The 230686-nt window shown below is 63.4% G+C and carries 183 protein-coding genes, 1 tRNA gene and 7 pseudogenes (2 of these 191 cut by a window edge); 81 read left to right on the top strand and 110 right to left on the bottom strand.

The features are described from left to right. The 3 genes and pseudogenes from AC15MQ_RS05550 to AC15MQ_RS05540 all read right to left on the bottom strand — a co-directional run. Positions 1-209: pseudogene (locus AC15MQ_RS05550) on the bottom strand (ISAzo13 family transposase) (it extends 906 nt beyond the left edge of the window). A gap of 406 nt (positions 210-615) precedes the next feature. Then, positions 616-861 carry a transposase gene (locus AC15MQ_RS05545; protein WP_483079675.1) on the bottom strand — a complete coding sequence of 82 codons (246 nt, stop codon included), beginning with the start codon at positions 859-861 and terminating at the stop codon, positions 616-618. A gap of 288 nt (positions 862-1149) precedes the next feature. Then, a complete protein-coding gene (locus tag AC15MQ_RS05540) occupies positions 1150-1593 on the bottom strand; it encodes a helix-turn-helix domain-containing protein (RefSeq protein WP_483079570.1) in 444 nt (147 codons plus the stop codon). 254 nt (positions 1594-1847) lie between these two features. Between AC15MQ_RS05540 and gyrA the strand changes: the two genes are divergently transcribed. The 12 genes from gyrA (at position 1848) to AC15MQ_RS05480 (ending at position 16871) form a co-directional block, all read left to right on the top strand. Further along, positions 1848-4445 carry a DNA gyrase subunit A gene (gene gyrA, locus AC15MQ_RS05535; RefSeq protein ID WP_483079569.1) on the top strand — a complete coding sequence of 866 codons (2598 nt, stop codon included), beginning with the start codon at positions 1848-1850 and terminating at the stop codon, positions 4443-4445. Positions 4446-4524: 79 nt separating this feature from the next. Further along, complete coding sequence (gene pheA, locus AC15MQ_RS05530) at positions 4525-5616, top strand: prephenate dehydratase (RefSeq protein ID WP_287654784.1); 1092 nt, start codon at positions 4525-4527, stop codon at positions 5614-5616. Between the two features lie 27 nt (positions 5617-5643). Further along, the gene (gene hisC / locus AC15MQ_RS05525) at positions 5644-6732 is read left to right on the top strand and encodes a histidinol-phosphate transaminase (RefSeq protein WP_287654785.1); all 1089 of its coding nucleotides are present in this window, start codon (positions 5644-5646) and stop codon (positions 6730-6732) included. 22 nt (positions 6733-6754) lie between these two features. Further along, positions 6755-7642 (top strand): prephenate dehydrogenase, encoded by an 888-nt coding sequence (locus tag AC15MQ_RS05520; RefSeq protein WP_483079568.1) that lies wholly within the window; start codon positions 6755-6757, stop codon positions 7640-7642. Continuing rightward, positions 7639-9603, top strand: a complete 1965-nt coding sequence (locus tag AC15MQ_RS05515) for a bifunctional 3-phosphoshikimate 1-carboxyvinyltransferase/cytidylate kinase (RefSeq protein ID WP_483079567.1) — start codon at positions 7639-7641, stop codon at positions 9601-9603. The genes AC15MQ_RS05520 and AC15MQ_RS05515 overlap by 4 nt, the downstream gene beginning before the upstream one ends. Before the next feature lie 185 nt (positions 9604-9788). Then, on the top strand, positions 9789-11486 hold the full coding sequence (gene rpsA, locus AC15MQ_RS05510; RefSeq protein WP_287654788.1) for a 30S ribosomal protein S1: 1698 nt from the start codon (positions 9789-9791) through the stop codon (positions 11484-11486). 12 nt (positions 11487-11498) lie between these two features. Then, on the top strand, positions 11499-11792 hold the full coding sequence (locus AC15MQ_RS05505) for an integration host factor subunit beta (protein WP_287654790.1): 294 nt from the start codon (positions 11499-11501) through the stop codon (positions 11790-11792). Positions 11793-11982: 190 nt separating this feature from the next. Further along, a complete protein-coding gene (gene lapB / locus AC15MQ_RS05500) occupies positions 11983-13152 on the top strand; it encodes a lipopolysaccharide assembly protein LapB (RefSeq protein ID WP_324571749.1) in 1170 nt (389 codons plus the stop codon). Positions 13153-13238: 86 nt separating this feature from the next. Further along, a complete protein-coding gene (rfaE1, locus tag AC15MQ_RS05495) occupies positions 13239-14171 on the top strand; it encodes a D-glycero-beta-D-manno-heptose-7-phosphate kinase (protein WP_483079566.1) in 933 nt (310 codons plus the stop codon). 8 nt (positions 14172-14179) lie between these two features. Next, on the top strand, positions 14180-15184 hold the full coding sequence (gene rfaD / locus AC15MQ_RS05490) for an ADP-glyceromanno-heptose 6-epimerase (RefSeq protein ID WP_483079565.1): 1005 nt from the start codon (positions 14180-14182) through the stop codon (positions 15182-15184). Next, positions 15177-16076, top strand: a complete 900-nt coding sequence (cysM, locus tag AC15MQ_RS05485; RefSeq protein WP_483079564.1) for a cysteine synthase CysM — start codon at positions 15177-15179, stop codon at positions 16074-16076. Before rfaD ends, cysM begins: the two co-directional genes overlap by 8 nt. Positions 16077-16085: 9 nt before the next feature. Then, complete coding sequence (locus AC15MQ_RS05480; protein WP_483079563.1) at positions 16086-16871, top strand: 3'-5' exonuclease; 786 nt, start codon at positions 16086-16088, stop codon at positions 16869-16871. A 25-nt stretch (positions 16872-16896) separates the two neighbouring features. On the opposite strand, the gene AC15MQ_RS05475 is transcribed toward AC15MQ_RS05480, so the two are convergent. Then, positions 16897-17898 carry a DUF3616 domain-containing protein gene (locus AC15MQ_RS05475; RefSeq protein WP_483079562.1) on the bottom strand — a complete coding sequence of 334 codons (1002 nt, stop codon included), beginning with the start codon at positions 17896-17898 and terminating at the stop codon, positions 16897-16899. Positions 17899-18143: 245 nt separating this feature from the next. Between AC15MQ_RS05475 and AC15MQ_RS05470 the strand changes: the two genes are divergently transcribed. Next, positions 18144-19004 (top strand): amino acid ABC transporter substrate-binding protein, encoded by an 861-nt coding sequence (locus tag AC15MQ_RS05470; RefSeq protein WP_483079561.1) that lies wholly within the window; start codon positions 18144-18146, stop codon positions 19002-19004. Positions 19005-19043: 39 nt separating this feature from the next. Here the strand turns inward: AC15MQ_RS05470 and AC15MQ_RS05465 are convergent, their stop codons facing one another. Next, complete coding sequence (locus tag AC15MQ_RS05465) at positions 19044-19853, bottom strand: DUF2189 domain-containing protein (protein WP_483079560.1); 810 nt, start codon at positions 19851-19853, stop codon at positions 19044-19046. 250 nt (positions 19854-20103) lie between these two features. On the opposite strand from AC15MQ_RS05465, the gene AC15MQ_RS05460 reads away from it, so the two are divergent. The 5 genes from AC15MQ_RS05460 to AC15MQ_RS05440 all read left to right on the top strand — a co-directional run bounded on the left by AC15MQ_RS05460 (position 20104) and on the right by AC15MQ_RS05440 (position 22362). After that, a complete protein-coding gene (locus AC15MQ_RS05460) occupies positions 20104-20460 on the top strand; it encodes a hypothetical protein (RefSeq protein ID WP_483079559.1) in 357 nt (118 codons plus the stop codon). Between the two features lie 185 nt (positions 20461-20645). Further along, positions 20646-21107 carry a hypothetical protein gene (locus AC15MQ_RS05455; protein WP_483079558.1) on the top strand — a complete coding sequence of 154 codons (462 nt, stop codon included), beginning with the start codon at positions 20646-20648 and terminating at the stop codon, positions 21105-21107. Between the two features lie 55 nt (positions 21108-21162). Further along, on the top strand, positions 21163-21486 hold the full coding sequence (locus AC15MQ_RS05450; protein WP_287654805.1) for a ferredoxin reductase domain-containing protein: 324 nt from the start codon (positions 21163-21165) through the stop codon (positions 21484-21486). Then, positions 21487-21699: a DUF3820 family protein gene (locus AC15MQ_RS05445; RefSeq protein ID WP_287654806.1), complete on the top strand. Its 213-nt coding sequence runs from the start codon at positions 21487-21489 to the stop codon at positions 21697-21699. A gap of 183 nt (positions 21700-21882) precedes the next feature. Continuing rightward, positions 21883-22362 carry a VOC family protein gene (locus AC15MQ_RS05440; RefSeq protein ID WP_287654807.1) on the top strand — a complete coding sequence of 160 codons (480 nt, stop codon included), beginning with the start codon at positions 21883-21885 and terminating at the stop codon, positions 22360-22362. Between the two features lie 466 nt (positions 22363-22828). On the opposite strand, the gene AC15MQ_RS05435 is transcribed toward AC15MQ_RS05440, so the two are convergent. The 3 genes from AC15MQ_RS05435 to AC15MQ_RS05425 all read right to left on the bottom strand — a co-directional run bounded on the left by AC15MQ_RS05435 (position 22829) and on the right by AC15MQ_RS05425 (position 24536). Next, positions 22829-23380 carry a YbhB/YbcL family Raf kinase inhibitor-like protein gene (locus AC15MQ_RS05435; protein ID WP_287654809.1) on the bottom strand — a complete coding sequence of 184 codons (552 nt, stop codon included), beginning with the start codon at positions 23378-23380 and terminating at the stop codon, positions 22829-22831. 305 nt (positions 23381-23685) lie between these two features. Beyond that, positions 23686-24054, bottom strand: coding sequence for a cupin domain-containing protein (locus AC15MQ_RS05430; RefSeq protein WP_483079557.1), 369 nt, complete (start codon positions 24052-24054; stop codon positions 23686-23688). Between the two features lie 410 nt (positions 24055-24464). Next, positions 24465-24536, bottom strand: a tRNA-Arg gene (locus tag AC15MQ_RS05425). 351 nt (positions 24537-24887) lie between these two features. Between AC15MQ_RS05425 and AC15MQ_RS05420 the strand changes: the two genes are divergently transcribed. Beyond that, entirely contained in the window at positions 24888-26804 is a 1917-nt protein-coding gene (locus AC15MQ_RS05420; RefSeq protein WP_483079556.1) for an ATP-binding cassette domain-containing protein, read from the top strand. Positions 26805-26892: 88 nt separating this feature from the next. Here AC15MQ_RS05420 and AC15MQ_RS05415 read toward each other — a convergent pair whose 3' ends face one another. Continuing rightward, positions 26893-28149 (bottom strand): benzoate/H(+) symporter BenE family transporter, encoded by a 1257-nt coding sequence (locus tag AC15MQ_RS05415; RefSeq protein ID WP_483079555.1) that lies wholly within the window; start codon positions 28147-28149, stop codon positions 26893-26895. Between the two features lie 281 nt (positions 28150-28430). On the opposite strand from AC15MQ_RS05415, the gene AC15MQ_RS05410 reads away from it, so the two are divergent. Beyond that, the gene (locus AC15MQ_RS05410; RefSeq protein ID WP_287671483.1) at positions 28431-29318 is read left to right on the top strand and encodes a DMT family transporter; all 888 of its coding nucleotides are present in this window, start codon (positions 28431-28433) and stop codon (positions 29316-29318) included. Here the strand turns inward: AC15MQ_RS05410 and AC15MQ_RS05405 are convergent. Continuing rightward, the gene (locus AC15MQ_RS05405) at positions 29308-30132 is read right to left on the bottom strand and encodes an alpha/beta fold hydrolase (RefSeq protein WP_483079554.1); all 825 of its coding nucleotides are present in this window, start codon (positions 30130-30132) and stop codon (positions 29308-29310) included. The genes AC15MQ_RS05410 and AC15MQ_RS05405 overlap by 11 nt on opposite strands. A gap of 36 nt (positions 30133-30168) precedes the next feature. After that, positions 30169-30378: a DUF465 domain-containing protein gene (locus AC15MQ_RS05400; protein ID WP_287671478.1), complete on the bottom strand. Its 210-nt coding sequence runs from the start codon at positions 30376-30378 to the stop codon at positions 30169-30171. Positions 30379-30689: 311 nt separating this feature from the next. On the opposite strand from AC15MQ_RS05400, the gene AC15MQ_RS05395 reads away from it, so the two are divergent. The 6 genes and pseudogenes from AC15MQ_RS05395 (at position 30690) to AC15MQ_RS05370 (ending at position 38356) form a co-directional block, all read left to right on the top strand. Beyond that, positions 30690-31010 carry a hypothetical protein gene (locus AC15MQ_RS05395; protein WP_287671476.1) on the top strand — a complete coding sequence of 107 codons (321 nt, stop codon included), beginning with the start codon at positions 30690-30692 and terminating at the stop codon, positions 31008-31010. A 142-nt stretch (positions 31011-31152) separates the two neighbouring features. Beyond that, complete coding sequence (gene greB / locus AC15MQ_RS05390; protein WP_332336204.1) at positions 31153-31719, top strand: transcription elongation factor GreB; 567 nt, start codon at positions 31153-31155, stop codon at positions 31717-31719. 124 nt (positions 31720-31843) lie between these two features. Next, positions 31844-33763 carry a molecular chaperone HtpG gene (gene htpG / locus AC15MQ_RS05385; RefSeq protein ID WP_483079553.1) on the top strand — a complete coding sequence of 640 codons (1920 nt, stop codon included), beginning with the start codon at positions 31844-31846 and terminating at the stop codon, positions 33761-33763. A 141-nt stretch (positions 33764-33904) separates the two neighbouring features. Beyond that, positions 33905-34387: a DNA-deoxyinosine glycosylase gene (locus AC15MQ_RS05380; RefSeq protein ID WP_483079552.1), complete on the top strand. Its 483-nt coding sequence runs from the start codon at positions 33905-33907 to the stop codon at positions 34385-34387. A 132-nt stretch (positions 34388-34519) separates the two neighbouring features. Continuing rightward, a pseudogene (gene tfpB / locus AC15MQ_RS05375) lies at positions 34520-36320 on the top strand (type IV pilus assembly ATPase TfpB). Between the two features lie 179 nt (positions 36321-36499). Further along, positions 36500-38356, top strand: coding sequence for a protein kinase domain-containing protein (locus AC15MQ_RS05370; protein ID WP_483079551.1), 1857 nt, complete (start codon positions 36500-36502; stop codon positions 38354-38356). 40 nt (positions 38357-38396) lie between these two features. Here AC15MQ_RS05370 and AC15MQ_RS05365 read toward each other — a convergent pair whose 3' ends face one another. From AC15MQ_RS05365 to AC15MQ_RS05355, 3 genes are all read right to left on the bottom strand, one after another. Next, positions 38397-38942 carry an OmpA family protein gene (locus AC15MQ_RS05365; RefSeq protein WP_287671466.1) on the bottom strand — a complete coding sequence of 182 codons (546 nt, stop codon included), beginning with the start codon at positions 38940-38942 and terminating at the stop codon, positions 38397-38399. 244 nt (positions 38943-39186) lie between these two features. Beyond that, positions 39187-40044 (bottom strand): cupin domain-containing protein, encoded by an 858-nt coding sequence (locus AC15MQ_RS05360; protein WP_483079550.1) that lies wholly within the window; start codon positions 40042-40044, stop codon positions 39187-39189. Further along, positions 40020-40703 carry a sigma-70 family RNA polymerase sigma factor gene (locus AC15MQ_RS05355; RefSeq protein ID WP_483079549.1) on the bottom strand — a complete coding sequence of 228 codons (684 nt, stop codon included), beginning with the start codon at positions 40701-40703 and terminating at the stop codon, positions 40020-40022. Before AC15MQ_RS05355 ends, AC15MQ_RS05360 begins: the two co-directional genes overlap by 25 nt. Positions 40704-41064: 361 nt before the next feature. Here AC15MQ_RS05355 and AC15MQ_RS05350 point away from each other — a divergent pair, with 361 nt between their 5' ends. Continuing rightward, the gene (locus AC15MQ_RS05350) at positions 41065-42462 is read left to right on the top strand and encodes an aspartate ammonia-lyase (RefSeq protein ID WP_287671461.1); all 1398 of its coding nucleotides are present in this window, start codon (positions 41065-41067) and stop codon (positions 42460-42462) included. Between the two features lie 50 nt (positions 42463-42512). On the opposite strand, the gene AC15MQ_RS05345 is transcribed toward AC15MQ_RS05350, so the two are convergent. Beyond that, positions 42513-45587 carry a putative bifunctional diguanylate cyclase/phosphodiesterase gene (locus tag AC15MQ_RS05345; protein WP_483079548.1) on the bottom strand — a complete coding sequence of 1025 codons (3075 nt, stop codon included), beginning with the start codon at positions 45585-45587 and terminating at the stop codon, positions 42513-42515. A 393-nt stretch (positions 45588-45980) separates the two neighbouring features. Between AC15MQ_RS05345 and ppk2 the strand changes: the two genes are divergently transcribed. The 3 genes from ppk2 to AC15MQ_RS05330 all read left to right on the top strand — a co-directional run bounded on the left by ppk2 (position 45981) and on the right by AC15MQ_RS05330 (position 48737). Then, positions 45981-47249 carry a polyphosphate kinase 2 gene (gene ppk2, locus AC15MQ_RS05340; RefSeq protein ID WP_287671458.1) on the top strand — a complete coding sequence of 423 codons (1269 nt, stop codon included), beginning with the start codon at positions 45981-45983 and terminating at the stop codon, positions 47247-47249. 82 nt (positions 47250-47331) lie between these two features. Further along, positions 47332-47937, top strand: coding sequence for an ABC transporter ATP-binding protein (locus AC15MQ_RS05335; RefSeq protein WP_350495929.1), 606 nt, complete (start codon positions 47332-47334; stop codon positions 47935-47937). After that, entirely contained in the window at positions 47934-48737 is an 804-nt protein-coding gene (locus AC15MQ_RS05330) for an ABC transporter permease (protein ID WP_483079547.1), read from the top strand. Before AC15MQ_RS05335 ends, AC15MQ_RS05330 begins: the two co-directional genes overlap by 4 nt. A 19-nt stretch (positions 48738-48756) precedes the next feature. Here AC15MQ_RS05330 and miaA read toward each other — a convergent pair whose 3' ends face one another. Together miaA and mutL are read right to left on the bottom strand one after the other, a co-directional pair. Beyond that, positions 48757-49713 carry a tRNA (adenosine(37)-N6)-dimethylallyltransferase MiaA gene (miaA, locus tag AC15MQ_RS05325; protein ID WP_483079546.1) on the bottom strand — a complete coding sequence of 319 codons (957 nt, stop codon included), beginning with the start codon at positions 49711-49713 and terminating at the stop codon, positions 48757-48759. Next, positions 49710-51557 carry a DNA mismatch repair endonuclease MutL gene (gene mutL, locus AC15MQ_RS05320; protein ID WP_483079545.1) on the bottom strand — a complete coding sequence of 616 codons (1848 nt, stop codon included), beginning with the start codon at positions 51555-51557 and terminating at the stop codon, positions 49710-49712. The genes miaA and mutL overlap by 4 nt, the downstream gene beginning before the upstream one ends. Positions 51558-51626: 69 nt before the next feature. Between mutL and AC15MQ_RS05315 the strand changes: the two genes are divergently transcribed. From AC15MQ_RS05315 to AC15MQ_RS05295, 5 genes are all read left to right on the top strand, one after another. Next, positions 51627-52265, top strand: a complete 639-nt coding sequence (locus tag AC15MQ_RS05315) for a DedA family protein (RefSeq protein ID WP_287671452.1) — start codon at positions 51627-51629, stop codon at positions 52263-52265. A gap of 88 nt (positions 52266-52353) precedes the next feature. Next, the gene (purN, locus tag AC15MQ_RS05310) at positions 52354-53007 is read left to right on the top strand and encodes a phosphoribosylglycinamide formyltransferase (protein WP_483079544.1); all 654 of its coding nucleotides are present in this window, start codon (positions 52354-52356) and stop codon (positions 53005-53007) included. 11 nt (positions 53008-53018) lie between these two features. Next, positions 53019-54059 (top strand): DUF3108 domain-containing protein, encoded by a 1041-nt coding sequence (locus tag AC15MQ_RS05305; protein ID WP_483079543.1) that lies wholly within the window; start codon positions 53019-53021, stop codon positions 54057-54059. Beyond that, positions 54059-55321 carry an RsmB/NOP family class I SAM-dependent RNA methyltransferase gene (locus AC15MQ_RS05300; protein ID WP_483079674.1) on the top strand — a complete coding sequence of 421 codons (1263 nt, stop codon included), beginning with the start codon at positions 54059-54061 and terminating at the stop codon, positions 55319-55321. The genes AC15MQ_RS05305 and AC15MQ_RS05300 overlap by 1 nt, the downstream gene beginning before the upstream one ends. Next, positions 55318-56667 (top strand): mechanosensitive ion channel family protein, encoded by a 1350-nt coding sequence (locus AC15MQ_RS05295; RefSeq protein ID WP_483079542.1) that lies wholly within the window; start codon positions 55318-55320, stop codon positions 56665-56667. The genes AC15MQ_RS05300 and AC15MQ_RS05295 overlap by 4 nt, the downstream gene beginning before the upstream one ends. 97 nt (positions 56668-56764) lie before the next feature. Here the strand turns inward: AC15MQ_RS05295 and AC15MQ_RS05290 are convergent. The 4 genes and pseudogenes from AC15MQ_RS05290 to AC15MQ_RS05275 all read right to left on the bottom strand — a co-directional run. Next, positions 56765-57139, bottom strand: a pseudogene (locus AC15MQ_RS05290) (hypothetical protein); the annotation flags it as partial. 4 nt (positions 57140-57143) lie between these two features. After that, the gene (locus AC15MQ_RS05285; RefSeq protein ID WP_483079541.1) at positions 57144-58586 is read right to left on the bottom strand and encodes a DegQ family serine endoprotease; all 1443 of its coding nucleotides are present in this window, start codon (positions 58584-58586) and stop codon (positions 57144-57146) included. A gap of 82 nt (positions 58587-58668) precedes the next feature. Next, positions 58669-59985 carry a sensor histidine kinase gene (locus AC15MQ_RS05280; protein ID WP_483079540.1) on the bottom strand — a complete coding sequence of 439 codons (1317 nt, stop codon included), beginning with the start codon at positions 59983-59985 and terminating at the stop codon, positions 58669-58671. Then, entirely contained in the window at positions 59982-60644 is a 663-nt protein-coding gene (locus AC15MQ_RS05275; protein ID WP_483079539.1) for a response regulator, read from the bottom strand. The genes AC15MQ_RS05280 and AC15MQ_RS05275 overlap by 4 nt, the downstream gene beginning before the upstream one ends. Before the next feature lie 296 nt (positions 60645-60940). Here AC15MQ_RS05275 and AC15MQ_RS05270 point away from each other — a divergent pair, with 296 nt between their 5' ends. From AC15MQ_RS05270 to AC15MQ_RS05260, 3 genes are all read left to right on the top strand, one after another. Then, positions 60941-61240: a type II toxin-antitoxin system TacA family antitoxin gene (locus tag AC15MQ_RS05270; protein ID WP_483079538.1), complete on the top strand. Its 300-nt coding sequence runs from the start codon at positions 60941-60943 to the stop codon at positions 61238-61240. Continuing rightward, on the top strand, positions 61234-61764 hold the full coding sequence (locus AC15MQ_RS05265; RefSeq protein ID WP_483079537.1) for a GNAT family N-acetyltransferase: 531 nt from the start codon (positions 61234-61236) through the stop codon (positions 61762-61764). The genes AC15MQ_RS05270 and AC15MQ_RS05265 overlap by 7 nt, the downstream gene beginning before the upstream one ends. Before the next feature lie 314 nt (positions 61765-62078). Continuing rightward, positions 62079-64217 (top strand): helix-turn-helix domain-containing protein, encoded by a 2139-nt coding sequence (locus AC15MQ_RS05260; RefSeq protein ID WP_483079536.1) that lies wholly within the window; start codon positions 62079-62081, stop codon positions 64215-64217. 119 nt (positions 64218-64336) lie between these two features. Here AC15MQ_RS05260 and AC15MQ_RS05255 read toward each other — a convergent pair whose 3' ends face one another. The 9 genes from AC15MQ_RS05255 to nirB all read right to left on the bottom strand — a co-directional run bounded on the left by AC15MQ_RS05255 (position 64337) and on the right by nirB (position 72854). Next, positions 64337-64504 carry a hypothetical protein gene (locus AC15MQ_RS05255; protein WP_483079535.1) on the bottom strand — a complete coding sequence of 56 codons (168 nt, stop codon included), beginning with the start codon at positions 64502-64504 and terminating at the stop codon, positions 64337-64339. Between the two features lie 22 nt (positions 64505-64526). Further along, on the bottom strand, positions 64527-64793 hold the full coding sequence (locus AC15MQ_RS05250) for a toxin-antitoxin system HicB family antitoxin (RefSeq protein ID WP_483079534.1): 267 nt from the start codon (positions 64791-64793) through the stop codon (positions 64527-64529). A gap of 19 nt (positions 64794-64812) precedes the next feature. Continuing rightward, positions 64813-66033 carry an IS110 family RNA-guided transposase gene (locus tag AC15MQ_RS05245; RefSeq protein ID WP_483079533.1) on the bottom strand — a complete coding sequence of 407 codons (1221 nt, stop codon included), beginning with the start codon at positions 66031-66033 and terminating at the stop codon, positions 64813-64815. Positions 66034-66355: 322 nt separating this feature from the next. After that, entirely contained in the window at positions 66356-66703 is a 348-nt protein-coding gene (locus tag AC15MQ_RS05240; RefSeq protein WP_483079532.1) for a type II toxin-antitoxin system RelE/ParE family toxin, read from the bottom strand. Continuing rightward, positions 66700-66960 carry a type II toxin-antitoxin system ParD family antitoxin gene (locus AC15MQ_RS05235; RefSeq protein WP_483079531.1) on the bottom strand — a complete coding sequence of 87 codons (261 nt, stop codon included), beginning with the start codon at positions 66958-66960 and terminating at the stop codon, positions 66700-66702. The genes AC15MQ_RS05240 and AC15MQ_RS05235 overlap by 4 nt, the downstream gene beginning before the upstream one ends. A gap of 132 nt (positions 66961-67092) precedes the next feature. Beyond that, positions 67093-68775 (bottom strand): bifunctional protein-serine/threonine kinase/phosphatase, encoded by a 1683-nt coding sequence (locus AC15MQ_RS05230; RefSeq protein ID WP_483079530.1) that lies wholly within the window; start codon positions 68773-68775, stop codon positions 67093-67095. 88 nt (positions 68776-68863) lie between these two features. After that, positions 68864-70075, bottom strand: a complete 1212-nt coding sequence (locus tag AC15MQ_RS05225; RefSeq protein WP_483079529.1) for a nitrate/nitrite transporter — start codon at positions 70073-70075, stop codon at positions 68864-68866. A gap of 23 nt (positions 70076-70098) precedes the next feature. Beyond that, positions 70099-70407 carry a nitrite reductase small subunit NirD gene (nirD, locus tag AC15MQ_RS05220; protein ID WP_483079528.1) on the bottom strand — a complete coding sequence of 103 codons (309 nt, stop codon included), beginning with the start codon at positions 70405-70407 and terminating at the stop codon, positions 70099-70101. 17 nt (positions 70408-70424) lie between these two features. Continuing rightward, a complete protein-coding gene (gene nirB / locus AC15MQ_RS05215) occupies positions 70425-72854 on the bottom strand; it encodes a nitrite reductase large subunit NirB (RefSeq protein ID WP_483079527.1) in 2430 nt (809 codons plus the stop codon). Positions 72855-73196: 342 nt separating this feature from the next. Here nirB and AC15MQ_RS05210 point away from each other — a divergent pair, with 342 nt between their 5' ends. The 3 genes from AC15MQ_RS05210 to AC15MQ_RS05200 all read left to right on the top strand — a co-directional run bounded on the left by AC15MQ_RS05210 (position 73197) and on the right by AC15MQ_RS05200 (position 74885). Further along, positions 73197-73862, top strand: coding sequence for an OmpA family protein (locus tag AC15MQ_RS05210; RefSeq protein ID WP_483079526.1), 666 nt, complete (start codon positions 73197-73199; stop codon positions 73860-73862). 76 nt (positions 73863-73938) lie between these two features. After that, complete coding sequence (gene tadA, locus AC15MQ_RS05205) at positions 73939-74400, top strand: tRNA adenosine(34) deaminase TadA (RefSeq protein WP_483079525.1); 462 nt, start codon at positions 73939-73941, stop codon at positions 74398-74400. A 2-nt stretch (positions 74401-74402) separates the two neighbouring features. After that, entirely contained in the window at positions 74403-74885 is a 483-nt protein-coding gene (locus AC15MQ_RS05200) for a L,D-transpeptidase family protein (RefSeq protein WP_483079673.1), read from the top strand. Here AC15MQ_RS05200 and AC15MQ_RS05195 read toward each other — a convergent pair. Beyond that, positions 74855-75637, bottom strand: a complete 783-nt coding sequence (locus AC15MQ_RS05195) for an NRDE family protein (protein ID WP_483079524.1) — start codon at positions 75635-75637, stop codon at positions 74855-74857. The two genes, AC15MQ_RS05200 and AC15MQ_RS05195, sit on opposite strands and share 31 nt — an antisense overlap. A 23-nt stretch (positions 75638-75660) precedes the next feature. After that, a complete protein-coding gene (gene ygfZ / locus AC15MQ_RS05190) occupies positions 75661-76677 on the bottom strand; it encodes a CAF17-like 4Fe-4S cluster assembly/insertion protein YgfZ (RefSeq protein ID WP_483079523.1) in 1017 nt (338 codons plus the stop codon). A gap of 206 nt (positions 76678-76883) precedes the next feature. Between ygfZ and mltG the strand changes: the two genes are divergently transcribed. Genes mltG through AC15MQ_RS05160 form a run of 6 tightly spaced genes read left to right on the top strand, consistent with a single transcriptional unit; the run spans position 76884 to position 81388 of the window. Continuing rightward, positions 76884-77885: an endolytic transglycosylase MltG gene (gene mltG / locus AC15MQ_RS05185; RefSeq protein ID WP_483079522.1), complete on the top strand. Its 1002-nt coding sequence runs from the start codon at positions 76884-76886 to the stop codon at positions 77883-77885. Continuing rightward, complete coding sequence (gene tmk, locus AC15MQ_RS05180) at positions 77882-78517, top strand: dTMP kinase (RefSeq protein ID WP_483079521.1); 636 nt, start codon at positions 77882-77884, stop codon at positions 78515-78517. The genes mltG and tmk overlap by 4 nt, the downstream gene beginning before the upstream one ends. Then, entirely contained in the window at positions 78514-79554 is a 1041-nt protein-coding gene (gene holB / locus AC15MQ_RS05175; RefSeq protein ID WP_483079520.1) for a DNA polymerase III subunit delta', read from the top strand. Before tmk ends, holB begins: the two co-directional genes overlap by 4 nt. Before the next feature lie 7 nt (positions 79555-79561). Next, complete coding sequence (locus tag AC15MQ_RS05170) at positions 79562-79942, top strand: PilZ domain-containing protein (protein ID WP_287651780.1); 381 nt, start codon at positions 79562-79564, stop codon at positions 79940-79942. A gap of 10 nt (positions 79943-79952) precedes the next feature. After that, a complete protein-coding gene (locus AC15MQ_RS05165; RefSeq protein ID WP_483079519.1) occupies positions 79953-80735 on the top strand; it encodes a TatD family hydrolase in 783 nt (260 codons plus the stop codon). Next, entirely contained in the window at positions 80732-81388 is a 657-nt protein-coding gene (locus AC15MQ_RS05160) for an ankyrin repeat domain-containing protein (protein ID WP_483079518.1), read from the top strand. The genes AC15MQ_RS05165 and AC15MQ_RS05160 overlap by 4 nt, the downstream gene beginning before the upstream one ends. Here AC15MQ_RS05160 and AC15MQ_RS05155 read toward each other — a convergent pair. The 5 genes from AC15MQ_RS05155 to purM all read right to left on the bottom strand — a co-directional run bounded on the left by AC15MQ_RS05155 (position 81380) and on the right by purM (position 84949). After that, positions 81380-82825, bottom strand: a complete 1446-nt coding sequence (locus AC15MQ_RS05155) for an exonuclease domain-containing protein (protein ID WP_483079517.1) — start codon at positions 82823-82825, stop codon at positions 81380-81382. The genes AC15MQ_RS05160 and AC15MQ_RS05155 overlap by 9 nt on opposite strands. A gap of 102 nt (positions 82826-82927) precedes the next feature. Then, entirely contained in the window at positions 82928-83398 is a 471-nt protein-coding gene (locus AC15MQ_RS05150) for an alpha/beta fold hydrolase (protein WP_483079516.1), read from the bottom strand. Continuing rightward, complete coding sequence (locus tag AC15MQ_RS05145; RefSeq protein ID WP_483079515.1) at positions 83313-83594, bottom strand: alpha/beta fold hydrolase; 282 nt, start codon at positions 83592-83594, stop codon at positions 83313-83315. The genes AC15MQ_RS05150 and AC15MQ_RS05145 overlap by 86 nt, the downstream gene beginning before the upstream one ends. Before the next feature lie 53 nt (positions 83595-83647). Further along, positions 83648-83815 (bottom strand): hypothetical protein, encoded by a 168-nt coding sequence (locus AC15MQ_RS05140; RefSeq protein WP_483079514.1) that lies wholly within the window; start codon positions 83813-83815, stop codon positions 83648-83650. Positions 83816-83902: 87 nt separating this feature from the next. Continuing rightward, a complete protein-coding gene (purM, locus tag AC15MQ_RS05135) occupies positions 83903-84949 on the bottom strand; it encodes a phosphoribosylformylglycinamidine cyclo-ligase (RefSeq protein ID WP_483079513.1) in 1047 nt (348 codons plus the stop codon). A gap of 150 nt (positions 84950-85099) precedes the next feature. On the opposite strand from purM, the gene hda reads away from it, so the two are divergent. The 4 genes from hda to folK all read left to right on the top strand — a co-directional run bounded on the left by hda (position 85100) and on the right by folK (position 88351). Then, positions 85100-85756, top strand: coding sequence for a DnaA regulatory inactivator Hda (gene hda / locus AC15MQ_RS05130; RefSeq protein ID WP_287651774.1), 657 nt, complete (start codon positions 85100-85102; stop codon positions 85754-85756). Between the two features lie 19 nt (positions 85757-85775). Next, positions 85776-86441 (top strand): histidinol-phosphatase, encoded by a 666-nt coding sequence (locus tag AC15MQ_RS05125; protein WP_483079672.1) that lies wholly within the window; start codon positions 85776-85778, stop codon positions 86439-86441. Positions 86442-86525: 84 nt separating this feature from the next. Beyond that, on the top strand, positions 86526-87872 hold the full coding sequence (pcnB, locus tag AC15MQ_RS05120; protein ID WP_287651773.1) for a polynucleotide adenylyltransferase PcnB: 1347 nt from the start codon (positions 86526-86528) through the stop codon (positions 87870-87872). Beyond that, a complete protein-coding gene (folK, locus tag AC15MQ_RS05115; RefSeq protein WP_287671403.1) occupies positions 87869-88351 on the top strand; it encodes a 2-amino-4-hydroxy-6-hydroxymethyldihydropteridine diphosphokinase in 483 nt (160 codons plus the stop codon). Before pcnB ends, folK begins: the two co-directional genes overlap by 4 nt. On the opposite strand, the gene AC15MQ_RS05110 is transcribed toward folK, so the two are convergent. Then, positions 88348-88557 (bottom strand): hypothetical protein, encoded by a 210-nt coding sequence (locus AC15MQ_RS05110; RefSeq protein ID WP_483079512.1) that lies wholly within the window; start codon positions 88555-88557, stop codon positions 88348-88350. The genes folK and AC15MQ_RS05110 overlap by 4 nt on opposite strands. A 317-nt stretch (positions 88558-88874) precedes the next feature. On the opposite strand from AC15MQ_RS05110, the gene panB reads away from it, so the two are divergent. The 3 genes and pseudogenes from panB to panD all read left to right on the top strand — a co-directional run bounded on the left by panB (position 88875) and on the right by panD (position 90996). After that, a complete protein-coding gene (gene panB / locus AC15MQ_RS05105; protein ID WP_483079511.1) occupies positions 88875-89687 on the top strand; it encodes a 3-methyl-2-oxobutanoate hydroxymethyltransferase in 813 nt (270 codons plus the stop codon). A gap of 18 nt (positions 89688-89705) precedes the next feature. Beyond that, positions 89706-90568, top strand: a pseudogene (gene panC / locus AC15MQ_RS05100) (pantoate--beta-alanine ligase). A 43-nt stretch (positions 90569-90611) separates the two neighbouring features. Next, positions 90612-90996 (top strand): annotated as a pseudogene (gene panD / locus AC15MQ_RS05095) (aspartate 1-decarboxylase). A 90-nt stretch (positions 90997-91086) separates the two neighbouring features. On the opposite strand, the gene AC15MQ_RS05090 reads toward panD, so the two are convergent. The 4 genes from AC15MQ_RS05090 to AC15MQ_RS05075 all read right to left on the bottom strand — a co-directional run bounded on the left by AC15MQ_RS05090 (position 91087) and on the right by AC15MQ_RS05075 (position 96063). After that, positions 91087-92421, bottom strand: a complete 1335-nt coding sequence (locus AC15MQ_RS05090; RefSeq protein WP_483079510.1) for an NYN domain-containing protein — start codon at positions 92419-92421, stop codon at positions 91087-91089. A 243-nt stretch (positions 92422-92664) separates the two neighbouring features. Continuing rightward, positions 92665-94038 carry a DNA repair protein RadA gene (gene radA, locus AC15MQ_RS05085; protein ID WP_287671399.1) on the bottom strand — a complete coding sequence of 458 codons (1374 nt, stop codon included), beginning with the start codon at positions 94036-94038 and terminating at the stop codon, positions 92665-92667. A 16-nt stretch (positions 94039-94054) separates the two neighbouring features. Then, positions 94055-95161 carry an alanine racemase gene (gene alr, locus AC15MQ_RS05080; protein WP_483079509.1) on the bottom strand — a complete coding sequence of 369 codons (1107 nt, stop codon included), beginning with the start codon at positions 95159-95161 and terminating at the stop codon, positions 94055-94057. Then, positions 95161-96063: a LysR family transcriptional regulator gene (locus AC15MQ_RS05075; protein WP_287671397.1), complete on the bottom strand. Its 903-nt coding sequence runs from the start codon at positions 96061-96063 to the stop codon at positions 95161-95163. Before AC15MQ_RS05075 ends, alr begins: the two co-directional genes overlap by 1 nt. Before the next feature lie 501 nt (positions 96064-96564). Here AC15MQ_RS05075 and AC15MQ_RS05070 point away from each other — a divergent pair. The 3 genes from AC15MQ_RS05070 to AC15MQ_RS05060 all read left to right on the top strand — a co-directional run bounded on the left by AC15MQ_RS05070 (position 96565) and on the right by AC15MQ_RS05060 (position 99834). Then, positions 96565-97785, top strand: coding sequence for an IS110 family RNA-guided transposase (locus AC15MQ_RS05070; RefSeq protein WP_332335577.1), 1221 nt, complete (start codon positions 96565-96567; stop codon positions 97783-97785). Between the two features lie 138 nt (positions 97786-97923). Then, positions 97924-99186: a lysophospholipid transporter LplT gene (lplT, locus tag AC15MQ_RS05065; protein ID WP_287651763.1), complete on the top strand. Its 1263-nt coding sequence runs from the start codon at positions 97924-97926 to the stop codon at positions 99184-99186. Between the two features lie 126 nt (positions 99187-99312). Beyond that, entirely contained in the window at positions 99313-99834 is a 522-nt protein-coding gene (locus AC15MQ_RS05060; RefSeq protein ID WP_287671393.1) for an Lrp/AsnC family transcriptional regulator, read from the top strand. Here AC15MQ_RS05060 and AC15MQ_RS05055 read toward each other — a convergent pair. The 6 genes from AC15MQ_RS05055 to tsaB all read right to left on the bottom strand — a co-directional run bounded on the left by AC15MQ_RS05055 (position 99831) and on the right by tsaB (position 103934). Next, positions 99831-100328, bottom strand: a complete 498-nt coding sequence (locus AC15MQ_RS05055; RefSeq protein ID WP_483079508.1) for a TPM domain-containing protein — start codon at positions 100326-100328, stop codon at positions 99831-99833. The genes AC15MQ_RS05060 and AC15MQ_RS05055 overlap by 4 nt on opposite strands. Beyond that, a complete protein-coding gene (locus AC15MQ_RS05050) occupies positions 100328-101200 on the bottom strand; it encodes a TPM domain-containing protein (RefSeq protein WP_483079507.1) in 873 nt (290 codons plus the stop codon). Before AC15MQ_RS05050 ends, AC15MQ_RS05055 begins: the two co-directional genes overlap by 1 nt. A gap of 3 nt (positions 101201-101203) precedes the next feature. Continuing rightward, the gene (locus AC15MQ_RS05045) at positions 101204-101863 is read right to left on the bottom strand and encodes a LemA family protein (protein ID WP_287671389.1); all 660 of its coding nucleotides are present in this window, start codon (positions 101861-101863) and stop codon (positions 101204-101206) included. 63 nt (positions 101864-101926) lie between these two features. Further along, positions 101927-102784: a uracil-DNA glycosylase gene (locus AC15MQ_RS05040; protein ID WP_483079506.1), complete on the bottom strand. Its 858-nt coding sequence runs from the start codon at positions 102782-102784 to the stop codon at positions 101927-101929. Next, a complete protein-coding gene (gene rimI / locus AC15MQ_RS05035) occupies positions 102784-103260 on the bottom strand; it encodes a ribosomal protein S18-alanine N-acetyltransferase (protein WP_287651756.1) in 477 nt (158 codons plus the stop codon). Before rimI ends, AC15MQ_RS05040 begins: the two co-directional genes overlap by 1 nt. Then, the gene (gene tsaB / locus AC15MQ_RS05030; RefSeq protein ID WP_483079505.1) at positions 103257-103934 is read right to left on the bottom strand and encodes a tRNA (adenosine(37)-N6)-threonylcarbamoyltransferase complex dimerization subunit type 1 TsaB; all 678 of its coding nucleotides are present in this window, start codon (positions 103932-103934) and stop codon (positions 103257-103259) included. The genes rimI and tsaB overlap by 4 nt, the downstream gene beginning before the upstream one ends. 237 nt (positions 103935-104171) lie before the next feature. Between tsaB and glgA the strand changes: the two genes are divergently transcribed. After that, a complete protein-coding gene (gene glgA, locus AC15MQ_RS05025) occupies positions 104172-105380 on the top strand; it encodes a glycogen synthase (RefSeq protein ID WP_483079504.1) in 1209 nt (402 codons plus the stop codon). 166 nt (positions 105381-105546) lie between these two features. After that, a complete protein-coding gene (locus AC15MQ_RS05020; RefSeq protein ID WP_483079503.1) occupies positions 105547-107481 on the top strand; it encodes an alpha-1,4-glucan--maltose-1-phosphate maltosyltransferase in 1935 nt (644 codons plus the stop codon). A gap of 93 nt (positions 107482-107574) precedes the next feature. On the opposite strand, the gene AC15MQ_RS05015 is transcribed toward AC15MQ_RS05020, so the two are convergent. Continuing rightward, on the bottom strand, positions 107575-110154 hold the full coding sequence (locus tag AC15MQ_RS05015) for a glycogen/starch/alpha-glucan phosphorylase (protein WP_483079502.1): 2580 nt from the start codon (positions 110152-110154) through the stop codon (positions 107575-107577). A 487-nt stretch (positions 110155-110641) separates the two neighbouring features. On the opposite strand from AC15MQ_RS05015, the gene AC15MQ_RS05010 reads away from it, so the two are divergent. Both AC15MQ_RS05010 and AC15MQ_RS05005 read left to right on the top strand, forming a co-directional pair. Then, a complete protein-coding gene (locus tag AC15MQ_RS05010) occupies positions 110642-111463 on the top strand; it encodes a formylglycine-generating enzyme family protein (protein WP_483079501.1) in 822 nt (273 codons plus the stop codon). Between the two features lie 51 nt (positions 111464-111514). Further along, positions 111515-112234, top strand: a complete 720-nt coding sequence (locus AC15MQ_RS05005; protein WP_483079500.1) for a hypothetical protein — start codon at positions 111515-111517, stop codon at positions 112232-112234. Here the strand turns inward: AC15MQ_RS05005 and AC15MQ_RS05000 are convergent. The 8 genes from AC15MQ_RS05000 to AC15MQ_RS04965 all read right to left on the bottom strand — a co-directional run bounded on the left by AC15MQ_RS05000 (position 112151) and on the right by AC15MQ_RS04965 (position 120242). Next, positions 112151-113320, bottom strand: coding sequence for an ABC transporter permease (locus tag AC15MQ_RS05000; RefSeq protein WP_287671383.1), 1170 nt, complete (start codon positions 113318-113320; stop codon positions 112151-112153). The two genes, AC15MQ_RS05005 and AC15MQ_RS05000, sit on opposite strands and share 84 nt — an antisense overlap. Next, positions 113317-114483: an ABC transporter permease gene (locus tag AC15MQ_RS04995; RefSeq protein ID WP_287651796.1), complete on the bottom strand. Its 1167-nt coding sequence runs from the start codon at positions 114481-114483 to the stop codon at positions 113317-113319. The genes AC15MQ_RS05000 and AC15MQ_RS04995 overlap by 4 nt, the downstream gene beginning before the upstream one ends. A 30-nt stretch (positions 114484-114513) precedes the next feature. Further along, complete coding sequence (locus tag AC15MQ_RS04990) at positions 114514-115233, bottom strand: ABC transporter ATP-binding protein (protein ID WP_483079499.1); 720 nt, start codon at positions 115231-115233, stop codon at positions 114514-114516. Further along, the gene (locus tag AC15MQ_RS04985) at positions 115230-116522 is read right to left on the bottom strand and encodes an efflux RND transporter periplasmic adaptor subunit (protein WP_483079498.1); all 1293 of its coding nucleotides are present in this window, start codon (positions 116520-116522) and stop codon (positions 115230-115232) included. Before AC15MQ_RS04985 ends, AC15MQ_RS04990 begins: the two co-directional genes overlap by 4 nt. A 75-nt stretch (positions 116523-116597) precedes the next feature. Continuing rightward, positions 116598-118022, bottom strand: coding sequence for a caspase family protein (locus AC15MQ_RS04980; RefSeq protein ID WP_287651747.1), 1425 nt, complete (start codon positions 118020-118022; stop codon positions 116598-116600). 198 nt (positions 118023-118220) lie between these two features. Next, positions 118221-119084: a caspase family protein gene (locus tag AC15MQ_RS04975; protein ID WP_287671380.1), complete on the bottom strand. Its 864-nt coding sequence runs from the start codon at positions 119082-119084 to the stop codon at positions 118221-118223. Positions 119085-119228: 144 nt separating this feature from the next. Beyond that, positions 119229-119810, bottom strand: coding sequence for a peroxidase-related enzyme (locus tag AC15MQ_RS04970; RefSeq protein ID WP_287651745.1), 582 nt, complete (start codon positions 119808-119810; stop codon positions 119229-119231). Next, positions 119811-120242, bottom strand: coding sequence for a MaoC family dehydratase (locus tag AC15MQ_RS04965; RefSeq protein WP_287651744.1), 432 nt, complete (start codon positions 120240-120242; stop codon positions 119811-119813). It lies immediately after the preceding gene. 76 nt (positions 120243-120318) lie between these two features. Here AC15MQ_RS04965 and AC15MQ_RS04960 point away from each other — a divergent pair, with 76 nt between their 5' ends. The 4 genes from AC15MQ_RS04960 to AC15MQ_RS04945 all read left to right on the top strand — a co-directional run bounded on the left by AC15MQ_RS04960 (position 120319) and on the right by AC15MQ_RS04945 (position 128694). Further along, a complete protein-coding gene (locus AC15MQ_RS04960; protein WP_483079497.1) occupies positions 120319-121197 on the top strand; it encodes a dienelactone hydrolase family protein in 879 nt (292 codons plus the stop codon). A 181-nt stretch (positions 121198-121378) separates the two neighbouring features. Continuing rightward, positions 121379-123208: an IS1634 family transposase gene (locus AC15MQ_RS04955; protein WP_483079496.1), complete on the top strand. Its 1830-nt coding sequence runs from the start codon at positions 121379-121381 to the stop codon at positions 123206-123208. Between the two features lie 282 nt (positions 123209-123490). Then, on the top strand, positions 123491-128104 hold the full coding sequence (locus AC15MQ_RS04950) for an EAL domain-containing protein (protein WP_483079495.1): 4614 nt from the start codon (positions 123491-123493) through the stop codon (positions 128102-128104). After that, on the top strand, positions 128077-128694 hold the full coding sequence (locus AC15MQ_RS04945) for a hypothetical protein (protein WP_332336150.1): 618 nt from the start codon (positions 128077-128079) through the stop codon (positions 128692-128694). The genes AC15MQ_RS04950 and AC15MQ_RS04945 overlap by 28 nt, the downstream gene beginning before the upstream one ends. A gap of 33 nt (positions 128695-128727) precedes the next feature. Here the strand turns inward: AC15MQ_RS04945 and AC15MQ_RS04940 are convergent, their stop codons facing one another. From AC15MQ_RS04940 to AC15MQ_RS04880, 13 genes are all read right to left on the bottom strand, one after another. Then, entirely contained in the window at positions 128728-129267 is a 540-nt protein-coding gene (locus tag AC15MQ_RS04940; protein WP_287651738.1) for a low molecular weight protein-tyrosine-phosphatase, read from the bottom strand. A gap of 335 nt (positions 129268-129602) precedes the next feature. Further along, the gene (gene der / locus AC15MQ_RS04935) at positions 129603-131063 is read right to left on the bottom strand and encodes a ribosome biogenesis GTPase Der (protein ID WP_287651737.1); all 1461 of its coding nucleotides are present in this window, start codon (positions 131061-131063) and stop codon (positions 129603-129605) included. Further along, the gene (gene bamB, locus AC15MQ_RS04930; RefSeq protein ID WP_332336149.1) at positions 131060-132202 is read right to left on the bottom strand and encodes an outer membrane protein assembly factor BamB; all 1143 of its coding nucleotides are present in this window, start codon (positions 132200-132202) and stop codon (positions 131060-131062) included. The genes der and bamB overlap by 4 nt, the downstream gene beginning before the upstream one ends. Beyond that, positions 132202-132888: a YfgM family protein gene (locus tag AC15MQ_RS04925; RefSeq protein ID WP_483079494.1), complete on the bottom strand. Its 687-nt coding sequence runs from the start codon at positions 132886-132888 to the stop codon at positions 132202-132204. The genes bamB and AC15MQ_RS04925 overlap by 1 nt, the downstream gene beginning before the upstream one ends. Further along, on the bottom strand, positions 132888-134183 hold the full coding sequence (gene hisS / locus AC15MQ_RS04920) for a histidine--tRNA ligase (protein ID WP_287671516.1): 1296 nt from the start codon (positions 134181-134183) through the stop codon (positions 132888-132890). The genes AC15MQ_RS04925 and hisS overlap by 1 nt, the downstream gene beginning before the upstream one ends. 2 nt (positions 134184-134185) lie before the next feature. Beyond that, entirely contained in the window at positions 134186-135427 is a 1242-nt protein-coding gene (gene ispG / locus AC15MQ_RS04915; protein ID WP_483079493.1) for a flavodoxin-dependent (E)-4-hydroxy-3-methylbut-2-enyl-diphosphate synthase, read from the bottom strand. A gap of 22 nt (positions 135428-135449) precedes the next feature. After that, positions 135450-136379, bottom strand: a complete 930-nt coding sequence (locus AC15MQ_RS04910) for a helix-turn-helix domain-containing protein (RefSeq protein WP_332336146.1) — start codon at positions 136377-136379, stop codon at positions 135450-135452. Further along, positions 136376-137179: a type IV pilus biogenesis/stability protein PilW gene (pilW, locus tag AC15MQ_RS04905; RefSeq protein ID WP_287651732.1), complete on the bottom strand. Its 804-nt coding sequence runs from the start codon at positions 137177-137179 to the stop codon at positions 136376-136378. Before pilW ends, AC15MQ_RS04910 begins: the two co-directional genes overlap by 4 nt. Next, a complete protein-coding gene (gene rlmN / locus AC15MQ_RS04900) occupies positions 137176-138288 on the bottom strand; it encodes a dual-specificity RNA methyltransferase RlmN (RefSeq protein ID WP_483079492.1) in 1113 nt (370 codons plus the stop codon). The genes pilW and rlmN overlap by 4 nt, the downstream gene beginning before the upstream one ends. Before the next feature lie 131 nt (positions 138289-138419). Next, positions 138420-138848 carry a nucleoside-diphosphate kinase gene (ndk, locus tag AC15MQ_RS04895; protein WP_287671368.1) on the bottom strand — a complete coding sequence of 143 codons (429 nt, stop codon included), beginning with the start codon at positions 138846-138848 and terminating at the stop codon, positions 138420-138422. 180 nt (positions 138849-139028) lie between these two features. Then, a complete protein-coding gene (locus tag AC15MQ_RS04890) occupies positions 139029-140312 on the bottom strand; it encodes a TRAP transporter large permease (protein WP_287651729.1) in 1284 nt (427 codons plus the stop codon). Next, a complete protein-coding gene (locus AC15MQ_RS04885) occupies positions 140309-141013 on the bottom strand; it encodes a TRAP transporter small permease (RefSeq protein WP_287651728.1) in 705 nt (234 codons plus the stop codon). Before AC15MQ_RS04885 ends, AC15MQ_RS04890 begins: the two co-directional genes overlap by 4 nt. A gap of 84 nt (positions 141014-141097) precedes the next feature. Then, positions 141098-142111: a TRAP transporter substrate-binding protein gene (locus tag AC15MQ_RS04880; RefSeq protein WP_287651727.1), complete on the bottom strand. Its 1014-nt coding sequence runs from the start codon at positions 142109-142111 to the stop codon at positions 141098-141100. Between the two features lie 213 nt (positions 142112-142324). On the opposite strand from AC15MQ_RS04880, the gene AC15MQ_RS04875 reads away from it, so the two are divergent. Together AC15MQ_RS04875 and AC15MQ_RS04870 are read left to right on the top strand one after the other, a co-directional pair. Continuing rightward, positions 142325-144316, top strand: coding sequence for a sensor histidine kinase (locus AC15MQ_RS04875; RefSeq protein ID WP_287651726.1), 1992 nt, complete (start codon positions 142325-142327; stop codon positions 144314-144316). Next, positions 144313-144912 (top strand): response regulator transcription factor, encoded by a 600-nt coding sequence (locus AC15MQ_RS04870; RefSeq protein ID WP_287651725.1) that lies wholly within the window; start codon positions 144313-144315, stop codon positions 144910-144912. Before AC15MQ_RS04875 ends, AC15MQ_RS04870 begins: the two co-directional genes overlap by 4 nt. Before the next feature lie 39 nt (positions 144913-144951). Here the strand turns inward: AC15MQ_RS04870 and tilS are convergent, their stop codons facing one another. The 14 genes from tilS to selD form a co-directional block, all read right to left on the bottom strand. Beyond that, positions 144952-146301, bottom strand: coding sequence for a tRNA lysidine(34) synthetase TilS (tilS, locus tag AC15MQ_RS04865; protein WP_287651724.1), 1350 nt, complete (start codon positions 146299-146301; stop codon positions 144952-144954). Between the two features lie 13 nt (positions 146302-146314). Then, a complete protein-coding gene (locus AC15MQ_RS04860) occupies positions 146315-147277 on the bottom strand; it encodes an acetyl-CoA carboxylase carboxyltransferase subunit alpha (RefSeq protein WP_287651723.1) in 963 nt (320 codons plus the stop codon). Positions 147278-147390: 113 nt separating this feature from the next. Further along, positions 147391-148038, bottom strand: coding sequence for a DNA-3-methyladenine glycosylase family protein (locus tag AC15MQ_RS04855; protein ID WP_287651722.1), 648 nt, complete (start codon positions 148036-148038; stop codon positions 147391-147393). Positions 148039-148131: 93 nt separating this feature from the next. After that, on the bottom strand, positions 148132-148632 hold the full coding sequence (locus AC15MQ_RS04850) for a universal stress protein (RefSeq protein WP_287651721.1): 501 nt from the start codon (positions 148630-148632) through the stop codon (positions 148132-148134). 240 nt (positions 148633-148872) lie between these two features. Continuing rightward, positions 148873-151089, bottom strand: a complete 2217-nt coding sequence (locus AC15MQ_RS04845; protein WP_483079491.1) for an SLC26A/SulP transporter family protein — start codon at positions 151087-151089, stop codon at positions 148873-148875. A gap of 271 nt (positions 151090-151360) precedes the next feature. Further along, positions 151361-152182 (bottom strand): hypothetical protein, encoded by an 822-nt coding sequence (locus tag AC15MQ_RS04840; RefSeq protein ID WP_287671356.1) that lies wholly within the window; start codon positions 152180-152182, stop codon positions 151361-151363. A 1-nt stretch (position 152183) separates the two neighbouring features. Next, entirely contained in the window at positions 152184-152948 is a 765-nt protein-coding gene (locus tag AC15MQ_RS04835; protein WP_483079490.1) for a hypothetical protein, read from the bottom strand. Positions 152949-153624: 676 nt separating this feature from the next. Further along, on the bottom strand, positions 153625-154221 hold the full coding sequence (locus tag AC15MQ_RS04830) for a helix-turn-helix domain-containing protein (protein ID WP_483079489.1): 597 nt from the start codon (positions 154219-154221) through the stop codon (positions 153625-153627). Next, complete coding sequence (locus tag AC15MQ_RS04825; protein ID WP_483079488.1) at positions 154218-155696, bottom strand: CYTH and CHAD domain-containing protein; 1479 nt, start codon at positions 155694-155696, stop codon at positions 154218-154220. Before AC15MQ_RS04825 ends, AC15MQ_RS04830 begins: the two co-directional genes overlap by 4 nt. A gap of 628 nt (positions 155697-156324) precedes the next feature. Beyond that, a complete protein-coding gene (locus tag AC15MQ_RS04820) occupies positions 156325-156978 on the bottom strand; it encodes a DUF47 domain-containing protein (RefSeq protein WP_483079487.1) in 654 nt (217 codons plus the stop codon). Between the two features lie 2 nt (positions 156979-156980). Further along, on the bottom strand, positions 156981-158021 hold the full coding sequence (locus tag AC15MQ_RS04815) for an inorganic phosphate transporter (protein WP_483079486.1): 1041 nt from the start codon (positions 158019-158021) through the stop codon (positions 156981-156983). Between the two features lie 702 nt (positions 158022-158723). Next, entirely contained in the window at positions 158724-160154 is a 1431-nt protein-coding gene (locus tag AC15MQ_RS04810) for a sigma-54-dependent transcriptional regulator (RefSeq protein ID WP_287671348.1), read from the bottom strand. Beyond that, the gene (locus AC15MQ_RS04805; protein ID WP_483079485.1) at positions 160155-162722 is read right to left on the bottom strand and encodes an ATP-binding protein; all 2568 of its coding nucleotides are present in this window, start codon (positions 162720-162722) and stop codon (positions 160155-160157) included. A 190-nt stretch (positions 162723-162912) separates the two neighbouring features. Next, positions 162913-165183: a selenide, water dikinase SelD gene (gene selD, locus AC15MQ_RS04800; RefSeq protein WP_483079484.1), complete on the bottom strand. Its 2271-nt coding sequence runs from the start codon at positions 165181-165183 to the stop codon at positions 162913-162915. A 644-nt stretch (positions 165184-165827) separates the two neighbouring features. Here selD and AC15MQ_RS04795 point away from each other — a divergent pair. Next, positions 165828-166802 (top strand): HlyD family secretion protein, encoded by a 975-nt coding sequence (locus tag AC15MQ_RS04795; RefSeq protein ID WP_483079483.1) that lies wholly within the window; start codon positions 165828-165830, stop codon positions 166800-166802. A gap of 20 nt (positions 166803-166822) precedes the next feature. Here the strand turns inward: AC15MQ_RS04795 and AC15MQ_RS04790 are convergent, their stop codons facing one another. Then, positions 166823-170245, bottom strand: a complete 3423-nt coding sequence (locus AC15MQ_RS04790; protein WP_483079482.1) for a PAS domain S-box protein — start codon at positions 170243-170245, stop codon at positions 166823-166825. 125 nt (positions 170246-170370) lie between these two features. After that, positions 170371-171003 (bottom strand): MarC family protein, encoded by a 633-nt coding sequence (locus AC15MQ_RS04785; RefSeq protein WP_483079481.1) that lies wholly within the window; start codon positions 171001-171003, stop codon positions 170371-170373. A 174-nt stretch (positions 171004-171177) separates the two neighbouring features. Between AC15MQ_RS04785 and AC15MQ_RS04780 the strand changes: the two genes are divergently transcribed. Next, positions 171178-172122 carry a DMT family transporter gene (locus tag AC15MQ_RS04780; protein WP_483079480.1) on the top strand — a complete coding sequence of 315 codons (945 nt, stop codon included), beginning with the start codon at positions 171178-171180 and terminating at the stop codon, positions 172120-172122. Here the strand turns inward: AC15MQ_RS04780 and AC15MQ_RS04775 are convergent. The 4 genes from AC15MQ_RS04775 to AC15MQ_RS04760 all read right to left on the bottom strand — a co-directional run bounded on the left by AC15MQ_RS04775 (position 172083) and on the right by AC15MQ_RS04760 (position 178910). After that, positions 172083-173138 (bottom strand): type IV toxin-antitoxin system AbiEi family antitoxin, encoded by a 1056-nt coding sequence (locus AC15MQ_RS04775; RefSeq protein ID WP_483079479.1) that lies wholly within the window; start codon positions 173136-173138, stop codon positions 172083-172085. The two genes, AC15MQ_RS04780 and AC15MQ_RS04775, sit on opposite strands and share 40 nt — an antisense overlap. 76 nt (positions 173139-173214) lie before the next feature. Then, complete coding sequence (locus AC15MQ_RS04770) at positions 173215-176718, bottom strand: trifunctional glycoside hydrolase family 18/polysaccharide deacetylase/glycosyltransferase family 2 protein (RefSeq protein WP_483079478.1); 3504 nt, start codon at positions 176716-176718, stop codon at positions 173215-173217. Then, positions 176699-178498, bottom strand: a complete 1800-nt coding sequence (locus AC15MQ_RS04765; RefSeq protein WP_483079477.1) for a discoidin domain-containing protein — start codon at positions 178496-178498, stop codon at positions 176699-176701. The genes AC15MQ_RS04770 and AC15MQ_RS04765 overlap by 20 nt, the downstream gene beginning before the upstream one ends. Positions 178499-178571: 73 nt before the next feature. After that, entirely contained in the window at positions 178572-178910 is a 339-nt protein-coding gene (locus AC15MQ_RS04760; protein WP_483079476.1) for a DUF2917 domain-containing protein, read from the bottom strand. Between the two features lie 148 nt (positions 178911-179058). Here AC15MQ_RS04760 and AC15MQ_RS04755 point away from each other — a divergent pair. Further along, a pseudogene (locus AC15MQ_RS04755) lies at positions 179059-179208 on the top strand (GntR family transcriptional regulator); the annotation flags it as partial. Positions 179209-179425: 217 nt separating this feature from the next. Beyond that, complete coding sequence (locus AC15MQ_RS04750; RefSeq protein ID WP_483079475.1) at positions 179426-180478, top strand: aminotransferase-like domain-containing protein; 1053 nt, start codon at positions 179426-179428, stop codon at positions 180476-180478. A 52-nt stretch (positions 180479-180530) separates the two neighbouring features. Here the strand turns inward: AC15MQ_RS04750 and AC15MQ_RS04745 are convergent, their stop codons facing one another. Together AC15MQ_RS04745 and AC15MQ_RS04740 are read right to left on the bottom strand one after the other, a co-directional pair. Then, a complete protein-coding gene (locus tag AC15MQ_RS04745; RefSeq protein ID WP_332336125.1) occupies positions 180531-181172 on the bottom strand; it encodes a glutathione S-transferase family protein in 642 nt (213 codons plus the stop codon). A 49-nt stretch (positions 181173-181221) separates the two neighbouring features. Continuing rightward, on the bottom strand, positions 181222-181551 hold the full coding sequence (locus tag AC15MQ_RS04740) for a DUF2917 domain-containing protein (RefSeq protein WP_287668881.1): 330 nt from the start codon (positions 181549-181551) through the stop codon (positions 181222-181224). Between the two features lie 114 nt (positions 181552-181665). Here AC15MQ_RS04740 and gcvA point away from each other — a divergent pair, with 114 nt between their 5' ends. Continuing rightward, on the top strand, positions 181666-182592 hold the full coding sequence (gene gcvA / locus AC15MQ_RS04735; protein ID WP_287668878.1) for a transcriptional regulator GcvA: 927 nt from the start codon (positions 181666-181668) through the stop codon (positions 182590-182592). Between the two features lie 90 nt (positions 182593-182682). On the opposite strand, the gene AC15MQ_RS04730 is transcribed toward gcvA, so the two are convergent. The 10 genes from AC15MQ_RS04730 to AC15MQ_RS04685 form a co-directional block, all read right to left on the bottom strand. After that, positions 182683-183324 carry a class I SAM-dependent methyltransferase gene (locus AC15MQ_RS04730; RefSeq protein ID WP_287651687.1) on the bottom strand — a complete coding sequence of 214 codons (642 nt, stop codon included), beginning with the start codon at positions 183322-183324 and terminating at the stop codon, positions 182683-182685. A gap of 255 nt (positions 183325-183579) precedes the next feature. Then, positions 183580-185379, bottom strand: coding sequence for an ABC transporter transmembrane domain-containing protein (locus AC15MQ_RS04725; protein WP_483079474.1), 1800 nt, complete (start codon positions 185377-185379; stop codon positions 183580-183582). Positions 185380-185411: 32 nt separating this feature from the next. Beyond that, complete coding sequence (locus AC15MQ_RS04720) at positions 185412-185807, bottom strand: MAPEG family protein (protein WP_483079473.1); 396 nt, start codon at positions 185805-185807, stop codon at positions 185412-185414. A gap of 128 nt (positions 185808-185935) precedes the next feature. After that, positions 185936-186655: an RDD family protein gene (locus AC15MQ_RS04715; protein WP_483079472.1), complete on the bottom strand. Its 720-nt coding sequence runs from the start codon at positions 186653-186655 to the stop codon at positions 185936-185938. Next, positions 186652-187416 carry a BPSS1780 family membrane protein gene (locus AC15MQ_RS04710; RefSeq protein WP_350495472.1) on the bottom strand — a complete coding sequence of 255 codons (765 nt, stop codon included), beginning with the start codon at positions 187414-187416 and terminating at the stop codon, positions 186652-186654. Before AC15MQ_RS04710 ends, AC15MQ_RS04715 begins: the two co-directional genes overlap by 4 nt. 83 nt (positions 187417-187499) lie before the next feature. After that, the gene (locus tag AC15MQ_RS04705) at positions 187500-188810 is read right to left on the bottom strand and encodes a DUF58 domain-containing protein (RefSeq protein ID WP_483079471.1); all 1311 of its coding nucleotides are present in this window, start codon (positions 188808-188810) and stop codon (positions 187500-187502) included. A gap of 18 nt (positions 188811-188828) precedes the next feature. Beyond that, positions 188829-189818 (bottom strand): AAA family ATPase, encoded by a 990-nt coding sequence (locus tag AC15MQ_RS04700; RefSeq protein ID WP_350495471.1) that lies wholly within the window; start codon positions 189816-189818, stop codon positions 188829-188831. A 10-nt stretch (positions 189819-189828) separates the two neighbouring features. Further along, positions 189829-190959, bottom strand: coding sequence for a DUF4350 domain-containing protein (locus tag AC15MQ_RS04695; protein WP_483079470.1), 1131 nt, complete (start codon positions 190957-190959; stop codon positions 189829-189831). After that, positions 190956-192473, bottom strand: a complete 1518-nt coding sequence (locus tag AC15MQ_RS04690; protein ID WP_287668861.1) for a hypothetical protein — start codon at positions 192471-192473, stop codon at positions 190956-190958. The genes AC15MQ_RS04695 and AC15MQ_RS04690 overlap by 4 nt, the downstream gene beginning before the upstream one ends. Continuing rightward, the gene (locus AC15MQ_RS04685) at positions 192463-193449 is read right to left on the bottom strand and encodes a stage II sporulation protein M (RefSeq protein ID WP_287668858.1); all 987 of its coding nucleotides are present in this window, start codon (positions 193447-193449) and stop codon (positions 192463-192465) included. The genes AC15MQ_RS04690 and AC15MQ_RS04685 overlap by 11 nt, the downstream gene beginning before the upstream one ends. A gap of 529 nt (positions 193450-193978) precedes the next feature. Here AC15MQ_RS04685 and AC15MQ_RS04680 point away from each other — a divergent pair. Beyond that, positions 193979-194497, top strand: coding sequence for an O-acetyl-ADP-ribose deacetylase (locus AC15MQ_RS04680; RefSeq protein WP_483079469.1), 519 nt, complete (start codon positions 193979-193981; stop codon positions 194495-194497). A gap of 52 nt (positions 194498-194549) precedes the next feature. Here AC15MQ_RS04680 and AC15MQ_RS04675 read toward each other — a convergent pair whose 3' ends face one another. Then, positions 194550-194996 carry a rhodanese-like domain-containing protein gene (locus tag AC15MQ_RS04675; protein ID WP_287651676.1) on the bottom strand — a complete coding sequence of 149 codons (447 nt, stop codon included), beginning with the start codon at positions 194994-194996 and terminating at the stop codon, positions 194550-194552. 290 nt (positions 194997-195286) lie between these two features. On the opposite strand from AC15MQ_RS04675, the gene AC15MQ_RS04670 reads away from it, so the two are divergent. Genes AC15MQ_RS04670 through AC15MQ_RS04660 form a run of 3 tightly spaced genes read left to right on the top strand, consistent with a single transcriptional unit; the run spans position 195287 to position 200039 of the window. Further along, positions 195287-197134, top strand: a complete 1848-nt coding sequence (locus tag AC15MQ_RS04670) for an FAD-dependent oxidoreductase (RefSeq protein ID WP_483079468.1) — start codon at positions 195287-195289, stop codon at positions 197132-197134. A 9-nt stretch (positions 197135-197143) separates the two neighbouring features. Then, positions 197144-198982 carry a 2-oxoacid:acceptor oxidoreductase subunit alpha gene (locus AC15MQ_RS04665; RefSeq protein ID WP_483079467.1) on the top strand — a complete coding sequence of 613 codons (1839 nt, stop codon included), beginning with the start codon at positions 197144-197146 and terminating at the stop codon, positions 198980-198982. Position 198983: 1 nt separating this feature from the next. Next, positions 198984-200039, top strand: a complete 1056-nt coding sequence (locus tag AC15MQ_RS04660; protein WP_483079466.1) for a 2-oxoacid:ferredoxin oxidoreductase subunit beta — start codon at positions 198984-198986, stop codon at positions 200037-200039. 23 nt (positions 200040-200062) lie between these two features. On the opposite strand, the gene AC15MQ_RS04655 is transcribed toward AC15MQ_RS04660, so the two are convergent. The 5 genes from AC15MQ_RS04655 to AC15MQ_RS04635 form a co-directional block, all read right to left on the bottom strand. After that, entirely contained in the window at positions 200063-200953 is an 891-nt protein-coding gene (locus AC15MQ_RS04655; protein ID WP_287651673.1) for an efflux RND transporter periplasmic adaptor subunit, read from the bottom strand. 3 nt (positions 200954-200956) lie between these two features. Continuing rightward, positions 200957-202966 (bottom strand): preprotein translocase subunit SecA, encoded by a 2010-nt coding sequence (locus AC15MQ_RS04650; RefSeq protein WP_483079465.1) that lies wholly within the window; start codon positions 202964-202966, stop codon positions 200957-200959. Then, positions 202959-205106, bottom strand: coding sequence for a PqqD family peptide modification chaperone (locus AC15MQ_RS04645; RefSeq protein WP_483079464.1), 2148 nt, complete (start codon positions 205104-205106; stop codon positions 202959-202961). The genes AC15MQ_RS04650 and AC15MQ_RS04645 overlap by 8 nt, the downstream gene beginning before the upstream one ends. 18 nt (positions 205107-205124) lie before the next feature. Continuing rightward, positions 205125-206834, bottom strand: a complete 1710-nt coding sequence (locus tag AC15MQ_RS04640) for an efflux RND transporter periplasmic adaptor subunit (protein ID WP_483079463.1) — start codon at positions 206832-206834, stop codon at positions 205125-205127. A 324-nt stretch (positions 206835-207158) separates the two neighbouring features. Further along, positions 207159-208259, bottom strand: a complete 1101-nt coding sequence (locus AC15MQ_RS04635) for a LuxR C-terminal-related transcriptional regulator (protein ID WP_483079462.1) — start codon at positions 208257-208259, stop codon at positions 207159-207161. A gap of 273 nt (positions 208260-208532) precedes the next feature. Here AC15MQ_RS04635 and AC15MQ_RS04630 point away from each other — a divergent pair, with 273 nt between their 5' ends. Both AC15MQ_RS04630 and AC15MQ_RS04625 read left to right on the top strand, forming a co-directional pair. Further along, entirely contained in the window at positions 208533-209069 is a 537-nt protein-coding gene (locus AC15MQ_RS04630) for a PEP-CTERM sorting domain-containing protein (RefSeq protein WP_483079458.1), read from the top strand. A 124-nt stretch (positions 209070-209193) separates the two neighbouring features. Continuing rightward, on the top strand, positions 209194-217770 hold the full coding sequence (locus AC15MQ_RS04625) for an Ig-like domain-containing protein (protein ID WP_483079461.1): 8577 nt from the start codon (positions 209194-209196) through the stop codon (positions 217768-217770). Between the two features lie 17 nt (positions 217771-217787). Here AC15MQ_RS04625 and AC15MQ_RS04620 read toward each other — a convergent pair. Next, positions 217788-218902, bottom strand: a pseudogene (locus tag AC15MQ_RS04620) (ISAzo13 family transposase). 175 nt (positions 218903-219077) lie between these two features. Here AC15MQ_RS04620 and AC15MQ_RS04615 point away from each other — a divergent pair. Beyond that, on the top strand, positions 219078-224567 hold the full coding sequence (locus AC15MQ_RS04615; RefSeq protein ID WP_483079460.1) for a beta strand repeat-containing protein: 5490 nt from the start codon (positions 219078-219080) through the stop codon (positions 224565-224567). Positions 224568-225084: 517 nt separating this feature from the next. On the opposite strand, the gene AC15MQ_RS04610 is transcribed toward AC15MQ_RS04615, so the two are convergent. Next, positions 225085-226041, bottom strand: a complete 957-nt coding sequence (locus tag AC15MQ_RS04610) for an Rpn family recombination-promoting nuclease/putative transposase (RefSeq protein ID WP_483079459.1) — start codon at positions 226039-226041, stop codon at positions 225085-225087. A gap of 308 nt (positions 226042-226349) precedes the next feature. On the opposite strand from AC15MQ_RS04610, the gene AC15MQ_RS04605 reads away from it, so the two are divergent. Continuing rightward, positions 226350-226886: a PEP-CTERM sorting domain-containing protein gene (locus tag AC15MQ_RS04605; RefSeq protein ID WP_483079458.1), complete on the top strand. Its 537-nt coding sequence runs from the start codon at positions 226350-226352 to the stop codon at positions 226884-226886. A 124-nt stretch (positions 226887-227010) separates the two neighbouring features. Further along, positions 227011-230686, top strand: the 5' portion of a protein-coding gene (locus tag AC15MQ_RS04600; RefSeq protein ID WP_483079457.1) for an FG-GAP-like repeat-containing protein. The gene runs 10163 nt beyond the window's last position; 3676 of the gene's 13839 nt are visible here — the first part of the coding sequence; the start codon lies at positions 227011-227013; the stop codon falls past the right edge of the window.

Below are 230686 nucleotides of genomic sequence, written 5' to 3'. Positions count from 1 at the left end.
TGCGCATGACTTTCCGCCAGTTCCCACAGGGCTTGCGCCACCTCGGGGTGTTTCTTCTCCCACAATTTCGCACCGCAGCAGAACGCGTGCAGCCCCAGACAGATGATACCCGTACGTTTCTCATGCAGACCGAGCTGCACGGCCTGCCGACTCCAGCCGAACACCTCCTCGGCACGCCGAGCACTGCCACTACAATATTTCAACGCCATCTCCGCCTGAAACGCCCTGCGCCTCGCCCCCGTCATCTTGCTCGCAGCAAGCCGGATATCTTCCAGGTGCTCGGCTTCAAGAGAAACCTTCCTTTCCGCTACCGTGGCGACTCCCATTCGCAAGACCTCCAATCGCAGAATCGGCTAAAAGTATCGCACACAACGGTATGAAGAATTGGGGATATCACCTTAGTCCGGTCTTTGGTAAGGGAAACCTGCCGCCGCCTGCGGATTGAGCGCCTGGACGAGATGGCGGGGAAGGTGGGACTGATCGTTGCGTCGGGTTCTCCGGTGGCGAAGGATTCGTGACGGATCATCACTTCGCGCTTGAGCACCACGGCAGCGTACGCGCGGCAGCAGGCCGAGACGAACACAGCGACTTCCAGCGGAACGCGTCAGTAAGCGCTCAGCAAAAAGTCATCCGATAATCAGAGCCGAAGCCGGTCAAGATTTTGTCCACGTCAGCCTCCAGCGTCGTGGCACTGCTGGCCTTGAAGGCCATCCATTCGTACTTCATCTTGTGCCAGAGCTTCTCGATGCGATTCAACCCCGGGCTGTAGGGTGGCAGGAAATACAGCGTGAGGCCCTTTTGATTCAGGAGGGCCAGGAGGGGCTGGATTTCCTTCGCCTTGTGGATGGAAGCATTGTCCAGAATTACCGTCAGGGGTCTGCCGACGCTTTCCAGGAGGAGACCAAGGAATCCGCCAAAAAAAAAGCGGCGGTCGTTGTCTCCCGGAACTTGGCCGTGAACAATTCACCCGTCGAGATCAACGCGGCCATCACATTCAGGCGCTTTCTCCCCGCGCGGCAGTGATGCGGTGCACCGCTCCGGTCTCGGTCCAGGCGCTCCGATTGGGCTGCGTCTGCACAAAGCCGGCTTCATCCATATACGATAACGTGAGTTCGCCAAGCTTTGTTTTTTCAAGCAATTAATCTACTTTTACCTGGGCTGCTCGAAATTTCGCCTCATCCCTTTTTTTTGACTGTGCCGGGTCCTTTTCCAGACATCGTTCTTTTCTTTCAAGGCCGCCTGAACCACCCCCACCGACACCTGTACGCCATGTTCCTCTGACAGGCGGTCCCTCAACTGGGGGGCCGTACAGGCCTCAGCCGTCGCCCAGGCGCAGAGTACCTGCTGATGCGTTTCCGATAGTTTGCGAGGGGCGCCACTGCGCGGCAGGTCGCGCAGCCCGTAGAACCCTCTGGCCGGACAGGCGTCCCTGTGGCAGGCCACGGTTTCTTTGTGAATCTTCTGCTCGGTCACCACGGCGCTGATCGAGTGTCCCTTGTCGAGGAGGAGTACGGTCCGCGCTCGCCGATGTTTGCGCCAGTCGCTGCCGCGCTCGTCCACAGTGAGGGCCAGGATCATGGCTTTGCAGGACATGGTAAGGCTTCCGGAAGGTAGGGGTAACGAGTAGCGGAGAACTTATATGGAACCGGTTACGGCGACGAGAGCCTGCGCAAGTGGTAGCGCACGACAGGGCGAATGCGATAACCGAGCGCATCCTTTGATATTCAGGGGATCTCCTTGGCAATGCGCTCGGCGGTGCGCCCGAGTGATTCGCCGGCGTGCTAGAATAGGCGGCTTGATCAAGACGACGACATTCCCGCCCCTGTCGCGTCGCCAGCGGAAAGAAGATGGAAGCTTTCGCCAAAGAAACACTCCCGATCAGCCTCGAAGACGAGATGCGTCGGTCGTATCTCGACTATGCCATGAGCGTGATCGTCGGGCGCGCCCTGCCCGACGCGCGCGACGGCCTGAAGCCGGTGCATCGGCGCGTCCTGTTTGCCATGCACGAGTTGTCGAACGACTGGAACAAGCCGTACAAGAAGTCGGCACGGATCGTCGGCGATGTCATCGGTAAATACCATCCGCACGGCGACACGGCGGTCTACGACACCATCGTGCGCATGGCGCAGGATTTTTCCCTGCGTTACATGCTGGTCGATGGGCAGGGCAACTTCGGCTCGGTCGACGGTGACAACGCCGCCGCGATGCGCTACACCGAAGTGCGCATGGCGCGCATCGGGCACGAGCTGCTCGCCGACATCGACAAGGAGACGGTCGACTTCGGGCCCAACTACGACGGTTCGGAGGAAGAGCCGCTGGTCATGCCGTCGCGGATTCCGAACCTGCTGATCAACGGTTCGTCGGGCATTGCGGTTGGCATGGCGACCAACATTCCGCCGCACAACCTCAGCGAGGTGGTGGATGCCTGTCTGGCGCTGCTGAGCAATCCCGAAACCACGATCGACGAACTGATCGATCTGCTGCCTGCTCCGGATTTTCCGACGGCAGGCATCATCTACGGCGTCGGCGGGGTGCGCGAAGGTTACCGTACCGGGCGCGGCCGCGTGCTGATGCGCGGCAAGATTCATTTCGAGGATATCGACAGGGGTAACCGGCAGGCGATCATCATCGACGAACTGCCGTACCAGGTGAACAAGCGGACTTTGCTCGAAAAGATCGGCGAGCTGGTCAACGAGAAGCGGATCGACGGGATTTCCGATCTGCGCGACGAGTCGGACAAGTCCGGCATGCGCGTGGTGATCGAACTGAAGCGCGGTGAAGTCGCCGAGGTGGTGCTCAACTGCCTGTACAAGCAGACCCAGCTCCAGGATACTTTCGGCATGAACATGGTCGCGCTGGTCGATGGTCAGCCGCGGCTGCTGAATCTCAAGCAGATGCTCGAGTGTTTTCTGTGGCACCGGCGCGAAGTCCTGACCCGGCGCACGGTCTTCGAATTGCGCAAGGCCCGCGAGCGGGCGCACATCCAGGAAGGCCTGGCGGTGGCGCTCGACAATGTCGATGAGATCATCGCCCTGATCAAGGCTTCACCGACGCCGGCCGACGCGCGCCGCGGGCTGATGGCCAGACTCTGGACCTCGCCGACGGTGGCCGAGATGCTGGCTCGCGCTTCGCTCGATGCGACGCGCCCGGAAGGCCTGGGCCTTGAGTTCGGGTTGTCGCAGAACGGCTACCTGCTGTCGGAAGCGCAGGCGCAGGCGATTCTCGAATTGCGCCTGCAACGGCTGACCGGCCTCGAACGCGACAAGATCGTTGCCGATTACGCGGAACTGCTGGAGCGCATCGGCGACCTGATGGACATCCTGGCCCGCCCGGAACGGATCACCGAGATGATCGTCGCCGAACTGACCGGTATCCGCGCCCAGTTTGGTGACAAGCGTCGCTCCGAGATCGTCACGCACACGCAGGATCTCGGCATCGAGGACTTCATCACCCCACTGGACATGGTCGTGACCCTGTCGCACACCGGCTACATCAAGTCGCAGCCGCTCGCCGACTATCGCGCGCAGAAGCGCGGTGGGCGCGGCAAACAGGCGGCAGCGATGAAGGCCGACGATTTCGTCGATCACCTGTTTGTCGCCAATACCCACGATTTCATCCTCTGCTTCACCAATCGTGGGCGGGTCTATTGGCTCAAGGTCTATGAAGTGCCGCAGGGGACGCGTACCAGTCGCGGCAAGCCGATCGTCAACCTCTTTCCCTTCGAGGATGGCGAGAAGATCAGCGCCATCCTGCCGGTCAAGGAGTTTGCCGAGGATCGCTACATCTTCATGTGTACCGCCAACGGGACGGTGAAGAAGACACCGCTGTCCGATTTCTCCAATCCGCGCAAGGCCGGCATCATCGCCGTCGCGCTCGACGAGGATGACGTCCTGATCGGCGTCGAGATCACCAACGGCGCGCAGGACGTGGTTCTCGTCTCCGATGCCGGCAAGGCCGTGTGGTTCGACGAAGAGGACGTGCGGCCGATGGGGCGCACGGCGCGCGGCGTACGCGGCATGCGTCTGGCCGAGCAGCAGAAGGTGTTGTCGCTGCTGGTCGCCGACAACGATCAGCAGACCGTTCTGGTAGCCACCGAGAACGGTTTCGGCAAGCGCACGGCGCTGGCCGATTTCCGGCATTCCGGGCGTGGCACGCAAGGGGTCATCGCCATCGCCGCCAGCGAGCGCAACGGCAAGGTGGTGGCCGCCCGGCTGGTACGTGACGACGACGAAATCATGCTGATCACCACTGGCGGGGTGCTGATCCGCACGCGCGTGCGCGAGATTCGCGAACTCGGTCGAGCCACCCAGGGGGTGACGCTGATCGCCCTCGACGCCGGCGAAAAGCTTGCCGGTCTGGAAAAAGTCATCGAGACCGAAGACGAAGCCGAGTCACCCGGGCAGTCGTTGGCCGAGACGCCCGAAGCCGACCCGGGCGGCGAATGATGTCTGGTCGATCGATGCTCGCCGTGCGGCGGACCGCCGGTCTGGCGACCGTCCGGTCGCGTGCTGTGGGCAGGCGGCGATGAACGACGATCTCCTGCGCGAACTCTCTGTCGTCAGACAGCAGATCGACGCGCTCGACGGGCAGTTGCTGGAGTTGCTGAATCAGCGGGCCAGATATGCGCAGCAAGTCGGAGAGATCAAGGCGCGCCACGGTGAGGCCGGCTTCATCTACCGCCCGGAGCGTGAGGCGCAGGTCCTGCAGCGGATTCAGGGAAGCAACCGCGGACCCTTGTCGAACGAGAGTGTGACCTGGTTTTTCCGGGAAGTGATGTCGGCCTGCCTGTCGCTCGAACAGCCGCTGGGGATCGCCTTCCTGGGGCCGCTCGGCACCTTCTCGGAAGGCGCCGCAACCAAGCACTTCGGACACGCGGCACGCTTGATGCCGCAGATCTCGATCGACGATGTCTTCCGCGAAGTCGAGGCCTGTCATGCCGACTACGCGGTGGTCCCGATCGAAAACTCGACCGAAGGCGCCATTGGACGCACCCTCGATCTGCTGCTGACGACGCCGCTCAAGATCTGCGGCGAGGTGTTGCTGCGCATCCACCAGCACCTGCTGTCGAACGAGCTTTCCCTTGGCGCGGTGAAGAAGGTTTATTCCCACGCGCAGTCGCTGGCGCAATGCCACGAGTGGCTGAACCGCTCGCTGCCTTTGGCGCAGCGCATCCCGGTCGGGAGCAACGCCCAGGCCGCGCAGCTCGCTGCCGCCGAGGCGGGGGCCGCGGCGATTGCCGGCCAGGCGGCGGCCGAGCGCTACCATCTGCCCGAACTGGCGAGCAACATCGAGGATGAACCGAACAACACCACTCGCTTCGTCGTCCTTGGCCGCCACGATGCCGGGCCCTCGGGACGTGACAAGACCTCGCTGGTGATGTCGGCGCACAACCAGACCGGCGCCCTCGGCAAATTGCTGGCGCCGCTGTCCGATGCCGGAGTTTCGATGACCCGGCTGGAGTCGCGGCCGGCACGGCATACGCTTTGGGAATACGTTTTCTTCGTCGATATCGACGGCCACAGCGACGATGCGCCGGTTCGGACGGCGCTCGTCGAGCTCGCCCGCCGCGCACCCTACCTGAAGCTGCTGGGCTCCTATCCGATGGCCGCCTTCTGAGCGGACGGGTTTTTTCGAGGATCGCTGATGGCAATTCACGAGCAGTCGCTACCGTATATCCGGGCCATTTCGCCCTATCAGCCGGGCAAGCCGATCACCCAACTGGCACGCGAGATGGGTCTTGCCGTCGAGCAGATCGTCAAGCTGGCCTCCAACGAGAATCCATTGGGCATGAGTCCCAAAGCACGCGTGGCCGTTCATGAGGCGATCGGCGGGCTGGCGCGTTACCCGGACGATTTCGCGCTCAAGCAGGCGCTGGCCGAACGCACCGGCCTGGGGGTGGAACAGATCGTCCTCGGTAACGGCTCGAACGACGTGCTCGATCTGGTCGCCCGCGTCTTTCTGGCGCCGGGCCGTTCGGCGATTTTTGCGCAGTACGCCTTTGCCGTTTATCCGCTGGCCACGCTGGCCGCCGGCGGCGAGCCGATTGCCGTCGCCGCGCGCGATCACGGCCATGACCTCGACGCGATGCGGGCGGCGATCAGGCCCGATACGCGGCTGCTGTGGATTGCCAACCCCAACAACCCGACCGGCACCTTCGTGCCGTATCCGCAACTCCGGACGTTTCTGCAGTCGCTTCCGGAAGATGTCATCGTCGTGCTCGACGAGGCCTACAACGAGTACCTGCCTCCCGCCGAGCGCGTGGACACCACCGCCTGGCTGGCGACGATGCCGAATCTGGTGATTACCCGCACCTTCTCCAAGATCTACGGCCTGGCGGGCCTGCGCGTCGGCTATGCGCTGACCTCGGCCGAGATCGCCGATCTCGTGAATCGCGTCCGGCAGCCTTTCAACTGCAACAATCTGGCGCTCGCCGCGGCCGCGGCCGCGCTCGACGATCACCAGTTCGTCGCTACCAGCTACGCGCTGAACCGGGCGGGCATGGAGCAGATCGTGGCCGGACTGAAGCGGCTCGGCTGCACGCACATTCCCTCGCATGGCAACTTCGTGACCTTCAGAGTCGCCGACGCATCGCGGGTCAACCAGAAGCTGCTCAAGCAGGGCGTGATCGTTCGCCCGATCGCGGCCTATGGCATGCCGGAATGGCTGCGCGTGACGATCGGTACCGAAAGCGAATGCGCGCGCTTCCTGGCCGCGCTCGAGGGGTCGCTATGAACCGTTGCGCCGGGTTCCTGGCGTGAGCGACACGCCGCTGTTCGGCAAGGTCGTCGTTTTCGGCGTCGGCCTGATTGGAGGCTCCTTCGCCCTGGCGCTCAAGGCCGCCGGGCAGGCCGGCGAGGTCGTCGGTTTCGGGCGTCGCTTGGGTTCGCTGACGCAGGCGCTTGAACTCGGCATTCTCGACCGCGCCGGTTTCAATGTCGGGCAGGAGGTGTCGGACGCCGATCTGGTGCTGATCGCCACGCCGGTCGGCACGACACCGGAAATCATGGCCCGCGTCGCCCCCTGCCTGGGGCCGCAGACGGTGGTCACGGACGCCGGCAGCACCAAGGGGGACGTCGTTGCCGCCGCGCGCCTTCACTTTGCCGGCCGGCTCGGGCAGTTCGTTCCCGCGCATCCCATCGCCGGCGCCGAAAACAGTGGAGCACTCGCGGCGCGGGCCGATCTCTATTGCCAGAAGCAGGTGGTACTGACGCCCTTGCCGGAAAACAGTCCGCAGAGCATTGCCCGCGTACGTTCGGCGTGGGAGTGTTGTGGCGCAGTGATCCGGGAGTTGAGCGCGGCCGAGCACGATCAGGTGTTTGCGGCGGTCAGCCACCTGCCGCACCTGCTGGCCTTCGCGCTGGTGCATGAACTGGCGCGGCGCGACAACCGCGACCTGCTCTTCGCCTTTGCGGCCAGCGGCTTTCGCGACTTCACGCGCATCGCCGCCAGCCACCCGGAGATGTGGCGCGACATCTGCCTGGCCAACCGGACGGCCTTGCTCGCCGAACTCGACCATTACCGGACTCAGCTCGACGAGTTGCGGGATACCCTGCAGCGTTCCGACGGGGCCAGCCTGGAAGCGACCTTCAATGTTGCCAGGACCGCACGGCGTGCGTGGGCCGAGAGCAGGGCAGGCGAATGAGCGCGGACTTCATCGACCTGCCGCAACTGCTTTCGGCACGCGGGACGGTTCGCCTGCCCGGTTCGAAGAGTATCTCCAATCGGGTTCTGCTGCTGGCCGCGCTGGCGGCGGGCGAGACCGAGGTGCGCGACCTGCTGCTATCCGACGATACGGCGCGCATGCTCGACGCGCTCCGAACCCTCGGCGTCGGTGTCGAGCCGGGGGCCGGCAACAGATGGTGCATCAGCGGGGTCGCCGGACGCTTCCCGGTCCGCGCGAGCGAGCTCTTTCTGGGCAATGCGGGTACCGCTTTCCGGCCGCTGACCGCGGTGCTGGCTCTGGCCGGCGGACACTATCGAATGGCCGGCGTCGCCCGCATGCACGAACGTCCGATCGGCGACCTCGTCGATGCGTTGCGTCAACTCGGTGCCGACATCAGCTACCTGGGAAACGAAGGCTTTCCCCCCCTGGCCATTCGTCCACCGGCGCTGCTGCCGGGACGCGTGGTCAGTCTGCGCGGTGACGTATCGAGTCAGTTCCTGACCGGCCTGCTGATGGCGCTGCCGTTGCTCGGTGTCGAAACCACCGTGGAGGTGATCGGGGAACTGATCTCCAAACCTTACGTCGAGATCACGCTGGCGAGCATGGCACGTTTCGGCGTTCATGTGCGGCGCGACGGCTGGCGGCGTTTCACCGTGCCGGCTGACAGCGGCTATCGCTCGCCAGGGGTGGTGCATGTCGAGGGCGATGCCTCGTCGGCGTCGTATTTTCTGGCCCTCGGCGCGATTGGCGGCGGGCCGCTGCGTGTCGAGGGGGTTGGTCTGGACTCGATCCAGGGCGATGTGCGTTTTACCGAGGCATTGGCAGCGATGGGCGCGCAAGTCTCGTCGGGAGACAACTGGATCGAGGCCTCGGCGCCGGTCGCCGGAACGGGAACGCTGCGCGGCATCAGCCTCGATTGCAATCACATCCCGGACGCGGCGATGACGCTGGCGACCACCGCCCTGTTTGCGGTGGGGCCGACCACCTTGCGCAACATTGCCAGTTGGCGCGTCAAGGAAACCGACCGCATCGCCGCGATGGCCACCGAGTTGCGCAAGCTCGGCGTGCGTGTCGAGGCCGGTGACGATTTCATTCGCGTCCACCCGCCAGGCGCCGGGCAGTTCCTGCATCCGGCTGCGATCGACACCTACGACGACCACCGCATCGCCATGTGCTTCTCGCTGGCGGCGCTCGGCACGCCCTTGCGCATCAACGACCCGCAGAGCGTGGGCAAGACCTTTCCCGACTACTTCGCGCGCTTTGCCGAGGTCAGCCAGGGCGTGCCGGTGATTGCTATCGATGGCACCTCGGCCTCCGGAAAGGGAACGATTGCCGCACGCGTCGCCCAGGCTCTGGGCTGGCACTACCTCGATTCCGGCGCCTTGTACCGCCTGACCGCGCTGGCTGCCGGGCGGGCAGGGATCGGCGTCGATGACGAAGCCGGGGTGGCGGCCATCGCTGCTGACCTGGATGTCGTATTCGCCGGGGCGTCGATCACGCTGTCCGGCGAAGAGGTTTCCGACGCCATCCGTAGCGAGGAAATCTCCGCCGCCGCCTCGCGAGTGGCCGCGCTTCCCGCCGTACGGGCCGCGCTGCTGTTCCGGCAGCGGGCTTTCCGGCGGCCTCCCGGACTGGTCGCCGATGGTCGCGACATGGCCTCGGTGGTGTTTCCCGACGCCTTGACCAAGGTCTTCCTCACCGCCAGCGTCGAGATGCGTGCCTGGAGGCGTCATAAGCAGTTGATCGAAAAAGGAATGGCTGCTAGTATTGCAGCCCTCTCGCTGGATCTGCGCGAGCGCGACGAACGCGACAGCCAACGTAGCGTCGCTCCGATGCAGCAGAGTGCGGATGCTGAATTGCTCGACACGACGAACCTGACCATCGAAACAGCGGTGGCACAGGTGCTGGACTGGGTCAACAAGGTTCCGAAAGTAGGGTGAACGGCAACCGCCGTTTGCCAGAGGTGTCACCAGTTCGACCTGTCGTTCGGCATGACCGCAGCTTGCAGCAGGGTCTGCCGGGGCAGTGTCCTTCCTTCCCGTGTGGGTGAGGTTTCCGGAGTGGCCGGGACTGGTGATCGTTTTCAACTCACCCCGCAGTATTGCGGTTAGGTAACTCAACACATATGTCAGCCAATCCCTCCATGCAAGAAAGCTTTGCCGAACTTTTCGAAGAGAGCCTCGGGCGTCAGGAAATGCGTCCCGGAGAGGTCATCACTGCGGAAGTCGTGCGCATCGACCAGAACTTTGTGGTGGTCAATGCCGGTCTCAAGTCCGAGAGCTACATTGAAATTGATGAATTCCTGAGCGACAAGGGCGAACTTGAAGTCAAGGTCGGCGATTTCGTCCAGGTGGCCATCGAACAGCTCGAGAACGGTTTCGGTGAAACTCGTCTGTCGCGCGACCGTGCCAAACGTGTCGCTGCGTGGAATGCGCTCGAGCAGGCTCTGAACGACGGATCGCTCGTCACCGGCACCATTACCGGCAAGGTCAAGGGGGGGCTGACGGTGATGACCAACAGTGTCCGCGCCTTCCTGCCGGGCTCGCTGGTCGACATGCGCCCGGTCAAGGACACCACGCCGTACGAAGGCAAGACTTACGAATTCAAGGTCATCAAGCTCGACCGCAAGCGCAACAACGTGGTGGTCTCGCGCCGTGCCGTTCTCGAAGCGAGCGTCGGCGAAGAGCGCGATGCGCTGCTCGCGGCTCTCAAGGAAGGCAGCATCGTCAAGGGGGTGGTCAAGAACATCACCGATTACGGTGCCTTCGTCGACCTGGGTGGTATCGATGGCCTGCTGCACATTACCGACCTGGCATGGCGCCGGGTGCGTCACCCCTCGGAAGTGCTGGCCGTCGGCGACGAAGTCCAGGCCAAGATCCTCAAGTTCGACCAGGAAAAGAACCGCGTCTCACTTGGCCTCAAGCAGTTGGGCGAAGACCCCTGGGTTGGTATCTCGCGCCGCTATCCGCCGACGACCCGCCTTTTCGGCAAGGTCACCAATCTCACCGACTACGGTGCCTTCGTCGAGATCGAGCAGGGCATCGAAGGCCTGGTGCATGTCTCCGAGATGGACTGGACCAACAAGAATGTTCACCCCTCGAAGGTCGTGCAGTTGGGCGACGAGGTCGAGGTGATGATCCTCGAAATCGACGAAGATCGCCGCCGCATCTCCCTGGGTATGAAGCAGTGTGCTGCCAACCCGTGGGACGACTTCTCGATGAACTACAAGAAGGGCGACCGCGTGCGCGGGGCGATCAAGTCGATTACCGACTTTGGTGTGTTCATCGGCCTGCCCGGTGGCATCGACGGTCTGGTGCATCTGTCCGACTTGTCGTGGTCCCTGCCCGGCGAAGAGGCGATTCGCAACTTCAAGAAGGGTGACGAGGTCGATGCGGTGGTTCTGGCGATCGATACCGACAAGGAGCGGATCTCTCTGGGGATCAAGCAGCTTGATGGCGACCCCTATACCAGCTACATCGCGACACACGACAAGAACAGTATCGCCCGCGGGGTGGTCAAGTCGGTTGATGCGCGTGGTGCGGTGGTGATTCTGGAGGGTGACATCGAAGCCTACCTGCGTGCCTCGGAAGTGTCGCGTGATCGTATCGACGACCTGACCAAGGTGTATAAGGAAGGGGACCGCATCGAAGCGATGATCATCAATGTGGATCGCAAGACGCGCTCGATCAGCCTGTCGATCAAGGCCCGGGAGCAGGCCGAGCAGCAAGAGGCGATGCAGAAGTTTTCTGCCGACAGTAGCGCCAGTTCGGGGACGACGAATCTGGGTGCCTTGCTCAAAGCCAAGCTCAACAATCCCCAATAGGGTCCGAGGAGGATGACCAAGTCGGATCTCATCGCTCAACTGGCTGGGCGTTTCCCTCAACTGGTCGCCAAAGATGCGGATTTGTCGGTAAAGATGATTCTCGATGCGATGGCCGAGGCTTTGTCCAAAGGTGACCGCATCGAGATTCGCGGCTTCGGGAGTTTTGCCCTGAACTACCGGCCACCGCGTGTCGGCCGCAATCCGAAATCAGGTGAGAAGGTTGAGGTCCCGGAAAAATGGGTGCCGCATTTCAAGGCGGGAAAGGAATTGCGGGAGCGCGTCGACGGATCGCCGGAATCGATCTGAGAGCTCAGACCGTGTGGCGGGTTGCGGGCGGCGAGGTGCCGCCCGCTTCTTGTTGAAAGGTGATTGATGCGTGCCTTGGCCAGCCCGAATCGGGAGGTGCGGGCGAGGGGGATCGGCAAGTCAGGAACGCCAGACCTGAAGCCGCCCGGAGAGCGGTTCGGGCGTCGCCTGAAACCACAGAGTTGAGTGCATGATCGAGTTCGAATACTGGCAACTACTGCTCTTCCCGCTATTCTTCGGCTTGGGATGGGCAGCGGCACGGGTCGACATCCGGCATCTGGTCAAGGAATCCAGGGCGCTCCCGCGTTCGTATTTTCAGGGACTGAACTTCCTGCTCAACGAGCAGCCGGATCGTGCGATCGAAGCGTTTGTCGAAGCCGTCCAGGTGGATCCGCAGACCATCGAACTGCATTTTGCTCTCGGCAGCCTGTTCCGCCGCCGCGGAGAAACCGAGCGCGCCATCCGCATGCACCAGAATCTCGTCGGGCGCGACGATCTTCCGCAGGATCTGAAACTGCAGGCGCTTGCCGAACTGGGGCAGGACTATCTCAAGGCCGGGTTGCTCGACCGCGCCGAGGAAATCTTCGACAAACTGCGCGATTCGGATCTGGCCGAAGACGCGAAACGCAACCTGCTCGAAATTTATCAGCTTGAGAAGGACTGGGAGAAGGCGATCGCGATCGCTTCGGAACTTCCCGACTTCGCCTCACACCGGGAAATCGCCGAGTACTACTGCGAACTGGCGGCGGCGGAAATCATGCGCTCGCGGCGCGATCTGGCAGCGGTTTACCTGCAGACCGCATTCGAGCGCAACCGCAAATGCGTTCGTGCCAGCCTGCTCCTTGGGGACATTCAGTTTCAACAGGACCAACTGCTTGCGGCGATCGAAACGTGGCAGCGCATCGAACAGCAGGATCCCCCTTATCTGGCGCTGGTCGCGCAGCGTTTGCTCGACGCCTTCCGCAAACTGGATCGACGCGAAGAGGGCCTGCAGTTATTGCGCGGTTACCTGGAACACTATCCTTCCCTGGACCTGCTGGACGTGGTGTTCCAGCTGGTGCTCGAGGGCGATGGGCCCGAGGCGGCGTACAAGCTGGTTCGCGATGAGCTGAAGCGCAATCCGACACTGCTTGGATTCGACAAATTGCTGGAGGCCAGACTGTTGGTTACGGCACCCGAGAATCGGCCGGATCTGGATCTGGCGAAGGGTATCGTGCAGGGCTACACGCGCCGCCTGGCTCGCTATCGATGCGATAATTGCGGTTTCAAGGCGCGCCAGTTCTATTGGCGTTGTCCGGCTTGCGGCGGTTGGGAGACCTATTCGCCAAAACGGACGGAAGAATTCGATCTGACACCTTAGGAGATCCAGCTTGCCAGTCGTCCTGCGTGACGCGCGCTACAGGCGCTGTCGGCGTATCATCCTTGGCCTTGCCGGGCCCTGCAGCGATGCACCTCGCTGACCTGTCGGCCGCACGTCTGCTCATCGTCGGCGACGTGATGCTCGACCGTTACTGGTTTGGCGAGGTGGCACGCATTTCGCCTGAGGCACCGGTGCCGGTGGTCAAGGTCGGGCGCAGCGAAGAGCGCCCCGGCGGCGCCGCCAACGTGGCGCGCAACGTGGCCGCTCTGGGCGCACGCGTTGCCCTGTTGTCGGTCGTCGGCGAAGACGAGGCGGGGCGCAGCCTGCAGCGCCTGTTGACGGCGAGTGGCATCGATGTCAGCCTGCACCTCGACCCGGCGATCAGCACGACCGTCAAGCTGCGCGTGATTGGGCGGCAGCAGCAGTTGCTGCGTATCGATTTTGAGACGGCGCCCTCGCATGAGGTGTTGCGCGCCAAACTGGTCGAGTTTGAATCCCGTCTGCCGGACTGCGACGCGGTGATCCTTTCCGACTATGGCAAAGGTGGCTTGACGCACATCGGCGAAATGATCCGTCTGGCGCGGGCAGCCGGCAAGAAAGTCCTCGTTGACCCGAAGGGGGACGATTTCTCGAAGTATGCCGGAGCGACCATTGTGACCCCGAACCGCGCCGAATTGCGGGAAGTGGTCGGTCGCTGGAAGGATGACGAGGAACTCGCGAGCAAGGCCGAGGTACTGCGATGCGGCTTGGCGCTGGAAGCCCTGCTGGTCACCCGCAGCGAGGAGGGGATGTCGCTATTTCACGCAGCGGGCGCGCTGCACGAAAAGGCCTTGGCGAGAGAGGTGTTCGACGTTTCCGGTGCCGGCGACACGGTCATTGCCACCCTCGCGGTGATGCTCGCGCGTGGCGCCAGTTGGCAGGACGCGGTGCATGTGGCGAACATCGCCGCAGGCGTGGTGGTTGGCAAGCTCGGCACGGCGGTGGTCAGTCGCGACGAACTTGCCGCGGCAATGAAGTGAGGTAAGGGATGTACATGATCGTTACCGGCGCTGCCGGCTTCATCGGCTCGAATCTCGTCAAGGCGCTCAATGAGCGCGGCGTACGAAAGATCATTGCGGTCGACAACCTGACGCGTGCCGACAAGTTCCGGAACCTCGTCGATTGTGACATCGCGGAGTACATCGACAAGGAGGAATTCCTTGACCACCTGATCGCCGGCGATTTCGATGGTGACGTCGATGCCGTTTTTCACCAGGGCGCATGCTCCGATACGACCGAGAGCGACGGGCGCTACCTGATGGAAAACAACTACCGCTACTCGTCGGCGTTGCTCGACTGGTGCCTAGACCAGGAGGTGCCGCTGCTTTACGCGTCGAGTGCGGCGACCTACGGCGGCGGTGGCGTCTTCCGGGAAGAGCGGGCGCACGAGGCGCCGCTGAACGTCTACGGCTATTCAAAGTTCCTTTTCGATCAGGTCGTCCGACAGCGCCTCGCGGTCGCCGGCTCGTTCAACTCGCAGGTCGTCGGCTTTCGCTACTTCAATGTCTATGGTCCGCGTGAGTCGCACAAGGGACGCATGGCTTCGGTGGCGTTTCATCATTACCATCAGTTCCGCAGCCAGGGCAAGGTCCGGCTGTTTCGGGGTTGTGATGGTTATGGCGATGGCGAGCAGCGACGTGATTTCGTGCATGTCGGCGACGTCGTTCGGGTCAACCTGTTTTTCCTCGATCATCCCGAGAAATCGGGCATTTTCAACGTCGGCACGGGCCGCGCACAGACCTTCAACGAGCTTTCGATGGCCACCGTCAATGGCTGCCGTGCGCTTGCCGGCGACGCGGCGCTGCCGCTTGGCGAACTGGTGGAGCAGGGTTTGATCGAATACATGCCGTTTCCCGATGACCTCCGGGGCAAGTATCAGAGTTTCACCGAGGCCGACTTGTCGAAGCTGCGCAAGGCGGGCTACGATGCACCGTTTGCCGGTGTCGAAGAAGGTGTCGCGCAGTACGTGGAATGGTTGAGCCGGCATGGATAAGACGCTGGAGGACTATGTTGGGGGTACCCCGCTGGTGCGTCTCCAGCGCCTGCCGGGGGCTGCCAGCGACGCGCGTGGCAACCTCGTACTGGCCAAGCTGGAGGGTAATAACCCGGCCGGGTCGGTGAAGGATCGTCCGGCCTTGTCGATGATCTCGCGTGCCGAGACGCGTGGCGAGATCAAGCCCGGTGACACGCTGATCGAGGCCACTTCCGGCAATACCGGCATTGCCCTGGCGATGGCCGCTGCCGTGCGTGGCTACCGGATGATCCTGGTGATGCCGGAAAATCAGAGTGTCGAACGCCGCCAGACGATGCGTGCCTTCGGCGCCGAACTGGTATTGACGCCCAGGGATGGCGGCATGGAACTCGCGCGTGACGTCGCCGAGGGCATGCGCAACGAGGGTCGCGGCATCATCCTCGACCAGTTCGCCAACCCGGACAACCCGCTGGCGCACTACGAAGGGACTGGCCCGGAACTGTGGCACCAGACGGCGGGACGGATTACGCATTTCGTCAGCAGCATGGGCACGACCGGGACGATCATGGGGGTTTCACGCTACCTCAAGGAGCAGAACCCCGGCGTTTGCATCGTCGGCTGCCAGCCCGAAGACGGTTCGCAGATCCCCGGCATTCGCAAATGGCCGGAAGCCTACCTGCCGAAGATTTTCGACCGCACGCGCGTGGATCGCGTGGAGTCGGTCTCGCAGGAGGAGGCGGAAGAAATGACCCGCCGCCTGGCCCGCGAAGAGGGAATCTTTGCCGGCATCTCGTCCGGCGGCTCGCTGGTCGTCGCCCTGCGCCTGGCCGGCGAACTCGAAAACTCGACCATCGTCAGTATCGTTTGCGACCGCGGTGACCGTTATCTGTCGACCGGGGTCTTTCCGGCCTGAGGGGGCACGATGCGGCCGGTCCTCGCCTTTGACATCGAAACCGTCCCGGACGTCGAGGGCTTGCGCCGGCTGCATGCGCTCGATCAGACGCTGTCCGACGCCGAGGTCGCCGAGCTGGCTTTTCAGCAGCGGCGAGCGGCGAGCGGCAATGACTTCCTGCCGCTGCATCTGCAGCGGGTGGTGGTGATTTCCTGCGCGCTACGCGTTGGCAGGGATTTCCGCGTCTGGTCGCTGGCCGAGCCCGAGCAGGGCGAAGCCGAGATCATCCAGCGGTTCTTCGACGGCATCGAGAAATTCACGCCGCAGATCGTGTCCTGGAACGGCGGTGGTTTTGATTTGCCGGTCCTGCACTATCGTGGGCTGATGCACGGACTGGTCGCACCGCGTTACTGGGATCTTGGCGACGGGGACTACCCGGACAGCCGTGAGTTCAAGTGGAACAACTATATCAGCCGCTACCACACGCGCCACCTCGACCTCATGGACCTGCTGGCGATGTATCAGCCGCGGGCCAGCGTGCCGCTTGACGAACTGGCCAAGCTGATCGGTTTCCCGGGCAAACTCGGCATGGATGGCAGCAAGGTCTGGGGAGCCTGGCAGGCGGGCAGGATTGCGGAAATCCGAAACTATTGCGAAACCGACGCGCTCAATACCTATCTCGTCGCGGTGCGCTTCCGCCTGATGCGTGGCGAGTTCGCACGTGCCGAATACGATGCCGAGTTGGCCTTCGTGCGCGCTGAACTGGAGCGGATCGGCAAACCGCACTGGCAGGAGTTCCTGGCCGCCTGGTCGTAGTACGGCTTCGCCGGGGTTGGCGAGATCAGCGACGCTGGCCGGGTTCCGGCAAGGTAACGGAAAGGCCACGAAACGACTTTCCGCTGGCCGGTAGATTCTGGTCCTTGCAGCTGTCGTTGCCGTCGTCGCTGAGAACAGTGATCTCGTTGCGGCCGCCAGTGGCGAAGAGTGCCTCCGGGTGGAGTCCGCCGAAGTCCACTTCCTTGACACGCTGCGGCGCATCAGTCCCTTTGCCGGACCAGGTGTAGAGGGCAAAGCCTTTGCCGCTGCCCTTGCCGTTGTCAAACGGCCCAGCGACGATCACGAAGCGCGATGCAATGAATTCGATGCTGCGAATGCCCCTGCCACCGAGGTCGAGGGCGACGAGGTCACCGAAAACCGGCGAAGCGGCCTGGTCGAGAACCGCCGCAGGGTTCTTCAGCGGCAGTAGCAAGGCCTTGCCTGCTGAGAGTGGATTGCGGAAGCCGATCAGCAGTTGCCCGTCGGGTGTTGCGGCAAGGCCTTCGATGTTCAGGCCACCTGGGGCTTCCGGAGGCAAGGCGCTCGCCGCGGTGAGGGAGGCAAAGCGGGCGTCTTTGGCCAGGTCTTGCAGCAGGCGTGGGTAGGGTGGCGAGGTCGCCGCCTTCAGGGTCGGACCGGCAGCACTGTCCACTACCTCGGTGGCAAATAGCCGTTGCCGTTCCTCCTGGAACTTGCCCTTGCTGTTGCGCGCATGTGAGGCAATCCAGTAGATGCGGTTGCCAATGCGCGCGGCGCCCTCGATGTCCGACTTTCTCGCCTTGTCCCTGCCCTGGCGATTGCCGAGGTATTCGCCCAGGTCGACGCTCGCCGTCGCGTCCGGCTTGTCGAGTGGGTAGATGGTCAGGATATCGCGATCGTCGTCGGCCACGACGAAGTGTCTGGGGCCGAGTGCGACGGCCGCGGAAGCATCGCAGAAGCCGCGGTAGCGGGTGGTTTCCGCGTGCGCGGGGATGGCGGTCAGGATTGATGCCAGGAGCAGGCTGGTGGTGGGAATCAGGCGGTTCATGGTCGGTGGCGTCCTCGCGGGTGGCCGTGCAGTATAGCTTTATCCCGCAAAACGATTTCCAAATTGCCGTACTTCGGTCAAAATCATCGCCCGTGGTCACGCCACGTTTACTGTTAAGGTCGCGCCAGCGACTGACGAATCTCCCCTCGCCCGCTGGCGGGAGAGGGGTCGGGGGTGAGGGAAACGGTCATGGCTTTCATCATCCGGGCTGTCTGACAAATCCATGACCGTTGGGGAGAAATCGTATGAGACTGCGTCGCTGGATGCTATTGGCCTCGACGACCGTCGGCCTGTGCCTGGCCATGCCGGTGCACGCGGCCGGGACACTCGACAAGATCCGGGCTTCGAAGGCGATTGCCCTCGGCTATCGCGAGACCTCGATCCCCTTTTCCTACACCGGCGACGATAACCAGCCTTGGGGTTATTCGGTGGACTTGTGTACCCGGGTGGCGGCAGCGATCGTCAAGCAGCTGGGGCTGGAGGAACTGCAGTTGCAGTGGGTTGCAGTCACCCCGGAAAACCGGATTGCCAAACTCAGGTCCGGCGAGATCGATCTGGAATGCGGTTCGACGACCAGCTCGCTGGCGCGCATGCAGGAAGTCGACTTCAGCCTGCCGACCTTCGTCGATGGCGCCGCGTACCTGTCACGCCGGACCGCGGGCATCAAGCGCCTCGACGACCTGTCCGGCAAAAAAATTGCCGTCGCCGCCGGAACGACGACCGAGCGGATCATCACCCAGGTTCTCAAGCAGTACAAACTGGATGCGCAGTTGGTCAAGGTCAGCGACCACCAGCAAGGGATTGCGGCGATGGTCAGGGAACAGGTCGATGCCTACGCCTCGGATCGATCCCTGCTGATCGGGCTCGCGCTTGACTCGGGCAATCAGAACGACTGGTCGCTGGGTCCGGAGACCTTCTCCTATGAGCCTTACGCCTTGATGATGCGCCGCAACGATGCCGACTTCCGCCTGGCGGTAAATCGTGAACTGGCCAGGCTCTCGCGCAGTCGCGAGATCTACGGCATCTACGACCGCTGGTTCGGCTTTCTGGCCAAGCCGGGTCCACGCCTGGAAAGCATGTACCAGCTGAACGCTTTGCCGGAGTAGCCGAACAGGTGGCGCGACATTGCTCCGTGGTCGCGTGGCTCAGTGCCTGTTCCCTTGCTCCGGCGAGTCGTCGTGGTCAACCAGATCCCGATAGGCGTGCCAGGTCGCGTGCCCGACCAGAGGCATGGTCACGATCAGGCCGAAGAACAAGCTCGCGAAGCCCATGCTCACCAGGACCACGATACACGCTGCCCAGAGCAGCATCGTTCCGGGGTTGCGGCCGCAGGCGACGAGGCTGGCGATCGCCGCGGTGATCGCATCGGTCTTGCGATCGAGCATCAGTGGCAAGGCGACCACACTGATGGCGAAGACGAAGGTTGCAAAGAAGCCCCCGACGGCAAAATAGACGAGTGCGAAGTCCGCTTGCTCGAAAGTCAGGACAGTGCGCACGACGTCCGCGAAAGTTGGCAATCCGCCGGCGAAGAAGAGCGCAAAAACAACGATCGACGCGCGTGCCCAGACCAGCAGCACCACCGCCAGAACGGCGGCGAAGAGGCCGACGTTGGCCAGGTTCTGGCGCCAGGCAGCGAGGGTCGGGGCGAGTTGCGGTGGTTCGCCGTGTTCGATGCGCCGACTCAGGTCGTAGAGTCCTAGCGCCAGAAAAGGGCCGAGCAACAGGAAGCCTGTCGTGAGTCCCGCGAACAGGGCATAGGCTTTGGCAAAAACCATCTGCATCAGCCATCCGGCAGCGGCAAAACACGCGCCGTAGAAAAGGCTGGCCAGCCCTCCCTGACGACAATCCTGCCAGCCGGCCCGCAGCCAGCCGAGGATGGCCGCGGGCGCTACAGGCCGGATGGTCGGAAAGCGGCTTGCCGGGTTCTCGGTACGTTGCGTATCGTTGTTGTTCATCAGCCCTCCGTACGGTGGTTGGTGGTCGATGCGGCTTGCGTTCGGGTGCCTGTCTACGGTGTGCGCCGCTGGTGGCCGTAACCTGCGTGCCGCAGCAAGCCGCCGGCATCCCCCTTCATCTGTCGCCTGGCGGTAGCAGGAGCCCCGGCGACAGAGAGTGAAGGCAGGCCGCGCTGCGCGAGACGTTCTCCGCAGATCGCTGTATAGCACAGAGAGACTCGCGAGTTGTTGCCCGCTCCAGGAACGGTGTTTGTCCCGGCGCGACTCTCGCTTACAATCCGGGCTGGCCTTGTTTCCTTGCCAGCCTCTTCCAGGCAAGTACCATCTGTTGCTGAAGCACCACTACCGGTTCCCAGGCGGCAGGAAGACAACGATTTTTTCGAGAATAATGGGGGTAAGCATGAATGCGCTACTGTTGCTGTTGGGACGTGCCGCTGGATTGGGCGGTATTCTGCTGTGTGTCGTCGCTGGGGCAGCACGCCTTTCCGGACAATACTATATGGGTAATTATCAATTGACGACGCTGCTGCAGGCCGGCATCGCCGCAGTTGTGATGGGCTGCTTTTTTCTGCTGCTGGCGCTGACGGCACGGGAAAGGAAAGATTGAAATCGCGAATCGGCAGGTGGTGGCCAAGGATTTGCTCAGCGGTTCTCTCAAGAAACACTTAACTTCTCAGAAAGTGGTTGAACTTCCCCGTGCAGGTAGCTATTAGCTATGTTTAATTGTGTTGCATGCTTTTGCCGCCATCCAATTTCTCATTTGAGTTGCCCTCGTCGCTACCGGAGGAAGGGTTGCCGTGGTTGTTGCGTTTGCTGGCCACGCGTCTCGAGCAGCTTGCCACCGAGAATGCCGAACTGAAGGAGCAGGTGTTGCAGCAGGCCGAAACCAATCGGGAGTTACGGGACGAGCATGCAGTGCTCAAGGGTCAGAAGGGTCGGTCGGTGATAAAGCCGAGCCGGATGGACCACGAGATGGACAAGGACAAGGATGACCAGACCGGCGGCAGAGGGCATGGCGAACGCCGCGATTCTGGTCAGCCGGCGAAGATCGCCCGTCTCGACATTCATGAAGAGCGCACGATGGCGGTCAACGACGTGCCGGAAGGGTCACGCTTTCTGGGCCACCGCGCCTTCACGGTGCAGGACCTGCGCATCGGCCCGCACAACACCCGCTTCCTGCTCGAACGCTGGGCATCCCCGGACGGCCGGGTACTCACGGCGGCCTGCCCGCCGGATCTGGATCGGCAGCGCTGATAACAAGAGCCGGATCGGTTTCCTGACCCACCTGCATGACGGCCGGCCGCCCTATGTGCTGAACGACATCGCCCTGGGCCATCTGCAGAAGCAGGGATTGAAGGCGGTGCAGGTCGAGCGGCTGCAGATGAACCTGTTTGCCGGTGACGATTGGGCGGCGTATCTTGACCGCCTCGGCATCTGCGATGAGCGACACCGCCGCATCGCCAGCGAGGCGGGCTTGTTGGACGGCCTCGTGGCCAAAGGCGCCTCGAAAGGCTCGGAAATATGGTTCTGTGGCCCCGCGGGCTTGGCCGAAGTACTGCGCAACCGGCTGCGTTCGATGGGGACGATGACGCGCTTCCATCAGGAAGCTTTCGAGATGCGCAAGGCCTGGTGAATGAATACCGAAGACCTGCAACTACTGGTGACCTACACCATGCCCTATGGCAAGTTCAAGGGGCGCCTGATCGCCGACTTGCCCGGCAATTACCTGAACTGGTTTGCGCGGCAGGGCTTTCCGCCGGGCAAACTGGGCCAGCTTCTGGCCTTGATGCACGAACTTGACCACAACGGCTTGTCCTCTCTGCTGCAGCCCCTGCGTCAACGATGAAGATGTCTTTGCTGGTCGATGATCCTGCTCTAGGTGATGCCCGATCCCGAACTCATGCGCCCAACTCTACCCAAGCTCGTCTTCTGTGTTCAATCCTCTGATCGCAAGAACTCGGCAACTATATGATCAATAGGCAGTCTTCAGGGTTGGAACCCTGTATCTGTCATCCGTTGGAGAACTCACATGGTCAGCAAGAACACGATTTGTCTCTGGTTCAACGGCACAGCAGTTGAAGCCGCGCAGTTCTACGCCGAAACATTTCCGGATAGCGTGGTGGGAACGATCCATCGCGCTCCCGGCGACTACCCTTCGGGCAAGCAGGGCGACGTCTTGGTGGTCGAGTTCACGGTGATGGGCATCCCCTGTATCGGATTGAACGGTGGGCCGGAGTTCACGCACAACGAGGCATTCTCCTTCCAGGTTGCGACTGACGACCAGGCCGAAACCGACCGCTTGTGGAATGCGATTGTCAGCAACGGCGGCCAGGAAAGCGCCTGTGGCTGGTGCAAGGACAAGTGGGGCCTCTCGTGGCAGATCACGCCACGCGCCCTCACTGCGGCGATCGCCGACTCTGATCGCACGGCGGCGAAGCGCGCTTTTGCGGCGATGATGCAGATGGGAAAGATCGACATCGCTGCGATCGAAGCGGCCCGGCGCGGTTGACGCCCATCGATGGTCCCCTGCTGCGTGCCGTGCACGGCAGCATCGGGTCGGAAGCGCAATTTCAGGCTACGCGAAAGAACCTGCGGGCCTGGATTCGTTTCGAGAGTCTGTTCTCGGCCACAATTGGCCGTCCGACTGCCAATTTCAACAGCACAAGCGTTTTGCAAGCTGGTCGACTGTCCGGTATTCGGCGAGCAAATTGCCGACTGCATTGCCTTGACCCGGCCATCAGGAGTCATTCGATGGCGAAGACTGTCGGACCACTAAAGACTGTCAACGGCCAGTCAGAATCCGAGACAGCCGATCAATACTCGCCGCTGGGTGCATTAGAGGTCGATGCCGGGGAAGTCGGCGGCGGTTTCGGGCGCGCCGATGAAGATGATGCGGGGGTCGGTCATGGACGATGCGGAGGGACGGGAAAGACGGGAAGGGTCGGGCAAAGGCAGTGCTTGAAGCGCACGCGAGGTCAGTGGTTGAAGCGCAGCACGAGGCTCGCGGCGCCAAACGCCTTGCCGCCCTTGAGTGCCTCCAGCACTGCGGCCTTGTCCAGCCCCGGCGGCAACGCGCCGGCTTCGAGCGAGGTGGCGATCAGCGTGTAGACGTAGTGCTGCGGGGCATTGCCGCGCGGCGGGCAGGGGCCGAGGTAGGGCGTGCCCAGCGAGTTCTTGCCGGCACTGAAGCCGGCTGGTGCGGCGACGGCCGCAGCCTCGGGCAGCCCGTTCGCCTCGGGCGCGATGCCGTAGGCGACCCAGTGGTTCACGCCGAGGCCAGCACGGCCGGCCTGGTCGTCCATCAGGATCACGAAGCTGCGCGTGGCCGCTGGCGCGCGGGCCCAGGCCAGCGCGGGCGAAAGGTTCTCGCCGACGCAATTGGCGTTGTTCGGGTTCTTGCCGGCGTAGCGGGTTTCGAGCTGCGCGTTGTCGGCGCGGCCCGGCGACCACAGCGCGAAGCCGAAGCCCGGGTCACCGACCGGCACTGCGCCGGGTGACATCGCGGCACAGCCCGCGATCGCAAGCACGGCAGCGGCCAGGCCGATGCTGCGTCGGAGATTGACGATCAGGTTCAGGCGGTCTCCTCAAGATGGAACATCGCAGAAACAACGCCAGGCGATCATGGTTCGTCAAAAGGCCCTTTTAATGCTCACCGGCCGGTTACGCAGCGTAGCTGACCTTGGGGCGAAAAACCTGACTGTCTATTCAGGGTCGAGAGCACCTGGTGGCGATTGGCAGCTTCCGGGAATCGGGAATTCGCTGACCGCTGTCCAGCGATGAACCGGCAGCGACGAGTATGGCCTCGGCTGCAGCAATTTCTTGGGCGACGACCTTACTTGCGCCAAGGTAGGTCGATCACCATGCCGTCCGGAAGCTTCACTGTACCGCCGCTCGGCATTGCGGACACAAACTCGCTTTCGGTTTCCGCGAAGATCTGGTGCACTTGTCCCGGCGGAAGGATCAGCGTGTCACCGGGCTGATAGGGTATTTCACGGTCTGCAACTGTCGCCCGTCCGCTGCCCTTCAGAAACAGGACCACTTCCTCGGTATCATGGCTGTGCGGCGGGGTCGCCGAATTAGCGTCCATGCGTCCGTGCCACATCTCGACCTGTTTTGCACCGCTCGCAGGTGTAGCGACACCGGCTATGTGGTTGCCTTCCAGGCTGTGGACTTGATTCTGAGCCTTACGAAAAACGGACATGATTGAACCTCCCGAAAGATTCTTTGCCGCGCCGTTTCAGAACGGATCCCTTTCGCCAAGCCGGACAACCTGAAAATTACCTTCTCTTCAACTCCAAAGCAAGCGCATAGTCGCAAAGCGACCGTCCGGTCGGGCTAAACCGGCGACAGAATATCCTGGCCGATTGGATGAGGTCGCCATAGGCTGCTCTGTAGCATTCCGGTTCGCAGAATCTGGAATTGGCTGGCGGTTTGGAGAATGGCATCGTACCCCACCGGTCTGAAAATACCCCCAAAAATACCCCCGTTTGGGGGTAGATTGCAATAGACGAGGCTAGACGGCGATATAGATAGATTGCCTAAAAAACTACGTATTCTTTTGAATTTGAACGGTTTTTAGACGGTATTAGACGATGCTTGATGGGTAAAAAGTCCCCTCGACAGGAATCGAACCTGTATCCCACGCTTAGGAGGCGTGTGCACTATCCATTGTGCTACGAGGAGGCGGGGAGATATTGTAGCCGCTGACCTTCAATTACGCCATGCAGCCTTGTCCGACTTGGTATGAGTGTCAGCCGGCATCGTCACGCTCGGCGCCCTCGCCGGCGGCTGCGGACGCGTGCAGCTGCTCCTGATCTCTTTCTTCTGTAACGCTGGTCACCCGGAAGCAGGCTGTTGATTTTTCTATGCTTGTTTCTTCAAAAGCCTGTCGGTGCAAGTCGAGACATCACGTACGGTTGCCTTGGGTTTGCGCGTGCGTTGTACTAGACTGCGCGACGTTGACCGCCGAACCCGTCTTGCCAGGTCTCTGTCCGATCACGATCTTCAGCTATTCAAGGAAATCGACAAGCACCCATGCCCTATCTGATTCTCTCCGATGCCTCCCTTGCTTTCGGCCATGTGCCGCTCCTCGACCATGCCGACTTCCAGCTCGACCCCGGAGAACGGGTTGCGCTCATTGGCCGCAACGGTACCGGCAAATCCTCGCTGCTGAGCGCCCTCGCCGGATGGGGAGGGCTGGACGATGGCAAGGTCTGGCAACAACCGGGGCTGCGTATCGGCTACGTGCCCCAGGAACCGCCTTTCGACCCGGAGTTGACGGTCTTCGCAGCGGTGGTTGCCGGCATGGGCGAATTGTCCGCCCTGCTTGCCGAGTACCATGCCGTATCGCACGCGCTCGGTGAACCGGAGGCGGACCACGGTCGACTGCTTGAGCGTATGCAGGTGTTGCAGACGGAACTCGAATCGCGGCATGCGTGGTCGTTCGAAGCGCAGGCCGAGCGCGTCATCCAGCGCTTCTCGCTCGACGCCGACACCCTGGTGGGAACACTTTCCGGGGGACAGAAGAAGCGCCTGGCGCTGGCGCAGGCGCTGGCCATTTCACCCGACCTGTTGCTGCTCGATGAGCCGACCAACCATCTGGACGTCGACGCCATCGAATGGCTGGAGGAGATGCTGGTTGCTTCGGGCGTTTCCCTGGTGTTCATCACCCACGATCGTCGCTTTCTCGAACGCGTCGCCACGCGCATCGTCGAACTCGACCGGGGGCGTCTGCTTTCGTGTCCTGGCCGCTTCAGTGAATATCAGGCGCGCAAGGAAGCCATGCTGCACGACGAGGCGCAGAACAACGCGCGATCGGACAAGTTTCTGGCCCAGGAAGAGGTGTGGATCAGGCAGGGCATCAAGGCTCGTCGCACCCGCAACGAGGGCCGCGTGCTGCGCCTGGAGCGCCTGCGCCGGGAGCGTGCCGCCCGGCGCGAGCGTCAGGGCAAGGTCGAACTCGCACTCGACGCCGGTGATCGCAGCGGCAAGCTGGTGGCGGCTCTCGAACGGGTCGGCAAGTGTTTCGGCGACAAGGTGGTGGTGCGCGATTTTTCCTGTCGGGTGCAGCGCGGCGACAAAATCGGCATCATCGGCCCGAACGGTGCGGGCAAGACGACGCTGCTGCGGCTGATCCTCGGTGAACTGGCGCCTGATCAGGGCAAGGTGCACCTCGGGACGAAGATACAGGTGGCTTATTTTGACCAGTTCCGAAGCCAGCTCGACGAGCAGGCGACGCTGATCGACTGCATTTCGCCGGGATCGGATTTCGTCGAGATCGGCAATCAGCGGAAGCATGTCATCAGTTATCTCGGCGACTTTCTGTTCGCTCCGCAGCGTGCGCGTTCGCTGGTCAGTTCGCTGTCCGGCGGCGAACGCAATCGCTTGCTGCTGGCGCGCCTGTTCGCGCGGCCGGCGAATGTGCTGGTGCTTGACGAACCAACCAATGACCTCGACATCGAGACCCTGGAATTGCTCGAGGAACTGCTGCAGGACTACGGCGGTACGCTGTTTCTGGTGAGCCACGACCGGGCATTCATCGACAACGTCGTCACCCAGACGATCGCTGCCGAAGGCGACGGCGGGTGGCGGGAATACGCCGGCGGTTATCAGGACTGGGCCGATTATCAGGCCAATCGGCGGCGTGAAGAGGCGCTCGCCACGGGCGCGAGCAAACGCACTGAACCGCGCCCGGCCGAGCTCTCAAGAACCACCCGGCAGAAAGCGGTCGTGGTCAGCAAGCGGTCATGGAAGGAGACGCACGAACTGGCCGAACTGCCGCAACGCATAGCCGCCCTGGAGGACGAACAGAAGGTGATCGGCGAGCGCCTGGCTGATCCGGCGCTCTATCACTCGCAGCCGCAGGAGGCGCAACGGCTGGCGGCGCGTCTGAGCGAAATCGACGATCAACTGCTGTCGCTGCTCGTGCGCTGGGAAGCGCTCGAGGGCTAGTTGGCGCTTGCCGGAAAATCTTCTGGCTCTCCTCGTCGCCATGCGGTCGGATGCGTGCGCGGGTTTCCGCTTGACTGCAGGCGCTGGCTCAGCGGGATTGCTCTTCGCCGTGCTGGTCGTCTGGCGTCGGCGCCTGTCCTGCTGCACCGGCGGTGCGGCGACTCGCCGGCCAGCGCAGTGGCGCGGGCCTGGCCTGCAGCACGAGCAGGGCCGCAAGACCGGCCAGCAGGCCCCAGAAAGCCGAGCCGATTCCCGCCAGGGCAATCCCCGAGGCGGTGACCAGGAAGGTCAGCAGCGCGGGTTCGCGTGCGGTTTCCTGGCCCAGGGCGGTGGTCAGAGCGCTGCCGATGGTGCCGAGCAGGGCGAAGCCGGCGATGGTCACGACCAGTTCGTTCGGGAAGGCCAGGAAAAGAGCGCCGACGGTGGCCCCGAAGAGCCCGATCAACAGATAGAAGAAACCGGCGGCGATCGCGGCGGTGTAACGTTTCTCCGGGTCCTGATGGGCTTCGCGGCTCATGCAGATGGCCGCGGTAATCGCTGCCAGGTTCAAGGCGAAGCCGCCGAAAGGCGCAAGCAGGAAGTTCGCCGCGCCGGTCCAGCCGATCAGCGGCGAAATCGGTACCTGGTAGCCGGAGGCACGGATGACGGCCACGCCCGGCACGTTCTGCGAGGCCATGGTCACCACATAGAGCGGCAGCGCGACGCCGACCAGCGCCCGCCACGACAGTTCCGGAGCGGTGAATACCGGCGTCGCCAGTTCGAGCTGCAGCCCTTCGACGTGTAACAGCCCCTGTGTCGCGGCAATGCCCACACCGAGCAGCAGCGTGACGACGATGGCGTAGCGTGGCGATAGCCGGCGACCGAGCAGATAGGCGCAGAACATCGGAAATACCAGCGTGAACCGCTGTTGCATGGCGACGAAGGCATCGAGACCGAAACGCAGCAGGACCCCGGCGAGCATGCCGGAGGCAATCGAGATCGGGAGGCGGCCGATCATCCTTTCGAAGCAGCCGCTGAATCCGGAGACGGTGATCAGCATCGCGGAAACCAGAAAGGCGCCGATCGCCTCGGGCATCGAAACGCCTGCGGCGCTGGTGATCAGCATCGCCGCGCCGGGCGTCGACCAGGCGGTGAGAATCGGTACCCGGAAGCGCAACGAGAGGGTGATGCTGGTCAGACCCATGCCCAGGCCAAGGGCACCCATCCACGAAGCGATTTCGGCCGGTGTCGCGTGCAGCGTCCGCGCGGCCTGGAGAACGATCACCGCCGAACTGGTGAAGCCAACCAGGACGGCGACGAAACCGGCCATCAGGGACGCCATGGAAAAATCGTCAAATAGCCGCATGGCGTCCTCTGTCGGGCTGAAGGGGTGGTGGGTGCCGGCCGGCTGCCTTCGATGGCTGGCCTGGCCGCCGCTGCGCGTCGGGAGTTCGGCGCAACGGGTTGCTGCAAGCGCCGTATAATCCGGGAAATTCGATCCATTGACCAGACCCGACAAGTGCCGGCCGGCGTTCGGGTGTGGCGACCGCCCGGAACTGTGGCTCCAACCGCCTTGGTCTGGGCCAACTCACCAGGTCAGGCGGCAAGCGCAGGCGCCGCCACCTCGGTGGACTCACAAAGGTTGTCATGGTGATCTCTGATCCTGCTGTACGTGCGCGTCCTGTCGGCTTCGTCTGCATCGTTGCTTCGGCTGCGGGTTTCGGGGTCATGCCGATCTTCGCCAAGCTGGCCTACGCCGAGGGAGTCGACCTGCCGAGCATGCTTTTCCTGCGTTTCGCGCTGGCCGGGCTGTTGATGGCTGTGCTGATGGTGCTGCAGGGACTGCGCTGGCCGCGCGGGCGCAATCTGCTCCTGTTGGTGGCGATGGGGGGAGCGGGTTATGTCGGGCAGTCGTTCTGCTATTTTGCTGCCCTGCAGCATGCGACCGCCGGACTGACCGCACTGTTGCTGTATCTGTACCCGGCGATCGTCACCGTCCTCTCGGCGCTGCTGGCCCGCCGAGGCTTGTCGCCGCTGCGCCTGCTGGCGGTGGCTGCTGCCTTGTTCGGAACCGGTCTGGCGGTCGGCGGCAGCCTCGCCGGCAGCGTCCTGGGCATTGTCCTCGGGGTGGCTGCGGCGTTGATCTACTCGGTCTACATCCTGGTTGGCGAGCGCGTCACGCGGGTCTGCGGGGCAATCCCTTCAGCGACGGTGATCATGCTTGCGGCGGCGGCCGTATATGGTTTGATCGTCTTCGCGCGCGGGCCAGCGTTTCCGGTCTCGCTCGCAGCCTGGACGGCGGTCGGCGGCATCGCGCTGTTTTCGACGGTGGTGGCGATGATCACCTTTTTTGCCGGCATGGCGCGGCTGGGTGCTGCCGATGCGGCGACGCTGTCGACGCTCGAACCGGTGGTGACCGTGCTCCTGGCCGCGCTGTTTCTCGGGGAAGAGGTTGGTGGCTGGCAGCTCGCCGGCGGTGCGATCATCCTCACTGCGGTGATCGTGCTGGCACGCTCGGGCGAGGCTAGCGGGTAACAGGCGTAGTGGGGGTGGCGAGGAACTTCAGGAGCCATTCAACGACCGCTTCCGGTCGCTCATTCATCATCGCGTGCCCGCAGTCGGGAATCTCGGTCCGCTGCACCTGGCGCAGTGCCGATTGCAGCGGCGGCAGGTTGCGCCTGGGGGTCATGCGGTCGCGGCGGGCGACCAGCAGCAGGGTCGGACAAGTGATCTGCGCCGCCGCGTCGAGGCCGTGCCGGTAGTTGTTGCAGTTGGCGAGGTCGATGGCCAGCACGCCAGGCGGGCTGCGGCGCATGATTGCCAGTGTCACGCCGGGTCCCCAGACGCCATGCCCGCCGCCGCCGTACAACTGGAACGGCGCCGTCAGGGAATATTCGTTCATCATCCGCAGGACGCGGTCGGGATGCGTCGCGGCGCTGCTGAGCAGGGCTTCGGCGACCGGCATCGGTGCCGAAGCCCCGAGCAGGGCCAGTCCGCCGACACGCTGCGGATGGCGCGCGGCGCAGTCCAGCGCCACCAGCGAACCCATCGAATGTCCGACCAGGATGGCGGTGGTCACTCCGGCGCTGTCAAGCAGGGAGGGCAGCCAGTCGGCCAGCGCCTCGATGCTGGACAGGGGCTCTCCGCCGGATAAACCGTGCCCCGGAAGGTCGGGGACGAGCAACGCGCAGCCCGCCGCCGCGAGACCGCCGGCGACCTTATGCCATGCGTCACAGTCGTTGGCGGCGCCATGGATCAGCACCAGCGGCGGCCAAGCCGAGCGGGCGGGGTCGAAGGGCTGTCCGCCAGTGGCGACGTGGCAGCCATACCCGGCGACGGAGAGTTCCATGCGGTGCCCAGTGCCGGTCAGCGGCAGTCTTCGGCGTCAGGCCAGAACGTCCGGTTCCAGCAAGTGCTCGAGGAGGGTCATGCGGTCCTTGAGCAGCAGCTTGCGTTTCTTGAGGCGTCGGATCAGCAGGTCGTCTGGGGGTGGGTTGAGCATCAGGTGGGCGATCACCTGGTCGAGGTCGTGATGTTCTATCTGCAGTTCATGCAGCGTGGCCCGGTTTTCGGTAATTTGTTCTTCGGTCAGCATGGTCGGCGCAATCCCCAAGGTTGTAATGCGGCTCGCCGAGCCGGGTTTGCAGACCCCACCAGGCGAGCATGCCAAGAACGACGGTCAATAAGGCACTGCGTGCCCGCCCGGCGACCAGTGCCGTGAGTGCTGCGGCGGCAACGCACGGTGGGTCGGGTCCTATGGTAGGCGCGCCCACGGGAAAAGACAACGGCGGCACGAATACCGGCAATAAACTCGACGTGCGGGCTCGGGACTTGCGGCATGGGGCGCATTTGCGAATAGAATAGAGGGTGAAATTGTAACCTTGAGATACCCCCGGGAGGAGGCAGATGGTTTATCACATTATTGTTGCGTTTGCGCGGGAGAGGCAGTATGAGTTCAAGTTCTCCCATACCGAACTTGCTGCAGGGTCTCCCGAAGAAGCGCGCCGCTGGTTTGACAAGGAGTTCGCCGACCTCGAGTGCGAACCCAGCAACCCGATGGGCAAGGTATTGATTATCGACAAGATTCTCAATGTTGCCCGCTATGGAGGTGAGCAACGTTTCATCGACGGCAAGGACTGGGCGACGCGCTTTGCCCGCTACACGGCCCTGGCTCTTGGGCGTGACACCGTCCGCATCGACGTCGCCGCGTTCAATATCGGCTATTGATTGGTAGTGCAGTGCGCATTGCGGCGCAGGTTTCAGGACCTGCGCCGTTTCTTTTTTCCGCCAGGACGCGCGGATCCGTTCGGGGATTTGGACTTTCCTCGCGCGATACGGATTCCGCAGTGCCGCCGGCAACCGACAGGCAATGAACAAGGCATTCACCCGAGAGACGGAAGACGACGACGAGCAGGACGAAGGGGCTGATCCCGCCCTGCGGCTGCCACAGGGCACACGCAACTACATCACGCCAGACGGGCACGCGCGCATCCGGTCCGAACTCGAACATCTGTTGCGCGTCGAGCGGCCGCAGGTGGTGAGTGTCGTGCAATGGGCGGCAGCCAACGGAGACCGCTCCGAGAACGCCGACTACATTTACGGCAAGCGGCGTCTGCGCGAAATCGACCGGCGGATCCGCTTTCTGACCAGGCGTCTGGATCTGGCCGAGGTCGTTGATCCGGCACGCCGCGAGAACACCGAGCAGGTGTTTTTTGGTGCGCTGGTGACCCTCTGCGACGAGCAGGGGATGGAAAGCACCTACCAGATCGTCGGCGTCGACGAAACCGACTCGGCACGTGGCCGCATCAGTTGGGTGTCGCCGCTGGCGCGCGCGCTGCTCAAGTCGCGTGCGGGTGATGCGGTACGCTTCCAGAGTCCGGCCGGCTGGCGGGTGGTCGAGGTGCTGGCGGTCGAGTATCCGGGCTGCGACACCTGAACCCGTTCTGCCGGCAAGTCGGCAGGGCTTGAAATGGTCGCCGCCGCCCCCATTTCCCGAAGCATTGTGCGCAAGATGCACTGCCCGTTCGTTTCACGTTCTCAACTTTTTTCCGGAGTCTTGCATGGGTGCCCAGAAGGAAACACTTGGTTTTCAGGCAGAAGTCAAACAACTGCTGAATTTGATGATTCACTCGCTGTACAGCAACAAGGAAATCTTTCTGCGCGAGTTGATCTCCAATGCGTCAGACGCTTGCGACAGACTGCGCTTCGAAGCCTTGAACAATGCCGCTCTCTACGGTGATGACTCCGAGCTGAAAATCCGGGTGACGCTCGACAAGGAAGCCCGGACGCTCAGCATTGCCGACAACGGCATCGGCCTGTCGCGCGAGGAGGCAGTCGAGCACCTCGGAACGATCGCCAAGTCGGGCACACGCGAGTTCTTTTCGGCGCTGACTGGCGATCAGGCCAAGGATGCGCACCTGATCGGCCAGTTCGGCGTCGGTTTTTACTCGTCGTATATCGTGGCCGACAAGGTAACCGTGGTTTCTCGCCGGGCCGGCCTCGAAAGCGGCCAGGCGGTCCGGTGGGAGTCCTCCGGCGAGGGCGATTTCACGGTCGAGGTGATCGAGCGGGCGCAGCGGGGAACCGAGGTGACCTTGCATCTGCGTGACGGCGAAGACGAATTCCTGTCGAGCTGGAAGGTGCGCGAGATCATTCGCAAGTACTCCGACCACATCACGCTGCCGATCCTGATGAAGAAGGAGGAATGGAACGAGGAACAGAAGGCGCAAGTCGTTACCGACCAGGACGAGACGGTGAACCAGGCATCGGCGCTTTGGAGCCGTCCGAAGTCGGAGATCAGCGATGAGCAGTACAACGAGTTCTACAAGCACGTCGCGCATGATTTCGAGAACCCGCTGGCGCACGTACACGCCCGGGTGGAGGGCAAGCAGGAATACACCCAGTTGCTGTACATCCCGTCGCGTGCGCCTTTTGATCTTTTCGAACGTACCGCCCGCCACGGCGTCAAGCTCTACGTGCGGCGGGTCTTCATCATGGACGATGCCGAGCAGTTGATGCCGCTCTATTTGCGCTTCGTTCGCGGGGTCGTCGATTCCAACGATCTGCCGCTCAATGTTTCGCGTGAAATCCTGCAGCAGTCGCGCGACATCGAGACGATCCGTGGCGGTTGCGTGAAGAAGGTTCTCGGCCTGCTCGAAGGTCTTGCCGACAGCGAAGATGCCGCCGAGAAGGCGAAATACGCCACTTTCTGGAAGGAATTCGGGCGTGTGCTCAAGGAAGGTGCCGGCGAAGACTTCGCCAACAAGGAGCGCATCGCCAAACTGTTGCGGTTTGCCTCGACGCATGCCGATACCTCTGACGAAACCGTCTCGCTCGCCGGTTACGTGTCGCGGATGAAGGACGGACAGGAAAAAATCTACTACGTCACCGCGGAAACCTTCACCGCCGCCAGGAACAGTCCGCACCTCGAGATCTTCCGCAAGAAGGGCATCGAAGTCCTGCTGCTTTCCGACCGTGTCGATGAGTGGGTCACCGGTCATCTGACCGAGTTCGACGGCAAACCGCTGCAGTCGGTGGCCAAGGGCGGGCTTGATCTTGGCAAGCTGGAGGATGTCGCCGAGAAGGAGGAGGCCGAGAAGGCCGCCGACGAATACAAGGAACTGCTCGAAAAGGTCAAGAAGGCGCTCGGCGACAAGGTGAAGGATGTGCGCGTCACGCATCGGCTCACCGACTCGCCTTCGTGTCTGGTCGCCGATGAATACGACCTCGGCGGCAACCTGCAGCGCATCCTCAAGGCTGCCGGGCAGCAGGCGCCGGCGAGCAAGCCGATCCTCGAAATCAATCCCAAGCACCCCGCGGTGCAGCGTCTGAAGTATGAAGAAACGCGTTTCGACGACTGGGCCAATCTGTTGCTCGAGCAGGCGACCCTGGCCGAAGGGGGGTCGCTCGAAGACCCGGCTGGTTTCGTCAAGCGGATCAACGACCTGATGCTGGCTCTGTCGCTGGGAAGCAGTCGCTGACGGTCCTGGTATTCCCCGCCATATGCCGCCAGGCATTCCGCTTTTGCCCAGCGAGCGCGCCTTTCACCGCGTCGGTGGGCGAGGCTGGCCTGGTGGCAGTCTGACACGACCGTCACCTCAACCCGTGGCGGCGGGCTAGCAATGCTGCAGGGTCTGCCGCCGATTCTCGATGCCGGGGTTGCAACGCTGATTCTCGGCAGCTTTCCATCGCCGGCATCGCTGGCGGCGGCACACTATTACGCGCATCGGCAGAACCAGTTCTGGCGCCTCCTCGGCGTGCTGCTTGAAGAGCCCTTGTCCGTAGTCGATTACGTCGAAAAGCAACGCCTGCTGCTCCGGCATCACATCGGCGTATGGGACGTTTATCAGCAGTGTCTGCGGCAAGGTGCGCTCGACGCGGCGATCCAGTCTCCCGCGGTCAACGATTTCTCACGTCTGCGCAACGAGGCGCCGGGTTTGCGGCGCGTCTGCTTCAACGGTCAGACTGCCGGGAAATTTGCCGGCTGGTTTCAGCAGCAGGGCTACGAAACCTGGGTCCTGCCGTCGACCAGCCCGGCGTATACTGTGGCCTTTGAAAGCAAACTGGCCAGGTGGCGTGCGGCCGGGCTTGGTGATCCAGGGTAAAGGAATCCGGGTGACGCGCTGGCGGCTGACGAAGTCTCGGCCCGACCCACTTCTTGCGCCCCTGCACCACGCGCGTGCTTTCGGTTGGCGGTGTCCGGTATAGTGGCCGGTCATTACTCTGGAACACGGCCCATGTCGGAAGCAGCGGTCAATATCGTTCATGAACATCGTCTGACCCTGGCCGAAGTCCTCAGCTGGTTGACCTGACGATGGCCTGGTCAACGCGCCGGACGCAGATCAACTGCTCAAGGAAAGCCGGCTGCAAGCGCCTTGTTGCGCACCCGCTGGTCGATAATCGCCGATCAGCAGTGGAAGTCGACAGCAGGAGCCGCATCGACCCCTGAATCTCGAAGGCCTCGGTGAGTGGCTGGCCGCGCAGGGTGGGACTTGAGTACCACCACATCGACCCCCTGAAGGTCGACTTCACGGCCGTGACCGACGTCATGTCGAGTGCCTATGCCACACGCTTCGGCATGCTGCCGATTCAGGTCACGACGCGGGAGATCGTCGTGGCGACGACCGCAGCCTTACCTGCGTGACTGGGAAAAGGAGATCCAGCGCGATCGCCAAGAAGGAAATCCGCCGGGTGATGGCCAACCCGGTCGACGTCGCGCGCTATCTGGTCGAGTTCTACAATCTTGCGCGCTCGGTCAAGAAAGCGGCCCAACTCGGGGGTCCGACCGGCAACCTGTCATCGTTCGAGCAGTTGGTCGAACTCGGCCGGACCAATCGCCAGTTCGACGCCAATGACCAGCACATCGTCAACATCGTCGACTGGCTCTGGCAGTATGCTTTCGACCAACGCGCCAGCGACATCCATATCGAGCCCCGGCGCGAAATCGGTATCGTGCGCTTCCGCATCGACGGCGTCCTGCATCAGGTTTACCAGATTCCGATGAGCGTCATGGCGGCGATGGTCAACCGTGTCAAGATTCTCGGCCGCATGGACGTCGTCGAGAAACGCCGACCGCAGGATGGCCGGATCAAGACGCGAACAGCTGACGGCCAGGAAGCCGAACTGCGCCTTTCGACACTGCCCACGGCCTTCGGCGAGAAACTCGTGATGCGCATCTTCGACCCGGAAGTGCTGGTGCGCAGCTTCGCCGATCTCGGCTTCAGCGACGACGACCAGGCGCGCTGGAAGGACATGTCGGAACGACCCAACGGCATCATCCTGGTGACCGGCCCCACCGGATCCGGAAAAACGACCACGCTGTACTCGACACTGAGGCAACTGGCTACACCGGCGGTCAATGTCTGTACCATCGAGGACCCGATCGAGATGGTCGAACCGGCCTTCAACCAGATGCAGGTGCAAAACGTCATCGATCTCGGCTTTGCGCAAGGTGTTCGGGCGCTGATGCGGCAGGACCCGGATATCATCATGATCGGTGAAATACGCGATCTGGAGACGGCCGAGGTGGCGATTCAGGCGGCCCTGACCGGCCACCTCGTGTTGTCGACCCTGCACACCAACGACGCGCCTTCGGCGATCACGCGCATGCTCGACCTTGGCGTGCCTTCGTATCTGTTGAGTGCCACGGTGCTCGGGGTGATGGCGCAGCGGCTGGTACGCATCCTCTGCCCGCACTGCAAGCAGGTGCACCAGGCCAGCCCGGTCGAGGAAACAATGTGGGATCAACTGGTTGCTCCGTGGAAATCGAATCGCCCGGCACGCTTCTCACGGCCGGTGGGCTGTCTCGACTGCCGCATGACCGGATACCTCGGGCGCGTCGGGCTGTACGAAATTCTGATGCTCTCGCAGGACCTCAAACTGGCGATCACTGAAGGCAAGGACATCGCCAAGATTCGCGACCTGGCTTTTCGCGAAGGCATGAAGCCCCTGCGGATCTCGGGGGCGATGAAAGTTGCCGCCGGGGTCACCACGCTGGCCGAGGTGTTCAAGGTCGCACCACCAGTCGAGCATAACTGACAGCACTCGCCTGCGCGCGCAGCGCCCTGCCGATCCCGGGGTGGGGCGCGTCGTTCATCGCCTCGCATCCGGAGTGTACGGCTTGCCCCACCGACGCGTGCAGACTTCGACTTTGCCGGGCGGGCAAACTACGGCAGAATGCGAAGCTTGCCTTCGAGGTGTTGAATACAGGGAACTCGATGTCGGAATCAGAAGAGTACGAGCGGACGTGGGTCGTACGTCAACCGGCTTCACCATCGCCATCGCCCCAGCCAGCGGTTGCAGGGGCGGCCGGAGAGGCTGACGCCAACAGCAACGCGCTGCCGCTGGGCACGCGGATTGGTGAATTCGAAATCGTCAACCTGGTCGGAATCGGCGGCTTCGGCATTGTATACCTCGCTCACGACCACTCACTCGGACGCTACGTCGCTCTGAAGGAGTACATGCCATCCTCGCTGGCAGCGCGTGTCGAGGGTCTGACGGTTGCCGTCAAGTCGGCACGCCTGGCCGAGACCTTTGCCATCGGTCTGCGCAGTTTCGTCAATGAAGCGCGAATCCTTGCCCAGTTCGATCACCGCTCGCTGGTCAAGGTGTATCGTTTCTGGGAGGGGAATGGCACGGCATACATGGTGATGCCGTTCTACGAGGGCGTGACCCTCAGGCAGACCTTGCAGAAAATGCCCGGGCCGCCGTCCGAGGAGTGGCTGCGGGCCCTGATCGACCCTTTGCTCGACGCGCTTGAAGTCATTCATCACGACAACTGCTTTCACCGCGACATTGCTCCGGACAACATTCTCCTGCTGGCCGACGGGCGCCCGCTGCTGCTGGATTTCGGTGCCGCCAGACGGGTGATCGGTGACAGGACGCAGGCGCTGACGGTGATCCTCAAGCCGGGTTACGCGCCTCTGGAGCAATATGCCGAAGACCCGCATGTCAAGCAGGGGGCGTGGACCGACATCTATGCGCTGGCGGCAGTGGTCTATAACGCGATCACCTGCAGGCCACCGATGGCCTCGGTCGCTCGTTCGATCAATGACACCATGGTTCCGCTGAGCAAAGCGGCAGCGGGCCGTTACAGCACCGCCTTCCTGCAGGCCATGGATCGAGCCCTGGCGGTAAGACCCGAAGACCGCCCGCGCAGCGTTGCCGAGTTTCGCGCCCTGTTGGCCGTGCAGGATACGCCAGGGACGCCGGCGGGCAAATCGTCACCGACCGCCTCACCTCAGGCACCGGCCGCGAAGGGAAAGGGCAGGGCAATGTGGTTGGTTGGCATCGCCGGGACGGCGCTGGCGATCGCCGGCGGTGCTTTCTACACGTTGCGATCGGCACCCGATGCGCCTTCCCGGCCACTCGAGGTGGCGCCGGCAAAATCGTCACCGGAGACGCCGCCGGCTGCAGCGGGTACGGCGGTGCCGCAGTCGGCTCCAGGCGCGGAGATACAGACGGCAGAGCGGAAATCACTCAACGAGCAGCAGTTGGTGGATGTGCTGCTCGGCAAGGACGGAACGACGAATCCGTCAGGAAACGCCGTCAAGCCATTCGACCCGGTCGACGTGCTGCAGGACATTTATCGCCAGCGGGACCACGAGCACGTGGTAACGGTGGTGCCGGAGAAGGCGAAAGTCAGGATTGGTCAGGACAAGCTGCGGTTCCGCATTACCTCGCTCAAGCCAGGCTACGTGTACATTCTGATGGTGGGCACCGACAACAACCACTTCAACCTGCTGTTTCCGAACGCCTTTGATGCCGACAACGGGATCGGGGGCGACGGCGATCTGAGCCTGCCTCGCCCCGGTTGGGCGATGACCGCAGGCGGCCCACCGGGAAGCAATCGCTTCGTGGCCATTGTCTCGGAAAATCGTCGGGATTTCTCTGCTGCCGGGTTGAAAAAAGTCGATCCGTTTGCCGAGTTCCCGCTCAAGCTTGCCGAACGGATCGCGCGCGAGGCGCGTGCCGAAGGCGGCAATCCGTTTGCCGGCAAGGTGGTCTGTCCCACCGGCCGAACATGCTCGTCGACCTACGGCGCCGCGCTGTTCGTGATCGACGAGGTCGACTGATCGGCTCGGAACCAAGGCTCCCCGGCAAAGCCGATGGCGCTTAGTTGTCGAGTCGTCTGATCGTCACGCGACGGTTTTCTGGGGCTTCCGGTCGGGCCGGATTGAGCAGTTGTGACGGCCCCTTGCCGACCGGCTTGAGACGGCTGCGATCGATCTGGTGATTCTGCGAAAGGTAGCCGACGACGCTTTCGGCGCGCGATTGCGATAACTGCCGGTTGTATTCGTCGCCACCACGTGGATCGGTGTGGCCTTCGATGGCGAAGCTGAACGGCACCAGCTTCTCCGAATTCAGGGCGCGACCGACCACATCGAGTGACTGCTTGCCGGTGAGCGTCAGGCCCGCGGAGTTGGTCTCGAAGATGATCAGCAAGTTCGCGGCCGCCGGCTTTGCAGGTGCCAGCGAACTCTCGTCCCGAATGACGTTGATCGAACGCGTTTTCGGCCGCGCCGCCTTTTCGGGGGCAAGCAGGTCCACCAGCGCGCGTTCGTTGATTTCGTCTGCCCGAAGCACTTTTTCAGCCTGTGCGAACGAAACCGCCGGGGCCAGTGTGCAGGCCAGCAATCCCAGAATCCTGATGTATCTCATGTGACAACTCCGTGAACACGATTGACTTGAACTTGGCGCTCTGAGCACCCTTGCCGGGCCGGCCCGCCTCGGCTCTCGGGTACCTGCAGGAAACTGTCATTGTGCAACAGCAACACTGCCTCGGCCAAGTCGGGGATGCATAGCCGTCCCGTATCAGGCGCATTCTCTGTCCGGCATACCGGGACGGTTCGCATAGCATACGCCGTTCCCTGTGGCGCAAGCGCATAACGGGATAAAACGCTGGCTAAGGCCGGGACGGCAGGGGCAATATCTCGCGGCCGCGCAAGAAAGCCAGAGCGCCGCCATCGGTGGTCGTCACTCCGTGCTCACTGCCGGGCGGCGCCAGGTGAAAATCGCCCGCCTGCACCAGCAGATCGCCGAAGAAGGCGTCACCACTCAGCATGATGCACTCCTCCTCGCCGTCGTGGACGTGCGCCGGCAAGCGGCCGCCGGCAGCCAGGCGGACAAGACGCGAAATCACATCGCCGTCGTGCCAGAGGATTTTCTGCTCGACACCCTCGGCAACGCGCTCCCAGGAATCTTCGCTGGCGAAGACGGTATGGAACGGTGGTCCATTGCCGGGCAGCAGACCACCGAGCACTTCGCCGAGGACCGCTGTGGTATTCCCCAGCGAGGTTCCCCGCAGATAAGCCAGGCCGCCCTCGCGTGACGAAATCCGGTCATGACGACTGCCTGGCGGCGAGACGTGGTAATCCCCGGGGAGCAGGTCGAGGTCGCCCAGTTGCAGGCGGCCACGCAAGACGATGCCTTCTTCCAGGTAATGGTGGCGGTGCGCCGGCAGGGTCGCGGCGGGGGCGAACTCGATCAGTGCCGACGCGCCATGCGGCCCTTCCCGGAGGAGCTTGGCGCGGATCCCGGCCTTGACTGCCAGCCAGGTCCCGTCGTCGGCACGAATGGTGATCAGCCCGGCGTGTCGGCGTGCACTCTCCCGGACACGCCGCAGCAAGCGGCTGCGCAGGCCGGCATGACGCGCCGCAGGCGAGTCGAGCGGCAGCATACTCTCGCAGAGCAGAAGACTCAAAGCGCTTTCGTCTACACCGCCATCACTGGTGGCGATTACTTTCTGGCAGTCGCTGGACATGGGGTCACCATCGGGGAATGTGGATCTTCGGCGGCAAGAAAGTCGCGCAGGCGCAAGAGAGTCCGGCGGATGTGGGACTTGACGGTTCCCAGCGGCAGACGCATGTGCTGGGCGATCTCCTCGTGCGAAAGGCCTCGGAAAAACGCCAGCGCCAACAGTTGCCGGGGCAGGGGATCAAGCGTGCGCAAGGCCGCGTGCAGGCGATGCTGACGCTGCACGGCGGCCAGCAGATCCTGAGGGTCGCTCCCGCCCTGCAAGTCGGCCAGGCATTCCTCGTCAAGTGGCTCGACCGGATCACGGCGCCGCAGGGCGTCGAGGGCGCGACTGCGGGTGATGGTCAGGATCCAGGCCGCGACACTGCCACGCGCGGCGTCGAAGCGCGGTGCCTGTCGCCAGATCTGCCAGAAAGCATCTTCGGTCACCTCTTCGGCGGTTTGCGCATGGCGCGTGATGCGTAACGCCAGCCCATAGACACGCCCGGCCATGCACTCGTAGATCTCGGCCAGGGCCTGCTCATCCTGGTGCACCACGCGGGCGACCCAGGCCTGCAGGCGGCCCTCTTCGGCCACAGCCCGATCATGCCGGATCCCCGCCTCGACGGCGGCCGGCTCGCTGTCGTCGGCCAGCGCTGCGCGCCCGATCTCCGTGTTCTCGTTCATCCCATTGCGTGCTTCCGTTGGTAATGCGGATATATTTTGCCCGATCAGGCGGTCGCAGCCAAACATTGTTGCCAACCCTGGGCTGCGGCACCTGCTCAACCCTACGCGGCAGCGGCGATTTCGGATGCAGATGGATGCAGTGGCCACCGACGCGGCCGTTGCGGGTGTTCAGACAGAAATTTGATGCGCGATGCTTTGGCGATACGCGCTACGCTAGAATGGTGCGTCGGCTTGCCGGGGAAGACTTCGGAGCGACGGCAGTGCGTTGCGGCCGACCGCGCGACAGCGCTGCCGGCCGGCGTGCGATGAGCATCCGCCGAAGCACCTCGCGTCGACAGTTGACCACACGAAAGGAATGAACATGGCACGAATCGAGAAGGATTTCCTCGGCGAGAAGGAACTGCCTGACGCCGCCTATTACGGCGTGCAGACGCTGCGCGGCCAGGAGAATTTTCATATTACCGGCATCCCGATGTCGGCCGAGCCGTATTTCGTCAAGGCCTTCGGCTACGTGAAGAAGGCAGCGGCTCTGGCCAACCGCGATCTCGGTGTGCTCGATGTGCGGATCGCCGACGCCATCGTCGGCGCTTGTGACCGGCTGATCGCCGGCGAGATGTGCGAGCAGTTCGTGACCGATTTTATCCAGGGGGGTGCCGGCACCTCGACGAACATGAACGCCAACGAGGTCATCGCCAACCTGGCTCTTGAGGCTCTCGGCCATCGCAAGGGGGAGTACCAGTACGTCAACCCGAACGACCATGTCAATTACGGACAATCGACGAACGACATCTATCCGACCGCGTTCCGGCTGGCGCTGATCCTGCGCCTGGCCAGCTACATGGAGGCACTGAGCAAGCTGCAGGACGCGTTCTACACCAAGAGCCGGGAGTTCCAGCGGGTACTGAAGATGGGTCGCACGCACCTCCAGGACGCCGTCCCGATGTCGCTCGGGCAGGAATTCCACGGCTGGGGCACGACCATCGGGGAAGAAGTCAGCCGCATCGCGGAAGTGCGCCAGTTGCTGCACGAGATCAATCTGGGGGCGACCGCGATCGGTACTTCGGTAACCGCCGCGTCGGGCTACCCGGAACTCGTCACCGGTCATCTTTCCGAACTGACCGGTACCCGCTTCATTCTTGCCGGTGACCTCGTCGAGGCGACCTCCGATACCGGCGCCTATGTGCAGTTGTCCGGCGTCCTCAAGCGCACCTCGGCAAAGCTCACCAAGATCTGCAACGACCTGCGCCTGCTCGCTTCCGGTCCGCGCTGCGGCTTCAACGAGATCAACCTGCCGCAGATGCAGCCGGGCTCGTCGATCATGCCGGGCAAGGTCAATCCGGTGATTCCCGAGGTCGTCAACCAGACCAGCTTCCTGGTGATCGGCCTGGATCTGACGGTGACTCTCGCAGCTTCCGCCGGGCAACTGCAACTCAACGTGATGGAGCCGGTGATCACCTTCGCGCTGTTTACCTCGATCTTCACGATGGAGAACGCAGTCAACAGCCTGCGCGTCAACTGCGTGCAGGGCATCACCGCCAACGTCGAGCACACACGCCAAATGGTGCTCAACTCGCTCGGGATCATCACCGTGCTCAAACCCGCGCTCGGCTACAAGCAATGCGCCGAGATCGCTCGTGAGGGCTACGAAACCGGCAAGTCGCTGCACGACATCGTGGTCAGGCAGCGCAAGCTGATGACCCAGGAGAGGTGGGATGAGGTTTTTTCCTTCGAGAACCTGATCAGCCCGAAGTTTGAATAGCCCTTGCGGATAGCCGCTGCCCCGCCGGAGAATCCGGTTGCAGCGCAGCATCAGGGTCGCTGAGGTGCGGCATCGTCTCGCCGGGTCAATTGAGTCAGCCCGGCTGGCGACGGCACCTTGAAGGGGAGGTGATCGAAATCGGCGGCTGGCCGCGGCTGGCTGAAAAGGTAGCCCTGTACCTCGAAGCAGCCGTGCCGTTCAAGGAAGTGCAGTTGTTCGACGGTTTCGACGCCCTCGGCGATGACTTCCATCTTCAGGCTTTCTGCCATCGCCACGACCGCGCGTACGATCGCTGAATCGTTCGCGTCGGTCGACAGATCGCGTACGAAGGAACGATCGATCTTCAGTCGAGAGACCGGGAAGCGCTTGAGATAGGCGAGGCTGGAATATCCGGTGCCAAAATCGTCGATGGCCAGGCGTATGCCGAGTCCGGCCAACTTGCGCAGCAGCGTGCTGGCCGCCTCCGGGTCGACCATCAGCATGCTCTCGGTCAGTTCGATTTCGAGCGTTGCCGGCAGCAGACCCGATTCGCCAAGGATGACTGCGACCCGCTCGCAAAGATCGCGTTGTTGCAACTGGCGTGCGGAAAGGTTGACACAGATGCGCAGGTCAGTCTGCCCTGCATCGTGCCACAGCCGCGCCTGCCGGCAGGCCTCGCGCAGCACCCACTCGCCAATGGCGACGATCAGACCGGTCTCTTCGGCGACCGGGATGAAGCGATCCGGCGCGACCAGTCCACGCTGCGGATGGCGCCAGCGGATCAGCGCCTCCATGCCGGTGCGCCGGCCGCTGCGGCCATCGACCTGCGGCTGGTAGAACAACTCGAATTCGCCGCGCTCGATCGCGATGCTCAGGTCATGCTCGATCGATGCCCGTTCGCTTACCGCCAGATTCATCGCCGGTGTGAAGAACTGGAAGTTGTTGCGGCCGCACTCCTTGGCGTGATACATCGCGGTTTCCGCGTTTCGCAGCAGGGTTGGCACGTCGTCACCGTCATTCGGATAGATGCTGATGCCGATACTGGGCGTAACGTGCAGCGGCCGCTCCTCGAGGTGTTGTGTCGAGGAGACCATCTCGAGCACCTTCTGCGCGACCAGCACCACTCGGCTGATCTCGGCCAGCGCGGGAATGACGACGATGAACTCGTCGCCGCCGAGGCGCGCCACGGTTTCCGTTTCCCGCAACGCCGCCGTGAGACACTCGCCGATGCGTGCCAGCAGCCGGTCGCCGGTGTCGTGGCCAAGAGTGTCGTTGATCAGCTTGAAGCGATCGAGGTCGAGGAACAACACTGCAGTGTGGCTCTCGTCTCGTCGCGACTGGGCGATCGCCTGCCGAAGGCGGTCGTCAAGCAGCGTGCGGTTGGGCAGTCCGGTCAGCGCATCGTGATTTACCAGGAAGCGGATCTGCTCCTCTGAGCGCTTGCGTTCGGTGATGTCGTGGAAGCTGCCGATGTAGTGGGCGAGTACGCCGTCATCGTTCTTGATCGCTGTTATGGTCAGTGCCGCCGGAAAGAGCTCACCGCTGAGGCGACGGCACCAGACCTCGCCGTGCCAAATCCCTTCCGCTGTGATGCCGTTCCACATCTCGCGATACAAACCGATACGCTGATGCTCAGGAGCAAAGAATCGGGGTGTCTGGCCAATCATCTGGTCGCTACTGTAGCCAGTGATCTTGGTCAGCGCGGGATTCACCGAAACAATGCGCTTGTCGGCATCTGTGATGCAGATTCCCGAGGGACTGGCCGAGAATACCTGCTCGGCAAGGCGCAGCGCCACCTCGGCGCGGCGCTGATTCACGATTCGCCAGATGTCCTGGCCGATCAGCCGTAGCGTTTCGATCTCCCACTCACGGAAAGGCGCCGCTTTGTTGCCGACCGCCAGCAGCAGGCGGCACAACCGGCCTTCGATCACCGGCACGGCGAGCAACCGCCGGCAGCCACCAGCGTCCGGCAGCAGACCGTTGGCGAGCATCGCCGTGCGATCGTTGGCGAGCACGACCGAGCGCTGCCGCAGCACTGCCGCGCAAAGGTCCGTCAGGGCGACGCTGCACTGCGGTTCGGCGACACCGCGACAATCACCGGTGAGCGTGCGGCGTGACCAGCGGACGGCTTCACGGGTTCGCTGATCGGCGTCGACCCATTGCAGAAAGGCGATTGAGCTGCCGGTCAAGCGCTCTGCGAGGTCAAGGCCATGCAGGATGAATTCGGCTTCGTCCATCTGTTCTGCCGCCCGCGGCAGGTCGAGCATGCTGCTGGCACGCTCGGCGTGCAGTTGGAGCAGTGCCGCGGACTCGTGTCGCGCCCCTTCGAAGAGCAATCGTTGGCCTACCAGAGCCCGATAGCGTTCTTCCGCGGCTGCCAGCGCAGCATCGCGCTCGACCAGGGCTTGCGCGAGGCGGGGCATGTTCTCGGCCGCGCCGATCATTTCCGCGTCTCGGATGAAGTGGCGAGATGCGTTGCCGTCGCCATGGGTGTCTACGCGCGCCCGGTGGCCCAGTTCAGCGACCCGTCGGGTCAATGGCCGGCGATACACGCAGGCAACGAGCAGGGCCAGGGCCAGCGCCAGCGGCGCGCTGATTCCTCCAGGGATTGCCAGCAGCGACGAGCGCAGACTCCCGAAGGCAAGTGCGGTCGGTTGGGCAACAGCCGTCAGCCAACCGGAATTGCCGATCGGCTGCAACTCTCCAATATGAATCTGGTCGTCGTGGTCGGCAGCCAGGCGCGTGTCGGTGTTGACTGGCGTCTTGGTAAACCGGTGCTGTTCCGCTGCCGAAGACCTGGGCTGGGGCGCGGCCTCGTCACGTCCGGGCTTGGCAGCCGAGGCAAGCAGGAAATCGCCGACCGGTGATGCGAACTCCCTATTGATAAAGGTTGGGCTGTCGTTGTTTCGCGCGTCGCTAGGTCGCTGCGGAAGTTCCAGGCAGAGCGCAGCGACTGACACGCCGAGCGTCACCAGCACAGCAGATACCTGCCAGCAACGCCGCGCACCGCTGGCTCGGCGCAGCCGATCCGTAGACGGCGAGGCTCCTGGCGCGTACGGGAGCGCGTTCGCCAGCGACGACGGCGTGTTCTTGAAATCACGCGGCTCGTCCCGGTCAGGCGTCATTGGCAGAGGTGGCAGGACCATGGCAGTCCATTCAAAGGCGCGGCAGTGATCACACAGAAGAACTGCTACGATAACGGGCGTTGGATTTCCTCGCCAAGAATCGTGAATCGGTTTTTACCGTTGTGTCTGACGATGAGCGACATCCCCGAAGCCGTCGAAAACATCGTCCATAATATTGACAAAAGCATTTATCGATGACGCGAGCGCGATCCTGAACTCGGCCGCTGGCGACAAGCAGCAGCCGAGTTTCCGCCGAGTTCGCACCAGAAATCAAAAAAAGGCAGAAAACAGTCAGCGAATGTCATCCAATCGATTGAAGTGACTGACATATCAGCGCTATCATCATGGCCACCGTCGGTTAGCCCTCTGACGTTATTTTCTTGCAACAGAACACACCCCATTGGAGAGATAGAGATGGACAAGAGAACGCCGCCGCCCGCACCCGGCTCCGACAGCCCAGTCGCTGAAGGAGCAACCACAGCCGGGAATGCGGAGTTGCCGGTTGCCAAGCCTGCAGCACGAGCACCGAGAGCGCGTGCCGCTTCAGCGTCGACGCGTACGGCGCAGCCGCGCAAGGCTTCGGCCGGGGACATCGCTCCGGCGCGCACACCGAGCGGCATGGAAGCCTACGACATCGCTGAAGCCGCCGAATCGGCCATCGAGCAAAAGAAGGTCGCCCTGCGGGACATCATCGCTTCTGCCACCGTCGGCGATACCGCTTCGCTCGCCAAGACGCTGGAAGCGATCATGACCGGTTCGTCTCCCGATGACGCTCTGGCGCTGCGCAAGGCGCTGCTCGGCAAGGAAGAAACGCCGGCTGCCAAGCCCGCGACCAGTCCCGATGACGAACTGGCGACCAGTTGGCGCGATACCAATTCGTATCCCTACCGCAACCTGATGTCGCGCAAGGCTTACGAGAAGCAGAAGTATCGCCTGCAGGTTGAGTTGCTCAAACTACAGAACTGGATCAAGGAAACCGGGCAGCGAGTCGTCGTCATTTTTGAGGGGCGCGACGCGGCTGGCAAGGGCGGCGCCATCAAGCGCTTCACCGAAAACCTCAACCCGCGCGGTGGGCGCGTGGTTGCCCTTGAGAAACCGAATGAACAGGAGCGCGGTCAGTGGTATTTCCAGCGCTATGTACGCCACCTGCCGACCGCCGGTGAAATCATCTTCTGCGACCGCTCCTGGTATAACCGTGCCGGCGTCGAGCGGGTGATGGGTTTCTGCACCGAAGAGGAATACCAGGAATTCATGCGCCAGACGCCGGAAGTCGAACGGACGCTGGTACGCAGCGGCATTCACCTGATCAAGTTCTGGTTTTCGGTAAGCCGCAAGGAGCAGCGTCGCCGCTTCAAGGAACGCGAGGTTCACCCGCTCAAGCAGTGGAAACTGTCGCCGATCGACCTGGCCTCGCTCGACAAGTGGGACGACTACACCAAAGCCAAGGAAGCGATGTTCTTCCACACCGATACCGCGGAAACGCCATGGACGGTGATCAAGTCGGACTGCAAGAAGCGGGCGCGCCTGAACGCCATGCGCTATGTGCTGCACAAGCTCAACTACAACGGCAAGGATGTTGAAGCCATCGGTCCGATCGATCCACTCCTGGTTGGCCGACCGCACGTGGTTTACGAACCCAGTGGAAGTGCCGCCCCGCAAGTGGATCACCGGCCGATCCTCTGAACTTCAACAGCATTCGAAGTCAACAGCAAGGGCGCAGCAAGCGCCCTTTCTTTGTCACTGGTCTCCCATTCAGGTCTGCAGCGTGGGCACCCTGCGTCTGAACCGCTTATCGACCCGCCATGTCGGTCCGATCGAATGCCGTGTCGAGGCCGCCGAGTGCGTCTGCATTCACGGGGCATCGGGCAGTGGCAAGACCTTGTTGCTGCGTGCCATTGCCGACCTCGATCCGCACCAGGGCGAGGCGTCGCTCGATGGTGCCGGATGTTCGACGCTGCCACCCCCGGAATGGCGGCGCTCGGTGGCCCTGGTGGTGGCCGAGAGCCAATGGTGGTCCGAGCACGTCCGCGAGCACTTCGCGCACGGGGTCAACCCGGCCTGGCTCGAACGGCTTGGCCTGCCCGTTGACGCGATCGACTGGCAGGTTGCCCGCTGTTCGACGGGCGAAAAACAGCGACTCGCCTTGCTGCGGTCCCTGATGCAAGGTCCGGCCGTGCTGTTGCTCGACGAGCCGACCGGCAACCTTGATCAGGACAGTACCCGCAGGGTCGAAGCCTTGCTCGACGACTATCGTCAACAGCAGTCAGCGGCTCTGCTGTGGGTCACTCACGATCCGGAACAGATCAGGCGTGTAGCCAGGCGCAGCTTCGCGCTGCGCAATGGGCTGCTCGAGGAAGACCTGCCGCGATGAGCGTGCTGGCGCTATCTCCGTTCGACCTGGCCATCGCGGCGACGCTGGTCCTTGCCCTCGCCGCGCTGTCGCTACGGCTGCAACTTGGCGTCGAGCGACAACTGCTGTTTTCCGCCGCTCGCAGCACCCTTCAGTTGTTGCTCATTGGAGTGGTACTCAAGGTACTCTTCGAAAACGCGCAATTGCTCTGGGTAGCGCTGATGGCCGGAGTGATGATCATGCTTGCCGGGCGGGAAGTCATGGTGCGGCAGAAACGTCGGCTGGTCGGCGGCTGGGGATTCGGAGTCGGAACCCTGTCGATCTTCGTCTCGTCGTTCGCGATTACCGTCCTGGCATTGCTGGTGGTCATCGGCAGCGATCCGTGGTACGCGCCGCAATATGCGATACCGTTGCTCGGCATGATTCTCGGCAACACCATGAACGGCATTGCGCTCGGGCTCGACCGCCTGACTCAGGATGCGGCACAGAAACGACAGATCATCGAGACCCGCCTGGCGCTCGGACAAAACTGGAAGCAGGCGATTTCCGACTGCCGCCGTGAGGCCATTCGCGTCGGCATGATCCCGATCATCAACGCCATGTCGGCGGCTGGTGTCATCAGCCTGCCCGGGATGATGACTGGCCAGATCCTTGCCGGAACGCCGCCGGTCGAAGCCGTGAAATACCAGATCGTGGTGATGTTCCTGATCGCCGGCGGCACCGGACTGGGTACCGTGGTGGCCGTCAGCCTCGCCGCCCGGCGGCTGTTCGACGAACGTCAGCGCCTGCGCCTCGATCGGCTGACGCTGCCCAGGAATTGATCCGGCGGCCGGCGCGCGCTCAGGCGAAGAGATCGCCGAGATGTCCGGCAATCCGCTCGTGCAGTTCAGCGCACAGACAGTCGAAGGTCTGTGGTCGCAGGGTGTTGACTAGCCAGGTGATTTGTCGCTTGGCCAACTGGCGGGTGGCGTAGATGCCCCGATCGCGCAATTCGCTGCGCGGTGCCAGGCCGTGCTGCACTTCCCAAACCTGTCGGTAACCGACGCAGCGCATCGAGGGGAGATCAGCGTGCAGCACGTACTTCCCGCGCAGTTCCTCGACTTCACCTTCCAGCCCGGCGGCGAGCATGGCGTCGAAGCGGTCGGCGATGCGCCGATGCAGGACGCTACGGTCGGACGGCAGGAGACCAATGGACGCGAAGCGATATTGCGGTACTGCTCTCTCGGCGCCGGCGAGGATTGCCGAGAGCCGGCGGCCTGACAGACGAAAGACCTCCAGCGCGCGCTGGATACGCTGGGCGTCGGTGGGCTGCAGCCGCGCAGCGGTGACCGGGTCGAGTTCAGCAAGTTCGGCGTGCAGCGCTGGCCAGCCGCGTGCGAAGGCTTCGCGGTCGATCGCCGTACGCGTCGCCGGATCGGCTGACGGGAGATCGACCAGTCCTTCGACGAGCGCCTTGAAGTAAAGCATGGTGCCACCGACCAGCAAGGGCACGTGGCCACGCGCGGTGATTTCGGCCATCGCGGTCAGCGCGTCGATGCGGAAGCGAGCCGCCGAGTAGGCTTCCGGCGGGCTGATCAGGTCGATCAGGTGATGCGGAAATTCGCCCAGCGTCGACGCATCGGGCTTGGCCGTACCGATGTCCATGTCGCGAAAGACCTGCGCCGAATCGACGCTGATGAGTTCGACGGGGAAGCGGCGCGACAGAGCCATCGCCACTGCCGTCTTGCCGCTGGCGGTCGGCCCCATCAACAGGATGGCCGGTGGCAGCGCCGGTCGCGATGCTGCGGCCGCGCTCATCGGCCGCGCAGGAAGTGGCGGTCGAGGTCGGCCATCGTCAGTTGGGTCCAGGTCGGACGACCGTGGTTGCAATGGCCGGAACGTTCGGTGTCTTCCATCTGCCGGAGCAAAGCGTTCATTTCCGCCACCGACAGCAGGCGGCGCGCGCGCACCGCGCCCTGGCAGGCCATGCTGGCGAGAAACTCGTTCTGCTTTGCGGTCATCAACTGGGTCACGCCGTGCGCGCGCAGTTCGCCGAGTAGCGCGCGTGCCAGCGCAGCCGGGTCGGCGGCCAGCAGCAATGCCGGAACGCTGCGCACGGCGAGTTGCCGGGGACCCATCGGGGCGATGTCGAAACCCAGTTGGCGCAAGCTCCCGGCGTGTTCTTCGGCGGTAGCCACGTCGACGACATCGGCGGAAAACACCGCCGGAATCAGCAGCGACTGCGTGGCGACCTCCTGCGACGCTAGCGCGCGTTTGAGTTTCTCGTAAAGAATGCGTTCGTGCGCCGCGTGCATGTCGACCACCACCAGCCCCTGGCTGTTTTGCGCCAGGAGGTATACGCCATGCAACTGGGCGAGGGCATAACCCAACGGTGGTGCCTCGCCATCGGCGCAGCTCGCCAACGAGGCGGTTTGCAGCGAATCCTGGGCGCGTGCAGCTTGCGCAAAAGCCAGATACGCGCCATTGGCGGCAGGTTCTCGCACATCCAGTGAACCCTGGTACGTTGTCCGGTTGCCGAAGGTCGGGGGCGCGGTGCCGCCTGCTACCGGGTTGGCCTGCGACTCCGGCCAGCCAGCGGGCTGGAGGTCCGACGCGGGCGGTTGCGGACTGTCCACGTCGGACAACGCTGGCACCGCCGTCAGCGGAGCGGCGAGCACGCGTTGCACCGCATGAAAAACGAACTGGTGCACCGCGCGCGCATCGCGGAACCGGACCTCGGTCTTCTGCGGGTGGACGTTGACGTCGATGCCGGCGGGATCGAACTCCAGGAACAGGCAGTAAGCCGGGTAACGGCTGCCATGCAACAGGTCCTGGTAGGCCTCACGCACGGCATGGCTGAGCAGTTTGTCGCGGACGAAACGGCCGTTCACGTAGCAGTACTGGGCATCGCTGCGCGCGCGCGAATAGGCCGGCAGCGCGCAGTAGCCGGCAACGTGCAGCGGACCGGCCTGGACGTCGAGACAGCGCGCTTCGAGCAGAAAATCCTCGCCGAGGATGCTACCGGCACGTGTGCGTGCATCGCTCCTGGGCAGGTGCAGGTTGACCCGAGTATTGTGCGCGAGGGTGAAGGCGACTTCGGGATGTGCCAGCGCGATGCGCTTGACGGCCTCGGTGCAATGAGCGAATTCGGTATTGTCGGACTTGAGGAATTTCCGGCGGGCAGGCGTGTTGTAATAGAGGTCACGCATTTCGACCACCGTTCCGGCGAGCAAGGCGGCCGGTTCGGGCGTTGCCCCCGTTGCGGCCGCCAGCCGCCAGGCGTGTTGCTTGCTTGCCTGCTCGCCCCTGTGGCGGCTGGTCAGAGTGACGCGCGCGACGGCGGCCACCGAAGCCAGCGCCTCGCCACGAAAGCCGAGGGTACCCACCCGTTCGAGGTCGTCCAGAGAATGGATCTTCGACGTCGCGTGCCGGAGCAGCGCCAGCGCCAGTTCGTCGCGGGCGATGCCAATACCGTCGTCACTGACACGGATCAGCTTGACGCCACCTTCTTCGAGCTGGATCTGGATCGTCGAACTGCCGGCGTCAAGGGCGTTTTCGAGCAGTTCCTTGAGTACCGACGCCGGCCGATCGACGACTTCGCCGGCCGCGATCTGGCTGATCAGCAGGTCGGGCAGCAGGTGGATTCTCATGGATTCGGGCATCGCCCGATTATACCGGCCCGGCTTCCGGTAGAATCGCGCCTTGCCGATGGCCACCCCTTTTTCGCGACGATGGAATACCTGACCAGCTTTATCGACATCATCCTGCACCTCGACAAACACCTGGCGATGCTGGTGCAGCAATACGGACCGTGGATCTACGCCATTCTCTTCGCCATCATCTTCAGCGAAACGGGTTTCGTGGTGACTCCCTTTCTGCCTGGAGACTCGCTGCTGTTCGTCGCCGGCGCGCTGGCTGCACTGGGAGGCATGGAGATCGGCCTGTTGCTCGCGGTGCTGAGTGCCGCCGCGGTACTCGGCAACATGCTCAACTACCAGATTGGTCGCTTTCTTGGGCCGAAAGTCTTCCACTGGGAACAATCGCGCTTTTTCAACCGATCGGCACTGGAAAAAACGCACGCCTTCTACGAGAAGCACGGCGGCAAGACCCTGGTGATTTCACGGTTCCTGCCGCTATTTCGGACTTTTGCGCCCTTTGTCGCCGGCATTGGCGCGATGAGTTATGCAAAGTTTACGGCTTTCAATCTGATTGGCGGCCTGGCCTGGGTCGGTTCGCTGACCCTGGCCGGCTACTGGTTCGGCAACCTGCCCTGGATTCAGAAGAATCTGACGCTGGTGATCGTGGCCATCATCTTGATTTCCTTGCTGCCGGTGTTCATCGGCTGGCTGCAACACCGCAAGAACAGCTGATGCGCGCCGCAGACCACCAGCGCTCTGCCCATCGGGGCGGTCCGGCGAATGCCTCAAGAGGCGCTACCGTGAGGGCAGGGGGTCGCGCATGACGTCGGTGGTGATCCTGATCTCCGGGCGTGGCAGCAACATGGCTTCGCTGCTGGCCGCGGCGGCATCCGGCGCGCTGCCGGTACGCATCGCCGGCGTGCTCTCGAACCGGGCCGATGCCCAGGGTTTGCAGACGGCCGCCGCGCACGGCGTACCGACCCAGGTTCTTGAACATCGCTTGTATGCCGAGCGCGAAGCTTTCGATGCGGCGCTGGCCGAAGCCATTGACCGCCTGGCGCCGGACCTGATCGTACTGGCAGGCTTCATGCGCATCTTGGGCGACCGGTTCGTGCGCCGCTACGCAGGCCGGCTGATCAACATCCATCCCTCGCTGTTGCCGGCATTCCCGGGGTTGCACACGCATCGCCGTGCACTCGCCGAAGGCGTCCGGATTCATGGCTGCACGGTACACTTCGTCACCCCGGATCTCGATCACGGCCCGGTGATTGTCCAGGCGGCGGTGCCGGTACTCGATCAGGACGACGAGGCTTCCCTCGCTGCGCGGGTGCTGGTACAGGAGCACCGGATTTATCTCCTGGCGGTGCGCTGGTTTGCCGAAGGCCGCCTGCGCCTGCGTGACGGACGCGTGCTGCTCGATGCGCCGCAGGACGACAGCGGCAGGCTGATTGTTCCGCAGACACCTCCGGGGTAATCGGCTAGCCGATGCCTGTCGTCCTGATCATCGCTTTCGCCGCCTCGCTGGGCATACATGCCCTGGCGTTGCTGGCGCCGGACATCGACCTGTCGGTCGGCGGCGAAGCGCCAATGCTGGTCGCCGAACTCAAGGCCCCGCCCAAGGTGTTGCCCGAACCAGTGGCGAAGAGGGAGGAGACCGTCGTGCCGCGGAACAGCCGTGAGATGCGGCGGAGACCGATCGCCTCAAAGCGGTCGCCACAGCTTCTGGCCAGATCCACCTCGCCGCTGCCGCAGCCTGAACCCGTGCCGGATCCGGCACCTGTGCCCGTGCCCGATCCGGCACCTGTGCTGACGTCAAAAACGGCCTCGGAACCCGACGGCGAGCAGGCAATCACGCCGCCGCTACCGGCAGCGGCGCCAGCCCCGGCAGCCTCACGCTGGCCCGCACGCGGAATGATTCGTTATCGGGTCGACCGCGGTGACCAGGGTTTCGAGATCGGCCTCTCCATCCACCGCTGGGAAGTCATCGACGGGGCATACCGGCTCACTGCCGTCACCGAGACGAACGGGCTGGTCGCGCTGTTCCGGCCGCTGCGCTTCGAAGTCGAAAGTCGGGGCCGGCTGACCGCGGCAGGCCTGCTCCCCGAACATGTCGTCACACGCCAGGAGGGCCGCGAAACCGGCACCACGGCCGATTTCGACTGGGACAAGATGGAGTTGCGCGTCGCCAATCGACCAGCGCGAGCCTTGCTCCCAGGGACGCAGGACGTCCTGTCCTTTGCCTACCAACTGGGTCTGATCGCCGACCTGGCCGCGCACAGCAGCCTGCCGATTGCCACCGGCAAGGCGTACGCCAACTATCGGATCGAGATCGTCGGCGACGAGGAGATCGAGACGCCGGCCGGCACCTTTCGCTGCCTGCACCTGCGCGTACCGGGAGTGGCCACCACCGAACTCTGGCTGGCTTACGACCGCGCGCTGCTGCCGGTCAAGGTCCAGCATATCGACCGCAAAGGCGCTCTTTTCGTCCAGATTGCAGTCACCATTGAAGTCAGCCAGGAACCATGATGAACGTGCGTTTCACTCCCGCCCTTTTCCGCCATGCCGAAGTGCTGCTCTCCGAATTGCTGCGCTCGTGCTTCCCTGCCGACCTGGTCGTTTCGCACTATTTTCGACAGCATCGCGAGCTGGGCCATGCCGATCGCGGCTTCGTTGCGGAAACGGTGTTCTCGGTGCTGCGCCGCAAGCGCTCGCTGTCGGCACGTTGCGCCGACGAGGTGACCTCGCGGCGACTGTTGCTCGCAGCACTGGCCTGTCTGCACGGCATGAACCGGCGCGAACTGGCGGTAGTGCTCAGCGAATCGGAGAGCAAGTGGCTGGGACAGGCCAAGGCCGTGCACATGGACGACCTGCCGCCGGCGGTGCGGCTGGATTTGCCCGACTGGCTGCATGACGAGCTCAGCCGGCAATTCTCCGCCGAAGCAGTCGAGCAACTGGCCGCCGCGCTCAATCAGCCGGCGCCGCTCGACCTGCGGGTCAATTCGCTGAAAGCCAATCGGCAGGAAGTCCTGGCGCGGCTGCTGGCCGACGGCCTGACGGCGTCGCCGTGCCCGTATTCGCCACTGGGCATCCGCCTGACCGGCAAGCCGGCGCTGTCCAGACACCCCTTGTTCCTTGATGGCAGCATCGAAGTCCAGGATGAAGGCAGCCAGTTGCTGGGTTTCCTGCTGCAACCCAGACGCGGCGAAATGGTCGCCGACTTCTGTGCCGGTGCGGGTGGCAAGACGCTGCTGCTCGGTGCGATGATGCGCTCGCAGGGCCGGCTCTATGCCTTCGACGTCGACGAACGGCGGCTGGCGCGACTGAAGCCCCGCCTTGCCCGCTCCGGTCTGTCGAACGTGCACCCGGTGCGCATCGACTCGGAGCGGGACACCAGGATCCGGCGCCTTGCCGGCAAGCTCGATCGGGTCCTGGTCGATGCGCCGTGTTCCGGACTGGGTACCTTGCGTCGCAACCCTGACCTGAAATGGCGGCAGACACCGGCAAGCGTTGCGGAATTGTGTACCAAACAGGAAGCGATTCTCGCTGCCGCAGGTGGTCTGGTCAAGCCGGGCGGGCGCCTGGTTTACGCCACCTGCAGCGTGCTTGAAGCCGAGAACGAAGTCATCGTCCAGAGTTTCCTGGCGCGCTTTCCCGAGTTCGTCCTGTGCTCCGCGCAGGAGATCCTGGCCCGACAGGAGATCGCGATCGACATTGGCGAGCGGTTGCGGCTGTTGCCGCAGCATCACGGGACCGATGCCTTTTATGGCGCAGTAATGGAGCGGAAATGAACGAACAAGTCGTCTTTGCCCTGCTGTTCGAACTGTGGCGGGATATTCGGGAGCCGGCGTTCCTCTGGCAGGTACTGGCCCTGGGAATGAGCCTGCTGCTCGCCTGGGGTCTGTCGCGCTACGGGCGGCAGCAGGAGTTCGTCCGCTCGACGGCCGAACATGGCGCGCTGCGTACGTTCAGCACGGGCAGCATCAAGCGCGTGGCCTTCCCGCTGCTGTCGCTGCTGTTGATTTTGATCGTGCGCAAGCTCTTCAAATACTGGCACCTGGGCCCGGTCAGTCTCTTCGACCTGGCGGTGCCCCTGCTGCTGTCGATGGCGCTGGTGCGGGCGGTGATCTATGTGCTGCGGCACGCCCTGACTGCGGGGAGCTGGCTGGCGACTTCCGAACGCTTCGTGGCCACCAGTATCTGGCTCTGTCTGGCACTGTATCTGACCGGGCTTGCGGACCCGCTGATCGAGATGCTCGAACAGGTGAGCTTCCATGTCGGTAAACAGAAGCTCGACCTGTGGACGCTACTGAATGGTCTGGTGACCGTCGTCGCCACGGTATTGCTCGCCCTCTGGCTGTCCGGCGTCATCGAGAGACGCCTGCTGGCAAGCGACGCGCTGGACTCCAATGTGCGTGTGGTGCTGGGCCGCCTGGTCAAGGCCGTGCTGTCGGTGGTTGCCCTGTTGCTCAGCCTGTCGATCGTCGGTATCGACATCACCGCCCTGTCGGTGTTCAGCGGTGCGCTCGCCGTCGGTCTCGGCCTCGGGCTGCAAAGGATCGCCAGCAATTACGTCAGCGGCTTCATCATCCTGCTCGACCGTTCGATTCGCATCGGCAATCTGGTGGCGCTGGACGCCACGACCTCCGGAATCGTGACCCAGATCACCGCTCGCTATACAGTCCTGCGCACCCTGGCCGGTACCGAGGTGATCATTCCCAACGAGTATCTGGTGTCGAATATCGTGCGCAACGAATCGTTCACCGATTCACGGCTGCGTCTGCAGGTGTCCGTGCAGGTGGCCTACGGCACCGACCTTGAGCAAGCGATGCGCCTGATGGTCGAGGCGGCGCGGGCGCAACCGCGAGTGCTCGACGACCCCGCGCCGCAAGCGCTGTTGACGGCTTTTGCCGACAGCGGCATCAATCTCGATCTCGGCTTCTGGATTGCCGATCCGCAGGAGGGAACGGGTGGCGTTCGTTCGGCGATCAACCTGTCGATCTGGCGCGCGTTTTGCGCACAAGGTATCGAGATTCCCTTCCCGCAGCGCGAGGTTCGCCTGATCGGTGGGCTGCCACCCGTGGCGACTGCGCCGGTTGCTCCTCCAGCGGCTCCGGAAGTTCAGCCGGTGGCTTAGCCACGATCTTAAACAGCGATTCACGCCGAACGATTCGACCGGAAAAGTGCGAGATGAGCGCCAGCGCACGCTGCGCTCTGTGAAAATCCGGCCGCGCGTTAAGCGCCGCCCGCAGCGCGCTGACGGCCTGCTGCGGACGGCGCAGGCGGAACAGCAGCAGGCCGAGGTCGTACCAGGCGCCGGCGAGCGTCGATCCGTGGCCGCTCGCCGCCGGCAAGCACTGCGCCGAGGCTTGCAGACTGGCGTCGGTAGCGGCCGTCGGCTGCTCGCGGGGGAGATTGCCGGCCGCCGCCGCAAAAACCTGCAGGGCCTGCGCGCGGCGCCTGGTGCGGTAATAGACCAGGCCGAGGAACTGCAGGGACACGCTGTCGTCCGGGATCGCCTGCAGAATGCTGCGCGCGATCCACTCCGCCTGCGCCAGATCGCCGCTTTGATAGAACGCTCCCAGAAGGTCAAACAGGGCATTGATCATCGCATCAACCGATCTCGATCGGTACGAAGATCTTCGCCTTGTCGCGCTCGATCAGCAGTGCCACAACGCGGCCGGCCTTGTCGAGCAGGGAGCGCACTTGCGATATCTCGCGTATCGCTTGTCCATTGAGCGACACGATGATGTCGCCGGGCCGGATGCCGGCGCGCGCCGCGGGTCCGCTGACGTTTTCGACGAGCAGACCTTCAGGATTCTCGACCTGACGACGCTCTTCCGGTGTCAGGGAACGCAGCGCCAGACCGAGTCGGGACTTGTCGGCGTCACCGCCACGCGCCGACGCCAGCCTGGGCGCCGCTATCTCGCCGACCGAGAGCGCCAGATCACGGCTTGCTCCCTTCCGCCAGACGTGTAGCCTGACCTGCGTTCCGGGTTTGAGGGCGGCGACCATGGGTGGCAACTCGGACGAGCGCCCGATCGTGGTGTCGTTCAGCTTCAGTATGATGTCGCCTGGCTCAAGTCCCGCCGCCGCGGCCGGACTGCCTTTTTCGACCGAACTCACGAGGGCTCCGGCGGTACTCTTCAGCGCGAAGGATTCGGCAAGCGACTGCGAAACCTCCTGGATCGTCACCCCCATGCGGCCGTGGCTGACCTTGCCATCCTTGAGCAGTTGTTGCTCGATATTCATCGCGACGTCAATGGGAATGGCAAACGACACGCCCTGATAACCGCCACTGCGACTGTAAATCTGCGAGTTGATGCCGATCACCTCGCCGTCCAGGTTGAGCAGCGGCCCCCCCGAGTTACCGGGGTTGATCGCCACGTCGGTCTGGATGAACGGCACATAGCTGTCGCTGGCCAGCGAACGCGATTTTGCCGAGACGATGCCGGCGGTGACGCTGTTCTCGAAACCGAACGGCGAGCCGATGGCGACGACCCATTCGCCAACCCGCGTGCGTGCCGGGTCGCCGAGGCGCAGGGCCGGCAGATTCCCGGCATCGATGCGCAGGACGGCGACGTCCGTCAACTTGTCCAGGCCGATAACCTTGGCCTTGAATTCACGCTTGTCGGTCAGTTTGACGGTCACTTCGTCGGCATCGGCAACGACATGGGCATTGGTCAGGATCACGCCATCGGGGCTGACGATGAAGCCGGAACCCATGCCGCGTGCCGGCCCCCGCTCCTGCGGGGTCGGCACCCCGAAGCGACGAAAGAATTCGAACATCGGGTCATTGGGATCAATCGCCGCGGCCGTCTTCTGCGAACCCGTGACGCTGATATTGACCACTGCCGGCCCTGTGCTGTCGACGATGGCACTGAAGTCGGGCAGCGTCACGCCGGGGCGGGGCAGGGCTGCCGGCGCCGCCGATACGGGCGCGGCAAGTGCCTCGGCAGGGCTGATGGCTGGCCCGCCGAATTTCGCGTAGCCGGCGCCGAGAGCGATGATCAGCGAAGCGGCGAGCAGAGTGCGTTTGAATGTCGTTGCTTGCATGGTAATCTCCAGTTTCGTTGCACCAACAGAAGCGCTTGGCTTCCGACGGGTGAACGATAGACGGCCGCGACTTAAAGCTGACTTAAGGCGTTACCGATCGCTGGAATTGCACGCGGGCGCGCAGGCCGCCCAGCGGTGCTTCGTCGAGCACGACGCTTGCCCGATGGCGCTCGGCGATGCGCCTGACGATGGCCAGTCCCAGGCCGCTGCCGGCTTCGTCATTCTGCGCCCGGCGATAGAAGCGGTCGAAAACACGTTCCCGTTCTTCGGCGGGAATACCCGGACCCGTGTCGCAGACGTCGATGAATGGTCCGTCAGCGCCGGCCCCGACCGTGACGTCGACTTTTCCTCCGTGCGGGGTGTAGCGGACGGCGTTGCTGACCAGGTTGCTGATCAGGATGCGCAGCGCCTCTTCCTCGCCATCGACGACCGCCTCGCCAGTCGTCGGCATCGCTCCGAGATCGATCCGCCGCGCTTCGGCCAACGGCAGATGCGCGGCGATGACGCCGGCGACGAGTTCCGAGAGCGCCACCGGGGCCAGCGGTCGATCGCCGCCGCCGGGTTCCTGGCGAGCCAGGGTCAGGAGCTGTTGCACGGAGTGCGTGGCGCGCTGCAGACCGCCCTTGACTTCGGCGAAAGCCTCGGTGCGCGCCGCCGCATCACCGGCGCGTTCGGCGAGTTGCACCTGCAGGGTCAGCGCCGCCAGGGGGGTACGCAGTTCGTGGGCGGCGTCGGCGATGAATTCCCGCTGCGCATCGAGCGCGCGCCTGAGCCGGGCCAGCAGATCGTTCAGCGCCAGCAGCAGCGGCAGCACTTCACTGGGGGCATGAACTTGCGGCAGGGGTTCGAGGGCGACCGGTGTGCGCGTGCTTACCTCTCGCGCCACTGCGTCGAGCGGTCGCAGTCCGCGCCCGACCACGACCCAGATCAGCACGCCGAGTATCGGCAGCATGAGGAGAAACGGTGCCACGGTCCGCAAGGCGGCAGCGAGCGCCAACTGGTCGCGCAAGAGCATCGGTTGTGCGACCTGGATCGTCTGCCCGCCCTGCTGCATGCCGAAAACCCGCCACTGGCCATGGCCGCTGTCGATCGTCGCAAACCCGATCGGCGTCTGCCGGGGAAGTTCCTGTCGGGGGTGCGAAAGGTAGATGCGGGTCCCGTCCGGGCTCCAGATCTGAACGGAGAAATCCTGTGCGTCTTCTTCGATACGGAAGTCGCGCCGCGGTCCGTTCTGGAAGACCGGATTGCGCAGTGACAAGGCCAATTGCCGAAGGTGGTAATCGAACATGGCGTTGGCCTCCTCGCGCGCCGTCCGGTAGGTCGCCAGTGCGCCGAGCAGGGTGGTCAGGCTGATCGCCGACAATAGTGCGACCAGGAGCTGGTGGCGGATCGACCTCATTGGCTGGCGGGCACCAGATAGCCCACACCGCGGATGTTCCGGATGCACTCGGAGCCCAGCTTGCGGCGCAGCGAGTGGATGTAGACCTCGACCGCGTTGCTTTCGACCTCCTCGCCCCAGCCGTACAATCGTTCCTCGAGTCTGGCCCGCGACAGCGGTACTCCCGGCTGCTCGAGCAGCGCCTGCAACAGTGCGAACTCCCGTGCCGAGAGGACGATCGGTTGACCGTTCTGCGTCAGCTCATGGGTTGCCGGATTCATGCGCAGATCGCCAAGTTCGATGACCGGGTCGGCACGTCCGGCGTGACGGCGGAGCACCGCGCGCATGCGCGCGCCGAGTTCGTCGAGGTCGAAAGGCTTCACCAGGTAGTCGTCGGCACCACTGTCGAGTCCGAGGATCCTGTCGGCGACCGAATCGCGGGCGGTGATCACCAGTACTGGAATGCGATGGGCTGCCCGCCGGAGCTGGGCGAGCAGTTCGAGGCCGGATTTTCCGGGGAGGCCGAGGTCGAGCAGCAACATCTCGTAGCTGGTGGTGGCCAGAGCCAGTTCGGCGGCCCGGCTCTCGCGCACCCAGTCCACCGTGTGGCCATCCTGGCGCAGGCCCTGCTGAACGCTCTTGCCGATCATCGGATCGTCTTCGACGAGTAACACGCGCATCGTGGCTGGCTGACGGGGAAGTCCAGGGGAAGGCCTAAAGTCCAACGGCGTCGCCACCGGGAATCACGTCGTGTCGTGGATGGGCGCCTAGCGTGGCTGGATTCTACACCTCGGGAACGGCTGTGGAGAACGAGACTTCAGCCCCGGTGCGCGCAGCGCATAGAGCCCGGCCCGCTGGCGCAAAAGCGTGAGCGGGGACGCCCAAGAAAGCCCTTGTTTATTCCGTACATTTGCCGTACCTTGGCAAGGCTTTCGCTTGCATTGGCGACGGCAATCAAAAACACGGGAGAAGGGCCATGCAGACCAGCGATCCAGTCACCGACGACAAGACGCGCGCCGCGCGTCTTGAAGCCCGCCTATCGGTCGAACAAAAGGCAGTGCTACAACAGGCCGCCACGCTGTCCGGGCGCACCTTGAGCGAATTCGTCGTCGCCAGCGCCCAGGAAGCCGCCGCCCGCATCCTCCGGGAACACGCAACGATCCGCCTGAGCCGGGCGGAGCAGATCGCGTTCGTGACCGCCTTGCTCGACCCGCCCGCGCCGAATGAGCGTCTGTGCCAGGCCGCAGCGACCTACCGCCAGCAAATGGGGTGGTGATTGTCCGCCCCGGTGACCCCGCGCCTCGCATTGAGCCCCTCGGCAAGGGCCATGACCGCGACAGCTTTTCCTGCGGCAGCGCACCGCTGGATCGCTACCTGCGCCAGCAAGCCCGCCAGGACGCCGACAAGCGCGTCGCCGCGCCCTTCGTCCTGATCGCACCGCCCGCCGCGCGAGTGCTCGGGTATTACACGCTGTCCGCCTCGACGGTGGACGCCAGCGAATTACCCGATACCCTGACCAAAAAGCTGCCGCGCTACCCCCAGCTCCCGGTCTCGCTACTCGGTCGGCTGGCCGTCGACCAGAGCATGAAGGGCAGGGGCCTGGGGGAGTTCCTGCTCATGGACGCCTTGCGCCGCAGCCTGGAAGCCGCCGCGAACATCGCGGCCATGGCTGTCCTGGTGGATGCCAAGGACGAAGCAGCCGAAGCCTTCTACCGGCATTTCAGCTTCCTGCCGTTGCAACAGTGGCCCGCACGCCTGTACCTGTCGATGAAAACCATCATCGCGCTGTTCGGCGACTGACAGGCCAGCCAGACGGCTATGCATGCCGCTTGATGGCGCAGCCATCAAGCGTGGCGGTTGTAGATGCGGGGCAGGGCCGCAGCCGTACCCCGTCACCCGGCGGAAGCCGATGCCGCTAATTGGTTTTTGCGTTAGCGGGCGTTACCGAAGGTCGTGGCTTCAGGCCCGGTGCGCGCAGCGCGTAGAGCCCGGCCCGCTGGCGCGAAAGCGCGGACGGGGAATGCCAAAGAAGCATATTTATTGTTGCCGCAACGTTTCTTTACTTGTATGAAGTATTGCCGTATCGTTTCTTCTCGCTTACAAAGGAGAACCCCATGAACCGTGATGCAGCAATCGGCAAGCACATAGCCAGCCTGCGAGAGCAAGCCAATCTCAAACAAAACGAACTCGCCAAGAAATTGCCGTGGAGTGCGGCAGTGCTGTCCAGAATTGAGAGTGGGGAACGACCACTCGCCGACGATGAACTCGAAATCGTTCTAAACGGCATCGGCACTGCTGACGCCCTCAAAGTGAAGGAAATACTCGCGAGAAAGTGGGAAATCTTGCCAGAAGCACCCCTCGGAGAACACGATGCCGACTTGCTATGGGAAGCCGAACAGGCGGCGCAACAGGTTCACGCGCTGGCTGAACGGCCTGACGTGAAGCAGTTCTACGAACGTCGGCTCGTCCGATACCAAGAAGAATTGCTAACGGCGGCCAGCCGGGTCTCGAACAAACGGTTTCGCGCGGCCTTTATCGGCACAATCGCTGTTGGCAAATCGACGGCGATTTGTCGAGCAGAGGGCTTGGAAATCTCAACGAGCAAGGGTATGCCCAAGGCAGTTCTCGAAACCGGCGCAGGGGGGATAACGATCTGTGAAGTTCACCTCCGGCGCGGCCCAGGCTACGGGCTCATAGTGGAACCGTGTTCCGAGGATGAAATTCGTCGTCACGTTTCTGACTTTGCGAATTTTCTGCTAAATCCGTCGCAATCCACTCAGCAACCAGACGAGGGGGAAGGAGAAACCGGCTCGCCGGGAATTTCCCGCGAGGTCGAGCGCGCCCTGCGCAATATGACGGGCTTGCGCCGAAGACGGGCCGAGAAGAAGCCTGACGGAACAGTAGTTCCCGCCGTCGACGAAGCACGTGTGCTCGCCGCTACCGTAAGTGATGCCAAAGCGCTTTCCGTCGAAATTTTGGCCCGCATGGAACTGCACAAGCGGGATTGCCGGGACATATGGTATTCCGACGGCGTCGGCAGAGCGCCGCTTGAGTGGCTGCAAGATATTTTTGAGCGCGTTAACAATGGCCGCCATCCCGAATTTACCCTGCCAAAGCGCGTCGAACTCGTGATTCCTAGTGCCGTGCTTGGGAACGAATCCCTATCGGTAACACTCGTGGATACCCAAGGGATCGACGACATCGCCGAGCGGGCTGACCTGGAGCAGCATTTTGATGATGCCCACACAGTCGTGGTGCTTTGCACAGTTTTCAACGAAGCCCCCGCGACGGCAGTACGACAACTTCTGACACGCGCCAAAGAAGGTGGGGTTCGTACCCTTGCAAGCCATGTAGCCATATTGGCCCTCCCAAGACCAGGGGAGGCATTGGCGATGAAAGACAATGGCTACCCCGCCCAATCCGCAAGCGAAGGCTACGACCTCAAAGCCGAAGAGGTCCAACTGAAACTGCATCCACTCGGGCTCAGTAATCTGCCGGTTAGGTTTTTCAATGCGGCAGAAGACGCGCCCGACGATCTGCGTTCATTCATTCTCAGTCGCATTGAAGCCGTCCAGGAATGGCAGCGCAAGGCGCTCCGCGAGATCATTGCCGGAGCGAATGCGCTGCTCGAAAATTATGAAAAAGCCCAAGCCCGCGAGGTGATGATGGCCGCCGCGCAAAGTTTGATAACTTGGCTGGACAACAATGCAGAGATCACTGCTGCCCCCAAGAAGCGAGTCCATGAGAGTTTGCTTTTGGCGGTGCAGTCGGCGCATCCGCGAACAGTGTATGCCGCTGTTGACCGTGACGGCGATTGGTACAAACTGAATTATGCTCACCAGTTAAGTCATGGCGCGCGGCGAATTGCGACTAGCATCGCCGAGCCGAAACTTAACGCCTTCAAAGTGATCGCGACCAATCTACTGCAAGACGATCAGTACGCGGATGCCCATGACCTGGTGCAGCAAACTGTGAGAACGGTCGAACTGGGATTCGACAATATGGTTCGCAAAACTCAATTGGTCGGACAAAGTATCCATGCTGATGAAATGAGCGCCGACATCAACTTTTGGCGTGACTGCGGTAAAGAATGGGGGCGGGGGGCAGGCTACCGCGACCGTATTAACAAGCACAATAAACAGTGGTTCGAGGACGAGCATTCTGGCGAAGCCGACGCAAGAGTCCTTGAATTGGTTACCGAAAGTTGGAATGAAACGATGGCTTCGGTGCGGCAGTTGCTGACCCAAGATTGACATTGAGCGCCGCCAGGCGATGCCGCACCGTCATGCCGCTCAAGGTCCGCCGCGCCAGGCGATGACGTGGACGCTGGTCACGCTGCGGAATTCCTTCGGCTTCACGATACCGGTGAACGTCATAAAATCCCCAGCGCGTTTTCGTAGGCGCGCCGGGTGGCCTGGTTGTCGAGATTGGCGAACCACTCGATTTCCGGCGGCACGTCGGCCAGGCGCTGGAATCGTTCGGAGGTCAGGAGCCGGAACGCAACGGGCGGTGCAGTGGTTGGCAGGTCGCTCGTGGTCATGGCCCTGCTCGATTCACGGATTTCAAGGAATCAGATCGTCGGGCTGCGGCGGCTCGCCGCCCTGGCGCGGCATGAGGCGGTCGAAAGCATCAAAATCAGCCCGCTCCCGGCGCTCGGCGAAAAAAGTCGCGGTGTTCATGGCCGCCAGCTTCTCGGCGACAGCGGTCGCCACGAACTGGTTGAGGCTCGTGCCTTCGGCCTTGGCGCGGCGCACAATCTCAGCCTTGATCGAATTAATGTGAAAGAACCCAGTCTCCAAGCGCGCGAGTACCTGACCGCGAGCGGTCATGGAGATCGGTTGTCGTGAATCAAGCGGCTGCGGGGATGAAGCCGAAGCGAGTTAGCGCCTTGATCCAGCGAGAGGCGTTGCGCTGCACGGAGAGCTGCTCATAGTTGGTGGCGGAATCCCGGTAATGTTCGCCACGCTTGAGCATGAAAAAAATGGTGCGCAACATCTTGTGAGCCAAAGCGACGATGGCGCGTTTGTGACCACGACGAACGATCAACGACTGGAACTTGGCCTGGAACGCCGATTTTGTGCGGCTGGCGGCGTGAGCGAACTCACAGAGGAGTCGGCGGACGTAGGGATTGCCCTTGCGGACGCGTCCCGACTGGCGCTTCCCGGCCGACTCGTTGTTGCCCGGACAGAGGCCAACCCAGGAGGCTAGGCGGTCCGAGGTGCCGAAGACGCTCATGTCGCTGCCGATCTCGACGAGCAGCATGGCAGCGCCGATGAGATCGACGCCAGGTAAGGTTTGCAGCAGGGCGAGTGCATTGTGCTCGCTCGCCAATTCGGCGAGCAGGCGGGCGTCGAAACGGGCGATGCGCGCTTCGAGTTCCTCGATATGCCGCAATAGTTCGTCAAGAACGAACACGTGACTCGCGGTCAATTCGCCCTGCAGGGCATCGTGCAATTCCTCGCGGCTGGCTTTGAGACGTCGACTGGCGAGTTGAAGAACCTCATGCGGAGCCTGCCCCCGGAGAATCCCCTTGATCATCGCGCGTGCCGACTGACCATGGATATCGCTGACCACCACGCCCAGACGGATGCCGGCATCGGTCAGCACTTTGTGCATGCGGTTCTTCTCGGACGAGAGCAGCCCGACGAGCTTCTGCCGTTGCCGGGCGATCAGACGCAGTTCGCGCAGTCGGGCCGGCGGCACGAAAGACCCTCGGAGCAGACCGGCTCGCGCCAGGGTGGCCAGCCACTGGGCATCTCCGACATCCGTCTTGCGTCCCGGCACCTGCTTGACGTGACGGGCATTGACCACCGTCGCCCGGATACCGACCGCCTCCAGCGCCGCATACGGACTCTTCCAGTAGATGCCCGTGCTTTCCATGACGACTTCGTCCGGATCAAGCGCCGCCGCCCAGACCGCCAGCTCCCGCCGGTCCCGTTTGAACGCGCCAAATTGCCGCTGCTCGAGTCGTGTCTCGCCGCCCGATTCCTCGATGATCGCGCACGCCGTGACCTGGGCCTGATGAATATCCAGCCCAATGACCCGCTTGTGGATCGGAACCAGTTCCATACCGTCTCCTTTCGCCATAAACTTGAACGCGGGAGGCGGTGGGTGCCAGAACCGAAATTGCCTGAAGGCGACAGGTCGCCAACGGCCCTTTTAATGTGTGCGCTCGATGGCAGCAATCCGGGGTACGAGTCGGTTCAGCGGGTCACGTTAGCTTGCGGGGTCGAGCCGCCAAAATGTTGCGCGACCTCTACCCGCCGCTTCCCAACCCGCATCTTCTTTCATCATCCGGGGCGGCGGCAACTGCAATGACCGTTAGGCAGACGCAGTGGATAGATGCTTTGAGGATTTCCATAGTCGGATCCTTCGACAAGTTCACGCCGGGTCATAGATGGCTTTTGACATCCATGGCATCGTGAAGCACACGAACAATCTCAAGGCGCTGACCGTTACGGCGATAGAACACCAGATGACGTTTCACGTGCAGCCTCCGGTAGCCCGCCCGGATATGATCGTAGGGCGTCCCCAACTCAGGAAACTTCAGAAGCCCCTGAATCTCCCGATCAAGGTCGTACAGGTACTGATCCGCTTGCGCCGCACCCCATTGCCGAACGGTGTAATTCCAAATCTCCTTGAGGTCGCGGCGCGCGCGCGGACGAAGAGTGACTTCCGCCGGTTCGCCGCTTGCCTCATCCGAGGTCGCGGCGCGCGCGCGGACGAAGAACCAGCTCAAGCATCCACGGAACCGCTCTTGGCCTCCTGGCGCGCCTCCGCGATGATCGCGGCCATCGCAAGGGGCACTGGTTCGCCACTCGTCTCGCCCTCGACCAAGGCCTGACGCAACGCGCTTACTTTCTGTTCGTGCTCTTCGAGCAGCCGCATCGCGGCGCGCACAACCTCGCTCTTGGACTCGAAGCGTCCGGCATCGATCTGCTGGGTGATAAAGCCCTCGAAGTGTTCGCCCAGGGTGACGCTGGTGTTTCTCGGCATGATGGCTCCTTTCATGGCAGGTCATTTGTATTAGATACTAATACAATAGCGCTCGACCATACGCAACAGATTTTCGGCATGTCACTCTCGCTAATCCTGGCGGCGCTGATTGGTATGCCACCGCCGACTGCTTCAGCGCGTCAGCAGCATCAGCAGGAACAGGTTCAGGAGCAGCGAGATGCCGGCGATGATGCGCCAGGTGAGCAGCGGGTTGCGCATCGCCAATGGGGTCACCGGCGGTCGGTTGAGTGGCCGACTGGCGCCGCGTTCGAGCGCCAGCAGGAACTCTTCGGCGGTTTCGAAACGCTGCGCGGGATCCCTGGCGACGGCCTTGAGCACGATGTTTTCGAGCCAGCCGGGGATGTCCGGGCGATAGCGCGTCGGGGGCACCGGTTCAGCGAATTTCGGATGCTGGAAAGGCTCGATCTCACCGTAGGGATACTTGCGGGTCAGCAGATGGTAGAGCGTGACGCCGGCGGCGTAGAGGTCGTGCGCCGTGCCGACCTTGTCGCCGGCGAACAGTTCCGGCGCCATGTAGCTCGGCGTTCCCGGGTTGCCGGGGGGGGACTCGTCTTCCGACAGGCTGAGCGCGACGCCGAGATCGAGGATGCGCAGGTGACCGTCGCGGCCGATGTGGATGTTCGCCGGTTTGACGTCGCGATGGGCAACGTCGAGTCGGTGCAGGGCGGACAGCCCTTTCATCAACCGGACGCCGTGCTGGACGGCGTCGGCGACGGTGAAATGGAGATCGGCGTCGAGCATCCGTTGCAGCGTTGCGCCCTCGTACCAGGCCTGCAGAAAATAGAGATAACTGCGTTTTTCGGCCGGTACAAGCTGCGCGAAGAAGGGTGAGACGATGCGCCGCGTGCGCCACTCCTCCATGATCAACGCCCGGATTTCCTCGGCATCGTCGGCAAGCTCCGGGCGCAGCGTCTTGAGCACCAGTTGCCGGCCGGAGAGCTGGTCGGTGACCTGGTAGAGCAATGTCGTTCGCGAATCGTGCAACACCTCGTCGATGCGTAGTCCGTCGAAGATCTGGCCCGGCTTGAAACGCGGCGGCAACGGCAGCCGCGCCGTTCCATCGAGCGAGTCGCGCAAATTCTCCGGAGGCAGGCGGGCAACGCGCAGGACAACGGCGCTGGCGTTGTCCTGGCCACCGGAGGCCAGCGCCAGACTGGTCAGCGATGCCGCCGCCTGCTGTGCGTCGGGATGGGACAGCAAAGCGGCTCGGATACGGCCGCCGCCGAGCGGTTCCCAGACGCCGTCGGAGCAGAGCAGGAAGCAGTCGCCTTCCTGCAGCTCGCCGTCGACGAAATCGAGATGGAAGTGACGGTCAAGGCCTACCGCGCGCGACAGCACATTCTTGAGTTCCGGGTGTTCCCAGACATGGTCACTGGTCAAGCGCGTGCAGATGCCGTCGCGCAGCAGGTACAGACGCGAGTCGCCGACGTGCGCGCAGACGTAGCGGCGGCCGCGCAGCACCAGCACGGTCAGTGTCGTCGCCATGCCGGCGAGGTCGGGCTGGCGACCGGCTTCGGCCATCACCCAGCGGTTGAGCGGGACCACCACCTTTTCGAGCGCATGCGGCACGCTCCAGGTGTCGGGCGTCGCGTAGTAATCGGAAAGCAGGCCGCGTACCGTGTACTCTGCGGCCTCACGCCCCCCCTTGTGGCCGCCGATGCCGTCGGCGACGGCAGCGATCAGCCCCTTGTTTTCGAGTTCCCCGCCCTGCGGGGTGACCATGCCGCAGAAGTCCTCGTTGCGTTCACGGGGACCGGTCAGCGAGGAATGACCGACGTCGACTTCAAGCGGCATCGTGGAACGGCTCCGGAAAGGGAAGGGCGGCAGGTCGCACTGTACCTTGCCGCCCGCTCACAAATGGCTGCGAATCAGTGTCTGCGCATCAGATCTTGGCCGCCGTCAGGTGCGCCGCACCCCAGGTGGTACGCCAGCGGGTCTTGACCCCGCTCAGACCGGCCAGAGCCAGCAGGGCGAGTGCGGCAAAAATCAGGAACCCCATCTGGTAGCTGCCGGTGATCTGCCGCGCATAACCGAGCGACGACGCCAGATAGAAACCACCGACGCCGCCGGCCATGCCCACCAGTCCGGTCATGACGCCGATTTCCTTGCGAAAGCGCTGTGGTACCAACTGAAAGACGGCGCCGTTGCCCATGCCCAGGGCCAGCATCGCCCCGACGAAGGCCAGCAGGGCCATCCAGGCGGTGGGCAGACCGATGCTGACGATGCCCAGAAAGATCGCCGCCAGTACGTACATGACCGAAAGGCTCTTGATGCCGCCGATGCGGTCGGCAACGTTGCCGCCGATGGGTCGGACCAGCGAGCCGGCAAACACGCAGGCGGCGGTGAAGAAGCCGGCGGTTTTCGCGTCCAGTCCGTACTGGATGTTGAAGTAGATGGTCAGTGACGAGGCGAGGCCGACGAAGCCGCCGAAGGTCACCGAGTAGAAGAACATGAACCACCACGCGTCGCTGTCCTTGAGCACCTTCAGGTACTCGGCCAGAGACTTCGGCGGCGGGCACTCCGGTGCGTCCCTGGCCGCCAGCAGATAGAACGCGAAGACCAGGATCAGCGGCAGCAGCGCCAGGCCGAAGACGTTGCTCCACCCGAAGGCGATCGCCAGACTGGGGGCGATCAGGGCGGCCAGGGCGGTCCCGGAATTGCCGGCGCCGGCGATTCCCAGTGCCGTACCCTGATGCTCAGGGGGGTACCAGCGCGAGGCGAGCGGCAAGGCGACCGCGAACGATGCCCCGGCAACGCCCAGGAAGCAGCCGAGAATCAGCGTTTGCTCGTAGCTGTGGATACCGAAGTACCAGGCGAAGAACAGGGCGACGATGACGATCACCTGGCCGATGGCACCGGCCATCTTCGGCTTCAGGTGGTCGACCAGGACGCCCATGAAAATGCGCAGGATCGCACCGGCGAGCACCGGGGTGGCCACCATCATGCCTTTCTGGGCGTGCGACAGGCCGAGATCCGTGGCGATCTGCACGCCGAGCGGGCCGAGCATCACCCAGACCATGAAGGCGAGGTCGAAATAAAGAAATGCCGCGTATAGCGTCGGCCGATGTCCGGCCTTCCAGAATGAGTTGTCCATCTAGTTTCTCCAGTCGGTGCGGGTCAGATTTCAAGAAAAACGGTGCCGCCTTCCACCCGGACCGGGTAGCGACGGGAACAGCCTTGATCAGGCGCGACGGCCTCGCCGGAATCCAGGCGCAGTTTCCAGCCGTGCAGGGGGCAGGTCACCTGGTTGCCATGTACCAGGCCCTGCGACAGCGGCCCGCCCTTATGCGGGCACTGGTCGCGCAGCGCAAACACCTCGCCGCCCGAGGTGCGAAAAACGGCAATGTTGCCGCTGGTCGAGCGCACCACGCGACTACCCAGGCGCGGAATTTCTTCAAGCGTGCAGATCGACTTCCATTCAGCCATTTGTATTCTCCAGTCCTTCATACTGAAAGCATTTCGTACTCGTTCTTTTCAACGCCGGCAATGCGTTCGGCCCACGGGTCGCGGGCGTCCTTCAACTCGGCCAGCAGGCGTCCGTAAAGCGCCTTGCGATTTTCTTCGTCTTCGACGACCAGGCTCCTGGCGTGGTCAAGGCCGACGCGTTCAAGGTAGTGACAGGTGCGCTCGAGGTAGAAGCCTTCCTCGCGGTAGAGCTGCAGGAAGGCCCCGCTGTACTCGAGCACCTCCTCGTCGCTCTTCACCTTGGCGAAGAACTGCGCGACCTCGGTCTTGATGCCGCCGTTGCCGCCGACGTACAGTTCGTAGCCCGAGTCGACACCGATCACGCCGACGTCCTTGATGCCGGCCTCGGCGCAATTGCGCGGACAGCCCGAAACCGCGAGCTTGACCTTGTGCGGGGAGTACATGTCGAACAGCATCTTTTCGAGCTTGACGCCCATGTCCATCGCCAACTGTGTGCCGAAGCGGCAGTGCTCCAGGCCGACACAGGTTTTCACCGTACGGATCGATTTGCCGTAGGCGTGCCCCGAGGGCATGCCGAGATCCTTCCAGACACCGATCAGGTCTTCTTTTCTGATTCCCAGCAGGTCGATGCGCTGACCGCCGGTGACCTTGATCGTCGGCACCTGATATTTGTCGGCGACGTCGGCAATGCGGCGCAACTCGGACGCGGTCGTCAGCCCGCCCCACATGCGTGGCACGACCGAATAGGTGCCGTCCTTCTGAATGTTGGCGTGCGCACGTTCGTTGATCAGGCGCGAGCGCGGATCGTCTTTCGCGGCGTGTGGCCAGGTCGAAATCAGGTAGTAGTTCAGGGCCGGGCGGCATTTCTCGCAGCCGTCCGGCGTTTGCCATTCGAGGAAGCGCATCACTTCGCCGATGGTCAGCAGGTGCTGCGCCCGGATCGCGTCGCGCACCTCCTGGTGCGAGTAGTCCGTACAGCCGCAGACGGCCTTGCGGTTCGACGCCGCCGGGGTGTAGGCACCGCCGATGGTCGCCGAAAGGAGCTGCTCACAGAGGCCGGCGCACGAACCACAGGACGAGGCCGCCTTGGTATGCTTCTTGATGTCGTCGAGCGTGAACAGGCCTTTTTCCTTGATGGCCTTGACGATGCTGCCCTTGCTGACACCGTTGCAGCCGCACACTTCGGCGCTGTCGGCCATCGCCGCCGCCTTGCTGTGACCCTGGTGGCCGACGTCTCCGACATGCGACTGCCCGAACAGCAGGTGATCGCGAATCTCGTGAATGTCCTGACCGTCGCGCAGCAACTGGAAGTACCAGGGACCGTCGGCGGTGTCGCCGTAGAGCACACCACCGACCAGCTTGTTGTCCTTGATCACCAGCTTCTTGTAGACCCCGCCGGCGGCATCGTTGAGCACGATCTCCTCGGTCTCCTGGTTGCCGAAGAAATCACCGGCCGAGAACAGATCGATGCCTGTCACCTTGAGCTTGGTCGAGGTCACCGAGCCGGTATAGCGGCTGATGCCGTAGTTCGCCAGATGGTTGGCCGCGACCTTGCCCTGCTCGAACAGCGGCGCCACGAGTCCGTAAGCGACGCCGCGGTGGGCGACACATTCGCCGACGGCGTAGACCTTCGGGTCGTAGGTCTGCATGGTGTCGTTGACCACGATGCCGCGCTGGCAGTAGATACCCGCCGACTCGGCCAGCGCGGTGTTCGGCCGGATGCCGACGGCCATCACCACCAGGTCGGCCGGGATCTGCAGACCGTCCTTGAGGCGGATCGCAGCCACCCGCCCACTCTCGCCGGCGATCAGCATTTCGGTCTGTTTGCCGAGCAGGAACTTGAGGCCGCGGTCTTCGAGAGACTTCTGCAGCATCCGGCCCGCCGTCTGGTCGAGCTGACGTTCGAGCAGCCAGTCGGCGAGGTGGACCACCGTCACGTCCATGCCGCGCAGCTTCAGACCGTTGGCCGCCTCGAGACCGAGCAGGCCACCGCCGATCACCACCGCGTGCCCGTAGCGCCGGGCCGCGTCGATCATCGCGTCGGTATCGCTGATGTCGCGGTACGAAATGACCCCCGGCAAATCGTTGCCGGGGACCGGCAGGATGAACGGGCTGGAGCCGGTCGACAGCAGCAGGCGGTCGTAGGTCGCTTCGGTACCGTCGTCGGCGATGACCCGGCGCCGCACGCGGTCGATCGTGCCGACTTTTTTGCCGAGGTGCAGCGTGATGCCGTGCTGCGCGTACCAGCTGTGATCGTTGAGAATGATGTCCTGAATCGTCATCTCGCCGGCGAGCACCGGCGAGAGCAGGATGCGGTTGTAGTTGGGGTGCGGCTCGGCACCGAAAACGGTGATTTCGTACTGCTCGGGTGCGATCTTCAGCAACTCCTCGAGCGTGCGCACGCCAGCCATGCCGTTACCGACCATCACGAGTTTCTTCTTGCGCATGTGCACGGCTCCCATTGCTTGGTTGTGATAGAACCCTAAAAGCAAACTCTGTGCCATAAACCTATGCATTTGCTTTTGTTGGGATTTTCGACACGTCTGGCGTTGCCGACGTGATTCGGCGCACAACTCTTGGGCACGCGCGACTATTCTGGTGCGGCATTTGGTGCCTCGGCATCCTTCGCTGCAGGCGGCATGCTGCGCAGCTGACCGCGCGCATCGACGCACGGCGGCTCGTTGTGAATTCTTGAGTTGACGCGTGTGTCAAGAGCAGGATAAAAAGCGGAACTATTCATCGTCAGCCGCAGTTGCGGTCGACTCACTTTTGAGGAAGGGGAGAACCCAGTGAAACTGAATCGATTTTCCGTTATCGTTGTGGCCGGCGTGACGCTTGCCGGTTGTGCTGTCGGGCCGCACCAGCAGACGGCAGGACCAGTCGGCTGCAAACCGCTCGGCGGAGGCGGGGGCAACAGCGACACGACCAACGCAGTCATCGGCGGCGTTGCCGGCGGCGTGCTCGGCGGCGTAATCGGTAGTTCGGTGTCCAAGAACTCGCGCGTGGGGGCGCGCAACGGCATCCTTCTGGGCGCTCTTACCGGCGCCCTGGTCGGTTCGCAATACAACAAGATGATCGGCATGACCGAACAGGACGACGGTTCGGTGAAACTGAACATTCCAGGCTCGGTGATGTTCCGCTCCGGTAGCGCCGAAATCAGCCCGTCCTTTGCGGGCACACTGGACTCCGTGGCCAATACGATCAGGGAGTACTGTGGCGTGACCGGAACCGTGATCGGCCACACCGACAGCACCGGGACCCCGGACGGCAACCGCAAACTGTCCCTGGAACGTGCCCGCTCGGTATCAAGTTACCTTATGGCACGCGGCGTCGACGGCGCGCGCCTGCAGCAGTTCGGGCGCGGTCAGGACGAACCGATTGCACCGAACAACACCGATGCAGGGCGCGCGCAAAACCGGCGTGTGGAGATTTTTGTCCGCCCGCCGGCGTCCTGAGCGCTGCAGCAGGGCGCGCGTTGTCTACCTCTCGGCACGTCAGTAGCGTGCCCGGCGCTGGGGTAGAATGCCGGCGATGGAAGACGAATACTTCATGCGCGAGGCGCTCTCGCTGGCGCGTGCTGCCGAATGTCTGGGCGAGGTGCCGGTGGGTGCGCTGGTCGTTCGTGATGGGGTTATCGTCGGGCGCGGCTTCAATTCGCCAATTGGCGAACACGACCCGACGGCGCATGCCGAAATTGCCGCCTTGCGCGACGCCGCGCGCAATCTGCGGAACTACCGTCTGCCCGGCTGCGAACTGTTCGTGACCCTCGAACCTTGCGCCATGTGTGCCGGAGCCGTCTTGCAGGCGCGCATTGCACGCCTGATCTACGGTGCCCGTGATCCGAAGACAGGCGTGCATGGCAGCGTGGTGGATCTTTTTGCGGTCGAACGCCTCAACCATCACACCGGTGTCGTCGGTGGGGTCCTGGCCGAAGCATGCGGCCAGTTGCTTTCCGACTTTTTTGCCGCACGGCGCAGGCGTCGAGGGGAATGAGGGTGCACATCGATATCTCGATCAAGCAGCAGACGCTGCGCCTGTCCAACGCCTCCGGCCAGGTGCTGCGCACCTACAGCGTGTCGACAGCGGCGAAGGGCGCTGGCGAAGTCAATGGCAGTTTTTGCACGCCGCGCGGCAGACATCTGGTGCGTGCCAAGATTGGCGCGGGACAAGCCGAAAACACGGTTTTTGTCGGGCGCCGGCCCAACGGGGAAATCTACTCCCACGACCTCGCCAAGCGGTTCCCGAAGCGCGACTGGATTCTCACGCGCATCCTCTGGCTGTCCGGCTGCGAGCCGGGACGCAACCGCCTCGGCCGCGTCGATACCATGCGCCGCTACATTTACATCCATGGTAGCCCGGACAGCACGCCGATGGGTTGCCCGGGGTCGATCGGCTGCATCCGCATGCACAACGCCGATATCGTCGAACTTTTCGAACTGGTCCCGCCCTACACCTCAGTCGATATCAGCGAAGACTGAAAGGTTTCGCAGACCTCACCGGACGCCCGGGCAGCAGCGTCGAAGCTGCGCTCGAGCAGCGTGCTTCGCCCATCGCGATCGATGGTCAGCAGTGTCGAGGCGCGCGTGCCGTAGTTCTCCGCGCAGACGAACACCGCCGACAGGATGCGCTCCCAGGCCAGCGGTACGCCGGTTTCAGGCAGGTGGGTATCGGGAACGATTTCCTGGTCGGCGAGCAGATCCAGGAACAGATCCTTAGCCGGCAACGCCAGCAGCGCCGCGGCAAAGGCCGCCTTGGCGCTGGCCAGCTTCGGCCACGGCGTGTCGAGGAGATGATTGGAGAGACCATAGATGCCTGGTTTCAGCCAGCGGGGCTGGCCGTCGCCACGATTCGAGTAGTAGGCCAGAGACTCGCCATTACCGACTACGAGGTTGAACCCGTTGTATTCGGCAGCAGCCGTTTCAAGCTGGGTCAGATAGGCGACCGGGCCGGCCCGGCTGGTCAGAAAATCAGCCACAAGGGCACCGCGCGAGCGGGCGTCGACGCGTTGTCGGCCACCCTCGCGGTAATTGGTCACGGCCGCGAAACGCCGCTGCCGGCTGACGCCAAGCCAGGTGCCGCCGGCTTCGAGATCCCGTCCCGCCAGGACCTGCGGGGCGTCCGGCCAGAACGCGGCGGCGGCGGTGGGGCGAGCAAAGAATTCGTCGCGATTGGCGGCAACGACCAGCGGATAGTCCGGGTGTGCCTGCCAGGCGATCAGAATGAGGCACATCGTCGGCTGCGGCGGGCGGCGACCTAGGCCCCCTGCAGCAGGATATCGATACGCGCGCCACCCGGAACGGCGAGTTCCAGATCACCGGCAGCGGCAAAAGTCTCCTGGACAATCGCCAGGGCATCGTAACCGCCCGCCGGAGCCGGTGCGGCATTGGCGACCATGCCGCACGGATGTTCGGGGTTGGCGGGTGAATAGAGCACCTGACCGGCGGCCAGCGGGCTGGCCGAATGCACGCGATAGAGGTGGCGCTTCACCTTGCCGAGGTACTGTGTGCGGGCGATGATTTCCTGACCGGGGTAACACCCCTTGTGAAAGCTGACCGCACCCAGTTTTTCGAAGTTGGCCATTTGCGGAACGAACTCTTCTTGCGTCCGTTCGGTGATCAGTGGAATACCGGCCTGAATCTCGAGCCACTGCCACACGCCGCTCCCTACCGGGCGGGCGTGCGACTGCAGTGCTTGCCAGAGGTCGCTGACGGCGGTGCGTTCGACCACAATCTCGAAGCGGTGGGCGTCGAGGCGGATGACGATTCCCGCAGCGAATGCGGCCGTGTCCAGGGCTGATGCCGGGATCGGCAGGCTGGCCATTCGCAGGACGCTCTCGGCTTGCGGACCGGACACGCCGAGGAGTTCCTGGGCGCCCGCCTGGTCGGCGATATGCACCTTGCTGCGCAGGACGAACATCTGCAGGCGTTTGCGGACCAGCGGCAGCAGGTCCGCGGACAATTGCAAATGATAGGCGGGACCCTTGCGGAAGACGAGAAAACTGGCGAGCATCCTGCCTTTGGCCGAACACCAGGCCGAGTGTTGCGCCGCATCTTCGGCGAGGTGCTTGACGTCGCTGGTCAGTTGCTGGTGCAGAAAAGACCTTGCCTCTGCGCCGCTGACTTCGAGTACGCCGAGGTGGCGCAGCGGCGAGACGATTGTCGCCGTACGCGCTGCGGCGAGTTCCGCAGCGGCATCGCCAAAATCGGTGACCACGCCCCGTGCCGTGCGTGCACCGCAGGTGCCAAGAAATTCCAGCCAGCTCGAACTCATCGTCGCTTCATTTCCATCAGGTGTTTTTCGCAAGTGTATACCCGTCGCTTACCGCGAAGCGGTTCTCGAGCAGGTCCCGCCGAGAGTCAGCTCTGACCCTCTGGGCGAGTCGTGAGTTCAGGGCTGCGGCTTTCGGCTATTATAGGACGACTCGAAGCCCATTCCCCGTAACAGCCCCCTGCAGCCTCTCCGGCTGCGCCGGATTGATGCGCAAACTCCTCCGCAGCTTGCTGGTTATCCTTGCCCTGGCCCTGACGCTGCTGACCATGCTGGTCGCCGCTCTGGCGTTGACGCCAATGGATCTGCAGCGGGAGTCGGTCGAATTCACTATCGTCCCCGGCAGCAGCATGCGCGGTGCTGCCCGGGAGATCGCCGCCGCAGGCGTTGAACTGGACCCGTGGATCCTGCTCCTGCTGGCCAGGCTGATGCGTGCCGACACTACGATCAAGGCCGGTAGCTACGCAATCACCCGCGGCATCACGCCAGTCGACCTGCTGAAGAAGTTGACGCGTGGCGACTTCACGCAGGCAGAACTTGCTTTCATCGAAGGCTGGACTTTTGCCCAGTTGCGCCGGCACCTCGATGCGCATCCTGACCTCCGCCACGACACTCTGGGTATGCCCGAGGCGGAGATCATGCGTCTGGTAGGCGCGCCGCAAGGGGTAGCCGAAGGAGCATTCTTTCCAGATACCTACCTTTTTGCGAAGCGCAGCAGTGATGTCGAACTGCTGGCGCGAGCGTACCGCGCAATGCAGCGGCATCTGCTGGACGAGTGGCAGGGGAGGGCGGCAATGCTGCCTTATCGTGATGCCTACCAGGCCTTGATCATGGCTTCGATCGTCGAGAAGGAAACCGGGCGGGCACAGGATCGTTCGCTGGTGGCCGGCGTATTCGTCAACCGGCTGCGCCGGGGAATGCTGTTGCAGACCGATCCAAGCGTGATCTACGGCCTGGGCGAAAACTTCGACGGCAACCTGCGCAAACGCGACCTGCTCGCCGATACGCCCTACAATACCTACACGCGTCCTGGCCTGCCGCCAACACCGATTGCCATGCCCGGCCTTGCGTCCCTGCAGGCGGCGATGCATCCGGCTCCGACCGAGGCGCTGTATTTCGTCGCTCGCGGTGATGGAAGCAGCCATTTTTCCAGTACGCTCGCGGAACACAACCAGGCCGTTACACGCTACCAGAGGGGTGCGAAACCTTGAGTCACGGTGAAGGCACACAGGCAGGCCGATTCGTCACCTTCGAAGGCATCGACGGCGCCGGCAAGAGCAGCCATATTGCCGCTGCCGCGGCGTTTGTTCGCCGCCACGGCAAAACGGTGGTGTGCACCCGCGAGCCCGGCGGTACGCGGCTTGGCGAGAAGCTCCGCGAACTGCTGCTGCACGAGACCATGCACCTGGAGACCGAGGCCCTGCTGATGTTTGCCGCCCGCAGGGAACATCTCGAACAGGTGATCGAGCCGGCCCTGGCGCGTGGCGAATGGGTGATCTGTGACCGCTTCAGCGACGCCACCTATGCTTACCAAAGCGGCGGACGCGGCCTCGACCAATCCAAGTTCCTGCAACTCGAGCAGTGGGTACATGGGCATCTGCAGCCGCACCTGACACTGCTCTTCGACTTGCCGTCCGCCGTTGCTCGCCGACGCATCGCGGCGCAGGAACGCTCGCTGGACCGCTTCGAACGGGAGCAGGCCGATTTTCACAAACGTGTGCGACAGGCCTATCTTGAGCGCGCGGCCGCAGCAGCGCAGCGCATACGGGTGATCGATGCCGATCAGGCCCCGGACATCATCGAGAATCTGATTAAAAAAGCTGTTGTAGATTATTGTTTATGAAAATAATTGAGATGCATCATGCGGTTTGGCAACAGCTTTGTGCCAGGCGCCAGCAACTCCCGCATGCCCTCCTGATCTCTGGCCCACGCGGGATCGGGAAGTTCGACCTGGCACGCGCCTTCGCCGAATCGCTGCTCTGCGAGAATCTCACCGATTCTGGTGAGGCCTGCGGCAAGTGTCTGGCTTGCGGCTGGCTCGCGCAGGGCAACCACCCGGACCTGCGCCGTTTGCAGCCGGAAGTCGTGGCCGCCGATGCGGGGGGCGCGGTAGCCGAAGGCAGTGATGCGGGCAAGAAGAAGCCCAGCCAGCAGATCACGATTGATCAGGTAAGGGGGTTGGATGACTTTCTGCACGTGGGCACCCATCGCCATGGCGCGCGCCTGGTATTGCTGAACCCGGCCGAGGCGATGAACCGCCCGACTGCGAACGCACTTCTTAAATCACTTGAAGAACCGATAGACAACACGTTGTTTATCTTGGTTACCAGTGAACCATCACGCCTTCTGCCAACGATTCGTAGCCGTTGCCAGGCGGTACCCGTGCGCTGCCCGGCCCGTGCCCTTGCTGGACGCTGGCTCAGTGATGCCGGCGTCCGCGACGCCGGAGACTGGTTGGCACTCGCCGGGGGGGCACCGCTGCTGGCACTGGAACTCAGCGTTAGCGGCGAAAGGGTCCTGCTTGATTCGCTGCTTGCGCAGGTGTCGCGTGGCACCGGGCTCGATGCCCTGGCTGCGGCGGCAAATCTCGACAAGACAGTCAGGGCCGAAAAGCGTCCGGCAGCTCTGAAACGGGTCATCGACTGGGCTCAGAAGTGGCTGTTCGATCTGACTTTGGCCTGTGAAGGACTGCCACCGCGTTACTTTCTGCCGCAGGGACCGCTGCTGCAACGGCTGGCACAGGCGACCGATACCCGCAAGCTCTTGGCGTTCAACAAAAAGGCGCTACAATACCGGGCCCAGTGCGAACAACCATTGAATAGCCGTCTGTTTCTCGAAGACTTCTTCCTGAGCTACGCCAGGCTCTTCCGAACCTCCTGATAGGGATATGGCAGACGCAGCCCCCCCCAAACCGACAGCGAGCGCAGCACCGCGCCCAAGCGTACTGTCGCTGAACATCAACTCGAAATCTGCGCTGTACGCAGCGTACATGCCACTGCTGCGCAACGGCGGCATCTTCATTCCGACGACTCGCAACTATGCCATGGGTGATGAAGTGTTCATGCTCCTGTCGCTGATGGACGACCCGGCCAAGCTCCCGATTGCCGGTACGGTCGTCTGGATCACCCCGGTTGGCGCGCAGAACAACAAGGCGCAGGGCATTGGTGTGCATTTCAAGAGTGACGAAAGTGGCGTCGAAGCGCGTCGGCGCATCGAAGGGCTGCTGGGTGGCGTGATGCAGTCCGGCCGTCCGACGCATACCGTCTGATGGCGCCGTGATGCTGGTCGATTCCCACTGTCACCTCGACTTCCCCGAGTTGTCCGCGAGGATCAATCAGGTGCTCGACCTGATGCACGACAATGGCGTGGGCTGCGCCGTCTGTATCGCCGTCAACCTTGAAGATCTGCCGCGCGTGCTGGCGCTTGCCGAGACCTGGCCGGCGATTCTGGCTACGGTTGGCGTCCATCCCGAGGCGACCCATGTACGCGAACCGACGGTCGACGAACTCGTCGATTTGGCGCGCCACCCACGCGTGATTGCCATCGGCGAAACCGGGCTTGACTATTACTGGCACAAGGACGCTCCGGAATGGCAGCGTGAGCGTTTTCGGACCCATATTCGTGCCGCCCGTGTCGCCGGCAAGCCGTTGGTGATTCATACCCGGGAGGCGGCAACCGACACTCTGCGAGTGATGCAGGAGGAGGGTGCCAGCGACGCAGGCGGCATCATGCATTGCTTTACGGAGAGCTGGCAGGTGGCCGAGGCGGCCCTCGATCAGGGCTTTTACATTTCCATGTCCGGCATTGCCACCTTCAAGAATGCCGGCACGGTGCACGATGTGGCGCAGCGCGTACCACTCGACCGTCTACTGATTGAAACCGACTCGCCCTACCTCGCGCCGGTGCCCTACCGTGGGAAAACCAACCAGCCGGGTTACGTGAAGCACGTCGCTGAGGAGGTGGCGCGCCTGCGCGGCCTCAGCTATGAACACCTTGTCGATGCCACCACCACCAATTTTTTTCGTCTGTTTCCGGAAGCCCGCATGAAAGTTGCCCAATGAAGACTGTTGCTCTGCTGTTTGCCCTGCTCCTGCCAGCCTTTGCCTCCGCCGGCGTGTATGAAGACATGGAGGAGGCACTGATCTCCGGGGACACGCCCTGGGCCATCCAACTCATCAACCGCGGCATGGACGTCAATTCGGTCGATGCCGCGGGCAACACCTTGCTGATGCAAACCGTACAGCGCGACAACATGGAGTTGTTCGACTACCTGCTGAAGCGGCGAGCGCGCATCAATGTCCGCAATCGCAACGGCGAAACAGCGCTGAGCCTGGCCTCCTACCAGGGCAAGCTGCCGTTCGTGAAAAGCCTGGTCGAAGCAGGCGCCGATATCAACCTGTATGGCTGGCCACCGCTGATCTACGCGGCCTTCAATGGCCATGCCGCGGTGGTGGACTACCTGCTCAAGAAGGGTGCCGAAGTCAACGCGACAACGGCCAATGGTTCTACTGCCCTGCTGTTTGCCGCACGCTTTGGCCACATTGAGGTCGTCAAACTGCTGCTGCAGAACCGGGCCGACCCGAACATTGCCAACGAGCGCGGCGCGACGGCCATCGACTGGGCATTGAAAACAGACAACACCGACATTGCCGACTTGTTGCGCAAGGCTGGCGGCCGCGCGGGCGATCCGGCAGCCATCGAGCGCTCAAAGTGAGAACGGGGGCAGGGGGCGCACGCGGACCTTGCCGGCCTGCAGAAATTTGTTGAGGGTGCGGTAGATCCCGGGATCAAAGTTGCGGGTCGTGGGTCCATGCGCCAGGCACGCCTGCAAGGTATCCTCGCTGTGTAGCGTGGCCACGAGGCGCCAGCGGTCGACCAGATGGTGGTCTTCACGCATGCCGAATTCATCCTGCTCGATCAGCAGCACCGGCCCCTTGTAGGGCCAGGCTTTGACTTTGAGCTTGGCCAGGGCAGTCATCAACCGGACGCTGTGCAGCCCGACGGCTTCCTTGCCAATGCACACACCCCGGCAGTTCTTCTGCCGATAGGCGGTGCAGGCTCCCGCCTTTGCGGTGTCCTCGAGGCCGAGCTGCCGGGGACACAGATGCTGGGCATCAGCCAGTGTGCGCAGGCTGCGCATGGCCTCTCGACGATTCGGGTAAAGGCCGAACAGGTCGTCAGCCAGAGCAAAATCGATGTCCTGTGAAAAAACGAGTTGCGGTCGGAAGTCACCCTCCGCAAACTTCCGGAGTTGCCACGAACAGAGCTCTGTAGCCGCCACGCCGATGCGCTGGCCGCGACGCGTGGCGGGTGGTGCCGGGTCGCCAGGCGACGCCGAGCCGGCGAGTTCGATCGCCCGCAGACGCGCACCCAATTCGCCGGCGGCGTCACGCCACTCGATTCTCCAGGTGTTGCGGAACAGTACCGTGTCGCGGTTGCCGATCGTAAAGTGTGCCAGCACCTGCTGGCGAAGATTGCTGCTGTGCCGGACCAGCAGCAGGCGATCGTGCTCATCGTACAGCGCGTAGGCACCCGCCGCTTCGGGTAAATCGTCGAGCAGCGCGGCGTCGAGCTGCGCGGGCAGGTGCGGGCGGCCGACAATGGTCGTCACCGCGTCCCGGATCGCATCGACCGGCAGCAGCCGGTGCCAGCATTGCCACAAGTCCCAGAGCACGCGCGCGTCGGCCAGCGCGCGATGGCGATCACCGGCCACGCTGAGGCCATGGCGCTCGACCAGGGTATCGAGGTTGTGCCGGTAATGCTGCGGAAACAGCTTGCGCGACAGTTTGACGGTACATAGGTTTGGCGCGCGGAAATCCATCCCTAGGCGACTGAACTCGGACTTCAGGAAACCGTAGTCGAAGCGCGCGTTATGGGCGATGAACAAGCGTCCGCGCAAACGGTCAAGCAGTACAGGCGCCACCTCACGAAAAGGGGGGGCGGAGTCGAGCATCGCATCATCTATGCCGGTTAGCCCGGTGATGAACGGAGAAAGCGGCCTTTCCGGATTGACCAGCACGCTCCATTCGCGTGTTCCGCTCTGATCGACTTCGATCAGGCCGATTTCAATGATCCGGTCATTCGCGAAATTGGCGCCACTGGTCTCCAGGTCGACAAAAATCAGGGGTTCCGGGGCGAGGAGGGTATTCATCGACAGTTTCGCCACGGCGGTGCCGAAGGAGGTCGCAGCACGGCGGCGTGCCCGACGATCACCGAAACGCGGCTCGCCGGACGGACAGGACGGCGGAGCAACTCAGTGGTCCGAGGCCTTCGCCACGGTGGTAATGGCCTCGGCAAAGACCTCGGTCAGCGCCAAGGGAAAGTCATGCGCCATGCCTTCGATCACCCGCATCCGGGCGCCAGGGATGTGGGCCGCAACATCGTGACCACAGGCGACCGGGATCAGCGGATCGTCGGCCCCATGCAGGACCAGCGTCGGTACCCGAATCGTTGCCAGCAACGTGCGCCGATCACCGCTGGCCAGAAAGGCTGCCAGTTGACGCGTGACACCGCGCGGGTGGAAGCCGCGCTCGTGCTCCTCGACGAAAAGGCTCCGCAGGCGCTGCGGACAGCTTGGGTACTCGGGGCTGGCCACCGCCAGCTGGCGCCTGATGGCGTCCTCCACCAGCGATTCCTGGTCACGCGTCGCCGGCAGGGGTGCAAACAGCGCCTGTGCCGCCGCGGGCGTTGGTGGTGGCAGATCGGGATGACTGCTGGTGGACATGATGCTGGTCAGCGACAGCGTGCGCTGCGGATAGCAGGGCCGCGACGATCTGCGCGATCGCGCCGCCCATCGACGCGCCGACGATGTGGGCCTTCGGGATTCCCAGCGCATCGAGCAGGCCGACACAGTCCGCCGCCATGTCTTCGAGCGTGTAAGGTGCGGTCAGCGGCATGCCGCTGCGCAGCGCAGCGGCCAATATCCGGAACCCCGGCTGCGTCGAGCTTGCTCGACAGGCCGCAGTCCCGGTTGTCAAAACGGATGCACGCGATAACCGCGGTCCACGAGCGCCTCGCAGAGTTCGATGTTCCAGCGCCCCAGTTGCGCGCCGAGCCCCATGATCAGCAGGATGGCCGGCGCCGACTCGTCACCGAAGGATTCGTATTCGATTTGAAGATTGTTGGCCGTAACCTGTGGCATGGAGAAAAAGCTCCGGCAGCTAATCAACTTCGTATAATTGATATTATGTAAACTCTAGGATGCACCTATGCAACGGTGCCATCGCAGCTACCCGGAAACAACAATGGTCCCCGCTTCTCCATCGTAGCGCGGCTTGATGCTGCCGATGACCACCGCCGCCGGTTCTCCCATGTCGCGGAGGATCTCAAGAGCCTGTTGCATGTCTTCGCGAGCGACGACTACGACCATGCCGATGCCGCAGTTGAAAACGCGGTGCATTTCGCAGTCGGCGACGCCGCCCTCGCGCTGCAGCCAGTCGAACAGTTTCGGGCGCGGCCACGCGGCGGTCGCGATCACGGCCTTGACCTGTGGCGGCAGGATGCGCGGAACGTTGCCGGTCAGGCCGCCACCGGTAATGTGCGCCAGGCCCTTGACCGGTAGCAATTGCATCAGCGCCAGCACCGGCTTGACGTAGATCCGCGTCGGCGCCAGGATCGCATCGGCGAGCGTGGCTTCACCGTCGAAGGCAAGTGTCAGATCGGGTTGTGCGCGGGCAATGATCTTGCGGACCAGCGAATAGCCGTTTGAATGTGCGCCCGATGACGGCAGGCCAATCACCACATCACCAGGCACGATCGTTGAGCCGTCGATGATCCTCGACTTCTCGACGACACCGACGGCAAAGCCCGCCAGATCGTATTCGCCCACGGGATACATGCCAGGCATCTCGGCTGTCTCGCCGCCAATCAGTGCACAGCCTGCGAGTTCACAGCCCCTGGCGATGCCCTTGACGACATCCGCGGCGGTATCGACGTCAAGCTTGCCACAGGCGAAATAATCGAGAAAGAACAGCGGCTCTGCGCCCTGCACGAGGATGTCGTTGACGCTCATCGCCACCAGGTCGATGCCGATCGTGTCGTGCCGCTGCAGTTCGAAAGCCAGCTTCAGCTTGGTGCCGACGCCGTCGGTACCAGAAACGAGCACCGGTTCGCGGTAGTTCCGGGGCACTTCGAACAAGGCGCCGAAACCACCGATGCCGCAGAGCACGCCGGCGCGCATGGTTTTTCTCGCGAACGGCTTGATACGTTCGACGAGTTCATCGCCAGCGTCGATGTCGACACCGGCATCGCGATAGGATAAAGAGTCCTGAGTCATCTTGTGGCTGGTCCCGAGCAAGGCTGGCGACTGCCGCGCAGTGGTAGAATGCGGCACGGCACCCTGATCGCCTGAAAAGCGCAATCTTATCCGAAATGACCCTCCCGCGTGCTGCTCGTCGCGCCCACATCTGAGTTCAAGCCATTCCCGATGCGCCAGTTGATCCTTGATTTGCTGCCCGAAGCCCCCCCGAGTTTCGAGAATTTTGTCGCCGGCAGCAACGCTGAAACGCTGACGGGTCTGGCCGCCTGGCTGGCGCCAGCCAACCGCGAGTCGCTGTTTTTCATCTGGGGTGACGCGGGAGCCGGCAAGTCGCATCTCCTGCAGGCGTGCCAGGCGCCCTACTGCGATGCCCGGCTTGACCCTGAGCTGGAAGGCCTGGATCCGGCGACGGACTTCTGTGCTGTGGACAACGTCGAGGCGCTCGGTGAGAGCGGGCAGATTGTGCTCTTCAACCTGATCAATCGTCTGCGGGCCAGCGCCGGGCGCCTGCTCGCTGCGGCCAGCGTGCCGCCCTTGCGACTGATTCTGCGGGAAGATCTGCGGACGCGCCTCGGTAGCGGCCTGCTGTACCGCTTGCAACCCTTGAGCGACATCGAGAAGCTGACGACACTCGCCGAGCTGGCCAGTGCCCGCGGCCTGGTCCTGCCTCCTGAAGCGTTCAACTATTTCTTTTCGCGCGCGCCACGGGATATGCGTAGCCTCATGGCCTTGCTCGTGGCGATTGATCGTTACTCGCTGGAGCAGAAGCGCCCAATCACCCTGCCGCTGCTGCGAGAGGTTCTGCAGACGTCCCTGAATCTCTGATCTGCCCGAAAGCCATATGATGGACCTTGCCCTGTTCGACCTCGACAACACGCTGATCGCCGGAGACAGCGACTTTGAATGGGCGCAGTTCCTGATCGCCAAGGGGATTCTCGACCGCGCGCTTTACGAAGCCAGGAACATCGAGTTCTACGAGCAATACAAGGCGGGGACACTCGATATCGACGTCTTTCTCGACTTCCAGTTACAGCCGCTGTCGCGCTACCCGCGTGCTTTGCTCGACACCTGGCGGCGCGAATTCATGTCCCGACATATCCTGCCGCTGGTCGGCGACAAGGCACGGGCGCTGGTCCGCGAGCATCGCGAACGCGGCGCCCTGTGCGCCATCGTTACCGCGACCAACAGTTTCGTCACCGGACCAATCATCCACGAGTTCGGGATCGCGCATCTGATCGCCACCATCCCGGCACAGGTGAACGGCCAATTCACCGGACAGCCGCGGGGCACGCCATCGTTTCGCGAAGGCAAGATCACCCGCGTCGAAAGTTGGCTCGAGGCGATGGGCCTCTGGTGGAGCAGTTTCGAGCGCTCGTGGTTCTACAGCGACTCGCAAAACGACCTGCCGCTGCTGTCCAGGGTCAGCAACCCGGTGGCCGTCGATCCCGACCCTACCCTGTGCGCACACGCGGAGGCCGCCGGATGGCCGGTGATCAGCCTCCGCGGTTGAGCAATTGGCCAATCTAGGACTGCCGGCCAGCGTAATATCCGCTATCATGCCGCGCCTACAGCGCAAGAGAATAAATCACCAGCGATGATCCGCAAGTTCATATCCCGCGTCCTCGGACGAAAAGGTACCGCCAGTTCCGGGCAACCGGCGGTCATCGCCGTCGTCCAGCACGGGCTGCAACGGGACCAGATCAGTCGCGGTTGTCAGCGGACCATCGCCACGCTGCAGGAGAACGGCTACCAGGCGTATGTCGTCGGCGGTGCCGTGCGCGACCTGCTGGCGGGGCTGACGCCGAAGGACTTCGACGTCGCCACCAACGCCACACCAGAACAGGTTCGCCATTGCTTCCGTCGGTCACGCATCATCGGCCGCCGCTTCCAGATCGTACACGTCAATATGGGTGCGGAAACCATCGAGGTAACCACTTTCCGGGGCCATCACGGCGAACAGGGCGGCAACACGGCACAGACTGACGAGCAAGGCCGTGTCCTGCGCGACAATGTCTTCGGTAGCCAGGCGGAAGATGCGGCACGACGCGATTTCACGGTGAACGCGCTGTATTACGACCCGACCTCCGAAAACATCGTTGACTATCACCATGGCGTCGCCGACCTGCAGCAGAAGACGCTGCGCATGATCGGCGACCCGAAGACGCGCTACCGTGAAGATCCGGTACGCATGCTGCGCGCCGTTCGTCTGGCGGCCAAGCTTGGCCTGCTGATCGACCCGGCGGCCAGCAGGCCGATCCGCGAGATGACCGACCTGATCGAGAATGTGCCCCCCTCGCGTCTGTTCGACGAGATGCTCAAGCTGCTCACGTCGGGGCACGCCGTACGCTGCGTCACACGGCTGCGCGAGGAAGGACTGCACCACGGCCTGCTGCCGTTGCTCGACGTGATTCTCGATCAGCCGCTCGGCGAACGTTTTGTCATGCTGGCACTCGACGCTACCGATCGTCGCGTTCGCGAAGGCAAGCCGGTGTCGCCCGGTTTCCTTTTTGCGACGCTGCTCTGGAATGAGGTGCTGGTCAAGTGGGATCTGCTGAAGAGTCGCGGCGAACCGGTGATCCCCGCCCTCTTCCTGGCGATGGACGAAGTGCTCGACGTGCAGGCGGAAAAGCTCGCGATTACCCGTCGTATCGCCGGAGACATCAAGGATATCTGGGCACTGCAACCACGCTTCGAGCAGCGCTCCGGCAAACGGCCCTACGGCGTCCTGCAACAGCCACGCTTCAAGGCCGGCTACGACTTCCTGCTGCTGCGCGCCGAGTCCGGCGAAGTGGCTCCGGAAGTTGGCACGTGGTGGACCGATTTCCTGCATGCCAGCGACGAGGGTCGAGCGGACATGCTGTTGCCGCAACCACCCGGCGAGGCAAGAAAGCGCCGCCGTCGCCGTCCGCCATCGGGCAGCGGCGCGAGCCTCCCTGAATGAACCTGGCCTTCGTCGCGCTGGGCGCCAATCTGGACGATCCGGTGGCCCAGGTCCGGGCGGCCAGTGCTGCCCTGGCCAACGTCCCCGACTCCCGCCTGCTGCGCCTCTCCTCGCTGTACCGCACTGCTCCGGTCGGAATCCGTGGTCAACCCGATTTCATCAATGCCGTGGCCGCACTGGCGACCCGACTGCCGCCGCCGCAGCTGCTCGACGCCCTGTTCGCGGTCGAACGCCGCTTTGGTCGGCGCCGCGAGTTTTATCAGGCGCCGCGAACCCTCGACCTCGACCTGCTGCTATACGATGAACTCGTCGTCGATAGCCTGCCATTGAGCGTACCGCACCCGCGCATGCACTTGCGCGCCTTCGTGCTCGCGCCCTTGCTCGAGATTGCGCCGCACTGCCGCATTCCCGGCCGCGGTAGCGCCGTCGCCTGGCTGCCGGCAGTCAGCATGCAGCGCATCGAAAAACTGGCGGCCTAATAGTAAGGACGGTAACGTGGTGCTCCATAGCCACGACCATAGCCCCCACCATAACCGTAGTAGGACGGTCGTCCCGGGACCACGACCAGCGGTAGCGGGTTGACATACACCCGCGGCACTCCGACAAATGCCGCCGGTTCGGCGGGAACAACGACGCATCCAGCCAGACCGGCAACGGCAAGAAGAGCGAGGACAAGAGTTTTCATGGGGTTCTCCAACGGGTCACAACCCATTAACGCAGCAGCGGCGGTTCGGTCCGTAACGACGTGTTACCGGATGTTTCCGGCGGCCAGGGCGACCCCGCGCCGGTGGCGCGACCTGGCAAATCCACGACCCCGGCGACCAGGGTTCGTTTCGCCTTTTTTCAGTCAGGCTCCCCTCAAACTTGAGCATCTTCGGGCCGCTCTGTGTATCCTAGGCGCCGTTTCAAAGAGGAATGGCGAGGGGCGCCGGTGGCACCAGCCCCGTGACCCCGCTCACCGAAAACTGATCCGCGACCACTACAACCCGGGAGAGTAAACCCATGTCCACCCACGTTGCGACGCGCCGATTGACGCAGCTCGATCTTGCCAGGATGCGTGCCAATGGTGAAAAGATCGCCGTTCTGACCTGCTACGATGCGAGCTTCGCACAGGTCTGCGATGCGGCCGGCGTCGACGCCCTGCTGATCGGCGATTCGCTCGGGATGGTCCTGCAGGGCCACGACTCGACATTGCCGGTCGCATTGTCCGACATCGCCTACCACACGGCGAGCGTCACTCGCGGGTGCAGGCGTCCGCTGGTGATCGCCGACATGCCCTTCGGCACGTTCCAGGAGAGTCCCCAGCGTGCCCTGCGTAATGCCGTTACACTGATGGCCGCCGGGGCACAGATGGTGAAACTCGAAGGCGGCGTCGATATGGCCGAAACGACCCACTTCCTGACCGCACGTGGAATCCCGGTGTGCGCGCACGTCGGGCTGACCCCGCAATCGGTGCATCAGCTCGGAGGCTATCGTGTTCAGGGTCGGGATGATTCGGGAGCCACCCGTCTGATCGCCGATGCACTTGCACAACAGGAAGCGGGCGCGGGCCTGATCGTCCTCGAAGCCATCCCGCAGGCATTGGCGGCCGAAGTGACCGGCCAGCTCACGATACCGACGATCGGTATCGGTGCCAGCCGGGAATGCTCGGGCCAGGTGCTCGTCCTGCACGACATGCTGGACATCTCCGCTGGACGGAAGGCACGCTTTGTCAGGAACTTCATGGACGGTCAGGCATCCATCGCCGCAGCCATCGCCGCCTACGTCACTGCGGTCAAGGACGGCAGCTTCCCGGGCCCGGAACACTGCTACTGAAAGAGGTTGGCCAAGACCATGCAGATCCATTCGCTGATCCCCGAACTGCGCGCAGCGCTACAGAACCGTGGCCGTATCGCCATCGTGCCAACGATGGGCAATCTGCACGCCGGCCATATCGCGCTGATGACCCAGGCCCGCGCCCACGGCAACACGGTGGTGGCCACCATCTTCGTCAATCGACTGCAGTTCGGGCCCAATGACGACTTCGACCGTTATCCGCGCACCTTCCAGGCCGATTGCGAGAAGCTGGCCGCCGCCGGAGTCGACGTCCTGTTCGCACCCGGAGAGGCCGATCTTTATCCCGAGCCACAGCAGTACCATGTCGACCCGCCGGAGATTCAGCATCAACTCGACGGCGCGTTCCGCCCGGGTCACTTCCGCGGTGTCGCCACCGTCGTTCTCAAGCTGTTCAACATTGTCCAACCGCAGGTGGCGTTGTTCGGCAAGAAGGACTATCAGCAACTGCTGGTCTTGCGCAACATGACGCGCCAGATGGCCTTGCCGATCGAGATCGTCGGCGGCGAAACGGTGCGTGCCGACGACGGACTGGCACTGTCTTCGCGCAACGCCTACCTGTCGGCGGCAGAACGTGCCGAGGCTCCCCGCCTGCAACGCCTCCTGAAACACATCGGAACGGCAATGCTGCCGACGGTAACCGGGATTTTGTCGGCCTTGAAAGCGAAGCCGTTGGCGAACTCGACCGCAACGGCTGGAAGACGGACTATGTTGCAGTGCGGCGTCAGTCAGACCTGCAGGTGCCGCAAGCCCCCGAAGAACAGGCGCTGGTGGTCCTTGCGGCGAGCCGCCTGGGCGTCGCGCGACTCATCGACAATGTCGAAATCAACGCTGGCGAGCGGGCATTGACAGGTGGCCATTAGCCGCTACAATTCGCTTCCCCAAACTCTAAACCGGTGAAATTCCATGCAGAGAACCATGCTGAAGTCGAAGCTGCACCGCGTCAGCGCCACGCACGCCGAACTTCACTACGAAGGGTCATGCGCGATCGACGAAGACCTTCTCGATGCGGCGAACATTCGTGAGTACGAACAGATCGACATCTGGAATGTCAACAACGGCGCAGCGCTTCACGACCTACGCTCTGCGCGCCGAGCGCGGATCCGGTGTCATCTCGGTGAATGGTTCGGCAGCGCGTCGCGCGGCGCCGGGGGATATCCTGATCATCGCCAGCTTCGCGGCGTATACCGAAGTCGAACTTGCCAAATACGCGCCGCAACTGATCTACGTTGACACGCAAAACCGCATTGTGCGCATCGCCGGCCAAGTTCCGACTCAGGCGGCAGCCTGACGGCACACGCCGCTACCCTGCCGAAAAAGCCGCGACACTGGTCGCGGCTTTTTTCTGCTGACCCATTCCCGTCACGGGAGAGGGTACAGATCAGGGCGCTTCTTCCGGCAGCACCTTCGGTTTGCGCGGGCGACGACTGCGGCTGGCCGGTTTCTTGACTGGCTTGGCTTCTTCTGTCCCGTCGTCCGCCGTCACCGGTTCGGCCGCGCCGGTGGCAGCAGCAATCGGGTCGGCAGGAGTCTCTGCCACGCGTGCGTCAGCGATGGACGGCAGTTCCGGGCTGTCCTGCCGGGTTTCGGCTTCCGGAGCGACCTGCACCGCTTCGACGGTCGCGCAGGGAATCACCTCGTCGGTCGCCACACTTTCCGTGACTGGTACAGCGAGCTCGACCGTCGCCACTCCCTGCTGCTTGACCGTCCGGGGTTCCCTGACCCGCTTGACGCCCTTCTCTGCCACCTTGCGCCGGCCCTCCCCCTTTCGCAGCGCGCCAGATTGAGGGCGGGATTCCTCGGCAACTGCTGCATCTGCATCCGCGACCGGCTCAACCGGTGCCAGCGGCAGCGTTTCAGCCACCGCTTCGGCAGTTGCTTCAGCGCGTGTTGATATTCCGTTGCTGCGAAAGACATAGGTCCCGGATTTCTCGTCACGGCCAATCTCGAGCAACGCACGCGCCTGTGCCTCTTCAAGGAGGTTCCCAAAGGCCCGGAAGCCGTAATACGATTCGCTGAAATCGGGCTTGCGCCGCTTGATCGCCTCCTTGAGCATCGACGCCCAAATCTTGCTGCTGTCGCCACGTTCCGCGACCAACGCATCAAAAGTGGCGACGGCCAACTCGATAGCCTTGCTTCGGCGCTCCTCCAACTCGGCCCGGCGTTGCGCATCCTCTTCAGGCGAGCGCCTGACTACTGGCTGTGCCTCCTTCGAATCCCGCCGTGCCGATCGCTGCATTTCGCGCACCAGGTCGTCATAAAAGATGAACTCGTCGCAGTTGGCGATCAGCAGGTCTGAAGTCGACTGCTTGACACCCACCCCGATCACGTATTTGGCGTTCTCACGCAGCTTGGAAACCAGAGGTGAAAAATCCGAGTCGCCACTGATGATCACGAAGGTATCGACATGTGACTTGGTGTAGCACAGATCCAGGGCATCGACGACCAGCCGGATGTCGGCCGAGTTCTTGCCCGATTGTCGCAGATGCGGTATTTCGATCAACTCGAAGCTCGCCTCGTGCATGGTGGCCTTGAAACCCTTGTACCGTTCCCAGTCGCAATAGGCTTTCTTGACCACGATACTGCCCTTGAGCAGCAACCGCTCGAGCACCGGTTTGATGTCGAACTTGTCGTACTTGGCATCGCGCACACCGAGCGCAACGTTTTCGAAGTCACAGTACAGCGCCATGATGGCGGTTTCGGGCGCTACGGCCATATTTCCTTCTCTCCACAGAATTGTGTGCCACGCTTCAGGCGAAAAGCCCAAGCGCTTCAGGACTTGGACTCAATCGCTAGGATGGTAAACAAATACCTGCAGGAAGCAAGGAAAAGTCCCGGCGCGTGCGTGCGATCCAGTGTCGGATAATGCTATATGTTCGGTTGAGGACGGATGGGCAATTCAGGGACGGTGCCGCCAGTGCCTCGGTGATCGACTCGCTGCGCCTCGCACGAGCGGCTTCTAGTCCAGCTCGCGCAGCCGCTGTACGGCTTCCTCGACGCGTCGCACGGCCAAGACTTCGATGCCGGCAATGGCCTGTCTGGGTTTGTTGGCTTCAGGAATCATCGCGCGTGTGAAACCGAGCTTGGCGGCTTCCCGGAGGCGCTCCTGGCCACGTGGCGCCGGGCGGATTTCTCCGGCCAGGCCGACTTCGCCAAAGACGATGAGTTTCGCTGGTAACGCCCTGTTCTTCAGCGACGATACAATCGCCAGCGACACTGCGAGATCGGCCGCCGGTTCGGCGATCTTGACACCGCCGACCGCGTTCACGAAAACGTCCTGATCGAAACAAACGATCCCGGCGTGGCGGTGCAGTACCGCCAGCAGCATCGCCAGACGCTGCGCATCGAGCCCCACCGTCAGACGACGCGGGTTGCCATGCGCCTGATCGACCAGCGCCTGGATCTCGACCAGCAGTGGCCGGGTACCTTCCTGGGTGACCAGCACGCAGGAGCCGGGAACATCGGTACCATGCTGCGACAGGAAGATCGCCGAGGGATTGCTCACCCCTTTCAGACCGCGGTCGGTCATCGCAAAAACACCGATCTCGTTGACCGCGCCGTAACGGTTCTTGACCGCTCGGATCAGACGAAAACTCGAGTGCGTGTCTCCCTCGAAATAAAGCACCGTGTCAACGATGTGCTCGAGCACGCGTGGACCGGCCAGGGCACCCTCCTTGGTCACATGGCCAACCAGGATTACCGTGATGCCGGTCTGTTTCGCCAGGCGCGTGAGTTGCGCAGCGCATTCACGGACCTGCGCGACCGATCCCGGTGCCGAACTCAGTTGCTCGGACCACAGCGTCTGGATCGAATCGATCACCGCCACCTGCGGCTGCGCCGACCGCAGGGTGGCCAGGATACGTTCGAGATTGATCTCGGCGAGCAGTCTGAGCTGGCCGGTTTCGAGCGACAGGCGTCGGGCGCGCATCGCGATCTGCTGGCCGGACTCTTCGCCGCTGACGTAAAGCACTGCGTGCGCGGTGGATAAGGCCGCAAGCGCCTGCAGCAACAGCGTGCTCTTGCCGATCCCCGGATCGCCACCGATCAGCACCACGCCGCCGCTGACCAGGCCGCCACCCAGTGCCCGGTCGAATTCTCCGATCCCGGTCGGCAGGCGGTCTTCCTCGCGCGCCTCGATGTCGGAAAGGGTCTGCAGTACCGCCGCGCCGCCGATCGGCTCAAAGCGTTTCTGGCCACCGCCGAGAGGCGCTTCGGGAAGCGTTTCGACCAGCGTATTCCAGACCCCGCAGCCGGGACACTGCCCTTGCCACTTGCCGGTGCTGGCACCGCAATCGCTGCAGGTGAATACGGTCTTCAGGCTGGCCCTGGACACGCCCTGCCCCCCGTACTCAGACCGTGCGCACCGGCACGCGACGCGCCAGGGCACAGAACAACTCGTAGCTGATGGTACCGGCAGAGGTGGCGACTGCATCGGCCGGCACACCGTCTCCCCAGAGGACCACCGGACTGTCGACCCCGGTCTCCGGCAGATCGGTCAGGTCGCAGGCCAGCATGTCCATCGACACCCGTCCCAGCGTCCGGGTTTGCTGACCGGCGACGGCAATCGGCGTCCCGCCTGGCGCATGCCGCGGATAGCCGTCGGCATAGCCGCAAGCGACGACACCGACGCGCGTCGGCCGGTGCGCGACAAAAGTGCCGCCATAACCGACCCGCTCTCCGATGCCGATCTCCTGCACCGCCAGAATCCGGCTGCGCAGCGTCATCACAGGCTTGAGCTCCAGGCTGGCGGCATCCTGGTCGGCGAACGGACTGCCGCCATAGAGCATGATTCCCGGTCGCACCCAGTCGTGGGCGGTCTGCGGGTAGCGCAGGATCGCCGCCGAATTGGCAACGGAAACCGCAAAACCGGCGGCTTCCGGCCAGGCGGTGGTCATCCGGGCAAAGCGTTCGAGTTGCCAGGCGATGCAGGCCTCGCCCCCGGCAGCATCGGCCTCGGCGAAATGCGTCATCAGCGTTACCGGGCCCAGCGCCGAAGCCGCCGCCATAGCGGCCAGCTCACACCGGACTGCCGGCAGTTGTGCCTCGCCGAGACCCAGGCGATTCATCCCGCTGTTGAGCTTGAGATAGATTGGCAGCCGCAGACCTGCACGTCGCAGGCTCTGCAATTGTTCAAGGCGATGGATGACCACGGAGAGACCATGCCGAGCGCAAACCGCCAGGTCTGCGTGCTCGAAGAATCCTTCGAGCAGGAGAATCGGTTGCCGAATTCCGGCCTCGCGTAGCGTCACCGCCTCGTCGAGATCGAGAAGTGCGAAACCGTCGGCGAGATCGCCTAGCGCCGCCGCAGCGCGCAGCAAGCCGTGGCCGTAGGCGTTGGCCTTGACCACTGCCCAGGCCTTCGCCGCGCCGGCACCGCTGTGGGCGTGTTTCCTGGCGACCAGATAGTTGTGACGCAGTGCGGCAAGATCGATACAGGCTTCGATTGGGCGTGGCATCAGACGGACAGCTCCCGCAATTTTTTCCTGGCGAAGTCGACAAAGGTGAGCACCACTTTGGAGCGAAATCGGTCCTTGGGATAAACCAGCGACAGCGTGCGTTTCAGACGTGGTCGCAGCGGAACGGCGATCAGCGTCCCGAGTTGCCGCTCCTTCTCGAAACTCGCGCGTGACACGATCGAGCAGCCGAGGCCCGTCGCGACCACGCCCTTGAGTGCTTCCGGGCTCGACAGTTCCATCAAAATCCTGAGATTCTCAGGCTCGACGCCGCAGGCTCGCAGGTAGTCGTCGGTGACTTCGCGGGTACCGGAGCCTGGCTCTCGGGCAATGAAGTCGTGTGTCAGCAGGCCGCGCGCATCGACTTCGCCACGCCTGGCCAGCGGATGATTGGGCGTGCACACGACCTGCAGTTCATCGTCACCACAGATCTCACTCTGCAGGCTCGGGTGATTGGCGTGCGACTCGATCAGCCCGATGTCGAGCGTGTGTGCAGCGATGGCGTTACCGATCGCTTCCGAATGCGCGACGGTCAAGCGTGCCCGAACCTGCGGGTGACGCACATTGAATTCGCCGAGGATCGGTGGCAGCATGAACTCCGCAATCGTGGTGCTCGCGCCGACCAGCAGACTGCCGCTCATCTCCCCGGTCATTTCGGCGACGCGGATGTCGAGTTCGTTGGATAGTCCGAGGATACGTTCAGCGTAGTCGAGCACCAGTTCACCGGCCGGCGTCAGCGAGATGCGTCCGCCTCCCCGGTCAAAAAGGCGTGCATTGAAGCGCTCTTCGAGTTGTTTGATCTGGAAGGTCACGGCCGGCTGAGTCATGTGCAGCGCCTCACCGGCTTTGGTGAACGAAAGGTGCCTGGCCACCGCATGAAACACCTGTAAACGACGATCAGCCATCAGTCATCCCCTTGTTTCGACTTATGCGCAGATTCAATCACAAATCCGCGCCGCCGGCCAGTGAGCAGATAGCCATGTTGGTCTACCCGAATAGCGCATGCCGAAACCCTTCCCCATGCCCGCAAACCTCGCACGTCGCAAGGTGCAGGCTCAGAATGCCCTGGCAGATCTGCATCGACGCCGCCGGGAACGTTTCCGTGGGATGCTCGGTCCAGCGAGTCGTGCGTGCGGCAAGCCCGGCAGTGCTAACGGTCATTGCAGTTGCCGCCGCCCCGGATGATGAAAGAAGATGCGGGTTGGGAAGCGGCGGGTAGAGGTCGCGCAACATTTTGGCGGCTCGACCCCGCAAGCTAACGTGACCCGCTGAACCGACTCGTACCCCGGATTGCTGCCATCGAGCGCACACATTAAAAGGGCCGTTGGCGACCTGTCGCCTTCAGGCAATTTCGGTTCTGGCACCCACCGCCTCCCGCGTTCAAGTTTATGGCGAAAGGAGACGGTATGGAACTGGTTCCGATCCACAAGCGGGTCATTGGGCTGGATATTCATCAGGCCCAGGTCACGGCGTGCGCGATCATCGAGGAATCGGGCGGCGAGACACGACTCGAGCAGCGGCAATTTGGCGCGTTCAAACGGGACCGGCGGGAGCTGGCGGTCTGGGCGGCGGCGCTTGATCCGGACGAAGTCGTCATGGAAAGCACGGGCATCTACTGGAAGAGTCCGTATGCGGCGCTGGAGGCGGTCGGTATCCGGGCGACGGTGGTCAATGCCCGTCACGTCAAGCAGGTGCCGGGACGCAAGACGGATGTTGGAGATGCCCAGTGGCTGGCCACCCTGGCGCGAGCCGGTCTGCTCCGAGGGTCTTTCGTGCCGCCGGCCCAACTGCGCGAACTGCGTCTGATCGCCCGGCAACGGCAGAAGCTCGTCGGGCTGCTCTCGTCCGAGAAGAACCGCATGCACAAAGTGCTGACCGATGCCGGCATCCGTCTGGGCGTGGTGGTCAGCGATATCCATGGTCAGTCGGCACGCGCGATGATCAAGGGGATTCTCCGGGGGCAGGCTCCGCATGAGGTTCTTCAACGCGCCAGTCGACGTCTCAAAGCCAGCCGCGAGGAATTGCACGATGCCCTGCAGGGCGAATTGACCGCGAGTCACGTGTTCGTTCTTGACGAACTATTGCGGCATATCGAGGAACTCGAAGCGCGCATCGCCCGTTTCGACGCCCGCCTGCTCGCCGAATTGGCGAGCGAGCACAATGCGCTCGCCCTGCTGCAAACCTTACCTGGCGTCGATCTCATCGGCGCCGCCATGCTGCTCGTCGAGATCGGCAGCGACATGAGCGTCTTCGGCACCTCGGACCGCCTAGCCTCCTGGGTTGGCCTCTGTCCGGGCAACAACGAGTCGGCCGGGAAGCGCAAATCGGGACGCGTCCGCAAGGGCAATCCCTACGTCCGCCGACTCCTCTGTGAGTTCGCTCACGCCGCCAGCCGCACAAAATCGGCGTTCCAGGCCAAGTTCCAGTCGTTGATCGTTCGTCGTGGTCACAAACGCGCCATCGTCGCTTTGGCTCACAAAATGTTGCGCACCATTTTTTTCATGCTCAAGCGTGGCGAACATTACCGGGATTCCGCCACCAACTATGAGCAGCTCTCCGTGCAGCGCAACGCCTCTCGCTGGATCAAGGCGCTAACTCGCTTCGGCTTCATCCCCGCAGCCGCTTGATTCACGACAACCGATCTCCATGACCGCTCGCGGTCAGGTACCCGTGCGCTTGGAGACTGGGTTCTTTCACATTAACAAGTTGCCGGCTTTCATGGTATAAGGCCTGCACTTCGAGAACGGGCGCATTCATCACATCCAATGCCTTTCGGCTTCTACATCATCATGGCGGCGCAGTTTTTTTCGGCGCTGGCCGACAATGCCCTGCTCATCGTTGCCATCTCGATCCTGCGCGAAATGCACGCGCCCAGCGAATATGAACCGCTGCTCAAGACTTTCTTCACGGTTTCCTATGTCGCGCTGGCGGCCTTCGTCGGCGCTTTCGCCGACTCGATGCCCAAGTGGCGGGTGATGTTCATCAGCAATGGCATCAAAATTATCGGTTGTGCGATGATGTACTGGGATGTTCACCCGCTGCTCGCCTATGCGGTGGTCGGTCTCGGTGCGGCCGCCTACTCTCCGGCCAAGTACGGGATACTTACCGAGTACCTGCCCCACCGCCTGCTGGTGGTCGCCAATGGCTGGATCGAGGGTCTGACGGTCGGAGCAATCATTCTCGGTGTCGTCGTTGGTGGTACTTTGATCCAGCCCGCGGTGGCCAGCAGCCTGCTGACCATCGACTTCCCAGTCATAGACACCGGCGTCGACAGCATCGGCGAGATGTCCCTATGCTTTGTCGCCACGTTCTACCTGTTGGCCGCGCTGTTCAACATCTACATTCCGGACACTGGCGTCGATCACCGGGTCCTGCACAAGAATCCGTGGTATCTGGTGCGCGAGTTCAATCATTGCCTGGCACTGCTGTGGCGGGACCGCCTGGGTCAGGTTTCGCTGGCGGTCACGACGCTGTTCTGGGGTGCCGGCGCGACGCTGCAGTTCATTGTGATCAAGTGGGCCGAAAGCGCCCTGCAGCTCGGCTTGTCGAAGTCGAGCATGCTGCAGGGCGTGGTCGCCGTCGGGGTTGCCCTGGGGGCAGCCGGCGCGGCGAGAATGATCACCTTGCGCAAATCGGTGCGCGTGATTCCACTCGGGATCGCCATGGGGATCATTGTTCTAGTGATGAACTTCGTGCATCACCTGTGGCTCGCCGTGCCGCTGCTGGTCCTGATCGGCGCCCTCTCCGGTTTCTTCGTCGTGCCGATGAACGCTCTGCTGCAGCACCGGGGCCACATCCTGATGGGGGCCGGACATTCGATTGCTGTGCAGAACTTCAACGAGAACCTGTCAATCCTTGCCCTGACCGGTTTCTACTTTCTGATGATCCGCGCCGACTTGTCGATCTATCTGGTGATCACCCTGTTCGGCGTCTTTGTCAGTGGTGCCATGTGGCTGGTCAAAGGCCGCCATGAAGCCAATCAGGAAATCCACGACGACGTCAGTCAACTCGACGACAGCACACACTGAACTGTGCCCATTCGCGGCCGGGCATTGAGCCGTTTCACGCCAGCCACGAAACGTTTCAGGGTGGTGTTTCACATGGCGGCATAAACCCCTATACTGCGCACACTGCATGCACCAATATGGCGAATAATGTCCAAAATCACCATCGATCGTTATGATCTTGCACTGCTCGACGCCCTGCAGCGCAAGGGCAACGCCACCAACGCCACGCTCGGCGAACAGATCCGTCTGTCGGCGTCGCAGATCAGCAGACGTATCCAGCGTCTGGAGGAAGACGGGGTCATCGCCGGCTATGTGGCGTTGCTCGCCCCCTCGGCGCTGGGCCTGGGGATCACCGCTTTTGCGCAGGTGATCCTGGAGCGGCACGGGGAAGCCGCCAGTGAAGCCTTTGAAAACGCGGTGGCGGCAATGCCGGAAGTAACGGACTGCCTTTCGGTAAGTGGTGACGCAGACTACATGCTGCGCATCGTCGTTCCCGATCTGGCCGAATTTTCGGAACTGATGATGAAACGCCTGCTGCGCCTGCCTGGTGTCGCCCGCATCAAGACCAGCATTGCCCTGCAGACGATCAAGCAGACGCACGTCCTGCCGCTTGATCACCTGACGCAGCCGAACAAGCCGCGTCAGCGCGTGCGTTATGCCGAAGGCTAGAGCAGCAGCGGTGCATCCGGTAACTCGTTGGAGTTTTCAGCAGACGCGGCGAAGTGCTCAGCCAACGCCTCGGTGATCGTCCGCAGCGCCAGCAGCGTACCACCCTCGAAATCCCCAGTCCGGAAGGCGGCTTCCATATCCCGGCAGACGCGCTCCCAGTATGGTTGCCCGACCTTGGCGTTGATTCCCCGGTCGGCGACAATTTCGACACGCCGGTCGATCAGTTGCAGGTAAATCAGTACGCCGCTGTTGTGCTCGGTGTCCCAGACCCGCGTCTGCGCAAACAGCTCAACCGCCCGTGCACGCACCGACTGGGCGTGCCAGAGCGCGGCCAGTGGCAGATTGGCTTCGATCACCACGCGCAACTCGCCTGAATGTCCTGACTCAGAGGATTTGACCGCCTGCTCGATCGTGCTGAGCAGGCGGGGTGGAAATTCACGCAACACCCACCAGTGCGGCAGCAACAGATGGCGGAACAGTCTTCTCAGATACATCACCAGTCTCCCGATGCGCCGCCGCCGCCAAAGCTGCCGCCGCCGCCCGAAAACCCGCTCTTGGAACCACCCCCGCCGCCCCAAGATACACCACCCGACGACCAGCCGGCCCCACCCAGCATCCCGAGAAACAGGGATATCACGCACGCCACGAAACCGAGCAAGGCGGCGACCAGTACCGAGGAGATCAGCATCGAAGCAATCACCCCGGCGGCAACACCGACCATGCCGGCGGCCAGAAGACGTCCAAAAATCGCGCGCAGCACGCCACCAACCACGAATACCAGGACGAAGCCGACAAACAACAAGGTTTCGAAGTTGTCGTCGCTGTCGGCACGCCGACTGGGAGCAACGCCTGGCGGCGGCAGCGGTTCGCCGCCGATCACCCGGATCATCGCGTCGATCCCCGCGTCGATACCACCAGAGAAGTCTCCCAGTTTGAAGCGCGGGCTGATCGTCTCGCTGATGATCCGTTTCGCTGTGGCATCGTTGAGCGCTCCTTCGAGGCCGTAACCCACCTCGATACGCAGTTTCCTGTCCTCCTTCGCCACCAGCAGCAGCGCGCCGTCGTCAACACCCCGGCGACCCAGCTTCCACGACTCCACGGCGCGTAGCGCGTATTGCTCGATGGACTCGGGTTTGACCGTCGGGACGATCAGTACGGCAATCTGCGACCCCTTGTTGCGCTCGAAGGCCGCCAGCTTGGCCTCCAACTTCCCCTTCTGATCGGCGGCCAGTGTGCCGGTCAGGTCGGTGACCCGCGCTGCCAGCCCAGGAATCGCCTGCTGTTCGTCGCCGGCGGCGAGCCCCGCGCCGAACAGCAGGAGCAGGCCAAACAGCCAGGCCAGCAAGCGCCCAGGAAGCCCTGGCATTGATTAGTAACTCGGTGCGGGCGCGGTCTTGCCGCCTGCTGCAGGATTTGCAGGAGCAGGTGCCGCTGGGGCTGGCCTGGTGAAGTCGACCTTCGGCGCCGTCGAGATCGCTTTCTCGTTGTCGACACTGAAGTTTGGCTTGACCGTGTACCCGAAAATCATCGCCGTGAGATTGTTCGGAAAGGTGCGCACAGACACGTTGTAGCCTTCAACCGCCTTGATGTAGCGGTTACGAGCCACGGTGATGCGGTTCTCGGTCCCTTCGAGCTGTGCCTGCAGGTCACGGAAGGCGGCGTCGGCCTTCAGTTGCGGATAGTTCTCCGCGACCACCAGCAGTCGTGACAGCGCGCCGGAAAGACCCGCTTGCGCCTGCTGAAATTTTGCAAAGGCTTCCGGATTGTTGACCAGTTCCGGCGTCGCCTGAATGGCACCAACCTGTGCGCGCGCCTGCGTCACCTGCGTCAGGACGTCCTTTTCGTGGCTGGCGTAGCCCTGCACCGTACTGACCAGATTAGGGACCAGGTCGGCCCGCCGCTGGTATTGGTTGAGCACCTCGGACCAAGCCGACTTGATCGCCTCGTCGCCACTCTGAAAAGAGTTGTAGCCGCAGCCGGACAGGAATCCGGCGAGCATGACAAGAATGGCCAGAATTCGCATACGCATCACAGATTCTCCTTTACTCGGAATCAACAAGACAACTTCCAGATGGCGGTTTTCGTTCGTTTCTCAAGGGGCAAGCGGACCAGCAGGGCCGACAGGGCTCTCGGCCGCAGACGCTTTCTCCATCCGCATCAGGGCACGGGCGCGGCACAGGTCTTCCCATGCCTTCGCCTTGTCAGGCAGTGTACGGAGCAGATACGCCGGGTGATAGGTCACCACCACCGGAATCCTGCGCCCATTGCACTCGGACGCAGGAAACTCGAATGGCTTGCCACGTAGAGCACCCAGCGGACCTACGTTACCGAGAACCGCGTGTGCCGCCGCGCGGCCGAGCAGCACAATCAGTCGCGGCTGCAGGAGCGCAATCTGACGTTTCAGATAGGGGGCACAGGCGGAAATCTCGGCCACCTCCGGTGTTCGATTATTTGGCGGGCGGCATTTCACGGCGTTGGCGATGTAGACATCCTCGCCACGGCGCAGGTCGATCGCCGCCAGCATCGCATCAAGGAGTTTGCCGGCCGGTCCCACGAAAGGCTCGCCGCGTGCGTCTTCCTCGGCGCCGGGGCCTTCGCCGATGAACAGCCAGCCGGCTGACGCGTCGCCAACACCAAGCACCGCCTGCTTCCTCCCCTGGCAGAGCGCACAGGCGTTGCAGCCCGCAACGCTCTGCCGCAGTTCATCCCAGCCCATACGGGCAATCGCCACTGGTCTGGCCGCCGCCGGCGCCGCAACAGGAGTGGACGGGGGTCGGCGTGCAAGATCCTCGCGCGACTCTGGAATCGATTCGGCGGGCGGTCTGGCCGGTGTTACGTGGCGGGTGACCGCGACTGTGGGCTGCGGGCGCAACTGCCACAACGGCGACAGCCCGATCTCGCGCAACAACTCCGCACGCGTCAGACGCGCAATGGGCGGGTTGCCGGTCATCACGCCGAAACCTCAGCCAGATCATGCTTCATCACCAGCGCGTCCTCGGTTCCGTCGGTCGCCTGGTAGTATCCGCGGCGTACGCCGACCTGCTGAAAGCCGAAGTTTCGATAGAGTGCCAGCGCCTTGCCGTTCGATGGACGCACTTCCAGCCACAAGATCAACGCCCCCGCCTGGCGTGCCACGCGCATGGCATGCGATAGCACACGCGCACCAAATCCCATCCCCTGCCGCTTCTCGGCGACAGAGATATTGAGCAGGTGTGCCTCGTCGACGGCGATCATCAACACGCAGTAGCCTACCAGCTCACCGGTCACGCGACACCCCCAGGCACTGTAGCCGGAAGCGATGGAGTCCAGGAAATTCCCCCGCGTCCAAGGAAACGGATGGACGCGATTCTCGATAGCCAGCATTTCGTCGATGTCGCCACCGCCCATCCGCAGCATTTCCACGCGCGGTGCGAGGACGGCGCTCACGCCTTGCCACCGATGGCCAGGCGCTCGACCACCGTCAGCGCCACCTTGTTGCGGACGTAGATCGGAGCCGCTGCCGCGGCATCGACGCTTTCGCCACGCGCCAGACGTGGTGCGGCGAGGCGCGCGACGGCGCCGGCATCGGGCATCAACTCGGGAAGCCAGCCGCTTACGCAGCCAGCCAAGCGCTCACGCAGCACCGGATAGGCCGCGAGTCCGTTGCCGCATGCCAACCAGCCACCCGAGTCCGGGAGCGGCAGCGCCGACGGCTGACAGACCACCACTTCGCCGAGCGGCACGCTATCGGCAAAACGGCCGTGATAAACCTCGCCCATGCGTGCGTCGAGCAGGATAATCACTTTTTCCCCACCACTGGCCAGAGCCATGGCCTCAAGCGTGCCGACCGGAATGACCGGCAAGGCGTGCGCAAATGCCAAGCCCTGCGCCACGCCGCAGGCGACGCGCAGCCCTGTAAATGAGCCGGGACCGGCAGCAAACGCGATCCCGCCCAGGTCGGAAAACCCCAGGCCCGCTTCGTGCAGCGTACTCCGGATCAGCGGCAGGAGGGTTTCGGAGTGGGACCGGCCAGCCGGGCAGTAACGCCGCAACAACTCGCCGTCGCGCCAGATGGCAATGCTGCCGAGATCGGTCGAAGTCTCGATGGCCAGGAGATTCATGCGACGTATTTTACCCCGCCTTATCACCGACTGCGCTCGTTGCGCGTCCCAACTGCGGAGGGCAAGGTCAGCAGTACCGAGCGATGCGCCCTCGCTTCGCGGTACCGATGGCGACGGGCGGTGGCAAACCGGGTGGTCGCTTGGTCGGTCCCCAGCTTTCCCGATACAATGGCAGGGACTTCCAACGATGCGCCGCCAGCGCGTCCACCTGACAACCACAGCATAGAAAGTCCCGCAATGAAAGTACTATTTTTGACGCGAGAGTACCCTCCCTACGTCTACGGCGGAGCCGGTGTTCACGTCGAGTATCTGTCTGGCGAACTCGCCAAGCTGATGCATGTCGAGGTCCGCTCCTTTGGTGATCAGGATACCGTCAGAGAGGGTGTGCGGGTCCGGGGTTTCCCGTTCGGCAAGGGCAGTTTTGCCCACGTCGACAAGAAGCTCAGCGGCGCACTCGACACCTTCGAAACCAACCTCGAGACCCTCAGCGAGCAGGTTGACGCCGATCTGGTGCATGTGCACACCTGGTATGCACACCTCGGGGGTATCCTGGCAAAGACCCTGTACGGCATCCCGCTGGTGCATACGGTCCATTCGCTGGAGCCGCTGCGTCCGTGGAAGCGCGAGCAGCTTGGCTGTGGCTACGACATGTCGTCGTGGATCGAACGCACTTCACTCGGTATGGCCGATGCGGTCATTGCCGTCTCGCAGGGAACCAAGGACGACATCCTGGCGCATTTCGACATCGACCCGGCGAAGATTACGGTGATCTACAACGGCATCAATGTCGAGCAGTACCATCCAACCGAGGACACGACCGCACTGGAAAAATACGGCGTCGATCCACAAAAGCCGATCGTTCTTTTCGTTGGCCGGATCACGCGCCAGAAAGGCATCGTCCATCTGGTGAATGCGGTCCAGTACATCAATCCCACAGCTCAGATCGTGCTCTGTGCCGGCGCACCCGATACCAGGGAGGTGCTCGCGGAGATGGAAGCCGCGATCAGGCACATTCGCCATGAAGGTTTCAACAACGTGATCTGGATTCAGGAGATGGTCACCAAGGAGGAGGCGATCGAACTGTATTCGCACGCCACGGTCTTCTGTTGCCCGTCCATCTACGAACCTTTCGGGATCATCAATCTCGAAGCCATGGCCTGTCGAACGGCCGTCGTGGCGAGTTCCGTCGGGGGCATCAAGGAGGTCGTCGTCGATGGCGTCACCGGCTTCCTGGTACCCCTCGAGCAATGGCATGTGGCACCGTTCGAGCCCGTCAACCCGGATGTCTTTTCGCGTGATCTGGCGACGGCCATCAACAAGGTCCTGGACAATCCGGAACTCGCCGAATCCATGGCCGCGGCAGGTCAGCAGCGCGCACGCGAAGTCTTCAGTTGGTCGAGCATTGCGCAGCAAACCAAGAATCTCTACGATTCTCTGGTGAAATAATTCCCCTGCGCTCGAACGGACTACGGCGTCGCTTGCCGGTGCATCGAGCGGGTTTACCCACCGACGGTCCGGATGGGCCGTCCAGATTCACGTTCCACCGGCGTCTGCCGGCCTGGCTGGCGCCAGACTTAGGAGCAGCATGATGGTTCCCAAAGAATATCCTCGTGTGATCATAGAAGCAGTCGAGCCAAGAGTCGACGGCGGACGCTTCCCCATCAAGCGCGTGGTCGGCGAGAAAGTGGTCGTCAGCGCCGACATTTACAAGGAAGGCCACGACAAGCTGGCTGCCGCCCTCAAGGTGCGCCAGATCGGCCACAAGCAGTGGCAGGAAAGCCCGATGACGCAGGGTGACAACGACCGCTGGTACGGCGAGTTTACCGTCACTGCGATCGGTCGATGGGAGTACACCATTGAGGCTTACGCCGAGCGCTACCTTTCATGGACCGACGAAATCGGCAAAAAGAACATACCGGGTGCCAACCTTACCAGTGAACTGCTGGAGGGGCTGGTAATCCTCAAAAGGTCTGCGGCCGTCGCGCAAGGCGAGGATCGCGTACGCATGCACAGCGTCATCGCCGCGATCGAGAGCGCACTCGCTGCTGGCGAGCAGCAGGGCGCTGTAGACCTGGGAGTCGGCAGTGTGATGCGCAGCATGATGGCCAGCTACCCCGATCGCAGCGAGGGCTACGAACTGGCGCCAGCGTTGCCGATCATGGTCAATCGGCCAATCACCCGCTTTGCTGCGTGGTACGAGTTCTTTCCGCGCTCGCAGTCCAATATGCCGTACCGGCATGGCACCCTGCAGGACAGCATCCGTCGTCTGCGCGAGATCAGGACGATGGGTTTCGATGTCGTGTATCTGCCGCCGATCCATCCCATTGGACACAGTTTCCGGAAGGGCAAGAACAACAGTCTGACGGCCGTTCCGGGCGATGTCGGCAGCCCGTGGGCGATCGGCAACGAGAATGGCGGTCACATGGCGCTTGAGCCACAGCTCGGAACCTGGGACGACTGGGACCAGTTTGTCGGCACCTGTCGTGAACTGGGTATCGAGATTGCGCTCGATTATGTGATGAACTGCTCACCCGACCATCCCTACGTGGCCGCGCATCCGGACTGGTTCTTCCATCGCCCCGATGGATCGATCAAATACGCCGAGAACCCGCCCAAAAAATACCAGGACGTCTATCCGCTCAACTTTGGCACGACTGACCGCAACGGCTTGTGGGAGGAAATGCTCAGGATCTTCCTGTTCTGGGTAGACAAGGGGGTGACCACCTTCCGCGTCGACAATCCGCATACCAAACCCGTACCGTTCTGGGAATGGGTGATCGGCGAAGTCCATCGGCAGCACCCCGAAGTCATCTTTCTGGCCGAAGCCTTCACCAAGCCAAAGATGATGAGGCTGCTGGCAAAGGTAGGCTTCGCACAGTCCTACACCTACTTCACCTGGCGCAACCACAAGCATGACCTCAGCGAGTATGTCAGCGAACTGACCTGTGGCGAAATGAAGGAGTACTTCACCGGCAACTTCTTCGCCAATACTCCCGACATCCTGCCGCCGATTCTCCAGTACGGCGGTCGCCCGGCGTTCATCATGCGCGCCGTACTGGCAGCCACGTTGTCAAGCGTTTACGGCATCTACAGCGGCTACGAGCTGTGCGAGAACGAAGCCATTCCCGGCAAGGAGGAATACCTCGACTCGGAGAAGTACGAGATCAGGATGCGCGACTGGAAAGCGCCCGGCAACATCGTCCACATCATCACCCGCATCAACCAGATTCGCCATGATTCGCCGGCCCTGCACTCTTACAACAACGTGCTCTTCCTCGCTGCCGACAACCCCAATCTCATGGCCTATGCCAAGATGAACGAGGACCGGTCGGACATCATCGTTTGCGTGGTCAACCTCGATCCGTTCCACAAACAAGTGGCAACGCTGCACGTGCCACTGGGCACCTTTGGTATCGGCGAGGACGAACAGTATCAGGCGCACGACCTGCTCTCGGACGAGCGCTACCGCTGGCGCGGGCCAACCGCCTACGTCGAACTCGACCCGAGCACCAAGGTGGCACACATCATCAAGATCCGTCGCTGGTAGAAGGCAGCGTCGGGGGCGCACGCAGTACACGCGCTCGCGGAACGGACGGGGCAGCAGGGCGGGGCTGCCGCCCCCTGCCCTGCCGGCAACCGCTCAATCTGCTCCAGCCGCGGCGCGTCTGAACTGCATGTCCTCTCCCGACAGGTCGCTGAGTTCAATGCGCACCGGCTTCACCTTCCATATCTCGTCGCAGTATTCACGGATCGCCCGATCGGAGGAGAAGAACCCGGAACGGGCAACGTTGAGAATGGACATTCTCGACCAGCGCTCGGGATCCAGGTAGGTTTCCGAAACCCTGGCCTGACAATCGATGTACGACTGGAAGTCGGCAAGCAGCATGTACTCGTCGTGATTGAGCAGGTTGTCAACCATCGGCCGGAAGACCTCGCGATCGCCGCGAGTGAAGAAGCCGGCGGCAATCAGGTCGATGACCTCGCGCAGGTGCGGGTTGGCCTCGTAGTAGCTGCGGGGCCGGTAACCCCTGCTCTTGAGTTCCATGACTTCGGGAGTGGTCATCCCGAACAGGAAAAAGTTGTCTTCACCAACCTCCTCACGCATCTCGACGTTGGCACCGTCGAGCGTACCGATGGTAAGCGCACCGTTCATCTGGAACTTCATGTTGCCGGTCCCTGATGCTTCCTTGCCGGCAAGCGAAATCTGCTCGGACAGATCGGCGCCAGGGAAGATCGCCTGGGCATTCTTGACGTTGTAGTTCGGATAGAAGACGACCTGCAACTTGCCGCGCATCGCGGGGTCGCGACTGATCAGATCGGCGACGGCGGTAATCAGCCGGATCATCATCTTGGCGAGTGCGTAGCCTGGAGCAGCCTTGCCGCCGAAAATCACCGTGCGTGGCGCGACATTCAGGTTCGGATTGTCCTTGAGGCGCTTGTACAGGGAAACCACGTGCAGCAGGTTGAGGTGTTGCCGCTTGTATTCGTGAATGCGTTTGACCTGGATGTCGAACATCGACGCCGGGTCGACATCCACATGCGCGTTGCGTTTCATCTCGCGCACCAGGTGTTCCTTGTTGCCGGCCTTGATCCGCCGCCAGGCATCGCGGAAAGCCGGGTCGTCGGCGTACGGTTCGAGTTCCCGCAGCCGACCCATATCGGTAGGCCAGCCGCTGCCAATCGTGTCGCTGATCAGGGTCGACATCGTCGGATTCGCCAGGAGGACGAAGCGCCGCGGCGTCACGCCATTGGTCTTGTTGCTGAATTTTTCCGGCCACATTTCGTGGAAGTCCTTGAGGACATCGGATTTCAGCAATTCGGTGTGCAACCTCGCCACCCCGTTTACCGCGAAGCTGCCGGCAACCGCCAGATTCGCCATGCGCACATAGCGTGGCCCATGTTCATCGATCAGCGACATCCGGGCGAGGCGCGCGTCGTCGCCAGGAAAGCGAATGCGCACCTCGTCTAGGAAGCGCTCGTTGATCTCACAGATGATTTCGAAATGTCGCGGCAGCACGCGCCGGAACAGATTCAGCCGCCACTTCTCGAGCGCTTCAGGCAGCAGCGTATGGTTGGTGTAGGCAAAGGTCTTGCGGGTGATTGACCAGGCCTGGTCCCAATCCATCATGTACTCATCGACCAGCAGGCGCATCAGTTCCGCCACGGCGATCGACGGATGCGTGTCGTTGAGCTGGACGACGAATTTTTCATTGAAGAGATCAAGGTTCTGTTCTCGTTGCAGTTGCAGACGAATCATGTCCTGCAGTGAGCAGGAAACGAAAAAGTACTGCTGCTCGAGCCGCAACTCCTGCCCGGCTTCGGTTTCATCGTTCGGGTAGAGCACCTTGGTGATGGTTTCCGAGGAGATCTGGGCATCGACCGCCTGGTAGTAGTTGCCGGCGTTGAATGCGGCAAAATCGAAGGTCTCGGGCGCCTCGGCGCTCCACAGCCTGAGCCGGTTGGGCGTGTTCACCCCGTAGCCAAGCACTGGCATATCCCAGGCTGTACCACGTACGACTTTCCCCGGCACCCATTGCACACGCAGGCGGCGACTGCCCGTCGCTTCGTACTGATGCTCGGTGTAGCCACCGAGCTTGACCTCGAAAGCGATGCTCGGACGGTGAATCAGCCAGGGACTTCCGGAACGTAACCACTTGTCGGTCAGTTCCACTTGCCGGCCATCGCGGATCGCCTGCGTGAAGATGCCGAATTCGTAGCGGATCCCATAACCAATGGCGGGAATTTCGAGCGTTGCCAGGGAGTCCAGATAACACGCGGCCAGGCGCCCGAGGCCGCCGTTGCCGAGGCCAGGTTCCTCCTCCTGATCGAGCAGCATTTCCAGATCGAGGCCGAGTTCCCGCATCGCCTGCTCGGCGTTGTCGAAGATGCCGAGATTGATCAGGTTGTTTCCGAGCTGCGGGCCAATCAGGAATTCGGCTGACAGGTAGCAGACGGTACGGCTGCCCTGGTCGCGGTAGGTGCGTGCGGTTTGCACCCAGCGTTGCAGCAGGCGGTCGCGCACGGCCTGGGCGAGCGCGGCAAAGCAGTCGTGCCGCGTCGCAACTTGTGGAAAGCGTGCCTGCTCGTACACCAGCTTGTCGAGCAACGCACGCTTCAATGCATCCACACCCAGCCCTGTGCGCCGATCCTCGCGCCCCACCAGAAGATCGGGATCCGCCTGCACAGGCGGTACATTTTCAGGTTGTATCTTGTCGTTCATGTCAACACCCCCGTGTTCGTGCCGTTCATTCCAGTATGAGAAATCGTTGATCCTTGTCTGACGATCCACGTCAGCGGCGAGTCTATAGCATTGTTTGCAAGCACGCACTGGGGGCTGCTGTCCAGAAAAATCTGATCATGCACGCTGGCTCGCGAATGACCCAGCGAGACCGGACAGCGGTTCACGAGGAAGTGGGCGCGGGGAACCCCGGCCTCGTGACCTGGGCGCAGGTGGCCACTCGGCCATGCCGGGTTGACAAGGGCGAGGTCTTCCCGACAGGTCCCTGGACGGGTACACTGAGAGCCCATCGTCGGCAGCTGGCCTGCGATGGCCATCATCGAGCGATACAGGACCATGACCCGCCTCATAGACCGGATTCCCCCGCCCGTCGAACGCGCCCAGGATACCCACTCTCGGTATCACCAGGCAGCAGACACGATCCTACCGCGGACATCGCCTTGCGGAGGGCGGTAATTTGGAGAATCCGATGATGCCAGTTTGCCCTGACAAGGCCGGCAACTTGTCCAATGATCCATTCCGGGTACCATGGACCAGCGACTTCGTCAAAGACCACTTCGGCCTGTCGATGGTCCTGAACGTCGGCCAGGCGCGACAGGTCTTCCGTTGGGTGGCGCCGGCCTGTTTTCTGATGGGATCACCGCCTGACGCTGCGGATCGGGGCAGTACTGAATTGCTGCACGAAGTCACACTGAGCCACGGCTTCTGGCTTGCCGAAACCGCATGCACGCAGGCATTCTGGCAGGCGGTATGGCCGGTGAATCCGAGCCACTTCCAGGACCACCCGCAGAACCCCGTGGAGAACGTCAGTTGGCACGACGCACAGGGCTTCATCGCCGAGTTGAACCGGCGCCTTCCAGGATTGGCGGCGCGCCTGCCAAGCGAAGCCGAATGGGAGTGCGCTTGCCGGGCCGGCACGACGACGCCGTTTTCATTCGGCGACCTGATTGATCCCGAGCAAGTCAACTACCACGGCGGTTATCCGTGTGCCGGCGGAGGAAAGGGGCTGTACCGCCAGCGGACGGTGCCGGTGGCCTCACTCCCGCCGAACGCCTGGGGCTTCTACGAGATGCACGGTAACGTCTGGGAATGGTGTGGCGACTGGTATGCCGATTACCCTTCGACGCCGCAACTCGACCCGCGTGGCCCGACCTTCGGCAAGATGCGTGTGCTTCGCGGGGGTACCTGGAGTGACCCTGCCCGCTACGCTCGCTCGGCCAATCGCAGTCGAATTGAACCCGCCTATCGGCCGCGCAGCAGCGGGTTCCGGCTCGCCATCGGGTATCGCTGAGTGTTTCCGGCCAGCGCGGGTTGGGGATCACAGCCGCTTCAAGGTCTAGGCATGCACGCGCACGGCGGTTTGCGGAGAGGCCATTCGCGGCCGGTTGCGCGGGCACTGGGCCAGTGCGACCGCGGGTACAGGCGCGGGGTCGCGGCCGCGCTGCTTGGTACAGCCGCTCTGCTCGGCAGCGTGCTGCCGGCTGCGGCTTGTACGCCCTACGTCGAACAGCAGGCGAACGCGACCGGCGCGGTGCTGCGTCCGCATCACTCGGCACTGGAAGCCTGTAAAGTCAGCGAGGAGAGCTACCGACGCGTGCTCGCCGAATGGCTGCAGACCCGCGACGCAGCGACGCCACCACCAGACTCGCTGGCGCTCGGCCGAGCCGTGGAGTATCCGTGGATCTCTCGCTATCTGGCCGATGCCGCCATGCACAGTGCCGCATGGAGGTACGGCCGCGTGCGCGCCACACCGGGGCGGCACAACGCCTTCGTCGCCGCCCTCCTCTCCGAGTCCACCTTGCTGCAACGCCTGGATCGGCCATTTGTCGGTAGAGCACTGCAGGTGCGCGGCGTCGCCGTCGAGAAGGTGCTGCTCGGGCCGGCCAGCGAGTACGCCTCGGTCAGTGGTGCCTCGGCAAGACTCAAGGTCCCTTTCGATGCGCAGCTCTGGTTGGTGCTCGGGCCGCGGGCGCAAGACTCAGGCCTCACGCAGGCAATCGACGATGCTCAGACGCGCGGCGCGCCAGGCGGGGATGAAGCCGCCGAGCAGGCCCATCAATAGTGCGAAGAGCAGCGTTTCGACAGCGATTCCCGGCGTCAGTGTGAAGCGGAAAGCGAGTTCCGAGAAGGTCTGGAAGTTGGTGGTCGAAATATTCACCGTCTGCATCAGGCTGGCCGCGGCCAGGCCGACGCAGCCGCCGACCAGGGCCAGCAGCATCGCCTCGGCAAGGAAGGCGACGAGCACCGCGCCGCGCCGAAAGCCGAGCGCGCGCAGCGTGCCGATCTCGCCGACGCGTTGCGCGACCGCAGCGAACATGGTGATCATCGCGCCGACGATGGCGCCGATCGAGAAGATCACCGACAGCGCGGTACCGAGGATCGAGATGAAGGTGGCCAGGGCCTCGCTCTGTTCGGCGTAGAAGCGGATCTCTGGCTTGGCTTCGAGCAGCAACCGCGGGTCACTGTCGATCGCCGCACGCGTGCGCTCGAAATCGCCGGCGTCGGCCAGGCGTACGACCATGCTCGAAAAGTCGCGGCGGCGAAAGGCCTGCATCATCTGCTCGGAATCGCCCCAGATCTCGGAGTCGAAACCGCTGCGCCCGGCGTCGAGGACGCCGACAACGGTCCAGTCGCGTCCGCCGAAACGCAGCGTTTCACCGCGGCCGGCGCCGACGAAACCGTCGGCAATCGCGCGGCCGGTGACGATCTCGCTGGTGCCCGGACGGAACATGCGCCCTTCGGCAAGCCGCACCTGCGGCCGCAATGTCAGACCGAGGTCGGACGTGCCGCGCACGGTGACGTTGCTTGGCTTGCCGCTGCCCCGCTTGGGCAGGTTGATCAGAGCCACCGGCTCCTTGCTGACCAGGCGACGACCGAGCGCGTCGGTGGCGATGCCGGGCAGGCTCTCGACGACTGCCGCCTGCGTGCGCGCAATCGCCGAATTGATCTCCGCACCGGCGCCCTTGCGCAGTACGACCACGTTGTCGGGCTGGCCGGTGGCGACCAGCGTCGCGCGGATGCCTTCGCTCATCATCAGCACCGTGGCGAAGACGTACACCACCAGCGCCATGCCCAGCGCGGTGAGCACGGTGGTGACCCGTCGCACCCAGAGGTTGCGCGCAATATAGCTGAGTGGCAGGGCTTTCATCCGACGTGCCGCAGACCGGCGACAATGTCGATGCGGCTGATGCGCCAGGCCGGCCAGGCGGCAGCGACGGCGCCGACCAGCAGCGCGGCAAGCAACTGCAGCAGCAGCGTCAATTCCGACACCCGGAACACCGGCAGCAGGGTACCGACAGCCTGGCCGACGAAAGCGGCCAGCGGCAAGGTCAGGGCGATGCCGAACAGGCCGCCGACAAGTGCGATCAACAGGCTCTCGGCGGCGAGCAGGCGTACCACGAAGCCCGGCGAGAAGCCCAGCACGCGTAGCGTCGCGTATTCGGCCAGGCGTTCGCGCGCAGTCATGGTCATGGTATTGGCCATCACCGCCATGATGATCACCACGATGATCAGGCTCACCGCCTGGATGGCGACCAGGATTGCCTCGCTCATCGAGACGAAGCTGAGTTGGAAGGCCTTCTCGGTTTCAGTGAGCGTCTCGGCCAGCGAGTTGCGGAACAGCGCGTCGATGCGCTGCGAGATCAGTGCTGCGTCGTCGGCCTCGCGGATGCCGACGACGTACACGCCGACGCTGTCGACGCGCGCCGGGTTTGCGCCCGGTCGCTGGCGGATGGATTCGCTGAGGTATTTCCAGTGGAACAGCAACTGCTGTTCGTCGGTGCTGGCGTCGACGCCGTCGTAAATGCCGCGCAGCGTGAAGCTCCAGGTGCCGGGGTAGATGGTGCCGCGCAGCGGAATCTGGTCGCCGACCCTCCAGCCAAACTTGTCGGCCAGCTTGCGCCCGACGATAGCGCCCTGGCGGTCGCGCAGGAAGTCCTGCCGCTGCGCGTCGGGCAGCACATATTCCGGATACAGCGCCAGATAAGACGGCGGATCGACGGCGAACTGGGGGAAGAAGTTGCGCTCCGTGACATAGACGCCGCCGAACCAGTTGGCCCACGACAGGCCGCTGACGCCCTGCACGGCACGAATCCGCTCGCCGTAGTTGAGCGGCAGGGGAAACGTCAGCGAGACGGCGCTGCGCGTCACCAGACGCGTACTCGCCGAAGCCTCGGCGCCGGCGTACCAGGCATCGACGATGGTGCGCAGCAGGCCGAAGGCGCAGATCGCCACCACCAGGCCGATCAGCGTCAGCGCGCTGCGCAGCTTGTGGCGGAAGGCGTTTTTCAGCAACAGGCGCAGCAGCAGCAACATCGGGCGTGGCTCATCATCGGTGTTGACTCAGTGCCCGAAAGCCGTACCGGCAACGAGCACGCCTTTTTCGAGATGCACCAGGCGCTCGGCGCGTTCCGCGGCCTTGGGGTCATGGGTGACCATCACGATGGTCTTGCCGAGTTGCCGGTGCAGGTCGGCAAGCAGCGACAAGACCTCGCCGCCGGTGACGCGGTCGAGGTCGCCGGTGGGTTCGTCGGCGACAATCAGTTGCGGGTCGCTGACCAGGGCGCGGGCAATTGCCACCCGCTGCTGCTGGCCGCCGGAGAGTTCGTTGGGGTAATGGTCGGCACGGTCGCTCAGGCGCACCATCGCCAGCACGGCGTCGACATGCTGGCGACGCTGGCGGCGCGTCAGGTCGGTGAGCAACAGCGGCAGTTCGATGTTCTCGGCGGCGCTGAGCACCGGCAACAGGTTGTAGAACTGAAAAATGAAGCCGACATTGGCCGCGCGCCAGTCGGCGAGTTCGCCTTCGCTCAGGCCGGCGATGTCGATGCCGCCGATCTCGATGCGTCCGCCGCCGGGCTGGTCGATACCGGCGATCAGGTTGAGCAGCGTGCTTTTGCCGGAGCCGCTGGGGCCCATCAGGGCAATGAACTCGCCGCGCTGGACGTCCAGGTCGACGCCCTGCAACACCGGGATATGCTGTGCGCCGCGCTGGTAGGCTTTCGACAACGCCCGGATGCGGATCAGCGGCGGTGGCAGTGCGTCGGCAGCGGCGGTGTTCACTTCGCCGCCACTTTGACCATCGTCCCGCTGGCCAGCCCCGCATCCGGCGAGAGCACCAGCTTGTCGCCCGACTTCAATGCGCCGGCGCCATCGCTCCTGGCGTCGATCACTTCGACGAGTTCGCCAAGGTTGCGGCCGCGCTGTACCGGTACGGCTTCGAGGCGGTTGTCGGCGCCCACGCGCAACACTTCCGTACGGCCGTCGCGTTCGCGGAGGCTCTGCGGATTGACTGCCAGCACCGGTTTGAGGTCGGCGTCATCCGGCATTCTGGAGAGGAAGCTCGCCTTGGCGCTCATCTCTGGCAGGATGCGTGGGTCGAGCTTCTCGAACTGGATCTTGGTCATCACCGTCGCCTTGGCGCGATCGACGGTCGGCACGATGCCGGCGACCTTGCCGCGAAAACGCACATCGGGCAGCGCGTCGAGCACGATCTCGACTGGCTGCCCGATAGCCACCTTGCCGATATTGCTCTCGGAAACGTCAGCCTCGACCTCCAGCGTGCTCATGTCGGCCATGGTCACCACTGCGCCCTGCGCGCCGACGGCGCTCGAGAACGGCGTGATGATGTCGCCGACGTTGGCGTTCTTGACCAGCACCACGCCATCGAAGGGCGCGCGAATCAGCGTGAAGTCCTCGTTGACCCGCTGCACCTGCACCTGTGCCTGCGCCTGCGCGCGCGCCGCGCGCGCCAAATTGACACCGGCCTGCGCACCGGCGACTGTTGCCAGCGCACTGTCGGCGCGCCTCCTGGCGCCATCGACCGCCTGCGGCGAGACGAAGCCCCTGCTCTGCAGGCCGAGCGTGCGTTGCAGGTCGGCAGCGGCATTGGCCTGTTCAACCCGCGCCTGCTGCAGCGCCGCCGCCGCCTGGCTCTCGCCGGCTTCTGCCTGGCGAACACCGGCCTGAGCGGCGACGATCGCGGCTTCGACATCGCTGGCGTCGATGCGCGCGATCACCTGTTGTTTCTTCACTACCGAGCCTTCACGCACGTGCAGTTCGATCAGCCGACCCGAGGCCTTGGAGGCGACCGCGGCCCGTCGCTGCGCAACCACGTAACCGGAGGCCACCAGTTGCACGTATTGCTGTGACGGGGTGCTGACCAGGACGCTGCTGGTACGCACCTCGGACGTCCGCGGCAGCAGCAGCCAGACCGCGCCGGCGACCACCAGCAAGGCGACGGCAATCCACAGCCAGCGGCGGTGACGAACCGGCCGCGCAGCGCTGCCGCTGCGGTCGATGCGCAGCGGTTGCAGGGGGAACCCTGCCGATTGGATGTCGGGTTCAGTCATGGTATCGGAGGCGGGAGAGGAAACGACGACCAGGCCAGACGTTCCCAGCCATGCTGTCGACGCTGCGCCGCGCGCTCAGTTCGAGGCCATCGACTGAAAGCGGAAGACGCCCTGCTGGACCTGACCCGGCGCTTCGGCCTGATACTGGCCGGAGAAGCCGCTCGGCGAGCAGGCGCCGATCATCTTGAGAATGAAACCTTCGTTCATCCTGCCCTGCAGCATGCATTGTCCTTCGCGGTACTGTCCCTGCAGGACGCCGGTCGCAAACAGCGGCGGGAAGACGCGGATTGCCGCCGTCACCCCGTCGCCGGTACGGCGCAACTGGAATTGCACCTGCGCGGTGGTGCCGACGGTCATGTTGGTGGCGGTACCCTGCATCATCACTTCGAAGGCAGTCGGTTGCTGCGGCAGCGGCTTGCTGATCGGCGGCGGCGCTGGTGAAGTCTTGCTCGGCGGCCGCTCGATCTCGGGTGTCGGACGGGTTGGCTGCGGCGCCGGTTCCCGCTCTTTCAGCGATGCGGTTTTCAGGGCCGCCAGGCGACGCCGGGCAATCGCGGCGAACTTGCCGTCAGGGTACTGCTTGAGATAGTCCTCGAAGTCTGCCGGATCCTGGCTGCTGCGTACCGATTCCCAGAGCGAGAGCTGCACCGCCATCGGATCGACGCCCGTCGCCTTCGGCTCGGCCGCCGGTGCGGCCTGCGGCTGCACGATCACGGTAGTCGGCCCCATAAAAAAATAATCCTGCGTCAGCGACGAATGGTCCCAGGGAATCTGCTTGCCGTTGGTCTGTTCCTTCACCTGCAGGCGTACGCGGGTCAGCATCTGCCGCACTTCGAGCCCGGGCGCCGTGAGGTTCTTGAGCAGGGCTTCGGTGAACGGACTGTGACCGGTCTGCCCGTCTTCGGCCACATTGCCGGGCTGCGTGGCAAAAACGATCAGCGAGCCCTCGCCGGCGGCGATCTGGGCCAGTCCACGCCCGACCGCCGATGAGCGGGTACCCATGCTGCGCGCGAGAGAACGCGAGAAAGGGTTGTCGCGGCAGGCGTCGAGGAAGATCAGACTGACCGGCGTCGAGGTTTCCATCTGCGTCAGCACCAGGTCGGCATCGACGGCGGCGAAAGGCAGCGAGCGTTCGTTGTCGATCTTGGCATCCGCCGGCACCAGGAAGTTGCGGCCGTTGACCTGCAAGCCATGGCCGGCGTAGAAGAACAGTCCGACCTTGGCACCCTGCAACTGATCACCAAAGCGCTTGATCGCCTGTTCGAGGCGCGCCTTGTCCGGATCGACAGCCAGTTCAACCTGGAAACCGAGCTTCTTCAGGGATTCGGCCAGAGCGCGCGCGTCATTGGGCGGATTCGGTAGTGGCGGTGCATTCTGGTAAGCGCCGATACCCACTACCAGTGCCACCTGCGCCTTGCCCGGCGCCGCCGCTGTCACGCCAGCAACAAGGAGGCACGACACGGCCGCCAGCAGGCGCAGGAGTCGCAGGACGGCAGGCATCGTGGGTTCCCCCGTATGGAGATTGAGAGGCAAAATCATACACCGGCCAGGGGCTGTTACACACCCTGCCGGCGCAGAAGGGGGACAATGCTCTGCTGCCGCACACCTTCCCGAGCACGCCGCGTCGGCAGGGCGCGCCCGCCAGCCCGGATCACCAGGGGGTCTTGCGTAGCCCCCCTGCCCTGCGCCGCGCAGAATTCAATAGACGATCGCCTGCGCGCGATTGCTGGCATTGCCTTCCAGTTGCGGGCTCTGGGCAAAACCGGTTTTCATCAGCTTGCGCATCTTGGTGACCGTTTCCTTGCGCGACAGCTTGTTCTGCGACTCGCGAACGACCTTGATCAGGTAGTAGGTGAAGGCGCCGTTATAGCGACCACTGAAATACGCGTCGGCGCTCGTTTGATCGGCCTTGCAGCCGGTCCACAGGACATGATTGGCGCCGGCAACCGGGGCTTTCTCGGCAACGGCAGCGCCCTTCTTGCCGGCAGCCGGACGGTCGAGCGTGAAGCCCCGCACGCTGGCGAACTTCGTGCCGAACTCATGCTCGGGCGGTGCGATGAAACGCGCCCTGGGCGCGTGCAGCCCGAACTCCGCGCCGCGCAAACCAGTGCCGCTGTGACAGGTATCGAGGTAGACTTCCAGCAGCACATTGGCCGGCAACTGCACGAACAGATCGTGCAGTTCATCATCGCTGATGATGTGCGCCGGATCCCAGGCGCCGTCCTTCTCGGCAATGTCGTGCGGTACGAAGGCTTCGTCCTTGCCGTCCGGTTCGTCGCCGCTGCTGTCGTTCATCTGGGTGCCGTGTGAGGACAGGCTGAAAACCAGATAATTGAGCTTGCCGGCCTTGGCATCGGCAACCATGGTGTTCAGCCTGGCCATGATGTTCGCCTTGGTCGCCTGTGCGTCGGTGAGCACGCTCATCTCGGTGGTCTTGAAACCCAACAGTTCCTTGTACAGCGCCGCCATGTCCTTGGCGTCGTTGACGCAGCCATTGAGGGTGAATTGAGAGTAATTGGCAAACTTGTTGATGCCCACGAAGAGCGCTTTCTTCCTAGCCATGAGCTTGTCTCCTTCCAGTACCGCAGCCAATAAGGTTGACGGTGGTGCGGTTGCCACCGCTATGGCATTGTGCGGCAATCGTCGACCGGCCGCAACGCAGTGTTGCTGTTGCCATAACAGGCGGCGGGCGGGTGCAGTTTCGCTTCAGGCCTTGGGCAACCGGCCCATCAGAAAGAATTCTTCGTTTGGCCGCATCGAAGTCATGTTCGCCAGCCGGTTCGACATCGCGAAGAATGCAGCCACCGCACCAATGTCCCAGATGTCCTGTTCGGTGAAGCCATGCGCGTGCAGCGAAGCGAAATCGGCGTCGCCAACCTCGGCCGCGTGCAGCGAAACCTTGAGCGCGAAGTCGAGCATCGCGCGCTGGCGGGCGCTAAGGTCGGCCTTGCGATAATTGACCGCCACTTGGTCCGCGATCAGCGGGTTGCGGGCGCGCACCCGCAGGATCGCGCCGTGCGCCACGACGCAATACTGGCATTGGTTGGCGCCGCTGGTGGCGACGACGATCATTTCCCGCTCGGCCTTGCTGAGACCGCTCTCTTTTTCCATCAACGCATCGTGATAGGCAAAGAAAGCGCGGAACTCGTCGGGGCGATGCGCCAGCGCGAGGAAGACATTGGGAACGAAACCGGCTTTCTCCTGCACGGCGAGGATGCGGCTGCGCACATCCTCCGGCAGTTGATCGAGTGCCGGCACCGGGAAGCGGCTGATCGGCGGCGCCATCAATCAGGCCTCGCCGGTGGTGCAGTACAGCGTCGACTCGCCTTCGATGACCGTCTTGCCGTTAACGGTACATACCGAGTCCATCACGCAACGTCGTCGGCCTACATTCAACTCACGGACGGTGACCGTCGCGGTGACGGTGTCGCCGATACGCACCGGCGCCTTGAACTTGAGCGTCTGACCGAGATAGACGGTCCCCGGTCCTGGCAGCTTGTTGGCCAATACGGCGGAAATGAATCCGGCCGAAAGCATGCCATGTGCGATGCGACCGCCAAACTGGGTGGTCTTTGCCCATTCCTCATTGAGGTGCATCGGGTTGACGTCGGTCGAGATGCCGGCGAAGAGGACGATGTCCGCCTCGGTAACCGTTTTGGCAATGCTCGCGCTCATGCCGGTTTGCAGATCTTCGATGTTGTAGCCGCCAAGTGAATTCATCACTATCTCCATGGTCCGTGGGTTGCAGATCGTGCCATGATACACAATCGACGTATTCATCAGAGGGGAGATATTCATGAGCCGCAGCAGTGATTTTGACAGCCTTGTGCCCGCCGTTCCATTCAGCCGCCGCAGCTTCATGGTCAGCGCCCTGGGCGCCGGCTTTGCCCTGTCGGTGCAACCGGTGGCGGCGCAGAGCGTGATCAGCACCGACAGCGTCGACCTCAACGCCGGCGAGATCAAGATTCCTGCGGCCGGTGGCGAGATGCCGGCCTACCGCGCGCAGCCTGCGCAGGGTAACCAGTGGCCGGTGATTCTGGTGGTACAGGAGATTTTCGGGGTGCATGAACACATCAGGGACATCTGCCGTCGGCTGGCGAAACTCGGTTACCTGGCGATCGCGCCAGAACTCTACGCCCGTCAGGGCGACCCGCGCCAGTACAGCAACGTCCAGGAACTGCTCGACAAGGTGGTGAGCAAGGTCCCGGATGCCCAGGTGATGGCCGATCTCGACGCCTGCGTGGCCTGGGCCAAAGCGCACGATGGCAACGTCGGTCGCCTGGGGATCACCGGCTTCTGCTGGGGAGGACGCATCGTCTGGCTGTACGCGGCGCACAATCCACATCTGAAGGCCGGTGTCGCCTGGTATGGCCGGGTCGTCGGTCCGTCCAGCGAACTGACCCCGAAACAGCCGATCGACATCGCCGCCAGACTGTACGCGCCGGTGCTGGGACTCTACGGAGGAGCCGATCAGGGAATCCCGCTCGACAGCCTGGAGCAGATGCGCAAGGCTCTCGTCATGGCTGCCAATCCGCCCAGCAAGGCTTCGACGATACACGTCTACGAGCAGGCCCCGCACGCTTTTCATGCCGATTACCGGCCGAGCTACCGCAAGAGCGAGGCCGAAGATGGCTGGCGCCGCCTGCAGGCCTGGTTCAAACAGCACGGCGTCTGATTCCGGCAGATGCCGCTTAGCCGAAGTTTAACACCCCAAGGTCATAATATGGTGTTTTCGGGTCAGCTTGAAATTTAACGTGTTGATTTAGAATGTAGTGGTTTTTGCCGGCCTTTTGTTGTGCCATAATTGTTTGTCGTTAACCCATAATTTCCCTTGCTTTTGTTGTACGATCGTGAGCATGTTTATTCGACGGACACGGACCAACAACCAGGCGACCGGCGAGGGGTACTTCACCTATCGGCTGGTGCGCGGCGAGCGCGTCGGGGGCAAGGTGCGGCAGATCACTGTCCTGAACCTCGGGCGAAACTTCGCGATCAAGCAGGAAGACTGGCCGACCCTGTGTAGCCGCATCGAGCACCTGCTTCATCCTCAGCAAGCGCTGCTGCCGCTGCAATGCGCTGAGCCTATCGAGCGTGCCGCTCAGCGCTATGCCGGGCAACTGGTGGCGCGCGCGCCGGCCGTCGAGCCGGCGGCCGCTGACGCTGGAAATTTGCGGCCGTTAGCGGACTTCCAGGAAGTCGATGTCGACTCGCTGCAACTGACACAACCCCGTTCGGTCGGTGTGGAACAGGTGGGACTCTTTGCCTTGACTGAACTGGGTTTGATCGACACGTTGAGCGCATTGGGCGTTAGTGGCGTCGTGCGTGCGGCGATTATCGGCAATCTGATCGGGAGAATGGGGCGGCCCGGCTCTGAACTGGCGACCTGGAACTGGCTGGTGCGGCAGAGTGCCCTGGGTGAGTTGATCGACGTCGACTTCGCCACGATGTCACACATGAGCCTGTACCGCGCTTCGGACGTCCTGATGAAGCATCGGGAGGAGATTGAAACGCGTCTGTTCAGCAGCGTTCAGACGCTCTTTGACCTGGCAGAGACGGTCACCCTCTACGACCTGACCAACACCTATTTCGAAGGCGAAGTCAGTGGCAATCGCAAGGCCAGGCGCGGGCGTTCGAAAGAGAAGCGCAGCGACTGCCCGTTGGTGACCCTCGGTCTGGTGCTTGACGGCAGCGGCTTTGTGCGGCGCTCACAGACCTTCGCCGGCAACGTGAGTGAGGGCAGCACACTGACCGGCATGCTGGCCGCACTGGACGCCCCGGCAGGGGCGCTGGTGGTCATGGACGCAGGCATCGCCACCGAGGCCAACATCACGTGGCTCGGCGAACACGGGTACCGCTATCTGGTGGTTCGTCGCGGGGGCACACGCCAGTTCGACGAGACCTGCTCGGTGACCATCGAGACGGCTGCCGAGGAGCCACTGCATCTGCAGAAGGAGGTCAGCCAGGACGGCAAAGAACGGCTCCTGCATTGCCATTCTCCGAGTCGCCAGCTCAAGGAAGAGGCGATGCACGCCAAGGCCAGCCAGCGTTTCGAAGCCGGGTTGCAGCAAATCAGCGAGGGCCTGAACAAGCCTCGTTGCGAGAAACGCCACGACAAGTTACTTGAACGCGTCGGCCGACTCAAGCAGAAAAGCGGCGGCGCCAGCCAGCACTTCACGGTAGACCTTGCCACCGATGACTCCGGAAAAATCGTCACCGGGCTCACTTGGCAGAAAACCCCGGTCAACGGCACGATGGCCACCCATCCGGGGGTCTATTGCTTGCGCACCAACGAACTCGCGTGGGATGAAGAGCGGCTCTGGCGCACCTATACGATGCTCACCGACCTCGAGAGCGTCTTTCGTAGTCTGAAGAGCGAACTCGGCTTGCGACCGGTCTATCACCACAAGGAGAACCGCTCAGACGGCCATCTCTTCATCACCGTGCTGGCCTACCAGTGCGTACAGTTCCTGCGGGTAAAGTTAAAGGCCGCGGGGATCACCGATAGTTGGGCGACCCTGCGTGAGACCCTCTCGGTGCAGCGCCGGGTCACCGCCACCTTCCGCCAGCGCGATGGCCGTACCCTCAATGTTCGCAAGGCAACCGTCGCTGAGCCCGAGTTGATGGCCATCTATCGCGCCCTGGGCATCAACCCCACACCAGGAGGGACGAAGAAACTCATCACCTGACCCCGAAATTACGGGCTTGTTGTGCCATTAGAGATTTCTTTGCACCGCACTACATTGATTCTTAAGCATGTTTTTTTGAGCATGTTAAACCTCGGTTAGGAATACAATGCGTTGCCGCCCGAGCTGAGCCGAAGAGTTCCTGCGACGCCCCCGCCGGCCTGAAGGGGAACCAGATCTGGAAGACACAGGTCCACTGCTGGGTTTTCCGACGGCCGTCCAGCGTCGGTCCCTTCCAGCCTGGACGAGACGCGAAGTGCATTACAGGGCAGAACTACCAATACGATGACCATCAGCAACGCAGAAGAACCCAAAAAGCGGCGCAGTGTTTCACGACCGCCGTTGCCCGCGGCCAAGGCCCATGGCGACGAGGCCCATCCGGTCAGGAACGACGAACGGCCATTCATTGTCGGCATCGGCGCCTCGGCCGGCGGTCTGGAAGCACTGAGACTGCTGTTGCCGGGCCTGCCGAAGAATCTCGGGCTGAGCTACGTGGTGGTTCAGCATCTGTCGCCGACCTACCGCAGCATGATGTCGCAGTTGCTCGGTCGCGAGACGACGATGCCGGTTCGGGACATCGAGGACGGCATGCTGCCGGAGCCGAACACGGTTTACATCACCCCACCGAATCGCAACCTGACGCTGGTGGCCGGACATTTCCGCCTCGTCGAACCGGCGCGCGAATCGCTGCCCAAGCCTTCGGTGAACCGATTTTTTGCCTCGCTCGCCGAAGAGGTCGGCGAATCGACTATCGGCATCATCCTCTCCGGTACCGGTTCGGATGGTGCGGCCGGTATCCATGCGATCAAGGCGGCGGGTGGATTCACATTCTCTCAGGACCCCGAAACCGCCAAATACAATGGCATGCCACAGTCGGCAATCGACACCGGCAGTGTGGACTGGATACTACCACCCGAGAACATGGGCGCCGAGATCAGCCTGATCGTCCTCAACCGCGGCCTGATTCCTGTCGCCACACAGGCGGCGAGCGCCCCGGCGACGCTGAAAACGCTGCTCGGCAAGGTTCGCGCCCGTACCAAGGTGGATTTCTCGCAGTACAAGGAGCCGACCCTGTGGCGGCGCATCGAGCGGCGCATGGCTGCCAACCACGTCAGCACGCTGCTCGATTACCTGCAGGTGGTCGACCAGACGCCGGTCGAACTCGACAAGCTGTGCAAGGACATTCTGATCTCGGTCACCGCCTTTTTTCGCGATACCGAAGCTTTTCTTCGGCTCGACAAGGTCGTGGCCGACATTCTCGCCAACAAGCAACCAGGCGACGACATCCGCGTCTGGGTCGCCGGCTGCGCCACCGGCGAGGAGGCGTATTCGCTGGCCATCCTGTTTTCCGAACGTCTGGGTGCCTCTTTCGACCAATATCGGCTGCAGATCTTCGCCACCGACATTGACCTGGATGCCATGGCGCTGGCCCGGCGCGGCGTTTTTGCCGCGTCCAGCCTGGCACACATGGACCGCGCCCGCCTGCGTGCCAACTTCACACCGCACGGCGACCGCTACGAGATCAACAAGAATCTCCGCGACGTGGTGATCTTCGCCCGTCAGGATCTGGTGCAGGACCCGCCCTTTCTTCGCCTGGATCTGGTCAGTTGCCGTAATGTCCTGATTTATTTTCAGAGCGAGTTGCAGGCACGGTTGCTGTCAGTGTTTCATTACGCCCTCAACCCTGGTGCTTACCTGTTCCTCGGCAAGTCCGAAGGCATCTTCCAGCAGGAGGCGCTGTTCGGCGTGGTCGACAAGGAAGGTCGACTTTACCGTCGTCATGGCGTCGGCGCTCGTCTGCCGCTGCTACGTTCCGAGATGCAACTCCCTGCCGCGGGCCTCAACCAGCACCAGCGCGTCAGCAAGCCGACAACGCCGCTAGGTTTCGAAAACATCCTGCTCGAGGCCGCCGGGCGCCATTTCATCCCGACCAGCATCCTGATCAACAGCAAGTTCGAAATTCGCCATATCCATGGCGACGCCAGCCGCCTGCTCAACGTTTCTCCCGGCCGACCGGCCTTCGACCTGATCGCGCTGATACGTCGCGAGTTGCGCACCGAAGTGCAGGTCCTGATGCGCCAGGCGCAAGTCAAACAGGCCGTGGCACCCGGACGTCCCCGGCACATCAAGGCGCTCGACCCGAATCGCGGCGTCCGCCTTTCGGTGCATCCGGTATTGGCTGCCGGTAATGAAGCGCTGTTCATGGTCTGCATCGAGTGGATCGCACCGCCGGCAGGCAAGAACACCGTCGAGGACAGCACCAACGTCACCGACAAGGAACTCGAGGACGAACTGGCGGCCACGCGCGAACACTTGCAGACGCTGGTCGAGGAACTCGAAACCTCGAACGAGGAAATGCAGGCACTCAACGAGGAGATCCAGGCTTCAAACGAGGAAATGCAGGCCTCCAACGAGGAACTCGAAGCGTCCAACGAAGAACTGCAATCGACCAACGAAGAACTGGCAACGGTCAACGAAGAACTGCAGATCAAGACCGCTGAAACGCAGGAACTCAATATCGAACTGGAGTGTATCCAGAACAGTGTCGACTATCCCTTGCTGGTGCTTGACCGCAATGCCTGCCTTTTGCGCTTCAACAGCGGTGCTGCACGGCTCTTCAAACTGGGCGCGGCTCAAGTCGGTCGTCATCTGCGGGATCTGCCTCTGGCCCCGGACATGCCGGATCTGGTGGCCGACAGTCAGAAGGTGATCGACACCCAGAATGCACTCGACCGCCAGATCGTCAATGCCAACCGTCGCCACTACGCACTGCACATCGCTCCGCTGCTGCGCGACACGCAACGCATTGCCGGAGTCATCATGCTCTTTACCGACAACACCAGCCTCTACGAAATCGAGCGCTCGGCGCGCGAAACGCAGATCAGGTTACTCGCGGTAATGAACAATTCGGTATCGCTGATGGCGGTCAAGGACGCTTCCGGGCGTTACCAGTTTGCCAACCCCAAGTTCGAGCAGACCTTCGGGTTTGAGGCCGGACAGGCGATCGGCAAGACCGATCGGCAACTTTTTCCCGAAGCCGTGTGCGATCTGTTCCGCGACAGCGAGATCGAGGCGATGCGTCTGCGCCGGGAAATCGAGCGCGAAGAGGCGCTGCCGCTGGCCGGTGGCGATCGTCATTTCCTTGCCGTGCGCTTTCCGCTTTTCGACGACGACGGTGCAATCACCGGTTTGTGTTTCCAGGCCACCGACATTACCGCCCGCAAGCGCGCCGAAGAACGTTTGCGGCTGGCGGCGATGGTTTTCGAGCGCGCTTCCGAAGGCGTCATGGTCACCGACACCGAGCAGCGCATTCTGACCGTCAATGACGCTTTCACCACCCTGACCGGTTTCCCTCGAAAGGAAGTCGTCGGCAAGAAACCGAGCATCCTGCGCTCGGAAAGAACCGTGCCCGAGGTCTACGTCGACATGTGGGACCGCGTCAACCGCCTCGGCGTCTGGCAGGGTGAGATCTGGAATTGCCGCAAGAACGGCGAGCATTTCCTCGAATGGTTGTCGATCAATACGGTCAAGGACAAGAATGGCAAGGTCGTCAACTACGTCGGCATGTTCAGTGACATCACCAAGGTGCGCGAGTCACAGCAGCGTATCGAATACCTGGCGACACACGATGAACTGACCGGGCTGCCCAACCGTGCGCTGTTCAATGACCGCCTGCATCTGGCTCTGGCGCGTGCCGAGCGCTCGCGCGAAAGCATCGGCGTGGTGTTCATCGATCTCGACAACTTCAAGGTGGTCAACGACACCCTCGGCCATGTCACCGGTGACAAGCTGCTCAAACAGGCGGCGATGCGCTTGCTCGACTGCGTGCGCGCCGAAGACACCGTCGCCCGCCTGGGGGGTGACGAGTTTGTGGTCCTGCTCGAAACCGCCGATCGCCGCGAGGCGACACTGACCGCAGAGCGCCTGCTCAGCGCCTTGAGTGCCAGCTATCATTTTGACGAGCACGAATGCTTCATCAGTGCCAGCATCGGTCTGAGCATGTACCCCGAGGATGCGTCCGATGCCAACGCGCTGATGCGCAATGCCGACTCGGCCATGTATCGGGCCAAGGATCACGGCAAGAACGCCTTCCGCTTCTTCACCGCCGACCTGGCCCACCAGGCGACGCGGCGGCTGGCACTGGAGACGGGCCTGCGACGAGCGATCGAGAACAAGGAGTTGTTCATCTACTACCAGCCGCAGATCAAACTGGAGAACCACACGGTGGTCGGCGCCGAGGCTCTGGTTCGATGGCACTGCAACGGGGAACTGGTGGAACCGGTGGTCTTCATTCCGGTCGCCGAGCAAAGCAATCTGATCGTGGCCATTGACGAGTGGGTGTTGGGTGAGGCCTGTCGGCAGATCGTCGCCTGGGATCAGGACGGACTGCCGCCGGTTCGTATCAGCGTCAATATCTCGGCCCGGCACTTCCGCAAGGAGGGCATGGCCGCCGACCTGATGCGCATCGTCAACGCGCATGGCGTCGCACCGCAGCGGCTGTGCATTGAAATTACCGAAGGCGTGCTGATGGATTTCGATCGCGCCCAACGGATGCTCGCCGAACTGGTTGCTTTCGGTGTGATGATCAGCATCGATGATTTCGGAACCGGGTTTTCATCACTGTCCTACCTCAAACGCTTCCCGATCCACGAACTCAAGATCGCGCGCAGCTTCATCGACGGCATCTCGACCAGCGCCGATGATCGGGCGATTGGCTCGGCGATCATCTCACTGGCGCGCCACCTCGGCATGAGCGTCGTCGCCGAAGGCGTCGAAATGGTCGATCAGCATAGCGAACTCGATGCTTCCGGCTGCCACAACGGCCAGGGCTATCTCTATGCCCACCCCCTGCCACCGGATGTCTTTGCTGAATGGCTGCGCTCCCGCACCCTGAGTTGATGGAAGAAAAGGAGGCCGACCGCCCTGCCGACGCCGCTGACACGGCCATTATGGATTTGAGTTATACACTTGATGCGAGCAATGCGATCATAGCGGTCAGTGGTGACTGGGATCGCGTCGCTCTCGACAATGGTGGCGAACAGATTATCTCCAGGCGGATCATCGGCCGCCGGCTCGACGACTTCATCACCGGCGACGTGACCCTGATGTTCGTGCGCACGATGCTGATGTCGGCGCGAACGCTGAAGTACATCATCCGGCGCCCATACCGCTGCGACTCGCCACAACTCAAACGCAGCATGGAAATGACCGTCGTGCCGCGAGCGCAAGGCGTGCTGGAGGTCTGTCACCGCCAGCTCCGTTCGGAACCGTATCGCTACCCGCTGGCCTTCAAGAGCACTGCTAGCGGCGCTGCCGCGAACTTTATCAAGCGCTGCAGCATCTGCAACCGCGTGCGTGTGGGGCAAACCTGGAGCGAAGTCGACGACGCCGTCCGCGCAGGCCGCTTGCCGCGGGATGCTGGCGCGACGCTGATGGTGGTGTATGGCGTCTGCCCCGAGTGCATGGCGCGACGGGGCATCGGAGCATAGGGCGCTAGAAGCCGCAGATGAACGCGTAGCCGCTCAGGCCGTGCTGTCCAACTCGTCCAACTGGGCAGAATCGTCGTCGGCAGTCTCTGAGTTTGCCGCATCCCTGAGACGTTGCTCAATGCTTTCCGCGAGACCATTGGCGGCGTCTTCGATCATGTCGAGGACCAGATCGAAACCATGCCCAAGACCGTAGTACGGATCGGGCACTTCATCGTCGTCGAAGTTCTTCGAGTAGCTCATCAACAGACCCAGGCGGTCGTGCTTGTCCGGCGGACAGATGCGCTTCAGAACCCCGAGGTTGTTGTGATCCATCGCCAGAATCAGATCGAAGTAGTCGAGATCCTGGGCCGCCACCTTGCGGGCGCGCATCTCCGACAGATTGTAGTTGCGAATGGCTGCGGCGCGCTGCGTTCTTTGATCCGGCGCTTCGCCGGCGTGATAGCCGTGCGTTCCGGCCGAATCCACCTCAACCTGGTCGCTGAGGTTCTTCTGTCGCAGGATGTGACGAAATACGCCCTCTGCGGTCGGCGAGCGACAGATATTTCCCATACAAACAAATAGAACCTTGATCACCTTTCCTTTTCCAGATACGTACATTGATCTTGTTCAGTTGCACCTCACCGGCAACCAAGCCACCCGCCTTTAGCCTGACGCTTGCCGACCCTCGATGCATTCCGACGAGGGCTTCATCATCCGTCGAAAAGAGAGGCAGCGCAACATCGCAGCGGCAAATTTACCTTTCGGCCGCACTGCGGGGCACATCGGAGTTGCCTATATGAGGGTGGTAGCGCAGAGAGCCACGGCACACAAGGATAAGCAGCCAGCAATCGCCATGCACACCGCCGCCCGGTGCGCGCCACTTCGCGAAAACCACTCGGTGTCGTGGGCCAACACCCTTGCGCCGCCCATCAACGCGAGCGCGGCGGGGTTTTTGGCTTGGTTGCGCCAGAAGCGGCGCCTGCTCCGGGCTTGGGCTTGGCCACGCTTCTGCCGGCAATTTTCGGCTTGTCGACCGGCTTCGGTTTGCGACGGTTCTGTTCTGGCGGTTTTTTGTCGGCAAACGGGTTGCTGGAAACATTGAACTGGATTTGCAGTGGCGTCCCCTGCAACTGGAAAACCTCCCGGAAGGTATGTTCGAGAAAGCGTCGGTACGACTCCGGGACCTTGTCCAGGGCATTGCCGTGGATCACGATCAACGGCGGGTTCCTGCCACCCTGATGAGCGTAGCGTAGTTTTGGTCGGAACAGACCGCTGCGCGGGGGCGCCTGTCTGGCGACCGCGTCGATCAGGGCACGCGTCAGCTTCGGCGTCGGCAGGTCGGCAGTTGCCGCCTTGTAGGCCGCATCGACCGAACGGAAAAGCGCTTCGAGCCCATGCCCCTTGAGCGCGGACACATAGTGGAAACGCGCGAAATCGATGAACGACAACTGATTTTCGAGAGCGCCTTTGAGTTGCTCGCGGGTGTAGGCATCGAGGCCGTCCCACTTGTTTACGGCGATGACCAGCGCGCGGCCGGATTCGCGAATGAAACCGCCGATATGCGCATCCTGGTCGGAGATGTCCTGGCGTGCGTCAAGCACCAGAATCACCACCTGCGCGTCCTCGATCGCCTGCAGCGTCTTGATTACCGAAAATTTCTCCAGGGTTTCGAACACCTTGCCGCGACGGCGCAGACCGGCGGTATCGATGAGCGTATACCGCCGGCCGCCGCGCTCGAAATCGACATGGATGGCGTCGCGAGTCGTTCCCGGTTGATCGAAGGCGATGACGCGATCTTCGCCGAGCAGCGCGTTGATCATCGTGCTCTTGCCGACATTCGGGCGGCCAACGATGGCCACCTTCACCACGTCACTGGTGGCCTCGCCCTCCACCTGTTCAGAATACGGATCGAGTGCCTCGTCGATCAGCGTCCGCACACCCTCGCCATGCGCCGCCGAGATCGCCAGCGGCTGGCCGAGACCGAGTTCATGGAAATCCGAGACGACGATCCCCTGGCTCATGCCTTCGGACTTGTTGACCGCCACCAGGACCGGCCGCCCGGATTTGCGCAAGCGGTTGGCAATTTCCTTGTCGAGCGCGGTCACCCCGCTGCGGCCGTCGACGACAAACACCACGACATCGGCCTCGTCGATCGCCTGCTCGGTCTGGCGCGCCATCTGGTACATGATGCCGTCTTTGGCCAGCGGCTCGAAGCCACCAGTATCGATCACCAGATAGGGCTTGCTGCCAAGCCTGCCATGACCGTAGTGACGGTCACGCGTGAGGCCCGGAAGGTCGGCCACCAGCGCGTCGCGCGTCCGGGTCAGGCGGTTGAAGAGTGTCGACTTGCCGACATTGGGACGTCCGACCAGAACGATGCTCGGCTTCATTGCACCTCGATTGCCAGCACGCTTCCGTTACTGGTCTGTAGCAGCAGATTGGATCCCAAGCGCTGCAGTGGCGCGCGCAGCGGGCTGCCGTCGGTTGGCAAGCGGGCCACGAAGGAGCCGTCATCGCGATTCAGGAAGTGCACGACCCCGCGCACATCGCCCACGACAACCAGATTGCGCAGCGGCATCGGCGCCGTAAGCCGGCGCAGGAAGAGCTTGTCCTGCTTCCAGAGACTGGCACCGCTTGCCTTGTCGAGCGCATGCACGGCACCCTTGTCGTCGGACACGTAAACGAAGCGACTGTCGATCGCCAAACCGGCGGCAGACGAGATCTCGCGCGCCCAGACCAGGCTGCCGCTGCCCAGATCGAAGCAGGAAACGCGCCCCTGGAAAGCAGCCGCGCAGATCATCCGCGCATCAATGACCGGCATGCTGCTGACATCGGCAACGCGATCGAGTTCGGTGGCTCCCTTCGGCAGTGCCACCGCTCCCTCCCACAGCGGAGCCCCGTTTTCTGCACTTACCGCAATCAGTTTACCGCCGGGGAAACCGGCAAAGACGTACTTTTCGACCAGCACCGGACTGGCGGTCGCGCGCAGCGACAGCGGCGTGCTCGGTCGTTGATAGATCCACTTGCGCTTACCGTCGACGGCATCATAAGCCGCCAGGCGATGGTCGCCACTGCGCACGATCACCAACCCGTCGCGGACCAGGGGCGGGGCAACGATCTCGCTGCTGGCCCTGGCTTTCCACAAGGGGCTGCCGTCAGCAGTGGCAAAGGCCAGGATCTCACCCTTGGCGGTACCGACCACGAACCGTCGCTCATCCGCGCCGACGCCACCCGAAAGCGGCTGTTCCAGCTTGATCCGCCAGACTTGCTGGCCATCGTCGAAGCGGGCGACCGTGCCGTCCCGAGCTGCCGCGTAAACCGAAGCATCCACCACCGCCGGGACGAAGGTGAGTTCCTCTGCCTTGCCGACAGTATTGTTCCAAAGCACACGCACTTCAGCGCTCGCCTGGATCGGCTGCAGTTCGGCCATCTTCGGTCCACTGCTCGCAAACGGATTCAGGGCGTCGAGTGTCGAGCAGCCGGCCAGCAAGGCAGATAAGCAGACTGCTGCCAGCATGCGCCGCTGCATCAGTTCGACTCCCCGAGCGCATCCAGCTTCAGGTGCAGGATTTCACGATAGGCGGCGTTCGCCTGTCGATCCGGTAGCGTGCTTTCACTCCTGCCGGATTGTTGATCGGCCTCATCGAGTTTCGCCAGTGCCGCCTGATATGCGGCACGCGCCTCGACCTTTTTGCCCTGGGCACCAAGAATGTCGCCGCGAGTGTCCTGAAATCGCGCAGCGTAACCGCCGCTGACAGCCCCATCGACTTGCTTGAGCGCCTCGTCGTAGGCTTGCTCGTCAAGCAGCAAGGTCGCCAGGCGCAAACGTGCCAGTTCACGCCATTCATCCTGGCCATGCTCGACTACCCACAGCAACTGCAGCTTGGCGGTCTTGGCATCGCCGGCAGCAAACAGCATCCTGGCAGTGGTCATGGCGGCCATTGGGGCATAGGCCGTGCCACCAAACTTTTCAAGCAGTTCGCCACTGCTTGCCTTGATGCGCTGCAGATCGTTGTCGCGAACCGCTTTCTGTAGTGAGCCGTATACCATCGAGGCCTGTGCCGCCTGATTGCGTTGATACCAGTTCCAGCCTTGCCAGGCGACAACGACGATCGCTGCCGCAGTCACGATGCCGGCCAGGAGGTTGCCGTACTGCTGCCACCAAGCCTTGATTTCGGCAATTTGTTCCTGTTCTTCGAGGTCGTAAGTAGCCATTACGATTCTTCCCAATCCAAAATAGAACCCATGATTGCGTCGGCAAGGCCATCGACACTGACCCGCTTCTGCTCGTTCGGTTGTTCCCCATTCGCGCGCAGGGCCTTGAGCGTTACCTCGCCGGCTTCTGCCTCGTCGTCGCCGATGATCACGGCAAAATTCGCCCCCGAGGCATCGGCCTTCTTCATCTGCGCCTTGAAGCCACCACCACCGCAATGGAACAGCACGTCGATGCCCTGATCACGTAGCCCCTCGGCGACCCGTACCGCGAGACGCGAAGCAGCGCTGCCCTGATGCACAAGATAGACGTCCACTGCCGCTGCAGTGGTTTCTCCACCGGCCTCGCGAAGCAGCGCCAGCAACCGCTCGACACCCATGGCGAAACCGCAGGCCGGAACCGACTTGCCGCCCAGTTGCTGCACCAGGCCGTCGTAACGCCCACCGGCACAGACTGTCCCTTGCGCTCCCAGCCGATCCGTGACCCACTCAAAAACGGTCAGGTTATAGTAGTCGAGACCACGCACCAGGCGTGGATTGATCTCGAAGGGCTGCCCCGCATCGCGCAGCACCTGTTGCACGCTCTCGAAATGCGCCATCGACTCCGCTCCCAGATGGTCGATCAGCCTGGGTGCGCCGCGAATGATCTCCTGCAGCGCCGGGTTCTTGCTGTCGAGAATACGTAGCGGATTGCTGTGCAAGCGTCGTCTGGCGTCTTCGTCGAGCAGTTCGCCGTGCTGCTCGAAATAGCTGATCAACTCGGCGCGATGGCGCGTCCGCTCGGCCGCCTGACCCAGTGTGTTGATTTGCAGCGCTACGCCGTCGAGGCCGAGGTCGCCCCACAAACGCGCGCCCATCAGGATCTGTTCGGCATCAATGTCGGGGCCGGAAAAGCCGAGCGCTTCGACGCCGACCTGATGAAACTGACGATAACGCCCTTTCTGCGGTCGCTCGTGCCGGAACATCTGGCCCATATAGTAGAGCCGCTGCGGCTGTTGCGCCACGAGATTGTGCTGGATGGCGGCGCGTACGCAGCCGGCGGTACCTTCGGGACGCAATGTCAGTGCTTCGCCGTTGAGCGCATCGACAAAGGAATACATTTCCTTCTCGACAATGTCGGTCACTTCGCCGATAGCGCGCTTGAACAGCGGTGTCGGCTCGACGATCGGCAGGCGGATCGGGCGGTAACCATAGCTCTTGAGCCACGAACGGATGGTTTCCTCGAAAAGGTCCCAGAATTCGGCCTCGTCGGGCAGGATATCGTTCATCCCGCGCACCGACTGGATCTTCGGAGTCATCATCAGCCGGCAAACTTTCTCTGGTAAGTACGCGCCACGTAAGCATCGACGATGGCGGTGAATTCTTCGGCGATGTGTTCGCCGCGCAGGGTGACCGTCTTGGCGCCATCTTCGAACACCGGTGCGGCCGGTATTTCGCCGGTACCCGGCAGGCTGATGCCGATATTGGCATGCTTGCTCTCCCCCGGCCCATTGACGACGCAGCCCATCACCGCCAGCGTCATGTTCTCGACGCCATCGTAGTCGGCCCGCCACTGCGGCATGCGCAGGCGGACATGCTCCTGGATCGACTGTGCCAGTTCCTGGAAGAAGGTACTGGTCGTGCGTCCGCAACCAGGGCAGGCGACAACCATTGGTGTGAAAGCGCGCAGCCCCATGGTCTGCAGCATCTCCTGGGCAACGATCACCTCCTGCGTACGCTTGCCACCGGGCTCTGGAGTCAGCGAAACACGAATGGTATCGCCGATGCCCTCCTGCAACAGTACCGCCATCGCCGCAGTCGACGCGACGATGCCTTTCGAGCCCATGCCGGCCTCGGTCAAGCCGAGGTGCAAGGGATAATCGCAACGGCGCGACAACTCGCGATAGATGGCAATCAGATCCTGCACGCCGGACACCTTGCATGAGAGGATGATCCGTTCGCCGGGCATGCCCAGCGATTCGGCGCGGGCGGCAGACTCCAGCGCCGAAGCGACCATCGCCTCGCGCATCACCTCGACCGCATCGCGCGGCTCGGAACGACGGGCATTCTCATCCATGATGCGCGCCAGCAAGTCCTGATCCAGACTTCCCCAGTTCACGCCGATGCGCACCGGCTTCTGGTATTGGCAGGCAAGTTCGATCATTTGCGCGAACTGTTCGTCGCGCTTTCGGCCGTGCCCGACATTGCCGGGGTTGATGCGGTACTTGGCAAGTAGCTGTGCGCAGTCGGGATGCGCTGCCAGCAAACGATGGCCGTTGTAATGAAAGTCTCCGATCAAGGGAACCGCGACACCCATGCGCTCGAGCTGGGCACAGATCGCCGGCACGGCTGCGGCAGCTTCGGGGGTATTGACGGTGATGCGCACCAGTTCCGAACCGGCACGTGCCAGTTCTGCGCACTGAATCGCTGTTCTGACGACGTCGACAGTATCGGTGTTGGTCATCGACTGTACCACCACCGGGGACGCGCCGCCGACGGTGACCTGGCCAATACGTACTGTTCGCGTTTGCCGACGCGGTGCCGAGTATGTCGGGTTGCTCACAGAGGGTGGTCCACCAGTTTGCTCATTCGACTGTGAGCCGCGCCACATCATCCTTGCTGCGTGGCGCGAGCTCTATCGCCCTGCCCCGGTACTCGAGCTTGACGTGCCCCGCATTGCCAACCACCAGCGAGAAAGGCGGCTGTCCATCGATTTCCCGCTGGCTACCCGCCGAACCCAGTTCGGCGAAAATGGTTTGCCCTCGCCCATCGCGTACCTCGACCCAGGCCGGCTGCGCAAAGCTCAGCTTCAGGCCGCCGCCGGTCGGTGCGGCGGCACCTCCCGCGGGTCGGGTTGGCGCCGCCATGTCGGACAGCAGGGTTGCATGCGGGGTCGCGAGGACCGTCACCGATTCCCCAACGGCAGCCGCCTTGGGCACGGCAACGACTGGTGGCGGTGGTGCCGGCTCCTCGACTGGCGCCTGCGAGGCGCCGCGGCCGAGCAGGCCGCCGATTTTTTCCCGCCAGAAATCGGCGGGGACGTAGAAATAGGCGAGCACGGCAAGGCTCAGCAGTAACAGCCCGGCCAGCACGGCGAGATAATCGCGGCGTTCAACGCGGCGACCCGCTTGCGGCAAACTGGCACTGGTGCCGGCCGAGATCTCGAGGTGCAGCGTCTGCTGTAGTTGCGCGGCATCCAGCCCGCGCATCAGCAGATCCGAGTCGATATTCAGCAGGCGTGCGTAGTTGCGAACGAAACCCCTGATCATCGTATTGCCGGGCAACGCTGCCCAGTCCTCGGCTTCGAGGGCTTCCACCTGTCGTGGAGCGAGCTTGAGCGACTGTGCCGCCTCGGCCAGGCTCATGTTCCTGGCCTCGCGGGCAGCACGCAGTTGCTGCCCGACGTCAAGGGATACGAGAGGCGCGGCCTCGCCGGCCACGTCTTGCGCCGGCGAGATTTCCACGGCCGGGAAGCTCTGTTCCGCTGGACTGGGGGGTGCGGATGGTTCACTCATTCGTAGTTGCCTCTGAGCAGTTCCTGGGTCTCTGGCGAGAGTGGGAATTTGCGCCGCAACTGGCTACCGTAGCGTGCCTCGGCGACCCGCTCACCAAGCCGGCGCTCGACCCGCACCCCGAGCCACAACGCCTCCGCGCTGGGCTCGGTCTTGCGCAGCAACTCCGAGAGTTGCTGCTTCGCCAGTTCGATGTAACCGCGTCGATAGTTGATGCCGGCCATTTGCAACAAGGCCTGCGGGTTGTCCGGAGCGATCCGCAGACTGTGCTGGACAAAATTCTCAGCCGCAGCAAAATCGCCGATCTTGACGTAACAGGCGCCGGCATTCAGATAGGCGCGTTCCGGAGTCTCATACAGCGGGTTCCTGATGGCGCGCTGAAAGAAAGTGATCGCTTCCTTCTCTCGTCCCACCTGGCACAGGAACCAGCCATAGTTATTGTTTATCTCGGGGTCGTTGCCGTCAATACTCAGGGCGCGCTGAAAATCCTGGTCCGCGAGTTGCATCTCGCGCACATGGAAACCTGCGAGTCCGCGTGTTGCATAGGCCTTGGCATAGTCCGGGTCGATCACGATGGCCAGGGTCAACTCTTCGAGGGCCACCGCAAGATTGCCATTCTGCAGGTAAAGCGCACCGAGCTCCGTGTGCAGCTTGGCGCGTGTACGGGGATCCCGGGGTTTGGTCGGCGTACGCGAGTCGGCAGCTTCCTCGGAAGCTTTCTGTGTGCTCGACGAAGTCGCCGTTCCCGATGAGCAGGCGTCAAGGCACAGGCAGACGAGAATCCCGAGCAGCAGCCGCCTCATGTACACAGATCCACTCGATCGAGACGCAGGATCTGCTGGCCGGTACGCCTGGTTCGGTCGAAAACCCGTCCCGCCAACTGCCCACAAGCGGCGTCGATATCGTCGCCACGCGTCTTGCGCGTGGTGGTCACTACCCCGGCCTCGATCAGAATCTCTGCGAAACGGCGAATGCGCGCGGCCGGCGAGCGCCGGTAGGCTGAACCGGGGAAGGGATTGAACGGGATCAGGTTGAACTTGCAGGGTACCCCGCGCGTCAGGGCCAGCAGTTCCTGTGCCTGAGCATCGGTGTCGTTCACCCCGTCGAGCATCACGTATTCGAAGGTCACGAAGTCGCGCGGCGCCTTATCAAGGTAGCGCTGGCAGGCCCCCAGCAACTCGCGCAAGGGATACTTCCGGTTGATCGGCACCAACTCATCGCGCAGACGGTCATTCGGTGCATGCAGGGAAACCGCCAGCGCAACCGGACACTCGTCACGCAGGCGATCCATCGCCGGCACCAGGCCCGAGGTCGATACCGTCACCCGGCGACGCGACAGACCATAGGCATTGTCGTCAAGCAGCACGCGCAGGGCCGTTACGGTATGCTCAAGGTTGGCCAGCGGTTCGCCCATGCCCATCAGCACGACATTGCTGATCACGCGCTCGTCCTGCGCATCCTGTCCTGGGTCGGCACCCAGGGCCTGCCGCACCTGCCAAAGCTGACCGACAATCTCGGCCACCGTCAGATTGCGGTTGAAACCCTGCTTGCCGGTAGAGCAGAACGAGCAGTCAAGGGCACAACCCGCCTGCGTCGAAATGCAGAGCGTCCCCCGTTCGACTTCAGGAATGAAGACCGATTCGACGGCGTTACCGCCGCCGACATCGAAAAGGAATTTGCGCGTACCATCGTCCGCAACGCGGTCCGAGATCACCGCCGGCGGTGCAACCACGGCGATGTCCTTGAGCTTCCCGCGCAGGCTCTTGGCGATGTCGGTCATCGCATCGAAATCATTCTGCCCACAACGATGCAACCAGCGCAGCACCTGCGTGGCGCGAAAAGCCTTCTCCCCGTGTTCGGCGAAGAAGGCCGTCAGGCCGGCGCTATCGAGATCAAGCAGATTTACCGGCATCGAGGCATGCCAGGGTAGCAGTCGCCGACGCGACCCGCGCGCCGACGCTCTCGCGCACCCGCGAAGAGGGCCGGCGATGAAAGAGAGGTATGCCCCATGGCGCTTGCAACGGCCATCGATATTGATTCGGGCTAGCGTCCCGAATAGACGCTCATCGCCGGAAAGAAGAAGGCGATTTCAACTTTCGCAGTCTCTTCGCCGTCGGAGCCATGCACGGCATTGGCGTCGATCGACTCGGCGAAGTCCGCACGAATGGTTCCCGGCTCGGCCTTCTTGGGATCGGTGGCGCCCATCAACTCGCGGTTCTTGGCAATCGCGCTCTCCCCTTCGAGAACCTGGATCATCACCGGGCCAGAAATCATGAACGAAACCAGATCCTTGAAGAAGGGACGCTCGCGATGCACGGCATAGAACGCCCCGGCTTCCTGCGGCGACAACCAGGCCATCCTGGAGGCGATCACTTTCAGGCCATTCGACTCGAAACGGGAGTAGATCTTGCCGATCACGTTTTTGGCAACCGCGTCGGGCTTGATGATGGAAAGGGTGCGTTCGATGGCCATGAGCTATTCTCCAAAGGCAGGTAGACAGGAAAAACAACGAGAAATCATATCGCTAGACACACAACCTTAAATTATACCAAGACTCGGGCACGAATGCCGACCTGGATGCCAAAATGCATGGCGCGCGTACGGGTTTCCCGTACGCGCGCCATGGTCAGGCATCAAACCACCGGTTGTCGGCTACATCATGCCGAGCGTCCTCGGCAGCCAGGTCGAGATGATCGGTACGTAGGTCACCACGACCAGGAAGGCGAGCATCGACAGCAGCCACGGCCAGACAGCGATGGTGAGTTCAGTAATCCCCATCTTGGTAATACCCGAGGCGACGTAGAGGTTGAGGCCGACCGGCGGATGGCACATGCCGACTTCCATGTTCACCACCATCAGGATACCGAAGTGCACCGGGTCAATTCCGAGTTTCATCGCCACCGGGAAGAGGATCGGCGCAAAGATGAGCACGATCGACGACGGCTCCATGAAATTGCCGGCCAGCAGGAGGATGATATTCACCGCCAACAGGAAGGCGATCATGCCCAGACCATGGCCCAGCATCCAGTCGGCCAGCGCCTGCGGGATGTTCTCGTTGGTCATGATGAACGAGAACAGCACGGCGTTGGTGATGATGTACAGCAGCATCGCCGACATGTTGGCCGAGTTCAGCAGCACTCGTGCCACATCCTTCATCGACAGATCCTTGTACACGAAGACGGCGACGAAGAAGGCGTAAACCGCGCTCATCGCCGCCGCCTCGGTCGGTGTGAACATGCCGCTGTAGATTCCGCCCATGACCACGACGATCAACAGCAGGCCCCAGACCGATTCACGGAAAGCGGTCCAGCGCTCGCCCAAAGTCGCTTTCTTCATGCGCGGGTAATCGAACTTCCTGGCCCGATACCAGGTCACGCCGCCGAGCACGCAAGCCAGAGCGATGCCGGGAATGACGCCGGCCATGAACAGCGCGCCGACCGAGGTATTGGTCGCCACCGAATACATGACCATCACGATCGACGGCGGGATCAGGATGCCGAGCGCGCCCGAGGTGGTGATCACCCCGGCCCCGAAACGGTTCGGGAAACCAGCCTTGAGCATTGCCGGCATCAGGATCGACCCGATCGCCACCACCGTCGCCGGCGACGAACCCGAGACCGCTGCGAACAGCGCGCAGGCGAGCACGCCGGCGAGACCCAGACCACCGTACCAGTGCCCGACCATACTGGTCGCGAACTTGATCATTCGTCGCGCCACTCCGCCATGCGTCAGGAAGTTGCCGGCAAGAATGAAGAACGGAATGGCCATGATCTCGAATTTCTCGATGCCGGTGAACAGCTTCAGGGCCACCGATTCGAGCGGTACCTGCGTAAACAGGAACAGGAAGCTGAGAACGGTCAGGCCGAGAGAGATCGAGATCGGCATGCCGGTCAGCATGAGGCACATCAACAGGATGAAGATGATTGCGGCGTTCATTGTTTCTTGCCTCCTTGGCCCGATTGCTCTTCCGGATGACGTTTCTTGTAGGTCAGATCGTGCGGATGCAGGTTGTCCTCCATCTCGAAGGCGTTGATCTCCTCGGCAATCGTTTCCTCGTCGATACCGTCCACATGGCCGTGGTCGTGGTGCGGCAACTCCCCTGTTCTGATGAAGCTCGCCGTCACCTGCAGGAAGCGGAAGCACATCAGGCTCGATCCGAGCGGAATCGCGCTGTAGACAATCCAGGTTGGCCACTCGAGATCGGGCGTGGTCGGCCCTTCGGGAACATCGACCAGTTCCCAGCCCATCAGCGTATAAAAGGCATAGTGAAAGCCGTTTTCCCAGACGAAGTGGGCGCCGAGCGTACCAACCACGCCAGTAAAAAGGGCACCGGCCAACAAGCCCAGAACCACGAATTTGGCGCGTGTACGGCCAGACATCCGGTTGATCAGCACGTCCACACCGACGTGGATACCCGTACGTACACCGTAGGCGGCACCAAACTTTGCCATCCAGACGAACATGATGATGCACAATTCCTGCGTCCACCCGAAGTTCAGCGACAACAGCCAGTCCTGAAAACCGGGGATCGACAGTCCCGACAAATAGCGATGCGCCACCGACACGAAGATGATCGTCGTCGCCGCCGCCATGAGGAAGGTAATCAGCCACTCCTCAAGATGATCCAGTATCTTCATTTGGAAAACTCCCCCGCCTGCCTGAAAAAAAGCCCGTCGGGTTCAGGCATCCCAACGGGCCATTTTCTTCGCTTCTCCGTGTGCTCAGAGCTTGTTCGGGTCGAAACCGGTCTCCTTGTAGACCGCCTGCAACAGGTCCTTGCCGATGCGTGACTCCATCTTCACATGCACCGGGGCCAGGACCTTCTTGAAGGCCTGCTTCTCTTCGGCGGTCGGCACATAGACCTGGGTCTTGCCGGTCTTCTTGACGGCCTCCAGATCCTTGTCGTTCTGCTCCTTGGCAATCTTGTTGGCGTACACGGTCGATTCCTTCATCGCCACTTCCAGTTGGCCACGCACGTCCGCCGGCAGACCCTCCCAGAACTTCTTGTTGACGATCACGGCATAACCCAGATAACCATGTTCGGTGAGCGCCAGATGCTTTTGAACCTCGAACATCTTCTGCGTATAAAGGTTCGAAATCGGGTTCTCGGTACCATCGACCACGCCGGTCTGCAGCGCCTGGTAGACCTCGGAGAAAGCCATCACCTGCGGCAGAGCGCTGAGTGCGCGGATTTCTTCTTCAAGGACCTTCGACGACTGAATGCGCAGCTTCTTGCCTTTCAGATCACCCGGCACCTTGATCGGCGTGTTCGCCGAAAACGACTTGAAACCGTTGTCCCAGAACGCCAGACCAGTAACCCCCTTGGGCTCAAGCTTCTTGAGCAGACTCTGCCCGAGTGGGCCCTGCGTCACCTTGTGCAGTTCCGCGTAGTTGTCGAAGATATAAGGCAGATCGAAGAGTTCGAATTCCTTGACGCCGAGCGGACCGAACTTGGCCAACGACGGCGCAAGCATCTGGACGGCGCCGAGTTGCAGGGCTTCCATTTCTTCCTTGTCCTTGTACAGGGTCGAGTTGGCGTAGACCTCGACCTTGGCCTTGCCCTTGGTCAGTTCGCCTGCGCGCTTGGCAAAGAATTCGGCGGCCAGGCCCTTGGGCGTGTCATGCGCCACCACATGACTGAACTTGATGACGATCGGCTGTTGCGCCAAAACGCTGAGGGGTGCGGCGGACAGGGTGCAGGTGATCAGACCGAACAGCAGCTTCGAAAACTTCATTTTGTCTCCTCCAGGGGAACTTTGTTTGAAATTGGGCAGTGCCCGTCTTGCGGAAGCCAATATCACAAAAAAAACCTGCCGCGCATATTGTGGAAATCCGCAATGTTGTGGAAATCCGCAGGTGCAAACCGGGCTTGACAGGCAGTATTGCCCCTGCCGGAAGCCGCCAACCCGATGCCCGCCCGCCGGGGAACTTCGGTAAGATGCACGACGATGAATCAGCTTACCCTCCCCTACCACTTTGAGCGCCGACGCCCGACTCCCTTGCGGTGGTCGCACTGGTATCTGTCGATCCTCAAACTGGCGGTGGGTTTGCTTCTGGTGCTGCTGATCACGCTGCTGTGGTTGTTGCACCGCAACGAAATCGATGAACAGCGTTCGACGCTGATTGCCGATGTGCTCTGGCTTGAACAGAGCCTCCGCTTTCACCTCGATGGAAATTCCGAACAGTTGCAGCAGCTTGCCCTCGATCTGACGCGGGCGAAGCGACAGGGCGAACTCTTCGACCTGCGCGCTCGCCACCTCCTCAAAAACAACCCTGAACTCAGGCAGTTGTTGTGGCTGGATACTTCCGCCAGGACGGTGCACGGCATGCCGACGTTGGACCTGCCGCAGCCGCGGCAGGACTCTCCAGGCGAGAACCCGATCAACCGGTCGCTTGAGCTCGCCCGCCTGGGCAAACCCATCTACAGTGATGCCTATCGGACGACGGAGGCAGCCCAGTTCGAGGTTTACGTGCCGATCTTCGATGACGGCCATTATCGCGGCACATTACTTGCCGTGTACTCGCTCAATGGCCTGCTCAAGCAACAGGTTCCCTGGTGGTTTGCCGAGAAGTACCAGGTGCGCATCGTCGACGGCAACGGCAATCTGCTGGCCAGCAAGTCCAGGATCGATGCCTCAGCCACCACGCTCAGCTATCCGGTCAGCCTGGATCCCCCCGGCTACGGCATGGTGCTGCAGGTCACCGTTTACCGTGGCGCGGACAACCTGGCACAGACCCTGATTGCCACGTTGATTGTCGTCCTCGGCGCGGCGGTGTTCTGGAGCCTTTGGGCGGTGCGCGGACTGATCCAGAGGCGCCTCGCCGCCGAGCAGGCGCTGCGCTCGGAATACGCGTTCCGCAAGGCGATGGAAGACTCGCTGATGGTCGGCATGCGCGCACGCGACCTCGATGGGCGCGTCACTTACGTCAACCCGGCGTTCCTGCAGATGGTGGGCTTCCGCGCCGAAGAACTGATTGGCCAGGAACCACCCATGCCCTACTGGGCTCCCGAAGAAATGGAGAAGACCTTGCTGTTGCACAACAAGGTCATGGAGGGCAAGGCTCCGCACGAGGGCTTCGAAATTCGTCTGATGCGCAAGGACGGCAGCCGTTTCGATGCCCTGATCTACGAGGCCCCGCTGATCGACGCCGATGGCGCCCAGACCGGCTGGATGGGCTCGATCATCGACGTCACCGCCCGCAAACACGCCGAGGAACTCGCCCGCCAGCAACAAGAGAAACTGCAGATCACCGCACGCCTGGTGACCATGGGCGAAATGGCTTCAACGCTGGCCCATGAGTTGAACCAGCCGCTGGCGGCGATCACCAGCTACAACGCCGGTTGCCTGAACAAGCTCGAATCCGGCAACTTCACCGCCATGCAGCTCAAGGAGGCGCTCGGAAAACTCGCGGTACAGGCGCAACGCGCCGGCCACATCATCCGGCGGGTGCACGACTTTGTTCGCAAGAGCGAGCCCAAGCTCGCGCCCTGCGATCTTGCCGAGGTCATCGACGACAGCATCGGTTTCATCGAGGCTGCTGCGAAGAACCGCGGTGTGCGTATCGTCCGCGAGATTCAGGGCATGCGCCCGGAACTGCTCGCCGACCCGGTGATGCTCGAACAGGTCCTGCTCAATCTCATGCGCAACGGCATCGAGGCGATGAGCGAGGCCCCGACCCAGCAGCGGCGATTGACGATCAAGCTTGGCCAGGTGGACCAACAGATGGAAGTCCGGGTCATTGACCGTGGCCCGGGGATCCCGCCAGAACTCGTGGAAAAGCTGTTCACCCCCCTGTTCTCCACCAAAGTCGACGGCATGGGCATGGGCCTCAATATCTGCCGTTCGATCATCGAATTTCATCACGGCCGTCTGTGGGTCGAAAGCAACCCGGAAGGCGGCTCGGTGTTTGTCATCACCCTGCCGATAACCCGACAATGAGTGCGCACGCCTATCTCGTCGACGACGACGAAGCAATCCGCGACTCGCTCGGCTGGCTGCTCGAGTCGCGCGGTGTCACCTGTGTCAGCTACCCTTCGGCCGAGGATTTTCTGGCCGCCTGGTCCCCCTCACTTGCCGGTTGCGTGTTGCTCGACATCCGCATGGATGGCATGAGCGGCCCCGAGTTGTTCGACGTCCTGCGCGAGCGTGGCAGCCGGCTGCCGGTCATCTTTCTGACCGGTCATGGTGACGTACCGATGGCCGTCTCGGCACTGAAGAAAGGCGCTTTTGACTTCGTCGAGAAACCCTGCAACGACAATGAACTCGTCAATCGGGTCATCGAAGCGTTGAAACTCGACGAAAACCAGCGCGCGGCGGCCTCGGGCGCAGATTCGGTGAACTCGCTCGTCAGCAGACTGACTACCCGCGAGCAACAGGTCATGGATCTGGTCCTGGCCGGCAAACTCAACAAGGTGATCGCCGACGAACTGCAGGTCAGCATGCGTACCGTTGAAGTGCATCGGGCCAATCTGTTCGAGAAGATGGGCGTCAGAACGGCCGTAGAGCTCGCACAACTCCTGGCAGGCAAACGTTGAACGCGAGACTGGTCGCGCCTACGCAGCCGACAGACCGAGCTATGCCGTGGGCTGCGGCGCCGTTTCCCAGACCGGCATGACGCCCGGCTCATCGGGCGCACAGGCAAACGCCGCATCGATGCCGATCCCGGCCACCCAGACCAGCCGCTCACCGCTCCACAACAGCGGCAGGCGGGCCCGATCCCAGGGTGGGACGCCGGCTTCCTGCAGCAGTTTGCGCAGACTTCGGAGCGGTCGCCGCGGATCAGGCTGAATACGCTCACCGCCCAGCCTGCGCCGCAGACAGACCGGGGCGCTAAGCAGCAAACGATAGCTGATGCCGATACCGTGGGTCGATCTGAGCACCACCTGGTCACCTCCCCAGGGCAATCTCGCCTCGCCGCGCCAGGGTAACGGGCCCTCGGCAACCGGCGGGCGGTGGCGAACCACATGCAGTTCACCCCGATAGACATGGACTTCGCCGTCGCGCGTGGCGACGCAGGTTTCTGAACCCGTGCCGACAGTTGCGAGTTGCCGCAGCGCCTCTTCAAGCCAGCGCGCCTCCGGGGCCTGAAAGCCGGCTGCCAGCAATTCGGAACGCAATAGATTGCCAGCGCGCGCTTTGCTCAACATCTTGAACCTTGCCAGATCAATGCGTCCCTGCACTCCGACCGCAGCCGCGCGATCGATCTTCGCCAGTTCTTCGAGCAGCAGGGCTGCCTCGGCAAAGTGACGCCCGGCACGCGCCAGCACCTGCGCTGCCCCGGGAAAGCGCTCCTCGATGCGCGGCATTACCTGGCGCCGCAAATGGTTGCGGCGGTGGCGGCTATCGGCATTGCTTTCGTCTTCGACCCAGTGCAACGCGTTTTCTTCCGCATAAGCGGCGAGCAACGATCGCGGCAGGTCGAGAAGTGGCCGGATCAGGCGCGGACCGCCGGCCTGTAGCCGTTCGGCAGGCATCCCGGCAGCACCGCTGACCCCGGCGCCACGCAACAACCTGAAGAGGATGGTCTCGGCCTGATCGTCGCGATGATGGGCGAGCGCCAGCCAGTCCGCGTCGCACCCGGCAAACACCGCATGCCGCAAGCGACGCGCCGCTGCTTCAAGCCCTTCGCCGCAGCCAAACCGCGGCACCTCTACGCGAACGACTGCAAGCGGTATCCCGAGAGCCCTACAGAGGGTGTCGCAGAACGCGGCCCAGGTGTCGGCGTTGGCACTCAGACCATGATTAACGTGCACAGCCGACAGATCGACCGCCAGCCCGAAGCCACGCAAGGCGGCCAGTGCGTGCACCAGGACCACGGAATCCCTGCCGCCGGAAAGGCCTACGCACAGGCGATCTCCCGGCAACCGGCGTGCATCGAGGAATACCGAGAGCGTCTGAAGGACCTGTTGCGAAGCTGCCGGCAAGGCGAACTCAGCGTTACGCCTGCTCTTTGACCCGACCATACGCCATCAGGCGATCAAGACGCGCCTTCAGCAGGTCGGCAGTCGACATGGACGCAAGTTTCTGCAACGCGTCCTGCAGGGACTCGCCGAGGTTCTGCGCCATCGCCAAGTGGTCACGATGTGCGCCACCCGTCGGTTCCTCAACGATCCTGTCGATCAAGCCCAGGGATTTGAGACGCGGCGCGGTGATGCCCATGATTTCAGCCGCTTCGCTCGCTTTTTCGGCACTCTTCCACAGGATCGATGCGCAGCCCTCCGGCGAAATGACCGAATAGGTCGAGTACTGCAGCATCTGCACCAGATCGCCGACGCCAATCGCCAGCGCACCGCCTGATCCCCCCTCGCCGATGATCGTGACGATAAGCGGCACCTGCAGTTCAGCCATCACGTAGAGATTGCGGCCGATTGCCTCGGACTGGCCACGCTCTTCGGCGTCGATGCCCGGATACGCCCCAGGTGTATCGATGAAAGTCAGCACCGGAATGCCGAACTTTTCGGCCAGGCGCATCAGCCGCAAGGCCTTCCTGTAGCCCTCCGGGCGAGGCATACCGAAGTTGCGGAAGATCTTCTCCTTGGTATCGCGCCCCTTCTGGTGACCGATCACCATCACCGGCTCATCGTTGAGTCGCGCCAGCCCACCGACGATCGCGTGATCGTCGGCGAAGGCCCGGTCACCATGCAGTTCCTCGAAGTCGGTAAAGATCAGTCGCAGGTAATCGAGCGTGTAAGGTCGCTGAGGATGACGCGCCACCTGGCAAATCTGCCACGCGGAAAGTTTGGAGTAGATCTCCTCGGCCAGGGTCTGGCCCTTCTGTTCCAGACGCTTGATCTCTTCCGAAATGTCGACGGCGGAATCGTCCTGCGTCAAGCGCAAAGCCTCGATCTTGCTTTCGAGGTCGGCTATGGGTTGTTCAAAGTCGAGGAAACTGGTTTTCATCAAGCCCAACCATCTTGCAGACGTGCTGCCATCAAAGCCTGCTATTCTAACCCGAAAGGGCAGCCATCCGCCTTGCTAGCTGGCGCGCACCGCTGCAGCCCGGAACTCGGCCTTCAGTATTCGACAGGCAGCGGATCGAGGCTGCGCCAGAGATACCAGGTCGCCACCGAACGCCAGGGTCGCCAGCGCTCGCCATGTTCGACCAGAAGCCGTCGCCCCGGCCGCTCGCCGCGGCAATAATGCCGGGCCACCGCCTTCTGCAGGCCGATGTCGTCGAGCGGGAAAACATCGGGACGCAGCTGGTTGAAGATCAGAAACATCTCGGCGGACCACACGCCGATGCCGCGCACCGCGGTCAGTTCGCTGATGATCTCGGCATCACTCATCGCCGACCAGTGATCGTCGTGGATCTGTCGTTCATCGAAATGTCGCGCAAGATCGACCACATACTCGACCTTGCGCGCCGACAGACCGCAGGCGCGCAGGCTTGCGGGTTCGCGCATCAACAACTCCGAAGCGGTTACCGCGGGCAAGACCGCCAGCAAACGTGTCCACACGCTGTCGGCGGCCTTCACCGAAATCTGCTGACCGACGATGGAGCGCACCAGGGTCGCGAAGGGGTCGCCGCGGGAAACCAGCATACCGCCGGCAAAGTGCTCGACGAACTGAGCCAGCACAGGATCGGCTTTCGCCAGGTCCACGGAAGCCTGCTGCCAGTACGTAGGGGTCATTTGCCGTTGCACGTCGACGGCAGCGGGCATGAACATGGAATCCGACAGGGAGGGGCGGAGTGTACCCACCCTTACCCGACCCTGAACAAAACGGCGCTGGTCAGTAAGGGAGCGTGGTTCCGGTCAGGCGCGTTTCCGCTCCTTTTCCTTGGCCTTGGCCTTGCGCCGAACAGCGTCGACCTCAGGGGGACGATAGACCAGCACCGGCACGCTGGAGTGGGTCAACACCCGGTAGGTTTCACTGCCGAGCAGCAGCGATGACAGACCGCCACGGCCGTGCTTGGACATGAAGATAAGATCGCAATTGCAATCGTCGGCGACGTTCACGATTGCTTCCCACGGCGTATCGCTGACCACTGCCAGTGTCGTACACTCGACCCCGGCGTCCTTGCATAATTTCTTGATGAAACCCAGATACTCCTTGGATTTGCCATCGGAACCCGAAACCAGGCGGTCCAGCACGGCGGGTTCGACGAGATCGCCGTAATTTTCAGGATTTCCCACCGGTTTGGCGTACAAGGCGGTGATCGTGGCATTGGCTGCCTTGGCAAAAACGACCGCGCGTTCTGCGGTGTCTCGGGACAATTGGCTGCCATCTGTCGGCAGCAATATACGCTGGAACATTCTTGTCTCCCACGGGTTGGCGCCGATCACTGCTATTCGGCGCGCGTGATGATAGCTTAATTTCATCCATCAACGGCGGATCCCGCCACAAAAAAGGGGGTACCCGCCGTAATCGGAGAGCGGCTGCCTTTCGACCACCGCTGCGACCAGGTCAAATCCGCCGACAGCCAGAACTCAGCAATGGCCGCCACGACATTCCAGGGAAAGTGTGGTTTCTCTCCTCCTCACTCTATCGACGGCCTATTCCTGCATGGCCATGAGTTCCTTGTCGGAGTAGCGCAAGCGCAAGGCCAGCACCTTGGCGACCGCCTCGACCAAGTGAAATGCCAGCCGCTTGTGCTCCTCCTTGAGTTTCTCGAACTGCTCGCGTTGCAGCACGTAAAGTTCGGTGTCTTCCAGCGCTGTCGCATCGTTGAAGCGTGTCATCTGTGAAAGGAACGCCATACCACCGAAGAAGTCACCGCGCCCGTAGGTCAGGGCATGATGGCCGGCCGACTCTCCTCCTCCGGAACTCGGGAGCGTGATCCGTACCGCCCCCTTGCGTATCACGTAGAGCTCGTTGCCGGGGTCGCCAAAGGAGTAAACCTTTTCGTCCTTGGCCAAGGAGCGTTTTTCCAGGCACGCTTCAAGGTCGATCAGGGTTTCTTCCTTGTGATCGCTGAAGAGTTCGAGATCGTCGAGGTCCAGTGCTTCGACATCGGACTGCTGCGTCGGGCTCTGGCCAAGGATCTGGTCCTCCACCCACTCGACCGCGTCGTCGAGTTCCGGAAAGACCTTGACGTGTTCGGTCATGGTCGTGAGTTCCATCTGGTCGAAGAACTCCGCGATATTGCGGCCATTCGGCAAAGCGTGCGACAAACTGCTGAAGATCAGGAAGGCGTCGCGCTCGATCAGCGAATCGCGAATCTGGCTCAACAGATGCACGGCCGTGACATCTACCGACTGCACGCGCCGCATGTCGAGCAGAATGTAGCGGCGCTTGCCGAGTTCAGGCTCAAGGGCCGTGTACAACTGGTCCTTGGTGCCGAAAAACAGGCCGCCCTGCAACTCGAGGATGATCGTCTGACCGGCTTGCTTCTCGAGCAGTTCCATGTCCTGGCGCAGGCGCACGCGCTTCGAAAAGCGGCTGCCACCGTCGACCTTGCGACGGATCACGGTGCTGCTCAGTTGTTCGCGAATGAACAGGAACATGGCCAGGGCAATACCGACGCCCGATGCCGCGATCAGGCTGTAACCCACCGCCACGGCGACCACCGCGACGATGACGATGAAATCCATCATGGTCCACGGCGATTCCAGCAGGTGCAGACTGTGCCGGTCGATCATCCGCACCCCGACGATGATCAGGATGCCGGCCAGTGCACCTACCGGGATCCAGGCGATGAACGCGCCCAGGGCAAGAAACGCCACCAGCGACATGACGCCTTCGACGACCCCGGAGACCCGAGTCTGGCCACCGCTCGCCAGATTGACCAGGGTTGCGCCCATCTGGCCTGCACCCGGCATGCCGCCGGCACACGCGGAAGCCACATTCCCCAGCCCCTGGGCAATCAGCTCGCGGTTGGAATCGTGGCGGCTACGCGTCAAGGCATCGAGCACGACGGCAGTCTTGAGCGTATCGATCGAAAGCAGAACCGCGAGGGTAAACGCGGTTCCGAGCAGGCTGCCGATCTGACTCAACTTGAGTTCGCCGATTTCCTGCCAACGCCCGGTAATCGCCTCGAACATGCTTGATGCGGTGCCGCCGAGCGGACCGATGATCAGCTTGTTGCCCTCAATGACGAGTAGCGATTCGTCCATCGAGGCGAGTCCGAAGTAGGCCAGCACGCCGGCCAGCAGCCCGAGAATGGCTGCCGGGATGGCGCGCGTCAACAGCGGGGCACAGACCATCACCCCGGCGGTGACGGCTCCGATCACCGCGCTCTGCCACTGCCAGAGTTCCGGCGAGATCAGGGCGCGCCACCAGGAAGTGCCGCCGGGAACGCCGAGGAACTTCGGGATCTGGCTGCCGATGATGATCAGGCCGACGCCGGTGAGATAGCCACTGACCACCGGAAAGGGAATGTACTTGATCAGGCTGCCAATGCCCATGAAACCCAGGAGCAACTGCACCAGCCCCGACACCAGACCGAGCGCCGTCAACATCAGAACGATCGATGGCGCCGCAACACCGTGCTGCACGAGTTCGATCGCAAAGGCCGAGAGTACTGCCGCAGCCGGCGCACACGGCGCAGTGATCAGGCGATTGGTGCCGCCAAGCGCCGGTGCCACCAACCCGAGGGCGGTCGCCCCGAGGATGCCGGCGAGAGCGCCCAGACCAGCGTAAGCCGGTCCGATAGCCGCATAGATGGTAACGCCAAAGGCGATCGCCGACGGCAGGGCGACCAGCATTGCTGCAAGACCGCCCCAGAAATCACCGACCAGTTTGTCATTCTTGAACTTGATTGCTAGTTCCATAAGCGCAGGCCCCTTCAGTCCGACATCAATAAATGCCTCGCCGCAGGCACTATGGCCTGCTCGAGCCCAAGCGACGCGGCTCCCAAAAGCACGCGACCCAGACTAAACAGCCTGGGCCATCTTCGATCGTAACACGATTAGCCGCTTTTCCGACGGCAGGCGGAAACCCGACAACGTGGTGCCGGGTGCCTGCCGAACAAAGCGGGAAACGATCCCGCCCGCACGCTGCCGGGCAAGACGAGCTGCGCGATCTGCGCAGGCTGTCGAGGAGTCAGTGAGAATCTCTTGAACCGGCAGTGGGCAGAGCGACCGCACGGCTGGCTCGCAGCGCCTTGTCGATGCTCTCCGCCTGGTCCGCCACACGGTCGATTTCCTCGACAAGTTGCGCCAGCGATAACTGCATCTTGAGTTCCAGTGTTTCATCACCGAAGATCTTCTTGAGCAGTTGCATTGATAGACGGTCGGCCTGGCTTTCGTACCAAGCAACGCCCTGCGTTTCGGAAACCTGCGAAGGCTGTTCCCACCACAACATCGACGGGCGGTAGCTCTCGACCAGCGCGTCCACCGCCGCACAGACATCGTCCGCCAATTCCTGCACGCCCTCGACCAGATACTCCGGTACGCAACGTCCAGTGCCTGCTGAAAACCCCGATTCGATGGCGAAACCCGTCACCTGTCGCTTCATATCCTTCAGCAGGCGACCAACACCGGTCAGGGGATCGATCATTTCAGCAACTAGGTCACTTAAAGTCGACTGCGGACGCACCCCTGTTTCGAGCCTCTGCTGCATGTCGTCGAGCGTGCGCATATGCTCGGCAATGCATCGGGCCTGCCGCCAGCAGTTTCCGTCAGGACCTGTATGCAGGTAGGCATCCACCGCCTCCCTGAAAATGCTGGTAGCGCCTGCTATCGCATCAAGATAGCCTTCCAGATCGCCTTCGATCGCCCGCGAGATGAACGGCCTCTCTGTCGTTTGCACATGAGTTTCCACAATGACTTCTCCTGCTTGAAGTAAAACACTGGAGCCTGACGCGCCTGAGGCATCTTGCCCCGGGCTGTCAACCTTGCTTGAAATACCTGCCATGGCTTTCATCTCAACTGGTCACCAACGGTGGCGAGATCGGTGAGCACATGCCGGTTCTGGCATTCTGGTCGTGCAGGCCGGCAGAAAGCTGCCGTGACCATCCTTTGAGGATGGCCCCTGCGCCCGAAAGTTCCTGCGCGATGTCGTTCAGGTTCTCGTAGAGTTCGTACAGCCAGTAGTACGTACGGCCAGGGGATCTCCCTTCCGCAGGCACCGACGACTGATCCCGAGACGACACAGACGATTGATCTGCACTCCCCCAGAGAGTCTGGGCTCGATAGCGACCCAGCACATGCCTGCTCGCCATCGCCGCATCGGCATCGCACTCGGCAACCGGGGACCCATTGGCCAGCCTGGCGTAGCCATGCTGCAGGCTCTCTGCGGCTTTTTGAATCACTCCCAGCATCTGACCGGCAACTTCGTCGGGACCGGACAGCAACTGATGAAAGCTGCGTGCAGCGCGGAACAGACCCGCGGCGGCCCGATCCAGGGTTTCCATGGTCCAGTGAATCTCTTCAACTCCGGGGCACAGTTCGAGCATCGAGTCAACGGCCGCACGATTGCGCCGCTGCAGTTCCTCCCGACGCTGCTCCAGATCCAGCAAGCGAAGCGAATGCGCGGATTCCTTCCCCTGCAAAACCTCGCTGGCAGTCCTGGCCAGATTGACCACCATTCTTGCCTGCTGGTCGATCATGCTGAAGAAATCGGGGGGCTCGGCAGAAAAAGCAGGCGGGCGAACTCTCTGCACAAATTGCGGAATGGCGATGGTTGTCACGGCATTCACCTGTATTCTGCTTCGCGGAGGGCGGAAGGGTCATCAAGACAAGAAGGGTCGGTCAGCGGGAGCGCCCTTGAGCACATCTGCTCTCCCAACATGGATTAAGCACAAATCGAGCCACACAGATGTAATCCAGCATTCAGCTTTAAAAGCAAAGACATGGCTGTTGAAGACAGGGCTTTACGGAAAGGCCCCGGGGTGCAACAAAACGCCGGCATCAAACCTGCGAATTCCAGGATCGGCCTCCCATTTTTTTTTTAATACAGGGTCTTAGGTGATCAAACAGGACTTTAGGCCAGGCAACGAAGCGTTACACCGCGACGCTCTGAACGGCAGCCTTGCCGGTGACTGCTCGCCAACTTCACCTTCCCGTGGAACACACAGGACAACGCCGGCCCGCATCCAACCGGAGACTGCAGGTAAAGGTAGGCGCTCACCTCTGCAGGCAACTTTTGGGTGTGCGCCCTAGGCGCTATCGATTGTTGTCGCGAGCGGCCATGGCGGGTGGACCATGACTGGTGCTGCCCGCCGAGTTTGGGAAGATGTTCGGACAAACCGTCGGCAAAGGCTGCCCAATGCTTTCCATTCGAATACTGGGCAAGCTCAGCTCGCGGGTCCACTTCAGCCGCGTGATTTCGCCAGGTTTGAGGCCTGCAAGCTGGGCTGACCCCGGCTATTCCGGCATGAACATCGGGGAAGCTGGCTGCTTCCGGCGGGCCCGCTCGCGCCAGACCTGGCCCTGCTCCTTCAGGGCACTCTGCACGAGCCACAACGACACTTGCACGCCGTGCTCCGCCGACAAGCGCGATCGCAATTGAGGGGCTGTAAAAGCACCTTCCTGTACCCATGCGCAAAGCAGTTGCCTATGAGTTTCGGACAACTTGCGAGGCGCGCCGCTGCGCGGCAGGTCGCGTAACCCATCGAAGCCTCTCGCCAGCCAGGCATCCCGATGACAGGCTACGGTTTCCTTGTGTATGTTCTGCTCCGCCGCAACTCCCGCCACCGACTTTCCCTCGCCGAGCAGAAGCACCGTCCGCGCTCGGCGACGTTCCCGCCAGTCGCTATCGCTCTTGTCTATCTGCGACAGTTGGCGGCGTTGCTCCGCGGTGAGGGTCAAAGTCTTCGCTTTACGGGACATGGGCAGGCTTCCGGGAAATTGGAACGGCAAGTAATGTGGGCGGATATCGGCGAATGCTTGGCCGGGGGCACGGGGCTCGGCGGGGGAACGACTGCCGACTGGCTCCCACGACAGAGCCGCAGCGACGATCAAACTGCTTTCCAAGGCACGGCCTGATGACCGAAGTTCTCCAGCAAGCTGCCGAGTTCCGGCAACAGCCGCTCCGTCTGTTCTTCGAGCCAGCAATGAATCACTGCCCCTTGTTCCCCTGGAAGCGCTTCCTCGGTCAACTCGGCAGCCACGGCCAGATCGTTGAGGCGACCCAGCATTTCCTGCAGATCGCTGGCTGACACGTGGTAGGCACGCAACCGGTCGGCAGGGAAGAGCGGAGCGAAGAATTCAAGGGCGTAACGCAGTCGCTTGTAGGCCACGCGCAAGCGATGTCGGGCAGTAGCATCGCTGTCCAGAGCCTCGCCTGCCAACAGGCTGACCTGTTTGGCACGCTTGTCGAGACAACGCGGGGCAAACGCGCCGAGCAGACGAGCTTCAACTTCGGGCAGTGCCAGCACGGCGGCAGTGAATTCGAGCAGCAGGCGCGAGTAATCTGCCGATTTGAGGGTACTGCGCGCCGCCGCTCGATTGATCGCGCAACGCCGCACGGCGTAGTGCGACAGACGACCGACCTCGACGCCCTCTGGAAAGGCAGCGACGACCGCAGGCAGGGTCTCGGCAAGAAACACATCCCAGTTGCGCGTTTCGCCAAGCTGCCTGGCCAGGGCCTGCCAGCGCGGATCGAAGCTGGCCATAAATTCCGCTGGCAAGCGCGGCTTCCAGACGCGAATCGCGGAGCGCAGACGACGGATCGCAACGCGCGCCTGGTGCACGAACTCAGGATTGTCGCTCTCGCGCAGCCCTTGCTCATTGCTTTGCAGATGATTCAGACACGCCAGCGCGATGGCGCGAAAACCAGCCATGGCCGTCATTTCGGCAGTGGTCGCGATGGGGAGTGCCTTGACCGGCTGCAAGGATTCGTCTGCCAGCACGCTGTAGCCGCGCTGGAACTTGCTGGTGGTTTCCGGGTGCAGGGACAAATCGGTCTGCAGGTCCCCCGCCGCCGAAAAAAGATCAGCCACGCCGCCCGACAGCAGTTCGAGTCCGACCTCGCAGATCGGCCGCCGCCGCCCGTCGGCTTCTATCCAGCCGCGGTCCAGTGCGACTTCGATGCGCACCCCGTCGCGTGGTTCGAGCAGCCAGGCATTGCGAGTGAAACTGGTCGTGAATGCCGGCCGCAACTCGTCGCGCAGTGACTCCAGCCATTCCCGCAGGGTTCCGTCAGCGACATGCGAGAAATCGAGTTTTCCCGGCGCAACAACCGTTTCCCACTCGCTGGGCTCCGTGTGCCTGCTCTCCGAAACCGTCATCCGCCGTACCGAAGACAGCCAGGTCGAACCTTTCTTGCGGTAGCGAACCACGACGCGTTCCCGCCGCAGGCGCTGGTCCGGGGTGTCGTAGTAGGTATTGATGACGCGTTGGCGAATTGGCTTGGCATCGGTCAGCAGGGGATGCTTGACCAGCCTGCTCGCCACTCCGGGCGTAAGTGAGAGATTGAGTTCGTTTTCGACACCCATCTGACTAGCTCCTGAGAAATGAACTGGCACTACAGCCGCATAAAATTGCCCCGGACAGCGATCATTCACGAACGCAGCCGTCGGGATATCTTCAATGTCAGTTCAAGCACAAGCCATGCCATCCCTCTAAACGAAATAAATTCCTCCGGAAAAACAAGCCTGCAGGCACTGGAGTGACAACCTCATCCAGTTCGGAACGGGTGCAACAAAACGGATGTGCGGCACGCGGCAGATTCCGGCGCGCATCTGTTTTATACCAAAAAATCAGTATGTTATATTCAAATATGGCATCCCTGTGAGGCACGGAAACGTTACACCTGCCGGGCGGTATGATCATCCCATGGTCATTCATGATGTTACGTGCCTGAACGGCTGCAATCTGCTTGTCGAGATCGATGCCGGCGTCAGGTAACGGCAGTACGCAGGGATGTCGCGCCAGGGCGCAAGCCGGTTGCGCGGTGAGCACCGTATGGGTCTGGCTGACAGGCCGATCGAATCGCGCCGGCGATGGCCGAAAAGAAAGGGCGCCTCACCAGCTCGCAACGGAGCGGGTGAGGCGCCCTTCAGGATGCCCTGCTGCCGGCCGGACCCAGGCAGGAGCCGGCCAGCGAAGACGGTTACGCGCTGCTCAGCAGAGTTTGACGACGATGTCGAGCAGCGTGCTGTTGCAGACGTTCAGACGATCGCCTGCACGCAGGAGTTGGCCGTAGATTTCCTTACGGCGGAAGATGTTCTGGAAGTCGGTGTCGTTGAACAGCTCCGCAAGCGCGCGACGGTGGGTTCTGGTCAGGTTGCGCACCGCCTTGTCGGATTTCTCGGCGTCGGCACGTCCAAGTTTCGGATCGCTCCCCAAGCGGCCATAACCCGCAGCCACCGCCTCAGCGCCGTCTTTCAGGCATACCGCCATTTCCAGACAGTATTTGTCGGCTTTCAGGGCCAGTACGTTGGCGTCCATTTCGGCGACGATCGTCTTGCAACTGTTGATGATTTCGTCGAGATTGATGATCGCCCGGTGCAGGTCTTCACGGTCGATCGGTGTCGAGAACGCTTCGTTGAGCAGCGTCAGGTTGCGAACCTTGAGGCGGTCGCCCTCATGCTCGGCGTCAATGACCCTCTTGGCAACCTCGGAGCTTCCGGAGCCCATGTATTCCACGAGCAGACCGGCGCTGACACCCACTTGGGCGCTTTGTTCGGCCAGCAGCGCGAAGAAATTGGGTACTTTCGGAAAAACCCGATGCAGGATCCGGCGAGTGAGTGAGGGTGAAGCGGTGCTTGCGGACATGTTTAGACCTTTCCGATAAAGAGATTGACGAGAGCGAATGTCTGAATGGCAACCAGGGCCGAACCAGGAATGGTGATCAGCCAGGTAATGGCAATGTCCTTGGCCTTTTTCCAGCGGACGGCTTTCGGTCGCTCCGAAGAGCCGATGCCCATGATGGAGGTCGCGACGACGTGGGTGGTGGACACGGGCGCGCCGATCACCGATGCAGTCATGATGACTATCGCCGAGGTGAGTTGTGAGCTCAGGGCGTGAATCGGACGAACGCGGTAGATCGCGAAGCCGAGGGTACGAACGATACGCCATCCGCCGGAGAGAATCCCCAGCGTAATCGCCGCGGCACACGCCAGCATGACCCAGAAGGGAACTTCAAAACTCGGGATGAAGCCGCCCAGCAACAACGCAAGGGTCAGCATGCCCATGCTCTTTTGTGCGTCGTTGGCCCCGTGCGAAAAAGCCAGCCCGGCGGCGGTTACGAACTGCGCGTAGCGTAGGCCGGTATTGGCCGACGGCTTGGCGGTAAATAAAGCGATGTGCAGCAAGCGCAGCATCAGGAAACCCGCCCAGAAGCCGATGATTGGCGACAGAACCAGGCTGGCCAAGACCTTCATGATACCGGTCAATTGCCCGTGCATCATTTGCGAGAAGCCCCAGACCACATTATCTACGCCGGCCGAAACGACCACTGCGCCGATCAACCCGCCCACCAGCGCGTGCGACGACGACGACGGAATGCCGAAATACCAGGTAGCCAGATTCCAGGCAATGGCTCCCATCAGCCCGCTGATCAGGATGGCCAGCGAGAGAACGGCCTGGACGTCGCCCAGGGTGACGAACTTGCCGATGGTGTTGGCTACCGCCGTACCGCCCAGCAAGGGGCCGAGAAACTCGAAGGTGCCGACGATGATCACTGCCTGCACGGGTGTCATCGCACGCGAAGCGATAATCGTCGCCACGATGTTCGCGGCATCATGAAAGCCGTTGGTGTAGTCGAAAAAAAGGACGATGGCAACAGTTATTATCGTCAGTATCAGTAGTGTGCTCATGAAGCGGCCCTGTGGTGGTTGTCGTGTTTTGAAGCGCGGTGGTCTGAGGAATGTCTTTGCCGCGAAGTGCGCCAGCCGGGTTGCGACTGGCAATATGCCTGGATTCGTTTTCGCGTACTGTTGACCCTCCTTGCCGGAACTTGCAGCAACCGAGAGATTCCGGGCGCACGACGACACGCCACCTTCCGCCAAGCGGCGTCAAGCAGCAAAGCATCGTCCAGTTCGCGTCGTGCTCCCAAATGACATCCCCCCAGATATCAGACTGACTCTTGCTGTCGCCAAACACGGCCGGCGGTCACCGACCACAATTAGCGACGCGTCCAGCGACGCTTAGCTTGCTCTCGTGAGCAATATTCGTGCCGAAAACAGTACAAATTATATAATTGTCTAAATACAATAAGTTATAGCTGTAACTGGGTGTTTGTGCGGGATCAAATGGGGGTGTTACAAAATGCACACCACTGAAATCCAATGTTCATAAAATGAACAATTTCATCAATTTTACAATTAGTTACTTGAATTCACGAGATTGCATTCAAAGTGTCGAAACGTAACACCCCAACTAGGTCTCGGCATGGGATGCTCTTCCAGGCATCCACGGCAAGCCTAGCCGGCAAAGTGATATGTCGGTACGGACGGTTTGTGCTCGCGACAGGCGTCTGCACTGCCGTCGCGTTCGCCGACCCTGGAAACTTCCCCGACTCAGGACTCCGAATGCATGGCTCGTCGCGCCAGGCGTCGGTTGAGTGCTGGGCGTGACAGTCCAAGCAGCGTTGCGGCGACGCCCTGATTGCCCTTTGCCCGCTTGAGGGCCTCCATGACCAGCGCCTCCTCCACTTCGTCGAGCGTCGGAAAGCGTCCCGGGATGACCACCGGCAACCCGTCGGAAGGTTCCGCCGCCGGATAGTCCGCAGTCGCCTTCTGCTGCTTCTGGATGGCCTGACGGAAACTGTCCATGGCCAGCACGGCTCCCCCGCGATGCAGGGCCATGGCGTTGAATACCATCGCCCGCAGTTCGCGGACATTGCCGGGAAAATGATAGTTCGAGAGCAGTGTGATCAGTTCGTTCGAGGGTTCGGGAGCCGGCTTGCCGATCGACGCCGCGGCCTCGTCGAGAAAGTGCTGCAGCAGCAGCGGGATATCCTCCTTGTGCTGGCGCAGCGGCGGCACCTCGATCTGGTGCACCGAGAGGCGAAAGAATAGATCGGAGCGAAACTGACTCTGCCGCATCATCTGCGCCAAATTGCAGTTGGTTGCGCAGACCACGCGCGCATCGCTGGGGCGGGCAACATCGGAGCCCAGCGGAAAATACATGTGTTCCTGAAGCAGGCGCAGCAGTTTGACCTGCGAGGCCATCGACAGGTCACCGATTTCGTCCAGGAACAAGGTGCCGCCGCCGGCCTGGGCAATCAAACCAGCGCGCGACTGATCGGCGCCGGTGAAGGCCCCCTTCTTGTGGCCGAACAGGGTGTCCGAAAAAAGGGTGTCGTCGAGCCCGGCGACATTGACCTGTACGAACTGTCCGGTCAGACCGCTGAGTTTGTGCAGGGCGTGCGCGAACATCTCCTTGCCGGCGCCCGTCTCGCCGGAGATCAGCACCGGCTCGGCGGAGACGGCCACCGCTTCGAGGTACTGGAACAGCGCCCGCATCTTGCGGCTGTTGGTGACGATGCCGGCAAAAGCCTCGTTGTTCTGCAGGCAATCGGAGAGCAGATAATGTTTCAGCACGCCCATCTGTCGCCGCAACGAATGCACCTCGAGCGCGTGCCGGACGCTGGCCACCAGGCGGCTCTCTTCAACCGGCTTGACGAGATAGTCGAAGGCCCCCTCCTTCATGCTGCGGACGGCAGTTTCGACATCCTGGGCAGCCGTCATGACGATCACCGGCACTTCTGGATAGAGATGGACGATGTCCGGCAGCAGTTTGTTGCCGGTAATGTGCGGCATGAAGAGATCCAGGAGTACCGCGCTGGCCTGCTGCCTCTCGAGTGCCGGCAACAGGTCGCGGCTGTCGCCCACCATCTGGATGTTGGCTACCCCGGCGCTGTGCAGTACCGCGGCTGTGGCATGCAGGACCGACTCCTCATCATCGACAAGAAAAACGGGAAGGCTGGCAAACGACTTTTCTTTCATTCACTCCTCCGTGCTCACCGGCAGGTCTATGCTTACCGTGGTGCCGGGATTGTTGTTCGACTCGAAGCGCAATATTCCGCCGTGCCTCTCGACGATCGACGACGAAATCGACAGGCCCAGTCCGGTGCCACCGCTTTCCGCCTTGGTGGTGAAGAAGGGTTCGCCGATCTGCGCCATGACGTCCTCGGCGATCCCTTTTCCCTGATCCTCGACCTGCACGACGATCCGGCCGCTGGCCGGCTCCGCTGTCGCCGAAACCTTGACCGACCGGCTGCGGTCCGGCAACGACTCCAGGGCATTGACGATGACGTTGATGAATACCTGCTCCAGTTGCTGTACATTACCTTTGACCGGCGGCAGCGCTTCCGGCAGTGCCAGCGAAAAGGCGTCGGTGTGTTTGCGAATACGGGTGTCGAGCAGCGTCACCACGGCACTGAGGATTTTCCCGACGTCGGCCAGTTCGTCCATGTGCCCGCGATCCTGTTTGCCCAGGTGCTTGAGGTTATCGACGATCTTCTGAATGCGTTTGGCGTTCTCGCCGATGTCGTTCATACCACGGGCGATGATCTGCCTCGCCCGCTCGAAGCCCAGGCCGGCAAGAACGAAGCTGCCCTGCTCTTGCTCGTACTCGTTGAGGATCGGCAAGGCATCCTGCCAGATCCGCGTCAACAGCGAGGCATTCGCCAGAATGGCGTGATTCGGGTTGTTGATCTCGTGCGCGATGCCGGCCGACAGTACTCCGAGCGAGGCCAGGCGCGCGCTGCGGATGGCCTGCCATTGCAGCTTGCGGTTCTCGGTGATGTCGGTGATCACCACCATCGCAGCCATCACCGCCTTCGCCGAACTGATCGGCACCATCCGGATTTCCCACCACGTGGCGTCGCTCGACCGATACTGAAAATGCTCAATTCGTCCACTCTCGAAAACCTGCCGCAGCTTATGCAGGTAATCACCACGCACATCCGGCGGGAGAATCAGCTCCGATCGCCTCTCGCCGGCGCCGCCGACCGGATAGGGCAAGGGTCGGTTGGTGAGCAGGATATTGGCTTCGCCGTCGACGGTAAAGATCAGGTCCGGCGAATGGTTGAACAGGGTACGCAACTTGGCTTCCGAATCGCGTAGCGCATCTTCGGCCAGCTTGTGATCGGTAATGTCCTCGAGAAAACCAACGATGCGGCTCAAGTCGCAACCCGGCTCGCGCACCGGGAAACCGCAGACGCGCAGCCAGCGTACCCCCTGGCTGGCACGTGTCACCGGCAGAACGACGGTAAAACGCGCACTTTCTGTCTGCAACTGGCCGATGGCCGCAACCAGTGTGCGGCGGTCGTCGGCTTCGAAGACGTCGAGCATCAAGGAGGGCGAGGCGGAATCGAGCCTGGCCTCGCGCCCGGCGATCTGGCGAAACGCCGGGCCGATGTACTCGAGCCGCGTCGCAGCAGCGTTGGTCGCCCAGAAAACGACATCGACCGTTTCGGCCAACTGACGAAACAGCTCTTCGCGCTCGTAGATGGTCTGCGTCAACTGAATCCGATTTTCCAGTTCGCGACGACTGCGCACAAGGTAGAAAGTGAGCAGCGCCGTGAACAGGATACCTCCCAGAAGCACCGACCAGTGGGCCTTGGTAAAGACTTCGGCACTGCGAAAGGTATGGGTTGCCACGCAGGTCACCGTCCAGCTACGGTCGCCGACGGGAATCCTGACCACCATCCGCGGCTGATCCTCGTCGCCCTCCGGCATCAGACCGCTAGCCGTGGCCGCAGCACGCGGCTCCAGGCGGCTGGCGTAGAAGTGGAGGAACTGCGCATCACCGGCCGCCGAATCGTCACGCACCAGTACTTCGACGCCGCGCGGCTCAAGCAGGCTGATGGCCACATGCACCAGTTCTTCGATGTCGTACACACCAATCACGAATCCCAGCGGTTCCCGTTGCTTCACTGGTCCGGCAGTGCCCGTGGCGCCCGGCGCATAGACCGGCAGTGCCGCATAGATGACATACGCCGACTCCCTTCCTGGTCGAGCCATTTCCATGCGTCCGCTGACCGCGACGTTGCCGCTTGCTCTTGCCCTCTGGAATAGTGCTGCCAGTTCGCGCATCGTGTTCAGATCGACACCCCGTGCAATACCGGTTCCCGAACGCGATGCGGAAAGCAGTACCGGCACCCGCAACGTGCCGGCAGCCTCCGCCTGGCCTGCAACCGGCGCCGCCCGAGCCATGCTGCCGGGTGCCGATTCAGGCAGGGCTTGCCGTGGCGAGGTCAGCAGCGGCGCCCACAGCAGACTGTCGATGTACGGGCGGCGTTTGAGAACTGAATCGGTGAAGACCAGGAATTCCTTTTCATCGACTCCCTGCGCTGCATAGAACAGTCCCCGAATTTCCAGCAGCGCGTCCAGGCCCTGATCGACCACCGCGCGCACGGACTGGATGCGGTCACCGGCTGCCCACTGGAATTCCTTGAAGTGGCTGGTCTGCAGCTCCTGCCGCACGTTCCATGACGACAGGCAGGTCAGGAGAACTCCACCGATCGCCACGGCGTAGGCGGCGGCATACTTTCGCAAGTTGTCGAACATGGGGCGGCCATCAGAGGGTTGCGGTACAGGGCTGCGCGGGCGCAACTCCCGAATCGCCACGACCTGTTCCCCGGAAGCTTAGCAGAAAGCGTGTCCGGCAAGAACAGCGGGGAAACGCGGTCGCATTCCCCAGGGCACCAGATCGTGCCGCACCCGCAGGGTCCGGATGGCGTTTCTCGCCACCGAATGTTTACAGCTTGAGCTGAATCGGCTCGGGACCCTGGCCGGCCGGCAGCACCCGCCCCACGCTGGTGGCCCGAGGGTAACCGAGCGCGCGCAGCGCCTGTAGACACGCCTCGGCAGTCTCTGGAGGTACGCTGGCCAGCAGGCCGCCCGCCGTTTCCGGATCGAACAACAACGCATGATTCGGGTGCCGGCAGGCAGCGTCAGATGCGCGCGGAGCGCAACCCGAGCACGGCCCGGCCGCCGGCCACCGACTCGGGAAACCCAGAGCAGCAGTCTCGGCAGCGCCATCGAGAACCGGCAAGGCGTTCAGATCAAGTTCGACAGCGACGCCCGCGCGGCGGGTCATCGCGAGCAACTGGCCATGCAGACCAAGGGTGCTGACCCTGCTGCAGGCACTGGCAGCGTAGGCGTTCAGACACCGGGCTGCCAAGCGGTTGGACTGCAACATCGATAGCAGTGCCGCATCGATCCAGCGGCCCGTGGCCCTTAGACGGAGATGTGCAGCGAGCAAGGTCGCGCTGCCAATCGGCTTGTTCAGGATCAATACCTCACCCGGCCGCATGCTGCCCTTGCCCATCACGCCGGTGAACTGCGCATCGATCAGGCCGTTCACGGCAAGGCCGATGGCCAGTTCCGGGCCCCAGACGGCACGCGCGCCAACCACCGCGCAGTCGGCGCTAGTGAACTCCTCGGCGGCTCCGGACAGGAGTTGGAACAGCGTGTCTTCGACCTTCTCATCAAGGCCTGCCGGCAGTGTCGCGACAATGCTTGCCGAATGTGCTTCGGCACCCCGTACGAAGATGTCGTCGAGCGCATCATTTGCTGCGATGCGCGCGAACAACCAGGGATCGTCGACGAACGCGCCGCAGGAGGCCAGGGTCTGCACCATTGCCTTGCCCGGCGGCACATGCACGATGGCCGCGTGCCCGCCATCCTCCAGGTCGCTCCACACCTCGCCGCAGTTGCGCGCGCGCAGCATCCTGACCACCGTGGCCGCGACCGGGGCGCCGTCACCGCGGCGGATCGCAGCCACCGCGCGCGCCTGTGCGGTTTCACTGGCGTCGAGGGAGATCGCTGGCGCCAGTGGCGTCGGTGGCTCGTCGATTGGCGGCAGATCCTGAAACCCGGCCATGAAGCGACGGTCGATGCGATCTTTCCAACGCCACACCCAGGCGCCCTCGGCACACACCGCGCCGCGCGAAGCCACCGCACGGCGGTCACCGGTGCTGATCAGTGCCAGCCAGCGAGCTTGTGGGCGATAGCGGCGCAAGGACATGGCCAGCAGCGATCGACGCAGGTTCTCGGCCAGTGGCCGCCCCTGCCGGACCGCAAAAACACCGGCTTTTTCCAGTGGTACGTCGATCATCGCTGCACAATCGCCGGCGGCGAAGACCAGTGGATCGCTGACCGTCTGCAAGGTGTCGCCCACCAGGATGAAACCACCGCTGTCCAACGACAAGCCCGTCTCGCGCAGCCAGCCGGCGCCACCGGCCTGGGTCACCCAGATGATTGCGTCGGCAGCCAGGCGCTCGCCGCTACGCGTCGCGAGCTGCGCGTGCGACACCGAACTGACTTCGGCAAGGCGATGCACGACGACTCCGCGCTCAGCCAGGACGCGCTCGAAAGTACGCCGCACGCGTGCATTGTGAGTACTCAGGATCTCGCGGTTCGCGGAGAACAGGTGCAGGCGCAGTTCGTCGGGATCACGCCCCAGCGCCTGCAATTCCCGACGCAGGCGATACTGCATCGCCAGCGTCAGCTCGACGCCGCCGGCACCCGCACCGACCACGGCAATGGTGGTTCCTCCAGGGTGTCCGCAAACCCGCTGCAACAATGCCAGCCAGCCTTCGTTGAAGCAGCGGATCGGTTTGATCGGCAGCACCTTCTCGGCGGCGCCGGCAACGCCGTCCAGCCGGGGTGTCGAGCCGATGTTGATCGACAGGAGGTCATATGCCAGCGGTGGTCGATCGCGACACAACACTCTGCGCCGCTCCCGATCCAGGCCGATCACCTCGTCGCGAAAAAATCGGGCACCGGCAAACACCGCCAACCGGCGCAAGTCGATATGCACCTGGTCGTAGCTGTAGTGTCCGGCGATGTAGCCGGGCAGCATCCCCGAATAGGGAGTATGCGTGTCGGTACAAATTACCGTCAGGCGTACGCCGGGCAGCGGTCGCCTGCCGAACTGCCTGAGTACCCCGACATGGCTGTGTCCGCCGCCGACCAGTACGATATCTCTGAGAATCGTTTCTTCGCCTGCACGCAATGCCAGCACTCCATTGTAAAACCGGCTTCATGTTCTTCGCCAAGCAGCGCACTTTGTACTAGCATGCAGGTCGTTCGCTTCCTTCAGACGGCCAACCTGCGATCGCCATGATACTGCCTCAATCGGAAACACTGCCTGGTCTTGCTGCTCCACGCGCGGACTCGCCGCACGCGTCCCGAGCGAGCCGGCCATGGTGCCCCAAAGGATCGGCACCAGACCAGGTCGCCGTGGGAGATTGTCGGTTGCCTGACTTCGAGAAAGCCGCACATGTGCGATGAAGCCCGAGCAGACCACGCTGATCGCCGAACCGGAGCAGATCGCCGCGCCGGGGCCGAGCGCCGCACGGGAAGCGATCGTCGGAATCAGGCGGAGAGACGCACGCTGTCTTCGTCGTCACCCGACCTGCAGTTTGCCGAGCTTGAAATGCGCGTCGCAGTCGCAGTTCGGCAAAGTGCCGGCAGCATCCAGGGGAACGGTTCCGGGTGGGACAAGCTGATCGTCCCCTTGCCTTGAGAGCTGGGGCTGCGCCCCCTGCAGGACAGCCGCAAAGGACACCCGGCTCGCGCCGCTGAGTTACAATCCCGACCGTCGCCACTGCGATCCGTGAGTTCACGCACCAGCTCGTGCCCGGACAGGATCGGGAACATCGAATCATGAACAGCAACTCTGGGCGCGCCGCGTTTTTCGCCGTCGTCACCGTGATCACCCTGCTCTCGGGGACGTTTGCCTGGCAGAACGCACGCCCTCCCCCTCTCCCGGCAGGCTTTGTCGTCGGCAGCGGGCGCCTGGAGTCTGTGGAAATCGATATCACCACCAGGACTGCCGGGCGAGTCAAGGAAATTCTGGTCAGGGGCGGTGAGCGTGTCGAGCAGGGCCAGATCGTCGCCCGCATGGACACCCAGGCGCTGGAATTCGAGCTCCAGCAACTCCAGACCAGAGTGAAGCAGGCCAGCAACCCCGTTGCGCTGGGAATCGCGGTAGCTCAGCAGAAGCCGGAGAGCAGGATCGGAGCGCTCGCAGTACTGGCCCAAAGACGTCCACTGAAAGCGGCCGCAATGCCACCGATTGAAACCGCACAAGCCCCGGCACCGGAACTGCCTCCGGTGGCTCGGTCCTCGGAATCGCCGGCGACCGACCCTGAATCCTCGATCGAAGCCGCAATCGCGGCAGCGGAGAAGATCCGGGCCGACATTGACGACGCCACCCTCAGGACACCGCGAGGCGGCCGTGTGCAGTCGGGATCGACCGAGCCGGGCGAATTGCTTCCTGCGGGAGGTAAACTGTTGACCATAGTCGATCCGGCGGACGTTGTAATGACCTTCTTTCTGCCGGAAGGCAGCGCAGGAAAGGTCGCGATCGGATCCGAGGTCAGACTGGTGCTGGATGCCGTGCCCCAATACGTGATTCCGGCACGGGTTGCGTCGGTCGAGGGCAGCGCTCAGTTCAAAGTGGCCGAAACCAGCGTCCAACGCCAGCGGCTTGCCTTCCGGAGCAAGGCACAAATTGACCCGGTATTGTTCCGCAAGTACAGGGAGCAACTCAAGGCCGGGCTGCCGGGAGTCGCCTATGTCCGCCTGGAAAGCGCCGCTCAGTGGCCGGAATACCTGCAACTCAAGTTGCCGCAGTGACCACCGGCGGCGATCTCGACTCAGGGAACTGACGTTGTCCGGTTCGGCGCAACGCGCGGCAAGGTCAGCGTGAAGCATGCGCCGTGGCCTGGGGAAGTGTCGACCACGATGCTTCCGCCAAGCACGCTGGTCACCAGGTTGAAGACGATGTACAACCCCAGCCCACTGCCACCCTGCCCCAGACGCGTGGTGAAAAACGGTTCGAAGATGCGGTGGGCCGTGGCCGCGGCGATTCCCACACCGTTGTCTGCACAGCGCAGGACTACCTGAGTCTGATCTTCATCGGTATGGGCATGCAACTCGATGCAGCCGTGCTCGACTGTCGCCAGACCGTGGGTCAGGGCGTTGGCGATCAGGTTCGCAATGACTTGTTCAAGCGGCCCTGGGTAGCTGTCCATCAGCAAGCCGACCGGAATGTCCACGTCAATTCGGTGCTGGCTGCGCTTGAAGGTCGGCCGCAAGGTGACCAACATCTCCTCCACGGTCTGGCGCAGGTCGAAGACGCGGCGTCGGGCGCTGCTCTGATCCACCGCCACCTGCTTGAAGTGGCCGATGAGGTCGGCAGCGCGGGCACTGTTGCGCTCCAGCAGATCGACGGCTTCGCGACCACGGTTGAGGAAGCCCTCCAACTGCGAGCGGCGCAAACTTCCCGATTCGACAGCCTCGGCAAACTCGCGCAACTGCTCGCCCAACAGGCTGGCGACGACGCGACTGTTGCCCAGCGGGGTGTTCAGTTCGTGCGCCACACCGGCAACCAGATTGCCCAGCGCAGCCAGCTTTTCGGTCTGAACCAGTTGCGCCATCGCCTGCCGTAACTCCGAGGTGCGCTCGCTCACCAGTTCTTCGAGGTGTTCCCGGTGCCGCTGCAGTTCGTCCTCGGCCCGCTTGCGCTCGGTGATGTCCGAACCGACGCTGAATACTTCGACCACTTGCCCATTCGCACCGAAGACCGCTCTGTTGGTCCAGGAAACCCATACTCGCTCGCCATCGCGCCGCATGTTCTGGTTGGTGTTGTGTTCAAACGTCTGCGGATTGCGGCAGATGGTTTCCATCAACGGACGCATGTCCCGGCCGTTGCTGCCGGTGAGCGGAACGATGGTGCCGACCACGTGCCGACCCAGCAGTTCCTCCTCGGCATAGCCAAAGAACTTGAGGCCGAACTCGTTGATGAAGGTGATCTGGCCCGCCGGGGTCCAGCGCAGGATGATGCTGTTGGCGTTCTCCACAAGCTCCCGGTACTTGCGCTCGCTCTCCAGCAAAGCCTGCTCTGCGCGCTTGCGCTCGGTGATGTCATCGGCCAGGACCAATACCGCCTGGTGCCCCTCGAACGAGAGTGCATGCGAGATGGTGTCGACGTCGATGGTCGTGCCGTCTTTCCGGCGATGTCGCCAGAACCCCGAGTAGTCGCTGCTCTCTTCGACCGCGACGATGTCCTCGACCAGTAGCGGCGTATCCTCGCCGGTGCCGAGATCGGTGATCCGCATACTCAGAAACTCATCGCGGGAATAGCCATAGCTGGCGACGGCCGCGTCGTTGACTGTCAGGAAGACCAGCGTCTGCAGATCGTATACCCACATCGGGTGCGGGTTGCTGTCGAAGAGCAGCCGGTAGCGTGCCTCGCTTTCCTGCAAGGCCTGATCTGCCTGCTTGCGCCCGGTGACGTCGCGCGCCGTGCCACGATAGCCGGCAAAACCTCCGGCAGCGTCGAACAATGGCTGACCGTTGACGTTGAACCAGCGATCCCCGCCGGACGCCGAACTGATCCGATACTCCAGATCGCGAAAAGGTTGATGCGCGTCAAGCACTGCCCGGTGCGCCTCCCATTCCGCGGCCGTCATGAGGACGGGCAATTCCCAGCGCGTCTTGCCGATCATCTGGTGATGATCAAAACCGCTTTCTGCCAGAGTGGACATGGCCCCGCCGTAAGAGAAGTAGGTGAACCGGAACTGCTCGTCCTGTTCCCAGAACCAGTCCGAAGCCATCGCCGAAAGATCACGGAAGCGCGCTTCACTGGCCCGCAACGCTTCTTCGGCGCGAATGCGCTCGGTAATGTCCAAGGCAACGCCGATCACCTGTACCGTGCCATCATCCGCCCGAACGGAATTGAAATGGGTGTCGAAATAAGTGTCGCCGATCCGGGAGACAAACTGCAGCGCCTCGCCGCCGATAGCCCGACGCGCATGCGCACAGATCTCTGGATACTGGCCGTAGAGTGAGAACAGCGACTGGCCCACTGCCTGGCCCGGCTCGAAACCCGCGCCCGCTACTCCCTTGCCTTCGCTGAAGTGGAAGACTCCCATCTCATCGAATTGAAAGATCACCACCGGGGCGTTGCTGACCACCGACCGGTAGCGCGCCTCACTGGTCGCCAGTTCGCGCTCGCGCTGACGAATGGCCAGCGACATGCGATCGAGATCCGCTGCCAGTTCGTCGAATTCCCTGATCCGCGAAACCGGCCAGCGCTGCTCGTAGTCGCCCTCGGCGATGGCGTGCGTCTGCGCCGTGTAACGACCGATGCGCTGCGCAACCCGGCGCGCCAGCAACAGCGTGGCAATCGTCGCCAGGAGCAGCGCCACCAGAGCGGCGACAGCGAGGGCCCACAGGGTGGACACAAACGGCTTCAGCGCGTCCCCGCGTGGCTGCGCGACGAGGACCGTCCAGCCGAGTTGCGGCACGCTGACCAGCGTCGCGATGAACTTTTCCCCGTCCATGGAGAGGTCATGCGTTGCAAAGTGCCCCTGCAGCGCATCGGAGACGATCGGCAGAGGCCCAGGGTTGGTCTGCAGGCTGTCAAGGCTGGCTTGCGAGCGAGCAACCACCTGCCCCCGGTGATCGAGGATCATGGTCCACATGCCGGCCTCGGTGGGCAGGCTGCCCAGGAACTCCGAGAGCCGGTCAATCGCGACTTCGCCGATCAGCACCTGATCGGCCAGCGGAATCGCAAGGCTGACTACCCGCCGACTGCTGACCACGGATACGAAGATCTCCGACCACACGGGCGCACGTCGTTGCCGCGCCTCGCGCACGAAAGTCAAGCGCGACAGGTCGATTTCCACCCCATCCCCGCGTTGCTGGCGCTCCCCCCGAGGCAATCCAAGCGCAGACACCGTATTCGTCGCATCTACGACGTAGATCGCTGCGAAGACTTCGCCACTGCCGGCATGCGCATCGAGGATCGGCTCGAACCTGAACGGGGCCGGCTGATCACCTCGATGCTGGAGATACTCGGCGACCGCGGACAACTCCCGCCCGGCACTACGCAGGTGCCCCTCGACCTGACCGGAGACGGCGCGCGCCAGGGCCTGGTGACGTGTCTCGATGTCTGCGAGAACCTGCGGCAGCAATACCCATGACAAAATCATAGCCACGAGCAACAGCGGCAGCATTCCCGCCAGCACGAAGCGCAAGGCCAGCCACAGCCAGAGTGAGCGGAAAGGCGACATGCCTCTAGCCGACCATCAGGAAGCGGCTATTATCCACCCGACGAACGCCTTCCGTATTATCCACGCCTGACTCCCAAACGATTCGCCACCCCATTCCCGAGACGGTGAAAGTATTTTTTCGGCGATCAGCGCCCGAGAACCGGAAAAAGCTTGATCAGCCCGTCGGCCATCACTTCGACAGCGATGGCCGCCAGGATCAGGCCCATCAGTCGGGTCATGACGTTGATCCCGGTCTGACCCATGAACCTGCCGATGCGGCCGGCCGCCGACAGCGCCAGCCAGGTCGCCACACCGATCACCAGCCCATACACGACGAGCACCCCGAGTTCCCAGAAGTGGCGGGTCTTTTCAGCGTAGATCACCACCGTCGATATCGACGCCGGGCCAGTCAGCAGCGGAATGGTCAGCGGGACCACGGCAATGCTCGCGCCGGAATCGGCGCGACTGGCGCCCTCGTCGACGTCCTGCGCCCGCGACTCGGCGGGTTGCGCGTTGAGCATGTGCATGGCGCTGATCAGCAACAGCGAGCCGCCGCCGACCTGGAAAGACGCCAGCGAGATGCCGAAGAACTCAAGCACCCGCAACCCAGCCAGGGCGCTGATCGCGATGACGACAAAAGCGGTAAATGACGCGACGCGGACCGTTCTCTGCCTTTGCTCAAGGCTGAAATTGCGCGTGAAATGAATAAAGAAGGGAATCACGCCAATCGGGTTGACGATGGCCAGCAGCGTGACCAGCGGTTTGATCGGGAAATCCATGGCGTAGTCATGCGCGGCTTGAAGCCGGGCGATGGTTGGCGAAGCGCACAGTCTAACGCGATCGGAGCCGAGTGACGGTACGCGTCGCCTTCGGCGCGTGGCGCGGGTACCGGAAACCCGCTCACCCTGGCTTGGGGGTAAGATCCGCCGCTTCTCCTGCCGCGAAGCACACCGATGCAATCCCTGTGGATGCTCCTTGCCAGCCTCCTGTTTGCCTGCATGGGGGTGTGCGTGAAACTGGCTGCCGCCACGCACTCCGCCGTGGAGATCGTGTTTTTCCGCAGCGTCCTGTCTTTGCTCCTGATGTATGCCCTGGTCCGGCTGCGCGGCGTGTCGCTGCAAACACCGCACTGGCGCTGGCAGATCAGCCGCGGCGCGATCGGCTTCGCGGCGCTGTGTGCCTACTTCTGGGCCATCACCCTGCTACCGCTGGCGACCGCGGTGACGCTCAATTACACCTCGGCGATCTTTCTGGCGGTCTATCTGGCGCTTTCCGGCATGCGCCTGAACGTGGGAATTGTCGCAGCGCTGGCGCTCGGGCTGGGCGGCGTGGGTCTACTGCTGAAACCGACCCTGCATGCCGAGCAGTGGCTCGGCGGCGTGACTGGACTGGCTTCCGGTGTTCTTGCCGGCATGGCCTATTTCAGCGTCCGCGAACTCGGTTCGCGTGGCGAACCGGAAACGCGCACGGTGTTCTATTTTTCGCTGGTATCCTCGGTATGCGCCAGCGTCTGGCTGTTGTTTTGCGAGGTCCATCCGTGGGACCTGCGCAGCGGCGCACTGCTGTTCGGTGTGGCGGCTTTCGCCACCGCCGCCCAACTGGCGATGACCCATGCTTACGCCGGTAGCCGGACGCTGTTGGCCGCCGCCCTGGCCTACAGTACGGTCGTTTTTGCCAGCGTGTTCGGGATGCTGCTCTGGAACGAGGCGCATGACGGCTGGACCTGGCTGGCAATGGCACTGATCGTGATCTCCGGCCTTACCGCCACGCATTTCTCGCCCGGCAGTCCGGCTACACGGTCGTCGGCACCACCAAATCAGCCAGCGATCGAGTCCTCACCGACACCTGCAGGCAATACTCAAGCCTCCGGGAAGAGCCGCGCCAGTCGGACTTCGTAGATCGCCCGCGCAGCCGCCAGGCAGCGCGGGTTGCCGGTAGCCAGCAGGTCCGCATAGACCAGGGCCGGCGGGACCGTGTCGCGCTGCCCGATGCTGGACAGGGAGCGGCCCCAGAACGGCTTGCGCACTTCAAGCAGGTTCTGGTACGCGACGGGGCCTGCCGCTGCGAGCTTCTGCTGGGCCACCAGTCGTGCCGACAACTTCTCGGCATAGATCGTCAGCACGCTCGGTTGCAGGTCGCAGGCGAGCAGTGTTGCCGCCGGCTCGCCGCCCCAGCGCGCCTGCGCCGGATGCAGCTGCCAGTCGGCCCAGGCAGCAAAACCGGCAGCACGATAACGACCGGTCAAGCCACTCCCGCGCAGGCCAAGGGCATATGCCTGTGCCCAGTCGTCGAGTAGCCGCTTGCTGGCGTTGAGGCGCCGCCGCCTATCGACGACCGTCAGTGATCCATCCCGCTGCAGATCGGCCAAGACCTCCGGTACCGTCCGCGGGGAAACATCTGCCGCACCGGCAAGTACGCGATAAGGCGCTGCCGCCAACTCGGAATCGCAGATCAGCGCAAAAAGAACCTTCAGCCGGCTGGCGATGAAGCCTTTGTCGGTGCGCACGGAGCTCCGCCGGTCGTCAGGCTTCCGCCCACTGACATAGACGAAAAGACCCCGAGCTTCCAGATAGGCATTACCCGCGGTATCCGCGAACTGTTGTTCCTGTTCACGCAACCGGTGGGCAACCGGCCGCGTGACATGATCCGTGATCAGGAGCAGGGGCGGATCGCCGACGTCAACCGGCTGTCGCAACTGCGTCACCACAGATCCAAGGCTGTCGGACGTGACCTTGCACCGGACTTCGGCGGCGTAATCGGTGCCACATCTGTCCTTGTGCACGCCCAGGCAGGTCGCCGATCGCCAACGGCCTTCTTCGCTGCCGTCCTGTTTCTGTACCGAAACCATCAGGCCGTGTCCGCGCAATGCTTGCGCGGCCTTTTCGAGAAGCGTGCTTGCTTTTTGTGCATTCATGGCGCTGCCGGCGACTCGTCTGGTGAACAGCACGGAATTATGACCGCTGCGGTTTCGATGTTCAAGCCGGAGCGGGTCAATCGACACCTCCCGCGCTCGCTTCCGGGATCCGCGATCCACTCACCGCCTGCACGGTTGCCTTGCGGTCGATCCTGCCCCAGCCCACCAGCACCCCACGCAGCGAGGTCAGGGTGCTCTTGATGGCCACGTAGTACATCAGCTGCCGGTAGAAGAAGCGTTGCCAGAACAACCAGATCAGCAGCCACCAACTTTCCTTGCGCTCCAGGGTAAAAGCCAGAATGGCCGCCAGGTAGTCCACGGTCACGAACAGCGCGTAGTAGAACAACACCCGCCACAAGGCGTCCGGGGAATACTCTTCCGGGTGTTGCCAGTGATTGAACGCCGCCGACCCCAGCGACCCGATCAGCAGCAGGTCCATGATCGGCGAGACCAGCGGGAACAGGACCTGGAACACGATCACGTTCGGCAGGGCGACAAAGCCCAGCGCGCCGTATCGGGGCCTGAACAGCACGTCGCGATGCTTCCACGACGCCTGCATGGTGCCGTACATCCAGCGGTAGCGTTGCCGGATGAAGCCGCGCACGGTATCGGGCGCCTCGGTGAGGGCCACCGCCTCGTCCTCATAGACGATCGCGTACCCCAGTTTGCGGATCGCCAGGGTCAGATCCGCGTCTTCCGCCAGGGTCAGGTCGGTAAAGCCGCCGACCCGCTCGATCAACTCTCGCCGCCAGGCGCCCACTGCCCCAGGTACCACGGTAATGCAGTTGAGAACGTCGAAGGCCCGCCGGTCCAGGTTCTGGCTGGTGATGTACTCCAGCGCTTGCCAGCGGGTCAGCAGATTGATCCGGTTGCCGACCTTGGTGTTGCCGGCGACCGCGCCGATCTTTGGATCGACGAAATGCCGGACCAGTTTGACAATCGTGTCGCGGGTAAACACCGTGTCGGCATCGAGGGCCACCACGATCTCGGCATTGGACTGCGCCATCCCGAAATTGAGCGCCGCCGGCTTGCCGCCATTGACCACCGAGTACACCCGCACGCGCGGGTCGCCAGCAAAAGCCTCGCGCGCCACACGATAGGTGGCATCGCTGGAACCGTCATCAACGACGATGATCTCGAGCTTCCGGGGCGTCTCGCAAGCGAGCAGCGAGGCTATGGTCTGAACGATCACCTTTTCCTCGTTGTAGGCCGGGATCACCAGGGTGACCGTTGGCGAATATTCCGGGTCGAAGACCTCGCGACGCTGCTGCCAACGCTGATAAATGGCCAGCGTGCCGACAAACAACAAGCGTGCAATGCCCAGCACGATGCCCAGCAGGAATAACCAGTGGACCGTCGCCGCCGACCAGTTGAGCACCGCAAAGGCCGCTCCGTCCAGCCAGATCCGCCAGCGGGTTTCCGGTGGCACCGGTGGCATCAGCGCGTCGCGGCTGCGCCCGAGCAGTTCGGAAACGCTGACGAACTGGAAGCCCCGTCGCCGCAATTCCTCGACGATGCGGGGGATCGCCTGCACCGTCTGGCTGCGATCACCACCGGAATCATGCAACAGCACGATGTTGCCTTCACCGCGCTCCGCCTGCTCGACGGTACGCCGGACGATCTCGGCGACCCCCGGGCGTTTCCAGTCATCCGGATCGATCTGCATGCCGACCACCAGATAACCCTGCTCGGCGGCCAGCTCGATGGGGCGCACCTGGTCGATGGTCTCCGGCTCGGCGTCTACCGCGTAGGGCGGACGGAACAGCAGCGAATGGCGGCCGACCACGCTGGCCAGCAGATGCTGGGTCGCCGAGAGTTCGAGCTGGAACTGCATCGGCGAGATGGTCGAAATGTTGGGGTGGGTGAAAGTGTGATTGCCGATTTCGTGGCCTTCGTCAAGCATGCGGCGCAGCAGCTCCGGATGCATCTGACCATTCACGCCCATGATGAAAAAGGCTGCCGGCACTCCCGCCAGGCGCAAGGCATCCAGCACCTGCGGGGTGTACTGAAGATCGGGACCATCGTCAAAGGTCAACACGACCTTGCGCTCCGCGCCGCCGTGACGGGTGATGACGTAGGGTGAAGGGAAAGCCGTGAACCGCTCGGTACTGATCAGCCCGCGCTTGGGGTCGAATTCGATAATCCGACTGCCGGTCTGTGGTTTTGCCGTGACTTCAAGGATCTCGCCCTTGCCTTCATAGTCCACGCCGTAGGCAAAGCGGATATCGCCGAGTGCCGCGGCGCGTACCGCATCGAGGGGGGTGTCCTTGCCGAAGATCTGCCACAACGCCGGATCTTCACTGCCCAACCGCCACAGGGCGACGCCGCGCGGCTGCAGGGTACGGATTGCCAGCAACTGGTTGAAGGCGGTCACGGCGTCGAGCATCCACACGTGGTGAATGCGGTCGTTGTCGTCGGCATAGGCGAAAGTCGGATTCAGGGACCCCGGATCCAGTCTGATTCTGCCTTCCGACTCCTTGGCCACCAGCACCGCCTCCTCGAAGGTTCGCTCCTCGGCGGGCTGGCCCTGTTGCCAGTCATAGGCGTAATTGCCGATGGCCACGATCATCTTCTCGGCGGGTATGTCGCGCTGCCGTTGCCGCAGCACACTGGCGAACCACGGCAAACTGGCGATCGGACCGGGCGCGCCGGTCGCCCAGTGTTCGTCGTAGGCCATCAGAATCAGGTAATCGGCGCTACGCACCAGGCGACGGTAATCAAAGGCCGGGTCACTGGCCGGGACATTGACCGAGACCAGCAGGTTTTTCGGGTGCATGGCGGCGTACAGTTCCGCCATGAAACGCTGGAAATCGGGCTGGGCCTTGGTCGACACGTTTTCGAAGTCGATGCTGATGCCGGCAAAGCGGTTACGCTCCACATAGGCGACCAATTGTTCGATGGTGCGCGCCCGCGCTGCCGGCCTGGCCAACATGCGTGCCAGCTTGGCACCCTCCCAATCGTGGCCGTTCCAGTTGTTGACCAGGGGCACGATCGACACCTCGGGGCGACGGGCACGGACGTAGTCGGTCACCTGCGCGGTTCGTGTCGGATCGTTCTCCCGCAGCGACCCGTCCTCGGCTGCGAGATGCAGCCATTCGGCGATCACCATGTCCAGACTGCCCAGGTTTTCCTTGAGAGAACTCAAGCTGGAGTCGTCCCAGTTGACAAAGAACCCGATCGCCAGAGCCTGACGACGGGCAACCGGGCCCGCCTTGCGCGACTGCAACAATTGTTTCAGTTCGCGTGCACGCTCGCTCGCCAACCTGTTCTGGACATTACGCAGGGCGCGCTCGCGGCGGGTCAGTGGACGCTCGGGAGCCAGCGCAGGCACCGCCGGCAAGGCATGTGCGCCTTGCGGCAGAAAGCTGACCCCCGACAGATTCAGCGCCGGGAGCACCGGACTGACGAGGATGCTCAGTACCAGCGCGCCCAGCAATAATGACAGGGTCAGGCCGATCAGCGTCATTCCCAGCCGCAGGCGCGGCCAGCGCTTGCTGGCCGGATCGAAGAAGACCGGTTTGGCGGCGCGCAGGCTTACCGCCCGGCTGGGCGGGCAATCGTCAGGACGCCGCGGCGACATGATGAGTTCCTGGCCTGCGGACGGCCAGCGTTCGCCGCTGAGGGTTGGCAGACGCTCGGCCGAGGTGCGCGCTCGGGTTCGGCTGTCCGGCTTGCGGCGCCCGGCTGCGGACTACGGTCAGTGACCACGGTGGCAAGCGCAGATGCAGCGGCGCCTGATGGCCAGTCAGCAGGCGGTGTTGCTGCGGGTGACTGCGCTGCGGGCGCCCGAACGCCCCATTGGCCCGCCACCGATACTGGGTGGCCGAGAACTGGTACAGATCCGCCGGGCCCTGCAGCGGGGTGAACGCGTTCACCTCGGGACCGGCGAAGTGCAGCGCAACGGTCCTTTGCCGCTGCGGATCCTTGTTGACCAGCAGTACCGACCACAAGCCATCGGGACGCCGCAGCGCATAGGCGTTCACCGGCGAAACGCCGCCCGCCGCTTCGTCATCGACCCGGGTGCGATAGACAGCGTGGACTTGCGTCGGGCTTCCCGCCCATTGACGCGCCAGCATCCTGGCGCCGTGATAGGTGGCGGTACGGGCCAGAATCTTTCGCCGCTGGTCGGACAGGAACAGGGTGTTCGTACCCCAGGTGTCGCAATCCGGCCCCTTGTCCAGGGGGCCGGGTTCATAGCCGTACAGATAGGCGACGGCACCGCCCTCGGTGAGGAATGTCCCAACGACATCAGCGTTGAACAGCGCGCCGGGCAGATCAACTGCGGTCTGCGTCGAGAAGGCCGAGTAACCGTACTCGGTCATCAATAGCGGCGTGCCGCGAGGCAGACCCTGTTGGTAAAGCTCCGCCATCGCCTCCGTCAGCAATCCCGGCGCTTGTCGCAACTGTTCCGCGGGCGGCGTACACACCTCGTCGAAGGGATACCATTCGAAGGACAGGAAACCGAGGTCGGCGGCGCGCCCGCGCCCGCGCAGATAATCGAGCAGGCGGGCCAGCCACGGTCGGTCGGGAGCGACCGAGGTCCCGGACCAGGCCATCATCGGTGCATCCCACAAGGACTGGAAAGACGGTCCCCCGAGGATCACTTCCGGATCGACCGCGCGCAAGGCATCGGTCACCTGCAGGTAGAGGGCGCCATAGTCTTCCGGAGCCACGTACTGGCCATCCGGTTCCTCGCCCAGTTCAACACCGCGAATCGGATAAGCGCGTCGCCGCAGGTAGCGCAGGAACGCAGCGGCGTTGTCCGCCCAGGCGATGCGCATCGCGTCCACAGGCGTCTTCTTTCCGAGATCGACGATCAGCCACTGTGGATGGCGGCTGTTGTCCTCACCAGTGAAACTGCGGTCCAGATAGGGATTGCTCTTCCAGAAGGTGTCAAGATCGCCGTCGGCCAGTCGCGAGTAACCGTTGTCTTCGGCCTGGTCGACGGTGTTCCCGCGGCGCGGCAAACGGTAACCAAACGACGCCAGAATCGGCGCGCCGGGTTGGTCGTCGGAAGTCCAGTAGCCTCGCGCGTGCTCGCTGTCGCTCCAGCGGCCGCGTGGATTCCAGTGCCAGGCCTCGACGCCCAACTCGGTACGCAGACGATAGCTGAGTGGACGCAGGCCTACCGAGCGCATGGCACGCAGGTTCCTCGGTCGGTAGATGGCTGCCGCATCACCGCGCGAGTGCCCATCGACCCCGGCACCAAGCGCAACCGCGGGCACAAAGGTGTTGCTCGGTCCACTGGTCAGGTCAATGGTCACCCTGGCCGGCGCTTCCGCTCCGAAACTGGATAGCGGACTGGCCAGGGTCAAGGCGATGATCAATGCAGCAATTCGACGGGAGGAGAAATCATGCATGCTTGCATACCCGCTGAGACGACCGTCGCCTGTCCCTCCAGCCGTTCTCCGCCTGGACGGAGCCGCATTATACTCACGCCAATGGGGTGACGTGCGCCTCGCCACCCGTTGCCGGGAAATAGCAGATCCTGCGCCAACATCCCTTCAGCAGGGTGATGAAAAAGGCCGACACAGGTAGGCTGGCTTTCTCGAACCTCACCCGCCCACCGCCGATGGCTTCCAGCAAGGCCAGGCCACGACTGCGAACGAGGTAACTATCGCCCGCAGCCAGGAAGATGTCAGCGGCCTCACCGGCGATGGTCAGCCACACCACACCCGATGTGCAGCGAATTCGCACCCCCCGGGCGGACAGCAAGCGAATGGGTGCGTCGGCGGCGAGGCAAAGCTCACTGTTGAAGAGGTCGAGGTCCATGGCGGTTTCTCCTTGTGTTGACGTCGAGGAGTGTAGGGTAGTTGGCTCAAAGGGTACAGTTACAATATAATCCAATTGTAACCGGTACAATTTTGAATTTGGCGAATTGTACTGGCCATTGCGCGTCGCAACTGTACTGGTGAGACTGATGGAAAATGAACTTTTGCGTTACGAACGGCTGGCCGAGGATCTGGGCGGCATCATCGTGGCCGGCAACCTGCGGCCCGGCGAGCGTTTACCTTCGGTGCGGCGCCTGTCGCGCGAGCGGCGACTCTCCGTGTCGACCGTGCTGCAGGCCTTGCGCCGGCTCGAAGACCGAGGCCTGGTCGAGGCGCGGCCGCAGTCGGGGTACTTCGTGCGCCATACGCTAGCACGCAGATCACAACCGAACGCCAGGTCAACCCCGGAAGCACCGGTACCGGTCGATGTCAGCCAGCGGCTGATGCGGGTATTGCAGACCAGCATGCAACCCGGGGTCGCCCCGCTGGCGGCCGCCCTGCCCGCGTGCTCGCCTGTTGCCACTGGCTGCCCTGCAGCGACTCTACGGCGGCGTCGCACGCCGACATCCCCACCTGCTCGAAGGCGGCAGCCATGTCAACATGGATGCGCCGGCGCTGGTCCGTCAGTTGGTGCTACGGTCGGTGGGATGGGCCGGACCCCTGGCGGCGAGCGAGTTCGTGATCACCAATTCCTGTACCGAAGCCCTGGGACTCTGCCTGCGGGCGGTGACGCAGCCGGGAGACACGGTTGCGGTCGAATCACCGGCCTATTACCTGATGCTGCAGTTGCTCGAAACGCTCGGGCTGAAGGCGCTCGAAATTCCCACCGACCCGCACAGTGGCCTGTCGATCGAGGCCCTTGATCTGGCCACTCGCCAAGGCAAGGTTGCTGCTTGTCTGCTGGTGCCCAACGCCAGTAATCCATTGGGCAGCATCATGCCGGACGAGCACAAGCGCCGCCTCGCCAGGCTGTCTGCAGAACGCGACCTGGCCGTCATCGAGGATGACATCTATGGCGATCTCCACTTCTGCAACGAGCGTCCACGGCCGATCAAGGCGTTCGACACGACCGGCAATGTGATGCTCTGCTCGTCGTTTTCCAAGTGCCTGTCACCGGCGCTACGCATCGGCTTCGTGGCTGCCGGCCGCTACCGGGCACGCATCGCCTTGCAGAAGACCATTACCAGCGGCGCCACCAATCCGGTCACGCAACAGGTCCTGGCGGAGTACCTGGAATCAGGCGCCTACGAGCGCCACATGCGCGGTCTGCGACGGACCTACGAGCGGCAGGTCGAGGCCATGCGGGCGTCGGTGGCCAGGCACCTCCCGGCCGCCACACGCCTTACCGCCCCGCAGGGTGGCTTCGTCCTGTGGGTCGAGCTGCCCGAAGAGGTGGACACGACCGCGCTGCACGACCGCGCGATCGCGGCCGGCGTCGGCTACGTCCCGGGCGAGCTCTTTTCGGCCAGCGGCATGTATCGCAATTGTCTGCGACTCAACTGCGGCAACCCGCACACCCCCGAGATCGAGGATGCCGTGCGTCGCCTCGGCGCGCTGGTCGCGCCGTGACTTCGGGGCGAGCGCCTGCGGTGACAGCACTCGCCGCGGTGTCGACTGACGGTCATTCGTCGATCGGCACGGCCTTGAACGCTTCGCTCGCCTCAAGCCTATCGGCCAGGCGCTCCAGCGCAGGATAGTCACCGGCCGGCCATTCGTGCGGCACGACGTGGCGGATGAAACCGATGCCGGCGACGGTGCTGACATCGGCCTGCGTCAGGTGCCCAGCAAACAGGAAATCGCCCTCCAGCCGCTCTTCAAGCATGCTCAGTGCCTGACGCATCTGGCCACGCAGACGACCGCTCCAGTCCGACCACTGCAACTCGCCCGGGCGTTTGCGTTCGTACTCGATGGCCACGGCTTTTTCGGTCGCCACCATGGCCAGGGCCACCAGTTGCTGGACGTGCCGCCGCTCCTTCCCGCTACGCGGGGTAAGCGGAACGATACCCCGCTGGTCGGCAAGTTCGTCAAGGTAATCAATGATATATGCACTCTCGTAGAGCTTCTCGCCGCTGGGGAGGGTGAGCATCGGCACCTTGAATAGCGGATTGATCGGGCGCATGGCGTCCATGTGCCGAAATACCGACAGCGAAAGGTGCTCGAAGGGAATCGCGTAGTATTGCATGGTGACCGCCACCCGCCGCACAAATGGCGAATCGTAGAGTCCCAGCAGTTGATGCAGCGTATCGTCGATCGTGTTCGGCATGGTTTTTCCTCCAGTGATCAAGTGCTTGAAGCCAACTGACTCGTCCGCCCTAGCCAGCGGGCATGGCAGTCGCCGCGCCGAGTGCGAACTTCGGCCATCGCCATTGCCGCGCGCAGCTCGTCGCCGGCGGCGCCAGGCGGATTCTCGCCGGCCGATCGGCAAGCGCTCCAGTCTGTGGCCAGGATTCTACGACCACCCTGCCCGCGCCGGAGATGACATGACGATCGCCCGCGAGCAGCCAGACGTCTTGGCCTCCGCTCTCTTCGGTAAGCCACACGCGCGCATTCACCGAAGTCAATGTCCAACCGGCAAGGCGGTCCAGGGAGTGGGCCTCGGCAGGCCCCACTTCGAACTCGATAGAGGGTAACACGACGACCATGAGATTCTCCTTTCCTGCGGTTTGGCCTGTTCGGTCTTGAACAGAAGCGTCCCATTTTCATGTTCTGCCGCCACCAGTACAATCGAATTGTTCTAACGCAACCGGTGAGGAAAATTGGCCGATACCCACAGGACGCCGCCGCTCGGCAGTCTGCGCGTCTTTGTTGCCGCTGCGCAGACGGGCAGCGTCACCGCCGCCGCCGCACAACTGCACCTGACGCACGGTGCCGTGAGCCATCAACTGCGAGGCCTGCAGGACTATCTCGGAGTGGCCTTGTTCGAGCGTAACGGCCGTGGTCTGAAGCTGACGGTGCAGGGTACTGCTTATGCAGCGCAGGTGGCGCGCGCACTCGCGGACATCGGTAACGCTACCGAGAAACTGATCGCCTCCCGCGACTATCGGCGACTGCGCGTCAGTTGCATGCCGTCATTTGCCGCCCGCTGGTTACTGCCCCGCCTGGGAGCCTTCGTCACCAACCAGCATGACCTCGACGTCGAAGTGCAATCGAGCGCCCTGCAGGCCGACATCAAGGGCGGCGAAGCGGATATCGCGCTGCGCTTCGGATACGGACACTACCCTGGCCTGAGCTGCCGTCTGTTGATGAAGGACTGGTACTATCCCGTGTGTTCGCCCGAGTTCATGAACAACCATCCACTTTCCAGCCCGCAGCAGTTGATCGGATTGGTACTGCTGCGATCGAACGACGAACTCTGGCAGCCCTGGTTCAATGCGGCCGGCGTGGACATCGAGGAACCGCAGCGAGGTACCGTCTTTGACGACTCGAGCCTGATGCTGATGGCTGCCGCGTCCGGCCAGGGCGTTGCGCTGGCCAGGCACACGCTGGCCGTCGACGACCTGGCAAGAGGTCGTCTGATACGTCCCTTTGCGACGGCCCTGGAATCGCCATTGTCCTACTATTTCGTTTGTCGTCTGGCCGACGAGCAGCAGGCAGCAGTTGCTGCCTTTCGCGAATGGCTGTTCCGGGAAGCGGCGACGTATCACCCACCGGAAGGCAGACTCGCGAGTTCTCCAAGCAACTAGCACACAGGTCACGACGCCGCAGTTCTCCAAGTCCTGACTGCACCGAGCTTCTTGCCGAGCTGCAGGCACCCTCTGTGGACAACCCATGGCCTAGCGAGTACGTTCGAACAGGGCGACGTGCAAGGTGTGCAGCAAAGGGATGCGAGCGAAATCCCTGACCAGCGCAAACCCCTGGCTCTGGAAGTAACTCTCCACTTCGGCCAGAGGCGTCGCGTATTTCTCCGATGCCCTGCCGCCCAGGCCAACCCGGAGGCGACGCTTCATCGACGTGACCGAGAACGGGCTGAAATAGGAGAGGGCAACGTACCTTGCCGAGACCCTGCACAGTTCGGAAACGGCCTTGCGGCGAATTTTCGGGTTCGGGAAATGATGGAAGAGGCGGAAACAGATGATCGTGTCAAACTGACCATTGCTGTAGCTCAACGCTTCGATGTCCTGCTTGTCCACCTCCCCAGGGTGCCCACTTTCCTGCAGGAAAGCGCGCGTGATCTCCAGCATGGAATCGGAGTAATCGGCGGCAGTCACCTGATAACCTTGTTCGGCCAGGTGAAGGCTCACCCGTCCCGCGCCACAGGGCAGGTCGAGGACCTTGTGACTGCTCGGGACGAGCTTGAAGACCCGGTTGATCAGGGCCATTTCAGCCGCCTGCTGTCTGCGCGGGCGATCCTTGTACGCCCGCGCTGTCGTGGCGTCGTATTTTGTCCTGCCGCGGTAGTCGACACTGCCTTGCATCCAGCTTCCTCGCTGATCATGGAGCCCGAAAGGGATCGGGAGATATCCTTGTTGCCTTGACGTATTGTGAGTCCGCGTGCTGAAGCGAACCTTAAACCGCGCCCGATGCTGCCGGCGGCAACCCACGCGCAACAGCAAGCCTGTCTTCCGGAAAACCGGCAACGCCTGGGTCGTGGAAGACGCTGAAGAACGTGAAGAACGCATTCTGTCGTCCAACTCGCAGCTTGGCAACAGGCCAACCGTGACGACCGGTCATCAGACGCTGAACTGCAGCGCTGCCAGGCGCGCGTATAGCCCGCCACGCTCGATCAGTTGCGCGTGCGTCCCGGCATCGACCAGACGTCCGTGGTCGAGCACGATGATCCGGTCAGCGCGTTGCACGGTCGCCAGACGATGGGCGATGACGATCGTCGTACGCCCGGCCATCGCGGCCTCCAATGCGGCCTGCACGACGCGCTCGCTCTCCGCGTCGAGACTGCTGGTCGCTTCGTCGAGCAACAACAGCGGCGCATTCTTCAGCATCGCGCGCGCAATGGCAATGCGTTGGCGCTGGCCGCCTGAGAGCCGAGTGCCGCGCTCGCCGACGAACGTGGCGTAGCCCTCGGGCAGTCGCTGCACGAATTCATCTACAAAAGCCGCGCATGCGGCAAGATGCATTTCCGCTTCCGAGGCTGCTGGTCTGCCGTAGCGGATATTGTCGGCAATGCTGCCCGAGAAGATCACCGCCTCCTGCGCCACGACGGCGATGCGCGCCCGCAGATCCGCGAGGCGCGCGCCACGCAGATCGATGCCGTCAATCCGGATGCTGCCTGCGCCGACATCGTAGAAGCGCTGCAGCAACTGGAACACCGTTGTCTTGCCGGCACCCGAGGGGCCGACGAGAGCCACGGTCTGGCCGGCCTCGATGGTGACATCGAGGCCCTGCAAAACCGGCTGCGTCGGGCGCGACGGATAGGCAAAGCCGACGCCGTCGAAGACCACCTGCAGTCCTGCCGCAGGCGCGTTCAACGCCGCCGCCAGCGGCGGGTCCTCGACCGGCGACCGCGCGGCGAGCAACTCCATCAATCTCTCGGTTGCGCCCGCGGCGCGCAAAAGGTCGCCCCAGACCTCTGCCAACACGGCCACGCTGCCGGCGACGACCATCACATAAAGCGCCGTCTGGCTCAATTGGCCGGCGCTGATCTCGCCGGCGAGTACCGCCTGCACCCCGCCATACATGCCGTAGAGCAGGGAGCCGAAAACGCCGATGATGACGAAGGCGGTGAGTGCCGAACGCGTGCCGCTGCGTCGGATCGAGGTGATGAAGGCCTGCTCGTTGGCCTCCGAAAAGCGCGCCACCTCGGCGTTTTCCTGGGTATAGCTCTGGACCACGGGAATCGCGTTGAGGATTTCAGCGGCCAGGCCGCTGGTGTCGGCAATGCGGTCCTGGCTGGCGCGCGACAGCTTGCGTACGCGACGACCGATCAGCACCGCCGGCAGCACGACCAGAACAATGATGCCGGCCACGGTCAGCATCAGCCGCGGGGTGGTCGTGACCAGCATGATCATCCCGCCGAGCAGCAGCACCAGGTTGCGCAGGCCCATACTGACACTGGAACCCAGCGCATGCTGGATCACCGTGGTGTCGGTGGTCAGCCGGGACAGGACTTCGCCGGTCTTCAAGGTTTCGAAGAACTGCGGACTCTGCCGCAACACATGCGCGTAGACGGCCTGGCGAAGGTCGGTGGTCACCCTCTCGCCAATCCAGCTCACCATGTAGAAGCGTGCCGCGGTCGCCAGGCCAAGCATCACGGCGACGCCGAACAGGCACAGGAACTGTCCGCGTATCGCGGTCAGGCGCTCGCCCAGGTCGCTGCCGACGGGCACCGCAAGGCCGCCATCGACCAGCAGTTTGACGGCATAGGGCAACGCCAGCGTCGCCCCGGCGGCCAGCAGCAGGAACAGCAGGGCCAGGGCGACCGCCTGGCGGTAGCGTGCCACGTAAGGCAACAGGGCGCGCAACGGCTGCAGCCTGGGCGGCTTGCCGGTCGGCAACCCGGGCCGGATTTTCGGCATCGCCGCGGCCGAAGCCGTGGCCGCATCCTGCTTCAGGTGAGCATGCCCCGGACCACACCCCAGGCGCCACCCAGCGCAAGGGCGCTGAATGCGAGCATCGACAACACGAAGCCGCGGCCGCGCGTTGCCGGGTCGCGCGCATAGGCGAGTGCGTACCAGACCCGTCCAGCCAGCCACACGCCACCCAGGATCGTCGCCCAGAAGGCCGACAGATGCAGGGCAAAGACCCATAGCACGGGCAGGAAAGCGACCGTGTTTTCAAGGGTATTCATTTGTATCCGATAGGCAATTTCGAACTGCGGGTGGCCACAGGTCGCCGGGGCCTTGATGCCGAAGCGCAGGCGACAGCGGCCGACGTAGGCTGCACAGAGAAACAGCAACAGCGAACTGGCGAGGGTGAGCAGCGCGGGCCCCGGGTAGGTATTCATGGCGTCGATCCGTAAGAGAGTTCAGCTGTCAGAGACAGAACGAGGAAGGTGAAATTCAACCAGGGTCGCACCGCGCAAGGAAAAACCGGTCCACCAACCAGGCATTCGGCCACACGGGCCCACAGCGGTCAGCCCGGCCCCATTAGTACACGGTTGCCGAGCAGGAAGTTGCCGATCCGCTGCAGCCGTCGCTGCGCCGCTTCGCCGTCGAGCCCCGCGGTCAGCGGACCGGCTGCTGCCGCCAACTCGGCTGCCCGCTCAGGCGTCAGCGCCGCGACGCGCTGGCTGAACTCGATGACGGCAACCTGCTCGTCGCGCGTCAAGGCAAACGGTGGTGCTTCGCCTCCGACATCGCCCTCCCCGGCCGGCAGACGCCTCACGCCGGCGACATGCACGACCACCGTTCCGGCGGCCAGGTCGCCGATGCGTTTGCCCTGCGCATTCATCAGGCTGCTGACGAAACCCGCGGCGTACAGCAAGGGCAGGAAATCGATGCCGCGCAGCGTGTTGCGGATGAACGCCGCGCTCCAGCCAATCGGTCGCCCATCGTCATGGACTACAGCGAGACCACAGGATCGTTTGCCCGGCGTCTGCCCCTGGCCATACACCTCGAACACGATGGGATAGAACCATTCCAGCAGGAAAGCACCAAGCAGCAACAGGCCGAAACCAAAATCGCCGAGCATCGACGCGCTGATCGCCAGCAACAACCAGATCATCAGGCGCACCAGGAAGTCGAGAAACCAGGCACGGGCCCGTGCCACGGGCCCCGCCACCCGCAGGTCGATGGCGCAGCCCTCGGGTGTCGCGATGTGGAAAATGGTGTCCAGGCGGTCGCCGGCAATCATGATTCGAAAAAGACGTCCCGGTAGAACGCGTACAGTGAAGCGTAGACCACCGGCACCAGCACCAGCCAGCCGAGGAACAGCGGCAGGCTGGCGACGACCGCGGCCAGCATTACCAGCAGCCCATACACCAGGAACGGCGCAAAATTCTGCAGAACAACGACGAAACTGGTCTTCAGTGCCTGGAACGCCGAGATGTCGTGGAAGACCACCAGTGGCGGTGCAAGCCAGACCGCCATGCCCAGCGGAACAAAGAGCACGACCATTGCCAGGACGGCCACGATCATGGTCCCTGAGGCGGGATCGCCGGCGTGCGAGTTACCGGCGGCACCCACTGCAACGACGATGCCGAACACCGCCGCCACCGCCAGGATCGCCAGCAGGTAGAGCAGCCCGACCATCAACAGCGCACCGGTCTTGTACGAGAAGCCGGCAAAAAGGTGCCTGAATCGTAGCCCCTCGCCATCCTCGATAGCCCGACAGCCGATGACCAGGCCACCGACGAAGACCGGGCCGAGCAGGTTCACCGAGAGGTTGATGATTGGAATCATGCCCACGATCACCATCAGCACCAGCAAGGTGAGGGTCACGCCTATCCAGGTACCGGGTGCGCTGCGAAACATCTCCCAGCCACGCAGCAGCCACTGGTAACCGTTGCCGGTCGGCACGCATCTCCCTTGGGGAATGAAGGTGCCGATGGTCGTTTCGTTATAGTCCAGCACCCGCGCCACCGGCGCCCTGAACGGATTGGTGTCGCTGCTCATTGCTGCCCCCCTTTGCAGTTGAATTCGCCGAAACGTGCCTCAGCGCGTGCACCTCTGCGGCACCGCCGTCGTCACGCTGCATACTATAGCGCGCCTGCCCGCTTTCTGGCCCAGTAGTGGTTGATCAGCGCCACCGGTAGTTCGCGTGCGCCGACATCAAGGACGTGCACCCCGCCATGGCGCAGCAGCGCGATTTGCCGCCGCCGTGCCTGCAGGTACTCGAGTCCAGCGGCACGCGTCAGCGCTGCATCGAAGTCAGCGACGGGGGTGGCGAGCAACTCGTCGAGCACCGGTTCGCGCAAGCTGGCGACGCTGACCGCGTGGCGCCGCCGCAACTGCCGGACGGCCGGCAATAGCGTGTCGTCGTCCTCGTCGCGCAGATTGGTGACCAGGACCACCAGGGCGCGTTTGCGCAACTGGCCATCGATGCGCTCCGCGGCCAGCAGGTAATCAGGCGCCTGCAGCGAGGGCTCCAGATCGTAGACGGCGTTCATCAGTGCCTGCGTTGTCGCCACCGACTTGCGCGGCACCAGCAACCGCGTCTGGGGATGCCCGAAAGTCGCCAGTCCCACCGCATCACCCTGACGCAACGCCACATAGGCGAGCAGCAGCAAGGCGTTCAGGGTGTGGTCGAAATGCGAGAGGTCGCCGTCCCGAGCGCGCATGCGGGAGCTGCAATCGAGCAGGAACACGATCTGCTGGTCGCGTTCGTCCTGGTATTCCCGCGAGATCAGGCGGCCGACGCGCGCACTGGCTTGCCAGTCGATCTGCCGCGGAGAGTCTTCCTGACGATAGTCGCGCAACTGCTGGAATTCCATGCCCGCACCGCGCCGGCGGCGTTGCAGGATGCCGATCTGCGACAGGCGGTTGTCGGTTGCCAGCAGGGTGTAATGCGCAATGCGTGCGAAGTTGGGGAAAACGCGGACCTCATCGCGAGTGGCGACAGTCTCCTCTACCAGCCACAGTCGCAACGGCGACGCGCAGCGCAGGGTGATGGCGGCGAAGACCTGCCGTCCGCGCTCGCTTACCGAGATCCGGTAGCTGACGCGCAACCAGCGTCCGGACGCGATCGTGAATTGCAGCGGCAAACCTTCGCTGCGGAACGCAACCGGGTGCGCGTCGTGCAGCCAACCCGTCGCCGCGCCTGCTTCCAGGCTCAGGCGCAGGTTGACGGTCTGCCAGGTACCCACTGGCAGGGCATGCGGCACATCACGCTGCACGGCGATGCGCCCGCGGCGGCGGCGTCCGGCGAAAGCGTCGCCGGCGGCCAGACCGAGCAGCGTAGCGGCAGCAGCCTGCCAGAGCATCAGCAGGCTCGGTACGACGGCCACCGCCAGACCCAGCAGCAGCCATAACCCGGCAACGATCAGCAACCTGCGGTCGGGCAGCAACATGGGCGGTGGTGAAAGTCCCTATATCCGCGGTGCCGGCACACGCTCGAGCAGCGCGCGCAGCAGATCGTCGGCACCGAGTCCTTCGATCTCGGCTTCGGCGGCCGGGGTGACGCGATGGCGCAAAGCCGGCAGGGCGATGGCCTTGATGTCGTCGGGAGTGACGAAACCGCGGCCGGCGATCAATGCGCGCGCGCGCGCTGCACGCACCAGAGCGATCGCGCCGCGCGGGCCCGCGCCGCTGGACAGACCCGGGGTGTCGCGACTGGCACGAACAATGGCCACGGCATAAGCAGTGACCCGCTCGTCGAGCGTCACGTACGCCGCCGACTGTTGCAGACCGACCACGGTTTCCGGCTGGATCAGCGTGGCCACCGCCTCGACATCGAGATCGGCGCCCGTCTTGGCCTGCGTCACCTGTCGGGTCAGGGCGATTTCCTCGGCCTCGCTGGGGTAATCGATACGAATCTTCAGCAGAAACCGGTCGAGCTGGGCTTCCGGCAACGGGTAGGTACCTTCCTGCTCGATCGGATTCTGGGTGGCCAGCACCATGAAAGGGCGGGCCAAGGCGGAGGCCGTGCCGTCCAGCGTCACCTGCTTCTCCTGCATCGCTTCGAGCAACGCCGACTGGGTCTTGGCGGGCGCCCGGTTGATCTCGTCGGCAAGCAACAGATGCGTGAACACCGGTCCCCGGCGGGTAACGAAACGCGCTGTCGCGGCGTCGAACAAGGTGTGGCCGACGACATCGGAAGGCATCAGGTCGGGGGTAAACTGGATACGGCGGGTTTCGCCGCCGAAGGTACGCGCGAGCGCCTTCACCAGCAATGTCTTGCCGAGGCCGGGAACGCCCTCGATCAACACGTGCGCGTCGGCGAGAAGAGCGATCAGCAACTCGTCGACCACCGCCTGCTGGCCGATCACGGCCTTGGCCATCTCGGCCCGCAGCGCGGCGAGAAGCTGGCGCGCCTGTTGCAGTTTCTCTTCCGGAAGAACCGGGTCGGGTGCGTTCATGGTGAGCATCTCAAAGGTGTCGTTCCAACTCCTGCAGCGTACGCATGGCGTCCGTAAACGCGTTCGCGGTCGCAACACGGCCTGCGAGGGCGGCGGCGATACGCCCGACGGGTTGGCTGGACAAGACCGCCAACGCCGCCGCCCAGGTCTCGGCAGGCTGGGCGGCGATCGCCGGCTGGCGTTGGCCGAGACGGTTGCGAAAATGCTCCCGCGCGGGTTCCAGCAGCACCGCCAGGGCGCCCGAACGCCATTGATGGCGTGCGACTGCGGCCAGGTGTTCGCGTAATTCGCGGCGCGCAGGCGGCGCCTCCGCCTGCGCACCGCCGAAGCGAGGCACGATGCGCCACAGCCACAGAACGACCAGAGTTGCGGTGGCGACGCACGCGGCCCAGGCATGCTGCCAGATCCATTCGCCGAGGCGGGGCATCTGCAGACGTGACAAGAGCAGTACCTCAGGCTGCGGTGTTCCGGAATAACGGCCAAGCAGGGTCCAGTACAACTCCGCGTGCTCCCTCTCGCCGATACGCCGGTTGCTCAACTGCTCGTCGAGGTCGCTGGCCAGCGTCAAATGCCCACGCCCGATGTCGAAATGCAGGATCTGCCGGCCGAAACCAGGCTGACCGGCCGACCACACAGGCTGGCGCCCGTCCGCCTGAAGCAGGTGCCCACTGGCGTCGATCGTCGGCGAACGCGCGGCACCGGGCAGCGTCACCTGCAGCACCGGCGACCACTGCGCAGCAGTCGCCGGTGACGGTTCCAGACGCCTCACCCCAAGAGTGTCGAGCAGCGGATCGTCCACGCCGGGGAGTTCAGCCACAGCGATCAGGTACCCGCCGTCCTCGATCCAGGCCAGCAGTCGACGCAGGCGCTCGGCTGACCACACATGCGGGCGCTGACGGTCGAGGAGCAGTGTCGCACCTGCCGGCAGACGGTCGAGGATGCGAGCATCCGACTGCCGCGTCAAGCGACCACCCATGCGCACGGTAAAGCGCTCGGCAGCCAGCCAGGGATTGCGCCTGGCCTCGGCCTGCGGGGCCTCCCGGCGGTGCACCGGCACCCGTTCGAGGTTCATCATCAGCCAGCTCGCGAGCAGCAGCGCAACGACTCCGCCGACGGAAACCCGGACGACACGGCGAGTCATGGTCGTACCACCCGTGCTGCGAAATGCCTTCCCCATGTCGCGACCAGTGCCTCGACCTGTTTGACCGACACTGGCACATGAGCGTACGCCGCCTGACACCAGGCGTCGATGACCTCGACGAAGCACTTCTCCGCCGCTTCGGGAAGGCGCCCGGCGACTCGACGCCGGCAGTCGTTTTCGCTGTCACCGGCAGCGAACTCGATCTGGCAATCATCGATCAACGCCACCAGCGCTCCCCGGTAAAGCAGGCTCAGCGCCTCGATGGTTGCGCCCCTGGCGAGGGCCGCATGCGCCGCCGCGGCGATGTCGGCCGGCAAGGAGGCTGGCCGCAGATCGAGGCCGCAGAGAAACTCCGGCGCGACGCGCGCCCGCTCGCTACCCAGGTTTTCGCGGTAACGCACGACCAGCAAGATGACCATCGCCAGGGCAAGACCGGCGACGATCCAGAGCAAGGCCCGCAGCACCTCGGCCAGGAACTCAATTGCCCGAACCAGCGCCTTGAGCCAGTCGCGCTCGGGGTGATCATCTGCCGCCGGTTGCTCGCGCCAGCGCCAGCGCCAGTCCTCCGTGACCTGGCCAAAAACCGGATCGGCAAGTACCGCGTCGATGGCTTCCCTGGCCGCCCGGTGCGCTAGGTCGCTCTGCTCCGACGCGGACGGCATGTGCGTCGGCTGCGCAGACTCCTGCGCGCGCAGGGGCGCAGGCAGCGACAGCGCCAACCCGAGAGCCAGCGGCAACAGCGCCAGCAGCGGAACGGCACCGACCGTCGTCGAACGGCGCTCGGCGAGACGGCGGAAGGCCAGCTCGATGTCCCAGGCTTCGAGTTCGCTGCGGCGGTTCAGGTAGAGAGAGAACCCCGAAGCCACATAGAGCGGCTCGACGACGGTTTCGGCGACCATGAACATCAAGATGCCGAAGAGATGTCGCATACCTGAGGGCTCATCGCCGAACCACTCCCACAGCGACAGGTCCAGACCCTCCCCTGGCACCAGGGCCGGCAGCGTGATCAGCATCGACACCAGCAGAATCGACGACATGTTGGCGCAGAAGACGGTCAGCCATACGGCATGATCGCGGCAACGCCGGCCCAGCAGCCGGAAACGCGCGCGCGCCTCGGCTGCACGCAGCTCCTCAAGCTGCCAAACCGGCAGCAACAGTGAGCGGGCCAGGCTGAAGCGGCGCAGACTCAGGCCCGAGAGCACGCCCGGCCCTCGCAACAGCCCCGGCAGCTCGCGCAGCAACTCGCGCACGCAGACCTGGTTGCCGAAAACGGATCGGCTGAAGACATGCAGCAGCACGCGGTCGAACACCGGTTTCATCCACCAGAGCACGAACATCGCGTATTCCGGCCACGGCCACAGAAGCAGCAGAATGACGATGCCGGCGGGCCAGTACGTAGCAAACCATGCCCGGTACACCCGTGGCGCCCAGGCATGCAACATCGCGTGTCCGAGATCCAGCGCCTCCCAAGCGCTGCGCCGGCGCAGGTGAACGGCAATGTCCTCAAGCCGCACGGGATTGGCGTCCGCCCAGCAACAGATAGGTGCAGGTCAGCAGCCAGAAACCCATCCCGACAGCGATCTTGAACTCCAGCGAAACGCCGCGCAGCGGCGACCAGAATGCCTCGATGAAGGCCGCGAGAAAGGTCAGGGTGGCCGCGCCGTAGAGCAGCTGTACCGCGACGCGACCGTTCTCCTTCAACGCCGCCAGACGCGGCAGCCGTCCCGGCGCCAGCAGTGCCAGGCCCAGCTTCAACCCGGCCGCACCGGAGAGCACCGCGCCGGTCAGCTCGAAAGCGCTGTGACCGGCAACGAAACCCCAAAAAGTCGATACGAAACCGATCTGCGTCAAGTGGCCGGCGACCGCACCGATGTACAGGCCGTTGTAGAGCAGGTAGAAGACGGTACCCAGGCCAAAGGCGACGCCGCCGGCGAAGGCCTGGAAATCGATGCGCACGTTGTTGGCAATGTAGAAACCCCACATCGCCCACTCACTCGATGCTGCACGCGGCCTCCCCAGGTGTGGGGCTGAAGGCGAGTACATGTTCTCGATTTCGGTCACCGTCTCCGGCGACAACAGCAGGAAAGCGACGTCAGGCCAGGCTTGAATCGTCAGCAGCATCGCCAGCAGCGGCGCAGCGAAGAGCAGCAGGGCGGCGAGAACGATCCGCCACTCGCTGCGCACCAGGACCGGGAAGCCACCGGCAACGAAGCGCAGGATGGCGCCACCCTCCGGTTTGCCTGCACCGTAGATGCGCTGGTGTGCAGCCAGCACGCGCCGGTGCAGATCCTCGGCGAGCGCCGCCGAATAGTTCCGGTCACGCACCAGCGCCAGGTCGTGACACAGTCGGCGGAAGCGGTGCGGCAGGCTGGCGGCGTCGATGGGATCGCCTGCCGCAGCGCCGTCGACGACCCGCCGCCGCGGTGCCAGCCAGCGATCCCAGGCCTCCCATTCCGCCTGCCGGTGAGCGATGTATCGGCGTTCCTTCACAAGGCATTCCTGATGACGCCAAGCATGATGATGGATTCGCCGCCATTGGGCAAGAAAGCGAACCCTCCGGCCGCTTCGCTGAAAAGGACTCCCGGACCTTGTAGCAACCTTGTCGTCGACATACAAGCGCCCCAACGGCCCGTTCCGGTCATTCCCGTGTCAATGCCCGAACTCTGCCTGCATATCGCGTTCGCGTGCTCGCTCGAAGACAACCTGCAAAAGATCAAGCCCATGTCCCAGTGGCGTGCAAGGGAAACCGACCGCTGCCAACTGTCGGCAACCCTCGGTTCAAGGCTAGGCCGCACAAGGAAATAGAGCAATGAATTAATGCGACAACATGTCGCTTTCTTCGCCGGTAAGTCGACTTGGCCGGCACCCGCTTCTCGGCAGAGCAAGATACAATCGCGACGATATTCGTGCCGCCTGCTCGCTTGGGTACGCGCACCTTACCCAAGCGAGTTGCAAGCACCGGCCTTGCCGACATGCTCCTGACCGCTTGCGGAGATCCTGTTCCCTTGGAGAATACGCCATGCCGACCCTTTTGCACACGCTCCAGGCCGATATCACCACGCTTGCGGTGGACGCAATCGTCAACGCCGCCAACGCGTCACTGCTTGGCGGCGGCGGTGTCGACGGCGCCATCCACCGCGCGGCAGGACCAGCTCTGCAACAGGAGTGTCGCCTTCTTGGTGGCTGCCGGACCGGCGACGCCAAGCTGACCAGGGGCTACCGCCTGCCCGCCAGGTACATCATTCACACCGTCGGTCCGGTCTGGCACGGAGGCGCCGCCGGCGAAGCGGAACAGCTGGCCTCGTGCTATCGCCGCTCGATCGAGATCGCCGCCGCCAACGGCATCCGGACCCTTGCCTTCCCCAGTATCAGTACCGGCATCTATGGTTACCCGATCGCACTGGCGGCCGCGGTCGCGGTGCTCGCGGTTCGCTCCTCGCTGCAGAAGTTCGGGCCACTGCAGGCAGTGTCCTTCTGCTGTTTCTCGCTCGCCGACTTGCGCGTTTACCAGGGGCTTATGGAGCCAGTGCGTTTCTGAGCCGGACTCCGGGCGACCGCCGGCAAGCACCGCGGCCATCAGCCAGGCAAGGTCAGCAGCGTGCTCCTGACGGGCAGGTGGCCAGCGCGCCGGGCACCGGCGTCAGCATCCGGCCTTCGCCGATCCAGGAGCGTATGCCCTCCCTGGCGTTGTACACCTTCCGATAACCCGCCTGCTGCGAGAGAAACTGACTCGCCGCCCGGGTCCGATTGCCGCTGCGGCAAATGACGATGACCGGCTGATCGGGCCCGGCCACCGCCTGTACCTGTTGCAACCAGGCAGGCGGATCGGCACGGCCATGCTCGTCGAAAAAGGTCAACAGCCTGCTGCCCGGCAGGATTCCGGTTTGCTTCCATTCGCCGGCGGTACGGATGTCGATGACCGGCACGCCCGCGCCGGCAAGGCGTGCCAGTTCGGCATTGTCGATGTCCACCACTTCGGCGCGGACCGGGAGCGCAAGAAGCAGCGACAGTAACCAGAAAAACAGGCGCTGGACCATGACCGACACTCCTGAGACACAAAAGCCGCCATCATACATGGTCCCACTGCCAGCGCGGCAGGGCATGGACGTTCAGGCAGCGCCGACGCTGACATTCCAGTGAGCGGCCGCCAATGCGACGCACCGGAAAGTCATGAAAATGACACGGGAGCCCGCTTCCCTGTTGCGCCCTGCCCTTTGCGTCGCGAAACCCTTTTCAGCGCTGCGGGGGCGCGTTAGTATTCATGTTCGCTCTTTTGGGGCCAGAGGCCATGACTCTGGGCTCGTGCCAAGGAAAGGATAGGTTCGTCTTGAAGCCCACCGATATCGGCGCACCCGACTACTTCCACAAAGTCGTGGATTGCCAATGGGCATGCCCAGCCCACACCCCCGTTCCCGAATACATCCGCCTGATTGCCGCCGGCCGCTACAGCGAGGCGTACATGGTCAACTGGGTGTCGAACGTCTTCCCCGGCATTCTTGGACGCACCTGCGACCGTCCGTGCGAACCGGCCTGTCGTCGCAGCCGCGTCGAAGAGGAAACGGCGGACGGCCTCAACCGCCGGGAGCCGGTCGCCATCTGTCGGCTGAAGCGCGTCGCTGCCGACTACAAGCAGGACATCCGCGGCCTGCTGCCGCAAGCGGCAACATCGAAGAACGGCCGGCGCATCGCCTGCGTCGGGGCCGGTCCCGCCTCACTGACCGTGGCGCGTGACCTCGCGCCGCTCGGCTACGAGGTCGTCATTTACGACGGCGATGCCCGCGCCGGTGGCATGATCCGCACGCAGATTCCGAAATTCCGGCTGCCCGAGGAGATCATCGACGAAGAAACGGGCTACATTCTCGGGCTCGGCGTCGACTTCCGCAGCCGCCAGTACGTCGGTTCGCTGAAGAATCTGCTCGCCGAAGGTTACGATGCGATATTCGTCGGCTCGGGAGCGCCACGTGGCCACGATCTCGACATTCCCGGACGTAAGGAGGCGGCGAAATCCATTCATCTCGGCATCGACTGGCTGGCCAGCGTCGCTTTCGGCCACGTGACCTCGATCAGCAAGCGGGTGATCGTGCTCGGCGGCGGCAATACGGCGATGGACTGCTGCCGCTCTTCACGCCGGCTCGGCGGTCAGGACGTGAAGGTCATCGTGCGCTCAGGCTTCGAGCAGATGAAGGCCAGCCCCTGGGAGAAGGAAGACGCGATGCACGAAGGCATCCCGATCCTCAACAACCTGGTGCCCAAGGCCTTCACCCACAACGGCGGCCGTCTCACCGGCGTCACCTTCCAGAAGATACGGGCGGTGTTCGACGAACAGGGACGGCGCAATCTGGTGCCGACCGGTGAACCCGACGCCCACTTCGAGTGCGACGAGGTGCTGGTGGCGGTCGGTCAGGACAATGCCTTCCCCTGGATCGAGCGCGACATCGGCATCGAATTCGACATGTGGGGGCTGCCAAAGCTCGACGAGCGGACCATGCAATCCACGCTGCCGAATGTCTTCTTCGGCGGCGACGCGGCTTTCGGGCCGAAGAACATCATCTGGGCGGTGGCGCACGGCCACGAGGCGGCAGTGTCGATCGACCGCCTGTTGAACGGCGAAGACATCACCATCCGACCGGCGCCAATGACCAACCTGGTTTCACAGAAGATGGGCATCCATGCCTGGCGTTACGACAATGCCATCTCGGTGGACCGCCGCCTGCGCGTACCGCTGCGTGACATCAGCGCCGCCCTGAAGAGCATCAAGATCGAGGTCGAACTGGGCTTTGATCCGCAACTGGCGTTCAAGGAGGCGCAGCGCTGCCTCAACTGCGACGTACAGACGGTGTTCACGTCCAGGCTGTGTATCGAGTGTGACGCCTGCATGGACATCTGCCCGATGGACTGCATCAGTTTCACGGCCAACGGCGAGGAGCAGGAGTTGCGCCCGCGCCTGCTCGCCCCGGCGCTGAACACCAGCCAGGATCTCTACGTCTCGGAAACGCTGAAAACCGGGCGGGTGATGGTCAAGGACGAAGATGTGTGCCTGCACTGCGGCCTGTGCGCCGAACGCTGCCCGACCGGCGCGTGGGATATGCAGAAATTCCTGCTGGTGATGACCCACGCGGGCTCCGGTTGCCGCAGTGCCGGCGTCCAGGGTCCGCAACCAGTAGTCGTCGCCTGAGGAGCGAAAATGCAGAAGATCGAAGCGGTCAATGATTTCGTCGTCAAGTTCGCCAACATCAACGGCTCGGGCTCGGCTTCAGCCAACGAACTGTTCGCGCGCGCCATCCTGCGCATGGGGGTGCCGGTCTCACCGCGCAACATCTTCCCGTCCAACATCCAGGGGCTGCCGACCTGGTTCGAGGTGCGCGTCACCGAGCACGGCTATCTCGGCCGGCGCGGCGGCGTGGACATGATGGTGGCGATGAATCCCCAGACCTGGGATCAGGACGTTCGGGAAATCGACCCCGGCGGCTACCTTTTCTACGACAGTTCCAAGCCGCTGCCGCGCGCGAAATTCCGCGACGATATCCACGTCCTCGGCATGCCGCTGACCGAGATCTGCAACGACCACTACAGCGACTCGCGACAGCGCCAGTTATTCAAGAACATCATCTACATCGGCGCGTTGACGACCCTCCTCGACATCGACCCGGCCGAGATCGAGAAACTCTTCAGCGAGCAGTACCAGGGCAAGGAGAAACTGTTCGACTCCAACGTCCAGGCGCTCAATCTCGGACGCGAGTTCGCGCGTGCGCACCTCAAGCCGATCGCGCTCAAGGTCGAGCGCCGCGACCGCGTCGGCGACCGCATCTTCGTCGACGGCAATACCGCTGCGGCGCTGGGCTGCGTCTATGGTGGCGCCTCGGTTTGCGCGTGGTATCCGATCACCCCGTCCTCGTCGGTGGCGGAAGCCTTTCAGCGCTTCGCGCAGAAGTTGCGCATCGACCCGGTCACCGGAGCGCGGCGCTATTCGATTGTCCAGGCCGAAGACGAACTGGCCTCGATCGGCATGGTCATCGGCGCCGGCTGGAACGGCGCGCGCGCCTTCACCGCCACGTCCGGTCCGGGCATCTCGCTGATGTCCGAGTTCATCGGGCTGGCCTACTTTGCGGAGATCCCGGCGGTGCTGATCAACGTCCAGCGCGGCGGGCCATCGACCGGCATGCCGACGCGTACGCAACAGGCCGATGTACTCGCCTGCGCCTACTCCTCGCACGGCGATACCAAACATGTGCTGCTCTTTCCCGAAGACCCCTACGAATGCTTCGAGATGTCGGCACAGGCCCTCGACCTCGCCGAGCGCCTGCAGACCCCGGTGTTCGTCATGACCGACCTCGACATCGGCATGAACCAGCGCCTGTGTCGCCCCTTCGCCTGGGACGACACGCGCGAGTACGACCGCGGCAAGGTGATGACCCGTGAAGCCCTCGACGCCGGTGCCGATTTCGGCCGTTACCTCGACGTCGACGGCGACGGCATCCCCTTCCGCACCTATCCGGGCACGCATCCGACCAAGGGCGGCTACTTCACCCGCGGCACGACCAAGAACGCCTATGCCGGTTACTCCGAAGTGGGCGCCGACTACATCTACAACATGCAGCGGCTGCGGCAGAAGTTCGAGACCGCCAAGTCGCTGGTACCGATGCCGGTGCTGACCGCGGCCCGCTACCCGGCGCGTTTCGCCGCCATTTTCTATGGCTCGACGGGGCCGGCGATGCAGGAAGCCATCGACGCGCTCGCCGAACAGGGCATCTACATCAACGCCCTGCGCGTACGCGCTTTCCCTTTCCAGAACGAGATCGCCGACTTCATCGCCTCGCATTCGAAGGTCTTCGTGCTCGAACAGAACTTCGATGGCCAACTGACCACGCTGCTGGTCAACGAAGCCGGCGTGAATCCGGCGAGCCTGATCCCGGTACTGCATTACGACGGTACGCCGATCACCGCGCGCTTCATCACCCAGGAGATCGCCGAACGTGTTTCACGCCTGAACGTGCGCCCGCTCCGCGAACACATGGTGGCCTGAGATGACTTACCTTGCCAAACCCAAGCTGCACCACCCCAGCCTCGCCAAGAACCGCGTCGGCTACACCCGTCGTGATTACGAAGGCCGGGTGTCCACCCTGTGTGCCGGCTGCGGCCACGATTCGATCTCGGCGGCGATCATCCAGGCCTGCTGGGAACTCGACATCGAACCGCACCGCGTCGCCAAACTCTCGGGAATCGGCTGTTCGTCGAAGACGCCGGACTACTTTCTCGGCAACTCGCACGGCTTCAACACCGTGCACGGCCGCATGCCCTCGGTGCTGACCGGCGCCTACCTCGCCAACCGGGAACTGATCTACCTTGGCGTCTCCGGCGACGGCGATTCGGCATCGATCGGCCTCGGCCAGTTTGCGCACGTGCTGCGCCGCGGCGTGAACATGACCTATCTGGTCGAGAACAACGGCGTCTACGGACTTACCAAGGGTCAGTTCTCGGCCACCGCCGACAAGGGCTCGAAGTCCAAGAAGGGGCAGACCAACAACGACGCGCCGATCGACCTGGTGACCCTGGCACTGGTCATGGGCGCCACCTTTGTTGCCCGCAGCTTCTCGGGCGACAAGACGCAACTGGTGCCGCTGATCCGGGCCGCGCTGGCACATCCGGGCGCTGCGGTGATCGACGTGCTCTCGCCGTGCATCGCCTTCAACAACCACAGCGGCAGCACCAAGAGCTACGACTACGTCCGCGAGCACAACGAGGCGGTGAACCGCCTCGATTTCTTCCCGCAGCGCGAGGAAATCACCGCCGACTACGGCGCCGGTGAATTGATCGAGGTGCGCCAGCATGACGGCTCGCTGGTTCGCCTGCGCAAGCTGCACGCCGAATACGACCCCACCGACCGCATCCGGGCGATGAGCTACGTCCAGGAGCACGCCGCACGCGGCGAAGTGGTCACCGGACTGCTCTACGTCGACGGCGAGGCCTGTGACCTGCATGAACAACTGGGGACCGTCGAGACACCATTGAATACCCTCGGCGCCGCAGAATTGTGCCCGGGCTCGGCAGCCCTGGAAAAGATCAACGCCTCGCTGCGGTAGTCCGCTGCCGTCCCTGTCGCCGACTACATCGGCCTGCCTGGCGCCACTACCGGTGCCGGCTTGCGCTCCGGGCGTGCGACGCCCGGAGTGGCCAGAGCGGAACGGCCATTGACACCCGCAAGATTCGCCTTGCACTTGATGCCGCCCGGCAGCTTCATCCCCGGATTGGCCATTTCGAGGCGAACGCCGAAAGTGCCGCTGGCGGCGTCGTGCACCCGGTCGATGACCTTCACCGTCGCCGTGTAGCGGCCACCGACCGGCGCCTCGGGCAACACCTCGGCGGTCTGGCCGAGAACCAGCTTGCCGAAAGCCTCGATCGGCATCAGCACCTCGACGAACAGCGTGCCGATGTCGGCCAGCCGCAGGATCGGTTTGCGCAGGTCGCGGTTGTCGGCCAGTTCCCCGGCGTTGAGCAGGCGGTCGACGACGACGCCATCGACCGGGCTCCTGATCGTGCGCAGGCGCAACAGCTCGGACAGGCGACGGAACTCGATCTCCGCGAGGCGACGGTCGTCCTTGGCCTCGATCAGTTCGGATTCGGCGAGCCGCTTTTCGGTCAGCGCCTCGTCGCGGTCGTGCAGCGAGATGAACGACTGTCCGGCCAGCTTCTCGCGCCGGTTGTACTTGGCGGTCGAGAACTCGACCCGGCTCTCGCCGGTCCTGATCCGGCCCTGCATCGTCGAGCGGTAACGCGCGGCTTCGGTCGCCGCGCGCTCGACTCCCGAATCGAGCGTCACCAGTACCTGTCCGGCCTTCACGCTATCGCCCCGGTCCACCCAGATCTTCTCGATCAGCCCCTCGCTGGCCGCGCGCACCTCGATCGTCCTGCTCGGTTCGATGATGCAGTCGAACTCTCCGGCAGATACCCCGCCGGAGAGCAGCGCCAGCAGCAGCCAGCCTCTCCCCCTCGTCATCCCTCATTCCCCCCTTCCGGCAAACGCCAGAGATCTTTCGACCTGTCTGTCCATTTCCACTGTCTGTCGTCGAATCCGTGAATTCTGCCGCTCGGCCGCGCGCTGCGCGAATCGCCGCAGCGAGATCCCGAGCGCTCCCGGCAGCAGCCCGTCGGGCGTGACGCGCGCGCGCAGCCAGCCGAGCAGCAGCGCAGCGTGCGCGACAAACAATTCGTCGTCGAGCGAGACGATCGCCTCGCACGATCCGGGATCCCCCTGACGGCCGGCGCGGCCAAAGAGCTGGCGGTCGATGCGGGCCGCGTCGTGGTATTCTGAGAGGATCACGTGCAGACCGCCGGCCTGCCGCACTGCCGTGCTGAGCACGATGTCGGTGCCACGGCCGGCCATGTTGGTGGCGACGGTGATCCGGCCCGGCTGCCCGGCCTGCGCGATGATCGCGGCTTCGCCCGCGTCTTGGCGTGCATTGAGCACCGCGTGCGGCAAGCCTGCGGCGAGCAGCCGCTGACTGGCCAGCTCGGACGCCGCTACCGAGCGGGTACCGATCAGGACCGCGCGCCCGTCGGCACGCATTGCAGCGGCGCGCTCGACCACCGCCGCCCAGCGCCGCTCGCTGTCGAGGAAGACGCGCTGCCCGAGGTCGCGGCGCCGCAGTGGCCGATGCGGCGGAATCGGCAGCACCTCCAGCGCATAGACCGCACACATTTCCGGCGCCACCTCGATGGCCGTGCCGGTCATCCCGGCCAGGCACAGGTAGCGGCGGAAGAAGCGCTGATAGGTGATGCGCGAAATGGTGTCGCGCCGCTTGCTGAGGGCCAGTCCTTCCTTGACTTCGATCATCTGCTGCAGGCCGCGCTCCCACGAGCGATCGGCCATCACCCGGCCGGTGTACTCATCGACGATCTGCAGCTTGCCGTCGACAATCAGGTAGTGCCGGTCGAGCTGGAACAGGTGCAACGCCGAAAGGCCCTGCTCGACGAGTTCCTCGCGCGCCCGCGGAATGCGCCACAGTCCCGGCAGCCCGCGAGCGAAGTCGGCAACCGTGACGCGGCCGGCATCCGAAAGTTCGATGCTGCGCTCCTGGCGCCGCAGCAGGTAGTGCTGGTGGGAATCGAGGCTGGCGGCCAGCGCCAGTGCCTGCGCGTAGAGTTCGCGCCCCTGCGCGTCATCCACATCGCTGGAGATGATCAGCGGCGTCCTGGCTTCGTCGATCAGCACGCTGTCGGCCTCGTCGACGATCGCGAAATACAGGCCGCGCAGAAGCAGTGGCGACCGCGCCGGGCTGCACGCCCCGGCCAGCCAGTCATCGAGCACGGCGCAGGCACCACCCCTCGCCCGTTTCCGGGCCAGGCGATCGCGCAGATAGTCGAAGACCAGATCCTTGTTCACGCAGTAGGTCACGTCGCAGCCATAGGCCTGCACGCGCTGCGCAGGGGTTTGCTCGGGAACGATCAAGCCGACCCGCAGCGCGAAGAACTCATACACCGGGGCAAGATACGCGGCATCGCGGCTCGCCAGGTAGTCGTTCACCGTGATCACATGGACCGGCGCGCCGGCGAGCGCCACGGTCACCGCCGGTAGTACCGCGGTCAGCGTCTTGCCTTCGCCGGTCGGCATTTCCGCCAGCGCACCGCGCAGCATGGCGTAGCCGCCCATCAGTTGCACCGGATAGTGACGCAGGCCGAGCAGTCGCGAACAGACTTCGCGGACCAGCGCGAAGCACTCGACGACCGGCGCGTCGGCCAGCCCCTGTACCTGCAGAGCGGTGCGTACGGCCGTCGCCCGGTCGCGCAGGTGTTCCGTCTCCAGCGCGCTCAGCTCGGCTGCGCGCGCTGCGACGCGTTCGGCAAACTGCTGCAGTCGCCGGCGGCGCAGCGGCGCGGCGCGCTGGGCCCAGCGACCACGCAGACGGCCGAGCAGGCGATCGAGGCGACCGTCCTTGAGATCGCGACGCTCGGCGTAGAGGCTCGCGGCGAAGTCCCGCACCCGCCAGCCCTCGAGCAACGCTCTAGACACTGAAGCGTGCCAGGAAGAGTTGCCGCAGGCGGCGTCCCCACTGCGTGGCGAGCGGCTCGGCGTGATGGTGGAAACGCACGTAGGCCCGCGTTCCGATCTGCAATGGACCGACTTCCGGGGGCAGTTCGAGGTCGAACTGGAACAGCCGCTGCAGCGACTTCAGTCCGTCGGGATCGCGCGGATCGGTGCCGTGCGGGCCGCCGCCGGCGAGCGACAGGGCCTTGCTCGGCAAGCGGTCGCGCGCGCCGGGGACTTCGCGATGGACGCGTGCCGGCCAGGTCTGCTCGATGCGGTCGACGATCTTGACCTCGACCGCGGCACGCCGCTCGCGCACCAGCGCGATGTCGTCCTGGGTGACCACCACCCGCAACCAGCGCGGCGGTGTCGACAGAATATAGCCGAGCAGTTCGCCCTGCTTCACGAAGCGCTCCGGCAAATCCTGCGCCCGCGCCAGATTGAGCACGCCGGGCACGGCGGCGACCACCAACAGCGCGTCGAGTTTCTCTTCGGCACGCGCCAGCGCCACACGTTCCCGCTGCAGATCCTCCTGAATCGCCGCAGCCTGGACACGCTCGCTGAACATCAGCGACGCGTACTGCACCTCGAACTGGCGCAGCCGCGCCCGGCTCTGCTCGACCTCGGCGCTGAGCGTCGGATCGACGGTGACCAGCAGCAGATCGCCGCTACCGACCGACGCCTCCGGGGGCACCAGCAGCCGCTCGACGAAGCCGTCGGCGGCGGCACGCACTTCGGCGTTCTCGGGCACCCAGACGACACCTTCGGCGTGTGTGCGCAGCGGCATCGGCACAGCCAGCACGAAGAGCAGGAACAGCGCCAGGGCGCCGAAGGTGAGCAACCGCGCACGCGTGCGGACGCGCTGCAGTTCGGGGCTCGACAGGACGTACGCCAGGCCTTTCCCGATCGGCAGCGCGAACATCGTGATCGCCGCCCAGAGGGCCAGGACGACGCCCACGACAAAGAACTCGCCGGCGATGAACAGCGTGATGGCGATCATCACCAGGGTGCGGTAGATGAATGAGGCAGCACCGTAGAAGACGAACCAGCGCCGTTCCCCGACGCTCGCCGGCGGCCGCTCGATGGATTTCAGGCCGAACAGGTAGCGTTTGGCGAGCCATTGCCAGTATTGGTTCGAGCGGTTGCCGAGGTTGGGAATCTCGATCAGGTCGGAGAGCACGTAGTAGCCATCGTAGCGCAGCAACGGATTGCCGTTGAACAGCAGCGTCGACGCGCCGGCGACGAGCAGCACGTTGAAGGCGATCGCGCGCAGCAGGCCGGGTTCGACCAGCACCCAGACGAACATCGCGATGCCGGCCACGAACAGTTCGACCAGGATGCCGGCGGCACCGACCAGCGCCCGGCTCCACTTGCTGCGAAAGGCGCCGGCGGCGGTCGCGTCGACGTAGGGAATCGGCGCCAGCACCAGCAGCATGATGCCCATCTCATGCACTTCGCCTTCGCCCGACTTGACCGCGTAGGCGTGGCCCAGTTCGTGCAAGGCCTTGAGCAGCGGATAGACCAGCCAGAGCAGCAGCAGATTCCGGGTCGCCAGCACCTGGTCGCTGAGGTTGGCCGTCAGTTCGTGCCAGTGCAGCCCGGCCAACAGCAGCGCCGGCAGCACGACCAGCAGCCACAGCGCGGGCCCGAGCGGACCGAACAGGCCTTTGAGCAGCGGCCAGCTGCGGTCCAGGAAGTTGTCGAGGTCCCACAGCGGGATGCGGATCGACATCGGGTTGATGAAGCTCTGCCAGAGCTTCTGGCGTTTCTGCTTGCGACTGCGTTCGGCGAGTTCCTCGACGTCCGGTGGCAGATCGGCCTGCAGCAGATCGCCGGCGTGCAGTTGCGCCAGCAGCCGGATCACTTCGTCCTGGGTCGGCGCTGCGGCCCCGGCTGCCGCCGCCACCTCGTCCCAGATGGCAGCGAGCGTCCGCTCACCGTCCATCAACTGGATGACGCGGTAGGCCGCCGGACTGAAACGGTGCAGCTTGCCCGCGGCGCTGTCGTGCAGCACATACCACGCCTGGCCGCGAAAGCGCTGACGCTGGATGCGGGCGTGCGCGCGCAGTTGCGGCCGCAACGCGGCGACGCGGTACCAGGAGGCGCTGAGAAAGGGGCCGGCCATGCCGTCGCCGACTTCGACCTACGGCAGCCAGGTCCAGATCTGCAGTCGCAGCCAGTCGCTCAGGCGGTGCGTCCAGATCCAGGCGTAGCTCTGCTCGCCGGCATTGATCTTGCCGACGCCTTCCATGCCCGGCCGCAACTTGAGGTCGCTACGGTCGAGCCGGGCTTCAACGCGAAAAACGTTCTTGCCGTCTTCGCTCTCGGCCATCGAAACGTTGCGCACTTCGAAGCCGAGGGACTCGCCGGCGAGCCCGGCGAGCACCAGGCTGCCGCTCTGGCCGGCGCGAACATCGCGGATGTCGCGGTCCTCGACCTTGAGGATCACCCGATAGGCATCGAGCGGCGCAATCTCGAACAGCAGCTTGCCGTGCTCGACCGGCGAACCGAGCAGTTGGCTGAGGTCGCCCGAGACGACGATGCCGTCGAATGGCGCGACGATCCGTGCGCGCGACAATTTCTCTTCGACCAGCGCCAGTTGCGACTCGGCCTCGTGCACCTGCGCCAGCGCGACGTTGGCATTGGCCCGCTCGTGTCTGGCGAGCGCGTCACGGTAGCGGCCATCGTGCTGCCCGCGCTCGGAGAGCCAGCGCTGACGCTCGACGAGCAGGTCCCGGTCGTCGAGGGTGGCGAGGACTTGCCCTTTGCGGACGATAAAGCCGGCGCGTACCGGCGCTTCGCGCAGGAAGCCGTCAAACGGTGCGACGGCGGCGCGTTGCACCTCGCCTTCGACGACCGCCCTGGCGCTGACGCGGTAGTCGCCGTCGAGGAAGAAGACCCCGAGCAGCAGCAGAATGACGAGCGCCAGCACGACGCGAAACCCTGGCCGCCGCGGGTCCCTGAGATGACGCCACCCGTCACGGCACTGGTCGACGAGGCGACCGGCGAACCAGCGGTGCAACTCGATGCGGCTTTCGAGCAGCGGTCCAAGCAGGGCGCTCACCGCTTCGAAGCCGCGGACGTCATCGGCGCTGAACGGCTGGCTCTGTTCGAAGGTCAGCACGCCGATCCCGATGCCTCGACTGACGAGCACGACCGAGCACACGGACCGGTTCGCGGCGAAGTCGCGATGGGCGATGGCCGTCGCACGGCGGTCTGCGTCGACCGGCGGGAAGGCGACGCTGCACCGCTGATCGAGCGCTTCGTCCATGGCATTTTCAAGTGCGGCGACGAACTGGCTCTTCTTCTCGAACACGGCCGAGTGCGACAGCGCCAGCAGGCGCGCCCGCCCACCACGGTCGATGCCAAGCGCGACGCGGTCACAGGCGAAGCGGCTGGCAAGTTCGTTCACCACCGTCATCGCCAGCGCCGGCAGGTGTGCCTGTTCGCTGGCGATGGCCAGCACGTCGAGGGCGCTGCGCGCCCGCTGCAAGGTCTGCGCGTCGTCAAGGTGGTGCCGGCGCAGGAGCAGCGTCTGGATCCAGCCAATTCCCCAGTGCAGTTGCCTGAGAACGGCCTGCAACGCTTCGTCGTCGCGTTCGGCAACATCGAGCACCACCGCGCCCTGCAAGTCTCCGTCGAGTTCGACGGGATAGGCGACGACCACCAGCGCGCCGGCCTGACCCCGCAACACCTTGCCTTGCCGCTCGCTCAGGCATTGTTGTGCAGCCGGCGCGAGATAGCCCACATCGACCGACTCGGCGGGCCAGACCGCCGCCGGGACAAAGGTGCCACCGCCCTGTTCGAGCAGCAGCAGCGCCGCCTGCACTTCGGAAACCTGCAGGCACTGCACCGATAACCAGCCTGCACAGAAATCAGCCGCGCTCCGAGCCGAGGCGAAAGCTCCCCAAGCCGCATCGGCGTGCGCATCGGCGTGCGCATCGGCGGTGCCAGCGCCAGCCCCCCCTGCGCGCTGGTCCGCGTAATGTGATCCCGGATTATCGGCTCTCGATAGCAAGGCAGAACTTCCCAAACGACAGATTCCTGGGCATCAGGCAAGGCCGACGACAATCGGCCGGCGTTCGGCAGAGGCTGCGGCCGGAAAACCACGGCGGCAACAAAAAATCGAAGTGCGCCAGGTGGCGTGCGGCTGTGCCCACTCCGATCGCACGGCTGTTCATCGGCGCTTTCCGCGCTGCGTAGACGGTGCAGCGTCGTCTTCAAGACCGAGCACCTTGACCAGCAACTCCTGTTTGCTGCCTATCTCGATTTTACGGAAGGCTTCCCGCAGATGGCTCTTCACGGTGTCCTCACTGATGCACAGCCGCCTGGCAAGGTCGGCGTTGGTCAGGGCACTGAGCATGCTTTGCGCGGTGATCTCCAGTTCGCGTGGCGAAAGGCCGTAATGACCAAGGCGGCGGCGCAGGTCGTCGCGCTGCCGAAAGGGAGTCAATGTGACGATTGTCAGCTGGTCTCCCAATCGTCTGACCGCATCCCATTCCTCGAACAGATGCTGCGCTGTATGGTCGTCCCGCAATTCCCCAGTATCGGGACTGTGCAGCGCGAAACAGGTCAACAAACTCGCCGCACGCCAGGGCAGCCGGGCGACGCGATAGCGCTGCAGGCCTAGTCGCAGGCAACCCGAACCGGTGGTAGACAGAGCCGCCAGAACTGCCGCAGCCTGCGATGGAGTGATCATGCCCTGCGCTGCTGTGTTGGATGCGACAAGCCGTCCATCGGCCCCAAAGGCCAGCAGGCCCAAATGCGTTCGCTGTTGTCGGTCCGCCACCCACTTCCGCAAGGCCAGAGCACGTCCCAGATGCGGCGCGATCCGGTCGATCAAGGCCGCCTCGTGAGTGCCGAAGTCATTTGCTCCCTTGGGTCGGTGCACGCAGAACGCGGCCAGTGGCTGCCCGTCGAAACCCACAACGTTGCCGAGTGCATGCCGATATGGGACCATCGGCATGAAGTCAGCAAACTCACTGTGATCGACCAGTGGAAACTGTGGAAGATCCGACAGCCGCACCGTCCGGTTGAGAGCCAATGCTTCAGGGCCGCGGCGCATGTACGGGTCGAAAGCTGCATAATGTTCCAGATACGGCGATACGTGCTCCGATGGGCAGTCGAAACAGAATGCCCCGCGAAGTTCCAGCGTACCTGGGTCAATCGGCAACAACACGCCGCTCGAGTGGGCAAGCAACCCGCGCAGTTCAGTAAAGATCTCGTTCAGCATCTGTTCGCAATCATCGATCTCATAGATGAGGTCGATGACCTTCAACAGCCGCCGGTGGCGGCCTCGCATCTCCTTCATTCTGTGGCTCCCCCCCAGAGAGATGTTCGTTCCCCGACAAGATCATAGCGGCAGAATGTCCCGACGAAAAGCAAAGTGACACTTGCGCAGCATTATGCGCCAGCCACCCTCATTTCCTGGCAAGCTCCGCAGCCGTGTTGACCAAAATCACCCCTTAGGGTGATTCATCGAATGGCTTCCGCGATGCTACATTCCCTTGTCAAGGCAAGTGCCAAAGCGAACACAAAAGGGGGAGATCATATGAGCAAGCGAGCATTCTTGTGGTGCGTGCTGTTGTTTTCAGGTCTGCTGCTTGGCACTCAAGCGCGGGCCGTCACCGTCCAGTACGAAGCGACCGACCTGCCTGACCTCGTCGCCGGGCAGGACCGCTGGTCGTATCATTACGAGATCAGCGGCAGCTTCGGGGCATTCGAGGGCGTCAATCTGCTGTATGCCGCGGACGGTTATGCCGATCTCGATCTCACCGTCGCTCCGGACCCGGCCCTGTGGTCCAGCCTGATCACCCCACCGGACCCGGCATTCACCGCGGACGGCCTGCTCGGCCTCACTGCACTGGCCGCGACCAGCCCGCACAAGCTGCCGCTCACGCTTGAGTTCACCTGGCTGGGAAGCGGCAACCCCGGCGTCCAGGGCTTTGAAGTCTTCGACGACAGCTTCAACATCACCGCCAGCGGGCGCACCAGGCCTCCCACAGCCGCAGGCGTCCCCGAACCCGGCAGCCTGTTGCTGCTCGCCGGCGCACTGGCTCTGCTCGTCCAGCGTCGGCGCCGTTGCTGAATTCGCTGCCGCGACCGCTTCCGTAACGGTCGCAAGTCTTCTCTCGTCGTCGTCCACGCGCGGAGCCATCCGCGAGATCGCAAAATCGCGGTCGCTGCCGGCCGCAGCCCAGAGGAGTCACCGCATGAGTCCGCTTCGCAAGACAGTCCACGGCCGGCGGCGCATCAGCGCGCTGCTCTTCTCGCTTCTCCGCCGCCTCGATCGCTGGCTCACCGGCTGGCTGCAGCAGCGCCGCGCACGCTGGGCAAGTCAGCCGGCGTCGAGTGCCGGCCTGCACTGCGAACTCCTCGAACCACGCCTCCTCCTTTCGGCGGATCTGGTCGGCGGTAGTCTCAGCCACGACGCCTTCCCTTCGGCCGTCCCCAGCGACGCCATCAGCGCCCACTTCACCGTCTATCGCCCCGACAGCGAGCCACTCGGCAAGCCGGTGCGCATCCAGTTCTACGCCTCCGCCGACAGCCTCCTCGACGCGGGCGACACTCGTGTCGGCCAGACCGACATTGCCGCCGACCGTCTGAACCCGGGCAGCAACGCCATCACCGTCAGCCTCGACGCGCGCGCGATCGGCCAACCCGGGCGCTACACCCTGATCGGCGTCGTCGATCCCGACAACGCCATCGCCGAGAGCGACGAGACCAACAACCAGTCGATCGCCAGTTCGCCGCTGACCCTCGATTTCGCCGTCGGCCAACTGCCCGGTCGCAGCCCGGTGCCGTCACTCGACCTCAGCGATGCCGATGGCACCCGCTTCACCTTGACAATTGCCGGCCCCGGGCTTGCCCGCCTCACCCCGAACGGCACCGGCTACGACCTGAATCTCAGCGGTACCGACGCCGGTACGCGTATCGAACTCGCCGGCAGCGGCGGCGACGGCCGCATCACGCTGACCGGCCTCAACGCCGACAGCCCGCTCGGCAGTCTCGTCGCACCGGTCGCCAGCCTCACCGGCGCCGCGCGCTTTGGCACCGTGAACAGCCTGAACCTCGGCGACATCGCCGCCGGCGCCCGTCTCGAGGGCAACAGCCTCGCCAATCTCAACGTCAGCCGTGACGCCCTCGGCGACCTGCGCCTGACGGGCGGCGGGGTGAGTGGTTTCGTCCTCGGCGCGGCACAGGTCGGCGGCGCCATCGCCGGCCTGTGGACTATCAACGGTCGCGCCAACAGTATCAGCGGCGAGAGCACGCGTGCCGACTGGCGCGCCAACATCAGCAGTCCGCTGACGCAGCTCGTCATCCGCGGCGACGCCTCCGGTCAGTTCGCCGCCAGCGCACTGCAGCTCCTGCAGGTCGGCGGCAGCCTCAAGGCGATGACCGTGCGCATCGGCGCCAACCTCGGCAGCGACGCCGTGATCGGCGGCAGCGGCGACGCCGCCGACCATTTCGGCGCCGGCACGCTCGCCCGCCTGCGCGTCAGCGGCAACATCGACGACAGCCTGATCGTCATCGGCGTCGACCCGCACAATGGCCGCTACCGTGACGGCGACGACCGGCAACTCGGGACGAGCACGAACCGCGTGCAGGAACTGGTGGTCGGCGGCCGGCTGACCGGCGACACCCAGATCAGCGCCCCGGCTTTCCCGGCCAGCGTGCGCATCAACGGCGTCCTGCGCAGCCCGGCGAGCCTTAGCGAGCTGGCGAGCACGCCGCCCGACCGCAGCGCGCCGACGCTCGTCGCCGCGCTGGTGAACGACAGCGGCGTCTCGGCGAGTGACGGCATCACCCGCGACGCGAGTATCAGCGGCCAGGCCAGCGACGCCGCCGGCGTGACCCGCCTGCTGGCGGCGCTCGACCCCGTCGGCACGCCAAGCTTCGTCGACCTGAGCAGCGCCCTGCAACCCGACGGCCGCTTCGTGCTGACGCCGGAGCTGCTCGACACGCTGGCCGGCGGCACGCTGACGGACGGCGCACACCGCGTCCTCCTGGTCGCTGCTGACGCCGCCGGCAACGCCTCGGTACCCGTCGACCTCGCCTTCACACTCGACACCCAGGCACCGGCTGCACCGACACTCGATCTCGTCGAGGCCAGCGACAGTGGCGCGAGCGCGACCGACAATCTCACCAACGACGCGACGCCGACGCTGGCCCTGACTGCCGAGGCCGGCAGCGAGATCGTGCTGCTCCGCGACACCACCCCGGTCGGCACCGGGCTGACTGGGCCGGATGCCGAATTCACCGCCGATGCGCTCGCCGACGGCGCTTACACCTTCAGTGCCAGCGCACGCGACGCCGCCGGCAACCTCAGCGCGACCGGCGCGCTGCGGCTCACCATCGACACCGCGGCGCCGGTCCTGGAGAGCTTCGCGCTCGACCCGTCCTCCGACACCGGTACGCTCGGCGATCGGGAGACCAGCGCCGCCGTCGCGACGCTGCTCGGGCAGGCCGATCCCGGCACCACCATAACCCTCGGCGACAGCGACCTCTCGACGACCGCCGACGCGAGTGGTGCCTTCCGCTTCGTCGACCAGCCGCTGGCACTCGGTGACAACGCCTTTGGCATCGTCCTGACCGACGACGCCGGCAACAGCATGGCCGCCAGCCTGACCATCACGCGCGTCGACCCGCCGATCGAGGACACCACCGCGCCGACGCTGGCCGCTGCGCTGCTGGTCGATAGCGGCCGCAGCGCCAGCGACGGCATCACCCGCGAAGCGGCAATCAGCGGTACGGTCAGCGACGAGCAAGGCGTCACCGTCCTGCGTGCCGGCTTCGGCAGCGACCTCACCACCTTCGTCAGCATCCTCGACAGCGTGCAGGCCGATGGCCGCTTCACGCTCGACAGGGCGCGCCTGGCGGCGATCAACGGCGGCGCGCTGCCCGACGGTAGCCATACGCTGCACCTGCGTGCTGAAGACGCCCCCGGCAACCGCACCGACTTCGATCTCGCCTTCACGCTCGACACCACGCCACCCGCGGCGCCGACACTCGATCTCGTCGAGGCCAGCGACAGTGGCGCGAGCGCGACCGACAATCTCACCAGCGACGCGACGCCGACACTGGCCCTGACTGCCGAGGCCGGCAGCGAGATCGTGCTGCTCCGCGACACCACCCCGGTCGGCACCGGGCTGACTGGGCCGGATGCCGAATTCACCGCCGATGCGCTCGCCGACGGCACATACACTTTCAGTGCCAGCGCACGCGACGCCGCCGGCAACCGCAGCGCGACCAGCGCGCTGGAGTTCACCATCGATACCGCCGCACCGATCCTGGCAAGCTTCACGCTCGACCCGGCCTCCGACACCGGCACGCTCGGCGACCGCGAGACCAGTGCTACTGTGGCGACGCTGCTCGGACAAAGCGAGCCCGGCACCACCATAACCCTCGGCGGCAGCGACCTCTCGTCGACCGCCGACGCCGGCGGTGCCTTCCGCTTCGCCGACCTGCCGCTGGCACTCGGTGACAACGCCTTTGCCATTGTCCTGATCGACCGCGCCGGCAATACCTCGACTGGTGGTCTGTACATCACGCGCGTCACGCCGCCGGTCGACGACACCACCGCGCCGTCGCTGGCCGCCGACCTGGCCAATGACACCGGTCGCAGCGCATTCGACACCCTCACCCGCGACGCGGCTATCAGCGGTGCGGTCAGCGACGAGCAAGGTGTCACCGTCCTGCGCGCCGGCTTCGGCAGCGAACCCACCACTTTCGTCAGCATTCTCGACAGCATGCAGGCCGATGGCCGCTTTACGCTCGACAGGGCGCGCCTGGCGGCGATCAACGGCGGTGCGCTGCCCGACGGCAGCCATACGCTGCGTCTCGTCGCCGCGGATGCGGCCGGCAACACCAGCACCCGCAGCGTCGCCTTCACCCTCGATACCCTGGCGCCGACGGCGCCGACCTTCGGGCTCTCGCTGGCCTCCGACACCGGTAGCATCGGCGACGCCGACACCGAAGCCGCGCGCGTGACCCTGGTCGGCAGCGGCGAAGCAGATGCCGACCTGCTGCTCGTCGAGAGTGGTTTCAGCGGCGTCGCCAGCAGCAGTGGCAGCTTCTTCCTGCCCGACGTCGATCTGGCGCTCGGCGACAACACCTTCACGCTGCAGGCGATCGACGCCGCCGGCAACGTCGCCGAGACGAATCAAGTCATTCACCGCAGCACCAGCACGACGAGCGACGATCTCGTCCTGCAGTGGAACGACATCGCGCTGACGGCGATCCGCCTCGACGCCAGCGCACCACCAGTCGCGACGCGCGCCCTGGCAATGCTCAGTATCGCCGTCCTCGACACGGTCAACGCGGTCGAGGGCACGCCCGGCTTTTATGTCAGCCGCCGCGCGCCGGCCGGCGCGTCGCTCGACGCGGCGATCGCCGCTGCCGCGCAGCGCGTGCTCGCCTATCTCTATCCGGGGCAGCTTGCGAGCTTCGACGCGGCGCTTGCCGGCGCGCTGGCCGGCATCGCCGACGGTGCCGCGAAGAGCGACGGCATCGCTCTCGGTCGTGCCATTGCCGACGATATCATCGCGCTGCGCAAGGGCGACGGTTTCGACGACTTCGTCGATTTCACCGGCTCGACCGCTCCCGGCCAGTGGCAGGCGACCGCGCCGGTCTACGCCGTGGCGCTCTTGCCGCAATGGGCCGACCTGCAGCCCTTCGCGATGAGCAGTCCGAGTGAATTCCGTCCGCCGGCGCCACCGGCGCTCGACTCGGCAACCTATACCGCCGACTTCGCCGAGGTCAAGGCGCTCGGCAGCGCCACCGGCAGCACGCGCAGCGCCGAGCAGACCCAGATTGCGCGCTTCTGGGCCGACGGTGCCGGTACCGATACGCCGCCGGGTCACTGGAACCGCATCGCGGCGACGCTGGCGACGGCGCAGGGCAACAGCCTGGCGGCCAACGCGCGGCTCTTCGCGCAGTTGAACGTGGCACTGGCCGACGCGTCGATCACCGCCTGGGACGCCAAGTATCACTACACCGCCTGGCGGCCGATCACCGCCATCCGCGCGGCGGATACCGACGGCAACGACGCGACCGCGGCCGACGCGGCCTGGACCTCGCTGCTGATCACGCCGCCCTTCCCCGAATACGTTTCCGGCCATTCGACCTACAGCGGCGCCGCCGAGACGGTGCTGGCCAGCGCTTTCGGCACGAGTACCGGCTTCACCATCGATTCCGAGGGCCTGCCGGGAGTCGAGCGCAGCTTTGCCAGCGTCCATGCCGCCGCCGAGGAAGCCGGCAGGAGCCGCATCTACGGCGGCATCCACTTCGAGTTCGCCAATCAGGCCGGGCTCGCCGCTGGGCGGGCGCTCGGGCAGAAGGTCCTCGACACCTTTGCCAGCCATACCGACACGCAGGCGCCGAGTCTGCTGCTCGATCAGGCTGATGGGCTGGTGAGTGACGGCAACGTGACGCTCGGCGGGCGAGTGCTCGATGCGCTCTCGGGTGTCGCTGTGCTCGAGGGGGCGTTCGACGATGCGGTGCCGGCGGCGATCGCCTTCGACGCCGACGGTCACTTCAGCGTGACGAGCGCTCTGGCGCTCGACGGGTCGGCCGATGGGGAGCATACGCTGACGCTCAGCGCCGTCGACGCGCGCGGCAATTTCAGTGCGCCGGTGAGCTTGCGCTTCACGCTCGATACGCGGGCACCCGAAATCGTCCTGCGTAGCCTCGCCGAGGACGATGCGCTGAGCACGGCGTCCCGGCTGACGGGAACCGCCGATCCGACCGGATCGACGCTGGTGAGTCTGTCCTATGCCTTCGACGGCGGTCGGACGATCCCGGTCGCCTTCGATCCGGCGAGCGGTGAGTTCGACAGCGTCCTCGATCTCGCGGCGCTCGCCGTCGGTGGACACACGCTGACCCTGACGGCGCGCGACGCCGCGGGCCATACGGCGGTCAGCACATTGAACCTGACGCTGCCGGAGTTGATTCCGCTGACGATCACCCGCACGACGCCGAGCGACGGTGCGGATGACGTCGGTGCGACGTTCAGGCCGCAGGTGGTCTTCTCGCGGCCGGTCGATGTGACGACGCTGACCAGCAGTACGTTCTACGCCACCGACACGACCGGTGCGAAGCTGGCGGCGACGATCGTTCCGGCGGCCGACGGGAGTTTTGCGTGGCTGTTCCTGACGAACCCGCTGCCGGGGGCGTCGACGATCACGCTGCACGTCGTCGGTGACGGGATTCTCGCCGGCGATGGCCAGGCGCTCGATGCCGATGGCGACGGGACGCCGGGCGGGACGTTCACCAGCCGCTTCACGACGGTGAGTGTGACGCCGATCGCCGGGACGACGATCAGCGGCCGGCTGCTCGATCCGGGCGACGATCTGAAGCCGATGACGTTCGACGACATCCGCGCCGGCGCGGACGGGGCGCTGCATACGGCCGACGATGTCTTCCTGCATCCGATCGCGGGGGCGAAGGTTTTCATCCTCGGGTTGGAGGGCAACGTCGTCTACACCGATGCCCATGGCTATTTCCATCTCGACCAGGTGCCGGCCGGCGACGTGAAGCTGGCGATCGACGGGCGCACGGCGAGCAATGCGCCGGCGGGAAGTTTCTATCCCGAGATGGTGATGGACCTGACGATCGAGGTCGGCTACGACAACACGGTCATGGGCAGCATGGGCACGCGCGAGGCGATGGCGGCCAACGAGGACCGGCAGGAGGTGTATCTGCCGCGGCTGCAGACGGCGATCCTGCACAACGTGAGTGGGTCAGAGGCTACCGAGGTCGGCGTCGATGCGGTGTCGGCGCCGAATCTGACCGACGAGCAGCGCGCGCAGTTGAAGCTGGAGGTGCTGCCGGGGACGTTGATCGGTGCCGACGGGAAGGTGATGAGCGGTGGCCAGGTGGGGATCAGTACGGTGCCGCCGGATCTGGTCCGGGACATGCTGCCGCCGGGCGTGTTGCAGCATACCTTCGATATCACGATCCAGGCGCCGGGCGTGGCGGCGTTCGCGACGCCGCTGGAGATTACGTTCCCGAATGTCTTCGAGGCGGCACCGGGGACGAAGTTGAATTTTCTGTCGTTTGATCATACGACCGGGAGGCTGGTGATCGAGGGGACGGCGACGGTGTCAGCGGATGGGAAGTCGGTCACGACGGATCCGGGACAGGGGATTACTAAGCCGGGGTGGCATGGGGTGGCGCCACCTGGGCAAGAAGTGGTCACAAGGTGTGCGGAGGTAGATACACGAACGCCGCCACCCGACGAAGGCGATTGTTCGCCTGAAGCACTCGAAAGGGCGCGAAGGATGCTTCTTGTACTTGCTGAAACAACTTTCGACTACCTGCCGGGCGTCTCTAGATTGGCCGGAAATAGTCTCCGAGACTTTGTCTTTGGAAGGGGAGATCAATACTATGAAAATGACTCGCTTGAGTCCCAAGACGTACAGAATTCCAAGGGATTCCAGGATCGATTGAAATATTTGACAGATCGACTTGGGGATCGAATTACCGCAGTCATACTTGGAGGCGGTGCATCACTTGGCGACTACTCCGGGACAACGGGTAATATCGACTTCTACAGGGTGCCGGGTCAGGCATGGTCTCAAGTGGCAGCAGGTATTGGCGGCACAAACTTGCCAAATGACGTTCATGTGTCGAACATATATTTCGATCACGATGGCAACTTTATCGCCGATATTGTGGTCGTCATACATGATATCTACTCATTTTCGGACGATGCCGGGAAATCAGCATTCGACGATGCAGCACACTTGCTTGAAGCCTGCGGGGGGGCCAAGCGATTCGAAAACTCAATTGAAGTACGTAGTGCAGTATTAGGGAAAGCCGAGTTGCCAGGTCACGGCCGTTGGGAAGTGGTTGCCAATGGCGAGGCAAGCTCGACCAGCGTGCCTTCTGCTGATGACGCCGGTGATCTTGGCGGCGATGATGGTTCGGGGCCAACGCAGCCAATGACTCTCTTTGATCCACATACAAAGTTTGTTGGCATTGAGGACAACGTTAGTGTTACCTATGACATGGAAGGCTATCGGAACGTACCAAACTTATCTACGATCAAAGAAATATTCTACAGGATAGATAACCTAACTGGCACCCCCATAACTGGCAGAGCCGAGACCGGTATAAGCGGGGTCAATGCATATTTGCCGGTCGGCAGCGTTGTACAAATTAAAGTGGTAAGTCCTATAAGTGGACTCGCGGCGATAATGATATACAAGGTGCCCGCTGGTGCTCCAACTAACACACTTCCAACGATTACCCTAGGTACGGACAACTCTGGCGATGCCGACGGGGATGGACTTAGCAACTTCGCCGAAGAGGTCATTGGAACCGTAGCAAACGACCGCGACACGGACCGCGACGGCATCTCCGATCTTGCCGAGATCAGGGCAGGCACAGACCCACTGGGCGGTCGCTCCCTCCCCAGCGGAGTCGTCGGGGCGCTCGCTACGCATGGTCAAGCTATGGCTGTCTTGCTTGAGGGCTCCGCCGTGACCTCGGAGATCCAGACGGCCTACGTCGCAACCGGCTCGTATGGCCTCGCCATCGTTGATGCCACGAGTTTCCAGACAGCGGTCGTACTCAGTCAGATCGACCTGCCTGGCGACGCAGTCGACGTCTCCGTCGATTCGAGGCTCACCATCGCCGTCGTCGCGACGACGACCGGCTTGCAACTCGTCGACGTCTCCGACCCGCTCGCGCCCAAACTCACGCAAACAGTCAACGTCCCCGCGACTCAGGTCGAGGTGGTCGACGGCATCGCTTACGTGGCATCCAGCGGAGGACTGGAATCTTAGGTGATTTCTACGATAGTTCATACCGTGCTGACTGGTCGGATCAAGATGTCCCACTTGGGTAGGAGCGGGTGACGTTCCAGACGGGACTCGACCGATTGCATAGCCTCCTTGGCCACCGTGACTCCTTTCTCGTAGACCGTGCGGCTCAGTTCGACGACGGGATGAACGCCTTTCCAGGTCATGGTCTTGGCCCACTCCAGCATCGTTTGGGTATCGGTCAACTTGGCACCGTTCCAGTGCTTTTCCAGGATTCCCCAGCAACGCTCCACCGGATTGTATTTGCTGTGGTATGGCGGATAGTAGAGGAGGCGGATGGACTTGCCGATGTGATCGGCGAACTGGACCATGCGCTTGAGGAATTGCGTACGCTGGCCATTGCTCTCCGGTCCGTTATCTGCCTTGATCTGGAGGTGTGTGACGCGAGCACGCTCCTCGGGTGCTTGACGCTCCCACCAGGCGTAGAGACTGTCGATGATGAAATCGCTGGTCTTCGCCGAGCTTCCGAAGGACAGATGGAGAGACCCACTGTCTTCATTGACGACACCAAACGGCGTGTGTTTTTCCTCGCACCCCATGTCGTGGTCGGCAGCCCGGTGGTCACCCCGCGTCTTGCCGCCACGCGAGTAGTCGCCAATCTTCACCGTCGCCTTGCAGTCCATGCTCAGGCGCATGACGGCTTCGTCTTGGCTATCGCGGTCACGTTCCCGGATGTTGGCGAAAATGGCGTCGGTTTCAGGGACTTTTTTTGGGGTTTGGCCTTGAGCACCGGGCGCAACCGGTACCCGTTGCGGTTCAACACTCTCGACATACCGCTTCGGGAAGGCAGGACATCGTCCGCAAATCCCTGCGCTCGCAACTGCTTGATGGCTTCCTCCGCGGTCAGGCGGGTGAACGACAAGGTCGTGCGAAAAGTCGGGTCTTGTTGCGCATGACTTTCCGCCAGTTCCCACAGGGCTTGCGCCACCTCGGGGTGTTTCTTCTCCCACAATTTCGCACCGCAGCAGAACGCGTGCAGCCCCAGACAGATGATACCCGTACGTTTCTCATGCAGACCGAGCTGCACGGCCTGCCGACTCCAGCCGAATACCTCCTCGGCACGCCGAGCACTGCCACTACAATATTTCAACGCCATCTCCGCCTGAAACGCCCTGCGCCTCGCCCCCGTCATCTTGCTCGCAGCAAGCCGGATATCTTCCAGGTGCTCGGCTTCAAGAGAAACCTTCCTTTCCGCTACCGTGGCGACTCCCATTCGCAAGACCTCCAATCGCAGAATCGGCTAAAAGTATCGCACACAACGGTATGAAGAATTGGGGATATCACCTTACAGCCTGCAGACCGGGGAGTTGCTGCAGGTCCTATCGTTGAGCAACAGCGACATCACCGGCTTGGCCCGCGAAGGCCAGACTCTATACGCACTGGACGCCAACAGCGTCCTGCGTGCCGTCGACATCAGGGGTCTGTCGATGCAGGCGCGTGGATCGTTGGCGTTGCCCGCAGGCACCGGCAAACTCTTCGTCGGCAACGGCATCGCCTATGTCGGCGCCGGCAATGGCTCGCAAGGCGGCTTTGTCACGGTGAACGTGTCGAATCCGGATGCCCTGACCCTGCTGAGTGGCGTCGATGCCGCAAACGTCCAGGGCCAGGCGATCGCCGCCAACGGTTCCGGCTTGGCCATCGCAGTCGGTAACCTGCGCGGCCCGGTCGGTGAAGCGATTCACGCCGTCGACGTCCTTGATGTGCGCGACCCGACCAAGACCGACCAGTTCCTGACACGTTTCGCGTTGCCGGCAGCGCCGAGCAGCGTGGCGATCGGTGCCGGAATAGCGTTCGTGGCTGATGGGACCGGCGGTTTGCAGGTGGTCAACTACCTGCCATTCGACAACAAGGGGGTGGCGCCGACGGCAACGCTCGCCATCACGACCGCCGACGCCGCCCCCGGCACCCCGGGGTTCCAGGCCCAGGAGGGTTCTCTGCTCTCCCTGAAGGCAAGCCTGAACGACGATCAGCAAGTGCGCAACGCCGAGTTGCTGGTCAACGGTACCGTGGTCGTCAACGACGTCTCGTTCCCGTGGGACTTGAGCGCGGCGTTGCCCAAGATCACCCCCGAATCATCGACCGCCACGCTGCAGGTACGCGCTACCGACACCGGCGGCAACTCGGTTCTGTCCGACCCGCTCGTCGTTGAACTGGTGCCCGACACCTTCGCCCCGACGATCGTTGCCAGCAATGTCGCCGACGGTACACGCCATGGCTTCAACTTCCGCACCGTGCGCTTGCTCTTCTCGGAGGCGCTCGATCCGGCAACGATCAACCCGGACAGCTTCCGATTGCTGGACGCCGTCGGTCACGCGATTCAACCTTCCGACGTGGGTCTCGGTGCTGATGGGCGATCCGTGACCTTGACGATGCCGAAACTCGCCCTCGGCGACTACCGAATGGTGATCGATGGCGACAAGGTCACCGACCGCGTAGGAAATGCCTTCGGGGTGGCAAACCAGGTCGTCAGCACGTTCCAGGTCGCCGAGGCAACAATCGAATGGACCAACCCCGGCGGCGGTGACTGGAACAATCCGTTGAACTGGGAGGGCGGGCGGCTGCCGACCGCCACCGATGTGGTGTTAATCAGCGCCAATCCTGGAGCGACGATCACACTCAACAGTGGGTCGGTGCGTGTCGCGGGGATTAGCACCTTCAACCCCTTCGTGATCAATGGCGGCACGCTGCGAGTCGATGACACGCTGGTTGCCCATGAACTGGTTACCCTGCAAGGTGGCACGATCACCGGTGGCACGGTGAGCGCTGAGGCGGGCGGCGGGCTGGCGGTAGCGGGGAGCGGGGTGCTGAGTGCGGTGACGCTGAACACCGACCTCACGGTGAGTGACCGCTCGACGCTGACCGTGCGCGATGGGCTGACGCTGGCCGACGGGCACCGGGTGGTGCTCAACAGCACAATCTGGGGCGCGGGACTGAGCTTCGCGGGCGCATCGCAGACGCTGGGAGGCGATGGCGAAGTTGTGTTCGGCGGAACGTACCCGAACAGCGTGCTGCGCGCCGGGCTGGACGCGGGTCAGACGCTGACCATCGGTGCCGGCATCACGGTGCATGGCAGTACGGGCGGCCAGGGTGGTACGGTCGACGCGGCTTCGGCACTGATCAACGAGGGCACGATCGCGGCAGACGCCGGGCAGACGGTGACCCTTGCCGGCAGCGGACTGACCAACACCGGCACGATCCAGGCCAACGGTGGCACTGTCTACCTGGCCGCCACCTACAGAACGCCGCAGTTGGGTACGCTGCGGAACAGCGGTGGCGTGATCTACCTGAGTGGCACACTCGACAACGCTGGTGCGACCCTGTCACTGAATGCCGCCACCGGTGTGCTCTCTCTAGCGGGCGGCACGATCACCGGTGGCACGGTGAGCGCTGAGGCGGGCGGCGGGCTGGCGGTAGCGGGGAGCGGGGTGCTGAGTGCGGTGACGCTGAACACCGACCTCACGGTGAGTGACCGCTCGACGCTGACCGTGCGCGATGGGCTGACGCTGGCCGACGGGCACCGGGTGGTGCTCAACAGCACAATCTGGGGCGCGGGACTGAGCTTCGCGGGCGCATCGCAGACGCTGGGAGGCGATGGCGAAGTTGTGTTCGGTGGAACGTACCCGAACAGCGTGCTGCGCGCCGGGCTGGACGCGGGTCAGACGCTGACCATCGGTGCCGGCATCACGGTGCATGGCAGTACGGGCGGCCAGGGTGGTACGGTCGACGCGGCTTCGGCACTGATCAACGAGGGCACGATCGCGGCAGACGCCGGGCAGACGGTGACCCTTGCCGGCAGCGGACTGACCAACACCGGCACGATCCAGGCCAACGGTGGCACTGTCTACCTGGCCGCCACCTACAGAACGCCGCAGTTGGGTACGCTGCGGAACAGCGGTGGCGTGATCTACCTGAGTGGCACACTCGACAACGCTGGTGCGACCCTGTCACTGAATGCCGCCACCGGTGTGCTCTCTCTAGCGGGCGGCACGATCACCGGTGGCACGGTGAGCGCTGAGGCGGGCGGCGGGCTGGCGGTAGCGGGGAGCGGGGTGCTGAGTGCGGTGACGCTGAACACCGACCTCACGGTGAGTGACCGCTCGACGCTGACCGTGCGCGATGGGCTGACGCTGGCCGACGGGCACCGGGTGGTGCTCAACAGCACAATCTGGGGCGCGGGACTGAGCTTCGCGGGCGCATCGCAGACGCTGGGAGGCGATGGCGAAGTTGTGTTCGGCGGAACGTACCCGAACAGCGTGCTGCGCGCCGGGCTGGACGCGGGTCAGACGCTGACCATCGGTGCCGGCATCACGGTGCATGGCAGTACGGGCGGCCAGGGTGGTACGGTCGACGCGGCTTCGGCACTGATCAACGAGGGCACGATCGCGGCAGACGCCGGGCAGACGGTGACCCTTGCCGGCAGCGGACTGACCAACACCGGCACGATCCAGGCCAACGGTGGCACTGTCTACCTGGCCGGCACTTACAGAACGCCGCAGTTGGGTACGCTGCGGAACAGCGGTGGCGTGATCTACCTGAGCGGCGCGCTCGACAACGCTGGTGCGACCCTGTCACTGAATGCCGCCACCGGTGTGCTCTCTCTAGCGGGCGGCACGATCACCGGTGGCACGGTGAGCGCTGAGGCGGGCGGCGGGCTGGCGGTAGCGGGGAGCGGGGTGCTGAGTGCGGTGACGCTGAACACCGACCTCACGGTGAGTGACCGCTCGACGCTGACCGTGCGCGATGGGCTGACGCTGGCCGACGGGCACCGGGTGGTGCTCAACAGCACAATCTGGGGCGCGGGACTGAGCTTCGCGGGCGCATCGCAGACGCTGGGAGGCGATGGCGAAGTTGTGTTCGGCGGAACGTACCCGAACAGCGTGCTGCGCGCCGGGCTGGACGCGGGTCAGACGCTGACCATCGGTGCCGGCATCACGGTGCATGGCAGTACGGGCGGCCAGGGTGGTACGGTCGACGCGGCTTCGGCACTGATCAACGAGGGCACGATCGCGGCAGACGCCGGGCAGACGGTGACCCTTGCCGGCAGCGGACTGACCAACACCGGCACGATCCAGGCCAACGGTGGCACTGTCTACCTGGCCGGCACTTACAGAACGCCGCAGTTGGGTACGCTGCGGAACAGCGGTGGCGTGATCTACCTGAGCGGCGCGCTCGACAACGCCGGTGCGACCCTGTCACTGAATGCCGCCACCGGTGTGCTCTCTCTAGCGAGCGGCACGATCACCGGTGGCACGGTGAGCGCTGAGGCGGGCGGCGGGCTGGCGGTAGCGGGGAGCGGGGTGCTGAGTGCGGTGACGCTGAACACCGACCTCACGGTGAGTGACCGCTCGACGCTGACCGTGCGCGATGGGCTGACGCTGGCTGACGGGCACCGGGTGGTGCTCAACAGCACAATCTGGGGCGCGGGACTGAGCTTCGCGGGCGCATCGCAGACGCTGGGAGGCGATGGCGAAGTTGTGTTCGGTGGAACGTACCCGAACAGCGTGCTGCGCGCCGGGCTGGACGCGGGTCAGACGCTGACCATCGGTGCCGGCATCACGGTGCATGGCAGTACGGGCGGCCAGGGTGGTACGGTCGACGCGGCTTCGGCACTGATCAACGAGGGCACGATCGCGGCAGACGCCGGGCAGACGGTGACCCTTGCCGGCAGCGGACTGACCAACACCGGCACGATCCAGGCCAACGGTGGCACTGTCTACCTGGCCGGCACTTACAGAACGCCGCAGTTGGGTACGCTGCGGAACAGCGGTGGCGTGATCTACCTGAGCGGCGCGCTCGACAACGCCGGTGCGACCCTGTCACTGAATGCCGCCACCGGTGTGCTCTCTCTAGCGAGCGGCACGATCACCGGTGGCACGGTGAGCGCTGAGGCGGGCGGCGGGCTGGCGGTAGCGGGGAGCGGGGTGCTGAGTGCGGTGACGCTGAACACCGACCTCACGGTGAGTGACCGCTCGACGCTGACCGTGCGCGATGGGCTGACGCTGGCTGACGGGCACCGGGTGGTGCTCAACAGCACAATCTGGGGCGCGGGACTGAGCTTCGCGGGCGCATCGCAGACGCTGGGAGGCGATGGCGAAGTTGTGTTCGGTGGAACGTACCCGAACAGCGTGCTGCGCGCCGGGCTGGACGCGGGTCAGACGCTGACCATCGGTGCCGGCATCACGGTGCATGGCAGTACGGGCGGCCAGGGTGGTACGGTCGACGCGGCTTCGGCACTGATCAACGAGGGCACGATCGCGGCAGACGCAGTTGGCCAATCCGTCACGATAACGGGTTCCAGTGTGACAAATGCCGGTCGGATCGTAGCTGCCGCAGGGACCATCAGCGTGTCATCGCCGGGATTCCGTAATGTCGGGATTTTCGCTGTCCTGTCCGGCACAACTGCCACGGCATCCAGCATCGCCAATTTCGGTACAATCGACGTTCAGGATGGTGGTTTGTTAAATGTTACCGGCAGCTTTACGAACGATAGCAGCGGCTTAGTGCAGATCAGTATTGCTGGATCGGCTCCAAGCGCTCTTGGGCGAATCAGCCTCTCTGGCGAGACAAGCCTGGATGGTACGATCAAGCTAAGACTGGTCGACGGATACCTTCCACCGCTCGGACAAACACTTCGGGTGATTACGTACGGATCCCGTCTCGGCAGCTTTGCCGCGCTGAGCGATCTGGATCCGGCTGACGGCGTGACCTATGAGGTGGTGTACAACGCGGCGGATCTCACCCTGCTGGTTGTACCCGGCTGAGATTGTCGAGGCGAAGGAGGCGTCTGGGGGAGACGGCGCTTCCCCATCCGGAACAGGGAAAATGGTGAGCAACCTCTGCAAGGTGTGTACCCGCATACGCGGCGGCAACTTGGATCAAGAACGATGAACGCTCGTTTGTGCCGGAATGACTCAACATTTGGGGAGCCGGCACGACCACTGGACGTAACACCGCATGTTCATGCAACCGCGCACTGGGAAAATCGCTATCGTACGCATTGGCGCCGGACTGATCACCGACCGTGGCGGCGGCCCAAACAGCCACAGAGTTCTGGCCACAGATCACGCCAAGTGAGAAGTCCTGACGATAACCGTGGCCGGAGCACACTTGTCAAAGCGTTCCGCCCGTGATCCGGGGACCGGGCGAGTACATTGGCGCGTCGAGGTCTGATTCGTCCCAACGGCCGGCTCCGGAACAATCAGACGCACGGCACGGCAGATCGCCGGGCTGGCTGCCGAACGGAGGGCACGTAACGTTCATGCCGAGACAGGCACGTCGTCAGCAGGTGGTTGGCCCGAAGATGTCATCCAGACTCCGGGCATCAAGGACCTGATCCAGCCACGCATCAACCTGCTCAAGAGAAGCGGCGGAAATCTTCGCCAGGACCTCCGAAGGGACGGCGCCAAAGCGCTTCTTGAGCAGCTTCTGCAGCGCCAGCGCTTCACCCTCGGCTTTCCCCTCAGCTTTCCCCTCGGCCTTGTAGGCATGCGCCCATTCTTCGAGTCGTTCAGCCAACATGACATTCAGCTCCTGTAGATCGTCAATCTGAGGCAATACGATACGGTATTCCGCCTTGCGCATCAATGTCGCCCGGATCCAGAGCGCGAACATCCGGCGCAGGTCGGGCCGGTCAGCCAGCCACTCGTCGAGCAAGCTCAGCAAGCCGCCGATGGCTTCCGGCGACGCCGGGTGTTCGATCCGGAAGACGGCCGCGACGAGGTTCTTGAGCGGGGCCAGTTCGCTGTCGGTCCAGGCGTTCTCGTCGATCAACAGGTACTTCAGCCGCGGCTTGAACTGCTCGACCAGCCCCGGTACCGGCGGGATCAGGTCGAACACGTCGGTCACCGCCGACCAGCGTTGGCTACCGTTGTAGAGGACGATGGGCAGGACTGGCGGCAAGCGGCCGTCGGCCAGAACCTCACCGCGCTTGATCAGATCCTGATAGAGCAGCCCTCCATAGACCATCAAGCGCAGTGCCATGTACTTGTCGACGCTGCTCTGAAACTCGATGAGCAGATACAGATACACCCACTCCCCACCCACCTTGACCCGCCAGACGATGTCGTCGGCCCGGTTGCTGAACTCCTCGGTGACGTAGCTGCCGGGCACTCGCTCCAGGGTGCCGTAATCAAGCCCGTGCAGCCATTCGTCCGGCACGAAGCCGAGAATCAGATCGCGCACCAGTTCGGGCGTGGAGAAGAGGAGTTTGTAGCCCGTGTCGTGAGTGTTTGCCATCGCCGAATGGTAGCAGGACCAGGACGGTCAGGACATCCGGTCGCCTGCATCGGCCCGCCTTCGGGGGAGATTCAATGTCCCAGGACCTCGCCGATCCGCTTCACGATCTCGAACAACCGTTGCCGACGCCGAGATCTGCGCTTACCTCGTCCCTCCTTGAGAGGCTTCTCGGCTGACTGAAATCCTGCCGACAATCGCCTTCGCCCAAACAAAAATCACCCCTTAGGGTGATTCATCGAATGGCTTCCGCGATGCTATATTCCCTTGTCAAGGCAAGTGCCAAAGCGAACACAAAAGGGGGAGATCATATGAGCAAGCGAGCATTCTTGTGGTGCGTGCTGTTATTTTCTGGTCTGCTGCTTGGCACTCAAGCGCGGGCCGTCACCGTCCAGTACGAAGCGACCGACCTGCCTGACCTCGTCGCCGGGCAGGATCGCTGGTCGTATCATTACGAGATCAGCGGCAGCTTCGGGGCATTCGAGGGCGTCAATCTGCTGTATGCCGCGGACGGTTATGCCGATCTCGATCTCACCGTCGCTCCGGACCCGGCCCTGTGGTCCAGCCTGATCACCCCACCGGACCCGGCATTCACCGCGGACGGCCTGCTCGGCCTCACTGCACTGGCCGCGACCAGCCCGCACAAGCTGCCGCTCACGCTTGAGTTCACCTGGCTGGGAAGCGGCAACCCCGGCGTCCAGGGCTTTGAAGTCTTCGACGACAGCTTCAACATCACCGCCAGCGGGCGCACCAGGCCTCCCACAGCCGCAGGCGTCCCCGAACCCGGCAGCCTGTTGCTGCTCGCCGGCGCACTGGCTCTGCTCGTCCAGCGTCGGCGCCGTTGCTGAATTCGCTGCCGCGACCGCTTCCGTAACGGTCGCAAGTCTTCTCTCGTCGTCGTCCACGCGCGGAGCCATCCGCGAGATCGCAAAATCGCGGTCGCTGCCGGCCGCAGCCCAGAGGAGTCACCGCATGAGTCCGCTTCGCAAGACAGTCCACGGCCGGCGGCGCATCAGCGCGCTGCTCTTCTCGCTTCTCCGCCGCCTCGATCGCTGGCTCACCGGCTGGCTGCAGCAGCGCCGCGCACGCTGGGCAAGTCAGCCGGCGTCGAGTGCCGGCCTGCACTGCGAACTCCTCGAACCACGCCTCCTCCTTTCGGCGGATCTGGTCGGCGGTAGTCTCAGCCACGACGCCTTCCCTTCGGCCGTCCCCAGCGACGCCATCAGCGCCCACTTCACCGTCTATCGCCCCGACAGCGAGCCACTCGGCAAGCCGGTGCGCATCCAGTTCTACGCCTCCGCCGACAGCCTCCTCGACGCGGGCGACACTCGTGTCGGCCAGACCGACATTGCCGCCGACCGTCTGAACCCGGGCAGCAACGCCATCACCGTCAGCCTCGACGCGCGCGCGATCGGCCAACCCGGGCGCTACACCCTGATCGGCGTCGTCGATCCCGACAACGCCATCGCCGAGAGCGACGAGACCAACAACCAGTCGATCGCCAGTTCGCCGCTGACCCTCGATTTCGCCGTCGGCCAACTGCCCGGTCGCAGCCCGGTGCCGTCACTCGACCTCAGCGATGCCGATGGCACCCGCTTCACCTTGACAATTGCCGGCCCCGGGCTTGCCCGCCTCACCCCGAACGGCACCGGCTACGACCTGAATCTCAGCGGTACCGACGCCGGTACGCGTATCGAACTCGCCGGCAGCGGCGGCGACGGCCGCATCACGCTGACCGGCCTCAACGCCGACAGCCCGCTCGGCAGTCTCGTCGCACCGGTCGCCAGCCTCACCGGCGCCGCGCGCTTTGGCACCGTGAACAGCCTGAACCTCGGCGACATCGCCGCCGGCGCCCGTCTCGAGGGCAACAGCCTCGCCAATCTCAACGTCAGCCGTGACGCCCTCGGCGACCTGCGCCTGACGGGCGGCGGGGTGAGTGGTTTCGTCCTCGGCGCGACACAGGTCGGCGGCGCCATCGCCGGCCTGTGGACTATCAACGGTCGCGCCAACAGTATCAGCGGCGAGAGCACGCGTGCCGACTGGCGCGCCAACATCAGCAGTCCGCTGACGCAGCTCGTCATCCGCGGCGACGCCTCCGGTCAGTTCGCCGCCAGCGCACTGCAGCTCCTGCAGGTCGGCGGCAGCCTCAAGGCGATGACCGTGCGCATCGGCGCCAACCTCGGCAGCGACGCCGTGATCGGCGGCAGCGGCGACGCCGCCGACCATTTCGGCGCCGGCACGCTCGCCCGCCTGCGCGTCAGCGGCAACATCGACGACAGCCTGATCGTCATCGGCGTCGACCCGAACAATGGCCGCTACCGTGACGGCGACGACCGGCAACTCGGGACGAGCACGAACCGCGTGCAGGAACTGCTGGTCGGCGGCCGGCTGACCGGCGACACCCAGATCAGCGCCCCGGCTTTCCCGGCCAGCGTGCGCATCAACGGCGTCCTGCGCAGCCCGGCGAGCCTTAGCGAGCTGGCGAGCACGCCGCCCGACCGCAGCGCGCCGACGCTCGTCGCCGCGCTGGTGAACGACAGCGGCGTCTCGGCGAGTGACGGCATCACCCGCGACGCGAGTATCAGCGGCCAGGCCAGCGACGCCGCCGGCGTGACCCGCCTGCTGGCGGCACTCGATCCCGCCGGCACGCCAAGCTTCGTCGACCTGAGCAGCGCCCTGCAACCCGACGGCCGCTTCGTGCTGACGCCGGAGCTGCTCGACACGCTGGCCGGCGGCACGCTGACGGACGGCGCCCACCGCGTCCTCCTGGTCGCCGCTGACGCCGCCGGCAACGCCTCGGTACCCGTCGACCTCGCCTTCACACTCGACACCCAGGCACCGGCTGCACCGACACTCGATCTCGTCGAGGCCAGCGACAGTGGCGCGAGCGCGACCGACAATCTCACCAACGACGCGACGCCGACGCTGGCCCTGACTGCCGAGGCCGGCAGCGAGATCGTGCTGCTCCGCGACACCACCCCGGTCGGCACCGGGCTGACTGGGCCGGATGCCGAATTCACGTCGCCGACGCTGGCCGACGGAACGTACGTCTTCCGGGCTACCGCCACCGATCTGGCCGGCAACGTCGGCGAGACGGCCACGATGGCGCTGGCGATCGACACCGAAGCGCCGGCCCTCATGCTCCTGGACCTCGATCCCGATTCCGACACCGGCGCCGTCGGCGATCTGCAAACACATGCCTCAGTGATCGCGCTTGTCGGCCTGACGGCGCCTGGGATGTCGGTGCGCCTGCTCGATCCGGTCATGTCCGCCACGGCAGACGCGACGGGTGTCTTCCGCCTTGCCGACCTGCCGCTGGCAGTCGGCGACCATCTCTTCCAGGTCGTTCTCGCCGATGCAGCGGGCAACGAGACAAACGGCTCACTCGTCGTCACCCGGCTGGCGCTACCCACCGATACGACGGCGCCGACGATGACAGCGGCGCTGGTCGCCGATACCGGCGCCTCAGCCAGTGACCGAATCACCTTCGACGCGCGCTTTGCCGGCACTGCCAGCGACGACGTCGGCGTCGTGCAACTGCTCGTGCAACTTGATCCGGCAAGCGATGATGCGCCATTCACCGACCTGACGACGCTGCTCGCGAGCGACGGTGCATTCACCCTCACTCGCAGCACGCTCGACGCGCTGGCTGGCGGCACGCTAGCCGACGGCGCGCATACGCTGCGTTTCGTCGGGGTAGACGCCGCCGGCAACCGATCGGACGTGCTCGAACGCCACTTCACGCTCGATACCGCCGCACCCACCTTCACCGGCTTCGGCCTCGGCGTCAGCGACGCCACGAACGACGCGCTCGACGAAACCTCCGCCGGCTCCGTCCTGCTCAAGGGCAGCGCCGAAGCCGGCGCCGCGATCCGCCTCGCCGCGCAGGACATCGAGGTGGTCGCCGGCGCTGGCGGCGCCTTCGTCATGCCCGGCGTCGCGCTTGCACTCGGCGCCAACGAACTGACGCTGACCGCCAGCGACGCGGCGGGCAACACGACGACCTTTGTCCGCACCCTCACCCGCACCGCCGCCGTGCAGGCCGACGAGGTTCTCGAGTGGAACAACCTCGCGCTACGCGCCGTACAGCTCGACGTCACCGACCCGCCGGTCGCCACGCGCACGCTGGCGATGGTCAGCCTCGCGCAGTACGACGTGCTGGCCGCGATCGAGGGCACGCCGGCGTACCTGGTCAGCCGCTCGGTCAGTGGTCCGGTGTCTGCGCCGGCCGCGGTTGCGGTCGCCGCGCACCGCGTGCTGTCGCAGACCTACCCGGCGCAGCATGCGGTGTTCGACAGCGCGCTCGCTGCCGATCTTGCCGCCATCGTCGACGGCGAAGCCAAGGACCAGGGCATTGCGCTCGGCCTGGCCATCGCCGACGCCGTACTCGCGCTGCGCGCCCACGACGGCGCGGAAGACTTCGCCGCCTACGACGGCAGCACGGCGCTCGGCCAGTGGCGGCCGACCGGCCCGATGTTCGATGTCGCCGACGATCCACAATGGGGAACAGTGCAGCCGTTTGCCTTGCTTTCTCCCGACCAGTTCCGCCCGGCCGCTCCGCCGGCGCTGGACACCGCCGCGTACGCCGCCTCCGTCGAGGAGGTGAAACGACTCGGCAGCGCCAGCAGCAGCGAGCGCAGCGCCGACC

This window comes from Candidatus Accumulibacter propinquus (assembly GCF_056856495.1).
Note: the sequence above shows the minus strand (reverse complement) of the source record. Positions and strands in the feature narration are given on the sequence as shown.

Coding starts and splice junctions, on each gene's coding strand:
- AC15MQ_RS05540 (WP_483079570.1), bottom strand. CDS start 1,593: ATGTCCTGCAAAGCCATGATCCTGGCCCTCACTGTGGACGAGCGCGGC.
- gyrA (WP_483079569.1), top strand. CDS start 1,848: ATGGAAGCTTTCGCCAAAGAAACACTCCCGATCAGCCTCGAAGACGAG.
- pheA (WP_287654784.1), top strand. CDS start 4,525: ATGAACGACGATCTCCTGCGCGAACTCTCTGTCGTCAGACAGCAGATC.
- hisC (WP_287654785.1), top strand. CDS start 5,644: ATGGCAATTCACGAGCAGTCGCTACCGTATATCCGGGCCATTTCGCCC.
- AC15MQ_RS05515 (WP_483079567.1), top strand. CDS start 7,639: ATGAGCGCGGACTTCATCGACCTGCCGCAACTGCTTTCGGCACGCGGG.
- rpsA (WP_287654788.1), top strand. CDS start 9,789: ATGTCAGCCAATCCCTCCATGCAAGAAAGCTTTGCCGAACTTTTCGAA.
- AC15MQ_RS05505 (WP_287654790.1), top strand. CDS start 11,499: ATGACCAAGTCGGATCTCATCGCTCAACTGGCTGGGCGTTTCCCTCAA.
- lapB (WP_324571749.1), top strand. CDS start 11,983: ATGATCGAGTTCGAATACTGGCAACTACTGCTCTTCCCGCTATTCTTC.
- rfaE1 (WP_483079566.1), top strand. CDS start 13,239: ATGCACCTCGCTGACCTGTCGGCCGCACGTCTGCTCATCGTCGGCGAC.
- rfaD (WP_483079565.1), top strand. CDS start 14,180: ATGTACATGATCGTTACCGGCGCTGCCGGCTTCATCGGCTCGAATCTC.
- cysM (WP_483079564.1), top strand. CDS start 15,177: ATGGATAAGACGCTGGAGGACTATGTTGGGGGTACCCCGCTGGTGCGT.
- AC15MQ_RS05480 (WP_483079563.1), top strand. CDS start 16,086: ATGCGGCCGGTCCTCGCCTTTGACATCGAAACCGTCCCGGACGTCGAG.
- AC15MQ_RS05475 (WP_483079562.1), bottom strand. CDS start 17,898: ATGAACCGCCTGATTCCCACCACCAGCCTGCTCCTGGCATCAATCCTG.
- AC15MQ_RS05470 (WP_483079561.1), top strand. CDS start 18,144: ATGAGACTGCGTCGCTGGATGCTATTGGCCTCGACGACCGTCGGCCTG.
- AC15MQ_RS05465 (WP_483079560.1), bottom strand. CDS start 19,853: ATGAACAACAACGATACGCAACGTACCGAGAACCCGGCAAGCCGCTTT.
- AC15MQ_RS05445 (WP_287654806.1), top strand. CDS start 21,487: ATGAATACCGAAGACCTGCAACTACTGGTGACCTACACCATGCCCTAT.
- AC15MQ_RS05440 (WP_287654807.1), top strand. CDS start 21,883: ATGGTCAGCAAGAACACGATTTGTCTCTGGTTCAACGGCACAGCAGTT.
- AC15MQ_RS05430 (WP_483079557.1), bottom strand. CDS start 24,054: ATGTCCGTTTTTCGTAAGGCTCAGAATCAAGTCCACAGCCTGGAAGGC.
- AC15MQ_RS05420 (WP_483079556.1), top strand. CDS start 24,888: ATGCCCTATCTGATTCTCTCCGATGCCTCCCTTGCTTTCGGCCATGTG.
- AC15MQ_RS05415 (WP_483079555.1), bottom strand. CDS start 28,149: ATGCGGCTATTTGACGATTTTTCCATGGCGTCCCTGATGGCCGGTTTC.
- AC15MQ_RS05410 (WP_287671483.1), top strand. CDS start 28,431: ATGGTGATCTCTGATCCTGCTGTACGTGCGCGTCCTGTCGGCTTCGTC.
- AC15MQ_RS05405 (WP_483079554.1), bottom strand. CDS start 30,132: ATGGAACTCTCCGTCGCCGGGTATGGCTGCCACGTCGCCACTGGCGGA.
- AC15MQ_RS05400 (WP_287671478.1), bottom strand. CDS start 30,378: ATGCTGACCGAAGAACAAATTACCGAAAACCGGGCCACGCTGCATGAA.
- AC15MQ_RS05395 (WP_287671476.1), top strand. CDS start 30,690: ATGGTTTATCACATTATTGTTGCGTTTGCGCGGGAGAGGCAGTATGAG.
- greB (WP_332336204.1), top strand. CDS start 31,153: ATGAACAAGGCATTCACCCGAGAGACGGAAGACGACGACGAGCAGGAC.
- htpG (WP_483079553.1), top strand. CDS start 31,844: ATGGGTGCCCAGAAGGAAACACTTGGTTTTCAGGCAGAAGTCAAACAA.
- AC15MQ_RS05380 (WP_483079552.1), top strand. CDS start 33,905: ATGCTGCAGGGTCTGCCGCCGATTCTCGATGCCGGGGTTGCAACGCTG.
- AC15MQ_RS05370 (WP_483079551.1), top strand. CDS start 36,500: ATGTCGGAATCAGAAGAGTACGAGCGGACGTGGGTCGTACGTCAACCG.
- AC15MQ_RS05365 (WP_287671466.1), bottom strand. CDS start 38,942: ATGAGATACATCAGGATTCTGGGATTGCTGGCCTGCACACTGGCCCCG.
- AC15MQ_RS05360 (WP_483079550.1), bottom strand. CDS start 40,044: ATGTCCAGCGACTGCCAGAAAGTAATCGCCACCAGTGATGGCGGTGTA.
- AC15MQ_RS05355 (WP_483079549.1), bottom strand. CDS start 40,703: ATGAACGAGAACACGGAGATCGGGCGCGCAGCGCTGGCCGACGACAGC.
- AC15MQ_RS05350 (WP_287671461.1), top strand. CDS start 41,065: ATGGCACGAATCGAGAAGGATTTCCTCGGCGAGAAGGAACTGCCTGAC.
- AC15MQ_RS05345 (WP_483079548.1), bottom strand. CDS start 45,587: ATGGTCCTGCCACCTCTGCCAATGACGCCTGACCGGGACGAGCCGCGT.
- ppk2 (WP_287671458.1), top strand. CDS start 45,981: ATGGACAAGAGAACGCCGCCGCCCGCACCCGGCTCCGACAGCCCAGTC.
- AC15MQ_RS05330 (WP_483079547.1), top strand. CDS start 47,934: ATGAGCGTGCTGGCGCTATCTCCGTTCGACCTGGCCATCGCGGCGACG.
- miaA (WP_483079546.1), bottom strand. CDS start 49,713: ATGAGCGCGGCCGCAGCATCGCGACCGGCGCTGCCACCGGCCATCCTG.
- mutL (WP_483079545.1), bottom strand. CDS start 51,557: ATGCCCGAATCCATGAGAATCCACCTGCTGCCCGACCTGCTGATCAGC.
- AC15MQ_RS05315 (WP_287671452.1), top strand. CDS start 51,627: ATGGAATACCTGACCAGCTTTATCGACATCATCCTGCACCTCGACAAA.
- purN (WP_483079544.1), top strand. CDS start 52,354: ATGACGTCGGTGGTGATCCTGATCTCCGGGCGTGGCAGCAACATGGCT.
- AC15MQ_RS05305 (WP_483079543.1), top strand. CDS start 53,019: ATGCCTGTCGTCCTGATCATCGCTTTCGCCGCCTCGCTGGGCATACAT.
- AC15MQ_RS05300 (WP_483079674.1), top strand. CDS start 54,059: ATGAACGTGCGTTTCACTCCCGCCCTTTTCCGCCATGCCGAAGTGCTG.
- AC15MQ_RS05295 (WP_483079542.1), top strand. CDS start 55,318: ATGAACGAACAAGTCGTCTTTGCCCTGCTGTTCGAACTGTGGCGGGAT.
- AC15MQ_RS05285 (WP_483079541.1), bottom strand. CDS start 58,586: ATGCAAGCAACGACATTCAAACGCACTCTGCTCGCCGCTTCGCTGATC.
- AC15MQ_RS05280 (WP_483079540.1), bottom strand. CDS start 59,985: ATGAGGTCGATCCGCCACCAGCTCCTGGTCGCACTATTGTCGGCGATC.
- AC15MQ_RS05275 (WP_483079539.1), bottom strand. CDS start 60,644: ATGCGCGTGTTACTCGTCGAAGACGATCCGATGATCGGCAAGAGCGTT.
- AC15MQ_RS05270 (WP_483079538.1), top strand. CDS start 60,941: ATGCAGACCAGCGATCCAGTCACCGACGACAAGACGCGCGCCGCGCGT.
- AC15MQ_RS05260 (WP_483079536.1), top strand. CDS start 62,079: ATGAACCGTGATGCAGCAATCGGCAAGCACATAGCCAGCCTGCGAGAG.
- AC15MQ_RS05255 (WP_483079535.1), bottom strand. CDS start 64,504: ATGACCACGAGCGACCTGCCAACCACTGCACCGCCCGTTGCGTTCCGG.
- AC15MQ_RS05250 (WP_483079534.1), bottom strand. CDS start 64,793: ATGACCGCTCGCGGTCAGGTACTCGCGCGCTTGGAGACTGGGTTCTTT.
- AC15MQ_RS05245 (WP_483079533.1), bottom strand. CDS start 66,033: ATGGAACTGGTTCCGATCCACAAGCGGGTCATTGGGCTGGATATTCAT.
- AC15MQ_RS05235 (WP_483079531.1), bottom strand. CDS start 66,960: ATGCCGAGAAACACCAGCGTCACCCTGGGCGAACACTTCGAGGGCTTT.
- AC15MQ_RS05230 (WP_483079530.1), bottom strand. CDS start 68,775: ATGCCGCTTGAAGTCGACGTCGGTCATTCCTCGCTGACCGGTCCCCGT.
- AC15MQ_RS05225 (WP_483079529.1), bottom strand. CDS start 70,075: ATGGACAACTCATTCTGGAAGGCCGGACATCGGCCGACGCTATACGCG.
- nirD (WP_483079528.1), bottom strand. CDS start 70,407: ATGGCTGAATGGAAGTCGATCTGCACGCTTGAAGAAATTCCGCGCCTG.
- nirB (WP_483079527.1), bottom strand. CDS start 72,854: ATGCGCAAGAAGAAACTCGTGATGGTCGGTAACGGCATGGCTGGCGTG.
- tadA (WP_483079525.1), top strand. CDS start 73,939: ATGGAAGACGAATACTTCATGCGCGAGGCGCTCTCGCTGGCGCGTGCT.
- AC15MQ_RS05195 (WP_483079524.1), bottom strand. CDS start 75,637: ATGTGCCTCATTCTGATCGCCTGGCAGGCACACCCGGACTATCCGCTG.
- ygfZ (WP_483079523.1), bottom strand. CDS start 76,677: ATGAGTTCGAGCTGGCTGGAATTTCTTGGCACCTGCGGTGCACGCACG.
- mltG (WP_483079522.1), top strand. CDS start 76,884: ATGCGCAAACTCCTCCGCAGCTTGCTGGTTATCCTTGCCCTGGCCCTG.
- holB (WP_483079520.1), top strand. CDS start 78,514: ATGAAAATAATTGAGATGCATCATGCGGTTTGGCAACAGCTTTGTGCC.
- AC15MQ_RS05170 (WP_287651780.1), top strand. CDS start 79,562: ATGGCAGACGCAGCCCCCCCCAAACCGACAGCGAGCGCAGCACCGCGC.
- AC15MQ_RS05165 (WP_483079519.1), top strand. CDS start 79,953: ATGCTGGTCGATTCCCACTGTCACCTCGACTTCCCCGAGTTGTCCGCG.
- AC15MQ_RS05160 (WP_483079518.1), top strand. CDS start 80,732: ATGAAGACTGTTGCTCTGCTGTTTGCCCTGCTCCTGCCAGCCTTTGCC.
- AC15MQ_RS05155 (WP_483079517.1), bottom strand. CDS start 82,825: ATGAATACCCTCCTCGCCCCGGAACCCCTGATTTTTGTCGACCTGGAG.
- AC15MQ_RS05150 (WP_483079516.1), bottom strand. CDS start 83,398: ATGTCCACCAGCAGTCATCCCGATCTGCCACCACCAACGCCCGCGGCG.
- AC15MQ_RS05140 (WP_483079514.1), bottom strand. CDS start 83,815: ATGCCACAGGTTACGGCCAACAATCTTCAAATCGAATACGAATCCTTC.
- purM (WP_483079513.1), bottom strand. CDS start 84,949: ATGACTCAGGACTCTTTATCCTATCGCGATGCCGGTGTCGACATCGAC.
- hda (WP_287651774.1), top strand. CDS start 85,100: ATGCGCCAGTTGATCCTTGATTTGCTGCCCGAAGCCCCCCCGAGTTTC.
- AC15MQ_RS05125 (WP_483079672.1), top strand. CDS start 85,776: ATGGACCTTGCCCTGTTCGACCTCGACAACACGCTGATCGCCGGAGAC.
- pcnB (WP_287651773.1), top strand. CDS start 86,526: ATGATCCGCAAGTTCATATCCCGCGTCCTCGGACGAAAAGGTACCGCC.
- folK (WP_287671403.1), top strand. CDS start 87,869: ATGAACCTGGCCTTCGTCGCGCTGGGCGCCAATCTGGACGATCCGGTG.
- AC15MQ_RS05110 (WP_483079512.1), bottom strand. CDS start 88,557: ATGAAAACTCTTGTCCTCGCTCTTCTTGCCGTTGCCGGTCTGGCTGGA.
- panB (WP_483079511.1), top strand. CDS start 88,875: ATGTCCACCCACGTTGCGACGCGCCGATTGACGCAGCTCGATCTTGCC.
- AC15MQ_RS05090 (WP_483079510.1), bottom strand. CDS start 92,421: ATGGCCGTAGCGCCCGAAACCGCCATCATGGCGCTGTACTGTGACTTC.
- alr (WP_483079509.1), bottom strand. CDS start 95,161: ATGCCACGCCCAATCGAAGCCTGTATCGATCTTGCCGCACTGCGTCAC.
- AC15MQ_RS05075 (WP_287671397.1), bottom strand. CDS start 96,063: ATGGCTGATCGTCGTTTACAGGTGTTTCATGCGGTGGCCAGGCACCTT.
- AC15MQ_RS05070 (WP_332335577.1), top strand. CDS start 96,565: ATGGAACTGGTTCCGATCCACAAGCGGGTCATTGGGCTGGATATTCAT.
- lplT (WP_287651763.1), top strand. CDS start 97,924: ATGCCTTTCGGCTTCTACATCATCATGGCGGCGCAGTTTTTTTCGGCG.
- AC15MQ_RS05060 (WP_287671393.1), top strand. CDS start 99,313: ATGTCCAAAATCACCATCGATCGTTATGATCTTGCACTGCTCGACGCC.
- AC15MQ_RS05055 (WP_483079508.1), bottom strand. CDS start 100,328: ATGTATCTGAGAAGACTGTTCCGCCATCTGTTGCTGCCGCACTGGTGG.
- AC15MQ_RS05050 (WP_483079507.1), bottom strand. CDS start 101,200: ATGCCAGGGCTTCCTGGGCGCTTGCTGGCCTGGCTGTTTGGCCTGCTC.
- AC15MQ_RS05045 (WP_287671389.1), bottom strand. CDS start 101,863: ATGCGTATGCGAATTCTGGCCATTCTTGTCATGCTCGCCGGATTCCTG.
- AC15MQ_RS05040 (WP_483079506.1), bottom strand. CDS start 102,784: ATGACCGGCAACCCGCCCATTGCGCGTCTGACGCGTGCGGAGTTGTTG.
- tsaB (WP_483079505.1), bottom strand. CDS start 103,934: ATGAATCTCCTGGCCATCGAGACTTCGACCGATCTCGGCAGCATTGCC.
- glgA (WP_483079504.1), top strand. CDS start 104,172: ATGAAAGTACTATTTTTGACGCGAGAGTACCCTCCCTACGTCTACGGC.
- AC15MQ_RS05015 (WP_483079502.1), bottom strand. CDS start 110,154: ATGAACGACAAGATACAACCTGAAAATGTACCGCCTGTGCAGGCGGAT.
- AC15MQ_RS05010 (WP_483079501.1), top strand. CDS start 110,642: ATGATGCCAGTTTGCCCTGACAAGGCCGGCAACTTGTCCAATGATCCA.
- AC15MQ_RS05005 (WP_483079500.1), top strand. CDS start 111,515: ATGCACGCGCACGGCGGTTTGCGGAGAGGCCATTCGCGGCCGGTTGCG.
- AC15MQ_RS05000 (WP_287671383.1), bottom strand. CDS start 113,320: ATGAAAGCCCTGCCACTCAGCTATATTGCGCGCAACCTCTGGGTGCGA.
- AC15MQ_RS04985 (WP_483079498.1), bottom strand. CDS start 116,522: ATGACTGAACCCGACATCCAATCGGCAGGGTTCCCCCTGCAACCGCTG.
- AC15MQ_RS04980 (WP_287651747.1), bottom strand. CDS start 118,022: ATGCCTGCCGTCCTGCGACTCCTGCGCCTGCTGGCGGCCGTGTCGTGC.
- AC15MQ_RS04975 (WP_287671380.1), bottom strand. CDS start 119,084: ATGGCTAGGAAGAAAGCGCTCTTCGTGGGCATCAACAAGTTTGCCAAT.
- AC15MQ_RS04965 (WP_287651744.1), bottom strand. CDS start 120,242: ATGAATTCACTTGGCGGCTACAACATCGAAGATCTGCAAACCGGCATG.
- AC15MQ_RS04960 (WP_483079497.1), top strand. CDS start 120,319: ATGAGCCGCAGCAGTGATTTTGACAGCCTTGTGCCCGCCGTTCCATTC.
- AC15MQ_RS04955 (WP_483079496.1), top strand. CDS start 121,379: ATGTTTATTCGACGGACACGGACCAACAACCAGGCGACCGGCGAGGGG.
- AC15MQ_RS04950 (WP_483079495.1), top strand. CDS start 123,491: ATGACCATCAGCAACGCAGAAGAACCCAAAAAGCGGCGCAGTGTTTCA.
- AC15MQ_RS04945 (WP_332336150.1), top strand. CDS start 128,077: ATGGCTGCGCTCCCGCACCCTGAGTTGATGGAAGAAAAGGAGGCCGAC.
- der (WP_287651737.1), bottom strand. CDS start 131,063: ATGAAGCCGAGCATCGTTCTGGTCGGACGTCCCAATGTCGGCAAGTCG.
- bamB (WP_332336149.1), bottom strand. CDS start 132,202: ATGCAGCGGCGCATGCTGGCAGCAGTCTGCTTATCTGCCTTGCTGGCC.
- AC15MQ_RS04925 (WP_483079494.1), bottom strand. CDS start 132,888: ATGGCTACTTACGACCTCGAAGAACAGGAACAAATTGCCGAAATCAAG.
- hisS (WP_287671516.1), bottom strand. CDS start 134,183: ATGACTCCGAAGATCCAGTCGGTGCGCGGGATGAACGATATCCTGCCC.
- AC15MQ_RS04910 (WP_332336146.1), bottom strand. CDS start 136,379: ATGAGTGAACCATCCGCACCCCCCAGTCCAGCGGAACAGAGCTTCCCG.
- pilW (WP_287651732.1), bottom strand. CDS start 137,179: ATGAGGCGGCTGCTGCTCGGGATTCTCGTCTGCCTGTGCCTTGACGCC.
- rlmN (WP_483079492.1), bottom strand. CDS start 138,288: ATGCCGGTAAATCTGCTTGATCTCGATAGCGCCGGCCTGACGGCCTTC.
- ndk (WP_287671368.1), bottom strand. CDS start 138,848: ATGGCCATCGAACGCACCCTTTCCATCATCAAGCCCGACGCGGTTGCC.
- AC15MQ_RS04890 (WP_287651729.1), bottom strand. CDS start 140,312: ATGAACGCCGCAATCATCTTCATCCTGTTGATGTGCCTCATGCTGACC.
- AC15MQ_RS04885 (WP_287651728.1), bottom strand. CDS start 141,013: ATGAAGATACTGGATCATCTTGAGGAGTGGCTGATTACCTTCCTCATG.
- AC15MQ_RS04880 (WP_287651727.1), bottom strand. CDS start 142,111: ATGAAGTTTTCGAAGCTGCTGTTCGGTCTGATCACCTGCACCCTGTCC.
- AC15MQ_RS04875 (WP_287651726.1), top strand. CDS start 142,325: ATGAATCAGCTTACCCTCCCCTACCACTTTGAGCGCCGACGCCCGACT.
- AC15MQ_RS04870 (WP_287651725.1), top strand. CDS start 144,313: ATGAGTGCGCACGCCTATCTCGTCGACGACGACGAAGCAATCCGCGAC.
- AC15MQ_RS04860 (WP_287651723.1), bottom strand. CDS start 147,277: ATGAAAACCAGTTTCCTCGACTTTGAACAACCCATAGCCGACCTCGAA.
- AC15MQ_RS04855 (WP_287651722.1), bottom strand. CDS start 148,038: ATGCCCGCTGCCGTCGACGTGCAACGGCAAATGACCCCTACGTACTGG.
- AC15MQ_RS04850 (WP_287651721.1), bottom strand. CDS start 148,632: ATGTTCCAGCGTATATTGCTGCCGACAGATGGCAGCCAATTGTCCCGA.
- AC15MQ_RS04845 (WP_483079491.1), bottom strand. CDS start 151,089: ATGGAACTAGCAATCAAGTTCAAGAATGACAAACTGGTCGGTGATTTC.
- AC15MQ_RS04840 (WP_287671356.1), bottom strand. CDS start 152,182: ATGAAAGCCATGGCAGGTATTTCAAGCAAGGTTGACAGCCCGGGGCAA.
- AC15MQ_RS04825 (WP_483079488.1), bottom strand. CDS start 155,696: ATGGGTGTCGAAAACGAACTCAATCTCTCACTTACGCCCGGAGTGGCG.
- AC15MQ_RS04820 (WP_483079487.1), bottom strand. CDS start 156,978: ATGTCCGCAAGCACCGCTTCACCCTCACTCACTCGCCGGATCCTGCAT.
- AC15MQ_RS04815 (WP_483079486.1), bottom strand. CDS start 158,021: ATGAGCACACTACTGATACTGACGATAATAACTGTTGCCATCGTCCTT.
- AC15MQ_RS04810 (WP_287671348.1), bottom strand. CDS start 160,154: ATGAAAGAAAAGTCGTTTGCCAGCCTTCCCGTTTTTCTTGTCGATGAT.
- AC15MQ_RS04805 (WP_483079485.1), bottom strand. CDS start 162,722: ATGTTCGACAACTTGCGAAAGTATGCCGCCGCCTACGCCGTGGCGATC.
- AC15MQ_RS04795 (WP_483079483.1), top strand. CDS start 165,828: ATGAACAGCAACTCTGGGCGCGCCGCGTTTTTCGCCGTCGTCACCGTG.
- AC15MQ_RS04790 (WP_483079482.1), bottom strand. CDS start 170,245: ATGTCGCCTTTCCGCTCACTCTGGCTGTGGCTGGCCTTGCGCTTCGTG.
- AC15MQ_RS04785 (WP_483079481.1), bottom strand. CDS start 171,003: ATGGATTTCCCGATCAAACCGCTGGTCACGCTGCTGGCCATCGTCAAC.
- AC15MQ_RS04780 (WP_483079480.1), top strand. CDS start 171,178: ATGCAATCCCTGTGGATGCTCCTTGCCAGCCTCCTGTTTGCCTGCATG.
- AC15MQ_RS04775 (WP_483079479.1), bottom strand. CDS start 173,138: ATGAATGCACAAAAAGCAAGCACGCTTCTCGAAAAGGCCGCGCAAGCA.
- AC15MQ_RS04770 (WP_483079478.1), bottom strand. CDS start 176,718: ATGTCGCCGCGGCGTCCTGACGATTGCCCGCCCAGCCGGGCGGTAAGC.
- AC15MQ_RS04765 (WP_483079477.1), bottom strand. CDS start 178,498: ATGCATGATTTCTCCTCCCGTCGAATTGCTGCATTGATCATCGCCTTG.
- AC15MQ_RS04760 (WP_483079476.1), bottom strand. CDS start 178,910: ATGGACCTCGACCTCTTCAACAGTGAGCTTTGCCTCGCCGCCGACGCA.
- AC15MQ_RS04745 (WP_332336125.1), bottom strand. CDS start 181,172: ATGCCGAACACGATCGACGATACGCTGCATCAACTGCTGGGACTCTAC.
- AC15MQ_RS04740 (WP_287668881.1), bottom strand. CDS start 181,551: ATGGTCGTCGTGTTACCCTCTATCGAGTTCGAAGTGGGGCCTGCCGAG.
- AC15MQ_RS04730 (WP_287651687.1), bottom strand. CDS start 183,324: ATGCAAGGCAGTGTCGACTACCGCGGCAGGACAAAATACGACGCCACG.
- AC15MQ_RS04725 (WP_483079474.1), bottom strand. CDS start 185,379: ATGCCGAAAATCCGGCCCGGGTTGCCGACCGGCAAGCCGCCCAGGCTG.
- AC15MQ_RS04720 (WP_483079473.1), bottom strand. CDS start 185,807: ATGAATACCTACCCGGGGCCCGCGCTGCTCACCCTCGCCAGTTCGCTG.
- AC15MQ_RS04715 (WP_483079472.1), bottom strand. CDS start 186,655: ATGATTGCCGGCGACCGCCTGGACACCATTTTCCACATCGCGACACCC.
- AC15MQ_RS04710 (WP_350495472.1), bottom strand. CDS start 187,416: ATGAGCAGCGACACCAATCCGTTCAGGGCGCCGGTGGCGCGGGTGCTG.
- AC15MQ_RS04705 (WP_483079471.1), bottom strand. CDS start 188,810: ATGTTGCTGCCCGACCGCAGGTTGCTGATCGTTGCCGGGTTATGGCTG.
- AC15MQ_RS04700 (WP_350495471.1), bottom strand. CDS start 189,818: ATGAACGCACCCGACCCGGTTCTTCCGGAAGAGAAACTGCAACAGGCG.
- AC15MQ_RS04695 (WP_483079470.1), bottom strand. CDS start 190,959: ATGACTCGCCGTGTCGTCCGGGTTTCCGTCGGCGGAGTCGTTGCGCTG.
- AC15MQ_RS04680 (WP_483079469.1), top strand. CDS start 193,979: ATGCCGACCCTTTTGCACACGCTCCAGGCCGATATCACCACGCTTGCG.
- AC15MQ_RS04675 (WP_287651676.1), bottom strand. CDS start 194,996: ATGGTCCAGCGCCTGTTTTTCTGGTTACTGTCGCTGCTTCTTGCGCTC.
- AC15MQ_RS04665 (WP_483079467.1), top strand. CDS start 197,144: ATGCAGAAGATCGAAGCGGTCAATGATTTCGTCGTCAAGTTCGCCAAC.
- AC15MQ_RS04660 (WP_483079466.1), top strand. CDS start 198,984: ATGACTTACCTTGCCAAACCCAAGCTGCACCACCCCAGCCTCGCCAAG.
- AC15MQ_RS04655 (WP_287651673.1), bottom strand. CDS start 200,953: ATGACGAGGGGGAGAGGCTGGCTGCTGCTGGCGCTGCTCTCCGGCGGG.
- AC15MQ_RS04645 (WP_483079464.1), bottom strand. CDS start 205,106: ATGGCCGGCCCCTTTCTCAGCGCCTCCTGGTACCGCGTCGCCGCGTTG.
- AC15MQ_RS04630 (WP_483079458.1), top strand. CDS start 208,533: ATGAGCAAGCGAGCATTCTTGTGGTGCGTGCTGTTGTTTTCAGGTCTG.
- AC15MQ_RS04625 (WP_483079461.1), top strand. CDS start 209,194: ATGAGTCCGCTTCGCAAGACAGTCCACGGCCGGCGGCGCATCAGCGCG.
- AC15MQ_RS04610 (WP_483079459.1), bottom strand. CDS start 226,041: ATGGCAAACACTCACGACACGGGCTACAAACTCCTCTTCTCCACGCCC.
- AC15MQ_RS04605 (WP_483079458.1), top strand. CDS start 226,350: ATGAGCAAGCGAGCATTCTTGTGGTGCGTGCTGTTATTTTCTGGTCTG.